The organism is Saccharopolyspora rhizosphaerae (genome assembly GCF_003931915.1).
GTDB classification, from domain to species: domain Bacteria; phylum Actinomycetota; class Actinomycetes; order Mycobacteriales; family Pseudonocardiaceae; genus Saccharopolyspora; species Saccharopolyspora rhizosphaerae.
The window spans coordinates 1-164,394 of record NZ_RSAA01000005.1 but is presented as its reverse complement, the minus strand read 5'-3'; the positions used below and the strand labels follow the sequence as shown (position 1 = coordinate 164,394).

Annotated in this window: 135 protein-coding genes and 1 riboswitch; of the genes, 72 read left to right on the top strand and 63 right to left on the bottom strand. The window is 71.2% G+C overall.

Annotation, left to right across the window (positions count from 1 at the left end; translation table 11 throughout):
* The 5 genes from EIL87_RS05555 to EIL87_RS05535 form a co-directional block, all read left to right on the top strand.
* On the top strand, nt 1-94 hold a 94-nt coding region (locus EIL87_RS05555; RefSeq protein WP_148101507.1), incomplete at its 5' end, for an adenosylhomocysteinase.
* A 225-nt stretch (nt 95-319) separates the two neighbouring features.
* A complete protein-coding gene (locus EIL87_RS05550; protein WP_125089067.1) occupies nt 320-1,207 on the top strand; it encodes a mycobacterial-type methylenetetrahydrofolate reductase in 888 nt (295 codons plus the stop codon).
* Between the two features lie 615 nt (nt 1,208-1,822).
* Entirely contained in the window at nt 1,823-3,178 is a 1,356-nt protein-coding gene (locus tag EIL87_RS05545; RefSeq protein WP_125089066.1) for a wax ester/triacylglycerol synthase family O-acyltransferase, read from the top strand.
* Between the two features lie 2 nt (nt 3,179-3,180).
* Complete coding sequence (locus EIL87_RS05540) at nt 3,181-4,692, top strand: carboxylesterase/lipase family protein (RefSeq protein ID WP_125089089.1); 1,512 nt, start codon at nt 3,181-3,183, stop codon at nt 4,690-4,692.
* A 67-nt stretch (nt 4,693-4,759) separates the two neighbouring features.
* Nucleotides 4,760-6,160 carry an FAD-binding oxidoreductase gene (locus EIL87_RS05535; protein WP_125089065.1) on the top strand — a complete coding sequence of 467 codons (1,401 nt, stop codon included), beginning with the start codon at nt 4,760-4,762 and terminating at the stop codon, nt 6,158-6,160.
* A 61-nt stretch (nt 6,161-6,221) separates the two neighbouring features.
* On the opposite strand, the gene EIL87_RS27325 is transcribed toward EIL87_RS05535, so the two are convergent.
* The 6 genes from EIL87_RS27325 to EIL87_RS05505 form a co-directional block, all read right to left on the bottom strand.
* Nucleotides 6,222-6,395, bottom strand: coding sequence for an EamA family transporter (locus tag EIL87_RS27325; RefSeq protein WP_233576044.1), 174 nt, complete (start codon nt 6,393-6,395; stop codon nt 6,222-6,224).
* A gap of 160 nt (nt 6,396-6,555) precedes the next feature.
* Entirely contained in the window at nt 6,556-8,730 is a 2,175-nt protein-coding gene (locus EIL87_RS05525) for a thiamine pyrophosphate-dependent enzyme (protein ID WP_125089063.1), read from the bottom strand.
* Nucleotides 8,727-9,641: a LysR family transcriptional regulator gene (locus tag EIL87_RS05520; RefSeq protein WP_125089062.1), complete on the bottom strand. Its 915-nt coding sequence runs from the start codon at nt 9,639-9,641 to the stop codon at nt 8,727-8,729. The genes EIL87_RS05525 and EIL87_RS05520 overlap by 4 nt, the downstream gene beginning before the upstream one ends.
* Before the next feature lie 19 nt (nt 9,642-9,660).
* Complete coding sequence (locus EIL87_RS05515) at nt 9,661-10,812, bottom strand: Glu/Leu/Phe/Val family dehydrogenase (protein WP_199740270.1); 1,152 nt, start codon at nt 10,810-10,812, stop codon at nt 9,661-9,663.
* Nucleotides 10,813-10,824: 12 nt separating this feature from the next.
* Nucleotides 10,825-11,961 (bottom strand): NAD(P)/FAD-dependent oxidoreductase, encoded by a 1,137-nt coding sequence (locus EIL87_RS05510; protein ID WP_199740269.1) that lies wholly within the window; start codon nt 11,959-11,961, stop codon nt 10,825-10,827.
* Nucleotides 11,961-13,541 (bottom strand): aldehyde dehydrogenase family protein, encoded by a 1,581-nt coding sequence (locus tag EIL87_RS05505; protein WP_125089061.1) that lies wholly within the window; start codon nt 13,539-13,541, stop codon nt 11,961-11,963. The genes EIL87_RS05510 and EIL87_RS05505 overlap by 1 nt, the downstream gene beginning before the upstream one ends.
* A 147-nt stretch (nt 13,542-13,688) precedes the next feature.
* Between EIL87_RS05505 and EIL87_RS05500 the strand changes: the two genes are divergently transcribed.
* Nucleotides 13,689-14,633: an ornithine cyclodeaminase family protein gene (locus tag EIL87_RS05500; protein WP_233576043.1), complete on the top strand. Its 945-nt coding sequence runs from the start codon at nt 13,689-13,691 to the stop codon at nt 14,631-14,633.
* A 51-nt stretch (nt 14,634-14,684) separates the two neighbouring features.
* Nucleotides 14,685-15,569, top strand: coding sequence for a serine hydrolase (locus EIL87_RS05495; protein ID WP_233576042.1), 885 nt, complete (start codon nt 14,685-14,687; stop codon nt 15,567-15,569).
* Here the strand turns inward: EIL87_RS05495 and EIL87_RS05490 are convergent.
* The 3 genes from EIL87_RS05490 to EIL87_RS05480 all read right to left on the bottom strand — a co-directional run bounded on the left by EIL87_RS05490 (nt 15,476) and on the right by EIL87_RS05480 (nt 20,347).
* Nucleotides 15,476-17,656, bottom strand: a complete 2,181-nt coding sequence (locus tag EIL87_RS05490; protein ID WP_125089060.1) for a terpene synthase family protein — start codon at nt 17,654-17,656, stop codon at nt 15,476-15,478. The two genes, EIL87_RS05495 and EIL87_RS05490, sit on opposite strands and share 94 nt — an antisense overlap.
* A gap of 130 nt (nt 17,657-17,786) precedes the next feature.
* Nucleotides 17,787-19,385, bottom strand: a complete 1,599-nt coding sequence (locus EIL87_RS05485) for an amidohydrolase (RefSeq protein ID WP_125089059.1) — start codon at nt 19,383-19,385, stop codon at nt 17,787-17,789.
* Nucleotides 19,386-19,465: 80 nt separating this feature from the next.
* A complete protein-coding gene (locus tag EIL87_RS05480; protein WP_125089058.1) occupies nt 19,466-20,347 on the bottom strand; it encodes a hypothetical protein in 882 nt (293 codons plus the stop codon).
* A gap of 508 nt (nt 20,348-20,855) precedes the next feature.
* Here EIL87_RS05480 and EIL87_RS05475 point away from each other — a divergent pair.
* From EIL87_RS05475 to EIL87_RS05465, 3 genes are all read left to right on the top strand, one after another.
* Nucleotides 20,856-22,049: a Glu/Leu/Phe/Val family dehydrogenase gene (locus tag EIL87_RS05475; RefSeq protein ID WP_125089057.1), complete on the top strand. Its 1,194-nt coding sequence runs from the start codon at nt 20,856-20,858 to the stop codon at nt 22,047-22,049.
* A 319-nt stretch (nt 22,050-22,368) separates the two neighbouring features.
* The gene (locus EIL87_RS05470) at nt 22,369-22,572 is read left to right on the top strand and encodes a cold-shock protein (RefSeq protein ID WP_093422519.1); all 204 of its coding nucleotides are present in this window, start codon (nt 22,369-22,371) and stop codon (nt 22,570-22,572) included.
* 158 nt (nt 22,573-22,730) lie between these two features.
* Nucleotides 22,731-23,669 carry an NAD-dependent epimerase/dehydratase family protein gene (locus tag EIL87_RS05465; RefSeq protein ID WP_125089056.1) on the top strand — a complete coding sequence of 313 codons (939 nt, stop codon included), beginning with the start codon at nt 22,731-22,733 and terminating at the stop codon, nt 23,667-23,669.
* 22 nt (nt 23,670-23,691) lie between these two features.
* Here the strand turns inward: EIL87_RS05465 and EIL87_RS05460 are convergent, their stop codons facing one another.
* The gene (locus EIL87_RS05460) at nt 23,692-26,598 is read right to left on the bottom strand and encodes an FAD-binding and (Fe-S)-binding domain-containing protein (protein ID WP_233576041.1); all 2,907 of its coding nucleotides are present in this window, start codon (nt 26,596-26,598) and stop codon (nt 23,692-23,694) included.
* Nucleotides 26,599-26,744: 146 nt separating this feature from the next.
* Here EIL87_RS05460 and EIL87_RS05455 point away from each other — a divergent pair, with 146 nt between their 5' ends.
* From EIL87_RS05455 to EIL87_RS05445, 3 genes are all read left to right on the top strand, one after another.
* On the top strand, nt 26,745-27,935 hold the full coding sequence (locus tag EIL87_RS05455) for a pyridoxal-phosphate-dependent aminotransferase family protein (protein WP_125089055.1): 1,191 nt from the start codon (nt 26,745-26,747) through the stop codon (nt 27,933-27,935).
* A gap of 2 nt (nt 27,936-27,937) precedes the next feature.
* Nucleotides 27,938-29,203, top strand: a complete 1,266-nt coding sequence (locus EIL87_RS05450) for an SLC13 family permease (protein ID WP_125089054.1) — start codon at nt 27,938-27,940, stop codon at nt 29,201-29,203.
* A 310-nt stretch (nt 29,204-29,513) separates the two neighbouring features.
* Complete coding sequence (locus EIL87_RS05445; RefSeq protein ID WP_125089053.1) at nt 29,514-30,884, top strand: FAD-binding oxidoreductase; 1,371 nt, start codon at nt 29,514-29,516, stop codon at nt 30,882-30,884.
* 44 nt (nt 30,885-30,928) lie between these two features.
* On the opposite strand, the gene EIL87_RS27000 is transcribed toward EIL87_RS05445, so the two are convergent.
* The 5 genes from EIL87_RS27000 to EIL87_RS05425 form a co-directional block, all read right to left on the bottom strand.
* Nucleotides 30,929-31,096, bottom strand: coding sequence for a hypothetical protein (locus EIL87_RS27000; RefSeq protein WP_199740268.1), 168 nt, complete (start codon nt 31,094-31,096; stop codon nt 30,929-30,931).
* A gap of 64 nt (nt 31,097-31,160) precedes the next feature.
* On the bottom strand, nt 31,161-32,618 hold the full coding sequence (locus EIL87_RS05440; RefSeq protein ID WP_125089052.1) for an amino acid permease: 1,458 nt from the start codon (nt 32,616-32,618) through the stop codon (nt 31,161-31,163).
* 142 nt (nt 32,619-32,760) lie between these two features.
* Complete coding sequence (locus tag EIL87_RS05435) at nt 32,761-34,866, bottom strand: catalase (RefSeq protein ID WP_125089051.1); 2,106 nt, start codon at nt 34,864-34,866, stop codon at nt 32,761-32,763.
* A gap of 87 nt (nt 34,867-34,953) precedes the next feature.
* Entirely contained in the window at nt 34,954-35,454 is a 501-nt protein-coding gene (locus tag EIL87_RS05430; protein ID WP_233576040.1) for a hypothetical protein, read from the bottom strand.
* Between the two features lie 38 nt (nt 35,455-35,492).
* Nucleotides 35,493-36,194 (bottom strand): FadR/GntR family transcriptional regulator, encoded by a 702-nt coding sequence (locus EIL87_RS05425; protein WP_125089050.1) that lies wholly within the window; start codon nt 36,192-36,194, stop codon nt 35,493-35,495.
* 178 nt (nt 36,195-36,372) lie between these two features.
* Between EIL87_RS05425 and EIL87_RS05420 the strand changes: the two genes are divergently transcribed.
* The 7 genes from EIL87_RS05420 (at nt 36,373) to EIL87_RS26995 (ending at nt 44,011) form a co-directional block, all read left to right on the top strand.
* Nucleotides 36,373-37,827 (top strand): acyl-CoA synthetase, encoded by a 1,455-nt coding sequence (locus EIL87_RS05420; protein ID WP_125089082.1) that lies wholly within the window; start codon nt 36,373-36,375, stop codon nt 37,825-37,827.
* On the top strand, nt 37,820-39,157 hold the full coding sequence (locus EIL87_RS05415; RefSeq protein WP_125089049.1) for a carboxyl transferase domain-containing protein: 1,338 nt from the start codon (nt 37,820-37,822) through the stop codon (nt 39,155-39,157). Before EIL87_RS05420 ends, EIL87_RS05415 begins: the two co-directional genes overlap by 8 nt.
* A gap of 179 nt (nt 39,158-39,336) precedes the next feature.
* Nucleotides 39,337-40,122: a 2,3-dihydro-2,3-dihydroxybenzoate dehydrogenase gene (locus tag EIL87_RS05410; RefSeq protein ID WP_125089081.1), complete on the top strand. Its 786-nt coding sequence runs from the start codon at nt 39,337-39,339 to the stop codon at nt 40,120-40,122.
* A gap of 26 nt (nt 40,123-40,148) precedes the next feature.
* Nucleotides 40,149-41,405 carry an isochorismate synthase DhbC gene (gene dhbC, locus EIL87_RS05405; RefSeq protein WP_125089048.1) on the top strand — a complete coding sequence of 419 codons (1,257 nt, stop codon included), beginning with the start codon at nt 40,149-40,151 and terminating at the stop codon, nt 41,403-41,405.
* Nucleotides 41,406-41,417: 12 nt separating this feature from the next.
* Nucleotides 41,418-43,043 carry a (2,3-dihydroxybenzoyl)adenylate synthase gene (locus EIL87_RS05400; protein WP_125089047.1) on the top strand — a complete coding sequence of 542 codons (1,626 nt, stop codon included), beginning with the start codon at nt 41,418-41,420 and terminating at the stop codon, nt 43,041-43,043.
* A gap of 39 nt (nt 43,044-43,082) precedes the next feature.
* On the top strand, nt 43,083-43,736 hold the full coding sequence (locus EIL87_RS05395; protein ID WP_199740267.1) for an isochorismatase family protein: 654 nt from the start codon (nt 43,083-43,085) through the stop codon (nt 43,734-43,736).
* A 32-nt stretch (nt 43,737-43,768) separates the two neighbouring features.
* A complete protein-coding gene (locus EIL87_RS26995; RefSeq protein WP_199740266.1) occupies nt 43,769-44,011 on the top strand; it encodes a phosphopantetheine-binding protein in 243 nt (80 codons plus the stop codon).
* Between the two features lie 405 nt (nt 44,012-44,416).
* Here the strand turns inward: EIL87_RS26995 and EIL87_RS05390 are convergent, their stop codons facing one another.
* Entirely contained in the window at nt 44,417-45,997 is a 1,581-nt protein-coding gene (locus tag EIL87_RS05390) for a beta-N-acetylhexosaminidase (protein WP_125089046.1), read from the bottom strand.
* 373 nt (nt 45,998-46,370) lie between these two features.
* Complete coding sequence (locus EIL87_RS05385; RefSeq protein ID WP_125089045.1) at nt 46,371-48,251, bottom strand: propionyl-CoA synthetase; 1,881 nt, start codon at nt 48,249-48,251, stop codon at nt 46,371-46,373.
* Nucleotides 48,252-48,573: 322 nt separating this feature from the next.
* Here EIL87_RS05385 and EIL87_RS05380 point away from each other — a divergent pair, with 322 nt between their 5' ends.
* The 14 genes from EIL87_RS05380 to EIL87_RS05315 all read left to right on the top strand — a co-directional run bounded on the left by EIL87_RS05380 (nt 48,574) and on the right by EIL87_RS05315 (nt 61,654).
* A complete protein-coding gene (locus EIL87_RS05380; RefSeq protein WP_407690513.1) occupies nt 48,574-48,798 on the top strand; it encodes a hypothetical protein in 225 nt (74 codons plus the stop codon).
* A 151-nt stretch (nt 48,799-48,949) separates the two neighbouring features.
* The gene (locus tag EIL87_RS05375) at nt 48,950-49,633 is read left to right on the top strand and encodes a CDP-alcohol phosphatidyltransferase family protein (RefSeq protein ID WP_125089044.1); all 684 of its coding nucleotides are present in this window, start codon (nt 48,950-48,952) and stop codon (nt 49,631-49,633) included.
* 102 nt (nt 49,634-49,735) lie between these two features.
* Nucleotides 49,736-50,119 carry a glycine cleavage system protein GcvH gene (gene gcvH / locus EIL87_RS05370; protein WP_125089043.1) on the top strand — a complete coding sequence of 128 codons (384 nt, stop codon included), beginning with the start codon at nt 49,736-49,738 and terminating at the stop codon, nt 50,117-50,119.
* A gap of 118 nt (nt 50,120-50,237) precedes the next feature.
* On the top strand, nt 50,238-50,705 hold the full coding sequence (garA, locus tag EIL87_RS05365) for a glycogen accumulation regulator GarA (protein WP_125089042.1): 468 nt from the start codon (nt 50,238-50,240) through the stop codon (nt 50,703-50,705).
* Nucleotides 50,706-51,093: 388 nt separating this feature from the next.
* Nucleotides 51,094-51,570: a bifunctional nuclease family protein gene (locus tag EIL87_RS05360; protein WP_125089041.1), complete on the top strand. Its 477-nt coding sequence runs from the start codon at nt 51,094-51,096 to the stop codon at nt 51,568-51,570.
* Between the two features lie 265 nt (nt 51,571-51,835).
* Nucleotides 51,836-52,408, top strand: coding sequence for a MerR family transcriptional regulator (locus EIL87_RS05355; protein ID WP_125089040.1), 573 nt, complete (start codon nt 51,836-51,838; stop codon nt 52,406-52,408).
* A gap of 83 nt (nt 52,409-52,491) precedes the next feature.
* Nucleotides 52,492-52,593: riboswitch (glycine riboswitch) on the top strand.
* A gap of 164 nt (nt 52,594-52,757) precedes the next feature.
* Nucleotides 52,758-55,646, top strand: a complete 2,889-nt coding sequence (gene gcvP / locus EIL87_RS05350; RefSeq protein ID WP_125089039.1) for an aminomethyl-transferring glycine dehydrogenase — start codon at nt 52,758-52,760, stop codon at nt 55,644-55,646.
* Between the two features lie 84 nt (nt 55,647-55,730).
* Nucleotides 55,731-56,000 (top strand): HesB/YadR/YfhF-family protein, encoded by a 270-nt coding sequence (locus EIL87_RS05345; RefSeq protein ID WP_125089038.1) that lies wholly within the window; start codon nt 55,731-55,733, stop codon nt 55,998-56,000.
* A 209-nt stretch (nt 56,001-56,209) separates the two neighbouring features.
* Nucleotides 56,210-56,878, top strand: coding sequence for an energy-coupling factor ABC transporter permease (locus tag EIL87_RS05340; RefSeq protein WP_125089079.1), 669 nt, complete (start codon nt 56,210-56,212; stop codon nt 56,876-56,878).
* Nucleotides 56,875-57,210 (top strand): PDGLE domain-containing protein, encoded by a 336-nt coding sequence (locus tag EIL87_RS05335; RefSeq protein ID WP_125089037.1) that lies wholly within the window; start codon nt 56,875-56,877, stop codon nt 57,208-57,210. Before EIL87_RS05340 ends, EIL87_RS05335 begins: the two co-directional genes overlap by 4 nt.
* Complete coding sequence (gene cbiQ, locus EIL87_RS05330) at nt 57,211-57,978, top strand: cobalt ECF transporter T component CbiQ (RefSeq protein ID WP_125089036.1); 768 nt, start codon at nt 57,211-57,213, stop codon at nt 57,976-57,978. It abuts the gene before it with no gap.
* Nucleotides 57,966-58,742 (top strand): energy-coupling factor ABC transporter ATP-binding protein, encoded by a 777-nt coding sequence (locus tag EIL87_RS05325; protein WP_125089035.1) that lies wholly within the window; start codon nt 57,966-57,968, stop codon nt 58,740-58,742. The genes cbiQ and EIL87_RS05325 overlap by 13 nt, the downstream gene beginning before the upstream one ends.
* Nucleotides 58,743-58,804: 62 nt before the next feature.
* Nucleotides 58,805-60,304: a class I adenylate-forming enzyme family protein gene (locus EIL87_RS05320; RefSeq protein WP_125089034.1), complete on the top strand. Its 1,500-nt coding sequence runs from the start codon at nt 58,805-58,807 to the stop codon at nt 60,302-60,304.
* Nucleotides 60,305-60,436: 132 nt separating this feature from the next.
* Complete coding sequence (locus tag EIL87_RS05315; protein WP_125089033.1) at nt 60,437-61,654, top strand: multidrug effflux MFS transporter; 1,218 nt, start codon at nt 60,437-60,439, stop codon at nt 61,652-61,654.
* Between the two features lie 47 nt (nt 61,655-61,701).
* On the opposite strand, the gene EIL87_RS05310 is transcribed toward EIL87_RS05315, so the two are convergent.
* A complete protein-coding gene (locus EIL87_RS05310; RefSeq protein WP_233576039.1) occupies nt 61,702-63,399 on the bottom strand; it encodes a hypothetical protein in 1,698 nt (565 codons plus the stop codon).
* 210 nt (nt 63,400-63,609) lie between these two features.
* On the opposite strand from EIL87_RS05310, the gene EIL87_RS05305 reads away from it, so the two are divergent.
* The 4 genes from EIL87_RS05305 to EIL87_RS05290 are packed head-to-tail and all read left to right on the top strand — an operon-like array spanning nt 63,610 to nt 68,745.
* Complete coding sequence (locus EIL87_RS05305) at nt 63,610-65,715, top strand: DUF6541 family protein (RefSeq protein WP_125089032.1); 2,106 nt, start codon at nt 63,610-63,612, stop codon at nt 65,713-65,715.
* A 2-nt stretch (nt 65,716-65,717) separates the two neighbouring features.
* On the top strand, nt 65,718-67,721 hold the full coding sequence (locus tag EIL87_RS05300) for a DUF6541 family protein (RefSeq protein WP_125089031.1): 2,004 nt from the start codon (nt 65,718-65,720) through the stop codon (nt 67,719-67,721).
* Complete coding sequence (locus tag EIL87_RS05295; protein WP_233576038.1) at nt 67,715-68,413, top strand: glycosyltransferase family 2 protein; 699 nt, start codon at nt 67,715-67,717, stop codon at nt 68,411-68,413. The genes EIL87_RS05300 and EIL87_RS05295 overlap by 7 nt, the downstream gene beginning before the upstream one ends.
* On the top strand, nt 68,410-68,745 hold the full coding sequence (locus tag EIL87_RS05290; RefSeq protein ID WP_125089030.1) for a DUF2304 domain-containing protein: 336 nt from the start codon (nt 68,410-68,412) through the stop codon (nt 68,743-68,745). The genes EIL87_RS05295 and EIL87_RS05290 overlap by 4 nt, the downstream gene beginning before the upstream one ends.
* A 35-nt stretch (nt 68,746-68,780) precedes the next feature.
* Here EIL87_RS05290 and EIL87_RS05285 read toward each other — a convergent pair whose 3' ends face one another.
* Complete coding sequence (locus EIL87_RS05285; RefSeq protein WP_125089029.1) at nt 68,781-69,734, bottom strand: NAD-dependent epimerase/dehydratase family protein; 954 nt, start codon at nt 69,732-69,734, stop codon at nt 68,781-68,783.
* Nucleotides 69,735-70,098: 364 nt separating this feature from the next.
* On the opposite strand from EIL87_RS05285, the gene EIL87_RS05280 reads away from it, so the two are divergent.
* Nucleotides 70,099-71,418 (top strand): hypothetical protein, encoded by a 1,320-nt coding sequence (locus EIL87_RS05280; RefSeq protein WP_125089028.1) that lies wholly within the window; start codon nt 70,099-70,101, stop codon nt 71,416-71,418.
* A gap of 12 nt (nt 71,419-71,430) precedes the next feature.
* Here EIL87_RS05280 and EIL87_RS05275 read toward each other — a convergent pair whose 3' ends face one another.
* The 4 genes from EIL87_RS05275 to EIL87_RS05260 all read right to left on the bottom strand — a co-directional run bounded on the left by EIL87_RS05275 (nt 71,431) and on the right by EIL87_RS05260 (nt 76,561).
* Nucleotides 71,431-72,309 carry a 3-methyladenine DNA glycosylase gene (locus EIL87_RS05275; RefSeq protein ID WP_125089027.1) on the bottom strand — a complete coding sequence of 293 codons (879 nt, stop codon included), beginning with the start codon at nt 72,307-72,309 and terminating at the stop codon, nt 71,431-71,433.
* 26 nt (nt 72,310-72,335) lie between these two features.
* Nucleotides 72,336-74,024: a protein kinase domain-containing protein gene (locus EIL87_RS05270; protein WP_233576037.1), complete on the bottom strand. Its 1,689-nt coding sequence runs from the start codon at nt 74,022-74,024 to the stop codon at nt 72,336-72,338.
* Nucleotides 74,025-74,186: 162 nt separating this feature from the next.
* The gene (locus EIL87_RS05265; protein ID WP_125089026.1) at nt 74,187-75,227 is read right to left on the bottom strand and encodes a hemolysin family protein; all 1,041 of its coding nucleotides are present in this window, start codon (nt 75,225-75,227) and stop codon (nt 74,187-74,189) included.
* Nucleotides 75,224-76,561, bottom strand: coding sequence for a hemolysin family protein (locus EIL87_RS05260; RefSeq protein ID WP_125089075.1), 1,338 nt, complete (start codon nt 76,559-76,561; stop codon nt 75,224-75,226). Before EIL87_RS05260 ends, EIL87_RS05265 begins: the two co-directional genes overlap by 4 nt.
* A 406-nt stretch (nt 76,562-76,967) precedes the next feature.
* Between EIL87_RS05260 and EIL87_RS05255 the strand changes: the two genes are divergently transcribed.
* The gene (locus tag EIL87_RS05255) at nt 76,968-78,446 is read left to right on the top strand and encodes a peptide MFS transporter (RefSeq protein WP_325049405.1); all 1,479 of its coding nucleotides are present in this window, start codon (nt 76,968-76,970) and stop codon (nt 78,444-78,446) included.
* Between the two features lie 61 nt (nt 78,447-78,507).
* Here the strand turns inward: EIL87_RS05255 and EIL87_RS05250 are convergent, their stop codons facing one another.
* The 3 genes from EIL87_RS05250 to EIL87_RS05240 all read right to left on the bottom strand — a co-directional run bounded on the left by EIL87_RS05250 (nt 78,508) and on the right by EIL87_RS05240 (nt 82,850).
* Complete coding sequence (locus EIL87_RS05250) at nt 78,508-80,016, bottom strand: alpha/beta hydrolase (RefSeq protein ID WP_125089025.1); 1,509 nt, start codon at nt 80,014-80,016, stop codon at nt 78,508-78,510.
* 102 nt (nt 80,017-80,118) lie between these two features.
* Nucleotides 80,119-82,197, bottom strand: coding sequence for an FUSC family protein (locus EIL87_RS05245; protein WP_125089024.1), 2,079 nt, complete (start codon nt 82,195-82,197; stop codon nt 80,119-80,121).
* A 59-nt stretch (nt 82,198-82,256) separates the two neighbouring features.
* Entirely contained in the window at nt 82,257-82,850 is a 594-nt protein-coding gene (locus tag EIL87_RS05240; protein WP_125089023.1) for a TetR/AcrR family transcriptional regulator, read from the bottom strand.
* 205 nt (nt 82,851-83,055) lie between these two features.
* Between EIL87_RS05240 and egtA the strand changes: the two genes are divergently transcribed.
* From egtA to egtD, 4 genes are read left to right on the top strand one after another with little or no spacing between them, the layout of a single operon-like run.
* Nucleotides 83,056-84,264, top strand: coding sequence for an ergothioneine biosynthesis glutamate--cysteine ligase EgtA (gene egtA / locus EIL87_RS05235; protein WP_125089022.1), 1,209 nt, complete (start codon nt 83,056-83,058; stop codon nt 84,262-84,264).
* A gap of 26 nt (nt 84,265-84,290) precedes the next feature.
* Nucleotides 84,291-85,619, top strand: a complete 1,329-nt coding sequence (egtB, locus tag EIL87_RS05230) for an ergothioneine biosynthesis protein EgtB (RefSeq protein ID WP_233576036.1) — start codon at nt 84,291-84,293, stop codon at nt 85,617-85,619.
* A 2-nt stretch (nt 85,620-85,621) separates the two neighbouring features.
* Nucleotides 85,622-86,389 carry an ergothioneine biosynthesis protein EgtC gene (egtC, locus tag EIL87_RS05225; RefSeq protein ID WP_125089020.1) on the top strand — a complete coding sequence of 256 codons (768 nt, stop codon included), beginning with the start codon at nt 85,622-85,624 and terminating at the stop codon, nt 86,387-86,389.
* Nucleotides 86,371-87,336 (top strand): L-histidine N(alpha)-methyltransferase, encoded by a 966-nt coding sequence (egtD, locus tag EIL87_RS05220; protein ID WP_125089019.1) that lies wholly within the window; start codon nt 86,371-86,373, stop codon nt 87,334-87,336. The genes egtC and egtD overlap by 19 nt, the downstream gene beginning before the upstream one ends.
* A 1-nt stretch (nt 87,337) precedes the next feature.
* Here egtD and EIL87_RS05215 read toward each other — a convergent pair whose 3' ends face one another.
* A complete protein-coding gene (locus EIL87_RS05215; RefSeq protein WP_125089018.1) occupies nt 87,338-87,568 on the bottom strand; it encodes a hypothetical protein in 231 nt (76 codons plus the stop codon).
* A gap of 489 nt (nt 87,569-88,057) precedes the next feature.
* On the opposite strand from EIL87_RS05215, the gene EIL87_RS05210 reads away from it, so the two are divergent.
* On the top strand, nt 88,058-89,356 hold the full coding sequence (locus EIL87_RS05210; RefSeq protein ID WP_125089017.1) for an aspartate aminotransferase family protein: 1,299 nt from the start codon (nt 88,058-88,060) through the stop codon (nt 89,354-89,356).
* 139 nt (nt 89,357-89,495) lie between these two features.
* Nucleotides 89,496-90,770, top strand: a complete 1,275-nt coding sequence (locus EIL87_RS05205) for a PrsW family intramembrane metalloprotease (protein WP_125089016.1) — start codon at nt 89,496-89,498, stop codon at nt 90,768-90,770.
* A gap of 11 nt (nt 90,771-90,781) precedes the next feature.
* Here EIL87_RS05205 and EIL87_RS05200 read toward each other — a convergent pair whose 3' ends face one another.
* The 3 genes from EIL87_RS05200 to EIL87_RS05190 all read right to left on the bottom strand — a co-directional run bounded on the left by EIL87_RS05200 (nt 90,782) and on the right by EIL87_RS05190 (nt 93,896).
* Nucleotides 90,782-91,504 carry a haloacid dehalogenase type II gene (locus EIL87_RS05200; RefSeq protein ID WP_125089015.1) on the bottom strand — a complete coding sequence of 241 codons (723 nt, stop codon included), beginning with the start codon at nt 91,502-91,504 and terminating at the stop codon, nt 90,782-90,784.
* A gap of 77 nt (nt 91,505-91,581) precedes the next feature.
* Nucleotides 91,582-92,583, bottom strand: coding sequence for an aldo/keto reductase family protein (locus EIL87_RS05195; protein WP_125089014.1), 1,002 nt, complete (start codon nt 92,581-92,583; stop codon nt 91,582-91,584).
* A gap of 446 nt (nt 92,584-93,029) precedes the next feature.
* The gene (locus EIL87_RS05190; RefSeq protein ID WP_125089013.1) at nt 93,030-93,896 is read right to left on the bottom strand and encodes a helix-turn-helix transcriptional regulator; all 867 of its coding nucleotides are present in this window, start codon (nt 93,894-93,896) and stop codon (nt 93,030-93,032) included.
* Nucleotides 93,897-94,053: 157 nt separating this feature from the next.
* Here EIL87_RS05190 and EIL87_RS05185 point away from each other — a divergent pair, with 157 nt between their 5' ends.
* Entirely contained in the window at nt 94,054-94,746 is a 693-nt protein-coding gene (locus tag EIL87_RS05185) for a type 1 glutamine amidotransferase domain-containing protein (RefSeq protein ID WP_125089012.1), read from the top strand.
* Nucleotides 94,747-94,790: 44 nt separating this feature from the next.
* On the opposite strand, the gene EIL87_RS05180 is transcribed toward EIL87_RS05185, so the two are convergent.
* The gene (locus EIL87_RS05180; protein ID WP_125089011.1) at nt 94,791-96,614 is read right to left on the bottom strand and encodes a glycoside hydrolase family 3 protein; all 1,824 of its coding nucleotides are present in this window, start codon (nt 96,612-96,614) and stop codon (nt 94,791-94,793) included.
* 827 nt (nt 96,615-97,441) lie between these two features.
* Complete coding sequence (locus tag EIL87_RS05175; protein ID WP_125089010.1) at nt 97,442-98,638, bottom strand: cytochrome P450; 1,197 nt, start codon at nt 98,636-98,638, stop codon at nt 97,442-97,444.
* A gap of 207 nt (nt 98,639-98,845) precedes the next feature.
* Between EIL87_RS05175 and EIL87_RS05170 the strand changes: the two genes are divergently transcribed.
* Entirely contained in the window at nt 98,846-100,288 is a 1,443-nt protein-coding gene (locus EIL87_RS05170) for a serine/threonine-protein kinase (RefSeq protein ID WP_125089009.1), read from the top strand.
* A 1-nt stretch (nt 100,289) separates the two neighbouring features.
* Here the strand turns inward: EIL87_RS05170 and EIL87_RS05165 are convergent, their stop codons facing one another.
* The 3 genes from EIL87_RS05165 to EIL87_RS05155 all read right to left on the bottom strand — a co-directional run bounded on the left by EIL87_RS05165 (nt 100,290) and on the right by EIL87_RS05155 (nt 102,498).
* On the bottom strand, nt 100,290-100,943 hold the full coding sequence (locus EIL87_RS05165; RefSeq protein ID WP_125089008.1) for a response regulator: 654 nt from the start codon (nt 100,941-100,943) through the stop codon (nt 100,290-100,292).
* The gene (locus tag EIL87_RS05160; RefSeq protein ID WP_125089007.1) at nt 100,940-102,031 is read right to left on the bottom strand and encodes a sensor histidine kinase; all 1,092 of its coding nucleotides are present in this window, start codon (nt 102,029-102,031) and stop codon (nt 100,940-100,942) included. Before EIL87_RS05160 ends, EIL87_RS05165 begins: the two co-directional genes overlap by 4 nt.
* Nucleotides 102,032-102,300: 269 nt before the next feature.
* On the bottom strand, nt 102,301-102,498 hold the full coding sequence (locus EIL87_RS05155; protein ID WP_125089006.1) for a hypothetical protein: 198 nt from the start codon (nt 102,496-102,498) through the stop codon (nt 102,301-102,303).
* 128 nt (nt 102,499-102,626) lie between these two features.
* Between EIL87_RS05155 and EIL87_RS05150 the strand changes: the two genes are divergently transcribed.
* The 8 genes from EIL87_RS05150 (at nt 102,627) to hpnH (ending at nt 112,081) form a co-directional block, all read left to right on the top strand.
* Complete coding sequence (locus EIL87_RS05150) at nt 102,627-103,820, top strand: dipeptidase (protein WP_125089005.1); 1,194 nt, start codon at nt 102,627-102,629, stop codon at nt 103,818-103,820.
* 525 nt (nt 103,821-104,345) lie between these two features.
* The gene (gene hpnC, locus EIL87_RS05145) at nt 104,346-105,254 is read left to right on the top strand and encodes a squalene synthase HpnC (protein ID WP_125089004.1); all 909 of its coding nucleotides are present in this window, start codon (nt 104,346-104,348) and stop codon (nt 105,252-105,254) included.
* Nucleotides 105,251-106,114, top strand: a complete 864-nt coding sequence (gene hpnD, locus EIL87_RS05140; protein WP_199740265.1) for a presqualene diphosphate synthase HpnD — start codon at nt 105,251-105,253, stop codon at nt 106,112-106,114. Before hpnC ends, hpnD begins: the two co-directional genes overlap by 4 nt.
* Entirely contained in the window at nt 106,111-107,472 is a 1,362-nt protein-coding gene (gene hpnE, locus EIL87_RS05135; protein WP_125089003.1) for a hydroxysqualene dehydroxylase HpnE, read from the top strand. The genes hpnD and hpnE overlap by 4 nt, the downstream gene beginning before the upstream one ends.
* Nucleotides 107,469-108,476 (top strand): polyprenyl synthetase family protein, encoded by a 1,008-nt coding sequence (locus EIL87_RS05130; protein WP_125089002.1) that lies wholly within the window; start codon nt 107,469-107,471, stop codon nt 108,474-108,476. Before hpnE ends, EIL87_RS05130 begins: the two co-directional genes overlap by 4 nt.
* A gap of 47 nt (nt 108,477-108,523) precedes the next feature.
* Entirely contained in the window at nt 108,524-110,413 is a 1,890-nt protein-coding gene (shc, locus tag EIL87_RS05125; protein WP_125089072.1) for a squalene--hopene cyclase, read from the top strand.
* A gap of 1 nt (nt 110,414) precedes the next feature.
* Complete coding sequence (locus EIL87_RS05120) at nt 110,415-111,077, top strand: 5'-methylthioadenosine/S-adenosylhomocysteine nucleosidase family protein (protein WP_125089001.1); 663 nt, start codon at nt 110,415-110,417, stop codon at nt 111,075-111,077.
* A 2-nt stretch (nt 111,078-111,079) separates the two neighbouring features.
* Nucleotides 111,080-112,081 (top strand): adenosyl-hopene transferase HpnH, encoded by a 1,002-nt coding sequence (gene hpnH / locus EIL87_RS05115; protein ID WP_125089000.1) that lies wholly within the window; start codon nt 111,080-111,082, stop codon nt 112,079-112,081.
* Nucleotides 112,082-112,087: 6 nt separating this feature from the next.
* Here the strand turns inward: hpnH and EIL87_RS05110 are convergent, their stop codons facing one another.
* The 4 genes from EIL87_RS05110 to EIL87_RS05095 form a co-directional block, all read right to left on the bottom strand.
* Nucleotides 112,088-112,774, bottom strand: coding sequence for an SDR family NAD(P)-dependent oxidoreductase (locus EIL87_RS05110; protein ID WP_125088999.1), 687 nt, complete (start codon nt 112,772-112,774; stop codon nt 112,088-112,090).
* Nucleotides 112,771-113,679, bottom strand: coding sequence for a DMT family transporter (locus EIL87_RS05105; RefSeq protein WP_125088998.1), 909 nt, complete (start codon nt 113,677-113,679; stop codon nt 112,771-112,773). Before EIL87_RS05105 ends, EIL87_RS05110 begins: the two co-directional genes overlap by 4 nt.
* The gene (locus EIL87_RS05100; protein WP_125088997.1) at nt 113,676-116,048 is read right to left on the bottom strand and encodes an MGDG synthase family glycosyltransferase; all 2,373 of its coding nucleotides are present in this window, start codon (nt 116,046-116,048) and stop codon (nt 113,676-113,678) included. Before EIL87_RS05100 ends, EIL87_RS05105 begins: the two co-directional genes overlap by 4 nt.
* A gap of 126 nt (nt 116,049-116,174) precedes the next feature.
* Nucleotides 116,175-116,807, bottom strand: coding sequence for a carbonic anhydrase (locus tag EIL87_RS05095; RefSeq protein WP_125088996.1), 633 nt, complete (start codon nt 116,805-116,807; stop codon nt 116,175-116,177).
* A 709-nt stretch (nt 116,808-117,516) separates the two neighbouring features.
* Here EIL87_RS05095 and EIL87_RS05090 point away from each other — a divergent pair.
* Entirely contained in the window at nt 117,517-120,486 is a 2,970-nt protein-coding gene (locus tag EIL87_RS05090; protein WP_158628589.1) for an AfsR/SARP family transcriptional regulator, read from the top strand.
* Here the strand turns inward: EIL87_RS05090 and EIL87_RS05085 are convergent.
* The 3 genes from EIL87_RS05085 to EIL87_RS05075 form a co-directional block, all read right to left on the bottom strand.
* A complete protein-coding gene (locus EIL87_RS05085; protein ID WP_267898829.1) occupies nt 120,464-121,711 on the bottom strand; it encodes an APC family permease in 1,248 nt (415 codons plus the stop codon). The genes EIL87_RS05090 and EIL87_RS05085 overlap by 23 nt on opposite strands.
* 7 nt (nt 121,712-121,718) lie before the next feature.
* Complete coding sequence (locus EIL87_RS05080; protein ID WP_125088994.1) at nt 121,719-122,372, bottom strand: class I SAM-dependent methyltransferase; 654 nt, start codon at nt 122,370-122,372, stop codon at nt 121,719-121,721.
* Nucleotides 122,373-122,698: 326 nt separating this feature from the next.
* Entirely contained in the window at nt 122,699-123,361 is a 663-nt protein-coding gene (locus EIL87_RS05075; protein WP_125088993.1) for a YitT family protein, read from the bottom strand.
* Between the two features lie 227 nt (nt 123,362-123,588).
* Between EIL87_RS05075 and EIL87_RS05070 the strand changes: the two genes are divergently transcribed.
* From EIL87_RS05070 to EIL87_RS05055, 4 genes are all read left to right on the top strand, one after another.
* A complete protein-coding gene (locus EIL87_RS05070) occupies nt 123,589-124,062 on the top strand; it encodes an Lrp/AsnC family transcriptional regulator (protein ID WP_199740264.1) in 474 nt (157 codons plus the stop codon).
* Between the two features lie 155 nt (nt 124,063-124,217).
* Complete coding sequence (locus EIL87_RS05065) at nt 124,218-124,874, top strand: haloacid dehalogenase type II (protein ID WP_158628588.1); 657 nt, start codon at nt 124,218-124,220, stop codon at nt 124,872-124,874.
* Between the two features lie 339 nt (nt 124,875-125,213).
* Nucleotides 125,214-126,707, top strand: coding sequence for a long-chain-fatty-acid--CoA ligase (locus EIL87_RS05060; RefSeq protein ID WP_125088991.1), 1,494 nt, complete (start codon nt 125,214-125,216; stop codon nt 126,705-126,707).
* 75 nt (nt 126,708-126,782) lie between these two features.
* On the top strand, nt 126,783-127,781 hold the full coding sequence (locus EIL87_RS05055; protein WP_125088990.1) for a LacI family DNA-binding transcriptional regulator: 999 nt from the start codon (nt 126,783-126,785) through the stop codon (nt 127,779-127,781).
* A gap of 1,483 nt (nt 127,782-129,264) precedes the next feature.
* Here EIL87_RS05055 and EIL87_RS05050 read toward each other — a convergent pair.
* From EIL87_RS05050 to EIL87_RS26985, 6 genes are all read right to left on the bottom strand, one after another.
* Entirely contained in the window at nt 129,265-130,437 is a 1,173-nt protein-coding gene (locus tag EIL87_RS05050) for an acyl-CoA dehydrogenase family protein (protein WP_125088989.1), read from the bottom strand.
* A 512-nt stretch (nt 130,438-130,949) separates the two neighbouring features.
* Nucleotides 130,950-131,159, bottom strand: a complete 210-nt coding sequence (locus EIL87_RS05045; protein ID WP_125088988.1) for a hypothetical protein — start codon at nt 131,157-131,159, stop codon at nt 130,950-130,952.
* A 2-nt stretch (nt 131,160-131,161) separates the two neighbouring features.
* A complete protein-coding gene (locus EIL87_RS26740) occupies nt 131,162-131,299 on the bottom strand; it encodes a hypothetical protein (protein ID WP_158628587.1) in 138 nt (45 codons plus the stop codon).
* Entirely contained in the window at nt 131,278-131,532 is a 255-nt protein-coding gene (locus EIL87_RS05040) for an ABC transporter permease family protein (RefSeq protein ID WP_125088987.1), read from the bottom strand. Before EIL87_RS05040 ends, EIL87_RS26740 begins: the two co-directional genes overlap by 22 nt.
* A gap of 93 nt (nt 131,533-131,625) precedes the next feature.
* Nucleotides 131,626-131,886: a sugar ABC transporter permease gene (locus EIL87_RS26990; protein ID WP_199740263.1), complete on the bottom strand. Its 261-nt coding sequence runs from the start codon at nt 131,884-131,886 to the stop codon at nt 131,626-131,628.
* A complete protein-coding gene (locus EIL87_RS26985; protein WP_199740262.1) occupies nt 131,879-132,094 on the bottom strand; it encodes a sugar ABC transporter permease in 216 nt (71 codons plus the stop codon). The genes EIL87_RS26990 and EIL87_RS26985 overlap by 8 nt, the downstream gene beginning before the upstream one ends.
* A 162-nt stretch (nt 132,095-132,256) precedes the next feature.
* Here EIL87_RS26985 and EIL87_RS05030 point away from each other — a divergent pair, with 162 nt between their 5' ends.
* Nucleotides 132,257-133,651 (top strand): glycoside hydrolase family 5 protein, encoded by a 1,395-nt coding sequence (locus EIL87_RS05030; protein ID WP_199740261.1) that lies wholly within the window; start codon nt 132,257-132,259, stop codon nt 133,649-133,651.
* A gap of 1,056 nt (nt 133,652-134,707) precedes the next feature.
* Here EIL87_RS05030 and EIL87_RS05025 read toward each other — a convergent pair.
* Nucleotides 134,708-136,147, bottom strand: a complete 1,440-nt coding sequence (locus EIL87_RS05025) for a sigma-70 family RNA polymerase sigma factor (protein ID WP_233576035.1) — start codon at nt 136,145-136,147, stop codon at nt 134,708-134,710.
* A 748-nt stretch (nt 136,148-136,895) separates the two neighbouring features.
* Nucleotides 136,896-138,002 carry an endo-1,4-beta-xylanase gene (locus EIL87_RS05020; protein ID WP_125088985.1) on the bottom strand — a complete coding sequence of 369 codons (1,107 nt, stop codon included), beginning with the start codon at nt 138,000-138,002 and terminating at the stop codon, nt 136,896-136,898.
* A 418-nt stretch (nt 138,003-138,420) separates the two neighbouring features.
* On the opposite strand from EIL87_RS05020, the gene EIL87_RS05015 reads away from it, so the two are divergent.
* Entirely contained in the window at nt 138,421-139,647 is a 1,227-nt protein-coding gene (locus EIL87_RS05015; protein ID WP_125088984.1) for an MFS transporter, read from the top strand.
* 350 nt (nt 139,648-139,997) lie between these two features.
* A complete protein-coding gene (locus tag EIL87_RS05010; protein ID WP_125088983.1) occupies nt 139,998-140,516 on the top strand; it encodes an NAD(P)H-dependent oxidoreductase in 519 nt (172 codons plus the stop codon).
* Nucleotides 140,517-140,532: 16 nt separating this feature from the next.
* On the opposite strand, the gene xylB is transcribed toward EIL87_RS05010, so the two are convergent.
* The 3 genes from xylB to EIL87_RS04995 form a co-directional block, all read right to left on the bottom strand.
* On the bottom strand, nt 140,533-141,942 hold the full coding sequence (gene xylB, locus EIL87_RS05005) for a xylulokinase (RefSeq protein ID WP_125088982.1): 1,410 nt from the start codon (nt 141,940-141,942) through the stop codon (nt 140,533-140,535).
* Between the two features lie 115 nt (nt 141,943-142,057).
* Nucleotides 142,058-143,215 carry a xylose isomerase gene (gene xylA, locus EIL87_RS05000; protein WP_125088981.1) on the bottom strand — a complete coding sequence of 386 codons (1,158 nt, stop codon included), beginning with the start codon at nt 143,213-143,215 and terminating at the stop codon, nt 142,058-142,060.
* Between the two features lie 49 nt (nt 143,216-143,264).
* Entirely contained in the window at nt 143,265-144,512 is a 1,248-nt protein-coding gene (locus EIL87_RS04995) for an ROK family transcriptional regulator (protein ID WP_199740260.1), read from the bottom strand.
* Nucleotides 144,513-144,909: 397 nt separating this feature from the next.
* Here EIL87_RS04995 and EIL87_RS04990 point away from each other — a divergent pair, with 397 nt between their 5' ends.
* Nucleotides 144,910-145,764: a VOC family protein gene (locus tag EIL87_RS04990; RefSeq protein WP_125088979.1), complete on the top strand. Its 855-nt coding sequence runs from the start codon at nt 144,910-144,912 to the stop codon at nt 145,762-145,764.
* Between the two features lie 15 nt (nt 145,765-145,779).
* Complete coding sequence (locus tag EIL87_RS27680; RefSeq protein ID WP_125088978.1) at nt 145,780-146,058, top strand: family 1 glycosylhydrolase; 279 nt, start codon at nt 145,780-145,782, stop codon at nt 146,056-146,058.
* A gap of 28 nt (nt 146,059-146,086) precedes the next feature.
* On the opposite strand, the gene EIL87_RS04980 is transcribed toward EIL87_RS27680, so the two are convergent.
* From EIL87_RS04980 to EIL87_RS04955, 6 genes are all read right to left on the bottom strand, one after another.
* Nucleotides 146,087-146,977, bottom strand: a complete 891-nt coding sequence (locus tag EIL87_RS04980) for an oxidoreductase (RefSeq protein WP_199740259.1) — start codon at nt 146,975-146,977, stop codon at nt 146,087-146,089.
* A 187-nt stretch (nt 146,978-147,164) separates the two neighbouring features.
* The gene (locus EIL87_RS04975; RefSeq protein ID WP_125088977.1) at nt 147,165-147,563 is read right to left on the bottom strand and encodes a peptidase inhibitor family I36 protein; all 399 of its coding nucleotides are present in this window, start codon (nt 147,561-147,563) and stop codon (nt 147,165-147,167) included.
* Nucleotides 147,564-147,896: 333 nt separating this feature from the next.
* Nucleotides 147,897-148,649 (bottom strand): WbqC family protein, encoded by a 753-nt coding sequence (locus tag EIL87_RS04970; protein WP_125088976.1) that lies wholly within the window; start codon nt 148,647-148,649, stop codon nt 147,897-147,899.
* A complete protein-coding gene (locus EIL87_RS04965; protein ID WP_125088975.1) occupies nt 148,649-149,389 on the bottom strand; it encodes a PIG-L deacetylase family protein in 741 nt (246 codons plus the stop codon). Before EIL87_RS04965 ends, EIL87_RS04970 begins: the two co-directional genes overlap by 1 nt.
* Before the next feature lie 19 nt (nt 149,390-149,408).
* Nucleotides 149,409-150,485: a glycosyl hydrolase family 18 protein gene (locus EIL87_RS04960; protein WP_125088974.1), complete on the bottom strand. Its 1,077-nt coding sequence runs from the start codon at nt 150,483-150,485 to the stop codon at nt 149,409-149,411.
* Between the two features lie 3 nt (nt 150,486-150,488).
* The gene (locus EIL87_RS04955) at nt 150,489-151,469 is read right to left on the bottom strand and encodes an NAD-dependent epimerase/dehydratase family protein (RefSeq protein WP_125088973.1); all 981 of its coding nucleotides are present in this window, start codon (nt 151,467-151,469) and stop codon (nt 150,489-150,491) included.
* A gap of 293 nt (nt 151,470-151,762) precedes the next feature.
* On the opposite strand from EIL87_RS04955, the gene EIL87_RS04950 reads away from it, so the two are divergent.
* Nucleotides 151,763-153,274, top strand: a complete 1,512-nt coding sequence (locus EIL87_RS04950; protein ID WP_158628586.1) for a glycosyltransferase — start codon at nt 151,763-151,765, stop codon at nt 153,272-153,274.
* Here EIL87_RS04950 and EIL87_RS04945 read toward each other — a convergent pair.
* Entirely contained in the window at nt 153,231-153,431 is a 201-nt protein-coding gene (locus tag EIL87_RS04945) for a hypothetical protein (protein ID WP_125088971.1), read from the bottom strand. The two genes, EIL87_RS04950 and EIL87_RS04945, sit on opposite strands and share 44 nt — an antisense overlap.
* 314 nt (nt 153,432-153,745) lie before the next feature.
* Between EIL87_RS04945 and EIL87_RS04940 the strand changes: the two genes are divergently transcribed.
* The gene (locus EIL87_RS04940) at nt 153,746-155,068 is read left to right on the top strand and encodes a nucleotide sugar dehydrogenase (RefSeq protein ID WP_233576033.1); all 1,323 of its coding nucleotides are present in this window, start codon (nt 153,746-153,748) and stop codon (nt 155,066-155,068) included.
* A 102-nt stretch (nt 155,069-155,170) separates the two neighbouring features.
* Nucleotides 155,171-156,586 carry a selenium-binding protein SBP56-related protein gene (locus tag EIL87_RS04935; RefSeq protein ID WP_125088970.1) on the top strand — a complete coding sequence of 472 codons (1,416 nt, stop codon included), beginning with the start codon at nt 155,171-155,173 and terminating at the stop codon, nt 156,584-156,586.
* A 60-nt stretch (nt 156,587-156,646) separates the two neighbouring features.
* On the opposite strand, the gene rpiA is transcribed toward EIL87_RS04935, so the two are convergent.
* Entirely contained in the window at nt 156,647-157,399 is a 753-nt protein-coding gene (gene rpiA, locus EIL87_RS04930; protein WP_125088969.1) for a ribose-5-phosphate isomerase RpiA, read from the bottom strand.
* Between the two features lie 562 nt (nt 157,400-157,961).
* Here rpiA and EIL87_RS04925 point away from each other — a divergent pair.
* From EIL87_RS04925 to EIL87_RS04915, 3 genes are all read left to right on the top strand, one after another.
* The gene (locus EIL87_RS04925) at nt 157,962-158,441 is read left to right on the top strand and encodes an SRPBCC family protein (RefSeq protein WP_125088968.1); all 480 of its coding nucleotides are present in this window, start codon (nt 157,962-157,964) and stop codon (nt 158,439-158,441) included.
* 87 nt (nt 158,442-158,528) lie between these two features.
* Nucleotides 158,529-159,041: an SRPBCC family protein gene (locus tag EIL87_RS04920; protein WP_125088967.1), complete on the top strand. Its 513-nt coding sequence runs from the start codon at nt 158,529-158,531 to the stop codon at nt 159,039-159,041.
* A complete protein-coding gene (locus tag EIL87_RS04915) occupies nt 159,041-160,090 on the top strand; it encodes an LLM class flavin-dependent oxidoreductase (RefSeq protein ID WP_125088966.1) in 1,050 nt (349 codons plus the stop codon). Before EIL87_RS04920 ends, EIL87_RS04915 begins: the two co-directional genes overlap by 1 nt.
* An 18-nt stretch (nt 160,091-160,108) precedes the next feature.
* Here the strand turns inward: EIL87_RS04915 and EIL87_RS04910 are convergent, their stop codons facing one another.
* Entirely contained in the window at nt 160,109-160,603 is a 495-nt protein-coding gene (locus EIL87_RS04910) for a winged helix-turn-helix transcriptional regulator (protein WP_125088965.1), read from the bottom strand.
* Between the two features lie 36 nt (nt 160,604-160,639).
* Nucleotides 160,640-163,405: a sensor domain-containing protein gene (locus EIL87_RS04905; protein ID WP_125088964.1), complete on the bottom strand. Its 2,766-nt coding sequence runs from the start codon at nt 163,403-163,405 to the stop codon at nt 160,640-160,642.
* Between the last annotated feature and the right edge of the window lie 989 nt (nt 163,406-164,394).

Below are 164,394 nucleotides of genomic sequence, written 5' to 3'. Positions count from 1 at the left end.
GGGTGTGAAGCTGACCAAGCTGACCAAGGCCCAGGCCGAGTACATCGGCGTCGACGTCGACGGCCCCTACAAGCCCGAGCACTACCGCTACTGATCGGGCCGGTGGTCACCGCTCCCCGCGAGCGGTGCCCACCTCCGGATCCGCGAGATCGGTGAGCCCGTCGTGGCCCCGCGTTGCGGGTGCTCTTCGGGCTCACCGACCGGGTCGAAACCCTTCTCCCTGGAAGAAAACGGTCCCTGCCGCTCAGCGCAGGTTCGCAGGCGTATCTCTCGAGCGCTGCGGTGACCGAAGTCGACAGAAGGAATACCTGAGGCCGACATGACCACCATCGCACTCGAACTGGTTCCGCCCGACCTCGACGGCGGTGTGCAGAGGGCCGTTGACGAAGGACGCAAGATCGCCGAGCTCAGCCGCAAGTTCGGGCTGACCGGCCGCATCCGGCACGTGATGATCCCGGGCATCATCCAGGAAGACGGCGACCGTCCCGTCGACTTCCGGCCCAAGATGGACACCATCGACTTCTGGCGCACGATCCGGCCGGAGATCGGCGGTGACGTGCGCGGCCTGTGCACGCAGGTCACCGCCTTCCACGACGAGCAGGCCCTGGCGGAGCGGCTGCAGGCGCTGCGCGAGGCCGAGATGGACGGCATCGCCTTCGTCGGCGTGCCCCGCAACATGGCCGACGGGGAAGGCCCCGGCGTGCCCCCCACCGACGCCCTCACCAAGTTCCAGGACGTCGTGCCGCACCGCGGCTCCATCCTCATCCCGACCCGGGAAGGGGAGCAGGGCCGCTTCGGCTTCAAGTGCGAGCGCGGTGCCACCTACGGCATGACGCAGCTGCTGTACTCCGACGCCATCGTGAACTTCCTCGAGGAGTTCGCGCGCAACACGCCGCACCGCCCGGAGATCCTGCTGTCCTTCGGGTTCATCCCGGGCGTGGAGAGCAAGAAGAAGCTCATCCAGTGGCTGATCCAGGACCCGGGCAACCAGGCCGTGGCCGCCGAGCAGGAGTTCGTCGCCCGCACGGCCGAGCTCGGCTTCGAGCAGCGCAAGCAGGCGGTCGTCGACCTCTACAAGCGGGTCGTCGACGGCGTGCACGACCTCGGTTTCCCGATCAGCGTCCACCTCGAAGCCCCCTACGGCTACAACGAGCCCGCGTTCGAGACGTTCGCGGCGATGCTGGAGCACTGGGAGCCCGGCAAGTAAGCGGAGACCACGCGGCTGGGAATCGCGAAGCCCCGCCACCGCAGCGCGACACGCCTGCGGCGGCGGGGCTTCGTGTTCCTCGGGGGCAGCGTTCGAGTGACAATGCGGACGGCGGCCGGAGTCGCGTCCAGTGCTCGGCGTCATCGCCGTCGCCATCGGGGACGTGCGCTGACGGAGCTCTGCATGCTTTCGGGTGATCACGGGAGTCCGAACCGGCACTGACCGGAGTGATCACAATCCTTCCGGGTTTCAGCGACGCTGAGGTCGGTCGTTTTCATCTGATCATTTCTTCGCTAAGGTCGATGCGCCCGCCAGCGGTTACCCTGACGAATTGTGCAACGGCGCACCGGTTTGCGAATGGTGCTCGTGCGTCGGACCGAGAACTCTCAATGCTGTCGGTCGCCGGTGCGCGCACACCGACCACCCGGAAGTACCCGGAAGGACCCGTCGATGTCATCGCCACCTGCAGGTTCAACCCCGGTCCTGGGGCTGCCGGTTCACCACACCGTCCGATTGCGAGCCGGTTTCGGATTCGTTCGCAATCCACCGGACGGCCGGTCCGGGAACTGATCTGCAACGCGAACAACCAATTGCACCGTTGACGGGAAATGGGCGATGAGCGCAAGCGCAACCGAGACGCCATCCAGAAGTGAACTCACACCGCTCGACTGGGCTTTCCTGTGCATGGAGCAGGAGGACACGCCCATGCACGTGGGCGCGGTCGCGGTGTTCCGCGCCCACGGACCGGTGGACCGGGACCGCTTGCGGCGGCTGCTCGCCGAGCGGGCCCAGCGCATCTCCCGGCTGCGGATGCGGCTGGAGCGCTCCTGGCTGCAGCCGCACTGGCGCGAGGCCCGGGACTTCGACGCCACTGCGCACGTCCACGACCACGAGGTGCCCAGCCCGGGAGGCCGCGAGGAGCTCGCGGTCCTGGCATCCGAGCTGGTCGCCGACCCGCTCGACCAGCGCCGGCCGCTGTGGGAGCTGCACCTGATCACCGGCTTGGCCGACAACCGCTTCGCGGTGCTGATGAAGTTCCACCACTCGCTGGTCGACGGGCACGACGCCGTTGAGGTGGGGGTGCGGCTGCTCGACGAGTTCAGCGACCTGGCCGACACCCCCGCGGCACCACCGGCCCACCCGCTCGACGAGGCCTTCGGACTGCTCCGCCAGCCGGAGAAGCTGGTCGACGTGGTGCGCGGAACCCTGTCGAAGTCCGGTGAGTGCCTCGGGATCGCGGCCTCGGTGGTGCGCAACATGCGCCTCCCGGTGCAGTCCTCGCCGATGCACGCCTCGACCTCGCCGGCCCGCAGGCTCGCGCTGGTGCCCATCGACCTCGACGACATCCGCCGCATCCGCACCCGGCACGGCGGCGGCACCACCAACGACGTCGTGCTCGCCGTGATCGCCGGAGCGCTGCGGCAGTGGATGGCCGACCGCGGTTCGGACGTCGACGAGGTGCCGGTGCGCGCGCTGATCCCGGTGTGCCGGCGGCGCAGCAACCAACCCCGCAACGGCAACAACCAGCTCTCCGGCTACCTGTGCGACCTCCCGGTCGCCGAACCCGGTCCGGGCGCGCGGCTGCAGGCGATCCGCGCGGAGATGAGCGCCAACAAGACCGCGGGCCCGCTGCGCGGTCCGGGGGCGTTCCCGGTGCTCGCGGGCCGGGTGCCGCAACTGCTGCACCACGTCGCCACACCGCTGGTCGCCCAAGGTGCTCCGCTGCTGTTCGACACGATGGTCACCAACGTGCCGCTGCCGAGGTTCGACGCGTCCCTCGACGGCGCGGAGGTGGCCGAGCTGTTCCCGCTGGCCCCGCTGGCGGCCGGCCACGCGCTGTCGATCGCGGTCTCGCAGTTCCGGGACACGGTGCACATCGGGGTGCAGGCGAACCGGGCGGCGTTGCCGGACCTGGAGAAGCTCGCCGAGGCGCTGCCGCAGGCGGTCACCGAACTCAGCGATGGGACGTGAGCATGGACGAGGAGCAGCAGCCCCCCTTATCGAGCTTCCGGTGGTTGTACGGCGGGGTGGACCTCGTCGTGCGGACCGAGCACGGCGCTGTGCGGGGAACCACGGACGGCGACGTCATGGTCTTCAAGGGCATCCCCTACGCGGCGCCGCTGGACGGCGCGCGCCGGTTCCAGGCACCGATCGCGCCGCCGCGTTGGGACGGGCTGCGCGACGCCACGCAGTACAGCGCTCCGGTCCCGCAGGCGCCCATACCGCCGCTGCCCGCGGTCTGGCGGCCCGGTGATGCGACCGACTGCCTCACGGTGAACGTCTGGACGCCCGACCGCGGCGGGCACCTGCCGGTGATGGTGTGGCTGCACGGCGGCGCGTTCCTGGGTGGAACCGGAGGGACCGACGGCTTCAACGGGGCAACGCTCGCACGCGAGGGCGTGGTCGTGGTGACCGTGAACTACCGCGTCGGCTACGAGGGGTTCGGGTGGGTCGACGACGCCCCGGCCAACCGCGGCATCCTCGACCAGCTCGCGGCGCTGCGCTGGGTGCGCGACAACATCATCTCCTTCGGCGGCAACCCCGACAACGTGACGATCTTCGGCGAGTCGGCCGGAGGTGTCTCGGTGGCGACGCTGGTCGCCGGGTCCGGTCGGCGCGGCCTGTTCCGCCGGGCCATCGCGCAGAGCCCGGCGGCGATGTACGTCGACGAGGACGAGGCCCGCAAGCTCGGTGAGCTGATCACCGGACCGCTCGGCGTGCCCGCCACCGCCAGCGCCCTCGCCGAGCTGCCCGTCGAGGACCTGCACGCCGCCCAGGGCCGGGCGATGGCGGAGATCAGCGCCAACCGCGCGGCCTGGACCAACAACCTGCCCTACAACGTCGTCCTCGACGGGGAAGTGCTCTCCGAACTCCCGTGGGTGGCGCTGCGCGGCGGCGTCGCCAACGGCATCGACGTGATCGCTGGTTTCAACCGCGACGAGGCGACCGGCTTCACCGTCGACCTGCCCGCGGAGGCCCGCGACCTCGAGGGCTTGGTGCGCGACTTGAACCTGCCCGGGTCGACGGCCGCCGAGTACCGCTCCGCCTACCCGGGCGTCGCCGACACCGACTTGTACACGGTGCTGCTCAGCGACCAGCTGTTCCGGATGCCGGCGGTGTGGATGGTGGAGGCCGCCGCAGCGGCCGGCGGCCGGGCCCACCTCTACGAGTTCACCTGGGAGACCCCGCAGCGCGACGGGGTGCTGGGCGCCACCCACGGCCTGGACGTGCCGTTCACCTTCGGTCAGCACGACGACCCGCTGGCGGTGGAGATGCTCGGCGCAGCACCGGAGGGGTTCGACGAGCTCTCCCGCGCGATCCGGCAGGCCTGGACCTCCTTCGCCGCGACCGGCGACCCCGGGTGGCCCGCCTACCACCTGCCCGAACGGCCGACCCGGGTCCTCGGCAACCCGGTGGCGCTGGCCTGTGATCCGATCCGCGGGTCGCGGCAGGTCTGGGCTCCCCGGTTCCCCGAACTCGGTTGAGGCCTTGAGCTCCTCGTTCATCCCTCCGGGTTACTGTGTGGGCGGTTCGCGCAGGAGGAGGTAACCCATGGTGGACAACTCGGACAACGCCGCGCTGCGCGCGTTGCGGTCGGCGCTGCCGGACGAGGTGCTGCTGACCGACCCGGACTCCACCGGGCGCTTCTCCCACGACGAAGCCGAGTGGGCGCCCTACGGCAAGCCCCTCGCCGTCGTGCGCGCCCGCAGCACCGACGACGTGGTCGCGGCGGTGCAGGTCTGCGCCGAGCACCGGGTGCCGGTCGTGCCCCGCGGCGCGGGCACCGGCCTGTCCGGTGGCGCCAACGCCGTCGACGGGTGCGTGCTGATCTCCCTGGAAGGCATGGACCAGGTCCTCGAGATCAACCCGCGGGAGCAGTTGGCCGTGGTCCAGCCGGGAGTCGTCAACGACGACCTGCGCGCGGCCTGCCGCGAGCACGGTGCCTGGTACCCGCCGGACCCGGCGAGCTCGCCCTGGTCGACCATCGGCGGCAACGTCTCCACCAACGCCGGTGGCGTGTGCTGCGTGAAGTACGGCGTGACCAGGGACTACGTGCTCGGGGTGGAGGCCGTCGTCGGCTCCGGCGAGCTCGTGCGGCTCGGTCGCCGCACCGCCAAGGGCGTCGCCGGGTACGACCTGTGCGGGCTGTTCGTCGGTTCCGAGGGCACGCTCGGCGTCATCACCGAGGTGACCGTGAAGCTGCTGCCCGGCCTGCGCGCACCCGAGCGCACCGTCGTCGGCTACTTCGACTCGCTGGTCGCCGCGGGCGAGGCGGTCGCCGCCGTCGCCGCTGCCGGCGTCGTGCCTTCCGCGCTGGAGCTGCTCGACCAGCACTGCCTCCGCGCGGTCGACGAGTGGAAGAACATGGGCCTGTCCGCCGAGGCCAACGTCCTGCTGCTCGGCCGCTCGGACACCCCGGGACAAGCGGGGGATCAGGAAGTCGACACGCTCGTGCGCTGCTTCGACGAGGCTGGGGCGACCTGGAGCGCCCGCTCCACCGACGAGCAGGAAGCCGACGCGCTGTTCGCGGCCCGCCGCCTGGCCTACCCCGCGCTGGAGCGCCTCGGCCCGCTGCTCACCGAGGACGTCTGCGTCCCGCGCGCGCTGGTCCCGGACATGCTCGTGCGCATCGAAGCCGCCGCGCAGCGGCACGACACGCAGATCGCCAACATCGCCCACGCCGGCGACGGCAACCTGCACCCGCTGATCATCACCCCGCCCGGCGACGACGACGCCCGGCTGCGCGCTCAGCGCGCCTTCGACGACATCGTCGCCGACGCCATCGAGCTCGGCGGCACGGTCACCGGCGAGCACGGCGTCGGCCTGCTCAAGCGCAAGGGCCTGCACGCCGAGCTCTCGCCCAAGGTCGTCGACATGCACCACGACATCAAGAACGCCCTCGACCCGGCCGGGATCTTCAACCCCGGCAAGGTCTTCGGCGACCCCTCCTGACCCCCGGCGGGGCGGTCCACACCGGACAGTCCTGCTGCTGCGCCATGCCCGAAGCGTCCGGTCACAGGCCGAGGCGAGTGCGCACTGACAGGATCGCGCAGACGATCACCGCGAGGGCTCCCAGGAGAGTGGGCCAGGTCAGCGGTTCGGCGAGGATCACCGTCGCCCAGACGATGGTCATGACCGGCTGGGTGACCCGGACCTGGCTGACCCGCGCCACAGGGCCGATCGCCAACCCCCGGTACGTAACACGGCGTCCCGGGTCCCCGCCCGAGCGGGTGAGGAACCGTGGTTGAGTCCCAGCCTGGGAACAGCCCGCGGCCTGCCGCATCCCTGGCGGCTTTCCGCCCTGCGGGGTGCCCTGGCGGTGCGCGTTGTTCCGGGAGGTTCCTGGCTCAGCGGGTGAGCTTGAGGGCGGCTGTTTCGACGGTGTCCTCGTCCAGCAGGACGTGGTAGGCCGCGGCGCCCAGGGGGATGAAGCTGTCCTCGCTGGTCACCCGGGCGACCTTGCCGGTGAAGCCCGCGTCGACCAGTGCGGTGACCACCGCTTCGGAAACGCCGCCGCTGCGGCGGGTTTCGTCCACCACGAGCACCTTGCCCGTTGCCTCGGCGGTTTCCAGGAGGTCTTCGGCCGGTAGCGGGGCGAGCCAGCGCAGGTCGAGCACCCGGGCGTGCACGCCTTGCTGCCTGAGGCGTTCCGCGACGCGCAAGCTCATCGGGACACCGTTGCCGAAGCTGACCAGCGTCAGGTCCGTGCCGTGGCCGTGGACCCGGGCGCGGCCGATCGGCACGTGGTGCTCGCCCGGTCGCGGGTACTCGGCCAACCAGCCCTCGTCACCGGGTTCGTGCAGGTCTCGGGTGTGGTAGAGGGCGATGGGCTCCAGGAACGCGCAGACCCGTCCGTCCACGCGCGCAGCGACGACGCAGGTGCGCAGCATCGCCGCCGCGTCGTCCGGCCGGGACGGCGAGGCCAGGACCACGCCGGGCAGGTCGCGCAGTGCCGCGACGCTGTCGTCGTTGTGGAAGTGACCGCCGAAGCCCTTCTGGTAGCCGTAACCGGCGATGCGCACGACCATCGGGTTGGTGTAGCGGCCGTGGGAGAAGAAGCTCAACGTGCTCGCCTCCCCGCGCAGCTGGTCGGCGGCGTTGTGCAGGTAGGCCAGGTACTGGATCTCCGGGATCGGAAGCAGCCCGGCCAGCCCCGCGCCCAGCGCGGTGCCGAGGATGCTCTGCTCGTCCAGCAGCGTGTCGAAGACCCGCCTGGCTCCGAACTTCTTGCGCAAACCTCGGGTCACGCCGTACACGCCGCCCTTGCGGGCGACGTCCTCGCCGAAGACCAGGACGCGCTCGTCCCGGCCGAGCTCCTCGGCCAGCGAGCGGTTGATCGCCTGCGCCAGCGTCAGCGGTCCCTCGGATTCCGGTGGCGTGTCGAAGGTTCCGGCGCGGTCGGGTGGGCGTTGGGCGGTGTGGTCGGCGATGGCGTCGGGGGAGTGGCGGTGCAGGGAGGCCATCACCTCCGCCGCACTGCCCAGCTTGCGGCGCCCGAGCGCCTCCTCGGCGAGGGCGTCCACTTCGGACCGCGTGGCCTCGTAGCGCGCCAGCACCTCGTCGGGGGTGAGGACGCCTCGCGTGACGAGCTCCTTCGCGGTCGCCAGCAGCGGGTCGCGGTCGAGGTCGGCGGTGATCTCCGCGCGCGAGCGGTACGCCGATTCGACGTCGGACCCGGCGTGGCCCATCAACCGGACGGTGCGCAGGTGCAGGAACGCCGGTACCCGGTGCTGCCGCACCCAGTCGGCGGCTTCCCGCGAGACCCGCAGGCACTCGACGGGGTCGGTGCCCTCGGCGGTGAAGTAGCGCAGGCCTGGCCGGTCGCCGTAGGCCGAGGCGACCCAGCCCGACGGCGTGCGCACGCTGATGCCGATCCCGTTGTCCTCGCACACGAACAGCAACGGCAACGGCAGGCCCTGGTGCGTGCAGTGCAGCGCCGAGTTGATCGCGCCGGTGGCGGTCGAGTGGTTCGCCGAGGCGTCCCCGAAGCTGCACAGCACCACCGAATCCGCCGGCCACTCCGCCTCCACCCCGAGCTGGGCACCGCGCTCCAGCGCGAACGCCAGGCCCACCGAGCGCGGCAGGTGCGAGGCGATGGTCGAGGTCTGCGGGATCACCGACAGCTCCGCGTGTCCGAACACCTTGTGCCGCCCTGCGGAGATCGGCTCGTCGGCCGAGGCCACCACGCCCAGCAGCACGTCCAGCAGGGGGGTGCTGCCGGCGACCTGGCGGGCCCGCTCCAGGTAGAACGCGCCCGACCGGTAGTGCAGCAACGCCGGGTCGCTCACCCGCAACGCCGCCGCGACCGCGGCGTTCGACTCGTGGCCCGACGAGCCGATGCTGTAGAAGCCCACCCCGCGCTTGCCCAGCTCACGGGCCTTGAAGTCGAGGTGCCGGCTGCCGGCCTGGGAGGCGAACAACCCCACCAGGTCCTCGTCCGGCGCGGGCGGGCGGTCAGCAGGTGCCTGGTCGCGGAGGAGCGCCAGTTGCTGGAGGAAGTGCTCGTCGACGGGTTCGGTCATGTCTGCTCCCACTCGGATGCGACCGCTGTGCACGACGCGGCCAGGTACTCCCGGGCCATCGGGAGCAGCGGGTTGGTGTTCTGCTCGCGGTAGAGGACCTTGACCCGGCGGTGCGGTTGGAAGCCCGCGATGCGGGCGACGCCGACCTGGTCCTGCGGGACGGCGAGGGCGGGTAAGACCGCGACGCCGAGGTCGCGGCGCACGAGGTCGCGGATGACGGAGTAGTCGTTGCTGCGGAAGGTGATGCGCGGGACGAACCCGGCCGCTGCCGCCAACCTGACCAGGGACCGGGCACCGGCGGTGTCCTCGCGGGTGCAGATCCAGTTGTCAGAGGCCAGCTCCGGCAGTTCCACGCGCGCACGGCCGCTGAGGCGGTGCGAGGCGGGCAGGAGCACCCGCAGCGGCTCGGCCAGCAGCTCCTCGGCGCAGAGCTCGAGGGGCCACTGGCGCGGGTCGAGGTCGTACTCGAAGACCACAGCCGCGTCCAGGGACCCGTCGAGGACCCCGTCGACGACCTCGTCCGGTTCACCCTCGTCGAGCTGGACCTCGGCGTTCGGCCGCTGGGAGATGACCTTTGCGAGCACGTCGGGCAGCACCCGCGAGTTGGCGGTGGCGAACGAGGCGAGCCGCAGGCTGCCCTCCTCGCCGGCCACCATCGCCCGGACCTCGCGCTCGAGCGCGTCCAGCGCGCCCAGCGCGTCCCGGCTGCGGTGGGCCAGCCGCAGGGCCAGTGCGGTGCTGCGGGCCGACCGGGCCGAGCGCTCGAACAGCGGAGCGCCGATCGACCGCTCCAGCAGCACCATCTGCTGCGACACCGCCGAGGCGGTGTAGCCCAGCGCGCGGCCGGCCTCGGCGAACGAGCCGGTCCGGACGCACTCCTGCAGCGTGCGCAGGTGGATGGGGTTGAGCACGCCGACTCCTCGAACGGTCTCAGGCGGGCACCGGCACGCGGCCGCGCAACCGCATCGCCTCGCGGACCCGCTGCTCGGCCATCTCCGATGCCGCCGCGTGCGGCAGCACGCCCGACCGCGCCGCGGTCTCCAGCACCAGGAGGGTGTTGCGCCGGGTCCGGGCCGCGACCTCGTCGAGGATGCGGCCGGGTTCGGGTCGGAAGGCGGAGTAGCGGGCGTCCATCGCGAAGCCCGCCGCGATCGCCCCGCCCGCGTTGGCGATGAAGTCCGGCACGACCTCCACACCTCGCGCGGACAGGGCTGCCCGCGCCCCCGGGGTGGTCGGCAGGTTGGCGCCCTCCACGAGCAGGCTCGCGCGGACCTGGGCGGCGACCTGCTCGCCGATGACGTCCTGCCGTGCGGCGGGGATGAGCACGTCGCAGTCCACGCACAGCTCCTCGCCCGGGGCGATGCGCTGCGCCGGTGCGGCTTTCGCGACGCACGCGTCGCCGAACTCCGCCCGGGCGGCCAGCCACGCGGGGACGTCCAGGCCGGTCGGGTCGTGCACCGCCCCGTCCACGGTGGACAGCGCCACGAGCTGCGCGCCGGCGGCGTGCAACCGCGCGATCGTGGCCGCGCCCACCGCGCCGAAGCCTTGCACCGCGACCCGCGCCCCGGCCACGGGCTTGCCCGCGCGTTCCAACGCGGCCAGAGCCGCTTCGGCGACACCGTGACCGGTCACCCCGAGCTGGTCGTAGGGCACACCGCCCAGCGCCTCCGGGACGCCGACGGCCGCGCCCCGGTCGGCGAGCTCGTCCTGGATGATGGCCGCGTCGTGCTCGGTCATGCCCATGTCCAAGCCGGCGACGTAGCTGGCCGGGATCTGGTCGGCCAGCCGGCGCGCGAAGGAGCGCACCACCGCTTCCTTGTCGGGTGCGTCAGGGTCGGCGACGATGCCGGCCTTCGCGCCACCGTGGAAGAGGTCGACCGCGGCCCACTTCCAGGTCATCACCCGCGCCAGCCGGGCGATCTCGCCCACGGTCACCGTCGGGGCCATCCGCGTGCCGCCCTTGCCGCTGCCGCGCGCGGTGTTGTCGATGACCAGCACGCCCCGCATCCCGGTGCGCGCGTCGGAGACGCAGACGACCTTCTCCGGGCCCCACTCGTCGAACTCCTGCAACAGGTCAACCACGGTCGTCCTTTCCTACACGCAGTTGTGCTCGGGCCGGATCTCGGCGCCGTCGAAGCGACCCACGTCGAGACCGGAGACGTCGATCGCCGGTTCGCGGCCCAGGACCAGGTCGCGCACCACCTCGCCGATCGCCGGGCTCTGCAGGAAGCCGTGCCCGGAGAAGCCGGTGGCGTAGTAGAAGCCGCCGACGTGACCGACCAGCGCGTTGTGGTCGGGAGTGACCTCGTAGAGCCCCGCCCAGCCGTGCGCCACGCCCGCCTCGGCGATGCGGGGAGCGCGTCGCGTGACGACCTCGCCGAGCCGGTCCAGCCAGCGGTCGTCGGTGTGCAGCCGGAACCCGAACTCCTCCTCCGGGTCGGACATGCCGACCAGCAGGCCCGGGCCCTCCTCGTGGAAGTAGAAGCTGGTGGCGAAGTCGATGGTGAACGGCAACCGCGGCGGGAGGTCCGGCATCGGCTCGGTGACCAGGACCTGCCGGCGCAGCGGTCGCACCGGCAGCTCGACACCGGCGAACTCGCCGATCCGCGCCGACCACGCCCCGGCCGCGCACACGACCGTCGAGGTGCGCACCGGCCCGGCGTCGGTGAGCACGGCGCTGATCCCACCGCCGCTGGTCTCGATTCCGGTGACCTCGACGCCGCGCCGCAGCACCGCGCCGTGCTCCCGTGCCGCCCCCGCGTAGCCCTGCACCACGCCTTCGGGAGTGCAGTGCCCGTCGGTGGGGGAGTACGCCGCCGCCAGCAGCCCGTCGGGGGACACCAGCGGTGAGAGCTCGCGCGCCTGCTCGACGCTGAGCATCCGGCTCGGCACGCCCAGCGAGTTCTGCAGGGCCACCCCGTCCTCGAAGGCCGCGACGTCGGCGGGGTCCGAGAGCAGGAACAGGTACCCCTGCTGTTTGAGGTCGATCTCCCCGCCGGGCCTGCGGGCGAAGTCCTCGAAGGCCCGCAAGCTGCGCAGGCCCAGCTCGACGTTGACCGGATCGGAGAACTGCGCCCGGACACCGCCGGCCGCCTTGCTGGTGCTGCCCGAACCCAGTTCGCCGCGCTCCAGCAACAGCACGTCCACGCCGGCTTCGGCGAGGTGGAAGGCGGTGCTGACGCCCACCGCCCCGCCGCCGACGACCACCACCTCCGCGGAGCTCGGCAGCATCAGCGGCCGCCGAGTTCCGGCGGCAAGCGGAAGTCCAGCTCCGGTTCGACGGTGTCGACGTCCATCTGGGCCTTCTGCAGCTTGCCCGAGAAGTCCCAGTTCAACGACTGCCAGCGGGTGAACTGGTCGAGCACCCAGATGCCCGACTGGCGGCTGCCGTTGCCGGACTTGCCGTTGCCTCCGAAGGGCAGGTGCGCCTCGGCCCCGGAGGTCGAGTTGTTCACGCTGACCATGCCCGCGCCGATGCCCTGCCGGAACCGGAACGCCTTGGCCGGGTCGGAGGTGTAGATCGCCGCCGACAAGCCGTACCCGGGAGCGTTGCCGAGGTCGACCGCCTCGTCGAGGGTCTCGTAGGTGGTGATGCCGACGATCGGGCCGAAGGTCTCGTTGCGGAAGATGTGGTCGTCGGTGCGCATCCCGTCCACCAGGACCGGGTGGTAGTACAGGCCGGTCGACGGGTCGCCGTGGAAGCCCTCGCGCGGCTGGTCGGCGGTGATCCGGCCGACCGCGCTCGAGCCCAGCGTCGTGTGGTGCGGTTGGAGGGTGTCGAGGATGGACTCGAAGTTGTCGGCGAACTTCTGGTCCAGCATCGGCCCGAAGAGCACGTCGCCGCTCGGCTCGCCGACCGTGGCCGCGCGCAGCGCCGCGTCCAGCCGGGAGGTGAACTCGTCCTTGACGTCGCGGTGCACGATCAGGTTGCCCAGCGAGGTGCAGCGCTGCCCGGCGGTGCCCCACCCGGAGAACAGCGCGCCCTCCACGGCCAGGTCCAGGTCGGCGTCCTCGGTGACGATCATGGGGTTCTTGCCGCCCAGCTCCAGGCACGGGCTCTGCAGGTGGCGGCCGCACAGCTCGCCGACCCGGGTCCCCACCGCGCTGGAACCGGTGAAGCCGACCTTGTTGACCGTGCCCGCCTCGAGCGCGGCTTCCAGACCCTTGAAGGTGGCCTCGCCGTCGGTGTGGACGAGGTTGAGCACGCCCTTGGGCACCCCGGCCTTCCAGGCCATCTCGGCGAGCGCGCGAGCCGCACCGGCCGCGTACTCGGCGGGCTTCCACACCACCGCGTTGCCGCACAGCAGCGCCGGCACCAGGTACCAGGAGGGGACCGCGACCGGGAAGTTGCCGGCGGTGATCACCACCGCGACCCCGACTGGGACGCGGAAGGTGAACAGCTGCTTGTCCGGCATCTCCGACGGCACGGTCTGCCCGTAGAGCCTGCGGCCCTCGCCCAGGAAGAAGTCGCAGGTGTCGATGATCTCCTGCACCTCGCCGAGCGCTTCGGCGTAGGGCTTGCCGATCTCCCGGGTCACCAGCCGGGCCAGGCTCTCCTTGTTCGACTCCACCAGGCGCCCCAGCCCGGCGATCACGCGCCCGCGCACCGGCGCCGGCACCTGGGCCCACTCCCGCTGCGCGCGCTGGGCCTGCTCGGCCGCGGACACCAGCGTCTCGGGGGTGCCCAGCGCGACCTCGGCCACGACGTCGTCGAGGTTCGCGGGGTTCTTCGAGAGGTACTCGCCTCCGCCGTCGACCACCTCCGGGGCGTCCGGGCCGATCACGGAGCTCAACGTCGCCTGCACCGACATGCACCTCTTCCTGCTCGGGACCACCTGGGATCACCGTAGAACGGGGGAGCGCGGTCTGTTGAGGATCAGAAGAGTGATTTCTCGTCGCGCTGAGGGCCAGCGTTGCTGGCGCTGCCTTCCGGGACGCGAACGGATGTGCCAACGTCGGTGCGCGTGGAACTCCTCAACGACACGGACGTGGCGGCGGCCCTCGACCACGACTCCGCGATCGCGTCGCAACGCCTGGCCTTCACCGCCCTGGGCCGAGGGGAAGCGCAGCTGGCCCCGAAGTCGGCGATCCGCACCGGCGAGGACACCGTGCTGTCGTACCTCAGCCGCCTCTCCCCGCGGCACGGTCCGGTCGCCAAGCTCGTCTCGGTCAACCCCGGCAACGCCGAGCGGGGCCTGGCCTCGATCAGCGCCACGGTCCTGGTGCTCGACGCGGAGACGGGAACGCCGATCGCGACGATGGCCGGCACCACCCTCACCGAGATCCGCACGGCCGCGGGCAGCGCGGTCGCCGTCGACGCGCTCGCCCCGGCGGAGGCCGACGTGCTGGCGGTGATCGGTTCCGGCGTCCAGGCCCGGGCCCACGTGCGCGCCATCGCCCGCGTCCGCGCGCTGCGCGAAGTGCGGATCCACAGCCGCGACCCGGCTCGCCGGGAGGCGGCCGCGGCCGAGCTCGCCGCCGAGCTCGGGCTCCACGTGCGCCCTGCGGGCACGCCCGCGGAAGCCGTGCGCGGCGCCGGTGTGGTCGCGGCGTGCACCCTCAGCGCGGAGCCCGTCGTCCCCACCTCCGACCTCGCTCCGGGCGCCACGGTGGTCAGCGTCGGCAGCTTCGAGCCCCACCGCCGGGAAGTCGACGGCGAGCTCCTGCGCGCCGCCGCGACGATCGTCGTCGACGACACCGACACCGCCGTCCACCACGCAGGCCCGATCATGACCGCACTCGCCGAAGGCGAGCTCACCCGGGACGGCATCACCCCGCTCGGCGCCGTCCTCACCGGCCAGGCCCCGGGCCGGAAAACCCCGGAGGACCTGGTCTTCTACAACAGCGTCGGCATCGGCGTCCAGGACGCCGCGGCGGCCTTGGCGGTCCTCGGCGCCCTCTGAGGCGCCGGGGGTGGGTACAGTGCGCGCACGGCGAGGGTGCGGGAGGTAGTGGTGGGCTACGCGGCTCGGTTCGAGGCGGAGTTGGCGGGTCTCGAGTTCCCCGGGCGTGTCGGGATCGCGAGCTGGGACCTCGACGAGGGCGTCCCGGTGCTGCGGTGTCCCGAGGTCGAGGTGCACTCGGCCAGCACCATCAAGGTGCTGGTGATGATCACGGCGTTGCGCGCCGTCGCCGAAGGGCGGCTCGACCTCGACCGGGTGGTGCCGCTGCCGGCCTCGAGGACCCGGGGGACCGGTGTGCTGTTCGAGATCCCCAGCGTGCCCGCGATGTCCCTGCGCGACCTGATCAACCTGATGATCGTGGTCAGCGACAACGCCGCGACCAACGCCGTCATCGACGAAGTCGGCTTCCCGGCGATCGCCGCGTGCACTGCGGGCCTGGGCTGCACCGGCACCCGGGTGGAGCGGCACATCATGGACACCGCAGCGCCCGGCGTCCTGCAGACCACCGCGCTCGACCAGGCCCGCGTGATGGCCGCGCTGGCCCGCGGCGAAGCGCTGCCGCCCGAGCAGACCCGGCACGCCCTGGCGGTGCTGTCGCGCCAGCAGGTCGTCGACCGGATCCCGTTGCGGTTGCCGGAGGACGCGCGCTGCTGGAACAAGACCGGCGAGATCAAGGGCCTGCGCCACGACGTCGCGCTGCTCAGCGCCGACGACACCCCGCGGGTGGTGCTCGCCGTGCTCGTCGACCAGCTCACCGACCCCGTCTCCACCAAGGGCTACCGCGGCGGCGACGGCGTCCACGCCATCGCCGCCGTCGGAGAAGCCGCGTGGCGGGCGATGTCTCAGCCCAGCACCGGGTCCCAGGGCGTCGGCAGCGCGGAGGACGACCGGAGACCGCTCCCGGGCGTGCCGTGGCGCAGTTCGGAGTCGCGGTAGCGAGCGACCTGCCGGTGCCAGTTGAGGATCCCGGCCAGCCAGTCCTGCAGCTCCACGGCGTGCTCGTCCAACGCCGTCCGCGCCTCCGGCGCCACCTGCCGCTCTTCGCACATCGCGGGCACCTCCACCTCGACCACGTGCCGGAACTGCTCCATGCGCGCGTCGAACAGCCCGTGCACGACCTCGAGGGCCCGGTCCTGGTCGCAGTCCAGGAAGTTCTGCACCACCACGACCGCGTTGTGCACCTCGCCTTCGAACTCGACTTCCTTGCGGTAGGAGAAGACGTCGTTGAGCAGCGTCGCGCAGTCGATCGCTGAGTTCTCCAGGTTCTGGACCGCCCGCGTCTCGTACAGCTCCGGCGGGACCGCGTCGCCGTGCGCGAACCGGGCGAGGCTGATCGTCATGTCCGAACCGAAGGTGGCGCGGCGCATCTCGACGTAGTCCACCGGGTCCGGGATGCGGTTGAGGACCTGGTTGTCGAGCTCCCACACCCAGCTGTCGACCATCACCTCGACCGCCCGGCGCAGCGACGCGCGCTCGCGAGCGTTCATCGGTGCCGTCGTGCGCCGCCACAGGTCGGCCAGGCCGCGCTCGAGCATGTTCACCGGCACGATCCCCGGCTCACCCGAGTCGGTCATCACCTGCTTGAGCCGCTCGTTCTGCAGCTTCGCACCCGCCACGTCGCGGAGGTGGCCGAAGCGCTGCGGGTAGAGGTCGTCGCCGTAGGTGCCCCACACCAGCCAGTGCGACGCCAGGTCGAGCTCTTCCGGCGTGGCGTCCGGGTCGAGCCCGGCCGCGCACAGCGGCAGGTCGTTGAACCGCACCGCCGCCTCGTCCCAGACGGGCGGGGCGTCGACGAACATCCCCATCTCCCGCGACCACTCGACCGCGTGCTCCCGGGCGAGGTCCAGGTGCGGGCACAACCGCAGCTCGAACGGCACCTCCAGCCACGGCCGCTCGATCGGCCCGACGGGCTGGTACGGGACGTGGCTGAAGCTCCGGAGGCGTTGCGGCGCCGTGGAGACCAGCGACTTCGCGATGTAGGCGCCGGCGGTGCCGAGGCCCGTCGGGCCGCCCAGCACCGGTGACTTCCCGCCGCCCTCGGGGTAGCGGCCCGAGGCCATGTGCCACTCGTGCCCGCCGGCCTGCCAGTCCTGCAGGCCCTTGGCGTAGCCCAGCACCGCGAACCGGCCGGCGGGGTCCACGCCCCGCTCGTCGAGCAGCCGCGGGATCTCCGTGAGCGCGGTGTGCTCGAACTGGTGCAGCCGGGAGGTCAGCAGGTCGTTGACGACCTCGGCGGCCTGCTGCGTCTCGCAACCGAGGAACCGCTCGAAGACCAGCACGCCGTTGCTCAGCTCGCCTTCGTCGGAGACCTCGCGCTCGTAGGAGAACAGGTCGTTGCGCAGGTGCACGGCGTCGGCGAAGGTGTCGCGCAGGACCTTCAACGGCCGGGTCGCGGCGAGGTCGTCGGGGACCTCCACCCCCACGGCGTGCTCGACGAGGTTCGCCGACCACGGGGCGCCGCCGACCTTGCGCCGCATTTCGACGTACTCGATCGGGTTGGACAACCGGTGCTCGCTGATGTTGGCCAGCTCCCACAGCGATTCGTCCAGCAGCGCGGTCGTGCTCGCGGCGAACCGGCGCCGCCAGCCGGAGCTCATCGACGGCACCGTGCGCTGCCACAGGTCGGCCAGACCGGCCTCGACCGGGTTGGCCGGTTCCGCGGTGATCGGTCCCTCCACCGGCATGAAGGCCGGCAGCCGGTCGAGGTGCGCGCGGGCGGCGGTGAGGTCCGGTTCGCGCTTGTAGAGCTCGACGAAGTGGTCGTCGAAGTAGAAGACCCACACGTACCAGTCGGTGATCAGGTCCAGCTCGTCACCGTCGCAGTCGGGGTGGGTGTGGGCGCACAGCAGCGCGTAGTCGTGGCGGTCCAGGTCTGCTTCGGTCCAGATCCGCTTGCCCTGCTGCGGGACGTCGATCATCTCCATGCTGCGGGCCCAGGCCTTGGTGTGCTCGCGCGCCCGCTGCAGGTGCGGGTTCAGACGGGCCGGGTAGGACAGGTAGAACTCGGGCAGTCGGAACGACATGGGTCAGCGGCCTCCCAGAGGTGTACTCCGTCGCTCGCGACGCAACCAGTCCTGGCGACCGGGGCCAATGCCCGTCCCGGGTTGGCACACGATCGGGAGTGGGCGTCGCCCGGCCGGCCCAGCGCGAAGGTCACCGCTGGTGCACGGGCTCGCCGTCCACCACGGTCAGGTCGACCCCGCAGGACGCGATCTCCCCGGGTGGCAGGGAGAACGGGTCGGCGTCGAGCACCACGAGGTCGGCGGCCTTGCCCACCTCGATCGTCCCGGTGTCCTGCTCGACGTGGTTCACCCACGCCGAGCCGGCGGTGTACGCGGCGAGCGCGTCGGTGAGCTCCAGGGCCTCCTCCGGGCCGAGGGGATCGTCCGAACCGGGTTCGCACCGGGTCACCGCGACGTGCGCGCCGAGCATCGGATCGGCCTCCGAAACCGGCCAGTCGCTGCCGGCGGCCAGCACCGCTCCGGCGGCCCGCAGCGAGCGGAAGGGGTACTGCCAGGAGGTGCGGGTGTGGCCGAGCTTGGGTGCGTTGAGCTCGACCATCGCCGCGTCGTTGACCGCCCAGCGGGGCTGGATGGTGGCCGCGACGCCCAGCTCGCGGAACCGCGGGACGTCGCCCGGGTGGACGACTTGCAGGTGCGCGACCTGGTGGCGCAGTCCCCAGGGGCCGCCGCTGACGGCGTCCAGGGCATCGCGCACCGCCCGGTCGCCGACCGCGTGGAAGTGCAGCTGGAAGCCCTCGGCCGTCAGCAGCGGGACCGCCTCGGCGAGCGCTTCCGGCGACACGAAGGACAGTCCGCGACCGCCGTGGCCCAGGTAGGGCAATCGCAGTGCGGCGGTGGCGTTCTCGCACACCCCGTCCTGCATGATCTTGACCGCCTCGGCCCGGAAACGCCGTCCCCGGCCGCGTTTGCGGCGTTCGACCAGTTCCGGGACCTGCTCCGAGCCGCGATCGCGGTCCCACCACAGCGCGCCGCGCACCTTGCCGGTCAGCAGACCGCGGTCGTCGGCGGTCAGGTAGGTGGCCAGCAGGTCGTCGTAGCCGAGGTAGCGGCCGATGATCGCGTCGTGCCACGAGGTCACCCCGCGCTCGTGCAGGTGGCGCTGCCCCTCCACCAAGGCGTCGAGGTACTGCTGCGAACCGGCCTCCGGCAGCACGTGCTCCACCAGGCGGGTGGCGCCTTCGTGCAGGGTGCCGTCGGGCCGTCCGGCCGGATCGCGTTCGATGCGCCCGTCCGGCGGGTCCGGGGTGGCCCGGTCGATCCCGGCCAGCCGCAGCGCCACGGAGTTCACCCACGCCCCGTGGTGGTCTCGGTTGACCAGGTAGGCGGGCCGGTCGCCGGTCACCGAGTCCAGCGCCCGGCGGGTCGGCGTCCCGCCCGGGAACTGAGCCATGTCCCAGCCGCCGCCGAGCAGCCACGGCGAGTCCGGGTGCGCGGTGAGGTGCTCGGAGATGATCCGCAGGCAGTCGGCGCCGTCGGTGGCCTGCGACAGGTCGCAGCGCAGGCGCAGCATCCCGCCGTAGACCGGGTGCACGTGGGCGTCGTGGAAGCCCGGCAGCAGCAGTCGGCCGCGCAGCTGCACGACCTCGGTGGCGGGGCGGAGGCGCTCGCGCACCGCCTCCTCGCCGACGGCCGCGATGCGCCCGTCCCGCACCAGCACCGCGTCGGTGAACGAGCGCGCGGCGTCCATGGTGGCCACCGGGCCGCCCACGAAGGCCACCTCATCAGGCATGCGCTGATTGTCGCAGGCCGTGGACGCCCGCGGTGCGACCAGTTCTGCTCAGCCCGGACCGGACGAAGTGGACGATCCGCTCAGCGGCGCTCGCCGGTGATCACCGACACGGCCAGCTCGCGCTGCGGTTCGCTGACCTCCGGGAGCTGGAAGCCGCGCGCCCGGATGTGGTTGAGCAGGTCCGGCTCCGGCGCGACGCCGTGCTGGCGCAGGTAGTAGCCCACCGCGCCCGGCCAGATCCAGTTGCCGTCGGTGTGGAAGGTCATCGGCACCGAAGCCGTGCGCTGCGGGTCGAGCCGGTCGTCGTCGTAGCTGCGGGCGGCCAGCACGACCGGCGCCTTCTCCAGGTACTCGGCGACCCGGTCGGCTTCCGCACGGCCGATCTCGGCGCGTTCGGTGATCGGCTTGCCCCGGTCGTCGAAGACCTCCGCGGTGCGCAGGGACGGCGCTCCGGAGGACGGCGCCGAGGAAGCCTGCGCCGAGGAAGCCTGCGCTGTGGGGGTCGGTGCTGCTGTGGATTGCGCGGCAGCGGCGTCGGTCAGCCACTGCGGTGTGGCCTCCGCCGGGCGCGGGTGGAGCCGCAGCTCCTCGGCGTAGGCCGAAGCAGGGGGAGCGGTCTGCCAGTCCGGCTCCTGGTCGCCGTTGAAGTCGACCGCGTAGCTGCCGGGCCGCTGCAGCCGGTACACCGCGCTGAACCAGGTGCCGCGGTCGGGCTGGTGCATCCCGTGGCGCAGCCGCGCGAACAGAGGGTCGACCTCGGAAGGTGCTGCGAGCGGGATCGCGCTGCCGTTGGGGGCGATCAGCCGGCACGAGGTCTCGACGTGCCCGCCGACGGCGCGGTACTCGGTGGTGGCTTCCTGCCAGCCCGGGGGCAGCGCGCGGACGATCACCCGGCCGATCTCCTGGATCAACTGCTGCTGCGTGGCCTCGTCCAGCGATCCCGGCGGCTCAGGTTGACTCATGACTCCCATCCTTCCAGTCGTGCAACGGGGCGGTGCACGCCGTTCCCCGTTCCCGAACCACCGTCGTCCTCGCGGGACGACGGCGGTTCGGCAGCGGGGGTGAAGGCATCACGGGCGCCTTCGGGCAGAAGCTTAGGACCCAGGCGCCTCCTGCGGGGCCAGGTGAGTTGATCTCGTTACGCGCCCACCGGACAAGCCCGTTCACCTGGGGTCACGCACTCGTTCCGACGCCGTAACGGTTGTCCGAACCGACGATTGTTGACAATCTCACTTCCCCGGCCTTAGCTTCGAGCCAGCTGGGCGGACGCGGGAGGTGACTCATGCGAACCAACATCGACCACCTTCCGCGTTCGACCTCGTCTCGGGACTTCTTCCCCACTCACAGACCCGTCGGATTAGCACTCAGCTGATCGGGCTTCCCTGACGCAGGGCGGACATCCGCCCTATCTCGTCATAGCCCCCTCGCGTTACTCGAACTCGTATGCGCTCTGAAAGGAGGTATTCGCCCATGGGACTCGTCGGCGGCGAACCGCTCATGAAGGTGACCTGGACGGATCCGGTGACCGGCTGCAACGGCTTCCTGGTCGTGCACAGCCTGGTGTCGGGTCTCGCCACTGGCGGGACCAGGATGCGTGCCGGCTGCACGATGCGCGAAGTCGAGCACCTGGCGCGCGGCATGGCCCGCAAAACCGCTGTGTTCGAGTTGCCCGTGGGCGGAGCCAAGGGCGGCATCGACTTCGACCCGAAGGACCCGGAGGCCAAGGGCGTGCTCCGGCGCTTCTTCCAGGCGATGCGTCCGTGGGTGGACACGCACTGGGTGACGGCGGAGGACCTCGGCGTGCCCCAGCACCTGATCGACGAGGTGTTCGAGGAGCTGGGGATCTACCAGTCCTACCACGCCGCCATCCGGCGTTCGCCCGACGTGGAGCACACCCTGCGCCGGGTGCGCGCCGGGCTCAACGCGCCGGTGCCGGGCGGGCTGCTGCTCGGTGACGTGGTGGGCGGCTACGGCGTCGCGCAGTGCTGCCTGGGCGTGGTGCACGCCCGCGACTGGGCTCCTGAGGAGACCACCGTCGCGGTGCAGGGCGTCGGCACCATGGGCGGTGGCGCCGCGTACTACCTGCACGAGGCGGGGTTGAAGGTGGTGGCCATGGCCGACGCTGCCGGCACCCTCCACCACCCGGACGGTCTGGACGTCCCCGCCCTGCTGGAGACCCGGGACCGGTTCGGCGAGATCGACCGCGACCAGGTGCCCGCCGATGTGCAGCGGCTGCCGCGCGACGCGGTGCTGTCGATGGACGTCGACGTGCTGATCCCGGCGGCGGTGTCCTTCGCGATCGGCACGGACCAGGTGCCGGACGTGTCGGCGCGGGTGATCGTCGAGGCGGCCAACAACCCGGTCACGCCCGAGGGGGAGGAACTGCTGGCCACCCGGGGGATCCCGATCATCCCGGACTTCGTGGCCAACGCGGGTGCCGCGGCCTGGGCCTGGTGGTTGCTGCTCGGCCGGGTCGACGCCGACCCGGTGCTGTCCTTCCAGGTCCTGCGGGAGGAAATGCTGGCCAAGATCCCGCTGCTGCTGCAGGCCTGGGACGCCGAGGGTCAGACCCCGCGCGACGCGGCGCTGATGCTGGCCGAACGGCGGACCGAGCAGAACCGGGCCGCCGAGGAGAGCGGGCAGGCGCTGCTGAGCATCCCGTGATGACGCTGCGCGGTCCCCGGGTCGACCGACCCGGGGACCGCCGACCCCCGGTCGTTCGAACATCGAAAAGCCCTGTGGCGGACCGGATGCGGTTTCATGCTGACGGGCTGCGATCGGCGAGTGACAACCCGCAACCGCGGTGCTAGCGTGACTGGTGGTTGCGGTTTTGGTCCTAGCAGTACTGTGAAAGTGCCTGCCAGAACGCAGGCGCTTTTTTTGTGCCGTGGTGCCTGGCTCCGCGCGGCTGCCGGTGATCAGCTCTGTCAACCAGGGGTCTGCGCAGTGTTGACCCCGGCTAGCACGAACGGGAGAACAAGGAATGGCTAGCGGTACGGTCAAGTGGTTCAACGCCGAAAAGGGCTACGGGTTCATCACCCCGGACGGCGGTGGAGCTGACGTCTTCGCCCACTACTCCGCCATCGACGCCACCGGCTTCCGCACGCTGGAGGAGAACCAGCGGGTGGAGTTCGAGATCGCCCAGGGCCCGAAGGGTCCGCAGGCGGCGGGAATCCGCACGGTCTGATTCCGGTCTGGACGTGCGGCGGTCCGGTTCGCCGGGCCGCCGCACGTCTCAGACGACCTCCCACTCGTGACCATTCGCGAGTTTCACCCGATGGGGCAAGGCGTTCCGGGGTAGCCTCGGGGCTCGCTGACGTTTGACCAGATGCGAGGTTCCGGGGAATGCCCCTGCGTGTGGTTGTCGCCGGTGCGACCGGTGTGGTCGGGAAGAGGCTGCTGCCGCTGCTGCGGGAGCGCGGTCACCACGTGACGGCGCTGGCCCGCAGAACCGACCGGTTCGACGAGCCCTCCGCCGACGAGGTCGTCGCTGCGGACCTGCTCGACCCCGACGCGTTGCGGGCGGAGCTGCGCAGCGCCGCCCCCGATGTCGTGGTCGACCAGTCCTCGGCCTTCAGCGCCGCCGATCGCCAGGAGGCGTTGCAACGCACCGCGAAGCTGCGGGAACGCGGCACCAAGAACCTGCTGGACGCGGCTGTGACGGCCGGCGCCCGGCGGTTCATCGGCCAGGGCATGACGGCCCTCTACCGCCCCCAGGGCCACGACGTCCTCGAGGAGGACTCGCCGCTGTGGACCGACGCGCCCGGCACCTGGGGCGAGGTGGTCCGGGCGTTCGCCTCGATGGAGGAGGAGCTGTTCACCCGCTCCGGCATCGAAGGCGTGTCCTTGCGCTACGGCGCCCTGTACGGCCCGGACACCCAGTTCGCGCCCGGCGGGGACGTGCACGCGCGCGTGGTCGGCAGCGAACTTCCCCTGGTGGGTGATGGTGTCGGGCTCACCTCCTTCACCCACGTGGACGACGCCGCCGGAGTGGTCCTCGAAGTGCTCGAAGGCGGCGATCCGGGTGCCTACAACGTCGTCGACAACGAGCCGGCCGAGTCCAACGAGTGGCTCCCGGCCTACGCCCGGATGGCCGGCGCTCCGGCGCCGGTCACGCTCACCAGCGAGCAGGCCTCGTCCCAGCTGGACTGGCTGACCGTCCACCAGCTCACCGAGCAGCGCGGCGCGTCCAACTTCCGCCTGCGCGAGACGATCGGCTGGAAGCCCACCTGGCCGAGCTGGCGTGAGGGCTTCGCCTCGATGTTCGGGCTCTGGCCCGCCTGACCCGCGCGCCCGCGGCCCGGCCTCAGCCGAAGACGGCGTCGTGGAGGAGCTCGAGCGGGTGCTTGGCCTCGCGGCCGGTGCCGTGGGCGACCTGCTGGCGGCAGGAGACCCCGGTGGCGGCGACCGCCGCCTGGGGGGCGGCTTCGATGGCGGGGAAGAGCCGTTGGCCTCCGATGCGCATCGACATCTCGTAGTGCTCGGTCTCGAAGCCGAAGGACCCCGCCATGCCGCAGCAGCCGGCGTCGAGCTCGTCCACGTCGGACAGGTGCCGCAGCAGGCGGGCCGAGGAGGTCGTGCCCAGCACCGCCTTCTGGTGGCAGTGCGCGTGGAACAGGACCTCCGCCGGGCCCCGGTGCGGCGTCAGCGTCCCGTCGTCGAGCGCTTCGACCAGCAGGTCCTCGACCAGGCTCGCGCTGTCGGCGACCCGTGAGGCTCCCACCAGCTTCGGGTGCTCGTCGCGCAGCGTGGACACGCACGACGGCTCGCAGCCCACGATTCGCGCGCCGCGCTCGGCTTCCGGGCCGAGCTTGGCGATGAGCTCGCGGGCCAGCTCTTCCGCCCGGGGGAGCAGACCTGTGGAGATCTGCGGACGGGCGCAGCACACCTGCGATTCGACGCGCACCCGCCAGCCCGCGTGCTCCAGCAGCCGGATCGCGGCGCGGCCGATGGCCGGTTCGGTGTGGCTGGTGAACGAGTCCGCCAGGAACACCACGTCACCGCGCTCACCGGGGGTGACTCCGGGCGCGGGTGGGGTGGCGGGCCGCGAGCGGTCCCAGCGCAGCAGGTCGTCCCGCCGGAAGGTCGGCAGCGGGCGCCGGCTGTCGATCCCGGCGATCCGTTGCAGCAGGGCTCGCACCGGTTTCGGCCTGGCGAGCAGGTTGCTCAGCGGCGCGGCCATCGCGCCCAGCCGGTAGAGCATCCGTGTGGCGCCGAAGATCCGGGTCCGCAGGTCGGTCCCGTGCTGCTCGTGGTGGTGGGCCAGCGCTTCGCTCTTGAGCGTGGCCATGTCCACCGACATCGGGCACTCGTGCTGACAGGCCTTGCACTCCAGGCACAGGTCGAGCACCTCCTTGAGCCGGTCGCCGCCCAGCGCCGCCCGCGGGTCGGGTTCCGAGAGCGCCATGACCAGCGCGTTCGCGCGCCCGCGGGTGGAGTGCTCCTCGTCGCGGGTGGCCATGAACGACGGGCACATCGCCCCGCCCGATGTCTCGGGCTTGCGGCAGGCGCCGATGCGCTGGCAGCGCTCGGCCTCGCCGCGCATCCCGCCGTAGCGGCTGAAGTCGAAGTGGGTGTCCACCGGTGCGGCCACCGGGATCGTGGGCTCGCGCAGGTTCTCCGTCATCGGGGGAGCGTCGACGATCTTGCCGGGGTTCATGATGCCGTCGGGGTCGAACAGCGCCTTGACCTCCCGCATCGCCTCGTAGACGGTGTCGCCGAAGATCTTGCGGTTGAACTCGCTGCGCGCGTACCCGTCGCCGTGCTCGCTGGAGTTCACCCCGCCGTAGGACAGCGCGAGGTCGCAGACCTCCTCGGCGACCTTCCGCATGGTGGCGACCTGGTCGGGCTTGGTGAGGTCCATGAACGGCCGCACGTGCAGGCACCCGGCCGAGGCGTGGCCGTAGAACCCGGCCCGCAGGCCGTGGTCGTCGAGGATCTGGGCGAACCGCTGGGTGTACTCGGCGAGGTGCTCCGGCGACACCGCGGTGTCCTCGACGAAGGCCACCGAGCGCTCGGTCGAGCGCCCTGCCGCCATGAGCAGCCCGAGGCCGGACTTGCGCAGCGCCCGCAGCGGTGCGAGCTCGGCGTCGGTGACCGCCAGCCGGGTCGCGTAGCCGTGGCCCTCGCTGCGCCAGGCGGCCACGAGCTGCTCGGCTCCGGCGCGCGCCTCGTCGGCGGTGTCGCCGTAGAACTCGGCGAACATCAGCGCGCGCGGGTCTCCCTCCAGCGCGGAGAACAGGTGCGCGTGCTGCGGTGACCGCCGGGCGAGGTCGAGGATGAAGTTGTCCACCACCTCGATCCCGGCGGCACCGGTGCGCATCGCCGCCTCGGTCCCCGCGATGCAGGCGGGGGTGGAGTGGAAGTGCCCCACGACCATCGCGGTGGCCTTGGGTTTCGGCGTCAGCCGCACCAGCGCTTCGGTCACCGTCACCAGCGTCCCCTCGGCCCCGACGACGAACTTGGCGAGGTCGAACGGACCGTCCGCCAGCCGGTCCAACCGGTACCCGCCGGCGCGCCGCCAGAACTGCTGGGTCTGCTCGGCCAGTCCTGGCCGCGCGGTGTCGACGATGCCCGGGAGTGCGCGGTGGATCCGGCCTTCGAGGGTGTCCGCAGTGGACTTCTCCGCGAGCTCGGCCGCTGAGATCTCGCCCAGCGACGCCGGTGTGCCGTCGGAGAGCACGACGTCCAGCCGCTCGACGTGGTCAATGGTCATCCCGTAGCGCGCTGAGCGGGAGCCACAGGAGTTGTTGCCGATCATGCCGCCGAGGGTGGCCCGGTTGCTGGTGGAGGTGTCCGGGGCGAAGAACATCCCGTGCGCCCCGGCGGCCAGGTTCAGCTCGTCCTGCACCAGGCCGGGCTGCACGCGCGCCACCCGGCGTTCCGGGTCCAGCTCCAGGATCCGGTTCATGTGCTTGGAGAAGTCCAGCACGACAGCCTCGCCGACTGTCTGTCCACAATGGCTGGTTCCCGCTCCGCGGGGCAGCACGGCGACTCCCGCCTCGCGGCACAGCCGGACCGTGGTGGCGACGTCCTCGGCGTGGCGCGGGAAGACCACGCCGACCGGGCGGACCCGGTACATGCTGGCGTCGGTGGAGTAGAGGTGGCGGGTGTAGTCGTCGAAACGGACGTTGCCGTCCAGGTTCCGAGCCAGTTCAGTGGCGAGCCCAGCGGTGGCGACGTTGCGCACTGCGTTCCCTTCCAGCGTTCCCACGCCATTTTTCGTGGCGGTGACCAGCGAGGACCTTTGTCAAGGCAGAAGTGAGGCACTTGACATGATCGGCTTGCTGTCTACAGAATTCAACCCACTGAGACGTGGATTTCACATGCCGGAAGAGCGTCCTCACCGTGGAGGAACGAATGTCCGTTGCCAGCAGCCGCCACTTCTTGCAGATCCCGGGGCCGACCAACGTTCCCGACCGGGTCCTGCACGCGATCGCCAACCCGACCATCGACCACCGGGGCCCGGACTTCGCCGACCTCGCCCTGGAGGTCTTCGACAAGCTCCGCGCCGTGGCGCGCACTTCCGCCGACGTCGTGATCTACCCGTCCTCCGGCACCGGCGCCTGGGAAGCCGCCCTGGTCAACACCCTCTCGCCGGGCGACGGAGTCCTCATGTACGAGACCGGGCACTTCGCCGAGCTGTGGTCCGAACTGGCCAGCACGCTCGGCCTGCGGCCCGAGACGATCCCGGGTGACTGGCGCAGCGGGGTGGACCCGGACGCGGTCGAACAACGCCTGCGCGCCGACACCGAGCGGCGGATCAAGGCCGTCGCGGTCGTGCACAACGAGACCTCCACCGGCGTGGTCAGCGACGTGCCCGCCGTGCGCGCGGCCATCGACGCCGCCGACCACCCCGCGCTGCTGCTGGTCGACACGATCTCCTCGCTGGGCTCGATCGACTACCGCCACGACGAGTGGGGCGTCGACGTCACCATCGGCTGCTCGCAGAAGGGCCTGATGCTGCCACCCGGTATCGGGCTCAACGTCATCAGCGCCAAAGCGCTGCTGGCAGCGCGAACGGCGACGCTGACCAAGTCCTACTGGGACTGGCAGCCGCTGCTCAGCGCCGGCAAGCAGGGCTACTTCCGCTACACCCCGCCCACGAACCTGCTCTTCGGCATGCGCGAGGCACTGTCGATGCTGCTCGAGGAAGGGCTGGAGGAGGTCTACGCGCGCCACGACCGGCACGCCGCCGCCACCCGCGCGGCCGTGCGCGCCTGGGGGCTCGAGGTCCTCTGCCGCGACCCGGAGACCACGCCCGGCACCGAGCACAGCAGCGCGCTGACAGCCGTGCTGATGCCGCCCGAGCACGACGCCGACCACCTGCGCGAGGTCATCCTCGACCACTTCGACACCTCGCTCGGCGCCGGACTGTCCACAGTGGCCGGGAAGGTGTTCCGCATCGGTCACCTCGGAGCCCTCAACGACGCCACCCTGCTGGGCACGCTCGGGGTGGTCGAAGCCGGACTCGCGCTGGCCGGCGTCCCGCACCGGCCCGGCGGGGTCACCGCCGCGATCGCCGAGCTGACCGGCAGATCGGGGGAGTGACCATGTCCGCCGAACTCATCTCGATCCTGGCGCTGGTGGCCATCTTCGTCATCACCGGCGTGTTCTCGGTCAACATGGGAGCGCTGGCCTTCGCCGCCGCGTTCCTGGTCGGCACCCTCGCCGGCGGGATGACCTCCGACGACATCCTCGGCGGGTTCCCCGGCGAGATCTTCATGGTGCTCGTCGGTGTCACCTACCTGTTCGCCATCGCCCGCGCCAACGGCACCATCGACTGGCTCGTCTACCGCGCCGTGCAGCTGGTGCGCGGCAGGCTCGCACTGGTCCCGTGGGTGATGCTCGCGGTCTCGGGTCTGCTGACCGCCATCGGCGCCGTCCCGCCGGCCGCGGTCGCGATCATCGCTCCCGTCGCGATGGGACTGGCCGCCAAGCACGGCATCAGCCCGCTGCTGATGTCGGTGATGGTCGTGCACGGCACGATGGTCGGCGGGTTCTCGCCGATCTCGGTGTTCGGCGTCATCGTCAACGGCGTGGTGGACGAGAGCCGGCTCGAAGGCAGCCCGCTGTTCCTGTTCTTCGCCAGCTTCGTGCTCAACCTCGTCTTCGCCGCCGTCGCGTTCGTGCTGCTCGGCGGCCGCAAGCACGCCGAACGCCCGGTCCCCGCCGACGCGCCCGGCGCCGCCCGCGACGACACCCTGCTGGCCCACGTGGAGATGAGCCGCGACAAGGCGTTGACGCTGCTGGGCATCCTCACGATGGTCGTGCTGACCCTGTTCCTGGAGCTGGACATCGGACTGGTGGCGATCACCGTCGCCGTCGTGCTCGGCATCATCTCCCCGCAGGCCCACCGTGACGCCGTCAAGAACGTCACCTGGCCGACCGTGCTGCTGATCTGCGGCGTGCTCACCTACGTCAGCGTGCTGCAGGAGCTGGGCACGGTCGACTACGTCAGCCACGCGGTCAGCAGCATCGGCGTTCCGCTGCTCTCGGCGTTCCTGCTGTGCCTGATCGGCGCGGTCGTCTCGGCCTTCGCGTCCTCGACGGGCCTGCTCGGTGCGCTGATCCCGCTGGCGGTCCCGCTCATGGCCGCCGGGCAGGTCGGGGTCGCGGGCATGGTCGCGGCGCTGGCCATCGCCTCGACGGTGGTCGACATCAGCCCGTTCTCGACCAGCGGTGCCATCATGCTGGCCAACTCCCGGGAGGCTGAGCGGGATTCGGTGTTCAAGGGCCTGGCCCTCTACGGCGGAGCCATGGTCGTGATCGCCCCGGTCGTCGTCTGGCTCACCATGATCCTCCCCGGGATCAACTAGGTGTCGCGGTGAGCACTCGCTCCGCTCGCCGGTGCGAGCAGCAGGACCTGAGCGGCTCCGTGGTGCGCCCTTTCCGAGGCACCGGAGGCGCGCACGCCGGGGACCCGCTCAGGTCCTGCGCCGGTGCGCGAGGCTGAGTCCCACACCTGGAACAGCGCTACCGCCGCACCTCCTCCTCCGGCGCCGCCGGAGGAGGAGGTGCGGGGGAACAGGGGAGCGGAGAACATCACTCGGGGTGGGATCGGGGTGTTCGGCGGGCTAGGTTCTCGGGGATAGGACCTGTGTTCGAAGGCTTGAGAGAGATGAAGCGATGACCCTCACCGACGCGCTGCGGGAGCTGCTGCCCGACGGTCGTGTGTTCGACGACCCGGACGTGCTGGCCGCGCACAGCCGCGACCGCGCCACCTTCTGCCCGGCCGGGACACCGGCCGCGCTCGTGCGGGCGCGCGACACCGGGGACGTCGCGACGGTGCTGAAGTGGGCCGACGAGAACCGGGTCCCGGTGGTTCCGCAGGGCGCTCGCTCCGGGTTGTCCGGTGCCGCGAACGCGCTGGACGGTTGCGTGCTGCTGTCGCTGGAGAAGATGGACGCCATCCTCGACATCGACGTCGACGAGCAGCTGGCCGTGGTGCAGCCCGGCGTGGTCAACGGCGTGCTCGCGTCGGCCGTGGCCGAGGTGGGCCTGTTCTACCCGCCGGACCCGGGTTCGCGCAGCATCTCCACCATCGGCGGCAACGTCTCGACCAACGCGGGCGGCATGTGCTGCGTGAAGTACGGCGTGACCGGCGACTTCGTGCGCGGCCTGGAGGTCGTGCTCGCCGACGGCCGGGTGATGCGGGCGGGCCGCCGCACCGCCAAGGGCGTCGCGGGCTACGACCTGACCCGGCTTGTCGTCGGGGCCGAGGGGACGCTCGGCGTGGTCACCGAGGTGACCGTGGCACTGCGCCCGGCGAGCGCTCAGCCCTTGACCGCGGTCGCGTTCTTCCCGGAGGTAGCCGATTCGGCGCGCACCGTCTCCGGCTACCTCGCCGAGGGCCACCGGCCGTCGGTGCTGGAGTTCATGGACGCCTCCTCGGTCAAGGCCGTGCAGCAGATCGCCGACCTCGGCTTCCCCGAGGGCATGGCGGCGATGCTGCTGGTGCAGTCCGACCGCGGCGACGAGGCGCCGGCCGACCTCGCGGCCTTCGAGAAGGTGGCCCGCGCGATGGGCGCGGCCGAGGTCGTCGTGTCCGACAGCGCCGCCGAGGGCGAGATGCTGATGCAGGCGCGGCGGCTGGTCGGCGACGCCCACGAGAAGCTGGGCAAGGCGCTGCTCATCGACGACGTCTGCGTTCCGCGCCGCCGGCTGGTGGACCTGGTGCAGGGCATGCAGCGCATCGCCGAGGAGCAGCGCGTGCAAGTGCTGTGCTCCGGTCACGCGGGCGACGGCAACATGCACCCGGTGGTCGCCTTCGACGACAGCGACGCCGAGGAGACCCAGCGCGCGCAGCGTGCCTTCGACGCGATCATGCAGCTCGGGCTGGACCTGGGCGGCACCATCACCGGCGAGCACGGCGTCGGCCAGCTCAAGCGCTCCTGGCTGGGCCGCGAGCTCGACGACGCCGGGTTGTGGGCCTCCCGCGCCATCAAGGAGGCCCTCGACCCGCACGGCATCCTCAACCCCACCCGGGTCTTGCCGTGAAGCGGTGCCGGGCCCCGCACCGGGGCCCGGCACCGCTCCGCAGGTCAGCGGTCGTAGTCGTCCTCGACCGGGACCGTGCGGTACTGATCGGAGACATCGGCCGGGTCCGCGTCGATCGGGACGTCGGTGGGCACGGCGTCGTCCTCGTCGGGCAGGTCCTCGGCTCGGAGCGACTGCTCGAACGCGTCGGCCTCGGGCGTCTCGGGATTCATCGAACCTCCAGGGTGGGGTGGGCTGGCCCCTTCGACCGTAGCTCCGATCGCGGCCACCTGTCGGTCAGTCCTCGGCCGACCGCTCGCTGCGCCGGCCCAGCAACGCGTGCCCGCGACCGTAGCCGAAGTAGATCAGCAGCCCGACCGCGAGCCACGCGGCGAAGCGCAGCCAGGTCACCACGTCCAGGTTCGCCATCAGGTACAGGCAGGCCACCGCGGTGAGGACCGGCAGCACCGGCGACAGCGGCATCCGGAACGGGCGGTGCAGCTCCGGCTTGGTGCGCCGCAGCACCGGCACCGCCAGCGCCACGATGAGGAACCCGGACAGCGCCCCGATGCTGACCATGTCCGACAGCTCCGAGATGGGGACGAACCCGGCCAGCAGCATGATCACCACAGCGCCCCCGATGGTCACCCGGTGCGGAGTGCCCCACCTGGAGTGGACCTGGGAGAGCTTCGGCGGCAGCAGGCCGTCGCGGCTCATGGCGAAGCCGATGCGACCGATGGTCACCAGCTCGACCATCATCACCGAGGTGAGACCGGTCACCGCGCCCAGGGAGATCAGCGCAGCCACCCACGGCTGGCCGACGGACTGGAAGGCCGCCGCCAGCGGAGCTCCCTCGTCGATCTGCTGGTAGTCGACCATCGCGGTGAGCACGAACGCGACCAGCACGTACAGCAGCGTGCAGATGACGAGGCTGCCCAGCAGGCCGACCGGCAGGTCGCGCTGCGGGCGCTTGGTCTCCTCGCCCAGGTTCGCCAGCGCCTCGAAGCCGGTGTAGGCGAAGAACACGATCGCGGCCGCGGTGAGCACGCCGGCGAAGCCGTACACCGACTGCTCCATGCCCAGCAGCGCCGACACCAGCGGCTGCTCCAGGACGGTCGCGCCGCTCTCGGCGGGCTGGGTCGGCGGGACGAACGGTTCGAGGTGGGCGCCGGTGACGAAGAACAGGCCCGCGACGATGACCAGCACGCACACCGCGACCTTGACGATGACCAGCGCGTTGGTGACCCACGACGACTCGCGGATGCCGATGACGGCCACGGCGGTGAGCGCCGCGATGATGAGCACGGCGCCGACGTTGATGGTGGCGTCCTCGCCGAACCACGCTTGCGGCAGTCCCAGCAGGTTGGCGATGTAGCCCGACCAGCTCCGCGACACCACCGCTGCGCCGAGCGCGAACTCCAGCAGCAGGTCCCAGCCGATGATCCAGGCGAAGAGCTCGCCGAGCGTGGCGTAGGCGTAGGTGTAGGCGCTGCCCGCCGTGGGGACCGAGGAGGCCAGTTCGGCGTAGGCCAGCGCCGCCAGTGCAGCCACCACACCGCCGATGACGAACGAGAGCACCACGGCGGGTCCCGCGTGGTCCTTGGCCTCGATCCCGGCGAGGGTGAAGACGCCGGTGCCGATGATGATCCCGATGCCGAACCCGACGAGGTCCTTGCCGGTGAGCCTGCGGACCAGCCCGCTGCGCTCGCCCCGGCTGAGGATGTCCTCGACGGGCATCGTTCGCAGAATGTTCACGAGCCGCACGTTAGAAGATCCCGCTCGCCACGGCTCACTCGGCCGCGCGGCGTGTGACCCACGGGGCTCACCGTGACCCGGGGTGCGCGGCCAGGGACCCGCGGGTGATCTCCACGGGTCCCCGGCCGCGTCGAAACCTCGGTCAGGCCGGGATGGACGCCGTGTCCCGGTCCCACACGCGGTGGCTGCCCAGGGCGGCGGCGAACTCCTCGAGGAACTGCCCCGGCAGCGCCCCGCCGGTGCCGGCGGCCAGCACCACGCCCCGCTCGGCGACCAGCCCGTCGCCCTCGACCGGTGCGGCCACCTGCTCGGTGATCCCGGCCTTGCGCAGCACTTCCAGGCCTTCGTCGCTCGCGGCGACGGGCTTGTGGTGCTTGTAGGCCTCGGCGACGAAGTGCACGGCGTGCCCGTCGGCGGCGAGCGTGCGTGCGCTGCCCGCGCCGCCGGGCACGATCACCGCGTCGTAGACGACCGACATCGCGGTGCGGGCGGCGACCTCGATGTCCACCTCGGACCCGTCCGCTCCGCGCGCCCGGCCGTCGTGGGTGGCGCCGAGCACCTCCGGCACGGCTCCGCGCGCGGACAGGTCGCGCTTGACCTGCTCCACCTCGGTGGCGTCGACGCCATCGGCGACCAGCACCGCGACCTTGCGCGTCGCGACCGAACCGGGGGATTTCGCCAGGCTCAACGCCGGCGAGCTGCGTCCGTGGTTCTCGGTCCCGCCCTCCGGCGCGCGCATCCCCAGGCCCTGCGCGACCGCCTCCGCGAGGTCGCGGTCGACGTGGACGAGCTCGTGCAGGACGCGCTCGCGCACGTGCTGGTGCTCGACCTTGCCGAGTTCGAAGCGGAAGGCCTCGACGATGTGGTCCTTCTCGAAGTCGGCCATGCTGTTCCAGAACAGCGTGGCCTGGCTGTGGTGGTCGGTGAAGCTCGCGCTGCGACGACGGACCGTCTCGCCGTCCACCCTGGTCTGGTAGTGCCGGAACACGTCGGAACCGGCGATCGCGGGGCACCCGCCGCCGAGGCTGTTGGGCGTGTAGCTAGTCCGTCCCCTGTGGATCTGCTGCTGGTGGTGGCCGTCGCGCTGGTTGGTGCTGACCTCCGCCACCGGCCGGTTGACCGGGATCTGCGCGAAGTTCGGCCCGCCCAGCCGGATCAGCTGGGTGTCGAGGTAGGAGAAGTTGCGGGCCTGCAGCAGCGGGTCGTTGGTGAAGTCGATCCCGGGCACCACGTTGGCGGTGTGGAAGGCGACCTGCTCGGTCTCGGCGAAGAAGTTGTCCGGGTTGCGGTCGAGCACCATCTTGCCCACCGGCCGCACCGGCACCTGCTCCTCGGGGATGAGCTTCGTGGGGTCGAGCAGGTCGAAGTCGAAGGCGAACTCGTCGGACTCGTCGACCAGTTGCACCCCGAGCTCCCACTCCGGGAACTGCCCGGCCTCGATCGCCTCCCAGAGGTCCCGCCGGTTGAAGTCGGCATCGGCCCCGGCGATCTTCTGGCACTCGTCCCACACCAGCGAATGGCTGCCCAGCACCGGTTTCCAGTGGAACTTCACGAACGTGCCCTTGCCCTCGGCGTTGACCAGCCGGAAGGTGTGCACGCCGAAGCCCTCCATCATCCGGTAGCTGCGGGGCAGCGCGCGGTCGGACATCAGCCACATCACCATGTGCATCGTCTCCGGCTGCAGGGAGACGAAGTCCCAGAACGTGTCGTGCGCGGACGCTGCCTGCGGGATCTCGTTGTGCGGCTCGGGTTTGACCGCGTGCACGACGTCCGGGAACTTGATGCCGTCCTGGATGAAGAACACCGGCATGTTGTTGCCGACCAGGTCGTAGTTGCCCTGCTCGGTGTAGAACTTCGTCGCGAAACCCCGCACGTCGCGGACCGTGTCGGCCGAACCGCGCGAACCCGCGACGGTGGAGAAGCGCACGAAGACCGGGGTGCTGACCTCCGGATCGGTGAGGAACTTCGCCGCGGTGTGGTCGCGCAGCCAGTCGTCGTAGGGCCGGAAGTGGCCGTAGGCGCCCGCGCCGCGCGCGTGCACCACCCGCTCCGGGATGCGCTCGTGGTCGAAGTGCGTGAGCTTCTCGCGGAAGTGGAAGTCCTCCAGCAGCGTGGGGCCGCGTTCGCCGGCCTGCAACGAGTCGTCGGTGTGGTCGACGCGCACGCCTTGCTGGGTGGTCAGTTCGGTGCCGGTGGGATCGGCGCGGACGCCGTCGAGCTGTTCGTGCTTGGCATCGCCGTGGGCCATCGAGATCGGCTCCCCTCGTTCATGACGTGGACCGATCTTGGTTTTCCCCACGGGTGGCGGAACTATGCGCACGGGGCCGTTCCGCTTTCAGGAGCCCAGCCAGCTCACCAGTCCCGGAGCCCCGGCGACCAGCAGGAAGTGCCCGGTCCGCCCGACCAGGCTCGCCGCGAGGTACCCGATCAGGGGAAGCCCGGCGGCGCCGGAGAGCAGCGACATCAGGCTGAACGGCGGGATGCCGGGCACCGCGCTCACCGCCAGCACACCCATGCCCCACCACGGGCGTTCCACCGTGCGGTGCCGGAACCGCTCGACCCAGACCCCCCAGCGGCCGGTGCGCTGGGACTGCACCCGCTTGCTCAGCCGCTCGCCGAGCGCGAAACCGCCCTTGCCCGCGAGGTAGAACAGCGTCTTGGCGGCGACCTGGCCCACCGCCGCGGCGACCGCGAAGGCCCACCACGGCACGCCCTGCGCGAGGGGGACCACGCCGAGCAGGTAGAGCTCGATGTTCACCAGCGGGAACACCGCGCCCAAGGCGGCCGTGCCCGCCGTGCCCAACAACCACCCGATCACTGCAGCGCCGACCCCCACGAGAGAAACCTGCGGCAGCCTACCGGGCTAACCGCTGTTCAGGCCTCGGGGTCCCAGTCCAGCAGCCGCACCCGGCTGACCGTGCGCAGGTGGCGTGCCATCGCCGAGGCCGCCGCCTTCGCATCGCCCTTGCGGATCGCCTCGGCGATGCGTTCGTGCTGGGCCAGCGACTTCGGAGGCCTGCGCGGCTGGCGCAGCGACTCGGTGCGGCTCTCGGCGATCTCCGCGGCGATGGTGCGCATGAACTCCGCCAGCAGCGCGCTGTGCGCGGCCGCGGTCACCGCGGCGTGGAACCGCCGGTCGCCGTCCGCACCGACCTCGCCCGACTCGACCTCCTCGCGCATCGCGGCCAGCGCGGCGTCGATCTCGGCCATGTCCTCGTCGGTGCGCCGCAGCGCGGCCAGCTCCGCCAGCTTGGTCTCCAGGCCCTCCCGGGCGTCGAGCACGTCGGGCAACCGCCGCTTGCGCTCCACCAGCTCCTCGACCGGCTCGACCTCCAGCGACTCGCGCAGCAGGTAGGTGCCGCCCCCGTGGCGGACCTCGACCAGCCCTTGCACCTCCAGCACGACGATCGCCTGCTTCACCGACGCCCTGCTGACGCCGAGCTGTTCGGCGAGGGCGCGTTCCGGTGGCAGCCGGTCGCCGGCGCGCAACCCGGAACCGGCCACGTGCTCGCGCAGCCGCTGGACGACCTGCTCGTACAGGCGCGGGCGGTTCAGCGGGCGGAGGGAGTCTGACACCGGCGCGCTCCAGGATCGTGAAGAGGCAAACTGGCTGAGCCAATTCTGCCACAGTCCCTTGACGTGCTTCGTCCCGAACGGCAAGGGTTGGATCAGCCAGTGGACCACTGCCCCGGGCTCGGCGGGCGGTGCGCGTCCGCCGGTGAGAAATTGCCCGGTGAGGACCTCGGAGGTGGTCATGGCCGACCAGGTGCTGTTCCCGAAGTTGCGCGAACCCGACGACACCGAGGCGCTGCGCTTCGGTGCGCGGGCCCTGACCTACCGGGAACTGGCCGGCCTTGCGGGCGCCATCGCCGAGCGCGTCCAGGACACCCGCCGCGTCGCGGTCTGGGCCACCAACACCCTGGAGACCGCCGCCGCCGTGATCGGCTCCCTGACCGCCGGGGTCGCCGTGGTTCCGATCAACCCGAAGGTGGGGGAGCGGGAGCTCGCCCACATCCTCGGTGACAGCGAACCGGAACTGCTGCTGGCCGAGCCCGGCTTCACCCCGCCCGCCGGACTCGAGGGCGTCGAGATCGCCGAGGTCGACGTCAACGCGTGCGGCGGCGAGCTGCCCGCCGAAGCCGGGTCCGACGCGCCCGCGCTGATCGTCTACACCTCCGGCACCACCGGCCCGCCCAAGGGCGTCGTGCTGCCGCGCCGCGCGCTGAGCGCCAACCTCGACGCGCTGGCCGAGGCCTGGGAGTGGACCTCCGCCGACGTGCTCGCGCACGGGCTGCCGCTGTTCCACGTGCACGGCCTGATCCTCGGCACCCTCGGCCCGGTCCGCCTCGGCGGCGCCGTGCACCACCTGGGCAAGTTCTCCTCGCAGGCGATCGCCGACGAGCTCGCCGGGCCGGCCACGATGATGTTCGGCGTCCCGACCATGTACCACCGCCTCGCCGAGGACGCCGAGCAGGACCCGAAGCTCGGCCAGGCGGTCGGCAAGGCCCGCCTGCTGGTCTCCGGTTCGGCCGCGCTGCCCGCGGTGGACCACGAGCGCATCGAGCGGCTCACCGGCCAGCGCGTGGTCGAGCGCTACGGCATGAGCGAGACGATCATGAACTGCGGCGTGCGCGCCGACGGCGACCGCCGCCCCGGCTACGTCGGCAGGCCCTTCGCCGGCGTCGAGCTCAAGCTCGTCGACGACTCGGGCGCCGAGATCACCGCCAGCGACGACGAGACCGTCGGCGAGATCCTGGTGCGCGGCGACAACCTCTTCAGCGGTTACCTGAACCGGCCGGACGCCACCGAAGCCGCGTTCGCCGACGGCTGGTTCCGCACCGGCGACATGGCCACCCGCGCCCCCGACGGCTACATCCGCATCGTCGGCCGCAAGGCCACCGACATCATCAAGAGCGGCGGCTACAAGATCGGCGCGGGCGAGATCGAGAACTGCCTGCTGGAGCACCCCGCGGTCGCGGAGGTCGCGGTCACCGGTGAGCCCGACGCCGACTTGGGCGAGCGCATCATCGCCTGGGTGGTCCGCACCCCCGGCCGGGAGGTCGCCGCCGACGAGCTCGTCGACCACGTCGCGCGCCTGCTCACCCCGCACAAGCGCCCCCGCGAGGTCCGCTTCCGCGACGCGCTGCCGCGCAACGAGATGGGCAAGGTGCAGAAGAAGGTGCTGCAGAAGGCACCGGGACATGGCTGAGCACAGCGCGGTCCGCGCGCTGGTCGAGTCGATCGGCCAGGGGTTCGCCGAGTTCGCGCCGCCGTCGTCGCGCACCAGCGGTGACGGCCCGCTGGACTGGCCGGGCTACGCCGACCAGCGCGCCGCAGCCGCCGGCCGCGCCGACGCCGACGAGTCGGTGCTGTGCGGGCGTGCTCGGGTCGGCGAGGGGGAGGCGGTGCTGATCGCCTTCGACTTCGCGTACCTCGGCGGCTCGGTCGGTGAGGACACCGGCGCCCGCATCGTGGCGGCCTTCGAGCACGCCCGGGAGCTGCGGCTGCCGGTGATCTCGCTGATCGCCTCCGGCGGCAGCCGGATGCAGGAGGGCATCCGGGCGCTGCAGCAGCTGCAGGCGATCACCCGCGCCTGCCTGGTGGTCAGGCGGGACGGCATCCCGCACATCAGCGTGCTGCGCGACCCCACCACGGGCGGCATGTGGGCGGCGCTGGGCGCGGCCGCCGACGTCGTGCTGGCCGCACCCGGCGCCCGCATCTCCTTCGGCGGCGCCCGGGTGCGCTCGGCGTCCGACGACGGCGCGGACTTCCGCGCCGCGGGCAAGCTCGCCGACGGTCAGGTCGACCGCGTCGTCGACGAGGGCCAGCTGCCCGAGGTGCTCGCCGAGCTGGTGTCGCTGCTGCACCCCGCTCGGCTCACCGGCTCGCCCGAGCCCGCCCCGGTCCCGAGGGCGCTCGGTGCCGCAACCCTGCCGGAGACCGGGATGCGGGCGGTCGAACGCGCCCGCGCCGCCGAGCGACCCCGCGCCGAGGAGTACCTCGACGCCTACTTCACCCGCCGCTTCGAGATCAGCGGCGACCGCTCGGGCGGCCGCGACGAGGGCGTGCTCTGCGGCTTCGGGGAGCACGACGGTCGCACGGTGGCCTTCGCCGCCCAGACCGGCAGCGCCAACACCGCGGCCGGGTTCCGCACCGCTGCACGCCTGGTCCGGCTGGCCGACCAGCTGGGCGTCCCGGTGCTCACCCTGGTCGACACCCCTGGTGCGGCCAACGATGCCGCCGCCGAGCGCGGCGGCATCGGACCGGCCATCGCCGAGGCCTTCAGCGCCGTGGCCGAGGCCCGCGTCCCGGTGACCACGCTGGTCATCGGAGAAGGCGGTTCCGGTGGTGCCCTGGCGCTGGCCGACCCGGACCGCACCTGGGTCACCCCCGACGCCTTCTTCGCGGTGATCGCCCCCGAGTCGGCCGCGGCGATCCTCAAGCGCGAGCCCTCCGAGGTGCCCGACCTCGCCGACGACCTCAAGCTCCGCCCGCAGGACTTGGTAGAACTGGGCTTCGCCCGGGGCATCGCGCGCTGAGCGCAGGTGCGCCGACGCCCCGGGGGACCGCTCCTGTGCGAGCAGTGCGTTCACCCGATGACGCCGCGTCACCGGTGATCAACGCCACCTCTTCGGCGGGGGATCCGCGTCCGCTTCATGTTCTAAACTCAGGCTCGCCTGACGAAGGTTAGGCTAGCCTCAGTGAAGTGAAGGGCGAGATGAACCGGACGGGGATCAGCGGCCAGGTCGCCTTCGTGACCGGCGCCGGTCAGGGGATCGGTGCCGCCGTGGCACGCGCGTTCGCGGAGCTGGGCGCGGATGTCGCGGCCGTGGACCGCGACGGGGAGAAGGCGACCGAGACGGCCGAGAAGCTCGCGGCTGAAGGCCACCGGGCGCGCGCCTACCGCGCCGACGTCGCCGACCCGGCAGCCGTCGCCGAGGTGGTCACGCGGGTCGAGGCCGAGCAGGGGCCCATCGACGTGCTCGCCAACGTCGCCGGCGTGCTGCAGGTGGGCACGGTGCAGGAGATCACCGACGCCGAGTGGCAGCGCACCTTCGCCGTCAACACCACCGGCGTGTTCACCGTCTGCCGGGAGGTCTCCGGGCACATGATCTCGCGGCGCCGCGGCTGCATCGTCACCGTCGGCTCCAACGCCGCGGGCGTGCCGCGCCACTCCATGGCCGCCTACGCCGCCTCCAAGGCCGCCGCCACGATGTTCACCAAGTCGCTGGGCCTGGAACTGGCCGAGCACGGCATCCGCTGCAACATCGTCGCACCCGGCTCCACCGACACCGAGATGCAGCGCGGGATGTGGACCGACGGCAGCGGTCCGGAGCGGGTCATCGCGGGCTCGCCGGAGACCTACAAGGCCGGCATCCCACTGCGCAAGCTCGCCACCCCCGAGGACATCGCCCACGCCGTCGTCTTCCTCGCCCCCGACGAGGCCGGGCACATCACGATGCACGACCTGTACGTCGACGGTGGCGCCACGCTGCGCGCCTGACACCCGCGATCCGCCGAAAGGTTGTCATGACCACGATCGAGACCGACGGGCGCATCGACGCCGTGGACGACGCGCTCGCCGACGACGCCGCTGCCCGCCTGCTGGCCGCCTACGAGCAGGGCCGGTCCTTCCTGTTCTCCAGCCCGCGCGGCGTGCTGCTCGCCCGCGGCGTGGCCGCGACCATGTCGAAGACCATGTGCGCGAGCACCGACCTGCCCGCGCGGATGCAGGAGTTCCTCGACGGCGCGATCGAGTTCGGACGCCGCAACCCGATGGTCGTCGGTGCGGTGCCCTTCGGCGGAACCCTGCCCGCGCACCTGGTGATGCCGGAGGAGGTCGTGCGCGCCGAACCGCTGAACGTGCTGGTGCCGCAGCAGAAACCGGTGTCCACGCCGACCTGCTCGGTGCACCCGGTGCCCACGCCGGAGGAGTACGAGCGCGGCGTTGCGCGGACCCTGCGGCGGATGGACGACGGCGAGCTCACCAAGGCCGTGCTCGCGCGCAGCCTCGAGCTGACCTCGGACGAGGCGATCGACGTCCAGGAGGTGCTGCGCAACCTGGCGATGGCCGACCCGTCCAGCTACACCTTCGCCGTCGACCTGCCGCGCCGCGGCGAGGACGGCACCCGCGACAGCTACGGCCCGCACCCGCCGCTCGAGCGCACCTTCCTCGGTGCCAGCCCAGAACTCCTGGTGTCCCGCCGCGGCAACGAAGTCCGCTCCCACCCGATGGCCGGCTCCCGGCCGCGCAGCGCCGATCCGGCCGAAGACCAGCGCCGCGCCGCCGAACTCGCCGCCTCCGAGAAGGACCACCGCGAGCACGCCGTGGTGGTGGAGGCCGTGGTCGAGGCGCTGAGCCCGCTGTGCACCGACCTGCACGTGCCGCAGGCCCCGACCGTGGTCGGCACCAACGCCATGTGGCACCTGGCCACCGAGATCACCGGCGAGCTGCGCGACAGCTCGACGACCTCGCTGCACCTCGCCGACGCGCTCCACCCGACACCCGCGGTCTGCGGCACCCCGATCGACCGCGCGCGCGACGTCATCGCCGAGGTGGAGCCGTTCGAGCGCGGTTACTACGCGGGCATGGTGGGCTGGTGCGACGCCGCCGGTGACGGCGAGTGGGTGGTGGCCATCCGCTGCGCCGAGGTCGAGGACGACGCGATGCGCCTGTTCGCCGGCGCAGGCATCGTGCCCGGATCCGACCCGGCCGACGAACTCGCCGAGACCACCGCGAAGTTCCGCACCGCGCTCACCGCGATGGGTCTGGACCGAGCCGTCTGAGGGGATCCGACGATGGAAGCACGCCTGCCTGGCGTGACGCCTTGGCCGGACGAGTTCGCCGAGCGCTACCGGTCCGCCGGGTACTGGCGCGGTGACACCTTCGGCCAGGTGCTGCGGGTGCGCGCCACCCAGCACCCGGACCGGGTCGCCGTCGTCGACGGCGAGCGCCGGATCACCTACGGCGGGCTCGACCAGCGCGCCGACCGGCTGGCGGCCGGTTTGCGCGAGCGCGGCATCGGCAAGGGCGACCGGGTCGTCGTCCAGCTGCCCAACGTCCTCGAGTTCTTCGAGGTCTGCTTCGGACTGTTCCGCCTGGGCGCGGTGCCGGTGTTCGCGCTGCCTTCGCACCGGAAGACCGAGATCTCCTACTTCTGCGAGTTCAGCGACGCCGCCGCCTACATCACCGTCGACCTCGAGGCCGGTTTCGACCACCGGAAGCTGGCCGCCGAGGTGACCGCGCAGCGCGACGACCTGCAGGTGTTCGTCGTCGGTGGCCCCGGGGAGTTCACCGCGCTGTCCGAAGTGGACGCAGACCCGGTGGAGCTCGACGAGCCCCTCGCCGGCGACATCGCCTTCCTCCAGCTCTCCGGCGGGAGCACCGGCGTGCCAAAGCTGATCCCGCGCACACACGACGACTACATCTACTCGTTCCGCGCCAGCAACGACATCTGCGGCGTCACCGAGCAGACCGTCTACCTGGTGGCGCTGCCCGCCGCGCACAACTTCCCGATGAGCTCGCCCGGCACCTTCGGCGTGCTGCACGCCGGAGGGCGGGTCGTGCTCGCCCGGCGACCCAGCCCCGACGAGGTGTTCCCGCTCGTCGAGCGCGAGTCGGTCACGCTCACCGCGGCCGTGCCCCCGCTGGCGCTGCTGTGGCTCGACGCCGCCGCTGAGACCGAGCACGACCTCTCCAGCCTGCAAGTGCTGCAGGTCGGTGGTGCCAAGTGCAGCGAGGAAGTCGCCCGCCGGGTCCGCCCGGTGCTCGGCGCGACGCTGCAGCAGGTGTTCGGCATGGCCGAGGGCCTGGTCAACTACACGCGGCTGGACGACCCCGAGGACGTCATCGTCAGCACCCAGGGCCGGCCGATCTCGCCCGACGACGAGGTGCTGGTCGTCGACGACGAGGACAACCCCGTTCCGCCGGGGGAGAGCGGGCACCTGCTGACCCGCGGCCCGTACACCATCCGCGGCTACTACAAGGCCGAGGAGCACAACGCCCGCGCCTTCACCCCGGAGGGCTTCTACCGCACCGGCGACGTCGTCCGGCTCACCGCCGAGGGCAACGTCGTCGTCGAGGGCCGGGCCAAGGACCAGATCAACCGGGGCGGCGAGAAGGTCGCCGCCGAAGAGGTGGAGAACCACCTGCTGGCGCACCCCGCCGTGCACGACGCCGCCGTGGTGTCCATGCCCGACGACTACCTGGGGGAACGGACCTGCGCGTTCGTCATCCCGCGCGGCACCGCGCCCCCAGGCCGAGAGCTGATCAAGTTCGTCCGCGGGCGCGGCCTGGCCGGGTACAAGGTGCCCGACCGGGTGGTGTTCGTCGAGCAGTTCCCGCAGACCGGCGTCGGCAAGGTCTCCAAGCGCGACCTGCGCGAGGCCATCAGCCGCGAACTCGTGCCGAAACTCGGCCGCTGACACCGCCTTTCCGCGATACGAGAGCACGAAGGGGGAGCCGTGGCGCTTCCGAGCATCGCACCCTACAGCGTTCCGCGGGCAGGTGAGCTGCCCGCCAACAAGGTCGCCTGGCGACCCGAACCGGACCGCGCGGTGCTGTTGATCCACGACATGGAACGGCACTTCGTCCACGCCTTCACCCCTGGTGCCGAGCCGCTGAACGAGGTGGTGCCCAACATCGCGCTGCTGCGCGAACGTGCCCGCGCCGCAGGGGTTCCGGTGGTCTACTGCGCCCAGCCGGGCGGGCAGACGCCCGCGCAGCGGGGGCTGCAGCTCGAGTGGTGGGGGCCGGGGGTGGCCGACCCGGCGATGGAGCAGATCATCGACGAGCTGACGCCCGGAGCCGGTGACGTCCAGCTGACCAAGTGGCGCTACAGCGCCTTCCAGCGCACCGACCTGCGCACCCGGATGGACGACTGGGGTCGCGACCAGCTGATCATCACCGGCATCTACGCCCACATCGGATGTCTGATGACCGCCTCGGAAGCCTTCCAGCAGGAGGTGCAGGCGTTCCTCGTCGCCGACGCGGTCGCCGACTTCTCCCGCGCCGACCACGACATGGCCATCGCCTACGCGGCCCGCAACTGCGGCGTCGTGGACACCACCCGCAACCTCGTCCGCGACCTCACCGCCCCGGCGTCCGAAGTCGCCTGAGCCCCACCACCTCCTGAGGAGCAACCCGAACCATGGCTGAAGAGCTCACCCTCGACGCGGTCCGCGAGCAGGTCGCCGAACTGCTCTACGAGGACCCCGCCGAACTCGGCGACGACGAAGACCTCCTGGACTGGGGCCTGGACTCGGTCCGCATCATGACCCTGGTCGAGCAGTGGCGGAAGCAGGGCGTCCAGGTCACCTTCGCCGACCTCGCCGAACGCCCCACCCTCGCCGACTGGTGGAAGGTCCTCGAACCCAAGAGCACCAAACCCTGAGCCCACGACACACCCAGGCCCCACTCCCGCACGTCGTTCCACCCCTCGCGTTCACGCCTCTACGCGTGCCGGCCCGGGTCCCGGGGTGGGGATCGGAGAACCTCGCGCGAATGTCGGCCCCGAACTTCGGCGGTCCCACTTCGCGCGGAACGTGATTCGGAGCCCGCGGGGTGGGCGGAAGTCGACGAACGCTTCGCTCGCGTGCTTCGACACCTCGACAGAGGTTCGACATCCCTGCAGGCGGAGTGGGGGTGAGGAACCGGGGTGGGGGCGGATCACGCCGGTGATCGGTCCTCCCGGGTTTGTCCGCCGCCCCAGGGTTCGGCGGACTCGTCGCACCCGTGCGAGGGACGGGTGGGCGTGTCCCGCGACATGTCCGCCCCTCCCTCGCTCAAGTGAGGGGTCCTAGTCGGCCCAGGGGACCTGGGGGCTGCGGTAGAAGTCCTGGCCTGCGGCTTCCCAGCGCGGGCCGTGGGCGGCCAGGCGGTTCCTGAAGGACTCCCAGTTCAAGGCCGCCTTCGGCGACCAGCCGAGCTCGGCGAGCGCGGGCAGGCGCGGGAACGCCATGAACTCGATGTGCTGCGAGGTCTCCAAGGTCTCGCTGAACATCGGTGCCTCCACGCCGAGGACCGCTTCCTCCGGCACGCCCTGCAGGTAGCTGCCCGGGTCCCAGCCGTAGGCGTCGGCGACCTCGATGAAGCCGGCCCACTGCAGGCCCAGCGGCGTGTTCTCGTCGTACTTCATGTCCAGGTAGGTCTTGTTCGCCGGCGAGGCGAGGACCTTGTTGCCGCGTGCGACGGCCTCGTTCAGCAGCGGGTCGCCGGGAGTGGTGCCCCAGAACTGCAGCACCGCGTCACCCTGCGGCGCGGCCTTGCCGTACTCGTGCCAGCCGAGCGGCTTCTTGCCGTACTTCTCCACCAGTGGCAGCACCTTCGACATGAAGGCCACGTAGTCCTCGTCGGTGGTCGAGTGCGCCTCGTCGCCGCCGATGTGCAGGTAGGGGCCGGGGGTCAGCGCCGCCACCTCGCGGATGACGTCCTCGACGAAGGTGTAGGTGATGTCCTTGCCCACGCACAGCGAGCTGAAGCCGACCTCGATGCCGGTGTAGGGAGGCGGCGCCACCCCGTCGCAGTTGAGCTCCGCGTACGACGACAGCGCGGCGTTCGTGTGGCCCGGCATGTCGATCTCGGGGATGACCGTCATGTGCCGCGACGCGGCGTAGTTGACGATCTCGGTGTACTCCTGCTGCGTGTAGTACCCGCCCGGCGTGCCACCGACCTCGGTCTGCCCGCCGAACTCGGCCAGCCGCGGCCAGCTGTTGATCTGCAGCCGCCAGCCCTGGTCATCGGTCAAGTGCAGGTGCAGTTTGTTGACCTTGTACTTGGCGACCTGGTCGATGTAGCGCTTGACCATGTCGACGGTGAAGAAGTGCCGCGCCGGGTCGAGCTGAGCGGACCGGTGCGCGAACCGCGGCTTGTCGGTGATCACGCCGCCGGGCATCGTCCACGGCCCCGGCTGCGGGCTCGGGCTCTCGATGCTCGCCGGCAGCAGTTGGCGCAACGTCTGCACGCCGTGGAACAGGCCGTCGGTGCTGGTCGCCCGCAGGGTGACGGCGTCGTCGGTGACCTGCAGCCGGTAACCCTCCGGGCCCAGATCCGCATCGCCGTCCAGCGCCAGCGCGATGTCACCGGTGCCGGGCATCGCGGGGTTGACCGGCACCGGGAGACCGGTCGAGGGCCGCAGCACGCCCGCCAGGTACTCGCCGACCTCGGCCGCCTCGGCGGGCGCCAGGACGGCGGTCTGCTCGGTCAGCTCGAACTCGGACTCCGGGTCGGGCTGCACCGATTCCGGCGCGGGCACGACGGTGTCCAGCGCCGAGGCCGCGGGTTCACCGCTCGCCGGGATCACCGCACCGGCGGCCAGCAGAGCTCCGGCGGCGATGGCCACCCCGGCCCTCGCCGCCCTCGATCGGGGTCGTCCGCTCATCGTTGTGGCTCCATTCTCGGGGGAACGGTGCACACAAAGGTATAGACCACGTTCGCCAGGGGAAGAGGCCGAACGGACGTATCGGACTGCTCATCCTCTTGAACCCGCGCTTGTTCTGCGTGGCGGTGCGGGCGGCAGAACCTGCCGCGGTGCGGGTGGGGTCCCGCACCTGGAGAAGCGGCTGCCGCCGCGGGCCGCCTGGAACTTGCGGTGGTGCGGGTGGGTCCCGCACCTGGAGAGGCGGCTGCCGCCGCGGGCCGCCGGGGTCTGGGTGGCGCGAGGTGAATCGCACTCCTAGGGCGGCGGTTTCGCCGGGGGGCTGGTTGTGCGTTGCGCACTGGGCGGCGCACCTTGGGGGTGCGCCGCCCAGTGCTCAGCCCTTGCCGCGGAGGGAGGGGCGTAGCTCGTCGAGGACCGAGGGGTCCTCGATGGTCGAGGGCACGGCGGTGTCGCCGCGGTCGGCGATCTCGCGCATCGACTTGCGCAGGATCTTGCCCGAGCGGGTCTTGGGCAGTCCGTTGACGATCGCGACGTCGCGGAACGCGGCCACCGGGCCGATCTGGTCGCGCACCGCAGCGACCAGATCCTCGCGCAGCTTCTCCTCGGAGATGTCCACACCGGACTTGAGCACCACGAACCCGCGCGGCACTTGGCCTTTCAGCTGGTCGTGCACGCCGATCACCGCGCACTCGGCCACCGCGGGGTGCGCGGCCAGCACGGCCTCCATCGAGCCGGTCGACAGCCGGTGCCCGGCCACGTTGATCACGTCGTCGGTGCGGCCCATGACGAACACGTAGCCGTCGGCGTCGAGGTAGCCGTTGTCGCCGGTGAGGTAGTAGCCGTCGTAGCGCGACAGGTAGGACTCGCGGAACCGCTCGTCGTCGCCCCACAGCGTCGGCAGCGTGCCGGGTGGCAGCGGCAGCTTCAGGCAGATCGCGCCGTCGGTCTCCGGCGGGAGCGGGTTCCCCGCCTGGTCGAGCACCTCGACCTCGTAGCCCGGCACCGGCACCGTCGGCGAACCCGCCTTGACCGGCATCGGTTCCAGCCCGCGCAGGTTCGCGCAGATCGGCCAGCCGGTCTCGGTCTGCCACCAGTGGTCGATCACCGGCACGCCGAGCTCGTCGGCGGCCCAGTGGTAGGTCTCGGGGTCCAGCCGCTCACCGGCCAGGAACAGCGTCTCCAGGCACGAGGTGTCGTGCTCGGCCAGCAGCTTCCCCTCCGGGTCGACCCGCTTGATCGCCCGCAGCGCGGTCGGCGCGGTGAACAGCGCCTTCACCCGGTGCTGGGCGATGACCCGCCAGAACGCCCCGGCGTCCGGGGTGCCCACCGGCTTGCCCTCGTAGACCACCGTCGTGGCCCCGGTCAGCAGCGGCGCGTAGACGATGTAGGAGTGGCCGACCACCCAGCCCACGTCGGAGGCGGTCCAGAAGACCTCCCCGGGGGCGATGTCGTAGATGTTGGCCATCGACCAGCGCAGCGCGACCGCGTGCCCGCCGTTGTCGCGCACCACGCCCTTGGGCTTGCCGGTCGTGCCGGAGGTGTAGAGCACGTAGAGCGGGTCGGTGGCCGCGACCGGCACGCACTCGGCTGGTTCGGCGCCCGCCAGCGCGTCCCGCCAGTCGACGTCCCGCGGCCCGAGCTCGGCCTGCGCCTGGTCCCGCTGCAGCACGATCACCTTGTCCGGCTGGTGCTCGGTCTGCCGCAGCGCCTCGTCGACGATCGGCTTGTACTCCACGACCCGGTTGGGCTCCAGCCCGCAGGAGGCCGCCACGATGACCTTCGGCAGGGCGTCGTCGATGCGCGCCGCCAGCTCCTTGGGGGCGAAGCCGCCGAAGACCACCGAGTGCACCGCCCCGATCCGCGCGCAGGCGAGCATCGCGATCGCCGCCTCGGGGATCATCGGCAGGTAGAGCACCACGCGGTCGCCCCGGCCCACGCCCTGCGCGCGCAGCGCCCCCGCGAAGCGGGCGACGGCCTCCAGCAGCTCCCGGTAGGTCCAGGTCTGCACCACCTCGGTCATCGCCGAGTCCCAGACCAGGGCCGGCTGCTCGCCCCTGCCGTCGCGCACGTGCCGGTCCAGGGCGTTGAAGCAGGTGTTGAGCTCGCCGTCCGGGAACCAGCGGTACATCGGCGCGTCGCTGTCGTCCAGCGCTCGGGACGGTGCTCGCTCCCAGTCGATCGCCTGCGCGGCGTCGAGCCAGAAGCCTTCGCGGTCCTCCAGGCTCCGCCGGTAGTTCTCCGCATAAGCACCCATAGCCCGACTACCTCCCACGTCCGCGGTGACAACGCCTGTGTCGTACCTCAGATCGGATCATGACGCCAGGGCCGTACGGCCGCCGTTCGGCGGAGGCACGCCCATCACGAGCGGAACGCCGGTGTTCGGACGAACGGGCGAACGGGTTCGGTCGCGCTCACCGCCTCGTGCGCTTCGGCGACGGGGTCCGCCCTTCGGGCGCTGTGCGGGCGTTTCCGGCGCGACAGCGCGACTTCCAGACCTCACAATCGGCCTCGAGCCGATGGCCGGGCTAACACCGAGGTGTCCCGCGCCGACAAATGAATCGGAGGTGTCACGAACTATGGGCACGATGGAACCGGCAGAGCCTCCCAGGGCCACAGCGACCGTCGACGAGTCGAACGACCTCCCGACCGCGCCGTGCAGCGTGGTGTGGAGCGGCGGCCACTCCTACGTCCGAGAAGGAACCGCGGGAGCCCGCTGGGTGGGCGTGGACGACCGCGGCAGGCCCCGGTTCCTCACCGATGCCGAGTTGCGCCGCCGGGGCTGGAGCCGCACTCGCGGCTGACCACCGACGGACGGCCCCTGCGGCGCGGAAGGCACCGCCTCCGGCTGGCCGCCAGGTGGGTTGCGCTGGCGATATGAGACCCTGATCGGGTAAGGATGCACAGGTGTGCACCCGTTGCGGGGGAGCGCGCACAACCATTCAGGGGAGGCTCGTGGTGCAGGACGCCGAGCGCACCACGGAAAACACCACGAGCGGGCCGCGGGCCGACGCAGGTGGGCCCGGGGACCCGGGCCTGGACCGGATCCGCGAGGTCGCCCGCGGGGTCTGGAGCGATCCGTGGTGGACGCTGCCGAACCTGCTCAGCGTGATCCGCCTGGCCGGCGTGCCGCTCTTCCTCTGGTTGCTGCTCGGCCCCCAGGCCGACCTGCTCGCGTTGCTGGTGCTCGTGATCAGCGGTGCCACGGACTGGCTCGACGGCAAGCTCGCGCGCTGGCTCAACCAGTACAGCCGCATCGGCGAGCTCCTGGACCCGGCCGCCGACCGGCTCTACATCGTCGCCACCCTGATCGCCTTCGTGCTGCGCGACGTCATCCCGTGGTGGGTGGCGGCCGCCCTGGTGCTGCGTGACGTCGTGCTCACGCTGTGCTTGCCGGTGCTGCGCTGGCACGGGTACGAGCCGCCCGAGGTGCACTACCTCGGCAAGGCCGCCACGTTCTGCCTGATGTACGCGTTCCCGCTGCTGCTGCTGGTGCAGGAAGACTTCACCGGGGCCGACGTGGTCCGCCCGATCGCGTACGCCTTCACCGCCTGGGGCGGCGTGCTCTACCTGTGGGCGGGGATCCTCTACCTGGGCCAGGTCATCGCCGCCGTGCGCGGAGCCCGAGCGCGGCCCTGATCTCCGCTGCGCGTCGTCTTGCGGCCCTCGGCAGCCGGTGAATACGCTCGCCGCGCCGATCACTCGGCACGTTGCACACAGCGGACGAAAGGCGGGACCACCGTGGCGGCCCCGGAGATCAAGTACACCGAAGAGCACGAATGGGTCCAGCCGGTCGGCGAGGACACCGTGCGCATCGGCATCACCGACTACGCGCAGCAGCAGCTCGGCGACGTGGTGTTCGTCCAGCTCCCCGAGGCGGGACAGCAGGTGGCCGCCGGGGATTCGATGGGCGAGGTGGAGTCGACCAAGAGCGTCTCCGACATCTACGCCCCGGTGACCGGAGAGGTCACCGAGGTCAACACCGCGCTGGAGGACCAGCCCGAGCTGGTCAACTCGGACGCCGCCGGGCAGGGCTGGATGGTGGAGATCCGGCTCGCCGACCTGGAGCAGCTGGGGGGTCTGCTCGACGCCGAGGCTTACCAGAAGCTGATCGACCAGGCATGATCGTCACACCCGGCGTCCGCTGTGCGACGATGTCGGGAGTCGCTCGTCACGGGGCTGTCCAGGCACGGTACGTTGGGCGCATACTTGGCACGATCTATCCGCGTAGAGGAGAGCTCAGGTGAGCCAAAACAGCGGCTTCGGCGACGTTCCGCCGGAGCAGTCACCGGAGACCACCTCGGTCTTCAGGCCCTTCCTCTCGGAGCCGGAAAGCACCGAGAGCGCGGCCCCGGAGCCTGCCGCCGCAGCCGGGGTCGATGCGCTGCCGGCGGGTTCCGCCCTGCTGGTGGTCAAGCGTGGCCCGAACGCGGGTTCGCGGTTCCTCCTGGACCGGGAGACCACCAGTGCCGGCCGGCACCCGGACAGCGACATCTTCCTGGACGACGTGACGGTCTCCCGGCGCCACGCCGAGTTCCGCCGTGAGGGCAACGACTTCGTGGTGGTCGACGTGGGCAGCCTCAACGGCACCTACGTGAACCGGGAGCCGGTCGACACCTCGGTGCTCGCCAACGGCGACGAGGTGCAGATCGGGAAGTTCCGCCTGGTGTTCCTCACCGGGCCGATCGATGGGGGCCAGGGCGGCCGCTGAGGCCGCCGATCAGGGCTTGTCAACCCGTCAGCGGGGCGGCGCCGGAGGGCGTCGCCCCGCTGACGCTTGAGGAAGCTGCCCGTCCGCGCGCACGTCCCCTCCGCCCCGGGAACTTCCTGGAGCCACAAGCGCTTTCCACAGCGCAGCAGGGCACTTCGACGGGTTCGAGACGGCTCTGCGCGGTGTATCGTGCTGGTGATGCTCGATGACGAGCTCAGCCAGCGGTCCGGGCCGTGTGCCCCGACTCCATCGACCGCGGTGGTGGTGGTCCGCCGGACCGCCGGTGGGAAGGGCGTGTCCGCCGTATCGCGGGTAGCGTCGGAGGCGTCGGTGCGGGACCCTCGACGGAGAAGTCACGCTTCGGCGCGCTGGAGGAGGCGATGTGACGATGAGCAGCGAGATGCGCGTCGTCGGCGTGCGAGTTGAACTACCAGCCAACCAGCCGATCTTGCTGTTGCGCGAGTCCCAGGGTGAGCGCTACCTGCCGATCTGGATCGGGTCGGTCGAGGCGACGGCCATCGCCCTCGAGCAGCAGGGCGTGCGGCCCCAGCGGCCGCTCACGCACGACCTGCTCAAGGACGTCATCGGCGCTCTGGGGCGCGACCTGGAACAGGTCCGGATCACCGATCTGCAGGAGGGCACCTTCTTCGCCGAGCTGGTGTTCGACGGTGATGTTCGGGTGTCCGCGCGGCCGAGCGACTCGGTGGCGCTGGCGCTGCGCATCGGTGTGCCGATCCACGCCGACGAGTCGGTCCTCGACGAAGCGGGACTGATCATTCCGGACGAGCAGGAGGACGAGGTGGAGAAGTTCCGCGAGTTCCTCGACTCCGTCTCGCCGGAGGACTTCCGCGGCGCCGACACGTGACGGGCGACGCCAGTAGGCCGAACAGACCACTCCGGCCCCCGAGTTGCACGAGCGGCTCGGGGGCCGGATCTTGTGCACGGGGAACGACGTCCCGCCCCGCCCGCGCGTCGCGTTGACCCGCCTGCTGAGCAGGCCTACCTTCGGACTTACGCGAATTGCCCCGGTGTGATTCAGCCGGTGAACGGCTTCGCGGCCCTGGATCACGAACGGTCCGGGCGCTGGTGATCGTCGTCGTCGGCTTCGGGCCGGACGAGGGGAGGCAGGCGTGGTGGAGCAAGCAGCGAACGCGGATGCTGCGGAGCAGGGCGAGCTGTTCCCCGACGCCTCGGCCCCGGACGAGCTGGTCGGCTACCGCGGGCCTGCGGCCTGCCAGATCGCGGGCATCACCTACCGGCAGCTCGACTACTGGGCGCGCACCAAGCTGGTGGGGCCGTCCATCCGTGGCGCGGCCGGTTCCGGCTCCCAGCGGTTGTACTCGTTCAAGGACATCCTGGTCCTCAAGGTCGTCAAGCGGCTGCTCGACACCGGGGTGTCGCTGCACAACATCCGAGTCGCGGTGGAGCACTTGCGCAAACGCGGCGTGCAGGACCTGGCGAAGTTGACTTTGTTCAGCGACGGCACCACGGTCTACGAGTGCACCTCCGCGGAGGAGGTGGTCGACCTGCTGCAGGGTGGCCAGGGGGTCTTCGGCATCGCGGTCAGCGGTGCCATGCGCGAGATCAGCGGGACCATCCACGAGTTCCCGGCCGAGCGCGCCGACGGTGGCGAGAACATCGAGTCGGCGATCAACGACGAGCTCGCGGCCCGTCGCCGTGACCGGCAGGCCGAGACCGGCTGAACGCCCGGTGTCGGCCATGTGTGCGGTAGACGACATTGATGGTCTGATGAATGCCGCTGATCGGGTACTCTGAGCGGCATCGCCGACCCCGTGCGGGAGAGTCCGGCTCTGGCGCGGCCAGGACCGGCGCCGAAGGAGCAACTCTCCCCGACAACCTCTCAGGCCACCTGGACCGCACGGGCGAGATACCTCTGGAAAGCGGGCACGCCGGGTAGGTGGGCCCCGCCGACGGTGCAAGCCCGGTCCGCCGGGTGAAGCTCTCAGGCGTTCGCTTGGCGAACAGTGACAGAGGGGGAGAGCAGCACTCCGCTGCCGCCCTCTGTTCGCCGCGATGATTGAGGTTTTGGCGATGACCGACGCGACGCACGACCGCATCCCACTGGCCGCGCTGGAGCACGGAAGGCCGTTTGCTGACCGCCACGTCGGGCCGATGCCCGCCGAACTGGCCCGCATGCTCGACGTCATCGGCGTCGGTTCCTTGGAGGAACTGGGGCAGAAGGCCGTCCCGGACAGCATCCGCGAGGGAGACCTGCGGCTGTCCCTGCCCGAACCGGCCACCGAGACCGAGGCGCTCGCGGAACTGCGCGAGCTGGCCGGCCGCTGCGACCCGCACACCGAGATGATCGGCCTGGGCTACCACGGCACCGTCACCCCGCCGGTGATCTTGCGCAACGTGCTGGAGAACCCCGCCTGGTACACCGCCTACACGCCCTACCAGCCGGAGATCTCCCAGGGCCGCCTCGAGGCGCTGCTGAACTTCCAGACCATGGTCGCCGACCTGGCGGGCGTCCCGGTCTCCAACGCCTCGATGCTCGACGAGGCCACCGCCGCGGCCGAGGGCATGACCCTGGTGCGCCGCGCGGGCAAGTCGAAGTCGCCGCGCTTCCTGGTCGACGCCGACACGCTCCCGCAGACCACCGCCGTCATCCAGACCCGCGCCGAGCCGCTGGGCATCGAGGTCGTCGTGGCCGACCTGTCCAGCGGTGAGCTGCCCGAGGGCGAGTTCTTCGGCGCACTGCTGTCCTACCCGGGCGCCTCCGGCGCGGTGCGCGACCACGAGGCCCTGATCGCCGAGATCCACGAGCGCGGGGCCAAGGCCGTGGTGGCCGCCGACCTGCTGGCGCTGACTCTGCTGCGCGCGCCCGGCGAGATCGGCGCTGACGTGGTGGTGGGCAGCACCCAGCGCTTCGGCGTGCCGATGGGCTTCGGCGGTCCGCACGCCGGATACATGGCCGTGGCCAAGGGCCTGGAACGGCAGCTGCCGGGCCGCCTGGTCGGCGTGAGCGTTGACGTCGACGGCAACCAGGCCTACCGGCTCGCGCTGCAGACCCGCGAGCAGCACATCCGCCGTGAGAAGGCCACCAGCAACATCTGCACCGCGCAGGTCCTGCTGGCCGTGGTCGCCTCGATGTACGCCGTCTACCACGGGCCGGAGGGGCTCAAGGCCATCGCGACCCGCGCGCACCGGATGGCCGGCGTGCTCGCCGAGCAGCTGCGCCGCGGCGGCGTCGAGGTCGTGCACCGCGAGTTCTTCGACACCGTGCTCGCCCGGGTCCCGGGCAAGGCCGACGCGGTGCTGGCCGCCGCCCGCCGCAACGGCGTGAACCTGCGCCGGGTCGACGCCGACCACGTGGGCATCAGCTGCGACGAGACCACCACCCGCGCACACCTGGCCGCGGTGTGGGAGGCCTTCGGCGTCACCGCCGGTGACGTCGACGCGCTCGACGCCGAGACCTCCGACGCGCTGCCGGCCGCGCTGGCGCGCACCTCGGAGTACCTGACCCACCCGGTGTTCCGCACGCACCGCTCCGAGACCTCGCTGCTGCGCTACCTGCGGCAGCTGTCGGACAAGGACATCGCGCTGGACCGCAGCATGATCCCGCTGGGCTCGTGCACCATGAAGCTCAACGCGACCGCGGAGATGGAGCCGATCACCTGGCCGCAGTTCTCCTCGCTGCACCCCTTCGCGCCCACCCAGGACGCCGAAGGCCTGCTCAAGGTCGTCTCCGACCTGGAGGAGTGGCTCGCCGAGGTCACCGGCTACGACGCGGTCAGCCTGCAGCCCAACGCGGGCAGCCAGGGGGAGTTCGCGGGCCTGCTGGCGATCCGCGCCTACCACCACAGCCGTGGTGAGGCCGAGCGCGAGGTGTGCCTGATCCCGGCCAGCGCGCACGGCACGAACGCCGCCAGCGCGGTCATGGCCGGCATGCGCGTGGTCGTCGTCCGCTGCGACGAGGCGGGCAACATCGAGATGGACCACCTGCGCGAGCTGACCGAGGAGCACGCGCAGGACCTCGCCGCGATCATGATCACCTACCCGTCGACCCACGGCGTCTACGAGGACACCGTGCGCGAGGTCTGCGGGCTGGTGCACGACGCGGGCGGTCAGGTCTACGTCGACGGCGCGAACCTCAACGCGCTGATCGGGCTGGCCCGGATGGGCAAGTTCGGCTCCGACGTCTCGCACCTGAACCTGCACAAGACCTTCTGCATCCCGCACGGTGGCGGCGGTCCGGGCGTCGGCCCGATCGGCGTGCGCGAGCACCTGGCGAAGTTCCTGCCCAACCACCCGCTGCAGCCGGCGGCGGGCCCGGCCACCGGTGTGGGCCCGATCAGCGCGGCTCCGTGGGGCAGCGCCTCGATCCTGCCGATCTCCTGGGCCTACGTGCGGATGATGGGTGCCGACGGCCTGCGCCGCGCGACCTTGACCGCGGTGGCCTCGGCCAACTACGTGGCCCGCAGGCTGAGCGAGTACTTCCCGGTGCTCTACACCGGCGCCGGGGGCTTCGTGGCCCACGAGTGCATCCTGGACCTGCGCCCGATCACCAAGACCAGCGGGATCACCGTCGACGACGTCTCCAAGCGGCTCGCCGACTACGGCATCCACGCCCCGACCATGTCCTTCCCGGTCGCGGGCACGCTGATGGTCGAGCCTACCGAGAGCGAGAACCTCGCGGAGCTGGACCGCTTCTGCGAGGCGATGATCGCCATCCGGGCCGAGATCGACAAGGTCGTCGCAGGGCAGTGGCCCGCCGACGACAACCCGCTGGTCGGCGCTCCGCACACGGCGGCCAGCCTCGCCCAGGAGTGGGACCACGCCTACTCCCGCGAGGAGGCGGCCTACCCGCTGGGCACCGGCGCGGTGAAGGTGTTCCCGCCGGTCCGGCGCATCGACGGTGCCAAGGGCGACCGCAACCTGGTCTGCTCCTGCCCACCGTTGGAGGCCTACCAGGGCTGAGTCGGCGGGTCGGTTTGCGCGTCCGGTCCCGGCAGTGACACGGTGGCCCCTTCAACCGACCGGCTCCGAGAGGAGTTGAGCACCATGCTCACCATCAGTGAGAGCGCCGTGGAGGTCATCAAGCTCGTCCTCGTCGGCGGCGACTCTCCGGCCAGCTCGGGCTTGCGCATCGCGCCGGCCGGCCAAGGGCTGCAGGCGTCGATCGCCGAGGAACCCCAGGAGGGCGACGAGGTGATCGAGGAGAACGGAGTCCGGATCTTCCTGGAGAAGGAGGTCTCCGAGCTGCTGGGTGACAAGACCCTGGACGCGGAGAAGGACAGCAACGGCGAGCTCGCGCTCGCTGTGCGCGACTGAGCGGCGCACGACCTACAGCAGGTTTCCGCACCGCCGGCCCGGGCGATCGCCCGGGCCGGCGGTGCTGTTCGCGCGGGATTGCGACGAGCGCCTCTTGCCAAGATCTGGTGATAGCGGGTGATCGGCAACTACCCTTGACCCGCGGTCGTCCCAACGGGGGATGACCCGGTTCGGGGAGAGGAAGGCCAGTGCCCACCACGACGCTCGCCATGCACATGAGCGACGGGCTGCTCAACGCCCAGACAGCGGTGCTCTTCGCTGCGGTGGCGATAGCCGGCCTGGCCGTGGCGCTGGTGCGCGCGCGGGCCGACCTCGACGACCGCACGGCCCCGATGGCCGGTCTGGTCGCGGCGTTCGTCTTCGCCGCGCAGATGATCAACTTCCCGGTGCTGCCCGGCGTCAGCGGCCACCTGCTCGGCGGCGCGCTGGCGGCGATCCTGGCCGGCCCGTGGGTCGGTGCGCTGTGCGTTGCGATCGTGCTGGTCGTGCAGTCGTTGCTGTTCGCCGACGGCGGTCTGACGATGCTCGGCGCGAACATCACCAACATGGCGCTGATCGGCACCGCCGTGGGCTACCTCGTGGCGCTCGCGCTGCGCCGGCTCGCCACGCGCAGCAGGGCCGGTCTGCTGACCACGGCGTTCGTCGCCGGATGGGTCAACACCGTGCTGGCCTCGTGCGGGTTCCTCGTCCAGTACGCGACCGGCGGTGACGCCGGGTTCAGCCTGCCCACCGTGTCGGTCGCGCTGGTCGGCGTGCACGCCCTCATCGGCCTCGGCGAAGGGCTCATCACTGCGGCCACCGTCGGCGCCGTCGCGGCGGCCCGACCCGATCTCGTCCACCTGCTGCGCGGTGCCCGTACCCCGGAGGTCGTCCGATGAAGCGCTTCCTGCTGATCTTCGCCGTGGTCGTGCTCGCCGTCGCCGGCGGCGTGGCCTACTTCGCCGACTCCGACCCCGACGGCCTCGACGCGGTCACCCAGCAGGGCTGCACCGTCGTGGAGAGCGGGCAGGGCGAGTCGCTGGAGGGCAGGTGCATCGCCCAGAACGCGGGCGACCACGCGCTGGCCGACGGCCCGCTGGCCGACTACACCGTCGGCGGCGACGACCGCTTCACCGGCGTCGCCGGGGTCATCGGCGCGGTGGTCACGCTGGCCGCCGCGGGAGGCCTGTTCTGGGTGCTGCGGCGCCGCTCCGGGTCAGGGGAGGCCTAGGTGGGCGCCGGGCACGCCGATGCCTTGCACCTGCCCGGTGACACGGCACTGCACCGGCTCGACCCGCAGGTGAAGATCGCGGCCGCGTTCCTGCTGGTGCTGTGCGTGGTGGCCACCCCGCGCGAGCTCTTCGGCGCCTTCGGCTGCTACGCCGCGCTGCTGGCGGTGCTGGCCGGGATCGCGCGCGTCCCACCGCGCTGGCTGGCGACCCGGTTGCTCATCGAGGTCCCGTTCGTGGTGCTGGCACTGCTGCTGCCGTTCACCGCAGGCGGACCGACGACCGAGGTCGCCGGGCTGGGGCTGTCGACCGAAGGCCTGCTGGCCGGGTTCAACATCATGGCCAAGGGAACCCTCGGGCTGGGCACCTCGCTGCTGCTGGCGGCCACCACCGCACCGCGCGAGATCGTCCTCGGCCTGCAACGGCTGCGCGCTCCTGCGCTGGTGATCACCATCATCACGCTGATGCTGCGCTACGCCGAGGTGATCGTGGCCGAGGCGGCGCGGATGCGCGTCGCGCGGATCTCCCGCGGCCACGACCCGCGGTTCCTGTGGCAGGTCGGCGCGACCGCGCGCGGGATCGGCAGCTTGTTCATCCGCTCCTACGAGCGCGGCGAGCGCGTGCACCTGGCGATGCTCTCGCGCGGCTGGGGCGGCGCGATGCCCGAGCTGGAACCGGCTCACCGGACCTCGTGGAAGACCTGGAGCGTGGGGCTGACCGCGCCCGCCGCAGCGGCGGTCGTGCTGGGGGTGTCGTTGTGGACCGCGTGACCGAACAGCCCGCCGAGGTCGGCGAAGCGGTGAGCGCGCCCGCGCTGGAGATCCGCGGCCTCGCCCACGCCTACCCCGACGGGCACCGCGCGCTGACCAGCGTCGACCTGCGCGTGGAGCCGGGGGAGCGGGTCGCCGTGCTCGGCCCCAACGGCGCGGGCAAGACGACCCTGACGCTGCACCTCAACGGCGTGCTGCGGCCCACCGCGGGCAGCATCGCCGTCGGCGGGCTCCCGGTGGAGCCCAAGCAGCTCAAGGAGGTCCGGCGCCGCGTGGGGCTGGTCTTCCAGGACCCCGACGACCAGCTGTTCATGCCGACCGTCCGGGAGGACGTGGCGTTCGGTCCCGCCAACTTCGGCGTCCGGGGCGCCGAGCTCGAGCAGCGGGTCCACGAAGCGCTCGACGCCGTCGGCATGGCCGAGCACGCCCACCGCTCTCCGCTGCACCTCTCCGGTGGCCAGCGCAAGCGCGTCGCCCTCGCGGCGGTGCTGGCGTGCCGTCCGGAGCTGCTGGTGCTCGACGAGCCCTCGGCGAACCTGGAACCCGTGGCGCGCCGCGAACTCGCCGAAGTCCTGCTGGAGGTCGGCGGCACGATGCTCATGGTCACCCACGACCTGCCCTACGCGCTGCAGCTGTGCCCGCGCAGCGTGATCATCGACCACGGCGAGGTCGTCGCCGACGGCCCCACCCCCGAGCTGCTGGCCGACGAGGAGGTGCTGGCGACCCACCGGTTGGAGCTGCCGTTCGGGTTCCGCGTGCCGTGAGAACTTGACCGCCGCCATCCGGGAGGTGACCGTGATCGCGGTCACTGCGGCGGGAGGTCAGGATGTTCGACAGGTCCGGCATCGAGCGCGACGAGCGAGGCATCGCCCACTACACGGGGCTGGCGGATTCGCTGGTGGACATGCTGCGCGAGACCGTCGAGCGCTTCGGCGACCGAGAAGCGCTCGTGGAGCTCGGCGGTGGTCGGTTGACCTACCGCGAGCTCTGGCGGCAGGCGTCGCGGGTCGCGGGCGGGTTGCGCGAGGTCGGCATCGGGCGCGGTGACCGGGTTGCCAACCTGCTGCCCGCCGGCGTCGACTGGGTGCTGGCGTTCCTCGGCACCCAGCTGGCCGGAGCGATCGCGGTCCCGGTGAACACCCGCTTCGCGCAGCCCGAGGTCGACTACGTCCTGGAGGACTCCGGTGCGGTGTTCACCTTCCACCCGGGTGAGCCGCTGCCCGACGGCCGGCCGTTCGTCGTCGACGACCTCTCGCGGGACGAGGTCGCGGCGATCTTCTACACCAGCGGCACCACCGGGCGCCCCAAGGGCGCGATGACCACCCACGAGAACTTCCTGTCCAACGTGGAGAACGTGTGCCGCGTCAAGGGCATCGACGCCGGAACCGGTTGGCAGACGCGCAACCTCGTGTCCGTTCCGCTGTTCCACGTCACCGGCTGCAACACCCAGCTGCTGCTGCAGCTGTCCTTCGGCGGCACGACCGTGGTGATGCCGAAGTTCGACGTGCGGCAGTTCCTGCAGGTCATCGAGGAAGAGCGGATCACCATGTTCACCACGGTGCCGGCGATCTACGCGCTGGCGCTCAAGCAACCCGACTTCGGCGCGTTCGACATGAGCGCGGTCCAGCACGTCTCCTACGGTGGCGCGCCGATGGCCCCCGCGTTGGTCGAGCGGATCAAGGCCGCCTTCCCGCAGGCCCGCGTGGGCAACGGGTTCGGACTGACCGAGACCTCCTCGATCTCCACCTTCCTGCCGCACGAGCACTCCGTCGAGCACGCCGACTCGGTCGGGTTCCCGGCGCCGGTGGTCGACGTGGCGCTGCACGAACCTGACCCGGACACCGGCGTCGGTGAGCTGCTCATCCGCGCGCCCAACGTGGTGGCCGGGTACTGGAACAAGCCCGAGGCCACCGCGGAGACCTTCGTCGACGGCTGGCTGCACACCGGCGACCTGGCTCGCATCGAGGAGAACGGGCTCGTCAAGCTCGCCGACCGCGCCAAGGACGTGATCAACCGGGGTGGGGAGAACGTCTACTCCGTGGAGGTCGAGAACGCGCTGGCCTCCGTCCCGGGCGTGGTCGAGGCCGCGGTCGTGGGCGTCCCGGACGACGTGATGGGGGAGAAGGTCGGTGCCGTCGTCGTCGCCGACGAGTCGTTCGACACCGACGCGCTCCTCGCGCACCTCAAGCAGCAGCTCGCGGACTTCAAGATCCCGCAGTTCCTGCGCCTCAGCGACCAGCCGCTGCCGCGCAACCCCGGCGGCAAGCTGCTCAAGCGCGACCTGCGCGGCACCTCCGGCTGGCACGGCCCCCTCTGGGGCCGCTGATCAGATCCGTCCCCTTCGTCCGGTCGATCCGGAACCGCTCCTGCGGTGCGGTGAACGACTCATCGCCCCGCCCTGCGCTGCGGGTTACCGTGGTGTCCGAAGTGGTTTGCAGGGCGAACGATCGAGGGTGGGATGGCTGAGCCGTCGCGGGCGAAGTACGCGCTGATCCTGGGTGGCATGTCGGCGTTCGGACCGCTGTCGATGGGCATGTACCTGCCCGCGCTGCCGGCCATCTCCGGAGACCTGCACGCGGGAGCCTCCCAGGTGCAGCTCTCGCTGCTGGCGTGCACGACCGGCCTCGCGCTGGGACAGCTGGTGATGGGTCCGCTGTCGGACACCTACGGCCGCCGCCGTCCGTTGCTGGTCGGAGTGGTGCTCTACGCCCTCGCCTCGCTGGCCTGCGCCCTGGCACCCTCGGCCTACGCGCTGGCCGCGCTGCGGCTGGTGCAGGGCTTGGGCGGGGCGGCCGGGATCGTGATCGCGCGAGCCGTGGTGCGCGACCTGTTCTCCGGCGTCGCGCTGGCGAAGTTCTTCTCGCTGCTGATGCTGGTCAACGGCGTGGTCCCGGTGCTCGCGCCGGTGGTCGGCGGGCAGCTGCTGCACGTCACCTCCTGGCGCGGGGTGTTCGTGACGCTGTGCGCCATCGGCGCCGCCCTGCTGGTCGCCGCCGTGTTCGCCCTGCCGGAGACGCTGCCGCGCGAGCGGCGGCAGCCCGGCAGCCTGCCGCAGACCCTGCGCACCTTCGGCGGTCTGCTGCGCGACCGCACGTTCCTCGGCTTCGCGCTCTCGGCCGCGTTGGCCTTCGCCGCCATGTTCGCCTACATCTCGGGCTCGTCGTTCGTGCTGCAGGACGTCCACCACCTGTCGCCGCAGCAGTTCAGCCTGGTCTTCGGCGTGAACTCCATCGGCATCGTGACGATGGGCCAGGTCAACGGCCTGCTGGTCGGCAAGGTCGACTCGCGGCGGCTGCTGGCGATCGGCTTGGGCGGCAACGCCCTCGGCGGCGTTGCGGTGTTCGCCTCCACCGCGCTCGGGCTGGGACTGCCGGCTCTGCTGCCCGCGCTGTTCCTCACCGTGGCCAGCATCGGCCTGGTGTTCCCGAACGCCACCGCGCTCGCTCTCTCCAGCCACCGCGAGACCGCCGGGAGCGCCTCCGCGCTGCTGGGCGTGCTGCAGTTCCTCATCGGCGGACTGGTCTCGCCGCTGGTGGGCATCGCCGGCTCGGACACGGCCGTGCCGATGGGCGTGGTGGTGGGTGCGCTCTCACTCTCGGCGGTCCTGGTGTTCGCGACCTTCGCCCGACGCCCGGTCGAACGCGAGCTCACACGCCCTGAGCGGCGTTCCGGCTGAGAGCGGCCCGAAGGCGACGCGGGTGGTGAAGCGCGCTGTCGGTCGTGTCAACGACCGTCACGGAGAACCGGGCCGCAGGAGCGCGTGGGCGCCGTGGCGTCCCGGAGGTCGATCTCGTCGATGTAGCGCTGGGCGTCGGCGCGGAGGGCTGCAAGTCGCTCGGGACCAGGGAGGACGTCTTCACGAACCCAGTCCTGGTTGGGAGCGAGAGCCTGGTCGGTGTGGACGAGCGCGTAGTCACGGGCCAGCCGTGGATCGTCGAGGACGCCGGTGGTGCGGCTCCAGTGCCCGTGGGCGTGGATGATCGTGGGACGCACGTGGTCGAAGACGTGGTCGCGCAGGCCGCGCATGTCGCCCCGGCGGTAGTGCTCGGCGATGGCGGCGTCGGTCAGCCCGGCGAGATCGACGACGTGGAGCCGGCTGGTCAACGTGGTGCCCCCCACATCGGGGACGAGCAGGGTGCCGTTCCGAAGGCCGAGGAGGTCCGCGTAGTGATCGGGCACGCGACCGTAGCGTTCAGCGACCGAGCACAGGGGGACGTCGGGTGCCGTGCGGAAGGAGGTGGCGTCGCGGTACAGGCGAGGCGCGCTGAGGACCCCGGCGAGCAGAGAGACCAGCACGAGCAGGATTCGGAACGTGCCCCGGTGCTCGGCAACGCCGATCACGACGACGAGGGCGGTGGACATCGCCGCGAGTGTCCACACCGGAGTGGCGAAGCGGTGGTGGCTCATCCAGTCCTGGGGTAGCAGGGTGTAGGAGAGAACCGCGAGGGTGAGCGGGATCAGCAGCGCGGGAAGCGCCGTGCGGGGTTCGCGGTGGCGTGCCAGCACCCCCAGGCCCGCGAGGAACGCGAAGACGACGAACCAGCCGGGGTAGGCGACGAGTGCGCTCAGCCCCTCCACCTGGTGCCACCCGAGCGAGACGCTGCCTTTGGCGACGGCCGTGTTGGGGACGAGAAGTCCGAAGTGGAGGAACCGCCACAGCACCACGAGTCCGAAGGGGACGATGAAGGACGAGCAGAAGACGAGGATGGCTCGGATCGCTGCGCGGGGTTCGTGTCGGGACGAACACAAGACCAGCAACGGGAAGGCGAGGGCGAGCAGCGCTCCGTCTGGCCGCGTCAGTGCGGCCAGCACCGCTACGGCCCCCGAACCGGCGGCGACGCGCCAGTGCAGCAGGGTACCGGCGAGCCGGGCGCGGAGCAGCAGCGTGGCCATCGCTGCGGTGATGAACGCGTAGAGCGGGTTCTCCAAACCGGAGAAGCTCCACATCACGAACGACGGCAGTGCGGCCAGCACCGCACCAGTGATGAACGGTGCCCACGCGGCCCGGTTGGTGAGCGCACGGGCAGCTACGTACGAGAAGCCGAGAACACCTGCGCAGCAGAACAGTGCCAGCGCTTTCGGGAAGACGACGTAGTCGGGAATCCCGAAAACCGTTCCGGAATCGAACACTCCGAGTACTCGCCCGAGGGCCAGCAAGGCCAGCCAAGTGGGGTTGGAATAGCCCTCAACGGGCGGTAGGCCGGGCTGGAGCACCCATCCTTCGCCGCTGGTGAGGTTGCGCGCGTAAGCGAACGTGATGCCCGCATCATCGATGAGCCACGCCCCGTAGGCTCGCGCGTGCAGCGCGATGAGCGCAGTACCACACCCGGTGGAGAGGATCGGGCCCCAGGGTGGTCGGTGCGGCAACGCCGCCCGCGGTGAGCGTGTCGTTGCGGGGATGCCGGCCAGCGTCTTGGCCATGTGAAACCTTTTTGAGTAGTGCTCGGGCTTTGCGTTGCTGCTTCGTCGCGACGCTAATTCGTGCGAGCAGCGTCCGCGAACGCGTGATCCCTCGTCCGGGCGTCCGGCCTTGTGTGTCGGTGCGATCTTGCGTGCCGTGTTTTAGCTTTCCTGTGCTGTGATCAAGGCCCTGCTCGATCGCGGCGACCTGCGTGCCCGCGGGAGGTGCCGATGACGCAGTCGATGTCGCAGACGGTGGACGACCTGTGGGTCCTCGCCGTGGCGGTGTTGGTGCTCTTCGTTCCCGGCGTGGTCGCGCTGCTGGCGGTACGGGTGACACGGGTGAGCACGTTGATCGGTCTGGCACCGCCGATTTCGTGCGGGATCGCCTCGCTGACTGCGATGGGCTGCGCGGTGGCCGGTGTTCCGTACGGTCCGGTGCCGCTCGTCCTGGTCGCCGGGTTGCTGGCGCTCGCCGGTGTGTGGACCTGGTCGCGGTACCCGGGAACGCCGTCGACGGGGTGGAAACGTCCCAAGCCGGTTGACTCGGTGGGTGTCGCGCTCGGTGTCGTGCTGGTGCTCGGTGCGATCACGGCCGGCGTCCGCGCGTGGTGGGGCGGCATGGGCTCGCTCCGCACCCTCCCGCAGGAGCACGACATGGTCGTGCACACGACGTTGACGGCGTTCGTCGAACGCTCCGGGCGGGGCGCTCCGTGGCAACTGCTGCCGGCGGACCTCCTCACCGGCACACCGGCTCAGCCGTATCCAGCGGGATTGCACGTGCTCGCTGCCGTCGTGGCGCGGTTCGCCGGGGATGCCGTGGTCGGCTTGAACGCGATGACGGTCGTGGTCAGCGCGGTGGTGTGGCCGGTGTCGGTGGCCGTGCTGGCGGGGGTGGCCGCGCGGCGGTCGAGGATCTCCCCCGGGATCGCGGTGCTCGCAGGAGGAACGGCCGCTGTGGTGGCGATCGGCCTGCAGCAACCCATGTTCCTGCTCAACCACGTCGGCGGGATGCTTCCCACCGCTGCCGCGCTGGCGATGGCACCGGGAATCCTGGCCGTGCTCGTGACGATGCCGCCGACACGTGGTGCAGTGCTCTCAGCGGGTCTTGCGCTCGCGGGGGCGGTGGCCGTGCACCCGAGCGCCTGCGTCACCGTGGGTGTCAGCGTGGTGGCTTGGTGCGCGGGCGAGCTCTTCTCTCGAGGTGGAGCCGAATTCGTCGTGGGGCGGTTGCGCGCTGTGGGTGCGGCGTCGGTGGTGGGCGGGCTCCTCTCACTGCCGGTGCTCGTACCGGTGCTGCCCCAGCGCGCGGTCGTGACGTCGTTCCCGTCGGAGAAGCCGGCTGAGTCCTTGACGGGCGCCGTGCGCCGGGTTTTCGCGATCCCCTTCGACGGCTTCCCCGGCGACGTGGTGCCGCTCGGCGCTGGGCAGCGCGCGGTGATGCTGCTGGCGCTGGTAGGTCTGGCGGCGATCCTGATCAGGCGCGGACCGTGGGGGCTGATCACGACCTGGGCGGTGTGGGCGGTGGTGGTCCTGTCCATGTCCCTCAGCCCCGGGCGCGGGTGGGAGACGGTGATCACCCGGTTCTTCTACAACGCGACCTTCCGCATAGCGAGCCACCTGAACCTGTTCGTGCCCGTCATCGCGGCGTTGGGAGTCGTGTTCTCGGCGGTGGCACTGGCGCGGCGGCTTGCCAGGATCCCGTCAGTGCACCGCCCGCCCGGGAGGTGGGGTGCGCTCGGGCTCGTGGTGGTGCTGACCTCCGTTTACGGCGTCCTGTGCCTGCCGGGGTACCTGCGCCTCGACCAGGCCACCGTGGCCAGCAGGTTCAGCAGCCCCACACCGTACGTTCGGGTTTCGGTGGACGACCTCGCCGCGATCCGGTGGCTCGCTCCGCGTGTGGGCCCTGGGGAGCGGGTGTTGAACTCCGCCAACGACGGATCGACGTACCTGTACGTCCTCGGCGGGGTACCCGTGGTGAACGTGATGCCGCTGGGAGTCGCCGCGTGGTCGCCGAGCTACTCGCTGCTGCGCGACTTCAACGAGTACCGCACGAACCGCGGCACTCGACGCCTCCTCACCGAGCTCAACATCGCCTGGGTTTACGTGGACGAGAACACGCCCAAGATCAGTTCGGCCGGAGCGCCCGCGAACTGGGTTGCCGGACCGCAGTACGGGTTGGCACCGGGGTTGCGGGGTCTGGAAGCCCTGCCGGAGGTCCGTGCTGAGTTCCGCAGTGGAGCGGTCACGGTTTACCGGGTGGACCTGCGCGCGATCCGTGGGCTCGACACGCGTCCGCAGCACGGGGTCTCCCCTGGCGTGGACACCGTGAGGTGACGATGATCGGCGTCTGGGCGCACGCGAGCCCGGTGTGGGTGGCTGCACTGGTGTGGTTGTTGCTGGCCGGGTTGCCGGTGGCAGCGGCGGTGCGACTGCGGGGATGCGCGGCGTGGGCGATGGCTCCGGCTCTGGCTGTGACGACGCTGGCGCTGGCTGCGCTCGCCGCTGAACCCCTGCAGGTGCGGTGGACGCCGACCGCCGCCTTGTGCGCTGTCGCGTTTGCAACTGCTCTCGCAATGGCGGTGAACGGGCTGTTCCTCCGACCTCCCCGGCACGACCGAGGGGTGGTGCGCGCGTGCGCAGCGGGAGGTGCGCTGGTCGGGGGCGTGCTCGGCGGAATCGTGCTGGTGCGCGCGTTGCGGTCGCCGGACGCGTTGTCGCAGAGCTTCGATGCCGTGTTCCACTACACGGCGCTCGCGGCGATCCGGGACACGGGCGAGGCCTCATCGCTGTCGCTGCGTGCCTTGGACGTACCAGGAGTCTCGCCTCGGTGGTACCCGGCCGCGTGGCACGACGTCACCGCGTTGGTGCTCGCCTCGGGAGGAGACGGGTCGATCCCCGCCGCGGCCAACGCGGTCTCCGGGCTGATCGCCGTGCTGGTGTGGCCCTTGGCGTGCATCTTCTTGGCGCGCCAGGTCTTCGGCCCACGACCAGCGGTGTTGATCGTGACCGGGCTCTACTCGGTGGGGTTCGCCGCGTTCCCCTGGGGGTTGCTGCAGTGGGGCGTGCTGTGGCCGAACCTGTTGGGGCTGAGCCTCGTGCCCACCGCTTTGGGCCTGGTGTTGACGGTGCTGGGGCAGGCCGTCGACGACGTGGTGGGACGGCCTCGCGCGCTCGTGCTCCTGGTCGTCGTCCTGGTCGGAATGGGCCTGGCGCACCCGAACGCGGTGGTGAGCTTCTTGGTCATGGCCTTGGTCGTGGCTCTGCTGGTGAGCGTGCGCCGCTTCCGTGCGACCGCTGACGCCCGTCTTCCCGGCTTCAGGTGGTCGGTGGCGGGAGCCGTGGGGTTGCCGGTGCTGCTCCTGGCTGCGTTGCGTCTGACGCCCGTGATGCACGAGGTCGCGGCCACCTGGTGGCCGCCGGAATCCACGTCGGCCGCAGCCGTGGGCGAGGTGCTGCTGCACGCCACGCACGGACGGCGTGCGGAGTGGTTGCTCGCGGCGGTGACTGTCGTCGGCCTCGTGCGGTCGCTCCGTGACCCGGCGCTGCGCTGGATCCCCGCGGTCCACGCGGTTTCCGCGGCGCTGTTCGTGATGGCCGCGTCGGTGCAATCACCGTGGACGATGGTGGTGACCGGCTTCTGGTACAGCGACTCCTGGCGGCTGGCGGCCATGCTGCCGATCACCGGCGTGCCGCTGGCGGCCCTGGGCACGGTCGCGATCGCCGACTGGGTCGGTAGGAGGAGCGGCGTCCGGATCGCGGTGCCGGCCGGCGCGATGACGTTGCTGATCGCGCTGGTGATCGCGGGAGCGACGAAGGGCATGCACCAGGGCCGCAACGCGCTGGCGGTGCACAGCACCTTCGCCGTGGAGAACGTACCGGGGACCAACCTGGTGAGTCCGGAGGAACTGGAGTTCTTCGAGCAGGTCCGCGACCGCGTCGAACCCGGTGCCGTCGTCGCGAACAACCCGTGGGACGGCAGCGCGCTGCTGTGGCCGTTGCAGGGACGCCGTGTCCTCTTCGGACAGCTGGATGGTCGGACCAGAACACCTGAGCAGGACTACCTGGCGCGCAACCTCGTCCGCGCCGCGTCCGACCCGCACGTGTGCAGGATCGCGAAGAAGCTCAACGTGCGGTACCTGATCGTGGGTGAGAAGAACTTCTGGCCCACGGATTCGAGGGTTCACGACTACCCAGGGGTGCGCGAGCCCACGGACAACAGCGGGTTCCGGCTCGTCCACAGGCATGGCGAACTCGCCTTGTTCGCGTTGGCGGCCTGCTTCGACCAGCTCGAACCGGTCACGTCGGCCGTCGAGCCAGACAGGGGAGGGGGAACGTGGTGACTGCACGGGACGACGTGTGGGTGATCATCCCGATGTACGAGGAGGCGACGATCATCCACGAGGTGGTTGCCGAGCTCAGACGAACGTTCCCGAACGTCGTGTGCATCGACGACGGCAGCACCGACGGTTCGGCCGCGCTCGCGCGTCGCGCTGGCGCTGTCGTGGTCCACCATCCGGTGAACCTCGGCCAGGGCGCCGCGTTGCAGACGGGAATCGAGTTCGCACGAGAACGCCCGGGCGCTCGCTGGTTCCTGACCTTCGACGCCGACGGCCAGCACCAGGTGGAAGACGCGGTCTCACTCCTCGACGAGTTGGCGAGGGGTGACCACGACATGGTCATCGGCACTCGGTTCGGCAGTGGTTCGGTGTCGGTCCCCCTGCTCAAACGTGCGGTCCTGCGCACAGTGGTGCGGTGCAGTCCGAGCCTCCGACAGTTGCGGCTCTCCGACACGCACAACGGATTGCGAGCGTTCAACCGGACGGTCGCCGAGACGATGGAGATCACCAGCGACGGCATGGGGCACGCGTCGGAGATCATCAGCTTGATCCGGCGCCGCGGCTGGCGGGTCGGGGAGGTCCCGGTGACCATTCGGTACACCGCCTACTCGATGGCGAAAGGACAGTCCCTGCTCAACGCGGTCAACATCGCGTTCGACGCGGTGGTGCGCACCAAATCGGGGAGCTTGCGATGATGATTCAGGTGATCCTGGTAGCAGCGGTGGCGGCGCTGCTGGTGTTCTTCCTGCGGCACCACGGCACGACCTACGTTTCGGCCGCGGTGCGGATCGGGTTCGTGATGTTCTTGGGCTTCGGCGTCTTCGCAGTGCTGCGCCCGGAGGCGCTGACGGCGTTGGCGGCGTCGGTGGGCGTGGGGAGAGGATCGGACCTGCTGCTCTACGGCCTGGTGACGGCGTTCGCCTTCTTCTCCCTGAACACCTACCTGCGTTTCAAGGAGCTGCGGGTGCGGTTGTCGCGGCTGGCGCGCGCAGTCGCGCTCGACGAGGAGCGCGAGCGCAACCCGTGAACCTGCGGTGTGCTAAGAGGCCCGGAGAGGCGTTTTCAGGCGACTGGCGCGCTCCTCCGCGACCGCAAGTGCCTCACGAGGTCTCCGACCCCGGTGACGAGGTCGATCTGGGGCTTCCAACCGAGCTCTGTGCCGATGCGGGTGCGGTCCAACACCGAGCGGCGCACATCGCCCTTCCGCGCGGGCATGAACGTCGGGGTGTCGGGAGCGCCGGCCGCCGCGGCGACGATGGTGTGCAGTTCACGGTCGGAGGTCGGCACGCCGGTGCTGACGTTGTAGCGCTGACCGGAGCCGGGTTCGCCGGCGGCGGCGAGGAACGCGGCGACGACGTCGTCGACGTGCACGTAGTCGCGGGTGTTGCAGCCGTCTCCGTAGATCACGGTTCGCGCGCGGTCCAGCATCGCGGTCGCGAACACGGAGACCACGCCTGCCTCTCCTCGGGAGAGCTGACGGGGCCCGTACACGTTGGACATCGCCAGGTGGGTGCAATCGAGGCCGTGCAGTCGTGAGTAGGAGTTGAAGTAGATCTCACCCGCGAGCTTCGACGCCGCGTACGGCGAGAAAGGCCGCGCAGGCGCGGATTCGTCGGTGGGCACCACGTCGGCGTGCCCGTAGATCGAGCCTCCGGACGTGGCGTAGACGACCTTGCGAGCCCCCGAAAGCCTGACCGCCTCAGCAACGTTGACTGCGCCCAGGACGTTGGCACGAGCATCTGTCAGCGGATCATCAACGCTGGCGCGCACGTCGATCTGCGCGGCGAGGTGGAACACGACCTCCGGGCGGTGGTGGTGCGTGAGGGCGACGAGTTCGGGCGAGCAGACGTCGACACGGTGCAGAGCGACCCGTCCGGTGTCGAGCGAGGCGATCAGGTTGTCCGGGCTTCCCCGGCTGAAGTCGTCGACCACGCAGACCCGATGTCCGTGGCCGACGAGCTGGTCCACTAGGTGTGAGCCGATGAAGCCGGCCCCGCCGGTTACCAGTGCGCGCACAGAACGCCTCCTGAATGACGAAGTTGAGTTCGCTTCTTCGGTGACGCGTCCGCCCGCCGCCGCACCGCGCTAAGAGCGTTGGGCGCGTGGCGCAGGAGCTGCAAACGGGGAGCGAGCACACCACTCGAAGACGTGACTTTCCCGTGGTGGTGGGATTCCGAGGGGGTGAAGCTGTCACGTTGTCGCTTCGAGCGGGTCCACGGTGCTGCCGGAGGGGGAGCGGAACTTCGCATTCCACAAGGGAAGTGGGTGCGATGCGGTTCGCAGGACTCTCTGTCTCTTGTGGACTCCTGTGGGCTGCGCGGGTCGTTCCGCAGGCGTAGCGTTCAGGGCCGTGAACGCAGGTGGTCGGTCCGGGAACGCTGTGACGCTCGCTGCGGGAACCGTTCTGGTCGGGGTGGCCGGGTACGCGTTCGTCGCGGTCGCCGGCCAGCTCTTCGCCCCTGCGGAGGCCGCGGCGGTGGCCACGCTGTACACGATCGCGAACATCGTCGGCCCGGGTGTCTTCCTCGCCGTGGAGCACGAGGTGAGCCGTCGCACCGTGTTCGTCGTCGAGTGCGGCGGTCGGGTGCTCCCGGTCCTCACCTGGACGGCGGCCCGCGTGGTGGGGATGCTCGGCCTGGTACTGCTCGCACTGGCGGTGTGCGCCCCCTTCCTCATCGGTGACGCGTTCGCCGGGCACGGCGGGCTCGCGGTCGTTGCCGCGGTCACCGCTGGGCTGACCGCGATGATGTCCCTGGTGCGCGGTGTGCTCGCCGGTCTGCGGGATGTTCGCGGCTACGCGGCCACGTTGGGTGCGGAGGGACTCGGACGGCTGGTGCTCGTGGGTTCCGCCTTGATCGCCGGTCCGATTCCAGTGGGCTGGTACTCGGCCGTTTTCGCAGCCGGGACGGGGTGCAGCGCGCTCGTGGGCGCGTTGTGCGCGTGGAGGTGGCGTGCGCGAGAGGGGCGTGCGCCCGTGCAGCCGGCGCTCGCGGAGCCGGAAGTGCGCGGGCCTGCCGTCCACCCCGGCACGGCGAAGCCGGACGCCACCGGAGGGTTGCCGTCGTTGGTGGTGACGACGTTGTTGACGTACGTGATGGCCAACGTGCCGGTCGTCGTCGTGACCACTCGAGCGCAGGATGCTGCACTGGCCGCGGCGTTCGCCGCGGGGCTGCTGCTGGCGAGGATCCCGCTGTTCGTCTTCTCGCCGGTGCAGGTGCTCTTGCTCACGGCGTTGACCGGTGCTGTGGCGCGTGCGGAGCACTGCCGGTTCCGGCGGACGCTGCGGGGCGGCCTCGCGGTAGCGCTCCTGATCGCGACGATCGGCTTGGTGGGCCTCTTCGGGTTCGGCGCATGGGCCTCGCGGGAGCTCTTCGGAACACGAGATGCCCTGCCGCTCGTGATCCTGCTGTGCCTGGTCGGCGGCACCACGCTGCTGATGGCAGCGCAGGTGCTGAACGCGGCCCTGGTAGCGCAAGGCCGGTGCCGAACGGTCGCGATGTCCTGGGCGGCGGGTGCGGTGGTCCTGGCAGCGGTGCTGGTGCCGCCAGGCGACCCCGTCATCGCGGCGGTCGCGGCCCAGGTGCTCGGGGCGGGAACCGCGGCGGTCGCGATGGCACGGCAGCTCAGACGACTTCGGGCGCCCCCCGAGGGGGATGTCGTGCCCGCCGGTAGCCGCGAACCCCTCGCAGCAGAAAGCTAGCTGGGCGAGCCGTCAGGCAGCCTGCTTCGCGCCCAAGTTGAGGATGTCGCGGCAGGTCTCGATGAGCCGGGAACGGAGGCCCGCTGCCTCCTCGGCGAACTCGCGCTGGCGGCGCACGTACTCGGCGCGGCCGTGCGGCGTCTCGATCGGCACCGGCTCGTAACCGAGCTCGCTGAGGTCGTAGGGGCTGGCGCACATGTCCAGCTCGCGCACTCGCACCGCCAGCTCGAAGCAGTCGGCGATCAGCTCACCCGGCACGAACGGATCGAGCTTGTAGGCCCACTTGAACAGGTCCATGTTCGCGTGCAGACAACCCGGCTGCTCCCACCGGACCTGGTCGGCCCGCGTCGGCTGGTGGGCGTTGAGCGGGCGGGCCTGCGGGGTGAAGAAGCGGAACGCGTCGTGGTGCGTGCAGCTGATCGGCATCGACTCCACGACCTCGTCGGTGCCGTCGTGCCCGAGCCGCAGCGGCCACCCGCTGTGCCGCACGTCGCCGGGCTCGGTCCGGTAGACCATCGCCCACTCGTGCAGCCCGAAGCAGCCCAGCCGCGCCGAGCGGGAGGCGGTCGCGCTGAGCAGGCCGAGGATGAACTCCGCCGAGTCGCGCCGCTTGTCGGTCAGCGCCGCGGGGTCCAGCGCCACGCCCTCGGGCGTCTCGACGAAACCCTTGCGGGACAAGAACTCCCGACCGTCCTCCAGCGCCACGCCGACGCCGGGCTGCCAGCGCTCCAAGCGTGCCGGGCGGAAGGAGTAGTAGGTGAACAAGAAGTCCAGCACCGGGTGCTTGCGCTGCTGGTGCTGACGCCGGCGGTGCGGCTCGGTCCACCGGGCCACCCGTTCGCGGTGGGCGGTGCGGCGCTCCCGCCACTCCTGCTCGCTCAGCACCAACATCGCTGGTCAGGGTAGCGGGCCGGGGTTCAGCGGTGGAACTCGACCCAATCGAGCTGCAGCGCCTCCACACCCGTCGCTGCGCTGACGACCAGGTAGACAGCGTGGGTGCCGGTGACTTGCCGGGTGAGCTTCACCGGAACCTCCTTCCACGCCGTGTTGCCGCGCAGCGCCGCTACCCTGATCTGCCCGACGGCCTCGCCGGACGGGCTGCCCAGTCGAACGGTGACCTTGGCCTGGACCGACTCCGGAACAGAGGTGCGCAGCTGCGCGGAGACCTCGCGGGCGCCTTCGGTGCCGAAGTCGACCGCGTCGAAGCGCAGCACGTCCCCGGTCACCAGCGGGCCGGCGAAGCGGATGCCCGCCTGGTTGCCGCCCTTGATCGAGCGTCCCACCGAGCCTGCCTGCTCCGCCTGCAGCGGCTGGTAGGCGGTGCCGAACGCGGTGCGCCGCTCGGTCGTCGAGGGGCCTTCGGGGTCGGTGTCGTCGCCTCCGGCCAGGAACCCGAAGGTGGCCGCGCCGGCCACCAGCACGAGCGTGAACGCCCCCGCGAGGATCGTGGTGCGCCCGGGGCCGCGCCTGGCGGGCGCCGGTGGTTGCCAGGCACCGGACTGCGCGGGCATCCCCGGTTGCGCGGCCCGCATCTGCTGCTGCGGGATCACCGGCTGCGCCCGGGACGGCGCGGCCACCGGCCGCGGGTGCGACGGTGGTGGCGGCGTCACGCGCGGGATGGACTGGCGCCGGTCGGCCTGCCGCGTGGGCTGGTGCGGGACCACCGCCGGGGGTGGGGGAGCGGTGCGGATCCGCTCGGTGGCCGCGGGGGCGTTGGGGTCCAGCAGGGGTTCGAACGGCTCCTCACCGGCGTGGCGGACGATCTCGTGCAGCCTGCGCCGCACCTCGACCAGCGGCATCCGGCGCTCCGGCTGCTTGACCAGCAACCCGCCGAGGACCTCGCCGATCGGGCCGGTCTGGTGGTGGCGCGGGAGCGGACCGTGCACGATCGCGCTGATGGTGATCAGCGGGTCGTTGGCCTTGTCGTACGGCGGGCGGCCCTCCGCGGCCGAGTAGAGCGTGGCGCCGAGGCTCCACAGGTCGGCGTAGGCGTCCAGCGCGCCCCGGCGGGCGATCTCCGGCGGCAGGTAGGCGGGCGTGCCCAGCAGCACCTCGGAGCGGGTCATGGTGGTCTCGGCGATGTTGCGGGAGAGCCCGAAGTCCGCGAGCTTGACCTGCCCGCGTGGGCCGAGCAGCACGTTGCCGGGCTTGACGTCGCGGTGGACGATGCCGACCTGGTGGGCGGCCTCCAGCGCTGCGGCGACCCCGTCGATCATGACGGCCAGCTGGTAGTGGTTGAGCGCGCGGTGCTTCTTCAAGATCGCCGACAGGCTCTGACCCGACACCAGTTCCATGACCACGTACGGGCTGCTGCCCTCGCGTGCCACGTCGTAGAGCATCACGGTGTTGGGGTGGCTGAGGGTGGCCATGGCCCGCGCTTCGCGCAGGGCCCGCTCCCGGAGGTCGGCCGCTTCCTCCTCGGGGATGTCCGCGGGCAGGTGGAGTTCCTTGACCGCCACCGGCCGTTCCAGGACCTCGTCCGTGCCGGACCAGACGTAGCCCATCCCGCCCTTGCCGATGGTGCGGTCCAGCCGGTACCTGCCGCCGATCACGCGGCCGGGAGGAGAGGTGTCCGCGTGGGACGGCGAGAGCTGATCATCTCGCACGCAAGGACACTACCGAGTGAGGATCTCCGTCCGCGTCGGGGGCATCCCCGCTGCGAACTGGGAAAACGGGATTCCACGGCCGTTCGGTGGGGAGCACGGCCGTCCAGTTCCTCGCGAAGTTGCGCCATCTGGGCGAGGCGCGGTCACCCGCGCCTCGCCCGGTCAGTGGACGTGGGTGCCGTCGCGGACGGTGCCCACGTACTCCTCGACGAGGTCCTCCAGCGCCACCACGCCGACGGCGTTGCCGGCGGAGTCCACGGCGGCGGCGAGGTGGCTGCCGGCCCGGCGCAGCGAGGTCATGGCCTCGTCGAGCCGGGCGGTGACCGGCACCGTCGGCAGGTCGCGCCGCCGGGCGTCGGCGATCGGCGTCTGCGGGTCCTCACCGGCCTGGTCCAGGATGTCCTTGACGTGCAGGTAGCCGAGCAGCCGGCCGTCGTCGCCGCGGACCGGGAAGCGGGAGAAGCCCGTGTCTGCCACGACCCGCTCCACGTCCCCCAGTGTCGGCCGCCCCGGCAGCGTGGTGACCTCCGGCAGCGGCACCAGCACGTCGGCGACGGTGTGCTCCACCGAGGACAGCGTCTGGGCGAGCCTGCGGTGCTCGGAGTGCTCCAGCAGGCCCTCCCGGCGGGATTCCACGAGCAGCTCGGCCAGCTCCGCCGAGGTGTAGGCGGTCTCCAGCTCGTCCTTCGGCTCGACCCGCAGCAGCTTGAGCACCCCGTTGGCCATCATGTTGAACAACGCGATGAAAGGCCGGGCCAGCTGCACGAACCCGACCAGCGCGGGGACCAGCCACAGCGCCATGCGCTCCGGCTCGGCCAGCGCCAGGTTCTTCGGCACCATCTCGCCGACCAGCACGTGCAGCACGACCACGACCGCCAGGGCGATCGTGAACGCCACCGCGTGCGTGACCGCCTCCGGGATGCCCACCGCGGAGAACGGGCCTTCCAGGGCGTGCGCGACGGCGGGTTCGCCGATGCGGCCCAGTCCCAGCGAGCACAGCGTGATGCCCAGCTGGGCGCTGGTGAGCATCAACGAGCCCTCCTGGCTCGCCTTGATCACCGTGCGCGCGCGGCCCACGCCTTGGGTGAGCAGCGCTTCGAGCCGGTCGCGCCGGGAGGACAGCAGCGAGAACTCCGCGCCCACGAACAGCGCGTTGAGCACCAGCAGGAGCACGGCGAGCAGCAGCGCGAGGGGGTCGCTCATCGGCGGACCTCCATCGCGTCGGCGTGCGCGGGCTGCTTGGCCAGCCGCAGTTCGGCGATGCGGTGCTTGTCCATGCGCATGACGGTCAGCCGCCAGCCCTCCACGTCCAGCCGGTCACCCACGGTCGGGATGCGGCCCAGCCGCCACAGCAGCAGGCCAGCGACGGTCTCGTAGTCGCCCTCGGGCATCACGAAACCGGTGGCTTCGGCGAGCTCGTCGGGGCGCAGCAGGCCGGAGATCAGCCAGGTGTCCTCGCCGAGCCTGCGCACGGCGGAGATCTCCAGCCGGTCGTGCTCGTCGCGGACGTCGCCGATGATCTCCTCGACCACGTCCTCCAGGCTCACGATGCCCGCGGTGCCGCCGTACTCGTCGACGACGACCGCCAGCTGCAGGCCCGACCCGCGCAGCCGGTTGAGCAGCGCGTCACCGTCCAGCGTGGCCGGCACCGTCGGCACCGGCCGGGTCAGCGCCTCCACGCGCGTGGTCTCGCGCTGCGCGGCCGGGACGCCGAAGGCCTGCTTGACGTGCACCACGCCCTGGACGTCGTCGAGGTCGCCGCCGTGCACGGGGAAGCGCGAGAAACCGGTGCGCCGGGCCAGGTCCAGCAGGTCCACGACGGTCTCGCCGACCTGGAGGGAGGCGACCCGCACGCGCGGGGTCATCAGCTCCTCGGCGGTGCGGTCGCCGAAGCGCAGCGAGCGGTCCATCAGCCGCGCGGTGGCCTCGTCGAGCGTGCCGTGGGCTGCGCTGGAGCGCACGATCGAGCCGAGCTCGTCAGGGGAGCGCGCCGAGCGCAGCTCCTCCTGCGGCTCCACGCCCAACCTGCGCACCACCCAGTTCGCGCTGTTGTTCATGGCGTCGATGAGCCACTTGAACACCCGGGAGAACCGAGCGTGGTAGCCCGAGACCACGCGCGCCGTCGGCAGCGGGCGGGCGATGGCGAGGTTCTTCGGCACCATCTCGCCGAAGACCATCGACAGCGCGGTCGCCAGCAGGATCGCCAGCGCCAGCGACAGGCCCTCGGCCGGGCCCTGCGGCACGCCGAGGGCGGAGATCACCGGCTGGATCAGGTCACCGATGAGCGGTTCGGCCACGTAACCGGTGATCAGCGTGGTCAGCGTGATCGCGACCTGCGCGCCGGAGAGCTGGAAGGACAACGTGCGGTGAGCTCGCTGCACGGCGTGGGCGCGCTTGTCGCCGACCGAGTGCACGTGCGCGTCCACGGTGGAGCGTTCCAGCGAGGTGAGCGAGAACTCGGCGGCCACCGCGAGACCGGTGCCCAGCGTGAGCACCGCTATGAACAGGAGGCCGACGACGGCCAGCACGATTTCGATCAACCCTCGGCCCGCCTCGTGCTCGCGCCCGTGGGTCTGAGGAAGCCGGGTCTGCTACCCGGCTCGGTACTGCTTCCCTCAGGGGATTGTGCCGCTGGCACTGAAGTGCTCACTCCCGTGAATTCGGAAAGACCTCGTGAAAGTAGTCGCATCGAGTATACCGGCGGTTCCGGACGCCTCGGCAGCTGCGCCACGCGCGGTTCGCCGGTGGCCCGCACCCCGCAGACCTGCGCGCGAGGGTTCTCGGGGGCATGCTTCCCACCGGCCGCGACGCGGGCGCCAGTCCGGTGTGGCCGGTCGTTGGCTGCTTTTCGCCCCGGTGGTCTGGTCCAGCCTACCTCGCAGTAATCTGCGCGGAAGTTGTCGCGGTCACCACCGCGCTGAGAATTCACGAGAGGACGTGATCGTGAGCACACCCACGGTTGCGGACGCGCCGCAGACGGGTTTCTTCGGGCACCCGCGCGGTTTGTTGACGCTGTTCTTCACCGAGATGTGGGAGCGGTTCTCCTACTACGGCATGCGCGCCATCCTGGCGTACTACCTCTACTACGCGGTGTCCGAAGGTGGGTTGGGGCTGCCCGAATCCACCGCCCTGTCGGTGGTGGGGGTCTACGGCGCCTCGGTCTACATGACCGGTGTCCTCGGCGGCTGGCTGGCCGACCGGATCATCGGAGCGCAGCGCGCGGTCCTCTACGGCGGCGTGGTCATCATGCTGGGCCACGTCGGGCTGGCCCTGCCCGGCGGCATGACCACCGTCCTGCTGGGCCTGGTGCTGCTGGTGATCGGTACCGGGCTGCTCAAGCCGAACGTCTCGGGCCTGGTCGGCGGCCTCTACGGCGAGCAGGACACCCGCCGCGACGCCGGCTTCTCGATCTACTACATGGGCATCAACCTCGGTGCCTTCATCGCGCCGTTCGTCGTCGGGACCCTCGGCGAGAAGGTCAACTGGCACGTCGGCTTCGGCGCGGCGGCGGTCGGCATGGCGCTGGGCCTGGTCCAGTACGTCCTCGGCCAGAAGCACCTGGGCAGCGCGGGCCGCGATCCGGTCAACCCGCTGCCCGTCGAGCACAAGGGCCGCGTGCTGGGCCGCGCGGGCGGCATCGCGCTGGGCTTCGTCGTCGTGCTGGTCGCGCTGGCGATCAGCGGTGTGATGGGCCTGGAGGGCCTGGTCAACCTGATCAGCATCATCTCCGCGGTGCTGCCGGTCATCTACTTCGTGGTCATGCTCTCCAGCAAGCAGATCACCAAGGTCGAGCGGGACCGGCTGCTGGCCTACATCCCGCTGTTCCTGGCCACCGCGCTGTTCTTCCTGCTGTTCGAGCAGCAGCCGAACACCCTGGCGAACTTGGCCGAGGCCGACACCGACCTCGACGTCTTCGGGTTCGCCGTGCCCGCCTCCTGGTTCCAGTCGGTCAACCCGCTGGCGATCATCATCCTGGCGCCGGTGATGGCGACGCTGTGGATGAAGCTCGGCTCCCGGCAGCCAACCACCCCGCAGAAGTTCGTCGGCGGCCTGTTCTTCGTCGGTGTGTCGTTCCTGTGGGTCGTGCTGTCGAAGTCGGTGGCCGGTGACGACGGCAAGCACCTGCCGCTCATGCTGGCGCTGGTGTTCGTGATCATGACCGTGGGTGAGCTGATGCTCTCGCCGGTCGGCCTGTCGGTGAGCACCAAGCTCGCGCCGAAGGTCTTCGCCTCGCAGACCATGGGCCTGTACTTCCTGGCTCCGGCGATGGGCCAGGGCCTGGGCGCCCAGGTGGTCAAGCTGTACTCGGTGGACAACCAGCAGATGTACTTCGCGATCGTCGGCGTCGCCACGATCGCCTGCGCGGTGCTGCTGCTGGTGTCCGCGCGCAGCATCAAGCGCTCCATGCACGGCGTGCTTTGACCTCGGCTTGCAGCAGGGCCGACCCCGCTCGGGGCCGGCCCTGCCGCGTTTCCAGCGGGGATCAGCGCAGGTCGTAGCTGCGGGCGGCCGGGGCGAGGGGGTCCGGTTCCGGGTGGCCGGGGATCGCGATGTCCTGGGGCGGGAGCCCACCGCTGACCAGGTAGTCGGCACCGATCCGGTCCGCCTCGCCGTTGCCGGCCAGGGCGAACACGCCGTGCTTGCCCGCGTCCCGCTCGGTGACCAGCAACGACGACGGCAGCGAGCGGTGCATCTCGACCGCGCCCGCGTGCGGCGTGGCCACGTCGTGCTCGGAGTTGAACATCAGCACCGGCGGCAGGTCCTCACCGGTGATCTTGGTGGGCTGCTGGCGGGGGGTCTGCCAGGTGCGGCACGGCGCGACGGACCAGCTGTTGAACCACGCGGCGAACGGGTGCTCGCTGGCCATCCGCCGGGAGTCGCGCTCCCACTCCGCGCGCCGGGCCGGCCACGGGGCGTCCGCGCACTCCACGGCGGTGTAGACGGCGTTGCCGTTCTCGGCGGGCGCGTCCTTCGGCGTGATCATGGCCGCCAGCGCGCGGTCGTTCCCGCGCAGCTGGAAGTCCGCCAGCGCCTGCGCCAGCGGCTGCCAGGAGGACTCGCCGTAGAGCGCGTTGAAGGTGATCTCGACCAGCTCCGCAGAACCCAGCGGACCGCGCGGCGCCCGCTGCAGCTCGGCCTGGGTGCGCTGCCAAGCAGCCTCGACCGCCCGCTGCTCGGTGCCGAGGTGGAAGGTGCGGTCGTGCCGGGCGACCCAGCCGAAGAAGTGGTCGAGGCGCCGCTGCGCGGCCACGTCCTGGGAGAGGTTGTTGCGGTACCAGATCTCCGAGGTGTCCGGGTTGACCGAGCTGTCGAGCACCATCCGGTCCACCCGCTCCGGGAACAACTGGCCGTAGACCGCTCCCAGGTAGGTGCCGTAGGAGTAGCCCACGAAGCTGATCTTCTGCTCGCCCAGCGCGGCCCGGACCCGGTCCATGTCGCGGGCGTTGGTGGGCGTGTTCAGGTGCGGCAGGTACTTCCCGGCGCGCTGGGCGCACCCGTCGGCGTAGGCCTGGGCGCGTCGCCAGTTCTCCTCGCGGGTGGCGGAGGAGTCCGGGTCGGGCAGCGGGCTCACCCAGTGCTGCGCCGGGTCCACGCACCGGATCGGGGTGCTGTGCGCGGTGTGCCGGGTGTCGAAGCCGACGAGGTCGTAGGAGTCGCGCACGCCCGTCGGCACCCGCCCGCCGAGCGTGCCGGCGAACTCCGCGCCCGGGCCGCCGGGCCCGCCGGGGTTGACCAGCAGGGAGCCGCGGCGAGCCTGCGGGTTGCGGGCGGGCAGCTTCGAGACCAGCAGCTGCACCTGCTCGCCGTCGGGGTGGGCGTGGTCCAGCGGCACGTCGATGGTCGCGCAGCGCAGCTGCGGGTACGGCGCGGCGATGTCCTCCGGGCACGGGCCGAACTGCGTGGCCGGTCGCGCCGCCGCGGTGCTCGCCGCGGCGGGGGCGAGGGCCAGCGCCGCCACCGCCGCCATGCCGAGCGCGATCGAACGCTTCACGTGGGGACTCCTCAAGACGCGTGGAGGTAGTTGATCTCGCAGCGTATTGAGCGGGTGGCGGTGGGGGCCGGGGAGCAGCTGCCGTGTCGCCGGAAGGGGGTCTCAGCTTCGCCCGGCCAGGTGATCGTCCTTGCCGAGCTCGCGCGCCAGCTCGTCGAGGACCTGGGTTGTGCGGTCCAGGAAGCGGATGCTGCGGTGCAGCGAGGTCGGCCCGCCGGTGAGCGATTCGGCCAGGTCGTGCAGCTCGTCGGAACTGCTCTGGGCGGCCGCGAGGGCGTCGTCGATCCGGACCTGGCCCTCGCCGGCGAGCGCATCGGCCGCGTCGGCCAGCGCCCACAGCTGCTCGGCCAGCCGCTCCCGGGTGTCGGCGTCGACCATCTCGGCCGCGTCGCCGAGCGCGACCGAGAGGTTGCGGACGTAGTAGGCGCAGCCGCTGAGCTGGGCCGCCATCCGCTGCACCTGGCTGCGCCGGGACCCGACCCGGTAGGCCGTCAGCGGGTTGGCGCTGCTGAGCACCTTCTGCAGCGTGTCGTCCAGCGCGCGGGTGGGTTCGCGCAGGCCGGAGGCGGTTCCGTGCTCGCTGAGCTCCGTCCCGGTGCTGCGCAGGAAGTCCCGCAACGCGGTGAGGAACTCGGTGGTGTTGGTGCGGACCACCTCGCGGGTGCGGGTGGGCAGCACGAACACCGCCGCGAGCACCCCGGCCAGCGCACCCACGGCCGTCTCGGCCAGCCGCGTCTCCAGCACCGAGACGTCGAAGGTCCCGAGCATCCCGTACAGCGCGCCCAGCAGCGTGGTGATGAAGAACGTCATCGCCGCGTAGGAGTAGCCGACGAAGTAGAACGCCAAGAACACGCACAGCATGATCACCGACAGCTCGGCGGTGAGGTCGCCGCTGACCTGCGCGGCGACGACGATCCCGGCCAGCACGCCGAGGATGGTTCCCGCGGTGCGCTGCCAGGCGCGCACGAGCAGTTCGCCGCGGCTGTTGGTGCTGATGAACACCACGAACGCGGTGATCACCGCCCAGTACCAGCGGTTGGGCGCGACAAGCTGACCGAGCACGATCGCCAGCCCGGCCGCGACCGTGACCTGGATGGCGGTGCGCACCTCGGGACGCGCCAGCCCGGTCTGCTCCTCGCCGGTCTCCTCGTCCTCCTGCTCGGGCGCGGGCGGGCCCTCCTCGTGCTCGCCGAGCTCCCCGGTGGCCTCGGCGAGCTCCGCCAGCTCGGTGCCCAGGCGCCGCACGGCCATCGCCAGGTCCACGGAGCCGCGGGCTTCGATCTGCTCGGACATCCGGCGGGTGGCCTCGCGCAGCTGGTGCGGTCGGCTCTGCAGCACCGACAGCAGCGCACCGACCGCGTGCGGCACGACACCACCACCGCTGGGGTGGTCGACCAGCCGCAGCAGCCGGGTCACCAGGTTCTCCGCGGCCAGCTCGACGTCGAGGACCCGCTGCCGCAGCACGGCGCGACCGGACTCGGAGAGCGCGTCCATCCGGTCGACGGTGTTCTCCAGCAGCAGCGAGGTCTCGTTCAACCGGGCGGAGCGGTTGTGCAGCGTGCGGCGCCGGGCCGCGGAGTCCGGCTGGTCGGCGACGGCGCGCACGGCCTGCAGCAGCCCGTGCACCTGGGCGCGCAGCGTGCGTCGTCCCCGCGCGAGCACGCCTTCGGGGTCGTCGCGCAGCACCAGCAGCCGCATGGCCGCCGCAGCGAGCGTGCCCAGCAGCACCGCGACCAGCAGCGCGGGGAACTGGGTCGGCGGCGGGCGCAGGAACATCGCGAAGAAGTAGCCCATGAACGCGACCATCCCCAGCGGGAAGTAGCGCGGCCCGAAGCGCCGCACGTAGACCGCCACGAAGATGACCGCCAGGAAGACCGCGCTGTGCAGCGGCGGCGAGAACTGGGTGGCGATCGACAGGCCCAGCGCCGCCAGCACCGGCAGCGGCAGCAGCGCGTAGGTGATCACCTGACCGCGCCGGTCCGGGTCGTTGACGCCCAGCGAGCCGTTGATCGCCACGACCGCCCCGATCAGGGCGCTGGGCAGTGGCTGTCCCCACCAGGCCAGCAGCGGCACCGCGACCGCCAGGGTCAGCGCGACGGCGAGCGTGACCCGCGTGGCGGCGCGCAGCCTGCGCAAGGCGGGATCCGAAGCGAGGAAGCGGTTCCACCACTCGCTGCCCATGCCTCGAGCACTCCTCCGCCTCGGCCTGACCGTGGCGTGAGAGTACGGGGGCCGGCGGATCACTGCCCCCGGTGGCGTCGGACGCTCTCCTCGACGACGTCGAGCACCGAGGCCAGGTGCTTGGCGGGGAGGCCCATCGCCAGGTGCGAGACCAGGCCTTCCAGCACCAGTTCCAGGTAGGCGGTGAGCACGTCGACGTCGACGTCGTCGCGCAGGTTCCCGGACTGGTGCTGCCACTGCAGACGTGCCCGGGTGGCGGCGGTGAGCAGTTCGGATCGCTGGGCCCAGCGCTCGCGGAACTCGTGGTCGGTGCGCAGCCGGCGGGAGACCTCGAGCCGGGTGCCCAGCCAGTCGGCGCCCAGCGCGCGGGCTTCCGCGCCCGTGGGGTCGTCGAGCAGGTTGCGCATCACCTGCACCAGGCCCTGCTCGGCGACGACGTCGGCCATCCGGGCCGCGTCGTCCTCAGCAAGGGCGAGGAACAGCGACTCCTTGTCCTTGAAGTGGTGGAAGATCGCTCCGCGCGACAGGCCGGTGGCTTCTTCCAGGCGCCGGACGGTGGCACCCTCGTAACCGAAGCGCGCGAAGCAGGAGCGCGACCCGTCGAGGATCTGACGGCGTCGCGCTTCCAAGTGGTCCTGGCTGACCCGGGGCATGGGTCTGATCCTCGCAGGACGATCCTCGCCGCTGCAATCCGTACGTACGTTTTGTTGAGGTTTCCACCTCGAACACACCGGAACGGGGGGCCGTTCCGCCGGTTTCGCCCGATCGGTACCAGGTGCCCCTGCGCAGAACAAGGGTCGCGGTGGTCGGGGGTGGGCGGTAGCGTCGGTAATCGGCCACACACGGGCGGTGATCATCATGTCGATATCGACCGATCCTGCAGCCGACGAGTTCCCGACCTCACGAGTGCGCACCCGGGCCGAAGCCGAGGCCTACGTCGCGTCGGTCTGCTTCAAGCACGGACCTCCGCGACTGCTCGGCGTCGAGCTCGAGTGGACCGTGCACCACGGATCCGATCCCGAGCGCGCACTCGACGCCGAGACCCTGTGCCGCGCGCTCGGTCCGCACGCACCCCCCTCCCTGGCCCCCGACAGCCCGCAGCAGGCGCTGCCGAACGGCTCCGTGCTCACCGTTGAGCCCGGTGGCCAGGTCGAGATCTCCAGCCTTCCCGCCGACTCGCTCAGCTCGCTGCTGGGCATCGTCGCCGCCGACGCCGACTACCTGCGGCGCCGCCTCGACGAGGCCGGGCTGGTGCTCGGTGACAGCGGCCTCGACCCGCTCCGGAGCCCGAACCGGATCCTGCGCGTGCCGCGCTACCAGGCGATGGAAACCGCGTTCGACCGGATCGGCCTGGACGGCCGGTTGATGATGTGCAGCACCGCCGGGGTGCAGGTGTGCCTGGACGCGGGCGAGCCGGACCGGATCGCCGCCCGCTGGAACGCCCTGCACGCGCTGGGGCCGGTGATGATCGCCGCGTTCGCGAACTCGCCCCGGCTCTTCGGCCAGGACACCGGCTGGGCCTCGACGCGCACCCGGGTGCTCCTCGACACCGACCCGCCCCGCACCCGACCCGGTCCGACCCGCGGCGACCCGGTCACCGGCTGGGCGCGGCGAATGCTGGACATGTCCGTGGTGTGCCGCCGGCGCGAAGGCGACGACTGGTCCGCGCCGAGCGGGCTGAGCTTCGCCGAGTGGATCCACGGCGGACTGCCCGAACCACCCACCCGCGACGACCTGGACTACCACCTGACCACGGTGTTCCCGCCCGTCCGCGCGCGGGGGTACCTGGAAGTGCGCTACCTGGACGCGCAGTGCGGTTCCGACTGGATGCTGCCCACCGCGGCGCTGGCCGTGCTCTTCGCCGACGAGTCCGTCGTGGACAAGGTGGCGGTGATGGCGGCCCCGGCCGCCGGGCGGTGGGTGCACGCCGCGCGCTTCGGGCTCGCGGACCCGGTGCTGGCCCACTGCGCTCGTGAAGTCTTCGACCTGGCCGGCCGGCTGCTCGACGAGGAGGAGGACGAGCTGTCCGCCCGCCTCGCCGAGCACCTCGCCCGCCGGCTGACCTGACCCCGTCGACACCGGAGGTGTGCACGGTGAAAGACCTTCGAGAACTGGGAACCGAGGACCTGCGCGAGCACGTCGCCGCCGAACTCTCCCGCACCCGGCGGCGCAGCGCGCAGCTGACCGACGCCGTCGACGACGAGGACCTGGTCAAGCAGCACTCGCCGCTGATGTCGCCGCTGGTGTGGGACCTCGCGCACGTCGGCAGCCAGGAGGAGCTGTGGCTGGTCCGCGACGTCGGCGGGCGGGAGGCGGTCCGGCCCGACATCGACGACCTCTACGACGCCTTCCAGCACCCCCGGGCCGACCGTCCCGCGCTGCCGCTGCTGGGGCCGCGCGAAGCCCGCGAGTACGTCGGCACCGTGCGGGAGAAGGTCTTCGACCTGCTCGGCGAGACGCCGATGGAGGGCCGCAAGCTCGTCGAGCAGGCCTTCGCCTTCGGCATGATCGTGCAGCACGAGCAGCAGCACGACGAGACGATGCTCGCCACCCACCAGCTGCGCGACGGCCCGCCCGCTCTCACCGCGGAACCCCCGCCGCAGCAGCCAGCCGGAGCGCTGCCCGCCGAGGTGTTCGTGCCGGGGGGACCGTTCACCATGGGCACCTCAACCGAAGCGTGGGCGCTCGACAACGAGCGCCCGGCGCACGAGGTGCACGTCGACTCCTTCTACCTGGACACCACCCCCATCAGCAACGCCGCGTTCGCCCAGTTCATCGCCGCCGGCGGCTACCACGAGCCGCGGTGGTGGAGCGAAGCCGGATGGCGCTACCGGCAGAAGGCCTCGCTCGAGGCACCCCGGTTCTGGCTGCGCGACGGCGACCGGTGGCTGCGCCGGCGCTTCGGCCACGTCGAGGAGGTGCCCGGCGAGGAGCCCGTGGTGCACGTCAGCTTCTACGAGGCCGAGGCCTACGCGGCCTGGGCCGGCAAGCGGCTGCCCACCGAGGCCGAGTGGGAGAAGGCCGCCCGCCACGACCCGGCCACCGGCCGCTCCCGCCGCTACCCGTGGGGCGACGAGGACCCGGCGCCCGAGCACGCCAACCTGGGGCAACGGCACCTGCAACCCGCCCCGGCCGGGGCCTACCCGGAGGGCGAAGCGCCCTGCGGTGCGCGGCAGCTCATCGGTGACGTCTGGGAGTGGACCGCCAGCGACTTCCTGCCCTACCCGGGCTTCGCGGCGTTCCCGTACCGCGAGTACTCCGAGGTGTTCTTCGGACCCGACCACAAGGTGCTGCGCGGCGGCTCCTTCGGCACCGACCGGTCGGCCTGCCGCGGCACGTTCCGCAACTGGGACTACCCGATACGGCGGCAGATCTTCGCGGGCTTCCGCTGCGCCCGCACGCCGATCCAGGACGAGAGCTGACCATGTGCCGGCACCTGGGTCGCCTCGGGCCTCCCGTGTCGCTGGCCGAGCTGCTGCTCGACCCGGCGCACTCGTTGCTGGAGCAGTCCTGGGCCCCGAACGACATGCGCGGCGGCGGGACCGTCAACGCCGACGGCTTCGGCGCCGGCTGGTTCCGCGACGACGGCACCACCGGTGTCTACCGCAACGGTGCGGCGATGTGGACCGACACGTCCTTCCCGGCCCTGGCCCGGGACCTTCGGGCCTCGGCGGTGGTGGCGTCCGTGCGCTCGGCGACCGTCGGCATGCCCGTCGGGCCCGACCTGTGCGCGCCGCTGACCGACGGGCGGTGGCTGTTCAGCCACAACGGCAAGGTCGGCGGGTGGCCGGACTCGCTGGCCAAGCTCGCCGCCCGGCTGGACCCGGCGGAGCTGCTCACCACCCAGCCCACCGACTCAGCCGTGCTGTGGGCGCTGCTGCGGCAGCGCCTCGCCGACGGCGCCGCGCCCGCCACCGCGGTGGCGGAGCTGGTCGCCGAGGTGCACGCCGCCGCGCCGGACTCGCGGCTGAACCTGCTGCTCGGAGACAGCGACCGGATCGTGGCCACCACCTGGACGCACTCGCTGTGGGTGCGCCGGGAACCGGACGCGGTGACGGTCGCCTCCGAACCGTTCGGCCACACCGACCGGGCCGAGTGGGTGGAGATCCCCGACCGCTGCCTGGTGGTCGCCGACACCGAACACACCGAGGTCATCTCCCTGGGGGAGGATTCGTGCGACATCCCGAACTGACCGTGCGCTTCACCGAGGCCGACGCCGACCGCGATCTGCGCGCCGAGGTCCGCGAAGGGCTCACCGACCACCCGAAGTGGCTCTCGCCCAAGTGGTTCTACGACGCCGCGGGCAGCGAGCTGTTCGAGCAGATCACCGAGCTCGAGGAGTACTACCAGACCCGCGCCGAGCACCAGATCCTTCGGCGCACCGCGCTGACCATCGCCGAGCTCACCGGCGCCGCCACGTTGGTCGAACTGGGCTCGGGATCGTCGGAGAAGACCCGGCTGCTGCTCGACGCCCTCGGCAAGCACGGCACGCTGAGCCGGTTCGTGCCGCTGGACGTCTCCGAGTCGGCGCTGCGCGGCGCGGTCGCCGCGATCGAAGCCGAGTACCCGGAGCTGGAGGTCTCCGGGGTCGTCGACGACTTCACCACCGGTCGGCTCGACGGCGGCGAAGACCGGCTGGTGGCGTTCCTGGGCGGGACCATCGGGAACCTCCTGCCGGAGGAGCGCGCCGGGTTCTTCGCCGCGCTGCACGGCACGATGCGTCCGGGGGAGTGGCTGCTGCTGGGCACCGACCTGGTTAAGGAGCCCTCCCGGCTGGTCCGCGCCTACGCCGACGCCCGCGGCGTGACCGCGGAGTTCAACCGCAACGTGCTGCGGGTGCTCAACCAGCGGCTCGGCGCCGACTTCGACGTGGACGCCTTCGAGCACGTCGCGCGGTGGAACGCCGATCAGGAGTGGATCGAGATGCGGCTGCGCGCCGGGCGCCCGATGCACGTCCGGGTGCGCGAGCTGGCGCTGGAGGTGGACTTCGCCGAGGGCGAGGAGATCCGGACCGAGATCTCGGCCAAGTTCCGCCGCAACCGCATCGCCGACGAGCTGGCCGTGGCCGGTTTCGACCTGCGGCACTGGTGGCTCGACGACGCGGGGGAGTTCGCGCTGTCGTTGTCGATCGCGCGCTGAATCACTGCTCCAGCTCCGGTTCCGCCGGCGCGGGAAGCCGTGACATGCAGCGCACGCACGGCATCCCGGTCGGCTGTTCGGACACCTGAGCCGCGTACGAGGGGATCTGCAGGCCGCACAACGTGCGCCAGGCGGCCGGGAACGGTCCTTCCGGCCTGCTCGCCAGGTGCGTCTGGCGGCGGGACTCGGCGACCACGCCTGCGGCGAACCGGACCGCGACCACTGCGCTCATAGCATCGTCCCCGGTGGTTGTGCTCCGCCCGGTCGCAGGCTCGTGTCCACCGGGTCTCCCGGCAGGCCGTGGACGGACTGGGCGTTGTGGTGTTGGTTGATCATGTTCCCACCTCCGTGGACGGGACTCGTCCACGAGGCGCGCGTGACGCGAGGCTAGGTGGGTTGACCCGTTCGGCCCAGCGACCATGCGGCGGAACGCCCGGTTGATCACCCGAAAGGGGCCTCTGGGTGCCGTGGAGAACGCCGGCGTTGGGCCCTTCGGGGGAAGAGGTGGATGAGGGCCGGCCACGCCGGCGCCAGCTACTGGGGGGAGGTGCTGGTGCGGCGTGACCGGCGGGGCACAGGCTACACCTGGTGCCCGTGTGGTCATCGGGGGTAGCGGTGCGCGGCTTCGGCCGCGTCGATCACAGCACCGAGCCATGGCCGCGCGGCCTCCGAGACGGGAGACTGGCCGGACCGCCACGGAGTCGCAGGAGCAGGAGGAAGCATGTCGGAATCGCTGTTGGCGCGGCACAAGGCCGTGATGCCGGATTGGCTGTCGCTGTACTACGAGGAGCCGATCGAGATCGTCAGCGGCGCGGGACGCCACGTCACCGACGCCGACGGCAACACCTACCTCGACTTCTTCGCGGGCATCCTCACCAACGCCATCGGCTACGACATCGACGAGATCAGCGACGCGATCCGCCGCCAGGTCGACACCGGGGTGTTGCACACCTCGACCCTGTACCTGATCCGGCAGCAGGTGGAGCTGGCCGAGCGCATCGCCGAGCTGTCCGGGCTCAGCCACCCGAAGGTCTTCTTCACCAACTCCGGGACCGAGGCCAACGAGACCGCGCTGATGCTGGCCACCCAGAAGCGCCGCAGCAACCAGGTCCTCGCGCTGCGCAACTCCTACCACGGCAGGGCTTTCGCGACGCTGGCCGTGACCGGCAACCGCGGCTGGTCGGCGACCTCGCTCTCCCCGGTGAAGGTCAGCTACGTGCACGGCGGCTACCGCTACCGCAGCCCGTTCGCGCACCTCTCCGACACCGACTACATCGCCGCCTGCGTCGACGACCTGCGCGAGGTCATCGAGACGACCACCGCCGGTGACGTGGCCTGCATGATCGCCGAGCCGATCCAGGGCGTCGGCGGGTTCGCGACCCCGCCCGACGGGTTGCTGGGCGCGTTCGCCGAAGTCCTCGACGAGTACGGCATCCTGCTGATCTCCGACGAGGTGCAGACCGGCTGGGGTCGCACCGGCGAGCACTTCTGGGGCATCCAGGCCCACGGGGTCACCCCGCACGCGATGACCTTCGCCAAGGGCCTGGGCAACGGGTTGGCGATCGGTGGGCTGGTCGCCGACGCCGAGCTGATCGACGACATCGGAGCGAACTCGATCTCCACCTTCGGCGGCAACCCGATCTCCACCGCTGGTGCGCACGCCGCGCTCGACCACCTGCTCGAGCACGACCTGCAGAGCAACGCCGCCAAGCTGGGTTCCCAACTGCTGCAGGGACTGCGGTCCCACGACAGCGCGATGATCGGTGACGTGCGCGGCAAGGGCCTGATGATCGGCGTCGAACTCGTCGTCCCGGGCACCAAGGAGCCGGCACCGGAGGCCGCGGCTCGCGTGATGGAGCTGACCAAGCAGCGCGGGCTGCTGGTGGGCAAGGGCGGCTTGTACGGCAACGTCCTGCGGCTGGCTCCGCCGATGACGCTCACCGAGTCCGAAGCGCACCACGCGCTGGAGGTCCTCACCGCCACGATCGCGCAGGCCGAGCAGGAGCAGTCCGCAGGATGAGCTGATCGCCACCGAACGACCATTGGTCCGTTGTGGACGGTCGTCGTCACGCGGCGCCGTGCTGGAGCGCTCCGGTCAGCCCTGGGCTCCTCCGGGGCTGACCGGACGCGATCGCGGTTCATCTCCTACGCTGCCGGGCATGCTCGCTCTCAGCCCGCAGTCGGTCCTGGAAGGCCGCACCTCCAACCGCGCACCGGTGTCGCTGATCATCGGATTGGTGATCTCCGGCATCTGCCTGCTGCTGGCGCTGAGCTCGCTCTTCCTCCTGGTGCCTGGTGCGCCGGGCAACGTCGTGATCGGCATGCTGCTCGCGCTGCCGACGGCGATCGTGCTGGTGGCGCTGATCCTGCTGGTGGACCGGCTCGAACCGGAACCGAGGCTCAACCTGGTCGTCGCCTTCGGCTGGGGAGCCGGTGTGGCGCTCCTCGGTGCCTTGATCGTCAACTCCCTCGGCGAGTCGGTGCTGGCCGTGGCGCTGGGCCCGGAGCCGGCGACGGTGCTGACGGTGGCGGTGATCGCCCCGGTCGTGGAGGAGAGCTTCAAGGGCGCGCTGCTGGTGTTCCTGCTGGTGGTGCGCCGCACCGAGATCGACGGTCCGACCGACGGGATCGTCTACGCGGGCATGTGCGGGCTGGGCTTCGCCCTGGTCGAGAACGTCCTCTACTACATGCAGGGCCTGGCCTCGGTTCCCGGCGAGATCTGGGGAACGGTGCTGATCCGCGGTGTGGTGGCCCCGCTGGGCCACCCGATGTACACCGCGATGACCGGGCTCGGCATCGCCTACGCCGCCACGCACCGAGGTGCCGGCCGGTTCTTCGCGCCGATCGTCGGCTGGTGCGCGGCGGTCTTCCTGCACGCGCTGTGGAACGGCGGTTCGGTGCTGTTCGGCCTCGGCGGCCTGGTCCTGGCCTACCTCGTGGAAGCCGTGGTGCTGCTGGTCCTGGTGGTCGTCCTGATCCGCGACCGCCGGCGGCTGGTGCACATGATCGGCCGCTACCTGCCCGCCTACGTCCCCAGCGGACTGATCGCCCCCAACGACATCCCCATGCTGGCCACGATGAAGGGCCGCCGCCACGCCCTCAACTGGGCCTGGCACCAAGCCGGCAACATCGGAGTGCGCGCCATGGGCGACTACCAGCTCGCGGCCACGGAACTGGCCCTGCTGCACTCCCGCGCCGAACGCCGCACGATCGACCCGCAGTCGTTCTTCGTCCGCCGCGACCAGATCGTCATCCTCATGCGCCACGCCCGCGACGCCTTCTTCCGCCGCACCCCACGACCCCAACCGGCCCCGTGGGCCCGCGACCAACGCTCCGGTTTCTTCGTCCTGCCCCAGCAGCTCACCGACATGCCCACCCACAAGCTGCGCCCGGTCTCCCCACCGCCAGGCCAGCAACCGCCCTGGCAGCGGTGACCGGGAGGTCTTCACGCAGAGGCGTGCTCGCGCAGTTGGGTCGCGAGGTCGACCACGTCGCGGGCGAGGACGTCCCAGACGCCTGTGGCGTGGAGGTCTTCGCGCTGGGCGGGTCCGTACTCCGTGGGTCTCGGGATGAAGGCCGTGCGGAAGCCGACGTCCTTCGCTGCGGCGAGGTCGGCGTTGTGGGCCGCGCAGAGCATCACGCGGTGCGGGGGGAGGCGGAGGACCTCGGCCGTGCGGAGGTAGGCGTTCGGGTCGGGTTTGTAGGTGCGGGTGAAGTCCGAGCCGATGATGACGTCCCACGGCAGGCCCGCGTGCTTGGCCATGTTCGTCAGGAGCGCGGTGTGGCCGTTGGAGAGCGGGCCGACGATGAACTCGCGTTTGAGCTCTGTGAGTCCGGGGGTGCTGTCGGGCCAGGCGGACAGCCGGTGCCAGGCGCGGTTGAGGTGGTCCACATCGGACGGATCGGAATTGCCCAGGTCCAGGCCGAACTCCGCTGCGGTGGCTTCGAGGTTCTCGCGGTGCAGGACGTCGAGGTCGACGAACTCCCGTTCGCCGGCGCGGATCGGGGCCATCGACGGCTGGTAGCGGCCGCGCCACGCCAGCGCGAACTCGTTCGGGTCCACCTCGCTCGTGAACTGCGAGACCGCCTGCGCGACACCGGTGCGCCAGTCGACGGCGGTGCCGAAGGTGTCGAACAGCACCGCGTCCACCAGGCGTTGCGGTCGCATCGTCGCCCTCCCGGGTCGTGGCCAACGGCTCGCAGCGTACGACCTCGTCGGCACGCCCGGAAGGGCGACGCGGGAGCTCAGCTCCGGGACTTCGGCGCGTTCTCCGCGGTCTTGCCGGGGTCGGTCACCGCGACCGGGGCGAGGATCTCGTTGACCTTCGAGACCAGGTCGTCGTCGAGCCGCACGCCCGCGGCGACCGCGTTCTCCGAGACCTGCTCGGGCCGGGAGGCGCCGATGATGGCGGCCGAGACGTTGTCGTTCTGCAACACCCACGCGACCGCCAGTTGCGCCAGCGTCAAGCCCGCTTCCCCGGCGAGGGGCTTGAGCTGCTGGACCCGCTCCAGGACCTCCTCGCGCAGGTAGCGGGCCACGAACACCGACCCGCTCTCGTCCGTGGCGCGCGAGCCCGCCGGCGGCTCGGAGCCGGGCAGGTACTTGCCGGTCAGCACGCCCTGGGCGATGGGGGAGAAGACGATCTGTCCGATGCCCAGCTCGCGGGAGGCCGGCACGACCTCGCCCTCGATGACCCGCCACAGCGCGGAGTACTGCGGCTGGTTCGACACCAGCGGGATCCGCAGCTCGCGGGCGAGCGCGTGCCCGGCCCGGATCTGCTCGGCGGTCCACTCGGAAACGCCGATGTAGTGGGCCTTCCCGCTGCGGACGACGTCGGCGAAGGCCTCCATCGTCTCCTCGAGCGGGGTCTCCGGGTCGTAGCGGTGGGCCTGGTAGAGGTCGACGTAGTCGGTCTGCAACCTGCGCAGCGAGTTGTCGATCGACTCCATGATGTGCTTGCGGGACAGGCCGCGGTCGTTCTTGCCCTCGCCCATCGGGTGGTAGACCTTCGTGAAGATCTCCAGCCCTTCGCGGCGCTCCGCCTTCAGCGCCCGCCCCAGCACCTCCTCGGCCCGTCCACCTGCGTAGACGTCGGCGGTGTCGAAACTCGTGATGCCGTTGTTCAGCGCGGCCCGGACGCAGGCCACAGCGGCCGTCTCCTCGACCTGGGAGCCGTGGGTGATCCAGTTCCCGTAGACGATCTCGCTGATCACCATGCCGCTGCTGCCCAGATGCCGGTAGTGCATGCGTGCCCTCCTGATCGGTCCGATGCGCAAGCCGCCGTTCGCAGCAGACGACGCTGCTCCGCACGATCGGCTCACCCGAGTGTGATCATCCCAGGTCAGACGTGCGTTTTCGATCGGGCGGCGGCGTTCTCGCGAAAAAGACCCTTGCGTGAACGCGAGGTAACCGCCAAGGTATCGGGCGCAGCCCGCCATGTGGCCGGGTGTGCGGCCTGGCGAGACAACGGAGTCCCGCCAGGCGTCGAAAGCTCCAGGGCCGCTGTGCGACGACGCCCGGCCCGACGGATTCGAAGAGGTTTCCTGGTGCGCAACATCCGCCGGCAACGGACCGCCGACGAGGACAGGGCGAGTGCCACCCGCCTCCTGCTCAGGGCCGCCTGGCTGCAACTCTTCACCTCCTTCGTACGCTGACCCGCCCGCCGCCCCGCAGGGGTGGTGAACAACGGTGCTCACCCGTCGCCGCGGCGAGGCTCCAGCGGTTCCGGGGCCGCCCAGCTTGCCAGGAGGTCGAGCGCCCGCTGCGACGGTGAGTGGGGCTCGGCGGTGTAGAGGAACACCGTGGTGTCCGGGTCGCCTGGCGGGGTGAGCGTTTCGAACTCCACCGTGAGATCACCGACGACCGGGTGCCGCAGGCGTTTCGAGCCGTGGGTGCGCTGGTGGACCCGGTGCTGCTCCCACCACCGGTCGAAGTCGGTGCTGCGCCGGCGTAGCTCGGCGACCAGCTCGGCGGTGCCGCGGTCGTGGGGGTCGCGGCCGACCTCGAAGCGGAGCGTCTCCACGGTGTTGCGGGCCTGGGTCTCCCAGTCGACGAAGAGCGCTCGGGCGGCCTCGTCGAGGAACATCCAGCGCGCGTAGTTGCGCTCGGTCGCCGGCATCGCGTCGAAGTCGGTGAACAGCGCCTTGGCCATGCGGTTCGCGGCGAGCACGTCCAGGCGCCGCCCGAGCACCAGCGCGGGCTCACCGTCGAGGGCGTCCACCAGCTGGTGCAGACCAGGCCGCAGTCGTTGCACCGCGGCGGGCCGACGCGGCCCCGTTCCCGGTTCGATGAGGTCTTCCAGGTGGGCCCGTCCGGCGGCGTCGAGGTCGAGGGCGCGGCCGATCGCCTCGATCACGGAGGGGGAGGGCGTGATGCGGCGGCCCTGCTCGAGCCGCGTGTAGTAGTCGGTCGACACGCCGGCCAGCCGGGCCACCTCCTCCCGGCGCAAGCCCGGGACCCGCCGGACGCGTCCGTCCGGGGGCAGGCCCGCGCGCGACGGATCGACCTGCGCGCGAGCGCGGCGCAGGAAGTCGCTGAGTTCGCGGTTGAGGTCGGCCACGCGGCCATTGTTGCCGCGCGCGTGATCGCGTGCCTGGGTCGCCGAGTCCTACGTTGCCGCGGCCTAGCTCGCGCAGGGCTCGACATAGCGCCCTGACGTGCGATGTCCCGGAGCACGCTGGGAAGCGTCCGGAACACTCGAGAGCGAGGGAACCGCCGTGAACCGCATCTTGATCGTCATGTCCGCCGCCGACACCTGGGAACGCACCGACGGCACGTCCTACCCCACCGGCTACTGGGCCGAGGAGCTCGCCGCACCGCACGCGAAGTTCGTTCAAGCCGGCTTCGAGGTCGACTTCGCCTCGCCCGGCGGCGTCCTGCCGCCCCTGGACGCCCACAGCGCCGACCCGGCCGTGGCCGGTGCGGACTGCGGTCGCCACCTCGAGCACGCCGAGAAGGCGCTGCGCGAGTTCGGGCCGCTGCTCGACCTCAGCGACGTCGACCTCGACGACTACGCCGCCGTGGTGCTCCCCGGAGGGCACGGCCCGGTCGTCGACCTCCACCAGGACGCCGACCTCGGCCGCCTGCTGACCCAGGCCGACCGGGAGGGCAAGCTCATCGGCGCCGTCTGCCACGGCCCCGCCGCGCTGCTGTCCGCCGTCGACTCCGACGGCAAGTGGGTGTTCGCCGGGCGGGAGATGACCGCCTTCACCGACGAGGAGGAGCAGCTGTTCGGCACCGCCGACGGTGCCCCGTGGCTGCTGGCCAGCCGGTTGCGGGAGCGGGGTGCGCAGCACTCCGGCGGCCAGGCCTACCAGGCGCACACCGTGCGCGACGGGAACCTGTTCACCGGGCAGAACCCGACCTCGAGCGGGCCGATGGCCGAGGCCATGATCGCCGCTCTCTCCTGAGGCGGGACCGGGCGCTCGCCCTCGGGGCGAGCGCTCGGCTCGTGTCAGTACCGCAGGCCGAACCCGTACGGGAACAGCGGGTCTTGCCCGTCCCCGTCGTTGATCGGTTGCTGGTCCGCCGACCTCATCCAGGTCATCGGCAGGGTGCCGGTGGGGTTGTGGTCGCCGAACAGGACGTCGGCGACGCCGGCGCCTTCGGTGCCCGGCAGCCACGCGGCGAGCAGCGCGTCCCAGTTCGGCACGTGTTCGCCGATGTCGAGCGGACGTCCGGACACCGTGACGACGATGACCGGAACTCCGCTGTCCTCCAGCTTCTTCACCGTCTCCAGGTCCTCCTGGTCGAGGCCCATGCCGGCGGGCCGGTCGCCCTTGCCCTCGGCGTAGGGGGTCTCGCCGACCACGGCGATGGCGGCGGTGTAGCTGTCGTCGATGCCGTTGCCGTGGCGGTCGTAGGTGACCTCGGATCCCGCGGCTGCGTCCTTGATCCCTCGCAGGATCGTGGTGCCCGGGGTGATCGGTCCGCTCTCGCCCTGCCAGCTGATCGTCCAGCCGCCGGACTGGTTGCCGATGTCGTCGGCGTTCTTGCCCGCCACGAACAGCTTCCCGCCGTCCTTGGGCAGCGGCAGCACGCCGCCCTCGTTCTTCAGCAGCACCTGGGACTTGCGGACCGCGTGGCGGGCCAGCGCGCGGTGCTCCGGGCTGCCGACCGTGCCGGTGAGGCTCCGGTCGGTGTAGGGGTTCTCGAACAGACCCAGCTCGAACTTCTTGGTGAGGATGCGGCGGTTGGCGTCGTCGATGCGCGACATCGGGACGTGGCCGTTCTCCACCTCACCGCGCAGCAGCTCGGTGAACTTCCGCCACTCGTTCGGAACCATGATCATGTCCAGGCCCGAGTTGATGGCGGTGGCGACCTCCTCGGCGGTGAAGCCCAGCTGCCCGTCGATCTGGTCGATCGCGTCGTAGTCGGAGACCACGAAGCCCTTGTAGCCCAGCTCGCCCTTGAGCAGGTCGTTGACCAGGTACGAGTGGGCGTGCAGCTTCAGGCCGTTCCAGCTGCTGTAAGAGAGCATGATCGAGCCGACGCCGCGGTTGATCGCCTCCTGGAACGGGGGCAGGTGGACGCGGCGCAGCTCCTGCTCGTCGATCTCGGTGTTGCCCTGGTCGTCGCCGCCGGTGGTGCCGCCGTCGCCGATGTAGTGCTTGGCCGTGGCCAGCACCGATCCGGGGGCGTTGAGCTCCTCGCCCTGCAGACCGTCGATGACCGTGGCGTGGGCGGTGGGCCGCTCCGGGGTCTCGCCGAAGGCCTCGTAGGTGCGGCCCCAGCGGTCGTTGCGGGCCACGCACAGGCACGGCGCGAAGTCCCAGTCGATGCCGGTGCCCGAGACCTCCTCGGCGGTCGCGCGCCCGACGTCCTGCGTGAGCTGGGGGTCGTTGCCCGCGCCGAGCCCGATGTTGTGCGGGAAGATCGTCGCGCCGTGGACGTTGTTGTGCCCGTGCACGGCGTCCACGCCGTAGATCAGCGGGATGCCCAGCGGCGTGCCGGTGGCCGCCCGCTGGTACTCGTCGTACATGTCCGCCCACGCCTCGGCGGTGTTCGGCTCGGGTGCCGAACCGCCGCCGCTGAGGATCGAGCCCAGCGAGGCCGAGGCCGCAGTCTGCGGTTCGGCCGCGACGCGTTCGGCCTGCGTCATCTGACCGATCTTGTCCTGCAACGACATCCGCGAGAGCAGGTCCTCGACTCGATCGGGGATCGACGCGGACGCGTCGCGGTAGGTCGGGGCGGCAGCGGCCACCGTCGGGGTGATCAGCGCCGTGCACGCGAGGGCCGCGCCGAGCGCCACCACCCGCATCCGTCTGCTGAAGGGCATGAACGCATCTCCTTGACGTTTGAGAAGCACAGCCGTGCGGGGGATTTCCGGAGCAACCGGGGTGCCCGCGGGGACAGGCTGCAGGTCGAAGGCTTCCGAACCGATCCAGTTCCGTGACGGGTTCGTCCGGGTTGTCGCGAGAGGGGAACGTAGCACCGGCGCGCACGGCTTCCGGCCGCGTTGGCGTGAATTCGACAGGCGCCACCGGAAGTGTCGCCACTGTCGTCGATCTGCGGGACAACAAGTGTGAATTCCCCGATGTGACTGGGAAGTCCGGCGAAGAACGCCACGGGTCCGCCGTTCCTGGTGTGGAACTGAGCTGAGCGTGCTGCGGCACTCCTGGGCGTCGGGGACGGCACCCCGGCCGAGTTCGCGCTGGACCTTCGACGACACCTGCGGTGATCTCAGCACTGAGCACGGACGAGGAACCCGTCCTGTCGCTGCTCCGACAGGCCGAGCGGCTGACTTCTACCTCGTCCGCACCGCCCAGTCCTGTGCGGACGCGGACGTCACCCGAGCGTTCAGAACGGGCCGTACCACCGGGACTCCGATGACGGCTCGACCGGCTACCCATCGGCGCACATGAGACTGGAGCACATGGCCGCGAAGGTGTGTCACCACCTTCACCCGGCGGGGGTCGTGAGCAGCAAGGCGGGGATCTCTTCAGCGGAACCGTCCCAAGCCCCAAGCCCGGCCGAGAACGCCGACACAGACTCCGTTTCCAGCTGCGGAACTCAGCCGGCAACCGCCGCGAAGGTTCGGTCGGGTGACGTTCGTGGCGAGTGAGCCGGGGGGTTTCGTCGCTCGGTTGGGTGGGCTCCTCGGGCTCACTCTCCGGCGGCGACGACCATGTCCCGGAGTTCGTAGCCGCCGATGGCGTCGTTGAAGGAGGTCCTCGGCGGGGTCTCCAGGCGGACGTTCGGCAGGGCGAACAGCTTCGTGAGGAAGATGTCGGTCTCGTGGATGGCGATGGTGTTGCCCGGGCAGCGGTGCGGTCCGTCGCTGAACGACAGGCCCGGCGCGGTGGCGTCGGTGAGCTCGCGGTGCGGGCAGACCTGCAGGGGCTTCTCCCCGAACGCGGTGGGGTCGGTGTTGGTGCTGGACACGTCGATGTCGATGACCTCACCCGCCGGCACCACGTGCTTGTCGCCGTTCTCGCCGGGCAGCTCCACCTCGGCCGTGGTGCGCCGCTTCAGGTACCCGACCACGGGTTCCAGCCGCAGCAGTTCGTGCAGGATCGCGTGCCGCTCGGGCTCGTCCGCACCGAGGTAGCGCTCGCGCAGGGCGCCGTCGGTGAACAGGTGCCAAGCCGCGAGGTTCACGAACTCGCGGGTGGTCACCATGCCGGCGGCCGCGACCGTGATGCACTCACCGAGGATCTCCGCCGAGGAGCAGCCGTCGCCCAGCAGGTGCGAGATGAGGTCGTCCTGCGGCCGCTCGCGCCGCGCCCGCACCGCGGGGAGCACGTCGGCGAAGTAGATGCCGCCCCAGTTCACCGCCTGCCGCCACACCCAGTACAGACCGTGCAAGCTGGTGAAACCCGGTTCCCCGAACTCCTCCGGGAAGAAGCGCTCCAGCCGTCCCTTCAGGCCCGGCTTGCTCTCGGTCAAGCCGATGACCTCGCAGGCCACGCCGATCGCGAGCTCGAAGCTCAGCTCCGAGAGCACGGCCGAGCCGTGGGAGGTGAGCTTGGCCAGCTGCTCGTCGCTGAGCCGCTCCATGAGCTCCCGGTAGGACTCGTCGACCTTGCGGGGGGTGAAGTACTTCGCGGTCTGGCGGCGGTGCTCGCGGTGCTCCGGGCCGTCCCGGTAGAGGACCGGGCGACGGATCTTCGCGGGCATCTTCTCGACGGTCTCCACGCCGAGGCCCGCCTGGACCGTGTCGGTGCTGCGCAGGGCCGCGCGTGCAGCGGCGTGACCGCGGACGCGCCACACGCCGTCCGCATCGCGGCTGACCGGGCAGCCGCCGGTGTCCTGCCCGCGATCGATCTTGCGCACGTCGGTGCCGTCGTCGGTCGTCGACATCTCGTGGACCGGTCCTTTCCCGAAGCCGGTGGCGGAACTTGATCTTCCCTCACCTTTGGTAGCAGGACCGCGACCCTCGGCGCACGAGCGGCCGGTGCTTCGTAGCGGAAACTTCACCGAGCGCCGTTCGATCTTCCGGTGGGCTTGTGCCGTGCGCCCTCCGCAACCCCATAGGATGACGCGCGCACCGTCGGAAGAGGAGCAGCCGTGCAGTCGCAGTTCGGCCCGTACCGGGTGGAGGGCCTGATCGCCCGTGGAGGGATGGGCGAGATCCTGCGCGCCTACGACACCCGCCACGACCGCATCGTCGCGCTGAAGCTGCTCGCCCCGCACCTGGCCGCGGACCAGGAGTTCCGGGAGCGGTTCAAGCGGGAGGCCCACGCCGCCGGACGCCTCAACGAACCGCACGTCATCCCGATCCACGGCTACGGCGAGATCGACGGCCGCCTCTACCTGGACATGCGGCTGGTCGAGGGCGAAGACCTGGGTGCACGGTTGAACACCCACGGACCGATGCACCCGCACGACGTGGTCCACGTGGTCGAGCAGGTCGCGCAGGCGCTCGACGCCGCGCACGCCGCCCGCGTGGTGCACCGCGACGTCAAGCCCTCCAACGTGCTGCTGGGTGCTGGTGGGTTCGCCTACCTCGTGGACTTCGGCATCGCCGCCTCCATCCAGGACGCGACCAGCCGCACCTCCGGCAGCGTCACCATGGGCACGTTGGCCTACATGGCGCCCGAGCGCTTCGGTGACGCGCCGTCGGACCACCGGGCCGACGTGTACTCGCTGGCCTGCGTGCTCTACCAGTGCCTGACCGGCGCCAAGCCCTACGGCGTGACGAGCACCGAAGCGTTGATCTACGCCCACCTCAACCGCGAACCGCCGAAGCCCTCGGAAACGGGCCTGGGGGTGCCACCGGACTTCGACCGCGTCGTCGCGACCGGCATGGCGAAGAACCCCGCCGGTCGCTACGCCACCGCAGGTGAGCTCGCCGCCGCAGCCCGCCGCGCGCTGCGCGCCACCGCCCCGCTCGGCGCCGCCGGCGCCGTGCCGGAGCGTCGCCGGTCGCGGTGGCCGATCGTGCTGACGGCCGTGGGTGCCGTGGCCGCGGTCGCCGGCATCACCGCTGCCGTGGTGACGCTGCAGCCCGCCACCGGCGGACAGGCCACGCCCGTCCCGCGACCCACACCCACCGCGGTGGAGACCCCCGCGACCAGCGCACCCGTGACGAGCTCCGCCGCGCCGACCAGCGCAGCACCCGTGACCGAAGAGCCGCCCTCCGCGGCGCCGGTCCCACCGCCGCCCAGCGTGCCGCCGACGACCACCACCTCGCGCCCGCCGTACCAGGCGAAGGTCTGCAAGACGGTGTCCTACAAGGGCGAAGAACGCGGGACCGGGTGCTTCGACGCCGACGGTGACCTCATCGCGGCGAAGGACACGAACAAGGACGGGTTCTGGATCAAGACCCGCTCGGAGACCGACTACCACCACACCGCCGAGTGCCGGGACACCAGCAGCGAGGGCGACTACGTCAAGTGCACGCTCCAGCTCAAGCCCGAGGGCACGCTGCGGATCGCGGTGGAGCTGTGGGACGGGCAGAAGAAGCTCTCGAGCACCTCCTGGAGCGGCTACACGCCCATCGGGAAGTGAGTCAGTCGACCAGCCCGGACTGGTAGGCGAAGACCACCAGCTGGGCGCGGTCGCGGGCCCCGAGCTTGACCATCGCGCGGCTGACGTGCGTGCGCGCCGTGGCCGGGCTGACCACCAGGCGCTCGGCGATCTCCTCGTTGCTGAGCCCCTCGGCCACCAGCGCCAGCACTTCCCGCTCCCGCTCGGTGAGCGTGTGCAGCTGCGGGTGCGGTGCGCGGGAGCGCGGGGCGAGCTGCACGAACTCGCGCACCAGCTTGGTGGTCGCGGACGGGGACAGCAGCGCCTCGCCACCGGCGACCAGACGGATGGCGCGCAGCAGGTCCACCGGGGTGGTGTCCTTGAGCAGGAATCCGCTGGCGCCGGAGCGCAACGCGCTGAAGACGTACTCGTCGATCTCGAACGTCGTCAGCACGATCACCTTGGTGGCGGCCAGGTCCGGGTCACCGGTGATCCGGCGGGTGGCCTCCAGTCCGTCCACACCGGACATCCGGATGTCCATGAGCACCACGTCGGGACGGGTCTCGCGCGCCTTGATCACGGCGTCGAGCCCGTCGGCGGCTTCGCCGGCGCAGGTGAGGTCGTCCTCGGAGTCGACGAGCGTGCGCAGGCCGAAGCGCACCAGGTCCTGGTCGTCGACGATGAGCACGCTGATCACGGCTGCGCTCCGATCGGCAGGCGGGCGTGCACCCGGAACCGTCCGCCGGAGGCCCCGGCGCTGAACTGACCGCCGAGCGCTTCCACGCGCCGCCGCATGCCGGGGATGCCGAGGCCGTCGCCGCCGGCGCTCGTGGGGGAGGGGTTGGTGACCTCGATGGTGACCTCCTCCGGGGTGTAGTCGACGGTGACGTCGGCTCGCTGCTCGCGGCTGTGGCGCAGCACGTTGGTCAACGACTCCTGCAGTATCCGGTACCCGGTGAGGTCCACCGGCTTCGGCAGCTCGGGAGGGTCACCGCGCACCCGCAGCGAGACCTCCGCCCCGGCGTCGCGGGTGCGGTTGACCAGGTCGTGCACCCGGCGGAGACCGGGTTCGGGTCCCTGTCCGGTGCCGCTGCGGACCACGGCCAGGGTCGCGCGGAGCTCGTCGAGGGCGTCGCTGCTGGTGCGACTGATGGCCGACAGCGCCGTTTCGGCCTGCTCGGGCTTCTTCTCGAGCACGTGCAGCGCCACGTCGGCCTGCATCTTGATCGCCGCCAACCCGTGGCCGACCACGTCGTGGACCTCCTGGGCGATCCGCAGCCGTTCGTCGTCGACCCGCCGCCGCAGCGCTTCCGCCCGCTGACGCGCCACCGACTCGGACTGGGTGCGCGCCACCAACCCGGCGGCGAAGGGCACGAGCACCCACGCCGAAGCCGGGACCAGACCGGCCCACTGGCCGGTGACCACCGTGTGCGCCCACAGCAGCAGGAGCGCGACGCCCGCGGCGATCCCGGCGGTGCGCGGTGGTCGGTGGCGCGCCGCCGAGTACACCGCCACCAGCAGCGCGAGCAGGACCGGCCCGTACCGGTACCCGCTGACGAGGTAGGCCGAGACGGCCACCGCGACCACGCCGAGCACCACCAGCGGTGCCCGTCGTCGCCACGCCAGGGACAGGCCGGCCACCACCACGAAGCCGACTCCGAACCCGTCGAGCGCCCGCATCCCGTGGCCCGCCCACCGGTGCGCGGCCACCGTCCCGGCCACGCTGACCACGGTCACCAGCAGGGCGAGGAACACATCACCGACCCGAGGACGCATCGAACCCATGTCCACCAGTCTCACCCACACGACCCACCAGGACGTCCTCCCAGCACCGACATCAGCACTACGTCCCACGGCGTACACGCCGCAGCAGCGCCGTGCGGCCCCGCGCACTCGAGCGCACCACGCCTCAGCAGTGTCGATATGTTCAGTGTCGAGTGAAATCGAGTGGCGGAAAAATCCTCCCCGGTCGGGTGACCGAGGAGGTGGAGCTCGTCAGGGCAGGACTGGGGCTGCGGCTGAGGCGGTCCTGCAGGCCTCGGCCGCCTCACCGGTCAACTGTCCACGATGGAGTGGTACTCGGTGAGCTGCGCGACGTAGTCGTCGATCTGCTCGTCCAGCTCGGCGAGGCGGGCGCGCAAGCGCTCCGCCTGGCTCGCCGAGGCGCCCGGCAGTTGCGCGGCGAGATGTCCGTACTCGGCCAGCACCGAGGGCAGGTTGCTGGTGTCCTGCTGCCTGGGAATTCGCTCCATATGCAGATGGTGCGGCCGAATGCCCGTTTCGTCGATTCGATCTACGGCGTGCCACAGGGCCCTGGTCGGGTGATCTCGAGCGGATATGCTCAGCGAGGACAACCGACCGGGTGAATCGGGGGAGCGCGATGAGCGAGTCGGACGCGGTGGCCAAGGCCCGGGAGCTGCTGGAGGCCACGCCGGTGCTCGACGGGCACAACGACCTCGCGTGGGCGTTGCGCGAGCAGGTCCGCTACGACCTCGACCAGCGCGACATCGCCGCCGACCAGACCGGCCGGCTGCACACCGACCTCGCCCGCCTCGACGCCGGCGGTGTCGGCGGCCAGTTCTGGTCGGTCTACGTCCCCACCTCCCTGCAGGGCGACCACGCGGTGAGCGCAACGCTGGAGCAGATCGACTGCGTCAAGGCGCTGGCGGCCCGCTACCCGCACCGGTTGCGCCTGGCCCGCACCGCCGACGAGGTCGAAGCCGCCCGGGCGGAGGGCAAGATCGCCTCGCTCATGGGCGCCGAGGGCGGGCACTCCATCAACTGCTCGCTGGCCACCTTGCGCGCCTTCTACGACCTCGGGGTCCGCTACCTGACGCTGACCCACAACGACAACACGCCCTGGGCCGACGCGGCCACCGACGAACCCGCCGCCCACGGATTGACCCGCTTCGGCGTCGAGGTGGTGCGCGAGATGAACCGCATGGGCATGCTCGTCGACCTCTCGCACGTCGCCGCCGACACCATGCGCGACGCGTTGCGCGCCAGCCGCGCCCCGGTGGTGTTCTCCCACTCCTCCTCCCGCGCGGTGTGCTCGCACCCGCGCAACATCCCCGACGACGTGCTCGCCCAGCTGCCGGAGAACGGCGGCGTTGCCATGGCGACGTTCGTGACCAAGTTCGTGCTGCAGGAGTCGGTGGAGTGGACGGCCGCCGCGCAGCGGGAGCTCGTCGACCACGGCTTGGGTGGCCTCGACAGCACGCCCGAGGCCAAGGAGGTGCTGCGCGAGTTCGAGGCGGCCCACCCGCAGCCGGTGGCGACCGCGAAGACCGTCGCGGACCACCTCGACCACATGCGCGAGGTCGCCGGTGTCGACCACATCGGCATCGGCGGAGACTACGACGGCACGATCTTCTTGCCGGAGGACCTCGACGACGTCTCCGGGTACCCGAACCTGATCGCCGAGCTGCTGCGCCGCGGCTGGTCGGAGGCCGACCTGGGCAAGCTGACCTGGCACAACGCCGTCCGGGTGCTGCGCGACGCCGAACGCGTGGCCGCCGAGTTGCAGCGCACCGAACCGCCGTCCATCGCCACCATCGACCGGCTCGACGGCTGAGCCGGGCTCCGGTGGCCGCGGCGACCACCGGAGCGTCCCGGTCTTGAGCGTCACCGAGCGGCACTCGGTGCTCGGTGACGCAGGCAGCGCCTGATCGAGCCCGGGCGTGGCCCCGCTCGGCCTGTCCGGACTCCGGTGCTTCGGGCCGACCGGGCTCCACGCACCCGTTCGCGTCGTGACGGGGCCCCGGCCGACTGAACTTCGCCACCCCGGCGCGGGCGATCCCGCACTCCTGCAACGCCGACCCGGTGATCTTGGGACGGCCCGTCCCCCGGCTTTTCGTCGCAGTCGGTAGTCGACTAGTCCATTGTGGTCGAGATCGGCCACCCGATCCGGCCACCTCCTGGCGGGTCTGCGCGAGCAGCGCGCGCCCGATGTCCAATATGGAACCGGGGAGCAGGTGCGTGGTCGAACACCGGCGCGAATCACGTTGGCTCACGTGGTTCTTCGTTCGCCCTGCGCTGCTGCAGGGGCGCTCATACGATGCCGGATGCGCCTCCTGGCCGGTGGATAGGAGGAGGACCGATGGTCTTGTCGTTGCCGGGCGAGACGCTGTCCGGTGAGGATCCCGAACACCCGCTGGGGGCAGAGCGTTCGGGTGAGCTGCCGCGCAGCGCAGCCGTGCTGGCGCAGATGCGCTCGGAGAACTTCCCCGTGGCTTCTCGCGTCCTGCCTGGCGGTGTGCGCAGGCACCTGCACGCCCTCTACGGGTACTTCCGGCTGGTCGACTACGCCGGTGACGAAGCGCCCGGCAACCGCGACGCGCTGCTGGACTTCCTCGAACACGACCTCGAACGCGCCTACCTCGGCACCGCGCGCACGACCATCATGCGTGAGCTGCAGCCGACCGTCACCGAGTGCGCGATCCCGATGTCCACGCTGGCCAAGCTCATCGAGGCCAACCGCCGCGACCAGCACGTGAAGCGCTACGAGGACTTCGACGAGCTGATGAACTACTGCGCGCTGTCGGCGAACCCGGTCGGGGAGTCGGTCCTGCACGTCTTCGGCCGCGCCGAGGAAGGGCTGATCGCGCTGTCGGACAAGGTCTGCAGCGCGCTGCAGGTCCTGGAGCACCTGCAGGACCTCGCCGAGGACCACCGGTCGGGCCGGGTCTACGTGCCCGCCGAGGACCTCGAGCGCTACGGCTGCCACGAGTCCGACCTCGCCGCACCACGCGCCTCGACCGCGCTGCGCGGGCTGGTGCGGTTCGAGGTCGCCCGGGCTCGCCGCATGCTGCGCGACGGCAGCGTGCTGGTCGGCGCCCTGTCGGGGACCGCGCGGCTGGCCGTCGCCGGTTACGTCGCGGGCGGGCTGGCCACCGTCGCGGCGTTCGAGGCCGCCGGGCACGACCCGCTGGCGGCTCAGGTCAATCCGAGCAAGGCGCGCACCTTCACCGAGTGGGTGCGGTTGCACGCGAGGGGAGGGACCCGGTGACGCGACCGATCGGGATCCGGGACGCCTACCGGGAGTGCGAGCGGATCACCCGGGAGCAGGCGCGCAACTTCTCCTACGGCATCCGCCTGCTGCCCGGGCCGAAGCGCCGCGCGCTGTCGGCGGTCTACGCCTTCGCCCGGCGGGTGGACGACATCGGTGACGGTGTCCTGCCGCGGGAGGAGAAGCTGCGCGAGCTCAAGCAGTGCCGGGAAGCCGTGCAGCAGGCCTCGATCGGTTCGAGCGATCCGGTGCTGGCCGCGCTGGCCGACGCGGCGAGCCGGATGCCGCTGCCGGTGGAGGCCTTCGACGAGCTCATCGACGGCTGCGAAGCCGACGTGCGGGGCACCACCTACACGACCTTCGACGAGCTGCTGCACTACTGCCGGTGCGTGGCCGGGTCCATCGGCAGGTTGTCGCTGGGCGTCTTCGGCGCCGACGACCTCACCACCGCTGTGGTGCGGGCCGACGCCCTGGGGGTGGCGCTGCAGCTGACCAACATCCTGCGGGACGTCCGCGAGGACCAGCTCAACGGGCGCACCTACCTGCCCGCGGCCGACCTCGCGCACTTCGGCATTCGCCTGGAACCCGGCAACGGCTTCGTGGAGGACACCGCGCGCTGGAACCGCCTGGTGCGGTTCCAGGCGGCGCGGGCCGAGCGCTGGTACAGCGAGGGTTTCCGGCTGCTGCCCATGCTCGACCGCCGCTCCCGCGCCTGCTGCGCCTCGATGGCCGGCATCTACCACCAGCTTTTGGTGCGCATCGCCTCCAACCCGAGCGCCGCGATGCGCGAGCGCACCTCGCTGCCGGGCTGGCGCAAGGCCGGCGTCGCCGCCCGCTCGCTGGCGGGGATGGCACCGTGAACCGCGGGCACGTCGTGGTCATCGGCGGCGGGCTGGCGGGCATCACCGCTGCGCTGGACTGCCGCGAACGCGGGTACTCGGTGCAGCTGGTCGAGGCGCGGGCCCGGCTGGGTGGCGCGACCTACTCGTTCGCCCGCGGTGACCTGCTCGTCGACACGGGCCAGCACGTGCTGCTGCGCTGCTACACCTCCTACCTCGACCTGCTGCGCAGGCTCGGCGTGGCCGACGGGATCCGCGTGCAGACGCGCTTCCGCGTGCCGGTGATCAGCCCCGGTGCGGCACCGGCGACGCTGACCCGCTGGAACCTGCCCGCGCCCGGGCACCTCGCCCCGGCGCTGCTCGGTTACCGGCGGCTGAGCTGGGCCCAACGGGCCCGCGTCGCGCGGACCGCCCTCGCGCTGCGCGCGCTCGACCCGGACGACCCGGCGCTGGACGGGCAGAGCCTCGGCCAGTGGCTGCGGGAGCGCGGGGAGACGCCGCAAGCGGTCGAGGCGCTGTGGGGGCTGCTGGCGGTGGCGGCGCTCAACGCCCCACCGGAGAACGCCTCGATGGCGTTGGCCACCAGGGTCTTCCGCACCGGCGTGCTCGACGTCGCCGACGCCTGCGACATCGGCGTGCCGCAGCGGCCGCTGTCGGAGCTGCACGGCGAAGCGGGCCACCGCGCACTGCTGAACGCGGGGGTGGAGGTCAGGGCCCGGTGCAAGGCGGGAACGATCCGACCGGACACCAACGGTTTTCACGTTCGGGTCGACGAGCCGGCCGGTGAGCGCGAGCTGGTGGCCGACTCCGTCGTGGTGGCCACGCCGCACCGGGCGGCGGCCGGGCTCGTCGCAGACCTGCCCGTGCGCGACGCCGAGGCCTGGGCGCGGCTGTCGTGCTCACCGATCGTCAACGTCCACGTCCACTTCGACCGCAGGGTCACCGACCTGGAGATGGCCGCGGTGCTCGACTCGCCCGTGCAGTGGGTCTTCGACCGCACCCGCATCTCCGGCGCGCGCACCGGCCAGTACCTGGCGCTGTCCCAGTCGGCGGCCGAGCGGGAGATCGGGATGCGGACCGAGGAGCTCCGCGAGGTCTTCACACCGGCCCTGAACGAGCTGTTCCCGGCCGCCAGGCGGGCCCGCGTGCTGGACTTCTTCGTCACCCGCGAACCCCACGCCACCTTCCGGCAGGCCCCGGGCACGGCCGCGCTGCGGCCCGCCGCGCGCACCGACGTGCCCGGCTTGGTGCTCGCGGGTGCCTGGACCGCGACCGGCTGGCCGGACACCACCGAGGGTGCGGTCCGCAGCGGCATCCGCGCTGCCGAGGTCGTGGACAGCCAACAGCGATCGCGCACGAGCGTGGAGGTGACGGCATGACTGCAGTTCTGCCCCTGGCGCTGCGCACCGCCCGGGAACAGGTGGACCCGACGTTGCGCGCGGCGGTGGCGCGGCTGGACCGCGACAGCAGGCGGGTCAGCGAGTACCACTTCGGCTGGGTCGACGCCGACGGCGCGCACACCGAGGCCGGGGGCAAGGCGCTGCGCCCTGCCATGACCCTCGCCGCGACCGAGATCGCTTGCGGCGCAGCGCAACCGGGCATCGCCGGCGCGGCGGCGGTGGAGCTGGTGCACAACTTCTCGCTGCTGCACGACGACGTGATGGACGGCGACGCCTCGCGCAGGCACCGGCCCACCGCCTGGACCGTCTTCGGTTCCTCGGCGGCGATCTTGGCTGGGGACGCGCTGCTGGCCCTGGCACCGGACGTGCTGCTCGAGTCCGACGCGCCCCACGCGGCCGTGGCGGTGCGGTCGCTGTCGGCCACGACCCGGGTGCTCATCGCCGGACAGGCCGCGGACCTGGACTTCGAGCGCCGCCAGGACGTCGACCTCACCGAATGCCTGAGCATGGCGCACGACAAGACCGCCGCGCTGCTGGCGTGCGCATGCTCCATCGGCGCGCTGAGCGCCGGAGCCTCGCGCGAGCAGGTGCGTGCCCTGCACGCCTACGGCACCGAGCTGGGCATGGCCTTCCAACTCGTCGACGACCTGCTCGGGCTGTGGGGAGATCCCCAGGTCACCGGCAAGCCGGTGCTGTCGGACCTGCGCACCCGCAAGAAGACGGTCCCGGTGGTGCACGCCCTGACCTCCGGCACCGCAGCGGGCGAGCGGTTGTGGGAGCTCTACGCGCAGCCCGACCCGCTCACCGAGGAGCAACTGCACGAAGCCGCCGAGATGGTGCGCCGCGCCGGTTCCGAGGACTGGACGCGGCAGGAGTGCCGGCGCCGGCTCGAGCTCGCGGAGGCACAGCTCGACGCCGGATCGCTGGGCGACACCACGGCACTGGGAGAGCTCGCCGAATTCATCGTACGGAGGAAGCTGTGACCGATCAGCTGCAACAACCCACCCGGTCCGCCGCGACCGCCGCGCACATCCTGAGCCAGGGCGCGGCGCGCGCTCACGCGCGGTTGGCGGCGCAGGCGGCCTGCGATCACCTGCTGTCGTTGCAGAGCCCCGAGGGCTGGTGGAAGGGCGAGCTCGAGACCAACGTGACCATGGACGTCGAGGACCTCCTGCTGCGGCAGTTCCTCGGCATCCGCACCGAGTCGGAGACCGAGCAGTCAGCCCGCTGGATCCGCTCCCAGCAGCGCGAGGACGGCACGTGGGCGAACTTCTACGGCGGTCCCGGGGACCTCTCCACGACCGTCGAGGCCTACACCGCGCTCAAGCTCGCCGGTGACGACGTCGACGCCGCGCACATGCGCACCGCCCGCGAGTGGATCCTCGCCCACGGCGGTCTGGAGGACACCCGGGTGTTCACCCGGATCTGGCTGGCGCTGTTCGGCGAGTGGTCCTGGGACGAACTGCCGGCCATGCCACCGGAAGTCGTGCTGCTGCCGAAGTGGTTCCCGCTCAACGTCTCCGACTGGGCTTGCTGGGCGCGCCAGACCGTGGTGCCGCTGACCGTGGTGTGCACCCTGCGTCCGCGTCGCGACCTGGGCATCAGCGTGCGGGAGCTGCGCACCGGGCGGCCGGCCGAGCGGCCGACGTTCGAGTGGTCCTGGGGCTACGGCTTCCACCGCCTCGACCGCGTCCTGCACCGCTACCACCGGCGTCCGGTGCGGTCGCTGCGCCGGCACGCGATGTTGCGCGCCGCCGAGTGGATCGTCGCCCGCCAGGAAGCCGACGGGTCGTGGGGAGGCATCCAACCGCCCTGGGTGTACTCGCTGCTGGCGCTGCACCTGCTCGGCTACCCGATGGACCACCCGGTGATCGCCAAGGGCCTGGCGGGGCTGGAGCGGTTCCTCATCCGCGAGCGGACGCCCGAAGGCCCCGTGCGCAGGCTGGAGGCCTGCCAGTCGCCGGTGTGGGACACGGTCCTGGGCGTGCAGGCGCTGCGCGACGCCGGGGTGCCCGCCGACCACCCGTCGCTGCGGCGCGCGACCGACTACCTCCTGGCGGAGGAGATCCGGGTCCAGGGCGACTGGGCGGTCCAGCGCCCCGAGCTGCCGGCCGGGGGTGGGTGGGCGTTCGAGTTCGACAACGACGGCTACCCCGACATCGACGACACCGCCGAGGTGCTGCTGGCCCTCAACAAGATCGATCACCCCGACCGCGAGGCGGTGCGCGGCGCCATCGAACGCGGAGTTCGGTGGCTGCGCGGCATGCGCTCGAAGGACGGCGGCTGGGGCGCTTTCGACGCCGACAACACGCGGCAACTGGTGCGCACGCTGCCGTTCTGCGACTTCGGCGAGGTCATCGACCCGCCGTCGGCCGACGTGACCGCCCACGTGGTGGAGGCGCTGGCCGTGCTCGGCGAGCGCGACCAAGTGCTGCGCGACGGCGTGAACTGGCTGCTGGCGCACCAGGAGCGCGACGGGTCGTGGTTCGGGCGGTGGGGCGCCAACCACGTCTACGGCACCGGCGCCGTGGTGCCCGCGCTGGTCGCGGCGGGGGTGGATCCACAGCACCGGGCGTTGCGCGACGCCGTGCGCTGGCTGGAGGCGCACCAGAACGACGACGGCGGCTGGGGTGAGGACCTGCGCTCCTACGACGATCCGCAGTGGATCGGGCGCGGCACCTCGACGGCGTCGCAGACCGGCTGGGCCCTGATGGCGCTGCTGGCGGTGCGCAGGCACGACACCGATGCGGTGCGTCGCGGGATCGGCTACCTGGCTCGGAGCCAGCGCGCCGACGGCGGTTGGGACGAGCCGCAGTTCACCGGGACCGGGTTCCCCGGTGACTTCTACATCAACTACCACCTGTACCGGGTGATCTTCCCGCTGACCGCGCTCGGGCGCTACCTGCGGGACGGGGAGTGACATGTCGACCACCAGGATGCTGATCTGCGCACCGATGCGGTTGGAGGCCAGCGCGCTGCGCTCGGCCACCCGCGGTGCCGTCTCCGGCCAGGAAACCATGCGCACCACCGGGCTTGACGCCGACTCGGTGACCGTGCGTCGCACCGGCTACGGCCCGCGGCGCAGCGCGCGCAGCGCGGTACGCCTGCTGGCCGCCGACTTCGACGTGCTCGTCGTGGCCGGGCTGGCCGGCGGGCTCGCGCCGGAGGTGCGCAGCGGCGACGTCATCGTCGCCGACGAACTGCGCGGACATCGGGAGGCGCTGCGCTGCCACGCCGCCGATTCGCTGGCGGACGCGCTCGTGCGCAGCGGGTTCCCGGTGCGCACCGGGCCGATCGTGACCACCGACGCGCTGGTGCGCGGTCAACGCCGCGACGACCTGGCCGCGACGGGAGCGCTGGCGGTGGACATGGAGTCGGCGGTGCTCGCCCAGGCGGCCGGGCACCGCCCGCTGGCGGTGGTGCGGGTGGTGGTCGACACCGCCCAGCACCCCCTGCTGCGCCCGGGAACCGTGCGCCGGGCGATGTCCGGGCTGGCGCGGCTGCACGCCGTGGGTTCGTGCCTGCGGCGGTGGGGCCGCCAGATCCCGCCGGAAGTTCGCGCGACCTGCGAGGAGGTGTTGTAGCCATGGGCATTCCCGTGCGCCAGGCGGTGCGAGTCGGTGCCTACCTGCTGAAGCAGAAGCTGGCTCGGCGCGACAAGTTCGCGCTGACACTGGAGCTGGAGCCGTTGTTCGCCTGCAACCTGGCCTGCGCCGGGTGCGGCAAGATCCAGCACCCGGCGAGCGTGCTCAAGCAGCGGATGCCGGTCGAGCAAGCGCTGGCGGCCGTGGAGGAGTGCGGTGCTCCGGTGGTGTCGATCGCCGGCGGCGAGCCGCTCATGCACCCCGAGATCGACGTGCTGGTCAGGGAGCTGGTCAAGCGCAAGAAGTTCGTCTACCTGTGCACCAACGCGCTGCTGATGCCGCGCAAGATCGACCAGTTCGAGCCGTCGCCGTACTTCTCCTTCGCGGTGCACATCGACGGCCTGGAGGAGCGCCACGACGCCTCGGTGTGCAAGAAGGGCGTGTTCGCCCAGGCCGTGGACAACGTCAAGGACGCGCAGCGGCGGGGTTTCCGGGTGACGACGAACTCCACGTTCTTCACCACCGACACGCCGCAGTCGGTCATCGAGGTGCTCGACTACCTCAACAACGACCTCAAGGTCGACAAGATGATGCTCTCGCCGGCCTACGCCTACGACAAGGCACCGGACCAGGAGCACTTCCTGGGCGTGAGCGAGACCCGCGAGCTGTTCAAGAAGGTCTTCGCCGACGGGCGCCGGCGCAAGTGGCGCTTCAACCACTCGCCGCTGTTCTTGGACTTCCTCGAGGGCAAGACCGACTTCAGCTGCACGGCGTGGGCCATCCCGTCCTACTCGCTCTACGGCTGGCAGCGGCCCTGCTACCTGATGGCCGACGGCTACGCGCGCAGCTACCGCGAGCTGCTGGAGGAGACCGACTGGGAGGCCTACGGTCGCGGCAACGATCCGCGCTGCGCCAACTGCATGGCCCACTGCGGGTACGAACCCACCGCGGTGCTGGCCACGATGGGGTCGTTGCGCGAATCCTTGCGCGCCCTGCGCAGCTGAGCCGCCTCAGCCGAACCGCCGGGCCAGGCGGTGGAAGAGGCCCGGCACGGCGCCGTGGAGGCGGTCGGCGACGGCCAGCCAGCGGGGCACGAAGACCTCCGGCTGCCCGCGCGCGACGGCGTCGACGAGCGCGTCGGCGACGCGCTCGGGTTCGAGCATGCGCGGGAAGCGGCGGTCGTAGCGACGACCGTGGAAGAACGGGGTCCGCACCGCACCGGGGAACGCCGTGGTGGTGGTGACCCCGCGGTAGCGCAGGCTCGCGGCGAACGCGCGCAGCCCGGCCTTGGTGGCCGAGTAGACGTCCTCGTCGCGGACGCCGACCGCGGCCACGGAGGCCACGAACGCCACCCGCGGCGGCAGCAGGGCATGGGTGAGCCGGATCGGAATCGTCAGGTTGAGCTCCAGGAGCTCGTCGATCTGGTGCGGAGCCATCGCCTCGAAGGGCCCGGCCCAGCCGATGCCGGCGCTGTGCACCAGCAGTTCCACACCCCGCGCCGCCTCGACGACCCGCCGCATGCCGTCCGCGGTCGTCAGGTCCGCGGCGACGGCCCGGCCTCCCGTGCGGTCGGCGAGCGCGTCCAGGCGTGGCCGGTCGCGCCCGGTGAGCACCACGCGCCAGCCGTCGGCGGACAACCGCAGCGCGGTGGCCGCGCCGATGCCCGACGACGCACCGGTGACCAGGGCGGAGTTCATCCCCACGATCCTGGTTCCTCCTGCTGGGACAGCTCGCGGCCGAGCTGCTCGCTGCGCCGGGTCAGGACCACGATGCCGCCGATCATCAACGCCGCCGCCACCGCTTCTCCGGCCAGGATCGCGGGGGAGGACTCGATGCTCTCACCGAGCCAGCTCACCCCGATCGCCGCGGACGCCAGCGGGTCGACGGTCGTGATCACCGCCAGTGACGGGGAGATCAACCGTCCGCGCTGGAAGGTCCGCTGGCTGAGCAGGAACCCCATCGGCCCGATCACGCACACCGCGTACAGCGTCCAGTGGCCGAACGGCTCGACCAGTCCGCCGGTGCGGAACTGCCCGGCCACCACGCGCATCAGCCCGGCGGTGACGCCGTAGAGCACACCGGTGGCCACGGCCAGCCCGATGACGCCGAACTCGCCCGGCAACCACCGCGCCGCCCCCAGCGATAGCACCACCAGCAGGCCGAGCACCAGCGCCAAGGGCAGCACGGGAGCCCCGGTGAACTCGCTGCCGTGCCCGGAGGGCTGCGCCAGCACCAGGAACGCCGCCAACCCCCCGGCGCAGGACAGCGCACCGAGGGCGAGCACGCGGTCCATCCGCCGCTGGGCCAGCCACGCCGAGAACGCCGCGCCGAACAGCACCGAGGTCACCAGCACCGGCTGCACCAGCACCAGCGGTCCGAAAGCCAGGGCCACCACCTGCAGCGACAGACCCACGACGACGGTGCCGATGCTGAGCACCCAGATCGGCTTGCGCACCAGGTCCCACAGCATCCGCGGGCTGAGCGTCGCGCCCTCGGGCACCTGCTTGGTGACCCGGTGCTGGATGGCGCTGGCCATCCCGAAGCTCGCGGCGCCGACCACCGCGGAGGGCACCGCGATGACCAGCACCGTGCCGGAGTTCACCGCCGCTCCTGCAGCTCGTCGAACGCGTCGCGCAGGTGCCCGGTGAGCACGTCGGCGTCGGGTGCGAGCCCGGGGTCGGTGGTGACGCCGAAGCCGCACTCCTCGCCCCAGCCGATCGCGCCGATCGCCACTCCCACGCCGTCGGCGAGGGAGAGCACGGGCAGCACGCGGCTCAGGCGGGTGCCCCCGATGTGGGAGGGACGACGCCGGCCCGGCATCACCGAGACCACGGCGCTGAAGAACCGGTGCCCGTAGACCCGGCGCACCACCCACTTGTGCACCGGGGCGGGTAGCAGCCCCAGCACTGCCAGGACCGCACCCGCCGCCTCGGGCTGACCGCTGTGCTCGGGTGCGGCCAGGGCGTCGGCGACCGCGCGGAGACGCCACACCAGCGGCATCGGCCCGACCGGCAGGTCCACGGACAGGGTGTGGGTGTGGTTGCCCGGTGTCGCGGTTCCCGCGCCGCCGCGGCCGGTGCGGGCCGTGCGCGGCACCATCACCCGGAACAGGGCGCCGCGGCGCTCCTCGCGCATCGCCCGGTGCAGCGCCTCGGCGACCAGTCCGAGCAGCAGCGCGCTGCTGCTCACCCCGTGGTCGCGCGCGCTGGCGCGCACGGTCGCTGCGGGCAGCGAGAGCTGCGCGAAGCTGCGTTCCGGGGTGCTGCGCCCGGTCCAGGCGCGGCTCGGCGACCCGGCCGAGGTGGCCAGTCCGACGAGCCCGCGCAGCAGCTGCGGGAGCCGTTGGCGCCACGGACGCCCGTCGGTCCCGGCTGCGGAGACCGGGTGGTCGCCGTCGCAGAGCAGCCGCAGCAGCGTGCTGGTCACCGCCAGGCCGTCGCCGAGCGCGTGGTGCATCTTCGCCAGCACCGTCGCCCGGCCGGTGGCCGGGTCGTGCAGCAGCCGCAGCTCCCACGGTGGCCGGTCGGTGCGCACGGCCGTCGAGAAGAACTCACCGGCGACCTCGCCGAGGTTGTGGTCGGGCCTGAGCTCGCGGCAGCTGAGGTGCTCTGCCGGGTCGATCGCGGTCTCGTGGCTCCACTGCGGACGTCGACCAGGTCGGGTGACCAGCGCGCGGGTGAGCATCGGCAGAGCCGGCGCGTGCTCGCGGATCCGCCGCGAGAGGTGTTCGCACCACTGGTGGGTGGACTCCAGCGAGGGCTCCAGTTGCAGGATCGCGCCGGTCTGCTGGGAGACCTCAGGTGTGGTGGCGTGGACGAAGAACGCGTCCTGCGCTCGCAGCGGCCGCCGTCCGCGGTGCCGGGTGAGCCCGGCCAGCGCCGCCACCTGCTCGGTGAAGTCGGCGGACCGGCAGTGCTTGAGCGCGCGTTCCTCGCGTTCGCCCACCTCCTGCGGGTCGGCCACCCAGCGGCGCAGCCTCGCGGTCAGCTCCGGCTCGCGCGGGCACAGCTCGGCCAGGCCCGCGTCCGCCATCAGCTCGGCGTTGGCCCGGCCGTGCCCGGCGATCGGCTCGAACATGACCACAGCGCGGCCGCACGCGAGCGCTTCCAGTGCTGTGGCGCCGCCGGCGTTGGTGATCACCACGTCCGAGCAGGCCATCAGGCCGGGCATGTCCTCGACCCAGCCCAGCGGGACCAGCCGTGGATCGCCCCGGGCCAGCAGGCGCTCCCGCAACGCCTCGTTGCGCCCGCACACCACCAGCACCCGGCCCAGCCCGTCGACGCGCAGCGCGGCGTCCACCGCACGCTCCACCGCGCCGAAGCTCAACGCGCCGCAGGAGATCAGCGCCGTGAAACCCGTTGTCGGCAGGCCGAATCCGAGCCGGGCCTCCGCGCGGTCGCGCGGGTGGAAGTCGCTGCGCACCGGTGGCACCGACACCGCGCCGACCGCGTCGGGCTCGGCGCGGTGCATCGCGCGCAGGCTCGCCTCGCTCATCACGTAGTGCAGGTCGGCTTCCGGGTACACCCAGAACGGGTGAGGCGCGAAGTCCGACACCACCGCCGAGACCGGCATGTCGAGCTCTCCGCGCCGCCGCATCCAGTCCAGCCCGGCGGTGCCCAGCGGGTAGGTCGACACGATCAGGTCCGGCCGGATCCGGCGGATCTCACGGCGCAGCAGCGGACCGCACCACGCACCGACGAAGCGCCGGGAGGCGTTGGCGAACCACCGGTAGCGCCACAGCGAGTCGTAGAAGAAGTCGTAGAGCCACGGCGTCGTTTCGACGTTGGTGACGTAGATCCAGTTGAACGCGCGCGGAACCCAGCGGCCCATGGTGCGCAACGCGTCCAGCCACACCACTTCGCACCCGGGCCAGACCTGGCGCGCGGCCTCCTCGACGGCGCGCGCCGTGGCGTTGTGTCCCTCGCCGATGGTGGCGCTGATCAGTAGCACTCGACGCGGCTGGAAGCTCACGCGACCGGTTCCTTTCGCCAAGCACGTGCCTGGGAAGGCTAACCCCCGGCGAGGAGATCGGCTTACTGGAACGGGAACCGCCCGCGGAGCAGGCGACGTCAGCGGCCCTCCACTGTGGCCGGGAGATCAGGCGGCGGTGCGCTGCAGGGGGCCGTGGCTGGCGACGAGGCGCACGGTGCCGTCGGCGAGGCGGTAGGACAGGCCCGCGATGGCGCAGCGCCCGGCGGCGACCTCGTCGGCCAGCAGCGACGAGCGTTCCAGCAGCAGCTCGCTGGTGCGCTGGATGTGCACGTCGACGATGTCGTCGACCTCGTTGGAGCCCGAGCTCCGGGCGGCGAGCACGCTCGGCGTCACCCGTTCGACGATGTCGCGCAGGTAGCCGGGCGGGTTGGTGCCCTCGATGACCGCCTGGCGAGCCGCGACGACCGCACCGCAGGAGTCGTGGCCGAGCACGACCACCAGCGGGGTGCCCAGCACGCCCACGCCGTACTCGATGCTCCCCAGCACCTCTGAACCGGTCACCTGGCCGGCGGTGCGCACGACGAAGAGGTCGCCCAAGCCGCGGTCGAAGATGATCTCCGCAGCCAGCCGCGAGTCCGAGCAGCCGAACAGGACGGCGAACGGCGTCTGTCCCGGGGCCAGCGAAGCGCGGCGGTCGGCGTCCTGGTGCGGGTGCAGCCGAGTGCTCTCGACGAAGCGCTGGTTGCCTTCGAGGAGGGTCTGGAACGCTTCTGCCGGGGTGGAGGGCGTGCGGTTCATGGTGTTGACATTAACCCAGCCGGGTGTTCTCAGCAGCTCACGGGTGGGCAGGGACACGCTGGTGATCAGCAGTCCTTGATCTCGCAACGACCCGCCGTTCGACGTATTCTCGGCGCGGGTGGTGAGGCGGGCGAGGGGGCCGCCTCACCACCCATTTCTTTGATCTGCCCGACACGCCGACGGTGTGTTCGATCGGCAGGGAATTGTTCCCACCGCGTTCCATTCCGCCAGGTCAGAATTGCGTTCGCGGGTCCTCGGGGAAATCGCTCTCGGTAGGTGCTTGTGCGTGGTTCCCGGCCGCACCATCATCGAGGCTGCTCGCGGGGTTCGACCACCGCGACCGTGGGGGGCGTGCAGCTGCGCGATCACTGGGGGTGGAGCGGTGGAGCACCGTCGTCACTGGCCACGTCCGTAGCGCACCGCGTCGGCGCAGAGGTGACTTGCCCCGAGAGCCTCGAGCGTCGACCGGTTCTTCGCGCTCGGAAGTCGTGCGGAACGGTGCGCGAGCCGATCATTCGATCGGGTTGCTCCGGTGTGCGGGCAGCGTCGAGAGGGGTTCGATGGTGACCCGTTGGAGTGGTCTTCGTTGCAGCGGTTGACGTCGCAGGGCCACTGTCCGCGGCGTGGCTTTCTCGTCGCTTTCCGGGGACGCGGCAGACGGCCGAACGTGGCAACACGAATTGGTTGATACCTCCCTGGGGAGATGAGAATGCGTTTCGAAGTTCTCGGGCCGGTCCGGATGTGCGACGGAGGAGTGGCAGAGCCCTCGACCGGCTCGATGCGGCGCACCCTGCTGGCGGTGCTCCTCGCCCGCGCCAACGAGCCCGTGCCGGTTCCCACCCTGCTCGAAGCCCTGTGGGGATCACCCGCCGAGCACGGCGCGAGCCGGTTGCAGGTCCACGTGCACCGGTTGCGGCGCGAACTCGACGATCCCGAGCGCCTGACCCACGAGGCCGCCGGATACCGGCTGCGCGTGGAGCAGGACGAGCTGGACGCCTCGATGTTCACCGCGTTGCTCGGCGAGGCCCTGGGCGAGCCGGACCCGACCCGCGCGGCGCAGACGCTGCGGCGCGCGCTCGGCTTCTGGCGCGGCAGGCCGTACCAGGAGGTCGACCTGCCCGACCTCGCCCCTGAGGTCGAGCGGCTCACCGAGCAGCGGTTGCTCGCCGTCGAGGAGCTCTACGACGCGGAACTGCGCGCCGGTCGGCACGACGCCGTCGTCGGAGAACTCGAGGAGGCGGTGCACCGCCACCCGCTGCGCGAGCGGTTGGCCGGTCTGCTCATGCTGGCCCTCCACCGCAGCGGCAGGCACGCCGACGCCATGGCGGAGTACCAGCGCGCGTGCCAGGTGCTCAACGACGAGCTGGGGCTGGATCCGGGACCGGAGCTGCGCGCGCTGCACGACCAGATCTCCGGAGGCCGAGCGGCCGAACCCGCCGGAAGAGCCCCCGCACCGAGCCAGCTCCCGCGCACCACGGGCACCTTCATCGGACGCGACCACCCGCTGTCCGAACTGGACCGGATCGTGGACGAGATCACCGATGCGGTCCCGATCACGGTGATCTCCGGAACGGCCGGGGTCGGCAAAACCGCCCTGGCGTTGCGCTGGGCACGCCGGGTCGAGCGGCGCTTCCCCGACGGCAGGCTCTACACCGACCTGCGCGGGTTCGGCAGCGACAGCCCGGCCGACCCCGGTGATGTGCTCGCCGGATGGCTGCGGGCGCTGGGTGTGGACGGCAAGGACGTGCCGCTGCAGGTGGCCGAGCGCGCAGCGCGGCTGCGCAGCCTGCTCGACTGCAAGCGCGTGCTGCTGTTCCTCGACAACGCCGTCAGCGCAGAACAGGTGCGACCGCTGCTGCCGGGTGCCTCCGGGTGCGCGGTGGTGGTGACCAGTCGCGACCAGCTCACCGGACTGGTCGTCGGGGACGGCGCGCAGCGGGTCGAGCTCGACCGGATGGGCCTGGACGAGGCCAGGCTGCTGATGAAGGAGCTGCTCGGCGACCTGATCACCGACGACGGCGCAGTCGACGAGCTCATCGAGCGCTGCGCTCGGCTGCCGCTGGCGCTGCGCGTCGCCGCCGAACGAGTGCGGCGGCAGGGCCACCACGGCCTCGGCCGCATCGTGGCCGAGTTCAGCAGCGCGCGGGACCGGCTCGACCTGCTCGACGGCGACGACCCGCAGGCGCGCCTGCGCACCGTCTTCGGCGCCTCCTACCGCCACCTCTCCGCCAGCGAGGCCACGCTGTTCCGCATGCTCGGACTGCACCCGGGCAGAGAAGTGGATGCCTGCTCGCTGACCGCGCTGGCCGGGGGCGCAGACGTCCGCACGACCCATCGGGGCTTGGCGGCTCTGGCCCGCGCGCACTTGGTGGAAGAGGTGGCGGGCAAGCGGTTCCGGCTGCACGACCTGCTCGCCGGCTACGCCGCGGAGCTGGTCGACACCACCGAAACCGCCGGCCAGCAGCGAGAAGCCCTGCGTCGGCTCTGCGACTACTACCTGCAGGCGACCACGCACGCCACCGGGTTCCTCGCGCCTGGGGCGCTGCCGCCACGCGCGCAGCGGTTCGAGGTGCCGCCGATGCGCGACCACGAGGACGCGGCCCGCTGGTTGGAGGGCGAGCGAGAACTCCTGGTGCGCCTCGCCGACACCGCGGAAGGCGCATTCGACCACTACGCGGTCGGGTTCGCGGCTGCGCTGGACGTGGCGCTCGACTTCGGTTGGCACGTCGACGAAGCCGTGCGGGTCCACGGCAAGGCCCGCGTGGTCGCCGCGCGGACCGGTGACCGCGACGGTGAAGTGATGGCGTTGCGCGGGCTCGGCGTGGCGCACCTGCGGCGCACCGAGTTCGGGAAGGCGCACCGGCTCCTGGACCGAGCGCTGGAGCTGGCGCGCGGGCCCGCGCGGACCGCCGGCGTGCTGCTGGGCATGGGGGAGCTGTGCATGGCCACCGGGCGCGCTGAGACCGCGCTGGAGCACCTGCACCGCTCCACGCGCCTGTACCAGGAGGCCGGACTACCCCTGCTGGCCCTGCGCCCGATGGTCTGCCTCGGACGGCTGCACCGGCGCCGGCGCCGGCACCGGGCGTCGATGGAGTGCTTGCTGGAGGCCTCGCGGGTGGCCGCCGAGCACCGCCACCCGCCAGCTGAAGCCGGAGCCGCCTGCGCGCTGGCCGCGCTCTACCGGGACCTCGGCCGCTACGAGGAGGCGGCCGAGCAGGCCGAGCGCGCGCTGGTGCTGGCCCGGCGCACCCGGTTGCGCTCGCTGGAAGGCGTGGCGCTGCACCGGCTCGGCAGCATTCGCCGGTGCCAGGGCGACCACGCGCGGGCGTGGCAGGCCCACCTGGCGGCGTTGACCTTCGCGCGGCAGGTGCGCTCGGCGACCCTCGAAGCGATGACGCTCACGGCGATGGCCGAAACGCACGGAGCGATGGGAGATGCGGAGAAGGCCACCCGGTGCCACCTGCACGCCCTGGGGGTGGCGGGCAGCGGATCCGGCCACTACGCGCGGGCCCGGGCCCACACCGGGCTCGGTGACCTCCACGAAGCGGCGGGCCGGCACGACACCGCCACCCGCCACTGGGGCACCGCTGCGCGCCTTTACGAGAACGTGGGCGCGCCCGAAGCCGCGGACCTGAGGCGACGGTTGGACGAGGAGATCACCCGGAGCTTGCCCTGCTGAACAGGCGACCGAGGAGTCCGAGCGCGAGCACCCCGAGCCCGACCAGCACCGAGGTGACGGGCAGCGTGGCGGCCAGCAGGAGGCACCCGGCCAGTCCGGCGACGTTGAGGGCTTTCGGCCAGCGCCGCTCGGCCCGCGGTTGGGTGAAGGCCGAGGCGTTGGCGATCGCGTAGTACACCAGCACCCCGAAGCTGGAGAAGCCGATCACTCCGCGCAGGTCGGCGCTCAGCACCAGTGCGATCACCACCACGGCCAGCGTCAGCTCGGCGTGGTGCGGCACCTGGAACCGGGGGTGCACTGCGGCCAGCTGGCGCGGCAGGTCGCCTTCCCGCGCCATCGCCAGTCCGGTGCGACCGACCCCGGCGATCAGCGCCAGCAGCGCGCCGAGGCTGGCCGCCGCGGCACCGAACCGCACGGCCGGGGTCCACGGCGCGTGCCCTGCCGCGACCAGCGCGTCGGCGAGCGGGGCGGTGCTCGTGGCCAGCTGGTGCGGGCCGAGCACGAGCAGCAAGCTCAGCCCCACGACGGCGTAGACCACCGCGGTGCACGCCAGCGCCAGCAAGATCGCGCGCGGGATCGTGCGTGCCGGATCGCGGACCTCCTCACCGAGGGTGGCGATGCGCGCGTAGCCGGCGAAGGCGAAGAACAGCAGACCGGACGCTTGCAGGACGCCCAGCGGGCCGCGCGGCAGCCACGCGTGCGTCCCGCCGCCGGCGGTGGCCGGGTAGGTCAGCACCGTGAAGCCGACGAGCACGACCAGCACCACGACGAGCAGGACCCGGGTCAGCGCGGCGGTGCGGGTGATGCCGATGTAGTTCACCGCCGCGAGCACCGCCACCGCCAGCGCGGCGACCGGCTTCTCGAAACCGGGTGCGGCGTAGGCGGCGAAGGTCAACGCCATCGCCGCACAACTGGCCGTTTTGCCGACCACGAACCCCCAGCCGGCGGTGAAACCCCACCAGTGGCCGAGCCGCTCGCGCCCGTAGAGGTAGGTGCCACCCGAAGCCGGGTGGACCGCCGCCAGCTGCGCCGAGCTCGCCGCGTTGCAGTACGCGATGAAGCCTGCGATGACCAGCGCGAACAGCAGGCCGCTGCCCGCGGCCGCGGCAGCCGGCGCGAAGACCGCGAACACCCCGGCACCCAGCATCGACCCCAGGCCGATCGCGGTGGCGTCGACGAGGCCGAGCCGCCGGGCCAGTGGCGCACCGGGCTGGTTCGTCGTCACGACCGGGTCAGCGGTGGGCGGTGAGGAAGTGCGCGGGGACGCGCGCACGCCCCTGCTCGTCGACCGGGTGGTGCGCGCCGAGACTCGGCGGCAGGAACCCGGCGATGGTGCTCGGCTCGATCGAGTCGATCCTCCAGTGCTCACCGACGGCCGCGCGCAACTCCTCGGCGTCGACCGCGTTGGGGCCGCCTCCTTGCGGGAACGCGGACTTGTCGAACACCAGCATGTGCAGCCGGGCGCCGTCCCGGGCCGCGCGGGCGATCGCCGAGAGGTACCCCGGACGGCTCTCGACCGGCAGGGAGTGGAACAGCGTGCAGTCGATGACGGTGCCGAAGTGGCCGTCGTAGCCGGCGAACTCGGTGATGTCGCCAACCCGGAAGGTCGCCGTGGCGTGCCGCTCGTCGCGGTCGGCCTCGGCCTGGGCGATGGCCGTGTCGGACAGGTCCACGCCCAGCACCTCGAAACCGCGCGCGGCCAGCTCCCGCGAGGTGACGCCCACACCGCACCCGGAGTCGAGCACCGGGCCGACGACATCGCCCCGTGCGATGACCTCGGCGACCGCGGGCTGCGGCTCACCGATGTTCCACGGCACCCGGGTGTCGTCCACCACCGGGGACTCGCCCCGGTAGACGGCGTCGAAGTCGGGCAGTTCGGCGTTCACGCGAGCCTCCGCAGCAGATCGCAGGATTCCTGCACCACCGGCGGAAACTACCACGCACGTCAGGTCAGGACGGTGACTCGCCGGTGGCGACCCTGATCGGCACGGGCCCCAGGCGCGCAGCGGACGCCTCACGATCCCACCCACACCTCGCGAAGAATCTGACGCACGAGGACCACGTCGAACTTAGCGCGGATGTGGAGGCTCGAAGAGCCGGGTCGACTTTCGAGCGAAGTTCGAAGGGGGGCTCGGGCGCAACCGCCGCGGGTTTCAGGTGGTGTTCCTCGCGGCACCACGCGGAGCCGGCTCTTGAACGAGACCTGGGGCCGTCAGGCGCCCAGGTAGCGGCCTGGGCGGTGGTTGAGGGCGAGCACGCCGTTCAGGAAGACCGCGCCGAAGGCGGAGACCAGCACGGCGGTGGGAGAGACGACGGTGCTCGCGGCGGCGATCACCAGCACGTCCAACGCCATCTGCACGTACCCGGCACGCCACCCGAAGCGCTCCTGGGCGATCAGCGCGACCACGTTGAACCCGCCGAGGCTGGCGCCGTGGCGGAACACGATCAGCAGCCCGATCCCGGTGAGCACGTTGCCGCTGACCGCCGCGTAGAGCGGCGGCAGGTGCAGCGCGCCGAACAGCTGCGCGTGCAACGGCGTGAAGGCCGAGACCAGCGCGATCGAGAGCAGCGACCGCACCGCGAACCGCCAGCCCTTCTTGGCCACCGCCAGCACCATGAACGGCAGGTTGACCGCGAAGAACAGCACGCCGAAGGGGACCGGCAGCCCGTAGCTGAGCAGCAGCGACAGGCCCGCGGTACCACCGGTGACGATCCCGCTCGCCTTCAGCAGGTGCAGGCCGAGCGCGACGACGAAGGTGCCGGTGAGCAGTCCGAGGGCGTCCTCGGTGCGCGAGTGTGGGAGTACGGGCTGCCGGAGGTCGGCACCGTGCGGCGGGGTGGGCACTCGGGTCGGGGTCGTGGTCGGCGCAGCCATGTCCGGAATGGTCGGGCAGACGTGTCAGACCAGGCAACACAGTCCTCCTCGGCTGCGACAGGATTCGCGGATCGCGGTGTTCGTGTGGCACAGTGCTCAACCTCCCGGTGCTCGTCACACGGTCCGCTGCGCCCCCTGTGTCCGGCACCACTGCTGCGGTGGGCTGTGCACGACCCAGCGGAACGGCCCCTGACGGCACCACGATCGACAAGGCTCGGAGCGTGCCGGTGAGTGAGATCGACCCCCTCGACGCCCGCATCCTGCTGGCCCTCGACGACGACCCGGAGCTGACCGTCCTCGCCCTGTCCCGGAAGCTCGGCGTCGCCCGCAACACCGTGCACGCGAGGCTGCGCAAGCTCGGGCAGAACGGCGTGCTCGGCGCCTTCAGCCGCCGCGTCGACCCGGTGGCGCTGGGTTACGACCTGGTGGCGTTCGTGTCGATGCAGATCAGCCAGACCACGCAGCCGGTCACCACCACTGCCCTGCGCGAGCTGCCGGAGGTGATCGAGGTCCACGCGACCTCCGGCGATGCCGACCTGCTGGTGAAGGTGGTCGCCCGCGACACACTAGACCTGCACCGCATCACCACCGCCATCCTCGACATCGACGGCGTCGAGCGCACCAGCACCGCCATCTCCCTGCACGAGGCGATGACGACGCGGATGCGGGGGCTGCTGGAGGCAGCCGCGCGCACTTCGTGACCCGCGGGAGGCGAAGTGGCGGAGGCGGTGCCGCTGCGTGCCACGTTCCGGCTACCGACCTGAGACCGAACCGTGTTCCCCCGAAGGGATGTGATCTTGGTGCGTCGGCAGGCATGATCATCCGGGTGTCGTTCGATGTCTCTCGCTTGTCCGTGTTGATCTTCGATGTCCTGGGAACCGTGGTCGACGAACGGGGTTCGATCCACGCCGCGGCCCGGGACGCGCTGGGGGAGGACGGTGACTGCGAAGCACTGGCCACCGCCTGGCTCGACCGGCTCGACGAACTGCTCGCGAAGGCGTCCGAGGGCGAGTACCGGCCGATGGACGAGCTCAGCCGGGAAGCACTGGAACACGCCGTGGGGGCCACCGGAGCCTCCCTCGACGAGGACGCGTTGGCGGAGCTGACCGCGGAAGGCCTGCGCCCCAAGCCCTGGCCGGACGCGGCCCCGGGTGTCGGCGCGCTCGCCGACCGGTTCAACGTGATCGCGCTGTCCAACACCACGATGCTCGCGCTGGCCGAGATCACCCGCCGAGGCGGCCTGCGCTGGGCCTTCGCCCTGTCCTCGGAGCTGGTCGGCGCCTACAAGCCCGACCCTGCGGTCTACCAGCGCGCCCTGGAGCTCATGCGGGTCGAACCGGAGCAGGTCCTCATGGTCGGCTCCCACCCGTGGGACCTCCGCGCCGCCGCGCAGCTCGGCATCGGCACTGCCTTCGTCCCGCGCGAAGGTCTGTCCGAGGACGACCCCGCGGACGCCGACGAGTTCGACCTCCGCGCCGACTCCATCGCTGAACTCGCAGCCCAGCTCCTCTGATCACCTCGAAGCCGCTGCTGGCGCTCGCGCGGAACGCCTCGCCCGCCCGTTCGAGGTCCGCCTGTTCTCCCTGCAAGGCCGTTGCGCGCGGGGTGGGCGCATTCCGCGCGACACGTCCCTCGGCATGCCGCGCCGCGCGGAGCGTTGAGGGCCTCGCGCGGGTGCGCCACAGGCCTGCGGTCCGCCCTGGCGGACCGAGGCCCGGGACAGGTACGGGAACTACGTGTTACCGAAAAGTACACCCGAACGATTGCCTCTCGGCTGCGGAACGTGGACGATGCGCCTGGGATCGACGATCTCCCCTGCTCCGAACCACCTCAACGACGACGGGAACGGAACATGACGAACCTGGCAGCGAACCTGGTCGCCTCCGCGAAGCGGCACGGCGATCGGCCCGCGGTCCGTCTCGACGAGCACGTGCTCACCTACGGCCAGCTCCACGCCTCGGCTGCCGCCGTGGCCGGTGACCTGCGGGAACGTGGCATCTCACCGGGAGACCGAGTCGGCCTGGTGCTGCCGAACGTGCCTGCGTTCCCGATCCTGTTCTACGGAGCACTGCTGGCGGGCGCGACGGTCGTGCCGATGAACCCGCTGCTCAAGGCCCGCGAGGTCGAGTTCTACCTGCGCGACTCGCATATGTCGCTGGTCTACGGCTGGGACGGCGGCGGTGACGCCGTGCCCGACGCCGCCGCCGAGGTCGGCATCCCCGGGGTCGTGGTCGGCGCCATGGGCCCGACCGAGCTCGGTGGCGGGCCCATCAGCGAACCCGTCGAGCGCGCGGACTCCGACACCGCGGTCCTGCTCTACACCTCGGGCACCACCGGCAAGCCCAAGGGTGCCGAGCTGACCCACCACAACCTCAGCTCCAACGCCACGATGGCGGTGGAGACGCTGTTCGAGCTCACCGCCGACGACGTCGTGATGGGCTGCCTGCCGCTGTTCCACGTCTTCGGCCTCACCTGCGCGCTGAACACCTCCGTGCTGGTGGGCGCGTGCCTGACGCTGCTGCCGCGGTTCGACCCGGCCAAGGCGCTGCAGATCGTGCCGCGCGACGGGGTGACGATCTTCGAGGGTGTGCCCACCATGTACGCCGCGATGCTCAACCACCCCGACGCCGAAGGCGCCGACATGACCTCGCTGCGCACCTGCGCCACCGGCGGTTCGGCGATGCCGGTGGAGGTGCTGCGCGGGTTCGAGGCGAAGTTCGACTGCCACGTGCTGGAGGGCTACGGGCTGTCCGAGACCTCCCCGGTCGCCTCGTTCAACCAACCCGGCTACGAGTGCAAGCCCGGGTCGATCGGGCTGCCGGTGCGCGGCTGCGAGATGAAGGTCGTCGACTTCGACGGCAACGAGGTCGGCATCGACGAGCCCGGTGAGATCGTCATCCGCGGTGAGAACGTGATGAAGGGTTACTGGGGCCGCCCGGACGCCACGGCAGAGGCGATCAAGGACGGCTGGTTCCACACCGGCGACATCGCCACCCAGGACTCCGACGGCTACTACTTCATCGTCGACCGCAAGAAGGACCTGATCATCCGCGGTGGCTACAACGTCTACCCGCGCGAGGTCGAAGAGGTGCTCTACGAGCACCCGGCGGTCGCCGAGGCCGCGGTCATCGGCGTCAAGCACCCCGAGCTCGGCGAGGAGATCGGCGCGGCCGTGTCCCTCAAGCCCGGGCGGGATGCCACCGAGGACGAGCTGCGGGAGTTCGTCAAGGAGCGCATCGCCGCCTACAAGTACCCGCGCGAGATCTGGCTGGTCCCGGAGCTGCCGAAGGGTCCGACCGGCAAGATCCTGCGCCGCGAGGTCAAGGAGATGCCGCGCGAGGCGTGAGCGGACGGGCCCGGCTTCCGGCCGGGCCCGTCGCCCCGGACTAAGCTCACGGCAGTCGGTGAGTGAGGTTCGAGCATGGTCGGAATCAAGGACGTGGCACGCCTGGCCGGTGTTTCCATCGGCACGGTGTCCAATGTGGTCAACCGGCCGCAGCTGGTGTCGGACGAGACGCGGCGGCGGGTGCAGGCGGCGATCGAGGAACTCGGCTACGTCCGCGACGAGTCCGCGCGCCAGCTGCGGGCCGGCAGCAGCCGCATCATGGCGCTGCTGGTGCTGGACCTGGCCAACCCGTTCTTCGTCGACATCGCCAGGGGCGCTGAGCAGGCCGCGCACGAAGCCGGTCTGAACGTGATCACCTGCAACAGCGGTCAGCGCGTCGACCTGGAGTCGTCGTACCTGTCGATGCTGGCCGAGCAGCGGGTGCGCGGCGTGCTGCTGTCCCCGGTGGACACCACGGGGGAGCGGCTGCGGTCGTTCGCCCGCAGCGGCATCCCCTACGTCTTCGTGGACCGCACGGTGCCCGAGGTGCAGGGCAGCTCCGTCGCGGTCGACGACGTCGCGGGAGGAGCGCTGGCGGCCCGCCACCTCGCGGAGACCGGGCATCGCGAGATCGCGATGGTCAACGGCCCGTCGGTGCTGGCCCAGTGCCGGGACCGCGAGTCCGGCGCGCGTGCGGCGCTCGAGGGCACCGACGTGCGCTTGGCGGTGCTGGAGACCGCCGCTCTCGACGTGGTCTCGGGTCGCGACGCGGGCGCGCGCCTGTTGGGCATGAGCCCTCGACCTACCGCGGTGTTCTGCGCCAACGACCTGCTGGCGCTCGGGCTGCTGCAGGCGATGGTGGCCGCGGGCGTGCGCGTGCCCGACGAGGTGGCGATCGTCGGCTACGACGACATCGAGTTCGCCGGTGCCGCCGCCGTGCCGCTGACCTCGGTGCGCCAACCGGCGTACAAGCTCGGGCGCACCGCTGCCGAACTTCTCCTCGCCGAAACCTCCGGTGAAGAACCGGTCCCGCACCAGCGGGTGGTGTTCCAACCGGAGCTGGTCGTCCGCGACTCCACCCGGGTCCACCGCTAGAGGGTCGCCCTGTGCGCCGTCGCGGGTAGGACGACCTCGAACGGTGCCGTGGACACCGTGCGCCGCTCCTGGCCCGCGGTCGCCTGCGGCGGCGTCCCAGCAGGCGCCACCGAGCCAGCCGCTCAGCGCCTGCAGCGGTGCGGGCTGGGCTCCCTCCGTCGAACTTCGCGAGAATTCCGACGGGGGAGTTCGGGGCTCGAAACTTCGCGAACAGTCTGAACGCTCGTGCGCGGCGCGGGCCTGGAGCAGCGGGTCCGTGGACACCGTGCGCCGCCGCACCCTGACCGTGTCGCTCACGCGGCGTCCGGTGTACTCGCCGCCGAGCCGCTCAGCGCCTGCAGCGGTGCGGGCGGAACCTCGTCCGTCGATCTTCGCGAGAACGTTGACGGGGAACTGGGGGCCTCGAACTTCGCGCGAAGTTCGGACGCAGGTGCGCTGCGCGGCCTTCGAGCAGCTGCTTCGTACACTGTGCGCCGCTTCTTGACCTTGTCGTTCAGGCGGTGACCTGGCGTACTCGCCGCCGAGCCGCTCAGCGCTTGCGGTGTGCGGGTTGAACTCCCTCCGTCGAACTTCGCGAGAACGTTGACGGGGAACGTTGGGGCTCGAACTTCGCGTGAAGTGAACGGACGTGCGCGGTGTGGGCTGGGAGCAGCGGCTTCGCCGCAGTCTTGGGCGGCTTCCAGGCCGGTCCGGCCTCGCTGGGGTGGAGCTGGGACCGCGCAGGCGGTTCGTGCTTCCGCCGGGCGGTGCAGCTTTTCTGGGCTACCAGGGAGCTGGGCGCGGACCACCAGGACCGCGCCGAACGGAAGCAGCGTGTTCAGCACACCTGCGCGGACCTCGGGGCGGGGAGGGTGTGGTCGCCGCTCGAGGTTCCTGGAATCGGATTCAGAAGTAGCCGATCCAGAGGGCGCCGGTGGTGAGGAACAGGGCGAGGGAGACGGCCGCCGTGATCACTCCGGCGTGGCGTGCGGACATGGTGGTTCCTCGCGTGCAATCAGGTTCAGGGGGTGGCGCGGCTGGGGTGAGCGGGAGCGGCGTGCGGATGGGTGTGCCGGGGCGGGCCGGCAGCGGTCGTCCGACCCAAGGCCGGGTGGCCGTCGGGCGCGCGTTGTGCCTGCCTCGTGCGTGCTGCTTGCGCGGAGTGCCGCGTCGCGTCTTCCGGTGGACCAGTGGTGTGCTCAAACCAGCGCCCCCTCGCGGCCGATCGTCCTCAACAGGGCGGGCGGGACGCCGCCCGCTGCCCGCAGCAGCACGAGCGGGTCGGCTCGCGTGTTCGGAACCGGACCGCGGCGGTGGCACCCGCGCACCTCGGTGCTGCGCCCAATCTGTCATCGGGAGAGGGAGAAGTTAAGAGAGGATGTCCGGCGCGTCCGAATTACACGGGATTGCACCCGATCGGCGGCGCGGCTGATCACGGGCCGTGAACGGAGTCCGCAGCTGCACCGACGGACCGAGCTCCGCGTGTCGGGGTGGCGCGCGACTGTCAGCCCTGCTCGACCAGGCTCAAGAACGCCCACCGGCCGCTGGAGAGCCCGCTGAGCAGCTTGCCGCAGCTCTGCAGCACACCGGGGCTTGAGGTCACGTGCTGTGTTCCCCCGTGCAGGTCGCGGAAGAAGCGCTGCAGCACGCCGCGTCGCAGCGCTGCTGTGCCGGCCCACCTGTAGACGGTCTGCCCGACCTCGTGCACCGAGGACGTCGTGTGGTTGAGCACCAACCGGGTCAGCGTCTCCTGCTCGGTGCTGAGCGGCGAGCCGCTGTCGAGCGTGTCCTCGCAGTCCCGCCAGGTCTCGAAGGAGAAGGCGCGGGCGGCGCGGTGCTGGGCCTCGGCCCGGGCGTACTCGGCGTGGAACTGCTGGGTGTCGACCCCGGCTCCGGGCGCGCCCGTCTTCCGGGCCGCCAGCGCGCGCATCTCGTCGAGCATCCGGCGGCCCACGCCGAGCGCCCAGCCGGTGTGGCAGATCCCCATGTTCGCCAGGCCGAGCCGGTACAGCGCGCCGCCGATCCGGGGTTCCAGGCAGGTCGCCTCGTAGGTGTAGGAAGCGGGCACGAACACGTCGCGAATGCTGTAGTCGTTGCTGCCGGTGGCGCGCAGCCCCATCACGTCCCAGTTGTCCTCGAGCACCACCTGCTCGATCGGCAGCGTGAACACCAGCCCGCGGCCTTCATCAGCGCAGAAGGCGGCGGTGTGGATGTGCGTGGCCATCGACACGCCCGAGGCGAACTGCCAGTCACCGCTGATCCTATGACCGCCCTCGACCCGAACCGCTGCACCGGGTTTGGTGCCCTGGCCGGCGATGACCGCGTGGTGTCCACTTCGGACGTCCGGGTACAGGTCGTCGACCACGTCGTGGCCGAGGTAGGCGGGCGTGGTCCCGGTGGCCAGCTGCAGCGCCATGACGACCCAGCCCGCCGAAGCGTCGTGGTAGCTGACCTCGGCGATCGCCCGCATCGCCTGGATCGGCGACAACTCGTACCCGCCGAGGTCGGCGGGAACGCCCATGCGCAGGACGCCGGTCGAGGTGAGCGCGTCGGCGGTCTCGTCGTTGAGCCGGCCGAGCTCCTCGCTGTGGTCCGCGTTGTCCTCCAGCACCGGACCGATGGCCCGGATGCGCTCGATGAGCGCGTCGAACTCCCCGCTGACGTGCAACCCGCCCATGCACTGTCCCTCTCACACCGTCCCCGGAGGGACCGAGGAGACGGTACAAGCGCCCTGTGGTCGTGACGACCGACGAACGTCGTACCCGCGGCAGGCGGTTGGGCGGTGGACGAGGGGGATGTGAGGTGAGGTGCCCATGGGCGCTCACGCCTGAGCGTTCACATCCTCCTCGGAAGTTCCCCCGTGCTGGGATGGAGTTCCCAAAACCCATTGAGCCTGCCGTGCCGCGGTCGAACCAGGGACCTTCGTCCCAGCCCTCACTTCGACCCCGTCGTGGCAATCCCCTTCACGGTGTACTTCTGACGAACAAGAGCTTCACGAAGATCGGCACCAGCGAGACGACCGACATCGCGAACCGTCGACCCTAGGACTCGTCCGCGGTCGAGTCCACGAACGCTCGCAGCGCCACCGGCACGGTGTGCACGTCCGGGTCGGTGAGTCTTAGCTGATCGGGCGGGGGATGACATCTCGCGCGAAATGTCATCCCCCGCCCGATCAGGTGACTCGCAAGATCAGCTGGCTGAAGACGTAGTTCCCGGTCCAGTGAACGTGAAGATCGCCGTGGTCGCCAGCGCCGGCAGCGGCAGCACGATCTGCCAGGAGGTCCCGACATGCCCGGTGTCGTTGGTGCAGGCGGCCTCGGTGAGCTCCCGCGGGACGCCGCGGAAGAACTGCACCACGACGAAGATGACAAACGCATCGGTGGCCAGCAGTTTCGGCACGATCAGCGGGAGGAACGCCGCTGGGCGAACAGCACGTACTGCGGCACGATCACCGCGTGCACAAGCACCCTGTTCGACTTCAGCATGCTGACGAACCACAGCCGCTTGCCCCGGGAGTTCAGCCGGGCGAACGCGGCCATCGAGCACGAGACCAGGTTGCCGAGCACCGAACCACCACGATGACCGGCGAGTCCAGCAGGTAGTGGGTGAACGGGTGAGTCAGCGCCGTCCACCTCGACGGGTAGTTCGACAGGTCGAGGGTCGTCGGGATCAACGACGGGTCGCAGAAGATCAGCGCGTTCGGCTTGACCGAGCTCGCGATCATCCACAGCAGCGGGTCGAGCATGAGCAGCGCGGTCGCGCTGAGCACCACGTGCTTGGCGGTGCGGCGTGGCCGACCCGCCTGCGCGGTCGAGCCTCGGGAACCGCTGCGGTGAGGCCGTTCCGGCCATGGCTTGGTCAGTCGTCATAGAACACCCAGTGCTTGGCCAGCGAGAAGTTGAGGGGCGGTGAACGCGGCGGTGATCACCAGCAGCCGTCCGGCCAACGCCGAGGCGTAGCTCCTGTCGAGGTTGGTGAAGCCCTGCTCCTTGAGGTGGAGCGCGTAGAACAGCGTCGGGTCGACCGGTCCGCCGGTGCCGCCGCTGAGATGAACCCCTGGGTGAACGGCTGGACAGCGTGGATCACCTGCAGCACCAGGTGGAAGAAGATGATCGGCGTCAGCCACGGAGCCGTGATGCTACGGAACTGGCGGAACTTGCCCGCGCGTCGATGGCCGCCGCCTCGTAGTACTGCTGTGGGACCTGTCGCAGACCCGCCGGGAAGATCAGCACCGGGGACCCGAAGGTCCACACGGTGAGGATCACCAGCGTTGTCAGCGCGAAGTCCGGGTGCGCGAAGCAGCCCACGCCCTGCAGTCCGAACCAGGACAGCACCTGGTTGACCAGGCCGCGCTCGTCCTTGAAGAGCGCTTTCCGATGCTTGCAGGCGACCGGTGTGCCTGGCCAGCCCCTCGTTCGCCAGACCGTGGACCTCAGGATGACGGAAGGCTACGTTCCGCGGGTGAGCGGTTTCCGCCTGACGGGAGGAGAGCAGTCGTGACGGCGTTGCCGTGGTTGCGGGTGGACGGGTCCAGGATCGTCGACGAGACCGGCGCCCCGGTCGTTCTCACCGGGGTGGGGCTCGGCGGGTGGATGAACATGGAGAACTTCATCACCGGCCATCCCGGGCCTGAGCAGCTGGTGCGCGCGGCACTGCGCGACACGATGGGGCGGGAGTCCTACGAGGCGTTCTTCGACGAGTTCCTGCACGGCTTCTTCGGTCCCGACGACGCCGCACACCTGGCGTCGCTGGGCGTGAACTCGGTGCGGATCCCGGTGAACTACCGGCACTTCGAGGACGACGACCGGCCGTCCGAGATCCAGGAGTCCGGTTTCGCGCACCTGGACCGGGTGATCGACGTGCTGGCCGACCACGGCATCTGGTCCATCATCGACCTGCACGCCCTCCCCGGCTGCCAGAACCAGCACTGGCACAGCGACAACCCCACGCACGTGGCCGCGTTCTGGCAGCACCGGCACTTCCAGGACCGGGCCGTCGCGCTGTGGGAGGCCATCGCCGACCGCTACCGGGACCGGCCCGAGGTAGCCGGCTACAACCCGGTCAACGAGCCGGCAGATCCCTCCAACGAGCGCATCGGACCGTTCTACCAACGCCTGGAGCGGGCGGTGCGCGCCGTCGACGCCCGGCACGTGCTGTTCCTCGACGGCAACCGCTACGCCACCGACTTCAGCGCCTTCACCGAACCGCTGCCGAACTCGATCTACACGACACACGACTACGCGCTGCCGGGAATCGCCGCCGAGGCCACCTGCTACCCGGGCACCACCCGCGGCGAGCACTTCGACCGCGACGTGCTGGAGAAGACGTTCCTGCGACGCACCGAGTTCATGCGCCGCACCGGAACACCGATCTGGATCGGCGAGTTCGGGCCGCTCTACCCGCACGGTGAGCCCGAACCGTGGCGGTTGCAGGTGCTGGCCGACCAGCTGGAGATCTACCAGGAGCACGGTGCGAGCTGGTCGTTGTGGACGTACAAGGACATCGGACTGCAGGGCTTGGTCCACGCCCGCCAGGACAGCCCGTACCTCACCCGCATCGCCGACGTGCTGGCCGCGAAACGCCGTCTCGGCGTCGATTCCTGGGGCGGCACCGACGCCGGGGTGCGCGACGTCCTCGACCCCGTCGACGCGGTCTTCGACCGCGAGTTCCCGGACTTCCAGCCCTACCCGTGGGGCAAGCGCAAGTTCACCGACGTCCTGGTGCGCCACATCCTGCTGGCCGAACCGCTCGTGGGGCGCTTCGCCGAGCGCTTCACCGGGATCACCTCGGCGGAAGCCAGGGAGTTGGCCAGGTGTTTCCGCCACGACCAGTGCGCGGAGCGGACGCCCCTCACCTCCTTGCTCCGCCACCACCTGCGCGGAGCTGGCTGAGGGCGTGTCCCGCGGGGCGGCGCGGGGGACAGGACCAGTGCGGTTTCGTGCATCGGCTTGCGGCGCTGTTCGAGCGTTCGCACCCATTGCCGCGCCGCACTCGCCACAGGGCTGTCCCAGCGGTGCCCAGGCGTCTGCCGCCGCTGCCGCGGGCGCCGTGCCCTCAGCACCTGCGGCGGTGCCGAGCGAGTCCCCCGCTCCCATTTCGCGCGAAGTTCGAACAGCGCCCCTCAAAGCCCACACGCGGGGGCTCACGAGGCACTCCCGCGCGTCGGGCCGACACCACAACCTCGTCGCGGCTGAACAGCAGGTGCTCCTTGAATGTCGCGCGCAAGCTGTTGCCTCACGTGCGCGTGCCGCTGGGTTTCGCGCGCGATGTTGGACGAGCCCCCGTGGAGCAAGGCTCTGGACAGCCCAGACACGCCCTCTCCCAGGAAGCGCCCTCTCGGTTTCACAACCGGGGGAGCCACGACTCCCTCACGCCGAGCTCCGCTCTGCGCCGTTCGAACTTCGCGCGAAGTTCGAGCAGCGGCCCTTTGACCTGGCACAACACGCGGGAGGTCACGAAGCGCCCCGCGCGCGTCGGGCCGGGCCGCAACCTCGTTGCGACGGAACGGCATGGTGTCCGTGGATTTTTGCGCGCGAGCCGGTGGATTTCGCGGGCGAGATTTGACGAGCCCTCGGCAGACCGAGGCTCTGAGCAGCCCGGACATGAGCGAGATCAGCAGGCGTCCTCGCGTGTCAGGGGCAAGGTAGCCACGGCTCCTCGCGCCAGGCTGCACTCTGTCCCGTCGGAATTTCGCGGGAAGTTCGACGGGCCCGTGCGCCGCTTCCTCGAGGAAGGTGACGCGGTGTCAGGGCGAGGTCGCCTCGAACCCGCTCAGGACCTGCAGCGATGCCGGGCGAGCTCCTCCGCTCGAGTTTCGCGCGAAGTGCGAGGGGGAACTGCAGCCCTCGAAGTTCTCGCGAATTCGTGACGGCTGCCGGGGGAGCGCGAGGTGGGGAGCGTCGGCTCTCACCGCCTTCCGCTCGACCGTTCTTGGCGGGTCTGCCCGGTCAGGGGTGGGTCGAGGGTGCTTCGGCCTTGTCCTCGGTTGCTCCGACCGGGGTGCCGAGGATCGTGAGCGTGCCGGTGGGTGGGTCGAGGGTGACGAGGCGGTTCGGTTCTCCCGGTTGAAGGCGGATCTCCGCACCTGCGTCGGCGCCGTGGCGGTCGACGACCAGGTGCGTCTCGGTGTCGACTCCTAGGCCGAGCAGGCCGACGGCGGTGTGGAGGTCGCCGTCGGCGAGCGGAGGCGGCAGCGGGGTCGGCGGCAGCGGGGTCGGCGGCTGGGGCGTGTCGTCCGGCGCAGGTGGCGGTGCCGGACGGTTCGGCTCCGGTGCGGCACCTGGGCTCGCGGGTGCCGGGGTGGACGCCGGCGGGGCCGCCGGGGGAGCGGGTGGTGGCTGTGGCGCCTGCGGTTGCTGCCGAGCGGGTGGCTGCGGTGGCGTCGTGGAGGAGGCGACGGGCGGCATCTCGCCCTCGTTCGCCGCCAACGCCAGTGCGAGCGCGGCCACCGCGGCGGCGAGCGTGGCACCGGAGACCGCCGCACGTCGCGGACCACCGACCCGGTGGATCATCCCGCCGACCACACCGCCGCCGACCAGACCTCCGGCCCCGATCGCCGCGAGGTAGCCGGTCGCGGTGGCGCTCCCGCCGAGCACCAACGGCGCGATGAACACGCGCAGCGCCCCGTTGATCTCGACCAGCTCCGCCGCCAGCGCACGGCACCGGTCGCAGTCGTCGAGGTGCGATTCGACCTGCGAGGTCTCGCGCTTGGCCAACCCGCCACGGGTCCAGGCGCCGAGGCGCTCGATGTTGACCCGGCAGCGCTCCCGCTCGGCGTCGAGGTTGCCCAGGTGCACCTGCAGGAACGCCTGCTTGAGGCCTTCCCGGGCGCGGTAGGCGAGTGCGGACACACCGTTGGGCGTCATGCCCAGCAGTGGCGCGACCTTCGCCGGTGCGGAACCCTCGATCTCGACGTGCCAGAGCACCATCTGCCAGCGCTCGGGCAGCTTCGCGAAGGCCGCCGCCACCAGCGACCGGTCCTCGCCCTCGACCGCCGTGTCGGTGAAGGGCTGGGACAGGTCGATGTGGGGATCGGTCTCCATGTCCTCGGAGTACTGGAGCCGTTGCTGCTTGCGGGCGCGGTCGTAGGCGGCGTGCCGGACGGCGGTGAGCACGTAGGCCCGGAACGCCGATGTCGGACCGCGGCGGTCCCGCAGCAGGTCGAGCACCTTCGCGAACGCCTCGGAGACGACGTCGTCGGCTTCCGCGGAGGACTTGGTGACCTGGCGTGCCATGGCGTAGGCGGCGGAGACGTGCCGTTCGTAGAGGATGCCGTAGGCCTCGGTGTTGCCGTCGCGCACCGCCTCGATCAGCTCGCCGTCACCGCGTTCCTGCGATCCCGCCTCCGTGGGCAACGCCGCCATGTCCGCCCCCTCGTCCACGATCACGATCGCCGGTGCTGATGATCATCACTACCGCGACCGTGGCAACACCGGTCGTCAGCAACGGCTTTCGTTGCTCCTTCGTGACCGCGCGCTGCTCCGTTCGCATGACACGCGCCGCCCTCCCACGGGGGAGGGCGGTAGGCAGATCATCGCACGGGCGGAGAACCTCCGATGATCATGTCCCCTCCCAGGAGAGCCGGTCGGTTGGCGCCCAACGCTGGGCTGCGCACGCGAACGGGCCGGATCGCGCGCGCCGAGCCCGCCGCGTCGGTGGAAGAGGACGCACTCGCGCAGTCGAAGACCTGCGAACGCAGTGCAGCACGCCAGGCGCGGAAGCTCTGATGCTCGGCGGACTTCCGCAGCGGTCGGTGAACCGGCCGCCAGACGAGGTGAGCCGAGCGCTACCAGTGCGTCACCGTCTTGAGAGGACTTCCTCCCCCCAACCGGGGCATCCGCCTGTCGTCATCCGGTCGGAAGTGCGTCGACGCGGCACTTCTCACCGACGACTCGGTCACACGCTTGGCCCCGCGAGAACCGGTTGCCGCTCAAGGAGGGCGGGTGGGGCGGCAGCCGCCACCCCACCCGCGCCCCACCCCCCGGAGCTGGTCATGCCGACGTTCGCGTGTTCGTCGTTCCGAGGGTCCTCGGGACGTGGACCGCGATGATGGCGCCGACGGCGCAGCCCCTGGCGACTGCGCCGTCAAGACCCGTGGCCTCGCCGTCTCGAGCAGTCGCGCGGCCGTGGGCGTGTTCACCCCTCACTCGTCGCACGTCCGCTCGCGTTGGCCGAAAGGGTGTTCAGGAGGGCGTGGTGAGCGGGCTTGGGGGTGAAGTCGTCCCAGTAGATCGTCGCTGCTCCCTGGTCGGGGAAGGTGCCCGGAACCCACGAGTACTTGTCGGGCAGACCCCACACCGTGAAGGAGTGGCAGCTGGAGACGTCCAGGCACGCTTGCAGGGCTCGCCGGTAGAAGTCGGCCTGCTCGGCCAGCTGCTGCTCGGTGGGTGCGCCGCCCTGCGGCAGCGTCATCCGCACGTCCAGCTCGGTGATGGCGGTGTCCAGCCCGAGGTCGGCGAAGCGCCGCAGGTTCTGCGCCAGGTCGGCGGGGAAGCCGTCGTCGAGGTCGAGGTGGGCCTGCGCCGAGAAGCCGTGCACCGGGACGCCTTGCGCGAGCAGGTCCTGTATGAGCGCGTAGTAGGCGTCGCTCTTGGCGTTGTCGCTCTCCACGCCGTAGTCGTTGAAGAACAGCTTGGCGTTCGGATCGGCTTCGTGCGCCCAGCGGAAGGCGTCGGCGATGATGCCCGGACCGAGTTCGCGGATCCAGATGTTCTCGGTGGTGCGCAGGGTGCCCGACTCGTCGAAGATCTCGTTGGCCACGTCCCACTGCTGGACCCTGCCGGCGTACCGTCCGACGACGGTGTGGATGTGCTCGCGCAGCATCGCGCGGAGCTCCTCCGCCGAGAAGTTGCCGTTCTCCAGCCATTCCGGGTTCTGGCTGTGCCACAGCAGGGTGTGGCCGCGCACGACCTGACCGTGCTGCGCGGCGAAGTCGACGATGGCGTCGGCGGCGGCGAAGTCGTAGGTCTCGCGCGTAGGGCGGACGTACTCCCACTTCATCTGGTTCTCCGGTGACAGCGAGCTGAACTCGCGGCCGAGCACGTCCCGGTAGGCCTGGTCGGAGCTGATCGGGTCGGGGTAGGGCTGGTCCTCGTGGTGCCCACCGCCGGCGGCGGCCGATCCGACGACCAGTCCGTCGGGTGCGGCGTCGCGCAGCGTCGACGGCTGGGGTGCGGCGTGGGCGGGGACGGGCAACAGCATGACCGCCGCAACGGCGGTCGCGGCGAGGTGGAGCGGCTTCATCGCGGACTCCCGCGTTCTCGAAGGGGTCGAATGGTTTCCGAAACTTTCTAACTTCACGCGAGTGTGGAGATTAGGCGCGTGGGGGTGGAGAATCAAGGACGGGGTGTGATCACGTCTGCGAGCGGGGTCGACGCTGTGGACGTCATTCCTGGTCGACGCGCAAGGGCGCGGAGGTTGGCGGCTTCTTGCCGAAATGTTTCGGCGGCAACGGGGGCAGATGGCGGCCGTGCGCGTCCGGATCGCGACGCGGGACAGCGTGTGCCGATGGCTGCGGCGGGTGAGGCGGAGTGACCCTGCGCGACCGGGAGGTATCGACCTCGGAACGGGTTCCACTGACTGGAAAACGATGCTGGTCGGCGCCGGGGAGGGCCACCAGATGATGCCGGGCACGACTCGGACTTCGGAGAGGTGGCCTCGCATGAGAACGGCGTCAGGAGAGTCCGGCGGTGGGCCGGAACCGACCGCCGCCCCGCGGGTCTCAGCCCGTGGCGTCGCCGCGCTGTGCTGGTCGGCGGTGGCGTTGGAGGGCTACGACCTGGTGGTGCTCGGAGTGGTGCTGCCGAAGTTGCTGCGCGACCCGAGTTGGCAGCTCACCCCCGCGACGGCCTCGTTGATCTCCTCGGTGGGACTGGTGGGCGTGATGATCGGTGCGCTGTGCGTCGGGCCGCTGACGGACCGCTTCGGCAGGCGCAAGCTGATGATCACCACGGTGGTGCTGTTCTCGGTGCTGACCCTGGCCTGCGCCGCCTCGACCGGGCCACTGGTCTTCGGGGTGCTGCGGTTCCTCGCCGGACTCGGGCTCGGCGGGGTGCTGCCGGTGGCGATCGCGCTGGTCAACGAGGCCTCGCACGCCAAGGGCGGCAGCGCGACGACCACGCTGATGACCGGCTACCACGTGGGCGCGGTGGTCACCTCGTTGCTGGGGATCGTGGTCATCTCCGTGCTGACCTGGCGGGCGATGTTCGTCATCGGCGCTCTGCCGGCGATCGCCCTGGTGCCGCTGCTGGCGCGCTACCTGCCGGAGTCGTTGCCGCTCACCGCCGAGGAGAAGGCCTCCCGCAGCCCCGTCGCCACCCTGTTCCGCGGCGGCTACCTGCGCTCGTCGCTGGCGTTCTGGGTCACCTCCTTCATGGGACTGCTGCTGGTCTACGGCCTCAACACCTGGCTGCCGGAGATCATGCGCGAGGCGGGCTACGAGCTCGGCGCCGCGCTGGCTCTGCTGCTGACCCTCAACGTCGGTGCCGTGCTGGGACTCCTGCTGGCGGGCCGGGTTTCCGACCGCATCGGTGTGCGCACCTGCACGCTCATCTGGTTCACGGCCGCCGCGGTTTTCCTCGCGCTGCTGAGTGTGCGGCTGCCCGGGTTCGGGGTGTACGTGAGCGTCCTGATGGCCGGTGTGTTCGTGTTCAGCACGCAGGTGCTGGTCTACGCCTACGTCAGCCACCACTACCCGGCGGTCGGCCGCGCCACCGCGCTCGGTGCCTCCAGCGGTGTCGGCCGGCTCGGCGCGATCTGCGGTCCGCTGGTCGGTGGCGCGCTGCTCAGCGCCGGCATGGCCTACCCGTGGGGCTTTTACGCCTTCGCCGCGGTCGCCGTGGTCGGTCTGGTCGCGGTGACGTTCGTGTCGAAGCGCCAGCCCGCCTGAGCTCGCCGGGCCGGGGTGCCGATGCGCCCCGGCCCGGAGTGTGGGACGCGTGCGAGGGGTGCTTCACAGCAGGCCCGCTCGTGAGCGAGGATGACCGGCATGACAGCCTCGGCCGGTCTCGTGGTGCGCTGCCACATCGACCTGTTGCGCGTGTGCAGCGCGCTGTGCCGGTGCACGGCTGCGGCTGACCGGTAGCGCTCCCGCTACCGCACGCCTTCTCCACAACGGGTGTCCGCCCGGTTCTCGCGCGCCACGACGCGCCTCCCGCTTCCCACGCTCCAGGAGTTGCCGCATGCTGTCGTGCCCCCGCTCGCCCCTGTTCGGTCCGAAGTGGATCGAGGAGGAGCGACGTGGCTGAGTTCGCCGTGCTGACCGGACATCTCGACCGTCGATCGCGGCCGGGTGCGATCTCCCGCACCCTCGCCGCCGAGCTGCGCGACAGAGGTGCCGAAGTCACAGAGATCGCTGTGGGCGCGCTGCCCCACTCCACCTTGATGGCCCGCGACCACCGCCACCCCGCGGTGTTGCGCACGCAGCGGGTGCTGACCGGCGTCGAGGCGGCGGCGGTCGTGCTGCCGCGCTACGAGCCGCACGGCAGCGCGCCGCTGCGGTCCTGGCTCGCGATGCTCCCGGCCGAGGCACTGCGCGGAAAATCGGTGCTGCCCCTCGGTCTCGGCACCGTGCGCAGCCAAGCCACCGGTCTCGGCGCCCAGCTCTGCTCGGGCATCGCCCTGCCACCGGTCTTCCTCTACGACGACTGGTTCGCCCCGGACCGGGACTGGGAGCCGAACTCGCGCGCGTTCGCACTCCTCCGGCAGGCTGCGGCTGCCCTCGCGGCCTCGGCGCTGCCCGAGTCCGCCGCCGCGTGACCGCGGCGATCCCGCGTCAGATGCCGTGGACCTGGTTGCGGGCCCGGCTGTAGGCGGCGCGGACTGCGCGGCCGCTGGTGTCGTCGCCGACGGCGCGCCGGGTGCCCGCGACCTCCCACTCCGGTGGGGTGGCCGCTCCCGAGCAGGCCCAGGCCGCCTGCTTGGCGGCACCGAGGGCGACGTACTCGGCGGGGTCCGGGACGTCGACGTCAACGCCGAACAGGCTCGGCGCGATGCCCTGCACCGCTTCGGAGCGCGCGGCGCCACCGATGAGCAGGACGCGGCGGACCTCGGCGCCGGTGTCGCGCAGCGCCTCGATGGCGTCGGCCATGCCGCACAGCATCCCTTCGACGGCGGCCCGAGCCAGGTTCTGCGGTGTCATGTTCGCGCCGGTCAGGCCGGTCAGCGTGCCGGTCGCCTCCGGCAGGTTCGGGGTGCGTTCGCCCTCCAGGTACGGCAGCAGGCTCAGCCCGCCCGCACCGGGCTCGGCCGACAGCGCCAGCCGCGACAGCCCTTCCAGGTCGGTGTCGAGCACCTGCGCGGTCGAGGTCAGCACGCGTGCGGCGTTGAGCGTGCACACCAGCGGCAGGTAGCGGCCGGTCGCGTCGCAGAAGCCCGCGACGGTGCCGGTCTCGTCGGCGCTGGCCTGCTCGGCGGGGGCGAACACGGCACCGGAGGTGCCCAGCGAGACCGCCACGTCACCGGGCTTGAGGCCCAGACCGAGGGCGGCGGCCATGTTGTCGCCGGTGCCGACCCCGATCGTCGCGCCCTCGATGCCGGGCAGCGCAGCCTGCCCGGCCCGTGCGTTCGGTGCGAGCACTTCGGGAACCGCGGGGGTGCGGCCGGCCATGGCGTCGGTGAGCAGGTCCGGCAGCCACTCGCCGGTGGTGGGGGAGTAGTAGCCGGTGCCCGAGGCGTCGCCGTGGTCGGTCCAGGTGCGCTCCGGCCGGCCCGCGAGCTGCCAGCTCACCCAGTCGTGCGGGAGCAGCACCTGCGCGACCCGGTCGGCGTGCTGGGGCTCGTTGTGCGCCAGCCACGCGAGCTTGGTGATGGTGAAGCTGGCGACCGGCACCGAACCGGTCCGGGCGGCCAGCTCCTTCGCGCCGTGCCGCGCGGTGAGCTCGTCTGCCTGCGGGGCCGAGCGGGTGTCGTTCCACAGCAGGGCGTCGCGGACGACCTCACCCTGGTCGTCGAGAGCCACCATGCCGTGCTGCTGCCCGCCGACCGACACCGCCTCGATGCGGCCGGGTGCCCGGGCAACGGCCTCGCCGATGGCGCTCTGCGCCGCGTCCCACCACGCCTTGGGGTCGACCTCGGTGCCGTCCGGGTGCGACGCCTTGGCCTCGGCGACGACCTCGCCGCTGTCGGCGTCGACCACCAGCGCCTTGGTGGACTGGGTCGACGAGTCGATGCCTAGCACCAGCATTGCGCGCCATCCTTCGGGCTCGTGCGGCCCGGGGAGGCCGCGCGGCCTCCCCGGGCCGGAGTCGGATCCGACCGGGACCAATTCTGCGTGATCGGACTCCGATCACGCGATCACGTCAGCGCACGCCGAGCAGGTGGTCCAGCGCGAGCTGGTCCAGCCGCTCGAAGTGCATGCCGCGGGCTGCTGCGGCGTCGACGTCGAAGTCCTCGGCCAGCACGTCCGACACCGCCTCCCCGGAGGCGAGGGTCGGGGTGGACAGCTCGGTGGTGCGGGCCGCTTCCAGCGCCTCCTTCACCCGCGGGTCGGCGCGGAAGGCCGCCGCGCGTTCCTTGAGGATCAGGTAGTTGCGCATGCAGCCCGCGGCCGAGGCCCAGACGCCGTCGTAGTCCTCGGTGCGCGGTGGCTTGAAGTCGAAGTGCCGCGGTCCCTCGTAGCCGCCGTTCTCCAGCAGGTCGACCAGGAAGAACGCGTTGCGCACGTCGCCGGCGCCGAAGCGCAGGTCCTGGTCGTACTTGATGCCGTTCTGGCCGTTGAGGTCGATGTGGAACAGCTTGCCCGCCCACAGCGCTTGCGCGATGCCGTGCGCGAAGTTCAGCCCGGCCATCTGCTCGTGCCCGACCTCGGGGTTCACGCCGACGATGTCGCCGTGCTCGAGCTCGTTGATGAACGCCAGCGCGTGACCGACGGTCGGCAGCAGGATGTCGCCGCGCGGTTCGTTCGGCTTGGGCTCCAGGGCCAGCTTGAGGTCGTAACCGCGCTCCTTGATGAACGCGCACACGGTGTCCACGGCTTCGCGGTAGCGGTCGAGCGCGGCCCGGACGTCCTTGGCGGCACCGGATTCGGCGCCTTCGCGTCCGCCCCACGCCACGAAGGTCTTGGCGCCCAGCTCGGCGGCCAGCTCGACGTTGCGCAGCACCTTGCGCAGCGCGAAACGGCGCACGTCGCGGTCGTTGGCGGTGAAGGCGCCGTCCTTGAACACCGGGTGGCTGAACAGGTTGGTGGTCACCATCGGCACGGCCAGCCCGGTCTCGTCCACCGCACCGCGGAAGCGGGAGACGATGGCCGCGCGCTCGCTCGTGTCGGAACCGAACGGCACCAGGTCGTCGTCGTGGAAGGTGATGCCGTAGGCGCCGAGGTCGGAGAGCCGGTGCACGGCTTCGACCGGGTCCAGCGGGCTGCGGGTGGCCTCGCCGAACGGGTCCCGTCCGAGCCAGCCCACCGTCCAGAGGCCGAACGAGAACTTGTCCTCGCGCTGCGGGGTGAAGTCGGTCATGACCTGAAACTCCTCACTTCGTCGTGATCGTGTGCGCACCGGGAGCGGTTCAACCGGTGAGCTTCTCGGCTGCGGGGATCCGCAGAGGGTCGCGGAAGATCTCTTCGATGACGATGCTGCTGGCTCCCCGCACGGCAGCGGAGAAGCCGTAGGTGGACGCGGTGATCCGGCAGACCGCGGCGTCGCCGGCCACCGCGCGCGGCCGCAGCTCCCGCATCGCGGCGGGAACCAGGTAGGGCGCGACGGTGCCGAGGTAGCCGCCGAGCACGACGACGTCCGGGTTGAGCAGGTTGACGAGCACCGACACCCCGATGCCGAGCCACCTGCCGACCTCGTCGAAACCCGCCACCGCCTCCGGGGCGCCGTCCTCGGCCCGCTGCCGCAGCGCGTGCGCCTGGTCCTGCGGGTCGGCTTCCCGGTCGACCAGGTCGGGTGCCGCCGTCCGCAGCACGGCGGGCAAGCCGATCTTGGTCTCCAAGCAGCCGCGCTGCCCGCACCCGCAGGGCTGTCCGTCGAGGTCGACCGGGATGTGCCCGATCTCGCCGGAGAACCCGCCCGATCCGCGCAGCAGACGTCCGCCGGTGATCAGTCCGGCGCCGACGCCGACCTCCCCGGTCAGGTAGACCAGGTCGGCGGCGGGCTGGGACATCGCGTGCAGCTCGGCGAGCGCGGAGAGGTTGGCCTCGTTGTCCACCACGATCGGCGCGTCGCTGCCGAGCCGGGCGCGCAGCGCCTCGGCGATCGGGACCGAGCGCCACTCGAGGTTGGGCGCGTAGCGGACGCAGCCGGTCTCGGCGTCGACCAGACCCGGCACGGCCACCGCGATCCCCGCCAGGAAGGAGGACCCGGTGCCGGAGAGTTCGGTGACGGCCTCGCGGGCGAGGCCGGCGAGCCGGTCGAGCGTGGTCTCGGGGTGGGAGCGCATGGCGTCGAAGCTCAAGCGCCGTTCGACGATGACGCGTCCGGCCAGATCGGTGCCGCGCGCGGCCAGGTACTGCGAGTTGATCTCCAGCCCGAGCGCGGTGATGCCGCCGCCGTCGAGCTCCAGCGACCGCCCGGGACGGCCGACGGCGCCGTCGCGGCGCAAGCCGGTTTCCCGGATCAGGCCCCGGTCGAGGAGCTCGGAGGCGAGGCTGGACACGGTGGCCTTGGTGAGCGTGGTGCGGCCGGCGATGTCGGCGCGCGAGACGACCTCGCCGCGGCGCACCTCCTCGAGCACGCGGGCGAGGTTGGTCCGCCGCACCGCGGTCTGGTCGACCCCGGATCGCGCGCCACCGCCGGTTGCTGCCTCGGCCACCTGCACCTCCCATAAGTACGGGCGCCAAACTAATAGGTGTGCGACTCGTGAGGCAAGAGCAGTGGAGTGGAGAGTGCGCTGTGGCATCGCTCACGAAAATCGAGCCACTTTCGTTCCCCCTGTGAACTAAAGCGCGATGATCGCTGGATGAGGTGAGATCGCCGGGTGGTGGTCGTCGCAGGAGTCGGCGTTGCGCCGAACGGCGTAGTCTCGCTGCTGCCCGTCTCGCCCCCGCCCCCTCGGCGAGGCGGGCACTTCCCCCTTCCGAGGCCAACCCCGGTTCGTGTCCCCGACATTCCGTTGCCCTGCGTGAGAAGGCGGTGGCAGCATCGGTCGCACCGATGATCACCGGGTCGCGACCACCAGTGGCGTCCGGACCTGACTCGCCGGAGGGGCGATGACCGCGAACCATTCCGCCGACCCGAGTGCTGCCACGGCCGCGATCCGGCACGTCGAGATCGGCTGCCGAGACCTCGCGCGATCCCGGCGGTTCTACACCGACCTGCTCGGATTCACCGAGGTGGGCCGGGAATCCGGTGTCTCGTGGCTGGACGCCGGACCCGCACGCGTGAAGCTCGTCGAAGTCGGCGAAGGCGATCTCGGTGGATGGGTTCCCGACGACCTGCAGTGCGGGATGCGGCACTTCGGCATGAAGGTCGGTGACGTCGACGCCCAGGCCGGGAGGCTCCGGGCAGCCGGCGTCGAGTTCACCACCCACCCCAAGGACGCCCACGGAGACGTCCGCATCACCTTCTTCACCGACCCCGACGGCACGCTGCTCGAGTTCGTCGAAGGAGCCGTCCGCCACGACGAGGTCTTCTCACCCGAGCTGGCCGCCGAAGACCATGCCGCGCACCAGAACCGGCCGCGCGAGGCCGGGCCCGTCTTCGACCACGTCGCCATCACCGCTCCGGACCTGCAGGAAGCGCTGGACTTCTACGTCCGCACGCTCGGCGCGCGGGTGATCGGCAAGCTCGTCCGCAGCGACGACCCGCGCGGCTTCGTCATCACCAACCTGCGGCTCGGCGAGGTGGTGCTGGAACTGTTCACCTTCCGCAGCGAGACCCAGCCCAGCCCCTGGTCGGCCGGGCAATCCCGCCTCGGCCTGCGCTCGATCGGCCTCGGCGTCGCCGAGGCGCCCGGCGCCGTGGGCGCGATGACCGCAGCGGGTGCAGGTGCTGTGCTGCGGCCCGGGCCCGAGCCGCTGCTCATCGACCCGCACGGCCTGCCGCTGACCATCACCACGCGATGACCTGCTCGACGAGGAGTGCGCAGAGGGGTGAACAGGTGCGGTTCCCAGACGGTTTCGCCTGGGACGCGGCCACCTCCAGCTGCCAGGCGGGGCGGCGTCACCGAAGGCGGGCGCGACGGGCCCACTGGGGACCGCTTCGCGCGGATCTGGTCCCTGCTGGACACCTTCGAGCGGGCCTTGGGCTTCAGCAAGCGCGTCGACCTGGTCGACGTCGACCACGCCACCCTCGCCCGGACGCCCAAGTCCAGAGCGCGGTTCCACGCCGACGTCATCACGCCCCACGGCCTCAGCTGACCACGCCGCGACTCCGTCCGGAGCGGTCTCAGGACCCGGCGGGGAGGGGGAAGGTGGTCCCGGTGAGGTGCTCGGACAGCGTCCAGAGACGCCGTGCCGCTTCCGGGTCGCTGGCGGCCTGGCTGCGGCCGACCAGGGTGGGGGAGCCCCGGAGTTCGAACGGGCCGTCCGGACCGACGTAGCTGGCGCCCGGCAGGTCCTGGGTCGCGGCGTAGAGCGTGGGCAGCGCACCGGCTTGCGCCGACTGCGCGACGACGAGGTTGCTGAGCGACATGAGCCGCCGCAACAGGGCGTTGCCCGCGTGGCTCTGCAAGTTCGTCGCCGAGTAGCCCGGGTGCGCGGCCGTGGCCCGGACAGTCGAGCCCGCCTCGGCGAGCCGCCGCTGCAGCTCCAGGGTGAACAGCAAGTTCGCGAGCTTGGACTGGCCGTAGGCCTTCTGCGGGTCGTAGGCGCCGGTGAAGTTCGGGTCCTCCCAACGGATTCCCTTCACCGACCGGTGCATCGCGGAGGAGACCGTGACCACGCGGTCGGTGATCTGCGGCAGCAGCAGGTTCGTCAGCGCGAAGTGCCCCAGGTGGTTGGTGCCGAACTGCAGCTCGAACCCGTCCTGGGTGGTGCCCTCCGGCGGGAACATGACCCCGGCGTTGTTGATGAGCACCGAGATCTCGTCGTTCGAGGTTTCGGAGAACTCGCGCACCGAGGCGAGGCTACCGAGGTCGAGCCGGCGCACCTCGGCCGATCCCGGCACGCTCCCCGCCGCCCGGTCACCCTTGGCGACGTCGCGCACGGCCAGCACGACGTGCGCGCCCGCGCGTCCGAGCGCCTGCGCCGTCTCCAGCCCGAGTCCGCTGTTCGCGCCGGTGATGACGACCGTCTTCCCGGCCAGGTCCGGCAACTGCTCGCTGCTCCATCGCGTCATGGAGCCCATCGTGCCATCACCGGTGCGGCACGCCGACGACCACGACCGCGCGCGGCGGCCGTGGTCCTCGACTTCCTGCGCGAGGATCGACCACGTGTGCCGAGTCCCCACCCCCAGTCGGCTCCGCCCGGGCCACCACCGAGCACGGCGGCGGTGGCCGAGCGGTTCCTGTCATGTCACAGCAAGGTCAGCACGGATTGATCTGCGTCGTCTCGAAACCGCGGTTGTCGTGGCTGAGCTCGGGCGCCTCGGACGAGTACTGCTCGACCAGCTGCCCGTTGGCGTCCGGCCCCCAGAAGCTCGCGACGGTCCCGGTGAACTGGTTGTTGTACCAGGAACCGACGGCCCAGGGCAGGTCGGTCGGGCCGCACACGTACAGGTCGACGCGTTCGCCACGTCCCCCGGGCTCGGACCAGACGCACAGGTACCCGTCCTGGCAGGCGCGATCCATGGCCTGCGTGACCTCGTCCTGCTCGGTACCGGTCTCGGCAGCAGCCAGGCCCATGCTCGACCCGGCCAGCAGCAAGCCCCCCGCGACGGCCACGGTGGCCGTGAAGCCCTTGCTGCGCAACGTCGTTCTCGACATCTTTCCTCCCAGTCAGCACTGCTCACACGAGCGCGAGCGCACAGGTGTGTCCCTGATCTGTGATCTCGGTGTGGTGGCCCCCAGCGGCCCGCGTGGTGCGGACCTTGGCATCGCGACACCTGTTCCACGTCGCGCACTCGACGAGGGTTGCCCGCAAGCGGAAGGCAGATGCCCTGTTTCGGGCAAAGCCACTCGACCGGGCACCCCGCGGTGCCCGGTATGACCGCTGGTGACCAGCACAGGCGTCACGCGGGCAGACCAGGTCCGACGAGGGGCCGCGCATGGCGGAACCGAGCGACGGCGCTGTGCGCGCAGCGTGAGGAAGTTGACGGATCAGCGAACGGCGCTCCTCTGTGGATCGGCGACGGAGGACGGCGTGGAAGCGCGGAAGCGGGTCGACGCCCGGATCGTGTCCGCTGCGGCGGGCCCTTCCACGAAGAGCAGGTCCAGCACGCCGAGCGCGGGGACGAACTCGCCGTGCGGCTGGGCGTACACGGGGTGCTCGAAGACCTGGTCGAGCACCGGAACACCGGCCCGGTGGAACGGTGACCAGTCGACGGCGTACGTGCTGCCGCTGCTGGTCAGGTGCGCGTCCCCGCCCACGCCGCGGACGAGTTGCAGCAGCCGCTCCTGCCGTCCTTCGGGAACCGGGACACCGAGCTCCGACGCGCGCACGAACCGGGTGCGCACGCCGAGGTAGTCGCACAGCGCGGTGGTCAGGCCCAGGTTGAGGTCGACGAGGAGTTCGTGGTCGCGCCGGTACACCTCCCGGACCAGCTCGTACAGCTCGTCGAAGTGGGGCGTGCGCCGGTAGTGCACCTTGAGGTGCTTGAGGTGCCCGCGCTGCCAGTTCTGCCGGTGGTCGACGCGCACCTCCCGCAACAGCTGCAGATCGCCCGTGTGCACCACGGGCACGCTCAGCCACGACGTGCCTCCTGCTTGGTTCTTCATCCGCTGCCGGGCGTGGAACTCGCTGCGCGTGTACTGGGCGGTGTCGTAGACGACGTGCACGTCGCTCGCGACGATCTTGGCCATCAACTTGGTCCACGGCAGGAAGTTGGGCTGGTGGATCGAGACGGCGGTCATCACAGCACCACCCGCATCGCCTTGTAGCCCTCCGCGGCCTCGGCGGAGATCTCCCTGCCGCGCCACCGCGACTGCAACTCCAGACCTTCGGGACTTCCGTGGTAGAGCGGGTTCTTGACCTGCGAGGCGTGCAGACCCATCGCCTGCAGCTTGAGCTGCATGAATTCGCTGATGTCGACGAAGAGGTCGGGCGTGAAGCGCTCGCGCTCCGGAGTCCAGAACAAGCTCGTGTTGTCGTAGCAGAGGACGTGGGGGACGAAGTGGCGCTCGCCGGGAGCCGACGGGCGGGTCGCGGTGACGCACGCCCTGTGCAGCGCTTCGTGGTCCTGGTTGTAGCTGATCGCCGGGATCATCACCATGCTCGGCCGGAGGTTCTCGATGGACAGCCGGGCGTCGCGCTCCAGCAGCCGGGTGAGCTCCCGCCGCGGCACGGCGTCGAGCGCCATGTGCTGGTCGGGCCCGCTGAACAGCACCTCCCAGTCGTCGACCTTGAGCAGTTCGGCGACGCTCTGGAACTCCGCGATGCGGGTGTCGGCGGTGACGGTCCGCAGGCCTGAGACCTGCCGACCTCCGTACTGCTCGATGGAGGCGACGGAGCCGACGACGACGTAGGTCTCGCCGCCGAGCGATTTGATCCGGGCGATCGTGCCCGCGCAGCCGTAGGTCTCGTCGTCGGCGTGCGGCGCGACCACCAGAACTCGTTGGTGTGCGAGGAACTCGTCCCCGATGCGGCAGTCCATGTCCTTTCTCCCCTCAGCGTCACGGGCAGGCTCGTTCCCAGCCCGAATCGAGTTCTTCCCAGAGCCCGGGGGCTTCCGGGCCGTAGGCCCACAGGTGCACCGCGCGCACGCCGAGCTCACGAGCGAGGCGGAGCTTGACCGCGGTGCTGCGGGCGTCTTCGAACCAGACGACGTGGTCGACGCCGGCCGCCTGGTACTCGAACCACGCGGAACCGCCCTCCTCGTCCCACACCGGCTGCACACCGTGCCGTTGGGCCAGCCGCAGGGCGCGTGCGGAGGACACCGACGTGCCGTACCCCTCGCTCCAGTCGTAGCCGTAGACCGGGATCCCCAGCACGAGCTTGTCCGCGGGCACGCGCGCGAACGCGTAGCCCAGGACCTCGCGCAACCACGGTTCCGGCGCGGCGGGCCCGGGGTCGGAGGTTTCCCAGTGGTAGTCGTACGCCATGATCCGCACCGAGTCGGCGGCGTCGCCGAGAGCCCGGTAGTCCAGCGCTCGCGCGGATTCGTTGTCGCTCTCGTCCTCGGTCTTGGGGGCGACCGTGACCGACAGGCGCAGGTCCTCGGTGTGCAGTCGGTCGGCCAGCTCCCTGACGAACCGGGTGAACGCCGGGCCGTCCTCAGGCCGCAGGTCCTCGTAGTCGATGTCGATGCCCGGGAAGCCGCCGTCGAGCGCGAACTGCGCCAGCGCCTCGACGTGGCTCCGGGTGCGTGCCGGGTCGTGCAGGATCCCGGTGAGGGGTTCGCTGCGCCACTCACCGTCGTAGTGGTTGGAGATCGTCGGTACCACGTCCGGTCCGGCGGACAGCAGCGAGTCCAGGTGCACGTCCTCGTCCGGCCTGCCGGAGGACTGCGCGGCGATCGTGCCGTCGGGCGCGATCCCGTGGACCCAGGGCGAGACCACGTCCAGTTCGGACGCGTGATCGCCCACGGTCTCCGCTCCGTCCTCGAGGTTCCAGTACGGCACCGACATGGCCGTCGTTCGGTCCGGTGGTTCGCAGCCCGCGTCGGCGGGCACCGGCGCGGTGCAGGCGGCCGCGACCAGCGCGAGCACCGCGCCCAGCGCGGCGCCGCACACCGGCAGCACCCGTCTCACAGCTCAGCCGCCCCTGGTCAACGCGTGCGCTCGCTGGTCGGCGACCACCGAGCTGATGATCTCGTCGAGATCGCAGGTAGGCCGAAAACCAATGCGTGCGCGGGCTTTCGCGCAGTCCGGCAGCCGGTGCGGCGTGTCGCGGTAACCGGCTTCGAAGAACGTGTCGTACGGGACGTGAACGATGCCGCCCGAGGCTCCGGTGATCGCGAGCACGCGACGGGCGAGGTCCTCGATGCGGACCGGGTCGGACCCGCCGACGTTGAACACCTCCCCGCGGGCGTCCCGGTCGAGCAGCAGCGCCACCAGCGCCGGCACGACGTCCAGGACGTGGCAGAAGCAGCGGACCTGGGTTCCGTCGCCGAAGACGGTGAGCGGTTCGCCGGCCAGCGCCTGCCGCACGAAGCGGGGGATGACCATGCCGTACTCGCCGCTCTGGCCCGGCCCCACGGTGTTGAACAGCCGCGCGATCACCGCGTCGAGGCCGTGTTCGACGACGTGCGCGTGCACGATGGTCTCGTCGACCGACTTGGCCTCGGCGTAGGACCAACGGCTGTGCGGGGGAGAGCCCAGCACGCGGTCGTCGTCCTCGGTGAGCCCCGCCTTCGGGTTGAGGCCGTAGACCTCGCTGGTGGACGCCAGCAGCAGCGGCACCCGGTGGCGGCAGGCGGCCTCCACGACCGCCTCGGTGCCGTGCAAGTTCGTGCGCAGGCTCTCGATCGTCTTGCGCGCGATGGTGAAGGTCCCGACGGCCGCGGCCAGGTGGAACACCCCGTCGACCTGGCTCGTGCAGTCGTCGACCAGCTCCGCGTCGCACACCGAACCGTCGACGACCGTCGGAAGAGCGTTCCCGGGATCCGAATTCAGATTGCACGCGGATCCGGTGCTGAAATTGTCGAGAACGAGGACTTTGTGCCCTTCCGAAATGAGATGACGGGTGAGGTGGGAGCCGATGAAACCGGCTCCGCCGGTAATCAAGAAACGCATGTCATTCCCGCATCATCGAGTGGGAGGGCGTCGCGCGCCGACCGCGGGACGTCCACTGTGCGTGGGTTTCACCTGCGAATACAGGATTCTCCACGGGAGCGGGCGCGTTGCTCGGTCTTGCTGGCCGAACGACCCCTCCGCACACACTGTGCACCACCATGTAGCAACCGAATCCAGGGTCGGAAAAAATGAATACCTGAACGGGTGAAAAGCACTTGTACCAACCCGCTCCTCGTTGTCGCATTGGCGAGGGCGGCCGTCCGTGGGATTTCAACGGAGAAGAGGTGAGGACGGTGGAATGGCTCCTGCTGTTCCTCGTGTTCGGGATCAACGTCCCGGTGTGGTCGGTGTTCTCGATCCTGCGCTGCCTCGACGAGCGCCGCCGTCCCGCCTCCGCAGAGCGGAGCGCACCCCCGAACCGCCTGCGTCCCGCCGACGTCGCCGTCCTCATCCCCGCCCACGACGAGGAACTGGGCATCACCCTCGCCATCAACTCGACGCTGCGGCTCGTGCCGGCGGTCAACGTGCACGTGCTCGCCGACGGCTGCCGGGACCGCACGGCGGAGATCGCCGCGGCCCACGGAGTCCGCGTGCTGGAACTCAACCCCGGGCGCGGGAAAGCGGGCGCCATCGAGGAGGCGATCGAGTACTTCCAGATCATCCGGCGTTTCGCCGCGGTGCTGCTCGTCGACGCCGACACCGAGGTCGGCGCCGACTACCTGACCCACGCCCTGCCCATGTTCGACGACCCGCGCATGGCCGCCATCGCGGGTTACGTCCGGCCACCGTGGAGCCCGGAGGACCACACCTTCACCGGACGGCTGCTGACCTCCTACCGCGCGAGGTTGTGGACGGTGATGCAGTGGATGCGCTACGGCCAGTCCTGGCGCAACATCAACGTGGTCCCGATCGCTCCCGGGTTCGCCAGCATGTACCGCACCTCGGTGCTGCCGAAGATCGACCTGAACCCACCGGGCCTGATCATCGAGGACTTCAACATGACCTTCGAGCTGCACCACAAGCGGCTCGGCAAGGTCGGTTTCTCGCCTTCGGTGAACGCCTCCACGGAGGACCCGGACAACCTGCCCGACTACTACCGGCAAGTGCGGCGGTGGTCGCTCGGGTTGTGGCAGACCTTGCGCAGGCACGGCGTCTGGTTCGGGCGGTTCTGGTTCGCCACGGGGGCGTTGATGCTCGAAGTCGTCACCTCGAGCGTGCTCATCCTGGGCATCGTCGCCGGAGCAGTGCTCTTGCTGCTGGTGCCGCTGACCGGGGGCTGGGCGCTGGACTGGCCGGTCTACCGCGAGGTCCACGCGGTGCTGGCGCCGTGGCTGTCGCCGTTCGACCTCGCCGTCTTCCTGTTCCTGCCCGACTACCTGGTCACCTGCGTGGCCGCGGTGGTGCGCCGCCGCCCGAGCCTGCTCATCTACGGGGTCGGGTTCCTGTTCGTGCGGGCCGTGGAGGCCGTGGCGACGATGTGGACCTTCTACCGGATGTGGCGCACCCGGTCTTCCGGGCGCTGGACCAGCCCACGACCGCCGACGCCGCCCGAGGACGAAGCCGAAGGGCTTCCCGCTCTCCCGGCGAAGCCGGGCGCCCGACGCGTCGTGCTGCTGGACGCGGTGCGCGTGGCGCCCGTGGTCACGGTCGTGGCGCTGGGAGTGGTCGGTGTGCTCAACGTGCTGCTGGTGGCCGGGTTGTTGCTCGCGACCGTCACGGCGCTCACCGCGTGGCACCGTCCCGGGAAGGCCGGCCTCCAGGTCAGTTCTTCCGGTGCCGGCGACCCGCCTCCCGGACGCGTTTAACCTCGTCGGCGTCGTAGAGGTTGGCCAGGGCCCCGCGCCCGGCCGGGCGCCGGGCGACCGGGGCGATGCCGTGCCGGGAGAGCCATGCGTTCACGGAGTTGACCTGGATCCCGAGGTAGGCGGCGATGTCGTGGCGGTCCCACTGCTCCTGGCCCATGGGACCTCCTCGGGCGGACCGGTCGTCGCGGTCGCGGACACGGTGTGCCACCTGTCCAACACACTGAGTGTGCGCGAGCCGGTGCTCCGGAGGGTGGGGCGTAAGTCCTGAGTCAGAGCACGGGTCTTTGTGCCCTAACTTGTAGCACCACGCTGGTGCACGGTGGTCGACATCTCCCGGTCGGCGTGCCCACCACGCCGGCGAACACCACAACCGGTCCCAGCACCGGAACCGCTTCGGCGGATCGGTGAATCCGCCTGCACACAGCGAGCTTTCGACGCGGAAGCGAGCACACGACGAGGAGTCCCCCAGCGATGAGCACTCCGAAGATGCAAGGGGCAGAGGTGGATTCGGACCGGAGAAGGGCAACGGCGGATCCGCGACCCACCCGCGCGGTGGTCGTGGGTCTCGGCTACGTCGGACTGCCGACCGCTCTGTCCCTGGCCGAAGCCGGGATCACCGTGACCGGTGTCGACATCGACGAGAACCGCTTGCTGGCGATCAAGTCCCAGCACGTCGACATCTCCGACGCCGACCGCGAACGGCTCAGCCGAGCTCTGTCGGCGGGGCGACTGGCGGTGACGACCAACGCGGCAGCGATCAGCGAGGCTGAAGCGGTGCTGATCTCGGTGCCCACGCCGGTCGACACCCACCTGGTCCCCGACATGCGCGCGTTGACCGCCGCCTGCGCGTCGGTGGTCGCCAACGCCGTGCCGGACCAGACGATCGTGCTGACCTCCACGACCTACGTGGGCTGCACCCGCGACCTGATCGCCGAGCCGCTGCGCCACCGCAACGGCTGGACGGTGGGCGAAGACGTCCACGTCGCCTTCAGCCCGGAACGCATCGATCCCGGCGTCACCCGTCACGACCGACGTGCGACGCCGCGGGTCGTCGGCGGGGTGACCACCGAGTGCGGGCGACGCGCCGAAGCGGCCGTCGCCGCCACCGCAGCCGCCGTGCACACCGTGACCTCACCGGAGGCGGCGGAGCTGACCAAGCTGCTGGAGAACAGCTTCCGCGCGGTCAACATCGCGATGGTCAACGAGTTCGCCGACAGTTGCCGCGCTTTCGGCGTCGACCCCATCGAGGTGATCGAGGCGGCGGCCACCAAGCCCTACGGGTTCATGCCGTTCCACCCTGGTCCGGGAGTCGGCGGCCACTGCATCCCCTGCGACACCCACTACCTGCTGTGGCAGCTGCGCGCGCAGCGACTCCCGGCGCCGCTGATGAACGCGGCGATGGGCTCGATCGCGGCCCGGCCTCGCCGGGTGGTGGACCGGGCCCGGCAGCTGCTGGCCGACCGGGGCAAGCCGTTCGCCGGAGCCGATGTGCTGGTGCTGGGTGTGGCCTACAAGCCGGGTGTGGCCGACGTCCGCGAGTCGCCGGCCCTGGAGATCATGTCCGAGCTGACCGCGTCCGGGGTGCGGGTCTCCTACGCGGACCCCTACGTGCCCTCCGTCGAGTTGGGTGAGACCACCCTGCTGTCGGGTGAAGGGGTCGAGGCGAGGGCGTGGGACCTGGTCATCGTGCACACGGTGCACCCGGGTCAGGACCCGGCCTGGTTGAGCGGCCAGGACGTCGTCCTGGACACCACCTACCGGCTGGACAAGCGGCTGCGCTGCGCTCACCTGTAGTCGACGCCTCGGCGACCGGGTCCTGCGATGCGGGCGGGGTCGCCGCGGCGGAGCCGTCGGACCATCCTGGAAGGGCGCACGCCCTCTCCCGAGGAGGCCGAGATGAGCACACCCACGGTCGATCCGACCTTCTACCGCAGCCCTGCGGAGGCGATCGCCGCGCCGCGGGAGAAGCTGGCCTACGTGGTCACCTTCGACCGCGCGGCGCAGCGGCCCGACGCGCTCGCCGTCGTCGACACCGACCCGGATTCCGCCGAGCACGGGCGGGTCGTGGGCTGGGTCGACCTGCCCACCACGGGCGACGAGCTCCACCACTTCGGTTGGAACGCCTGCAGCAGCGCCTTCGCCCACGCCGGCCACCACACCGAGGGACTGCAACGCCGCTACCTGCTGCTCCCGGGGCTGCGCTCCTCCCACATCCACGTCTACGACACCCAGCCCGACCCGAAGCAGCCGCGGTTGGTGCGCACCATCCCCGCCGACGAGCTCGCGTCGCGGGCCGGCTACTCCCGGCCGCACACGCTGCACTGCGGTCCCGACGGGATCTACCTGTCCTGCTTGGGCTCCGCGAACGGCAGCGACGGCCCGGGCGGGATCGCGGTGCTCGACCACGACACGTTCGAGGTCGTGCGGGCCTGGGAGACCGATCGCGGGCCCCAGCACCTCGCCTACGACGCCTGGTGGCACCTCAACCAGAACACGCTGATCTCCAGCGAGTGGGGGACGCCGTCGATGATCGAGGACGGCGTCGTCCCGGAGCTGCTGCTGGGCAACCAGTACGGCCACGCCCTGCACTTCTGGGACCTCACCGAGGGCAAGCACGTGCAGCGCGTGGAACTGGGCCCGGAGCACCAGATGGTGCTGGAGCTGCGGCCCTCGCACGACCCCAACGCGACCTGGGGTTTCGCCGGAGTGGTGATCAGCACCGAGGACCTGTCGGCATCGGTGTGGCGCTGGCACCGCGACGCCGACCAGTGGAAGGCCGACAAGGTCATCACGATCCCCGCGGAGAAGGCCGAGACCGACCAGCTGCCGCCCGCGCTGCAGCCCTTCGGGGCGGTCCCGCCGCTGGTCACCGACATCAACCTCAGCGTCGACGACCGGTTCCTCTACGTCTCCTGCTGGGGGACCGGGGAGCTCAAGCAGTACGACGTCAGCGATCCGGCCCGGCCGCGCGAGACCGGTGCGGTCCGCCTGGGCGGCATCACCGAGCGGCTCCCGCACCCGGCGGCGCCGGACCTGCCGCTGGCCGGGGGACCGCAGATGGTCGAGGTCAGCCGCGACGGGCGGCGGATCTACCTGACGAACTCGCTCTACGGGGCCTGGGACGACCAGTTCTACCCGGACGGCGTGGGCGCCTGGATGGCCCGGCTCGCCACCGATCCCGAGCGCGGCCGCCTGACCGTGGACGAGTCCTTCTTCCTCCACGGCGACGACTTCCGCGGTCGTCGAGCCCACCAGATCCGGCTGCAGGGCGGGGACGCCTCGTCGGACTCCTACTGCTACGCCGGAACCTGACCGACGACGAGGGGGCCGACAGCGCGGTGCTCACGGCCCCCTCGTGCGGCTGTTGCGGTGTCAGCGCCCGCGGGTCGACGGGCGGGCCGACGGCGTCGCGGAGACGTCGCGGATCTCGTGGCTGCCGTCGCCGCGACCGATGACGACCTCGGCGGCGATGCCGGTGAACAGGCCGTTCTCCACCACGCCCGGGATCCAGTTGAGCTGCGAGTCCAGCGCGATCGGGTCCTTGATGGCTTCGAGGTGCGCGTCGAGGATGAAGTTGCCGCTGTCGGTGACCAGCGGTCCGCCGTCCTTCTCACGGCGGGTCAGCTTCACGCCCGGCTGGCCGAGCTTGTCCAGCAGCTCGCCGATGGCGCGCTCGGTGGCCTGCCACTCGTACTGCACGACCTCGATCGGCAGCGGGAACTTGCCGAGCTGGTCGACGACCTTGCCCTCGTCGACGACGCACACCATCTTGTGGGAGGTGTCGGCGATGATGCGCTCCCACAGCAGGCAAGCGCCGCCGCCCTTGATCATGTGGCCCGCGGGGTCGATCTCGTCCGCGCCGTCGACGGTGAGGTCCAGCTTGCCGGCCTCGGCCAGGGTGGTCAGCGGCACGCCGACCTCGAGCGCCAGGTCACGGGTGCCGGTCGAGGTGGGCACGCCGACCACGTCGAGGCCCTGGGACACTGCTTCGCCCAGCGCGCGGACGAACCAGTGCGAGGTGGTGCCCGAGCCCAGGCCGAGCTTCATGCCGTCGCGGATGTAGGCGTCGATGACCGCCGTGCCCGCGGCCCACTTCGCCCGGTCCTGCTCGTTACTCGGTTGCATCGGTCGTAAGTCTCCTGTGGACGCTCCTGCGGATCACCGCCGGGCGGGCCGGCCGGTGGGTTCGCCAGTCACCGTACATGCGCTGGTCGCGGGCGGTCGCCGGGTCGCTCCTTCCGCCTCTGGGCCTTGCGGCGGGCGGGCGACGGACCCGTTCGCGGACTTCGGAATCGATCTGGAAACCCACCTACCGGGTGACATGTCGGGAGGCACGAGACGATGTTGCCGTTGTGAAGAACCTGCGGGTCAGCGACGGTTCAGAACGCAACGCGAGACGCCTTCGCGACCTTGCCGTGATCGGTGGATCCGGTAAGGTGCGGCTCCCGCGCGTCGGCGAGTTCTCCACCGCGGCAGAGGCTGGCCTGAAAGTGGTTGTGGTGCAGGAGCTTTCACGTTCGCCTCGAAGTGTGTCGTGCGCCACCACTTCGGACGAGCGGCGTGGCTGTGGGCCGATCACGTGCTCGTCATCGAGTTGCTGATTCCCTTTCGGGCCCAACAATGGACCCGGTGGGGGTAATCCGGTCGCGGGGCGTCCGGGGGGAACGAGTGGAAGGACGCTGGAGCCATGCCCTTCTATTCGACGAAGGCCGAGACCGACATCGCGTGTTCGGCCATGGACGTCTACAGCTACATCACCAACCCGGCCAACTGGGACGACGGCCGTCCGGTGGACGATCCAGGTTGGACGCTGGTGCCGCCGGGGAGGCGGCCGGCGGGAACCACCTGGCACGAGGACCGCGGTGAGGACTGGGCGATCCTGGAGGCCGAACCGGGGCGTCGCTGGATCGTCCGCTCCGTCGACGGGTCGTCGTCGGTGACCATCACCTACAGCATCTCCGAGGTCGACGGCATGACGCACGTCTTCCGGCACATGGAGATCGAGGTGCCCGAAGAGGCCGCGATCGACGAGCACGCGCGGGCGGCGTTCGCCTGCTCGTCGAGCGGCCGGGAGCTGGTCACCCAGATCAAGCACGCGCTGGAGGGTGCCCGGCGGGTCGTGCTGCCGGACGTCCCCTTGCCCGCTTCCACCTCGCAGACGAGCTGACGACCTGTTCGTCGTGATCTGTTGACACAGCGGGTTGCATCACGCAACCCTACTGGTCACTGCCGCACGACGAGGAGGTCGCTGAGCATGGAGTGGACGGGCGCGCGCTACGCCGACGGGCCGACGGTCGAGGTCGAGGAGTGGATCGAGGCCCCACCGCAGCGGGTGTGGGAGCTGGTCACCGACCTGGGGCTGATCGCCCGGCTCAGCGACGAGCTGCAGGAGGTCGAGTGGCTCGACGGTGCGGACGGTCCGTCGCTCGGCGCCCGGTTCACCGGACGCAACCGCAACGAAGCGCTGGGGGAGTGGACCACGACCTCGCACGTGGTGGAGTTCGAACCCGAGCGCGCCTTCGGCTGGGCGGTCAACGACCCGGACCACCCGATGGCGTCCTGGCGCTTCTCGCTGCGTCCTGACGGCGACGGCACCCGGTTGCGGCAGTGGGTGCGGATGGGGCCGGCCCGGTCCGGGCTGAGCCTGGCCATCGAACGCATGCCGGAGAAGGAGGAGAAGATCGTCTTCGTCCGGCTGCGCGAGTTCGAACGCGGCATGAGCGCCAACCTCGCCGGCATCAAGCGGCTCGCCGAGGCGAGCGCCTGATGCGCACCGCCACGACCATCGAGGCCTCCGCCGGGAACTGGCACGAGAACCTCGAGTTCGTCCGCGAAGCCGAGAAGCTGGGCCTGGACATGTGCTGGGTCGCTGAGGCCTGGGGCTCGGACGCCCCGACCACCCTGGGGCACCTGGCCGCCAGCACCGACACCATCCTGCTCGGCTCCGGGATCATGCAGCTGGGCACGCGGACCCCGGTCGCCATCGCCCAGGCCGCGATGAGCCTCGCGCACCTGAGCGGAGGACGTTTCCACCTCGGCCTCGGCGCCTCCGGGCCGCAGGTGGTCGAGGGCCTGCACGGTGTCGACTTCGCCCGCCCGCTGAGCCGGATGCGCGAGACGGTGGAGATCGTGCGGCAGGTGTTCGCCGGCGAGAAGGTCGAGCACAGCGGCGAGCACTTCACCATCCCGCGCCCGGGCGAGTCCCGTCCGATGCGCGTGTCGATCCCACCGGTGGAGGTGCCCGTCCACCTGGCCACGCTGTCGCCGAAGATGCTGGAGCTCACCGGCGAGATCGCCGACGGGTGGCTCGGGACCAGCTTCGTGCCCGAAGGCGCCGACGCCTACTTCGGACACCTCGACGCCGGGCTCGCCAAGGCCGGGCGGACCCGCGACCAGCTCGACATCTGCCAGGGAGCCGAGGTCGCGTTCGCCCCCGACCCCGCTGAACTGAGCGAACTGGTGGCCGAGCGGAAGCGCGGGCTCGCCTTCTCGCTGGGCGGGATGGGGACGGCCACCACCAACTTCTACCACCGCGCCTACGCCCGCCAAGGCTGGAGCGAGGCCGCCGAAGCGGTCCGCGAACGCTGGCAGGCGGGCGACCGCGAGGGGGCGGCAGCGCTGGTCACCGACGAGATGGTGCTGGCCACCACGCTGATCGGCACCGAGGAGGTGGTGCGGGAACGCCTGCGCGTCTGGCGCGACACCGGGGTGACCACCCTCCGCCTCTACCCGGCGGGGGACACGCTCGACGAACGCCTGACCACCCTCGCCCGCGCGCTGGACCTGGTCCGCGGGCTGGACACGCAGGCGGTGTGATCCGGTGGACCTGCGGCGTCAGCCGAAGCGGCGCCGCACCTCCGGGTGCTCGGTCAGCGCGGGCGGGTAACCCGGCCCGAGGCGGCTGGAGGTCTCCTCGGCGCTGAGCGGTTCGCGGCAGGCCGCGCAGACCACCTCGGCGTGGGTGTCGTGGCCGCACCGGTCGTGGTGCAGGACGACCGGAACGCCCTCGGTGCCCGCCAGCCACCGATCGCCCCAGCGGGCCATCGCCGCCAGCACCCCGTAGAAGTCGCGGCCCTTCTCGGTGAGCACGTAGTCGTAGCGGGGCGGTTCGTCCTGGTAGCGGCGCTTGTCGAACAGCCCTTCGTCAACCAGCCTGCGCAGCCGCTCGGTGAGCGTGTTGCGGGCGATGCCCAGCGAGTCCTGGAAGTCGTCGAAGCGGCGGACGCCGTAGAACGCCTCCCGCAGCACCAACGGCGTCCACTGGTCGCCCAGCAGGTCCAGGGCACGCGCGATCGAACAGGGCCAGTGAGCCAGGGAGGTCCGCCGCATGGGCACGAGGATAGCGGGTTGCACCACGCAACCCGCTCATTCGATGATCGCCCGCCGGTTGGCCACCTCGATCGTGCCGGCCAGCTCGTGGACCGGCGTGGGGCGCCCCAGGTAGTAGCCCTGCGCCTGGTCGCAGCCCAGTCTGCGCAGCACCGCCAGCTGCGAGGCGTTCTCCACGCCTTCGGCGATCACGCCGAGGTCCACGGCGTGGGCCATCGCCATGATGCTGGTGACCAGCGCCTCGGAGTCGCGCGACCGTGCGATGTCGTTGATGAACGACCGGTCGATCTTCAGCGAGTCCAGCGGCAACCGCAGCAGCTGGGCCAGCGACGAGTAGCCGGTGCCGAAGTCGTCGATGGCCAGGCGCACGCCGTAGCGCCGCAGTTCCTGGAGCATCCGGGCGGCGGTGGCGGGGTCGTGCATCAGCGCGCTCTCGGTGATCTCCAGCGACAGCGCCTTGGCGGGCAGGCCGCTGGCGCGCAGCGCGTCGTCCACCGCCTGCGGCAGCTCCGGGTCCTCCAGCTGCCGCACCGACAGGTTGGCCTTGAGCCGCAGGTCCAGGTCGAACTTGTCCCGGTAGGTCGCGATCTGCTCCACGGCCGTGGACAGCACCCAGGCCCCGATGCTGTGGATCAGGTCGCTCTCCTCGGCCATCGGGATGAACTCCTCCGGGGAGACCGTCCCGTGGCGCGGGTGCGTCCAGCGCAGCAACCCCTCCACGGCGGCGACCCGGTTCGAGTGCAGGTTCACGATCGGCTGGTAGGCCAGCCACAGCTCGCCGTGGTCGACCGCCGCGCGCAGGTCTTGCTCCAGCTCCAAGTAGCGCTGCAACCGCTCGCGCAGCTGCACGTCGAAGAACGCGACTCGCCCGCGCCCGCGCGTCTTGGCCTCGTACATCGCCACGTCAGCGTCGCGCAGCACGTCCTCGGGGGTGCGCGGGTCGCCGGACGGGACCAGCACGATGCCGATGCTGGCGTCGACGTGCAGCTGCCTGCCCTCGATCATGATGGGCTCGGTGAGCCGCCGCCGGAGGCGGTCCGCCAGCGCGTGCAGCCGCGGTGCGTCGGCCTCCTCGTGCACCAGCACGACGAACTCGTCCCCGCCGTGCCTGCCGACGTGCTCGTCGGAGCGCATCACGGCGCGCAGCCGCTCGCCGGCCACCCGCAGCACCTCGTCGCCGACCACGTGACCCAGCGAGTCGTTGATGATCTTGAACTTGTCGAGGTCGATGAACATCACGCCGGTCGGCATCGTCCGGCCAGGTTCGGACATCGCCGCCTGCAGCCGGCGCAGCACCATGGTCCTGTTGGCCAGACCGGTCAACGGGTCGTGGGTGGCCTCCCGCTCCAGCTGCTTGCGGAACGCGCGCGGCTCGGTGATGTCGGTGAACGACACCATCGTCCGGTGCGGTGGTGAGTCCTCCGGGGTAAGGGACTGGGCCGAGATCGCCAGCCACACGCTGCTGCCGTCCGCGCGTTCGAATCGCGCGACGCGCCGGTTCTCCGGCTCGCCCGTGAAGCGGGTGTGCAGCGAGGGGGCCACCGGGAGCGGTTCGCCCTCCTCGTCGAAGGTCTCCCACGTCTCTGGGGAGGCACCCAGCAGCTCGTCCTCGCGGAACCCCAGGATGTTCGCGGCGGCGGGGTTCGCGGTGACGATGCGCCCTGCCTTGTCGATGATGAGCACGCCTTCGTCGAGCAGGTTGACCACCGTGGCGTAGCGCTGCTCAGCGGTGCGCCGGGCTGTCTCGTCGGTGCACACCAGCACGTAGCCGTCGCTCATCTCCGCCGCGGAGATCCGCACCAGCACCGGCGAGCCGTCCGCGTGCCGGTGCTTGGCCTCGGTCGTCCCGCCCACGGTCAGCAGCGTCGCGGGATCGATGCTCGCGGCCACCACCTCGGTGACCGGTCGCCCGTGCGCCTGGTCCGACGAGTAGCCGTAGATCTGCTCGGCCGCCGGGTTCCAGCTGGTCACCTCGCCGTCCCAGCTGGTGGCGATGATGGCGTTGCTGACGTGCTCGACCAGCGCCGCCTGGTAGCGCAGCGCCGCTTCCGCCGCCCGCTGCGCCGTCACGTCGTGGAGTATCACCTGGAACGCCGGGCGCCCGTGCCAGCTGGTGCGCACCGCCACCGACTCGACCAGCATCCGGGAGCCGTCCACCCGGATCATCTCGGCCTCGGCGGGTTCGGTGGTCGTGCCGGGTTCGTTGGCCACCGACAACCGAGAGAACAGGCTCGGGCGGGATTTCTCGGCGACGAACTTGGTGATCGGGTGGCCCACGATGTCGTCGGCGGAGGAGGCGCGCATCATCCGCACCCCGGCGGGGTTGACGTAGACGATGGCGCCGTCCTGGTGCACGCACACCGCGTCGGGGTTCATCTCGATCAGTCGCCGGTAGCGGTCGGCGACGTCCCGGTCGAGCTCGTCGCTCAACGGCGGGATGGCTTCGACCGCGATGCCCACCAGGCAGTCCTTGCCCCGGTAGCGCGTGCGGGTGCACCGCAGGAAGGCCGAGCGCGCCTCCCCAGAAGGCGTGTAGAACAGTTCTTCCACCGACTGCGACTCCGGGGCCTGGCGAGCCTGGGCGGACCGCACCATCGGCGAGATCAGGTCGCCCAGGCGCTGCCGGATCACCTCGGGGTCGGCTCCCTCGATCTGGAGGAGTCCTGCCATCCCGGCTGACCAGGTCAGCTCTCCGTCGGAGAACCGGTACGACCACGCGGCGGCGCGGCTGATCTCGCGGACCAGGTCGCGGAGTTCCTCGTCCAACCTGGCCGCGTCTTCCAACCGGTAGCTCTCACCCATGGCCCTCCGCTTCCGAGGCAGCCGCCGTGCCGGTCCGCGCGCACCGCAGCGCGCCCGCCCGGTGCAGGGCGGGCGAGGCGACGGGCTCAGCTGGGCTGGGACCGCGGTGCGCGGAGCCGGGGCGCGCTGTTCGACGCCCACGTCGAACCGACGTCGGTCAGTAGGACGACCACCTGCTCGGTGTCGATGGTGAAGGCTTCGCGCGAGAACTTCCAACCGGTCGCCTCCGCGCGTCCGCGCCACGTCCTGGGCCCGGGCGTCGAGCACCACGCCGCCGCCCCAGGTGCAACAGCGGTCCCACCAGCTCCGGCTGGCGAGCACCTCTGAGGAGGGGAGGCGCGGGGAGGCGGTCCGCGCACCTGTGTCTGTGACGCCCCGACCGGGCGTTGTTCGCGCCCGGCGGTGATCTCAGTGGAGGGACGACCTGCGCCCGCCGAGCTCGTCCCGAAGTGGGGAGTACACGGCGTTCTCGACCGCCGTGGTGGGGATCACTGCGCCGCAGCGAGATCGGGGGTGTGCGCCGTGCGCGCGGGTGCTGGGTGACCAGGTTGACAAAGTCGGCGGCGGTCACCAGAATTTCAGGCACGCCGGTTCGACCGACTTGATGCGCTCCGGTGCGGAGCGCGACCGCTGGCTGAGAGGCGCTGCAACGGACACCACGTCCGCCACGCTCGGCCCGCGGGGTAAAGGGACAGCACGGTAAGGGCGCCTCCTGACGGAGGTGCCCTTTTTTGATGTCGCGAGGAGGATCGCGGCCGCCGGCCGACGAGCGAACGCCGTGTTGAGCCGACTCCGGCTCCGCGTGATCGCCGCGGCCGAATCCGCCGCATGTCCATTTCGGACAGATCTGTCGATGGAACTTTCTCCGGGAGAGAACGAATCATGAGTGTTCAGTTGCAGAAGGTCAACGGCCTGGAGTTCGCCGTGAAGGACCTGGGGCTGGCTGAGTCCGGTCGGCATCAGATCCGGTTGGCCGAGCACGAGATGCC

Excerpts from the sequence above, each read along its gene's own strand:
- EIL87_RS04925 (WP_125088968.1), top strand. The coding sequence starts at position 157,962 with ATGCCCTTCTATTCGACGAAGGCCGAGACCGACATCGCGTGTTCGGCC.
- hpnH (WP_125089000.1), top strand. The coding sequence starts at position 111,080 with ATGGGCATTCCCGTGCGCCAGGCGGTGCGAGTCGGTGCCTACCTGCTG.
- EIL87_RS05050 (WP_125088989.1), bottom strand. The coding sequence starts at position 130,437 with ATGGGCGGGTTGCACGTCAGCGGGGAGTTCGACGCGCTCATCGAGCGC.
- EIL87_RS05510 (WP_199740269.1), bottom strand. The coding sequence starts at position 11,961 with ATGCTGCCGAGCTCCGCGGAGGTGGTGGTCGTCGGCGGCGGGGCGGTG.
- EIL87_RS05160 (WP_125089007.1), bottom strand. The coding sequence starts at position 102,031 with ATGGGTTCGATGCGTCCTCGGGTCGGTGATGTGTTCCTCGCCCTGCTG.
- EIL87_RS05410 (WP_125089081.1), top strand. The coding sequence starts at position 39,337 with ATGAACCGGACGGGGATCAGCGGCCAGGTCGCCTTCGTGACCGGCGCC.
- EIL87_RS05525 (WP_125089063.1), bottom strand. The coding sequence starts at position 8,730 with ATGACCGAACCCGTCGACGAGCACTTCCTCCAGCAACTGGCGCTCCTC.
- EIL87_RS05475 (WP_125089057.1), top strand. The coding sequence starts at position 20,856 with ATGGGACTCGTCGGCGGCGAACCGCTCATGAAGGTGACCTGGACGGAT.
- EIL87_RS05310 (WP_233576039.1), bottom strand. The coding sequence starts at position 63,399 with ATGGCCAAGACGCTGGCCGGCATCCCCGCAACGACACGCTCACCGCGG.
- EIL87_RS04935 (WP_125088970.1), top strand. The coding sequence starts at position 155,171 with ATGAGCACACCCACGGTCGATCCGACCTTCTACCGCAGCCCTGCGGAG.
- rpiA (WP_125088969.1), bottom strand. The coding sequence starts at position 157,399 with ATGCAACCGAGTAACGAGCAGGACCGGGCGAAGTGGGCCGCGGGCACG.
- EIL87_RS26740 (WP_158628587.1), bottom strand. The coding sequence starts at position 131,299 with ATGGCCGCGTTCGCCCGGCTGAACTCCCGGGGCAAGCGGCTGTGGTTC.
- EIL87_RS05120 (WP_125089001.1), top strand. The coding sequence starts at position 110,415 with ATGTCGACCACCAGGATGCTGATCTGCGCACCGATGCGGTTGGAGGCC.
- EIL87_RS05215 (WP_125089018.1), bottom strand. The coding sequence starts at position 87,568 with ATGAGCGCAGTGGTCGCGGTCCGGTTCGCCGCAGGCGTGGTCGCCGAG.
- EIL87_RS05400 (WP_125089047.1), top strand. The coding sequence starts at position 41,418 with ATGGAAGCACGCCTGCCTGGCGTGACGCCTTGGCCGGACGAGTTCGCC.
- EIL87_RS05540 (WP_125089089.1), top strand. The coding sequence starts at position 3,181 with ATGGACGAGGAGCAGCAGCCCCCCTTATCGAGCTTCCGGTGGTTGTAC.
- EIL87_RS05155 (WP_125089006.1), bottom strand. The coding sequence starts at position 102,498 with ATGGAGCGAATTCCCAGGCAGCAGGACACCAGCAACCTGCCCTCGGTG.
- EIL87_RS05075 (WP_125088993.1), bottom strand. The coding sequence starts at position 123,361 with ATGGCTGCGCCGACCACGACCCCGACCCGAGTGCCCACCCCGCCGCAC.
- EIL87_RS05015 (WP_125088984.1), top strand. The coding sequence starts at position 138,421 with ATGAGAACGGCGTCAGGAGAGTCCGGCGGTGGGCCGGAACCGACCGCC.
- EIL87_RS05205 (WP_125089016.1), top strand. The coding sequence starts at position 89,496 with ATGCTCGCTCTCAGCCCGCAGTCGGTCCTGGAAGGCCGCACCTCCAAC.
- EIL87_RS05315 (WP_125089033.1), top strand. The coding sequence starts at position 60,437 with ATGGCTGAGCCGTCGCGGGCGAAGTACGCGCTGATCCTGGGTGGCATG.
- EIL87_RS05415 (WP_125089049.1), top strand. The coding sequence starts at position 37,820 with ATGGCTGAGCACAGCGCGGTCCGCGCGCTGGTCGAGTCGATCGGCCAG.
- EIL87_RS05385 (WP_125089045.1), bottom strand. The coding sequence starts at position 48,251 with ATGGGTGCTTATGCGGAGAACTACCGGCGGAGCCTGGAGGACCGCGAA.
- EIL87_RS05265 (WP_125089026.1), bottom strand. The coding sequence starts at position 75,227 with ATGAGCGACCCCCTCGCGCTGCTGCTCGCCGTGCTCCTGCTGGTGCTC.
- EIL87_RS04980 (WP_199740259.1), bottom strand. The coding sequence starts at position 146,977 with ATGACGCGATGGAGCAGCGAGCAGTTGCCGGACCTGGCCGGGAAGACG.
- EIL87_RS27000 (WP_199740268.1), bottom strand. The coding sequence starts at position 31,096 with ATGAATCCCGAGACGCCCGAGGCCGACGCGTTCGAGCAGTCGCTCCGA.
- EIL87_RS05245 (WP_125089024.1), bottom strand. The coding sequence starts at position 82,197 with ATGGGCAGCGAGTGGTGGAACCGCTTCCTCGCTTCGGATCCCGCCTTG.
- EIL87_RS05420 (WP_125089082.1), top strand. The coding sequence starts at position 36,373 with ATGGCCGACCAGGTGCTGTTCCCGAAGTTGCGCGAACCCGACGACACC.
- egtC (WP_125089020.1), top strand. The coding sequence starts at position 85,622 with ATGTGCCGGCACCTGGGTCGCCTCGGGCCTCCCGTGTCGCTGGCCGAG.
- EIL87_RS05150 (WP_125089005.1), top strand. The coding sequence starts at position 102,627 with ATGAGCGAGTCGGACGCGGTGGCCAAGGCCCGGGAGCTGCTGGAGGCC.
- EIL87_RS05095 (WP_125088996.1), bottom strand. The coding sequence starts at position 116,807 with ATGAACCGCACGCCCTCCACCCCGGCAGAAGCGTTCCAGACCCTCCTC.
- gcvP (WP_125089039.1), top strand. The coding sequence starts at position 52,758 with ATGACCGACGCGACGCACGACCGCATCCCACTGGCCGCGCTGGAGCAC.
- EIL87_RS05300 (WP_125089031.1), top strand. The coding sequence starts at position 65,718 with ATGATCGGCGTCTGGGCGCACGCGAGCCCGGTGTGGGTGGCTGCACTG.
- EIL87_RS05020 (WP_125088985.1), bottom strand. The coding sequence starts at position 138,002 with ATGAAGCCGCTCCACCTCGCCGCGACCGCCGTTGCGGCGGTCATGCTG.
- EIL87_RS05200 (WP_125089015.1), bottom strand. The coding sequence starts at position 91,504 with ATGCGACCGCAACGCCTGGTGGACGCGGTGCTGTTCGACACCTTCGGC.
- EIL87_RS05545 (WP_125089066.1), top strand. The coding sequence starts at position 1,823 with ATGAGCGCAAGCGCAACCGAGACGCCATCCAGAAGTGAACTCACACCG.
- EIL87_RS04975 (WP_125088977.1), bottom strand. The coding sequence starts at position 147,563 with ATGTCGAGAACGACGTTGCGCAGCAAGGGCTTCACGGCCACCGTGGCC.
- EIL87_RS05110 (WP_125088999.1), bottom strand. The coding sequence starts at position 112,774 with ATGAACTCCGCCCTGGTCACCGGTGCGTCGTCGGGCATCGGCGCGGCC.
- EIL87_RS05485 (WP_125089059.1), bottom strand. The coding sequence starts at position 19,385 with ATGCCTGATGAGGTGGCCTTCGTGGGCGGCCCGGTGGCCACCATGGAC.
- EIL87_RS04965 (WP_125088975.1), bottom strand. The coding sequence starts at position 149,389 with ATGGACTGCCGCATCGGGGACGAGTTCCTCGCACACCAACGAGTTCTG.
- EIL87_RS05480 (WP_125089058.1), bottom strand. The coding sequence starts at position 20,347 with ATGAGTCAACCTGAGCCGCCGGGATCGCTGGACGAGGCCACGCAGCAG.
- dhbC (WP_125089048.1), top strand. The coding sequence starts at position 40,149 with ATGACCACGATCGAGACCGACGGGCGCATCGACGCCGTGGACGACGCG.
- EIL87_RS05445 (WP_125089053.1), top strand. The coding sequence starts at position 29,514 with ATGACCCTCACCGACGCGCTGCGGGAGCTGCTGCCCGACGGTCGTGTG.
- EIL87_RS05450 (WP_125089054.1), top strand. The coding sequence starts at position 27,938 with ATGTCCGCCGAACTCATCTCGATCCTGGCGCTGGTGGCCATCTTCGTC.
- EIL87_RS05335 (WP_125089037.1), top strand. The coding sequence starts at position 56,875 with ATGAAGCGCTTCCTGCTGATCTTCGCCGTGGTCGTGCTCGCCGTCGCC.
- EIL87_RS05380 (WP_407690513.1), top strand. The coding sequence starts at position 48,574 with ATGGGCACGATGGAACCGGCAGAGCCTCCCAGGGCCACAGCGACCGTC.
- EIL87_RS04940 (WP_233576033.1), top strand. The coding sequence starts at position 153,746 with ATGAGCACTCCGAAGATGCAAGGGGCAGAGGTGGATTCGGACCGGAGA.
- EIL87_RS05175 (WP_125089010.1), bottom strand. The coding sequence starts at position 98,638 with ATGTCGACGACCGACGACGGCACCGACGTGCGCAAGATCGATCGCGGG.
- EIL87_RS04910 (WP_125088965.1), bottom strand. The coding sequence starts at position 160,603 with ATGCGGCGGACCTCCCTGGCTCACTGGCCCTGTTCGATCGCGCGTGCC.
- EIL87_RS05550 (WP_125089067.1), top strand. The coding sequence starts at position 320 with ATGACCACCATCGCACTCGAACTGGTTCCGCCCGACCTCGACGGCGGT.
- xylA (WP_125088981.1), bottom strand. The coding sequence starts at position 143,215 with ATGACCGACTTCACCCCGCAGCGCGAGGACAAGTTCTCGTTCGGCCTC.
- EIL87_RS05435 (WP_125089051.1), bottom strand. The coding sequence starts at position 34,866 with ATGGCCCACGGCGATGCCAAGCACGAACAGCTCGACGGCGTCCGCGCC.
- EIL87_RS05390 (WP_125089046.1), bottom strand. The coding sequence starts at position 45,997 with ATGAGCGGACGACCCCGATCGAGGGCGGCGAGGGCCGGGGTGGCCATC.
- EIL87_RS05455 (WP_125089055.1), top strand. The coding sequence starts at position 26,745 with ATGTCCGTTGCCAGCAGCCGCCACTTCTTGCAGATCCCGGGGCCGACC.
- EIL87_RS04955 (WP_125088973.1), bottom strand. The coding sequence starts at position 151,469 with ATGCGTTTCTTGATTACCGGCGGAGCCGGTTTCATCGGCTCCCACCTC.
- EIL87_RS05320 (WP_125089034.1), top strand. The coding sequence starts at position 58,805 with ATGTTCGACAGGTCCGGCATCGAGCGCGACGAGCGAGGCATCGCCCAC.
- EIL87_RS05275 (WP_125089027.1), bottom strand. The coding sequence starts at position 72,309 with ATGTTGGTGCTGAGCGAGCAGGAGTGGCGGGAGCGCCGCACCGCCCAC.
- EIL87_RS05490 (WP_125089060.1), bottom strand. The coding sequence starts at position 17,656 with ATGTCGTTCCGACTGCCCGAGTTCTACCTGTCCTACCCGGCCCGTCTG.
- EIL87_RS05340 (WP_125089079.1), top strand. The coding sequence starts at position 56,210 with ATGCACATGAGCGACGGGCTGCTCAACGCCCAGACAGCGGTGCTCTTC.
- EIL87_RS04905 (WP_125088964.1), bottom strand. The coding sequence starts at position 163,405 with ATGGGTGAGAGCTACCGGTTGGAAGACGCGGCCAGGTTGGACGAGGAA.
- EIL87_RS04915 (WP_125088966.1), top strand. The coding sequence starts at position 159,041 with ATGCGCACCGCCACGACCATCGAGGCCTCCGCCGGGAACTGGCACGAG.
- EIL87_RS04920 (WP_125088967.1), top strand. The coding sequence starts at position 158,529 with ATGGAGTGGACGGGCGCGCGCTACGCCGACGGGCCGACGGTCGAGGTC.
- EIL87_RS05360 (WP_125089041.1), top strand. The coding sequence starts at position 51,094 with ATGAGCAGCGAGATGCGCGTCGTCGGCGTGCGAGTTGAACTACCAGCC.
- EIL87_RS05535 (WP_125089065.1), top strand. The coding sequence starts at position 4,760 with ATGGTGGACAACTCGGACAACGCCGCGCTGCGCGCGTTGCGGTCGGCG.
- egtA (WP_125089022.1), top strand. The coding sequence starts at position 83,056 with ATGTCGATATCGACCGATCCTGCAGCCGACGAGTTCCCGACCTCACGA.
- EIL87_RS04990 (WP_125088979.1), top strand. The coding sequence starts at position 144,910 with ATGACCGCGAACCATTCCGCCGACCCGAGTGCTGCCACGGCCGCGATC.
- EIL87_RS05210 (WP_125089017.1), top strand. The coding sequence starts at position 88,058 with ATGTCGGAATCGCTGTTGGCGCGGCACAAGGCCGTGATGCCGGATTGG.
- hpnC (WP_125089004.1), top strand. The coding sequence starts at position 104,346 with ATGGTCTTGTCGTTGCCGGGCGAGACGCTGTCCGGTGAGGATCCCGAA.
- EIL87_RS05505 (WP_125089061.1), bottom strand. The coding sequence starts at position 13,541 with ATGTCGGTGCAGGCGACGTTGAGCTCCGTGATCGGCCCGGACGCCCCG.
- EIL87_RS05305 (WP_125089032.1), top strand. The coding sequence starts at position 63,610 with ATGACGCAGTCGATGTCGCAGACGGTGGACGACCTGTGGGTCCTCGCC.
- EIL87_RS04945 (WP_125088971.1), bottom strand. The coding sequence starts at position 153,431 with ATGGGCCAGGAGCAGTGGGACCGCCACGACATCGCCGCCTACCTCGGG.
- EIL87_RS05465 (WP_125089056.1), top strand. The coding sequence starts at position 22,731 with ATGCCCCTGCGTGTGGTTGTCGCCGGTGCGACCGGTGTGGTCGGGAAG.
- EIL87_RS05195 (WP_125089014.1), bottom strand. The coding sequence starts at position 92,583 with ATGCACTACCGGCATCTGGGCAGCAGCGGCATGGTGATCAGCGAGATC.
- xylB (WP_125088982.1), bottom strand. The coding sequence starts at position 141,942 with ATGCTGGTGCTAGGCATCGACTCGTCGACCCAGTCCACCAAGGCGCTG.
- EIL87_RS05345 (WP_125089038.1), top strand. The coding sequence starts at position 55,731 with ATGCTCACCATCAGTGAGAGCGCCGTGGAGGTCATCAAGCTCGTCCTC.
- EIL87_RS05055 (WP_125088990.1), top strand. The coding sequence starts at position 126,783 with ATGGTCGGAATCAAGGACGTGGCACGCCTGGCCGGTGTTTCCATCGGC.
- EIL87_RS04970 (WP_125088976.1), bottom strand. The coding sequence starts at position 148,649 with ATGACCGCCGTCTCGATCCACCAGCCCAACTTCCTGCCGTGGACCAAG.
- EIL87_RS05130 (WP_125089002.1), top strand. The coding sequence starts at position 107,469 with ATGACTGCAGTTCTGCCCCTGGCGCTGCGCACCGCCCGGGAACAGGTG.
- EIL87_RS05090 (WP_158628589.1), top strand. The coding sequence starts at position 117,517 with ATGCGTTTCGAAGTTCTCGGGCCGGTCCGGATGTGCGACGGAGGAGTG.
- EIL87_RS05060 (WP_125088991.1), top strand. The coding sequence starts at position 125,214 with ATGACGAACCTGGCAGCGAACCTGGTCGCCTCCGCGAAGCGGCACGGC.
- EIL87_RS05240 (WP_125089023.1), bottom strand. The coding sequence starts at position 82,850 with ATGCCCCGGGTCAGCCAGGACCACTTGGAAGCGCGACGCCGTCAGATC.
- EIL87_RS05290 (WP_125089030.1), top strand. The coding sequence starts at position 68,410 with ATGATGATTCAGGTGATCCTGGTAGCAGCGGTGGCGGCGCTGCTGGTG.
- EIL87_RS05180 (WP_125089011.1), bottom strand. The coding sequence starts at position 96,614 with ATGCCCTTCAGCAGACGGATGCGGGTGGTGGCGCTCGGCGCGGCCCTC.
- EIL87_RS26995 (WP_199740266.1), top strand. The coding sequence starts at position 43,769 with ATGGCTGAAGAGCTCACCCTCGACGCGGTCCGCGAGCAGGTCGCCGAA.
- EIL87_RS05470 (WP_093422519.1), top strand. The coding sequence starts at position 22,369 with ATGGCTAGCGGTACGGTCAAGTGGTTCAACGCCGAAAAGGGCTACGGG.